204 protein-coding genes and 1 tRNA gene (1 of these 205 only partly in view) are annotated in these 224,628 nt (G+C 68.4%); 113 read left to right on the top strand and 92 right to left on the bottom strand.

The annotated features are described in order from the left end of the window. The 4 genes from glmU to AC0KUR_RS16730 all read right to left on the bottom strand — a co-directional run. Positions 1-828, bottom strand: the 5' portion of a protein-coding gene (gene glmU, locus AC0KUR_RS16745) for a bifunctional UDP-N-acetylglucosamine diphosphorylase/glucosamine-1-phosphate N-acetyltransferase GlmU (RefSeq protein WP_124609004.1). It extends 534 nt beyond the left edge of the window; 828 of the gene's 1,362 nt are visible here — the first part of the coding sequence; its start codon is at positions 826-828; its stop codon lies beyond the left edge, outside the window. 135 nt (positions 829-963) lie between these two features. Then, a complete protein-coding gene (gene ttcA / locus AC0KUR_RS16740; protein ID WP_034189119.1) occupies positions 964-1,956 on the bottom strand; it encodes a tRNA 2-thiocytidine(32) synthetase TtcA in 993 nt (330 codons plus the stop codon). After that, complete coding sequence (locus AC0KUR_RS16735) at positions 1,953-2,357, bottom strand: dihydroneopterin aldolase (protein WP_034189120.1); 405 nt, start codon at positions 2,355-2,357, stop codon at positions 1,953-1,955. The genes ttcA and AC0KUR_RS16735 overlap by 4 nt, the downstream gene beginning before the upstream one ends. Before the next feature lie 75 nt (positions 2,358-2,432). Then, complete coding sequence (locus AC0KUR_RS16730) at positions 2,433-3,176, bottom strand: SDR family oxidoreductase (protein ID WP_034189121.1); 744 nt, start codon at positions 3,174-3,176, stop codon at positions 2,433-2,435. Between the two features lie 13 nt (positions 3,177-3,189). Here AC0KUR_RS16730 and AC0KUR_RS16725 point away from each other — a divergent pair, with 13 nt between their 5' ends. Continuing rightward, a complete protein-coding gene (locus tag AC0KUR_RS16725) occupies positions 3,190-4,380 on the top strand; it encodes a class I SAM-dependent methyltransferase (protein WP_034189122.1) in 1,191 nt (396 codons plus the stop codon). 12 nt (positions 4,381-4,392) lie between these two features. Then, entirely contained in the window at positions 4,393-4,587 is a 195-nt protein-coding gene (locus AC0KUR_RS16720) for a DUF2905 domain-containing protein (protein ID WP_006477606.1), read from the top strand. A gap of 26 nt (positions 4,588-4,613) precedes the next feature. Here AC0KUR_RS16720 and AC0KUR_RS16715 read toward each other — a convergent pair whose 3' ends face one another. The 6 genes from AC0KUR_RS16715 to AC0KUR_RS16690 all read right to left on the bottom strand — a co-directional run bounded on the left by AC0KUR_RS16715 (position 4,614) and on the right by AC0KUR_RS16690 (position 11,570). Next, a complete protein-coding gene (locus AC0KUR_RS16715; protein WP_021163760.1) occupies positions 4,614-4,835 on the bottom strand; it encodes a hypothetical protein in 222 nt (73 codons plus the stop codon). Positions 4,836-4,945: 110 nt separating this feature from the next. Continuing rightward, positions 4,946-5,857, bottom strand: coding sequence for a carbohydrate kinase family protein (locus tag AC0KUR_RS16710; RefSeq protein WP_034189123.1), 912 nt, complete (start codon positions 5,855-5,857; stop codon positions 4,946-4,948). Next, positions 5,854-7,134: an AGE family epimerase/isomerase gene (locus tag AC0KUR_RS16705; protein WP_473376195.1), complete on the bottom strand. Its 1,281-nt coding sequence runs from the start codon at positions 7,132-7,134 to the stop codon at positions 5,854-5,856. Before AC0KUR_RS16705 ends, AC0KUR_RS16710 begins: the two co-directional genes overlap by 4 nt. Continuing rightward, a complete protein-coding gene (locus tag AC0KUR_RS16700; protein WP_034189125.1) occupies positions 7,131-8,150 on the bottom strand; it encodes a LacI family DNA-binding transcriptional regulator in 1,020 nt (339 codons plus the stop codon). Before AC0KUR_RS16700 ends, AC0KUR_RS16705 begins: the two co-directional genes overlap by 4 nt. Positions 8,151-8,514: 364 nt before the next feature. Continuing rightward, positions 8,515-10,353 (bottom strand): EAL domain-containing protein, encoded by a 1,839-nt coding sequence (locus AC0KUR_RS16695; RefSeq protein ID WP_049029326.1) that lies wholly within the window; start codon positions 10,351-10,353, stop codon positions 8,515-8,517. 185 nt (positions 10,354-10,538) lie between these two features. Further along, complete coding sequence (locus AC0KUR_RS16690; RefSeq protein WP_034189127.1) at positions 10,539-11,570, bottom strand: bile acid:sodium symporter family protein; 1,032 nt, start codon at positions 11,568-11,570, stop codon at positions 10,539-10,541. A 346-nt stretch (positions 11,571-11,916) separates the two neighbouring features. On the opposite strand from AC0KUR_RS16690, the gene AC0KUR_RS16685 reads away from it, so the two are divergent. From AC0KUR_RS16685 to AC0KUR_RS16675, 3 genes are all read left to right on the top strand, one after another. Further along, positions 11,917-12,411, top strand: a complete 495-nt coding sequence (locus AC0KUR_RS16685; RefSeq protein ID WP_034189128.1) for a hypothetical protein — start codon at positions 11,917-11,919, stop codon at positions 12,409-12,411. A gap of 345 nt (positions 12,412-12,756) precedes the next feature. Then, positions 12,757-13,833, top strand: coding sequence for a porin (locus AC0KUR_RS16680; protein ID WP_034189129.1), 1,077 nt, complete (start codon positions 12,757-12,759; stop codon positions 13,831-13,833). Positions 13,834-14,017: 184 nt separating this feature from the next. After that, positions 14,018-14,980 carry a LysR family transcriptional regulator gene (locus AC0KUR_RS16675; RefSeq protein ID WP_059558877.1) on the top strand — a complete coding sequence of 321 codons (963 nt, stop codon included), beginning with the start codon at positions 14,018-14,020 and terminating at the stop codon, positions 14,978-14,980. Positions 14,981-15,098: 118 nt separating this feature from the next. Here AC0KUR_RS16675 and AC0KUR_RS16670 read toward each other — a convergent pair whose 3' ends face one another. Continuing rightward, a complete protein-coding gene (locus AC0KUR_RS16670; RefSeq protein WP_343727658.1) occupies positions 15,099-16,058 on the bottom strand; it encodes an NAD(P)H-dependent flavin oxidoreductase in 960 nt (319 codons plus the stop codon). A 289-nt stretch (positions 16,059-16,347) separates the two neighbouring features. On the opposite strand from AC0KUR_RS16670, the gene AC0KUR_RS16665 reads away from it, so the two are divergent. After that, on the top strand, positions 16,348-17,244 hold the full coding sequence (locus tag AC0KUR_RS16665) for an alpha/beta fold hydrolase (RefSeq protein WP_034189132.1): 897 nt from the start codon (positions 16,348-16,350) through the stop codon (positions 17,242-17,244). Between the two features lie 33 nt (positions 17,245-17,277). On the opposite strand, the gene AC0KUR_RS16660 is transcribed toward AC0KUR_RS16665, so the two are convergent. Next, positions 17,278-17,769, bottom strand: coding sequence for an Lrp/AsnC family transcriptional regulator (locus AC0KUR_RS16660; RefSeq protein ID WP_034189293.1), 492 nt, complete (start codon positions 17,767-17,769; stop codon positions 17,278-17,280). A 112-nt stretch (positions 17,770-17,881) separates the two neighbouring features. Here AC0KUR_RS16660 and AC0KUR_RS16655 point away from each other — a divergent pair, with 112 nt between their 5' ends. Further along, positions 17,882-18,784, top strand: coding sequence for a DMT family transporter (locus AC0KUR_RS16655; RefSeq protein WP_473376194.1), 903 nt, complete (start codon positions 17,882-17,884; stop codon positions 18,782-18,784). 243 nt (positions 18,785-19,027) lie between these two features. Here the strand turns inward: AC0KUR_RS16655 and AC0KUR_RS16650 are convergent, their stop codons facing one another. The 4 genes from AC0KUR_RS16650 to AC0KUR_RS16635 are packed head-to-tail and all read right to left on the bottom strand — an operon-like array spanning position 19,028 to position 21,669. Then, positions 19,028-19,234 carry a DUF1289 domain-containing protein gene (locus AC0KUR_RS16650; RefSeq protein WP_034189134.1) on the bottom strand — a complete coding sequence of 69 codons (207 nt, stop codon included), beginning with the start codon at positions 19,232-19,234 and terminating at the stop codon, positions 19,028-19,030. Next, on the bottom strand, positions 19,231-19,737 hold the full coding sequence (locus AC0KUR_RS16645; protein WP_034189135.1) for a YbaK/EbsC family protein: 507 nt from the start codon (positions 19,735-19,737) through the stop codon (positions 19,231-19,233). The genes AC0KUR_RS16650 and AC0KUR_RS16645 overlap by 4 nt, the downstream gene beginning before the upstream one ends. Positions 19,738-19,763: 26 nt before the next feature. After that, positions 19,764-20,696 carry a hydroxymethylglutaryl-CoA lyase gene (locus tag AC0KUR_RS16640; RefSeq protein WP_226229392.1) on the bottom strand — a complete coding sequence of 311 codons (933 nt, stop codon included), beginning with the start codon at positions 20,694-20,696 and terminating at the stop codon, positions 19,764-19,766. Positions 20,697-20,727: 31 nt separating this feature from the next. Further along, complete coding sequence (locus tag AC0KUR_RS16635) at positions 20,728-21,669, bottom strand: 2-hydroxyacid dehydrogenase (protein WP_473376193.1); 942 nt, start codon at positions 21,667-21,669, stop codon at positions 20,728-20,730. 337 nt (positions 21,670-22,006) lie between these two features. On the opposite strand from AC0KUR_RS16635, the gene AC0KUR_RS16630 reads away from it, so the two are divergent. Continuing rightward, positions 22,007-22,630: an RBBP9/YdeN family alpha/beta hydrolase gene (locus AC0KUR_RS16630; protein ID WP_473376192.1), complete on the top strand. Its 624-nt coding sequence runs from the start codon at positions 22,007-22,009 to the stop codon at positions 22,628-22,630. 18 nt (positions 22,631-22,648) lie between these two features. Here the strand turns inward: AC0KUR_RS16630 and AC0KUR_RS16625 are convergent, their stop codons facing one another. From AC0KUR_RS16625 to AC0KUR_RS16615, 3 genes are all read right to left on the bottom strand, one after another. Continuing rightward, a complete protein-coding gene (locus tag AC0KUR_RS16625) occupies positions 22,649-24,769 on the bottom strand; it encodes a phosphocholine-specific phospholipase C (protein ID WP_473376191.1) in 2,121 nt (706 codons plus the stop codon). Positions 24,770-24,813: 44 nt separating this feature from the next. Further along, complete coding sequence (locus AC0KUR_RS16620; RefSeq protein WP_473376190.1) at positions 24,814-25,098, bottom strand: hypothetical protein; 285 nt, start codon at positions 25,096-25,098, stop codon at positions 24,814-24,816. Between the two features lie 255 nt (positions 25,099-25,353). Then, on the bottom strand, positions 25,354-26,274 hold the full coding sequence (locus AC0KUR_RS16615; RefSeq protein WP_473376189.1) for a LysR substrate-binding domain-containing protein: 921 nt from the start codon (positions 26,272-26,274) through the stop codon (positions 25,354-25,356). Positions 26,275-26,385: 111 nt separating this feature from the next. On the opposite strand from AC0KUR_RS16615, the gene AC0KUR_RS16610 reads away from it, so the two are divergent. Next, a complete protein-coding gene (locus tag AC0KUR_RS16610; RefSeq protein ID WP_049031439.1) occupies positions 26,386-27,024 on the top strand; it encodes a glutathione S-transferase family protein in 639 nt (212 codons plus the stop codon). Positions 27,025-27,160: 136 nt separating this feature from the next. Beyond that, a complete protein-coding gene (locus AC0KUR_RS16605; protein ID WP_473376188.1) occupies positions 27,161-29,356 on the top strand; it encodes a TonB-dependent receptor in 2,196 nt (731 codons plus the stop codon). 26 nt (positions 29,357-29,382) lie between these two features. Here the strand turns inward: AC0KUR_RS16605 and AC0KUR_RS16600 are convergent, their stop codons facing one another. Then, positions 29,383-30,651: an MFS transporter gene (locus AC0KUR_RS16600; RefSeq protein WP_473376187.1), complete on the bottom strand. Its 1,269-nt coding sequence runs from the start codon at positions 30,649-30,651 to the stop codon at positions 29,383-29,385. A 106-nt stretch (positions 30,652-30,757) separates the two neighbouring features. On the opposite strand from AC0KUR_RS16600, the gene AC0KUR_RS16595 reads away from it, so the two are divergent. Further along, positions 30,758-31,801 (top strand): LysR substrate-binding domain-containing protein, encoded by a 1,044-nt coding sequence (locus tag AC0KUR_RS16595; RefSeq protein WP_473376186.1) that lies wholly within the window; start codon positions 30,758-30,760, stop codon positions 31,799-31,801. A gap of 186 nt (positions 31,802-31,987) precedes the next feature. Here AC0KUR_RS16595 and dapA read toward each other — a convergent pair whose 3' ends face one another. Next, on the bottom strand, positions 31,988-32,881 hold the full coding sequence (gene dapA / locus AC0KUR_RS16590; protein ID WP_034189146.1) for a 4-hydroxy-tetrahydrodipicolinate synthase: 894 nt from the start codon (positions 32,879-32,881) through the stop codon (positions 31,988-31,990). Positions 32,882-33,332: 451 nt separating this feature from the next. On the opposite strand from dapA, the gene AC0KUR_RS16585 reads away from it, so the two are divergent. After that, positions 33,333-34,349, top strand: a complete 1,017-nt coding sequence (locus AC0KUR_RS16585) for a sulfate ABC transporter substrate-binding protein (RefSeq protein WP_473376185.1) — start codon at positions 33,333-33,335, stop codon at positions 34,347-34,349. 169 nt (positions 34,350-34,518) lie between these two features. Then, entirely contained in the window at positions 34,519-35,487 is a 969-nt protein-coding gene (locus tag AC0KUR_RS16580) for an ion channel (RefSeq protein WP_473376184.1), read from the top strand. A 23-nt stretch (positions 35,488-35,510) separates the two neighbouring features. Here the strand turns inward: AC0KUR_RS16580 and AC0KUR_RS16575 are convergent, their stop codons facing one another. Beyond that, the gene (locus AC0KUR_RS16575; protein ID WP_034189149.1) at positions 35,511-36,125 is read right to left on the bottom strand and encodes a glutathione S-transferase family protein; all 615 of its coding nucleotides are present in this window, start codon (positions 36,123-36,125) and stop codon (positions 35,511-35,513) included. 374 nt (positions 36,126-36,499) lie between these two features. Here AC0KUR_RS16575 and AC0KUR_RS16570 point away from each other — a divergent pair, with 374 nt between their 5' ends. Beyond that, complete coding sequence (locus tag AC0KUR_RS16570) at positions 36,500-37,057, top strand: DapH/DapD/GlmU-related protein (protein ID WP_069245716.1); 558 nt, start codon at positions 36,500-36,502, stop codon at positions 37,055-37,057. Positions 37,058-38,759: 1,702 nt separating this feature from the next. Continuing rightward, the gene (locus tag AC0KUR_RS16565) at positions 38,760-42,332 is read left to right on the top strand and encodes an indolepyruvate ferredoxin oxidoreductase family protein (RefSeq protein ID WP_473376183.1); all 3,573 of its coding nucleotides are present in this window, start codon (positions 38,760-38,762) and stop codon (positions 42,330-42,332) included. Positions 42,333-42,428: 96 nt separating this feature from the next. Here AC0KUR_RS16565 and AC0KUR_RS16560 read toward each other — a convergent pair whose 3' ends face one another. Then, complete coding sequence (locus AC0KUR_RS16560; protein ID WP_034189152.1) at positions 42,429-44,096, bottom strand: Na+/H+ antiporter; 1,668 nt, start codon at positions 44,094-44,096, stop codon at positions 42,429-42,431. Between the two features lie 283 nt (positions 44,097-44,379). Here AC0KUR_RS16560 and AC0KUR_RS16555 point away from each other — a divergent pair, with 283 nt between their 5' ends. From AC0KUR_RS16555 to AC0KUR_RS16545, 3 genes are all read left to right on the top strand, one after another. After that, positions 44,380-45,666, top strand: coding sequence for a sensor domain-containing phosphodiesterase (locus AC0KUR_RS16555; protein WP_034189153.1), 1,287 nt, complete (start codon positions 44,380-44,382; stop codon positions 45,664-45,666). A 122-nt stretch (positions 45,667-45,788) separates the two neighbouring features. After that, the gene (locus AC0KUR_RS16550) at positions 45,789-46,514 is read left to right on the top strand and encodes a copper homeostasis protein CutC (protein ID WP_059558851.1); all 726 of its coding nucleotides are present in this window, start codon (positions 45,789-45,791) and stop codon (positions 46,512-46,514) included. Positions 46,515-46,564: 50 nt separating this feature from the next. Further along, the gene (locus tag AC0KUR_RS16545; RefSeq protein ID WP_059558849.1) at positions 46,565-47,641 is read left to right on the top strand and encodes a suppressor of fused domain protein; all 1,077 of its coding nucleotides are present in this window, start codon (positions 46,565-46,567) and stop codon (positions 47,639-47,641) included. 62 nt (positions 47,642-47,703) lie between these two features. On the opposite strand, the gene bioB is transcribed toward AC0KUR_RS16545, so the two are convergent. The 9 genes from bioB to aceK form a co-directional block, all read right to left on the bottom strand. Next, complete coding sequence (gene bioB / locus AC0KUR_RS16540) at positions 47,704-48,723, bottom strand: biotin synthase BioB (protein ID WP_034189156.1); 1,020 nt, start codon at positions 48,721-48,723, stop codon at positions 47,704-47,706. A gap of 41 nt (positions 48,724-48,764) precedes the next feature. Then, positions 48,765-49,487 (bottom strand): dethiobiotin synthase, encoded by a 723-nt coding sequence (gene bioD, locus AC0KUR_RS16535; RefSeq protein ID WP_034189157.1) that lies wholly within the window; start codon positions 49,485-49,487, stop codon positions 48,765-48,767. Beyond that, positions 49,484-50,668 carry an 8-amino-7-oxononanoate synthase gene (gene bioF / locus AC0KUR_RS16530; protein WP_226229378.1) on the bottom strand — a complete coding sequence of 395 codons (1,185 nt, stop codon included), beginning with the start codon at positions 50,666-50,668 and terminating at the stop codon, positions 49,484-49,486. Before bioF ends, bioD begins: the two co-directional genes overlap by 4 nt. Then, entirely contained in the window at positions 50,665-52,011 is a 1,347-nt protein-coding gene (bioA, locus tag AC0KUR_RS16525; RefSeq protein ID WP_473376182.1) for an adenosylmethionine--8-amino-7-oxononanoate transaminase, read from the bottom strand. The genes bioF and bioA overlap by 4 nt, the downstream gene beginning before the upstream one ends. 468 nt (positions 52,012-52,479) lie before the next feature. Beyond that, positions 52,480-53,745 carry a dienelactone hydrolase family protein gene (locus AC0KUR_RS16520; protein WP_034189160.1) on the bottom strand — a complete coding sequence of 422 codons (1,266 nt, stop codon included), beginning with the start codon at positions 53,743-53,745 and terminating at the stop codon, positions 52,480-52,482. 106 nt (positions 53,746-53,851) lie between these two features. Further along, a complete protein-coding gene (locus tag AC0KUR_RS16515; protein ID WP_034189161.1) occupies positions 53,852-54,289 on the bottom strand; it encodes a YchJ family protein in 438 nt (145 codons plus the stop codon). A 39-nt stretch (positions 54,290-54,328) separates the two neighbouring features. Then, positions 54,329-55,006 carry an SDR family oxidoreductase gene (locus AC0KUR_RS16510; protein WP_034189162.1) on the bottom strand — a complete coding sequence of 226 codons (678 nt, stop codon included), beginning with the start codon at positions 55,004-55,006 and terminating at the stop codon, positions 54,329-54,331. Between the two features lie 102 nt (positions 55,007-55,108). Next, positions 55,109-55,879, bottom strand: coding sequence for a carbonate dehydratase (gene can, locus AC0KUR_RS16505; protein WP_034189163.1), 771 nt, complete (start codon positions 55,877-55,879; stop codon positions 55,109-55,111). A gap of 68 nt (positions 55,880-55,947) precedes the next feature. Next, positions 55,948-57,765: a bifunctional isocitrate dehydrogenase kinase/phosphatase gene (gene aceK / locus AC0KUR_RS16500; RefSeq protein WP_034189164.1), complete on the bottom strand. Its 1,818-nt coding sequence runs from the start codon at positions 57,763-57,765 to the stop codon at positions 55,948-55,950. A gap of 304 nt (positions 57,766-58,069) precedes the next feature. On the opposite strand from aceK, the gene AC0KUR_RS16495 reads away from it, so the two are divergent. Continuing rightward, a complete protein-coding gene (locus AC0KUR_RS16495) occupies positions 58,070-59,149 on the top strand; it encodes an MBL fold metallo-hydrolase (RefSeq protein WP_034189165.1) in 1,080 nt (359 codons plus the stop codon). A gap of 16 nt (positions 59,150-59,165) precedes the next feature. Here AC0KUR_RS16495 and AC0KUR_RS16490 read toward each other — a convergent pair whose 3' ends face one another. The 6 genes from AC0KUR_RS16490 to argS form a co-directional block, all read right to left on the bottom strand. Next, the gene (locus AC0KUR_RS16490) at positions 59,166-60,809 is read right to left on the bottom strand and encodes an ABC-F family ATP-binding cassette domain-containing protein (protein ID WP_059558838.1); all 1,644 of its coding nucleotides are present in this window, start codon (positions 60,807-60,809) and stop codon (positions 59,166-59,168) included. 191 nt (positions 60,810-61,000) lie between these two features. Then, a complete protein-coding gene (locus tag AC0KUR_RS16485) occupies positions 61,001-62,596 on the bottom strand; it encodes an ABC transporter substrate-binding protein (RefSeq protein WP_034189167.1) in 1,596 nt (531 codons plus the stop codon). A 323-nt stretch (positions 62,597-62,919) separates the two neighbouring features. Next, positions 62,920-63,693: an SDR family oxidoreductase gene (locus AC0KUR_RS16480; protein WP_226229372.1), complete on the bottom strand. Its 774-nt coding sequence runs from the start codon at positions 63,691-63,693 to the stop codon at positions 62,920-62,922. Between the two features lie 19 nt (positions 63,694-63,712). Further along, positions 63,713-64,351 (bottom strand): thiol:disulfide interchange protein DsbA/DsbL, encoded by a 639-nt coding sequence (locus AC0KUR_RS16475; RefSeq protein WP_034189169.1) that lies wholly within the window; start codon positions 64,349-64,351, stop codon positions 63,713-63,715. 70 nt (positions 64,352-64,421) lie between these two features. Continuing rightward, positions 64,422-65,309 carry an SPOR domain-containing protein gene (locus AC0KUR_RS16470; protein WP_049032406.1) on the bottom strand — a complete coding sequence of 296 codons (888 nt, stop codon included), beginning with the start codon at positions 65,307-65,309 and terminating at the stop codon, positions 64,422-64,424. Between the two features lie 81 nt (positions 65,310-65,390). Beyond that, the gene (argS, locus tag AC0KUR_RS16465; RefSeq protein ID WP_059558831.1) at positions 65,391-67,172 is read right to left on the bottom strand and encodes an arginine--tRNA ligase; all 1,782 of its coding nucleotides are present in this window, start codon (positions 67,170-67,172) and stop codon (positions 65,391-65,393) included. Positions 67,173-67,372: 200 nt separating this feature from the next. On the opposite strand from argS, the gene AC0KUR_RS16460 reads away from it, so the two are divergent. Beyond that, positions 67,373-67,696 (top strand): DUF1840 domain-containing protein, encoded by a 324-nt coding sequence (locus AC0KUR_RS16460; protein WP_011353361.1) that lies wholly within the window; start codon positions 67,373-67,375, stop codon positions 67,694-67,696. Positions 67,697-67,807: 111 nt separating this feature from the next. Here the strand turns inward: AC0KUR_RS16460 and metH are convergent, their stop codons facing one another. The 5 genes from metH to AC0KUR_RS16435 all read right to left on the bottom strand — a co-directional run bounded on the left by metH (position 67,808) and on the right by AC0KUR_RS16435 (position 74,573). Then, the gene (metH, locus tag AC0KUR_RS16455) at positions 67,808-70,525 is read right to left on the bottom strand and encodes a methionine synthase (RefSeq protein ID WP_473376181.1); all 2,718 of its coding nucleotides are present in this window, start codon (positions 70,523-70,525) and stop codon (positions 67,808-67,810) included. Between the two features lie 39 nt (positions 70,526-70,564). Next, the gene (locus AC0KUR_RS16450) at positions 70,565-71,632 is read right to left on the bottom strand and encodes a homocysteine S-methyltransferase family protein (RefSeq protein WP_059558828.1); all 1,068 of its coding nucleotides are present in this window, start codon (positions 71,630-71,632) and stop codon (positions 70,565-70,567) included. 201 nt (positions 71,633-71,833) lie between these two features. Next, positions 71,834-72,091, bottom strand: a complete 258-nt coding sequence (locus AC0KUR_RS16445) for a BTH_I0359 family protein (RefSeq protein WP_006477667.1) — start codon at positions 72,089-72,091, stop codon at positions 71,834-71,836. 254 nt (positions 72,092-72,345) lie between these two features. After that, positions 72,346-73,599 (bottom strand): DUF3108 domain-containing protein, encoded by a 1,254-nt coding sequence (locus AC0KUR_RS16440; protein WP_473376180.1) that lies wholly within the window; start codon positions 73,597-73,599, stop codon positions 72,346-72,348. Between the two features lie 107 nt (positions 73,600-73,706). Next, a complete protein-coding gene (locus AC0KUR_RS16435; RefSeq protein WP_034189176.1) occupies positions 73,707-74,573 on the bottom strand; it encodes an IclR family transcriptional regulator in 867 nt (288 codons plus the stop codon). A 130-nt stretch (positions 74,574-74,703) separates the two neighbouring features. On the opposite strand from AC0KUR_RS16435, the gene AC0KUR_RS16430 reads away from it, so the two are divergent. From AC0KUR_RS16430 to rfaE2, 6 genes are all read left to right on the top strand, one after another. Then, positions 74,704-75,696, top strand: a complete 993-nt coding sequence (locus tag AC0KUR_RS16430) for a fumarylacetoacetate hydrolase family protein (RefSeq protein ID WP_034189177.1) — start codon at positions 74,704-74,706, stop codon at positions 75,694-75,696. A gap of 109 nt (positions 75,697-75,805) precedes the next feature. After that, positions 75,806-76,633, top strand: a complete 828-nt coding sequence (locus tag AC0KUR_RS16425) for an enoyl-CoA hydratase/isomerase family protein (protein ID WP_034189178.1) — start codon at positions 75,806-75,808, stop codon at positions 76,631-76,633. Between the two features lie 81 nt (positions 76,634-76,714). Then, positions 76,715-77,452, top strand: coding sequence for a PhaM family polyhydroxyalkanoate granule multifunctional regulatory protein (locus AC0KUR_RS16420; protein WP_124670234.1), 738 nt, complete (start codon positions 76,715-76,717; stop codon positions 77,450-77,452). 24 nt (positions 77,453-77,476) lie between these two features. After that, positions 77,477-78,703 carry a patatin-like phospholipase family protein gene (locus AC0KUR_RS16415; RefSeq protein ID WP_473376179.1) on the top strand — a complete coding sequence of 409 codons (1,227 nt, stop codon included), beginning with the start codon at positions 77,477-77,479 and terminating at the stop codon, positions 78,701-78,703. A gap of 465 nt (positions 78,704-79,168) precedes the next feature. Further along, on the top strand, positions 79,169-80,047 hold the full coding sequence (locus AC0KUR_RS16410) for a ferritin family protein (RefSeq protein ID WP_034189181.1): 879 nt from the start codon (positions 79,169-79,171) through the stop codon (positions 80,045-80,047). Positions 80,048-80,197: 150 nt separating this feature from the next. Further along, the gene (rfaE2, locus tag AC0KUR_RS16405; RefSeq protein WP_006477674.1) at positions 80,198-80,683 is read left to right on the top strand and encodes a D-glycero-beta-D-manno-heptose 1-phosphate adenylyltransferase; all 486 of its coding nucleotides are present in this window, start codon (positions 80,198-80,200) and stop codon (positions 80,681-80,683) included. A gap of 16 nt (positions 80,684-80,699) precedes the next feature. On the opposite strand, the gene AC0KUR_RS16400 is transcribed toward rfaE2, so the two are convergent. From AC0KUR_RS16400 to AC0KUR_RS16390, 3 genes are all read right to left on the bottom strand, one after another. Continuing rightward, entirely contained in the window at positions 80,700-80,942 is a 243-nt protein-coding gene (locus AC0KUR_RS16400) for a hypothetical protein (RefSeq protein WP_473376178.1), read from the bottom strand. 197 nt (positions 80,943-81,139) lie between these two features. Next, the gene (locus AC0KUR_RS16395; RefSeq protein WP_200086519.1) at positions 81,140-81,925 is read right to left on the bottom strand and encodes a type III pantothenate kinase; all 786 of its coding nucleotides are present in this window, start codon (positions 81,923-81,925) and stop codon (positions 81,140-81,142) included. Beyond that, on the bottom strand, positions 81,922-82,839 hold the full coding sequence (locus tag AC0KUR_RS16390) for a biotin--[acetyl-CoA-carboxylase] ligase (protein WP_473376177.1): 918 nt from the start codon (positions 82,837-82,839) through the stop codon (positions 81,922-81,924). Before AC0KUR_RS16390 ends, AC0KUR_RS16395 begins: the two co-directional genes overlap by 4 nt. Positions 82,840-83,884: 1,045 nt before the next feature. Between AC0KUR_RS16390 and AC0KUR_RS16385 the strand changes: the two genes are divergently transcribed. The 3 genes from AC0KUR_RS16385 (at position 83,885) to AC0KUR_RS16375 (ending at position 88,171) form a co-directional block, all read left to right on the top strand. After that, positions 83,885-84,475, top strand: coding sequence for a fimbrial protein (locus AC0KUR_RS16385; RefSeq protein WP_034189185.1), 591 nt, complete (start codon positions 83,885-83,887; stop codon positions 84,473-84,475). Between the two features lie 124 nt (positions 84,476-84,599). After that, positions 84,600-85,340, top strand: coding sequence for a fimbrial biogenesis chaperone (locus tag AC0KUR_RS16380; RefSeq protein ID WP_473376224.1), 741 nt, complete (start codon positions 84,600-84,602; stop codon positions 85,338-85,340). A 260-nt stretch (positions 85,341-85,600) separates the two neighbouring features. Then, a complete protein-coding gene (locus AC0KUR_RS16375) occupies positions 85,601-88,171 on the top strand; it encodes a fimbria/pilus outer membrane usher protein (protein ID WP_473376176.1) in 2,571 nt (856 codons plus the stop codon). Between the two features lie 95 nt (positions 88,172-88,266). Here the strand turns inward: AC0KUR_RS16375 and AC0KUR_RS16370 are convergent, their stop codons facing one another. Together AC0KUR_RS16370 and AC0KUR_RS16365 are read right to left on the bottom strand one after the other, a co-directional pair. Next, positions 88,267-89,112 carry a tetratricopeptide repeat protein gene (locus AC0KUR_RS16370; RefSeq protein WP_069706677.1) on the bottom strand — a complete coding sequence of 282 codons (846 nt, stop codon included), beginning with the start codon at positions 89,110-89,112 and terminating at the stop codon, positions 88,267-88,269. Positions 89,113-89,120: 8 nt separating this feature from the next. Next, positions 89,121-91,190 (bottom strand): bifunctional 2',3'-cyclic-nucleotide 2'-phosphodiesterase/3'-nucleotidase, encoded by a 2,070-nt coding sequence (locus AC0KUR_RS16365; RefSeq protein WP_473376175.1) that lies wholly within the window; start codon positions 91,188-91,190, stop codon positions 89,121-89,123. Between the two features lie 322 nt (positions 91,191-91,512). Between AC0KUR_RS16365 and AC0KUR_RS16360 the strand changes: the two genes are divergently transcribed. From AC0KUR_RS16360 to AC0KUR_RS16315, 10 genes are all read left to right on the top strand, one after another. Continuing rightward, on the top strand, positions 91,513-92,637 hold the full coding sequence (locus AC0KUR_RS16360; protein ID WP_034189191.1) for an MlaE family ABC transporter permease: 1,125 nt from the start codon (positions 91,513-91,515) through the stop codon (positions 92,635-92,637). Continuing rightward, positions 92,634-93,548 (top strand): ABC transporter ATP-binding protein, encoded by a 915-nt coding sequence (locus AC0KUR_RS16355; protein ID WP_034189192.1) that lies wholly within the window; start codon positions 92,634-92,636, stop codon positions 93,546-93,548. Before AC0KUR_RS16360 ends, AC0KUR_RS16355 begins: the two co-directional genes overlap by 4 nt. Before the next feature lie 24 nt (positions 93,549-93,572). Further along, positions 93,573-94,502, top strand: coding sequence for an MlaD family protein (locus AC0KUR_RS16350; protein ID WP_034189193.1), 930 nt, complete (start codon positions 93,573-93,575; stop codon positions 94,500-94,502). Positions 94,503-94,570: 68 nt separating this feature from the next. Then, complete coding sequence (locus tag AC0KUR_RS16345) at positions 94,571-95,209, top strand: ABC-type transport auxiliary lipoprotein family protein (protein ID WP_425551658.1); 639 nt, start codon at positions 94,571-94,573, stop codon at positions 95,207-95,209. A 19-nt stretch (positions 95,210-95,228) separates the two neighbouring features. Continuing rightward, complete coding sequence (locus AC0KUR_RS16340) at positions 95,229-96,380, top strand: VanZ family protein (protein ID WP_049032354.1); 1,152 nt, start codon at positions 95,229-95,231, stop codon at positions 96,378-96,380. 154 nt (positions 96,381-96,534) lie between these two features. Next, on the top strand, positions 96,535-96,852 hold the full coding sequence (locus tag AC0KUR_RS16335; RefSeq protein ID WP_011694422.1) for a (2Fe-2S) ferredoxin domain-containing protein: 318 nt from the start codon (positions 96,535-96,537) through the stop codon (positions 96,850-96,852). Positions 96,853-96,865: 13 nt separating this feature from the next. After that, the gene (locus AC0KUR_RS16330; RefSeq protein WP_124670228.1) at positions 96,866-97,510 is read left to right on the top strand and encodes an alpha/beta hydrolase; all 645 of its coding nucleotides are present in this window, start codon (positions 96,866-96,868) and stop codon (positions 97,508-97,510) included. Between the two features lie 629 nt (positions 97,511-98,139). Next, positions 98,140-99,450, top strand: coding sequence for a D-alanyl-D-alanine carboxypeptidase family protein (locus tag AC0KUR_RS16325; RefSeq protein WP_034189196.1), 1,311 nt, complete (start codon positions 98,140-98,142; stop codon positions 99,448-99,450). Positions 99,451-99,498: 48 nt separating this feature from the next. Further along, positions 99,499-100,425, top strand: a complete 927-nt coding sequence (locus tag AC0KUR_RS16320) for a D-amino acid aminotransferase (protein ID WP_034189197.1) — start codon at positions 99,499-99,501, stop codon at positions 100,423-100,425. Further along, positions 100,425-100,733 (top strand): HP0495 family protein, encoded by a 309-nt coding sequence (locus AC0KUR_RS16315; RefSeq protein WP_034189198.1) that lies wholly within the window; start codon positions 100,425-100,427, stop codon positions 100,731-100,733. The genes AC0KUR_RS16320 and AC0KUR_RS16315 overlap by 1 nt, the downstream gene beginning before the upstream one ends. Here AC0KUR_RS16315 and AC0KUR_RS16310 read toward each other — a convergent pair. Continuing rightward, positions 100,730-101,722, bottom strand: coding sequence for a transcriptional regulator GcvA (locus AC0KUR_RS16310; protein WP_034189199.1), 993 nt, complete (start codon positions 101,720-101,722; stop codon positions 100,730-100,732). The two genes, AC0KUR_RS16315 and AC0KUR_RS16310, sit on opposite strands and share 4 nt — an antisense overlap. 102 nt (positions 101,723-101,824) lie before the next feature. Here AC0KUR_RS16310 and AC0KUR_RS16305 point away from each other — a divergent pair, with 102 nt between their 5' ends. The 6 genes from AC0KUR_RS16305 to AC0KUR_RS16280 all read left to right on the top strand — a co-directional run bounded on the left by AC0KUR_RS16305 (position 101,825) and on the right by AC0KUR_RS16280 (position 107,024). Next, positions 101,825-102,151, top strand: coding sequence for a DUF2917 domain-containing protein (locus AC0KUR_RS16305; protein WP_473376174.1), 327 nt, complete (start codon positions 101,825-101,827; stop codon positions 102,149-102,151). 84 nt (positions 102,152-102,235) lie between these two features. Continuing rightward, positions 102,236-102,982: a lipoyl(octanoyl) transferase LipB gene (lipB, locus tag AC0KUR_RS16300; RefSeq protein ID WP_124608983.1), complete on the top strand. Its 747-nt coding sequence runs from the start codon at positions 102,236-102,238 to the stop codon at positions 102,980-102,982. After that, positions 102,975-103,967 carry a lipoyl synthase gene (lipA, locus tag AC0KUR_RS16295; RefSeq protein ID WP_034189201.1) on the top strand — a complete coding sequence of 331 codons (993 nt, stop codon included), beginning with the start codon at positions 102,975-102,977 and terminating at the stop codon, positions 103,965-103,967. The genes lipB and lipA overlap by 8 nt, the downstream gene beginning before the upstream one ends. 252 nt (positions 103,968-104,219) lie before the next feature. Then, the gene (gene tauA, locus AC0KUR_RS16290; RefSeq protein WP_034189202.1) at positions 104,220-105,236 is read left to right on the top strand and encodes a taurine ABC transporter substrate-binding protein; all 1,017 of its coding nucleotides are present in this window, start codon (positions 104,220-104,222) and stop codon (positions 105,234-105,236) included. A 28-nt stretch (positions 105,237-105,264) separates the two neighbouring features. Next, positions 105,265-106,062, top strand: coding sequence for a taurine ABC transporter ATP-binding protein (locus AC0KUR_RS16285; RefSeq protein ID WP_034189203.1), 798 nt, complete (start codon positions 105,265-105,267; stop codon positions 106,060-106,062). After that, positions 106,059-107,024, top strand: a complete 966-nt coding sequence (locus AC0KUR_RS16280) for an ABC transporter permease subunit (protein WP_049028830.1) — start codon at positions 106,059-106,061, stop codon at positions 107,022-107,024. The genes AC0KUR_RS16285 and AC0KUR_RS16280 overlap by 4 nt, the downstream gene beginning before the upstream one ends. Positions 107,025-107,257: 233 nt before the next feature. Here AC0KUR_RS16280 and ggt read toward each other — a convergent pair whose 3' ends face one another. After that, a complete protein-coding gene (gene ggt / locus AC0KUR_RS16275; protein WP_473376173.1) occupies positions 107,258-109,132 on the bottom strand; it encodes a gamma-glutamyltransferase in 1,875 nt (624 codons plus the stop codon). A 70-nt stretch (positions 109,133-109,202) separates the two neighbouring features. After that, positions 109,203-110,165 carry a LysR family transcriptional regulator gene (locus AC0KUR_RS16270; protein WP_049030921.1) on the bottom strand — a complete coding sequence of 321 codons (963 nt, stop codon included), beginning with the start codon at positions 110,163-110,165 and terminating at the stop codon, positions 109,203-109,205. Between the two features lie 148 nt (positions 110,166-110,313). On the opposite strand from AC0KUR_RS16270, the gene AC0KUR_RS16265 reads away from it, so the two are divergent. The 9 genes from AC0KUR_RS16265 (at position 110,314) to AC0KUR_RS16225 (ending at position 123,260) form a co-directional block, all read left to right on the top strand. Then, on the top strand, positions 110,314-112,440 hold the full coding sequence (locus tag AC0KUR_RS16265; RefSeq protein ID WP_059558796.1) for a 3-hydroxyacyl-CoA dehydrogenase NAD-binding domain-containing protein: 2,127 nt from the start codon (positions 110,314-110,316) through the stop codon (positions 112,438-112,440). Between the two features lie 29 nt (positions 112,441-112,469). Beyond that, positions 112,470-113,666: an acyl-CoA dehydrogenase family protein gene (locus AC0KUR_RS16260; protein WP_059558793.1), complete on the top strand. Its 1,197-nt coding sequence runs from the start codon at positions 112,470-112,472 to the stop codon at positions 113,664-113,666. A 14-nt stretch (positions 113,667-113,680) separates the two neighbouring features. Further along, positions 113,681-114,817: an acyl-CoA dehydrogenase family protein gene (locus AC0KUR_RS16255; RefSeq protein ID WP_473376172.1), complete on the top strand. Its 1,137-nt coding sequence runs from the start codon at positions 113,681-113,683 to the stop codon at positions 114,815-114,817. Between the two features lie 29 nt (positions 114,818-114,846). Continuing rightward, entirely contained in the window at positions 114,847-116,052 is a 1,206-nt protein-coding gene (locus tag AC0KUR_RS16250; RefSeq protein WP_049030258.1) for a CoA transferase, read from the top strand. Between the two features lie 97 nt (positions 116,053-116,149). Continuing rightward, complete coding sequence (locus tag AC0KUR_RS16245; protein WP_014895931.1) at positions 116,150-116,455, top strand: DUF485 domain-containing protein; 306 nt, start codon at positions 116,150-116,152, stop codon at positions 116,453-116,455. An 11-nt stretch (positions 116,456-116,466) separates the two neighbouring features. Further along, the gene (locus AC0KUR_RS16240; RefSeq protein ID WP_124670223.1) at positions 116,467-118,152 is read left to right on the top strand and encodes a cation acetate symporter; all 1,686 of its coding nucleotides are present in this window, start codon (positions 116,467-116,469) and stop codon (positions 118,150-118,152) included. A gap of 359 nt (positions 118,153-118,511) precedes the next feature. Beyond that, complete coding sequence (locus AC0KUR_RS16235; protein WP_034189211.1) at positions 118,512-119,801, top strand: dicarboxylate/amino acid:cation symporter; 1,290 nt, start codon at positions 118,512-118,514, stop codon at positions 119,799-119,801. 4 nt (positions 119,802-119,805) lie between these two features. Beyond that, complete coding sequence (locus tag AC0KUR_RS16230) at positions 119,806-121,815, top strand: sensor histidine kinase (RefSeq protein WP_473376171.1); 2,010 nt, start codon at positions 119,806-119,808, stop codon at positions 121,813-121,815. A gap of 89 nt (positions 121,816-121,904) precedes the next feature. Then, positions 121,905-123,260, top strand: coding sequence for a sigma-54-dependent transcriptional regulator (locus tag AC0KUR_RS16225; RefSeq protein ID WP_034189213.1), 1,356 nt, complete (start codon positions 121,905-121,907; stop codon positions 123,258-123,260). Positions 123,261-123,357: 97 nt separating this feature from the next. Here the strand turns inward: AC0KUR_RS16225 and AC0KUR_RS16220 are convergent, their stop codons facing one another. Then, a complete protein-coding gene (locus tag AC0KUR_RS16220; protein ID WP_034189214.1) occupies positions 123,358-123,894 on the bottom strand; it encodes a peroxiredoxin family protein in 537 nt (178 codons plus the stop codon). Between the two features lie 161 nt (positions 123,895-124,055). On the opposite strand from AC0KUR_RS16220, the gene AC0KUR_RS16215 reads away from it, so the two are divergent. Beyond that, positions 124,056-124,628 carry a hypothetical protein gene (locus AC0KUR_RS16215; RefSeq protein WP_367189959.1) on the top strand — a complete coding sequence of 191 codons (573 nt, stop codon included), beginning with the start codon at positions 124,056-124,058 and terminating at the stop codon, positions 124,626-124,628. 332 nt (positions 124,629-124,960) lie between these two features. On the opposite strand, the gene AC0KUR_RS16210 is transcribed toward AC0KUR_RS16215, so the two are convergent. Both AC0KUR_RS16210 and AC0KUR_RS16205 read right to left on the bottom strand, forming a co-directional pair. Next, entirely contained in the window at positions 124,961-126,559 is a 1,599-nt protein-coding gene (locus AC0KUR_RS16210; RefSeq protein ID WP_473376170.1) for a YifB family Mg chelatase-like AAA ATPase, read from the bottom strand. Positions 126,560-126,814: 255 nt separating this feature from the next. Then, positions 126,815-127,066, bottom strand: a complete 252-nt coding sequence (locus AC0KUR_RS16205; protein WP_006489451.1) for an accessory factor UbiK family protein — start codon at positions 127,064-127,066, stop codon at positions 126,815-126,817. Positions 127,067-127,421: 355 nt separating this feature from the next. Between AC0KUR_RS16205 and AC0KUR_RS16200 the strand changes: the two genes are divergently transcribed. From AC0KUR_RS16200 to ptsP (AC0KUR_RS16170), 7 genes are all read left to right on the top strand, one after another. Beyond that, positions 127,422-127,760 (top strand): P-II family nitrogen regulator, encoded by a 339-nt coding sequence (locus tag AC0KUR_RS16200; protein ID WP_006398175.1) that lies wholly within the window; start codon positions 127,422-127,424, stop codon positions 127,758-127,760. 37 nt (positions 127,761-127,797) lie between these two features. Then, positions 127,798-129,309 (top strand): ammonium transporter, encoded by a 1,512-nt coding sequence (locus tag AC0KUR_RS16195; RefSeq protein WP_034189217.1) that lies wholly within the window; start codon positions 127,798-127,800, stop codon positions 129,307-129,309. A 243-nt stretch (positions 129,310-129,552) separates the two neighbouring features. Continuing rightward, entirely contained in the window at positions 129,553-130,842 is a 1,290-nt protein-coding gene (gshA, locus tag AC0KUR_RS16190; RefSeq protein WP_069257657.1) for a glutamate--cysteine ligase, read from the top strand. A 27-nt stretch (positions 130,843-130,869) separates the two neighbouring features. Next, a complete protein-coding gene (gene gshB, locus AC0KUR_RS16185; RefSeq protein WP_034189219.1) occupies positions 130,870-131,826 on the top strand; it encodes a glutathione synthase in 957 nt (318 codons plus the stop codon). 231 nt (positions 131,827-132,057) lie between these two features. Then, positions 132,058-132,528, top strand: coding sequence for a PTS sugar transporter subunit IIA (locus tag AC0KUR_RS16180; RefSeq protein ID WP_021163157.1), 471 nt, complete (start codon positions 132,058-132,060; stop codon positions 132,526-132,528). Between the two features lie 73 nt (positions 132,529-132,601). Further along, on the top strand, positions 132,602-132,871 hold the full coding sequence (locus tag AC0KUR_RS16175) for an HPr family phosphocarrier protein (RefSeq protein WP_011353292.1): 270 nt from the start codon (positions 132,602-132,604) through the stop codon (positions 132,869-132,871). Between the two features lie 201 nt (positions 132,872-133,072). Beyond that, the gene (ptsP, locus tag AC0KUR_RS16170; protein ID WP_124608972.1) at positions 133,073-134,845 is read left to right on the top strand and encodes a phosphoenolpyruvate--protein phosphotransferase; all 1,773 of its coding nucleotides are present in this window, start codon (positions 133,073-133,075) and stop codon (positions 134,843-134,845) included. A gap of 66 nt (positions 134,846-134,911) precedes the next feature. Here the strand turns inward: ptsP (AC0KUR_RS16170) and AC0KUR_RS16165 are convergent, their stop codons facing one another. The 3 genes from AC0KUR_RS16165 to gpmA form a co-directional block, all read right to left on the bottom strand. After that, positions 134,912-135,664, bottom strand: coding sequence for a HesA/MoeB/ThiF family protein (locus AC0KUR_RS16165; RefSeq protein ID WP_473376169.1), 753 nt, complete (start codon positions 135,662-135,664; stop codon positions 134,912-134,914). Positions 135,665-135,770: 106 nt separating this feature from the next. Next, a complete protein-coding gene (locus AC0KUR_RS16160) occupies positions 135,771-137,318 on the bottom strand; it encodes a S41 family peptidase (protein ID WP_034189221.1) in 1,548 nt (515 codons plus the stop codon). Between the two features lie 255 nt (positions 137,319-137,573). Beyond that, positions 137,574-138,320: a 2,3-diphosphoglycerate-dependent phosphoglycerate mutase gene (gene gpmA, locus AC0KUR_RS16155; protein ID WP_034189222.1), complete on the bottom strand. Its 747-nt coding sequence runs from the start codon at positions 138,318-138,320 to the stop codon at positions 137,574-137,576. A 136-nt stretch (positions 138,321-138,456) separates the two neighbouring features. Here gpmA and AC0KUR_RS16150 point away from each other — a divergent pair, with 136 nt between their 5' ends. The 5 genes from AC0KUR_RS16150 (at position 138,457) to AC0KUR_RS16130 (ending at position 141,367) form a co-directional block, all read left to right on the top strand. Then, positions 138,457-138,879, top strand: a complete 423-nt coding sequence (locus AC0KUR_RS16150; protein WP_034189223.1) for a rhodanese-like domain-containing protein — start codon at positions 138,457-138,459, stop codon at positions 138,877-138,879. After that, positions 138,876-139,136 carry a glutaredoxin 3 gene (grxC, locus tag AC0KUR_RS16145; RefSeq protein WP_006477722.1) on the top strand — a complete coding sequence of 87 codons (261 nt, stop codon included), beginning with the start codon at positions 138,876-138,878 and terminating at the stop codon, positions 139,134-139,136. Before AC0KUR_RS16150 ends, grxC begins: the two co-directional genes overlap by 4 nt. A gap of 107 nt (positions 139,137-139,243) precedes the next feature. Beyond that, on the top strand, positions 139,244-139,726 hold the full coding sequence (gene secB / locus AC0KUR_RS16140; protein ID WP_011353285.1) for a protein-export chaperone SecB: 483 nt from the start codon (positions 139,244-139,246) through the stop codon (positions 139,724-139,726). Positions 139,727-139,751: 25 nt separating this feature from the next. Continuing rightward, positions 139,752-140,750, top strand: coding sequence for an NAD(P)H-dependent glycerol-3-phosphate dehydrogenase (locus AC0KUR_RS16135; RefSeq protein ID WP_034189224.1), 999 nt, complete (start codon positions 139,752-139,754; stop codon positions 140,748-140,750). Positions 140,751-140,842: 92 nt separating this feature from the next. Beyond that, on the top strand, positions 140,843-141,367 hold the full coding sequence (locus tag AC0KUR_RS16130) for an O-acetyl-ADP-ribose deacetylase (protein ID WP_473376168.1): 525 nt from the start codon (positions 140,843-140,845) through the stop codon (positions 141,365-141,367). A 34-nt stretch (positions 141,368-141,401) separates the two neighbouring features. Here AC0KUR_RS16130 and trmL read toward each other — a convergent pair whose 3' ends face one another. Both trmL and AC0KUR_RS16120 read right to left on the bottom strand, forming a co-directional pair. Further along, positions 141,402-141,872: a tRNA (uridine(34)/cytosine(34)/5-carboxymethylaminomethyluridine(34)-2'-O)-methyltransferase TrmL gene (trmL, locus tag AC0KUR_RS16125; protein ID WP_034189226.1), complete on the bottom strand. Its 471-nt coding sequence runs from the start codon at positions 141,870-141,872 to the stop codon at positions 141,402-141,404. A 105-nt stretch (positions 141,873-141,977) separates the two neighbouring features. Further along, on the bottom strand, positions 141,978-142,775 hold the full coding sequence (locus AC0KUR_RS16120) for a ComF family protein (RefSeq protein ID WP_473376167.1): 798 nt from the start codon (positions 142,773-142,775) through the stop codon (positions 141,978-141,980). Between the two features lie 81 nt (positions 142,776-142,856). Here AC0KUR_RS16120 and AC0KUR_RS16115 point away from each other — a divergent pair, with 81 nt between their 5' ends. The 8 genes from AC0KUR_RS16115 (at position 142,857) to AC0KUR_RS16080 (ending at position 149,929) form a co-directional block, all read left to right on the top strand. Then, positions 142,857-143,822 (top strand): methyltransferase domain-containing protein, encoded by a 966-nt coding sequence (locus tag AC0KUR_RS16115; protein WP_034189228.1) that lies wholly within the window; start codon positions 142,857-142,859, stop codon positions 143,820-143,822. Between the two features lie 195 nt (positions 143,823-144,017). Beyond that, on the top strand, positions 144,018-144,542 hold the full coding sequence (locus AC0KUR_RS16110; protein WP_049030539.1) for a DUF2244 domain-containing protein: 525 nt from the start codon (positions 144,018-144,020) through the stop codon (positions 144,540-144,542). Between the two features lie 56 nt (positions 144,543-144,598). Further along, positions 144,599-146,200, top strand: coding sequence for a cytochrome c oxidase subunit II (gene coxB / locus AC0KUR_RS16105; RefSeq protein WP_473376166.1), 1,602 nt, complete (start codon positions 144,599-144,601; stop codon positions 146,198-146,200). A gap of 43 nt (positions 146,201-146,243) precedes the next feature. After that, on the top strand, positions 146,244-147,851 hold the full coding sequence (ctaD, locus tag AC0KUR_RS16100) for a cytochrome c oxidase subunit I (RefSeq protein WP_021163746.1): 1,608 nt from the start codon (positions 146,244-146,246) through the stop codon (positions 147,849-147,851). Positions 147,852-147,931: 80 nt separating this feature from the next. Beyond that, complete coding sequence (locus AC0KUR_RS16095) at positions 147,932-148,072, top strand: cytochrome oxidase small assembly protein (RefSeq protein WP_473376223.1); 141 nt, start codon at positions 147,932-147,934, stop codon at positions 148,070-148,072. A gap of 35 nt (positions 148,073-148,107) precedes the next feature. After that, a complete protein-coding gene (locus AC0KUR_RS16090; RefSeq protein ID WP_034189231.1) occupies positions 148,108-148,716 on the top strand; it encodes a cytochrome c oxidase assembly protein in 609 nt (202 codons plus the stop codon). Between the two features lie 16 nt (positions 148,717-148,732). Next, entirely contained in the window at positions 148,733-148,933 is a 201-nt protein-coding gene (locus tag AC0KUR_RS16085; RefSeq protein ID WP_021163748.1) for a DUF2970 domain-containing protein, read from the top strand. 138 nt (positions 148,934-149,071) lie between these two features. Beyond that, complete coding sequence (locus AC0KUR_RS16080) at positions 149,072-149,929, top strand: cytochrome c oxidase subunit 3 (RefSeq protein ID WP_027785504.1); 858 nt, start codon at positions 149,072-149,074, stop codon at positions 149,927-149,929. Positions 149,930-150,101: 172 nt separating this feature from the next. Here AC0KUR_RS16080 and AC0KUR_RS16075 read toward each other — a convergent pair whose 3' ends face one another. Continuing rightward, entirely contained in the window at positions 150,102-150,311 is a 210-nt protein-coding gene (locus AC0KUR_RS16075) for a twin transmembrane helix small protein (protein ID WP_011353273.1), read from the bottom strand. 84 nt (positions 150,312-150,395) lie between these two features. On the opposite strand from AC0KUR_RS16075, the gene AC0KUR_RS16070 reads away from it, so the two are divergent. From AC0KUR_RS16070 to AC0KUR_RS16050, 5 genes are read left to right on the top strand one after another with little or no spacing between them, the layout of a single operon-like run. Next, positions 150,396-151,106, top strand: coding sequence for an SURF1 family protein (locus AC0KUR_RS16070; protein ID WP_233623211.1), 711 nt, complete (start codon positions 150,396-150,398; stop codon positions 151,104-151,106). A gap of 60 nt (positions 151,107-151,166) precedes the next feature. Further along, positions 151,167-151,793 (top strand): SCO family protein, encoded by a 627-nt coding sequence (locus tag AC0KUR_RS16065; protein WP_034189232.1) that lies wholly within the window; start codon positions 151,167-151,169, stop codon positions 151,791-151,793. 25 nt (positions 151,794-151,818) lie between these two features. Continuing rightward, positions 151,819-152,931 carry a COX15/CtaA family protein gene (locus AC0KUR_RS16060; RefSeq protein ID WP_034189233.1) on the top strand — a complete coding sequence of 371 codons (1,113 nt, stop codon included), beginning with the start codon at positions 151,819-151,821 and terminating at the stop codon, positions 152,929-152,931. 8 nt (positions 152,932-152,939) lie between these two features. After that, positions 152,940-153,842: a heme o synthase gene (cyoE, locus tag AC0KUR_RS16055; RefSeq protein WP_034189234.1), complete on the top strand. Its 903-nt coding sequence runs from the start codon at positions 152,940-152,942 to the stop codon at positions 153,840-153,842. Between the two features lie 17 nt (positions 153,843-153,859). Further along, positions 153,860-154,477 (top strand): SCO family protein, encoded by a 618-nt coding sequence (locus AC0KUR_RS16050; protein ID WP_049030543.1) that lies wholly within the window; start codon positions 153,860-153,862, stop codon positions 154,475-154,477. Between the two features lie 112 nt (positions 154,478-154,589). On the opposite strand, the gene AC0KUR_RS16045 is transcribed toward AC0KUR_RS16050, so the two are convergent. After that, positions 154,590-154,880, bottom strand: a complete 291-nt coding sequence (locus tag AC0KUR_RS16045) for a YciI family protein (protein WP_034189236.1) — start codon at positions 154,878-154,880, stop codon at positions 154,590-154,592. Between the two features lie 209 nt (positions 154,881-155,089). Between AC0KUR_RS16045 and AC0KUR_RS16040 the strand changes: the two genes are divergently transcribed. Both AC0KUR_RS16040 and AC0KUR_RS16035 read left to right on the top strand, forming a co-directional pair. Next, entirely contained in the window at positions 155,090-156,694 is a 1,605-nt protein-coding gene (locus AC0KUR_RS16040; protein ID WP_124608969.1) for a methyl-accepting chemotaxis protein, read from the top strand. 206 nt (positions 156,695-156,900) lie between these two features. Continuing rightward, complete coding sequence (locus AC0KUR_RS16035) at positions 156,901-157,716, top strand: MetQ/NlpA family ABC transporter substrate-binding protein (RefSeq protein WP_034189238.1); 816 nt, start codon at positions 156,901-156,903, stop codon at positions 157,714-157,716. 84 nt (positions 157,717-157,800) lie between these two features. On the opposite strand, the gene AC0KUR_RS16030 is transcribed toward AC0KUR_RS16035, so the two are convergent. Next, entirely contained in the window at positions 157,801-158,109 is a 309-nt protein-coding gene (locus AC0KUR_RS16030; protein ID WP_124608968.1) for a VF_A0006 family four-cysteine protein, read from the bottom strand. Between the two features lie 332 nt (positions 158,110-158,441). On the opposite strand from AC0KUR_RS16030, the gene AC0KUR_RS16025 reads away from it, so the two are divergent. The 11 genes from AC0KUR_RS16025 (at position 158,442) to nagE (ending at position 174,473) form a co-directional block, all read left to right on the top strand. After that, positions 158,442-159,407, top strand: coding sequence for an ABC transporter substrate-binding protein (locus AC0KUR_RS16025; RefSeq protein ID WP_473376165.1), 966 nt, complete (start codon positions 158,442-158,444; stop codon positions 159,405-159,407). 139 nt (positions 159,408-159,546) lie between these two features. Further along, a complete protein-coding gene (locus AC0KUR_RS16020; RefSeq protein WP_059558762.1) occupies positions 159,547-160,443 on the top strand; it encodes an ABC transporter permease in 897 nt (298 codons plus the stop codon). Position 160,444: 1 nt separating this feature from the next. Next, the gene (locus AC0KUR_RS16015; RefSeq protein WP_059558759.1) at positions 160,445-161,239 is read left to right on the top strand and encodes an ABC transporter ATP-binding protein; all 795 of its coding nucleotides are present in this window, start codon (positions 160,445-160,447) and stop codon (positions 161,237-161,239) included. 147 nt (positions 161,240-161,386) lie between these two features. Then, positions 161,387-162,094, top strand: coding sequence for a translesion DNA synthesis-associated protein ImuA (imuA, locus tag AC0KUR_RS16010; RefSeq protein ID WP_473376164.1), 708 nt, complete (start codon positions 161,387-161,389; stop codon positions 162,092-162,094). Next, positions 162,027-163,523 carry a Y-family DNA polymerase gene (locus AC0KUR_RS16005; protein ID WP_473376163.1) on the top strand — a complete coding sequence of 499 codons (1,497 nt, stop codon included), beginning with the start codon at positions 162,027-162,029 and terminating at the stop codon, positions 163,521-163,523. Before imuA ends, AC0KUR_RS16005 begins: the two co-directional genes overlap by 68 nt. A 6-nt stretch (positions 163,524-163,529) precedes the next feature. Continuing rightward, the gene (locus AC0KUR_RS16000) at positions 163,530-166,745 is read left to right on the top strand and encodes an error-prone DNA polymerase (RefSeq protein WP_473376162.1); all 3,216 of its coding nucleotides are present in this window, start codon (positions 163,530-163,532) and stop codon (positions 166,743-166,745) included. 311 nt (positions 166,746-167,056) lie between these two features. Continuing rightward, positions 167,057-167,791, top strand: a complete 735-nt coding sequence (locus AC0KUR_RS15995; protein WP_034189246.1) for a GntR family transcriptional regulator — start codon at positions 167,057-167,059, stop codon at positions 167,789-167,791. Positions 167,792-167,914: 123 nt separating this feature from the next. Beyond that, positions 167,915-169,018 (top strand): N-acetylglucosamine-6-phosphate deacetylase, encoded by a 1,104-nt coding sequence (gene nagA, locus AC0KUR_RS15990; RefSeq protein ID WP_034189247.1) that lies wholly within the window; start codon positions 167,915-167,917, stop codon positions 169,016-169,018. Continuing rightward, complete coding sequence (locus AC0KUR_RS15985) at positions 169,011-170,018, top strand: SIS domain-containing protein (protein ID WP_473376222.1); 1,008 nt, start codon at positions 169,011-169,013, stop codon at positions 170,016-170,018. The genes nagA and AC0KUR_RS15985 overlap by 8 nt, the downstream gene beginning before the upstream one ends. Positions 170,019-170,033: 15 nt before the next feature. After that, entirely contained in the window at positions 170,034-172,616 is a 2,583-nt protein-coding gene (gene ptsP, locus AC0KUR_RS15980; RefSeq protein WP_343727627.1) for a phosphoenolpyruvate--protein phosphotransferase, read from the top strand. An 87-nt stretch (positions 172,617-172,703) separates the two neighbouring features. Further along, positions 172,704-174,473, top strand: a complete 1,770-nt coding sequence (nagE, locus tag AC0KUR_RS15975) for an N-acetylglucosamine-specific PTS transporter subunit IIBC (protein WP_059558745.1) — start codon at positions 172,704-172,706, stop codon at positions 174,471-174,473. A 151-nt stretch (positions 174,474-174,624) separates the two neighbouring features. Here nagE and AC0KUR_RS15970 read toward each other — a convergent pair whose 3' ends face one another. From AC0KUR_RS15970 to rpoH, 6 genes are all read right to left on the bottom strand, one after another. Beyond that, positions 174,625-177,108: a family 20 glycosylhydrolase gene (locus AC0KUR_RS15970; RefSeq protein WP_473376161.1), complete on the bottom strand. Its 2,484-nt coding sequence runs from the start codon at positions 177,106-177,108 to the stop codon at positions 174,625-174,627. 560 nt (positions 177,109-177,668) lie between these two features. Further along, the gene (gene cydX / locus AC0KUR_RS15965) at positions 177,669-177,791 is read right to left on the bottom strand and encodes a cytochrome bd-I oxidase subunit CydX (RefSeq protein ID WP_124608962.1); all 123 of its coding nucleotides are present in this window, start codon (positions 177,789-177,791) and stop codon (positions 177,669-177,671) included. A 56-nt stretch (positions 177,792-177,847) separates the two neighbouring features. Further along, entirely contained in the window at positions 177,848-178,984 is a 1,137-nt protein-coding gene (cydB, locus tag AC0KUR_RS15960) for a cytochrome d ubiquinol oxidase subunit II (protein WP_034189253.1), read from the bottom strand. A gap of 31 nt (positions 178,985-179,015) precedes the next feature. Then, positions 179,016-180,596 carry a cytochrome ubiquinol oxidase subunit I gene (locus tag AC0KUR_RS15955; RefSeq protein ID WP_034189254.1) on the bottom strand — a complete coding sequence of 527 codons (1,581 nt, stop codon included), beginning with the start codon at positions 180,594-180,596 and terminating at the stop codon, positions 179,016-179,018. After that, positions 180,586-180,864 (bottom strand): cytochrome oxidase putative small subunit CydP, encoded by a 279-nt coding sequence (gene cydP, locus AC0KUR_RS15950; RefSeq protein WP_034189255.1) that lies wholly within the window; start codon positions 180,862-180,864, stop codon positions 180,586-180,588. The genes AC0KUR_RS15955 and cydP overlap by 11 nt, the downstream gene beginning before the upstream one ends. Before the next feature lie 416 nt (positions 180,865-181,280). Beyond that, positions 181,281-182,216: an RNA polymerase sigma factor RpoH gene (rpoH, locus tag AC0KUR_RS15945; protein WP_034189256.1), complete on the bottom strand. Its 936-nt coding sequence runs from the start codon at positions 182,214-182,216 to the stop codon at positions 181,281-181,283. 358 nt (positions 182,217-182,574) lie between these two features. On the opposite strand from rpoH, the gene AC0KUR_RS15940 reads away from it, so the two are divergent. Next, positions 182,575-183,144, top strand: a complete 570-nt coding sequence (locus AC0KUR_RS15940; protein WP_034189257.1) for an acyloxyacyl hydrolase — start codon at positions 182,575-182,577, stop codon at positions 183,142-183,144. Between the two features lie 45 nt (positions 183,145-183,189). Further along, complete coding sequence (locus AC0KUR_RS15935; protein ID WP_034189258.1) at positions 183,190-183,573, top strand: nuclear transport factor 2 family protein; 384 nt, start codon at positions 183,190-183,192, stop codon at positions 183,571-183,573. A 142-nt stretch (positions 183,574-183,715) separates the two neighbouring features. On the opposite strand, the gene leuA is transcribed toward AC0KUR_RS15935, so the two are convergent. Beyond that, complete coding sequence (gene leuA, locus AC0KUR_RS15930; RefSeq protein ID WP_473376221.1) at positions 183,716-185,368, bottom strand: 2-isopropylmalate synthase; 1,653 nt, start codon at positions 185,366-185,368, stop codon at positions 183,716-183,718. 379 nt (positions 185,369-185,747) lie between these two features. Next, positions 185,748-186,722, bottom strand: coding sequence for a DNA-binding protein YbiB (gene ybiB / locus AC0KUR_RS15925; RefSeq protein ID WP_034189259.1), 975 nt, complete (start codon positions 186,720-186,722; stop codon positions 185,748-185,750). Positions 186,723-186,900: 178 nt separating this feature from the next. On the opposite strand from ybiB, the gene maiA reads away from it, so the two are divergent. Further along, positions 186,901-187,545, top strand: coding sequence for a maleylacetoacetate isomerase (gene maiA, locus AC0KUR_RS15920; RefSeq protein WP_049034324.1), 645 nt, complete (start codon positions 186,901-186,903; stop codon positions 187,543-187,545). 82 nt (positions 187,546-187,627) lie between these two features. Here the strand turns inward: maiA and ftsY are convergent, their stop codons facing one another. Further along, positions 187,628-188,782 carry a signal recognition particle-docking protein FtsY gene (gene ftsY, locus AC0KUR_RS15915; RefSeq protein ID WP_034189261.1) on the bottom strand — a complete coding sequence of 385 codons (1,155 nt, stop codon included), beginning with the start codon at positions 188,780-188,782 and terminating at the stop codon, positions 187,628-187,630. A gap of 217 nt (positions 188,783-188,999) precedes the next feature. Here ftsY and rsmD point away from each other — a divergent pair, with 217 nt between their 5' ends. From rsmD to AC0KUR_RS15900, 3 genes are all read left to right on the top strand, one after another. Further along, positions 189,000-189,614 (top strand): 16S rRNA (guanine(966)-N(2))-methyltransferase RsmD, encoded by a 615-nt coding sequence (gene rsmD, locus AC0KUR_RS15910; RefSeq protein ID WP_049034320.1) that lies wholly within the window; start codon positions 189,000-189,002, stop codon positions 189,612-189,614. Positions 189,615-189,725: 111 nt separating this feature from the next. After that, the gene (coaD, locus tag AC0KUR_RS15905) at positions 189,726-190,223 is read left to right on the top strand and encodes a pantetheine-phosphate adenylyltransferase (RefSeq protein ID WP_021163047.1); all 498 of its coding nucleotides are present in this window, start codon (positions 189,726-189,728) and stop codon (positions 190,221-190,223) included. Between the two features lie 59 nt (positions 190,224-190,282). Then, a complete protein-coding gene (locus tag AC0KUR_RS15900; protein WP_006477774.1) occupies positions 190,283-190,549 on the top strand; it encodes a YfhL family 4Fe-4S dicluster ferredoxin in 267 nt (88 codons plus the stop codon). Between the two features lie 82 nt (positions 190,550-190,631). On the opposite strand, the gene hisC is transcribed toward AC0KUR_RS15900, so the two are convergent. From hisC to AC0KUR_RS15860, 8 genes are all read right to left on the bottom strand, one after another. Beyond that, positions 190,632-191,699 (bottom strand): histidinol-phosphate transaminase, encoded by a 1,068-nt coding sequence (gene hisC, locus AC0KUR_RS15895; protein WP_034189263.1) that lies wholly within the window; start codon positions 191,697-191,699, stop codon positions 190,632-190,634. Positions 191,700-191,817: 118 nt separating this feature from the next. Then, positions 191,818-192,417: an aminoacyl-tRNA hydrolase gene (gene pth / locus AC0KUR_RS15890; RefSeq protein ID WP_034189264.1), complete on the bottom strand. Its 600-nt coding sequence runs from the start codon at positions 192,415-192,417 to the stop codon at positions 191,818-191,820. Between the two features lie 120 nt (positions 192,418-192,537). Next, complete coding sequence (locus tag AC0KUR_RS15885; protein WP_034189265.1) at positions 192,538-193,143, bottom strand: 50S ribosomal protein L25/general stress protein Ctc; 606 nt, start codon at positions 193,141-193,143, stop codon at positions 192,538-192,540. Between the two features lie 161 nt (positions 193,144-193,304). Next, positions 193,305-194,267: a ribose-phosphate pyrophosphokinase gene (locus AC0KUR_RS15880; protein ID WP_034189266.1), complete on the bottom strand. Its 963-nt coding sequence runs from the start codon at positions 194,265-194,267 to the stop codon at positions 193,305-193,307. A gap of 45 nt (positions 194,268-194,312) precedes the next feature. Then, positions 194,313-194,389 (bottom strand) — tRNA-Gln (locus AC0KUR_RS15875). 55 nt (positions 194,390-194,444) lie between these two features. Next, complete coding sequence (gene ispE / locus AC0KUR_RS15870; RefSeq protein ID WP_069706839.1) at positions 194,445-195,326, bottom strand: 4-(cytidine 5'-diphospho)-2-C-methyl-D-erythritol kinase; 882 nt, start codon at positions 195,324-195,326, stop codon at positions 194,445-194,447. Between the two features lie 25 nt (positions 195,327-195,351). Then, positions 195,352-195,975 (bottom strand): lipoprotein insertase outer membrane protein LolB, encoded by a 624-nt coding sequence (gene lolB, locus AC0KUR_RS15865; protein WP_059558733.1) that lies wholly within the window; start codon positions 195,973-195,975, stop codon positions 195,352-195,354. Next, complete coding sequence (locus tag AC0KUR_RS15860) at positions 195,975-197,798, bottom strand: tetratricopeptide repeat protein (protein ID WP_059558731.1); 1,824 nt, start codon at positions 197,796-197,798, stop codon at positions 195,975-195,977. Before AC0KUR_RS15860 ends, lolB begins: the two co-directional genes overlap by 1 nt. Positions 197,799-197,884: 86 nt before the next feature. Here AC0KUR_RS15860 and mutM point away from each other — a divergent pair, with 86 nt between their 5' ends. Further along, positions 197,885-198,712, top strand: a complete 828-nt coding sequence (mutM, locus tag AC0KUR_RS15855) for a bifunctional DNA-formamidopyrimidine glycosylase/DNA-(apurinic or apyrimidinic site) lyase (RefSeq protein WP_034189270.1) — start codon at positions 197,885-197,887, stop codon at positions 198,710-198,712. Positions 198,713-198,736: 24 nt separating this feature from the next. Next, the gene (gene mutY / locus AC0KUR_RS15850; RefSeq protein ID WP_034189271.1) at positions 198,737-199,843 is read left to right on the top strand and encodes an A/G-specific adenine glycosylase; all 1,107 of its coding nucleotides are present in this window, start codon (positions 198,737-198,739) and stop codon (positions 199,841-199,843) included. Positions 199,844-199,893: 50 nt separating this feature from the next. Here the strand turns inward: mutY and AC0KUR_RS15845 are convergent, their stop codons facing one another. The 11 genes from AC0KUR_RS15845 to kdsD form a co-directional block, all read right to left on the bottom strand. Beyond that, on the bottom strand, positions 199,894-200,529 hold the full coding sequence (locus AC0KUR_RS15845) for an LON peptidase substrate-binding domain-containing protein (RefSeq protein ID WP_034189272.1): 636 nt from the start codon (positions 200,527-200,529) through the stop codon (positions 199,894-199,896). A 27-nt stretch (positions 200,530-200,556) separates the two neighbouring features. Then, on the bottom strand, positions 200,557-201,465 hold the full coding sequence (gene rapZ, locus AC0KUR_RS15840; protein ID WP_034189273.1) for an RNase adapter RapZ: 909 nt from the start codon (positions 201,463-201,465) through the stop codon (positions 200,557-200,559). A 75-nt stretch (positions 201,466-201,540) separates the two neighbouring features. After that, positions 201,541-202,509 carry an HPr(Ser) kinase/phosphatase gene (gene hprK / locus AC0KUR_RS15835; protein WP_011353227.1) on the bottom strand — a complete coding sequence of 323 codons (969 nt, stop codon included), beginning with the start codon at positions 202,507-202,509 and terminating at the stop codon, positions 201,541-201,543. Positions 202,510-202,638: 129 nt separating this feature from the next. Beyond that, positions 202,639-203,151: a PTS sugar transporter subunit IIA gene (locus AC0KUR_RS15830; protein WP_049034209.1), complete on the bottom strand. Its 513-nt coding sequence runs from the start codon at positions 203,149-203,151 to the stop codon at positions 202,639-202,641. Between the two features lie 194 nt (positions 203,152-203,345). Next, positions 203,346-203,705 carry a ribosome hibernation-promoting factor, HPF/YfiA family gene (gene hpf / locus AC0KUR_RS15825; protein ID WP_006477786.1) on the bottom strand — a complete coding sequence of 120 codons (360 nt, stop codon included), beginning with the start codon at positions 203,703-203,705 and terminating at the stop codon, positions 203,346-203,348. 158 nt (positions 203,706-203,863) lie between these two features. Continuing rightward, positions 203,864-205,369 carry an RNA polymerase factor sigma-54 gene (locus tag AC0KUR_RS15820; RefSeq protein WP_034189274.1) on the bottom strand — a complete coding sequence of 502 codons (1,506 nt, stop codon included), beginning with the start codon at positions 205,367-205,369 and terminating at the stop codon, positions 203,864-203,866. Positions 205,370-205,540: 171 nt separating this feature from the next. Next, positions 205,541-206,317, bottom strand: coding sequence for an LPS export ABC transporter ATP-binding protein (lptB, locus tag AC0KUR_RS15815; protein ID WP_034189275.1), 777 nt, complete (start codon positions 206,315-206,317; stop codon positions 205,541-205,543). After that, entirely contained in the window at positions 206,314-206,979 is a 666-nt protein-coding gene (lptA, locus tag AC0KUR_RS15810; protein ID WP_006483139.1) for a lipopolysaccharide transport periplasmic protein LptA, read from the bottom strand. The genes lptB and lptA overlap by 4 nt, the downstream gene beginning before the upstream one ends. 20 nt (positions 206,980-206,999) lie before the next feature. Continuing rightward, entirely contained in the window at positions 207,000-207,614 is a 615-nt protein-coding gene (lptC, locus tag AC0KUR_RS15805; RefSeq protein ID WP_034189276.1) for an LPS export ABC transporter periplasmic protein LptC, read from the bottom strand. A gap of 3 nt (positions 207,615-207,617) precedes the next feature. Beyond that, positions 207,618-208,154, bottom strand: coding sequence for a KdsC family phosphatase (locus AC0KUR_RS15800; protein ID WP_034189277.1), 537 nt, complete (start codon positions 208,152-208,154; stop codon positions 207,618-207,620). Then, the gene (gene kdsD, locus AC0KUR_RS15795) at positions 208,154-209,137 is read right to left on the bottom strand and encodes an arabinose 5-phosphate isomerase KdsD (RefSeq protein ID WP_034189278.1); all 984 of its coding nucleotides are present in this window, start codon (positions 209,135-209,137) and stop codon (positions 208,154-208,156) included. The genes AC0KUR_RS15800 and kdsD overlap by 1 nt, the downstream gene beginning before the upstream one ends. Before the next feature lie 125 nt (positions 209,138-209,262). Between kdsD and AC0KUR_RS15790 the strand changes: the two genes are divergently transcribed. The 5 genes from AC0KUR_RS15790 to purU all read left to right on the top strand — a co-directional run bounded on the left by AC0KUR_RS15790 (position 209,263) and on the right by purU (position 214,390). Beyond that, the gene (locus AC0KUR_RS15790; RefSeq protein WP_473376160.1) at positions 209,263-211,269 is read left to right on the top strand and encodes a monovalent cation:proton antiporter family protein; all 2,007 of its coding nucleotides are present in this window, start codon (positions 209,263-209,265) and stop codon (positions 211,267-211,269) included. A gap of 77 nt (positions 211,270-211,346) precedes the next feature. Then, complete coding sequence (locus AC0KUR_RS15785) at positions 211,347-211,913, top strand: adenine phosphoribosyltransferase (RefSeq protein WP_473376159.1); 567 nt, start codon at positions 211,347-211,349, stop codon at positions 211,911-211,913. A gap of 31 nt (positions 211,914-211,944) precedes the next feature. Next, positions 211,945-212,559, top strand: a complete 615-nt coding sequence (locus AC0KUR_RS15780; protein WP_034189281.1) for a LysE family translocator — start codon at positions 211,945-211,947, stop codon at positions 212,557-212,559. Positions 212,560-212,564: 5 nt separating this feature from the next. Further along, positions 212,565-213,431, top strand: coding sequence for an NUDIX hydrolase (locus AC0KUR_RS15775; protein ID WP_473376158.1), 867 nt, complete (start codon positions 212,565-212,567; stop codon positions 213,429-213,431). Positions 213,432-213,505: 74 nt separating this feature from the next. Then, complete coding sequence (gene purU / locus AC0KUR_RS15770) at positions 213,506-214,390, top strand: formyltetrahydrofolate deformylase (RefSeq protein ID WP_034189283.1); 885 nt, start codon at positions 213,506-213,508, stop codon at positions 214,388-214,390. An 89-nt stretch (positions 214,391-214,479) separates the two neighbouring features. Here purU and AC0KUR_RS15765 read toward each other — a convergent pair whose 3' ends face one another. Together AC0KUR_RS15765 and uvrA are read right to left on the bottom strand one after the other, a co-directional pair. Further along, positions 214,480-215,565 (bottom strand): AI-2E family transporter, encoded by a 1,086-nt coding sequence (locus tag AC0KUR_RS15765; protein ID WP_034189284.1) that lies wholly within the window; start codon positions 215,563-215,565, stop codon positions 214,480-214,482. A gap of 246 nt (positions 215,566-215,811) precedes the next feature. Then, on the bottom strand, positions 215,812-218,697 hold the full coding sequence (gene uvrA / locus AC0KUR_RS15760) for an excinuclease ABC subunit UvrA (protein ID WP_034189285.1): 2,886 nt from the start codon (positions 218,695-218,697) through the stop codon (positions 215,812-215,814). A gap of 266 nt (positions 218,698-218,963) precedes the next feature. Between uvrA and AC0KUR_RS15755 the strand changes: the two genes are divergently transcribed. From AC0KUR_RS15755 to AC0KUR_RS15725, 7 genes are all read left to right on the top strand, one after another. After that, positions 218,964-220,151 (top strand): MFS transporter, encoded by a 1,188-nt coding sequence (locus AC0KUR_RS15755; RefSeq protein ID WP_034189286.1) that lies wholly within the window; start codon positions 218,964-218,966, stop codon positions 220,149-220,151. Between the two features lie 100 nt (positions 220,152-220,251). Beyond that, entirely contained in the window at positions 220,252-220,803 is a 552-nt protein-coding gene (locus tag AC0KUR_RS15750; RefSeq protein ID WP_034189287.1) for a single-stranded DNA-binding protein, read from the top strand. A 135-nt stretch (positions 220,804-220,938) separates the two neighbouring features. Continuing rightward, complete coding sequence (gene mug, locus AC0KUR_RS15745) at positions 220,939-221,469, top strand: G/U mismatch-specific DNA glycosylase (protein ID WP_473376157.1); 531 nt, start codon at positions 220,939-220,941, stop codon at positions 221,467-221,469. After that, positions 221,456-222,079 (top strand): DNA-3-methyladenine glycosylase, encoded by a 624-nt coding sequence (locus tag AC0KUR_RS15740; RefSeq protein WP_473376156.1) that lies wholly within the window; start codon positions 221,456-221,458, stop codon positions 222,077-222,079. The genes mug and AC0KUR_RS15740 overlap by 14 nt, the downstream gene beginning before the upstream one ends. Positions 222,080-222,180: 101 nt before the next feature. Then, complete coding sequence (locus AC0KUR_RS15735) at positions 222,181-222,945, top strand: ParA family protein (RefSeq protein WP_034189290.1); 765 nt, start codon at positions 222,181-222,183, stop codon at positions 222,943-222,945. A 499-nt stretch (positions 222,946-223,444) separates the two neighbouring features. After that, positions 223,445-224,026 carry a TIGR01841 family phasin gene (gene phaP / locus AC0KUR_RS15730; RefSeq protein ID WP_473376155.1) on the top strand — a complete coding sequence of 194 codons (582 nt, stop codon included), beginning with the start codon at positions 223,445-223,447 and terminating at the stop codon, positions 224,024-224,026. A gap of 270 nt (positions 224,027-224,296) precedes the next feature. Further along, positions 224,297-224,628 (top strand): thiolase family protein (locus AC0KUR_RS15725; protein ID WP_473376154.1); only part of this gene is annotated, 332 nt, incomplete at its 3' end.

The following is a 224,628-nucleotide window of genomic DNA, read 5'->3' as shown; positions in this document are numbered from 1 at the left end:
GAACACGCAGTTCACGTCGATCGACACGTCGCGGCCGCAGCGCAGCGTGCCGCGCACGTCGAGGCGCGCCGGATCGGCGAGCGTGACGCCGTCGGCGAGCAGCGCATCCGCGACGTTGCGCTGGTGGATCCGCTCGAGTTCCGCGAGCTGTGCCTTGCTGTTGACGCCGAGCGTTTCCCAGTCCTCGTCGGGCTGCGACGTGACGACCTCGAAGCCGGCCTCGATCGCGAGTTCGACGACGTCGGTCAGGTAGTACTCGCCCTGCGCGTTCTCGTTCTTCAGCGCGCCGAGCCACATCGACAGCTGGGCCGTCGGCGTGACGATGATGCCCGTGTTGATCTCGGCGATCCTCAGCTCGTCCGGCGAGGCGTCCTTCTGCTCGACGATGCGCGTGACGAAGCCCGACGCATCGCGCACGATGCGGCCATAGCCGGTCGGATCGTCGAGCGTGACGGTCAGAATCCCGTAGCGGCCCTCGCGCGCGGCATCGACGAGGCGCTGCAGCGTCGACGCGCGCGTGAGCGGCACGTCGCCGTACAGCACGAGCGTCGGTTGCGCGGGATCGAGGAGCGGCAGGGCCTGGCGCACCGCGTGGCCGGTGCCGAGCTGCTCGGCCTGCACCGCGAACTGGACATCGGGCGCGGCGACGGCGGCTTCGACCTGCTCGGCACCGTGACCGACGACGACCACCAGCCGGGACGGCTGCAGCGTGCGCGCGGTGTCGATGACGTGGGAGAGAAGCGGCCTGCCGGCCAGGGGGTGAAGCACTTTCGGCAGCGCGGAACGCATGCGCTTGCCGGTGCCTGCCGCCAAAATCACGATATTCATGGCGCCAGCTTGTCTGAGGAGTTCGAAGCCGTCCATTTTAGCATGCGGCCCCCGCCGTTCCGGGCCTGTCGCGGCGGGGCGACAGCGCCGGAACAGGGGCCGCGGGCCCTTGTTCCGGCGGGGTTCGGGCCCTGCTTACAGGTCGTCGAACTGGACGATCGAGATCGGCCGGGCGGCGCCCGGCGCGGCGGTATCGTCGCCCGATGCGCACGGTTCCTCGTCGAACGCGATGTCGCCTTGCGGATCGGCCTCGCCGGTCGCGCGCAGCGACTGGAACGGGTACAGCGTCGTGTCCATCAGGTGCGACGGCACGACCTTCGCGAGCGCGTTGAACATGTTGTCGACGCGGCCCGGGAAGCGCTTGTCCCATTCGCGGATCAGCGCCTTCATTTCCGCGCGCTTCAGGTTCGGCTGGCTGCCGCACAGGTTGCACGGGATGATCGGAAATTCGCGCAACTCCGCGTATTTCTCGAGATCGGTTTCCTTCACGTACGCGAGCGGGCGGATCACGATGTTCTTGCCGTCGTCCGACTGCAGCTTCGGCGGCATCCCCTTCAGCTTGCCGCCGTAGAACATGTTGAGCAGCAGCGTCTGCACGATGTCGTCGCGATGGTGGCCGAGCGCGATCTTGGTCGCGCCGAGCTCGCCGGCCACGCGGTACAGGATCCCGCGGCGCAGCCGCGAGCACAGCGAGCAGGTCGTCTTGCCTTCGGGGACGAGCCGCTTGACGATGCTGTAGGTGTCCTGGTTCTCGATGTGGAACGGCACGCCAACCTGCTTCAGGTACTCGGGCAGCACATGCTCGGGGAAGCCCGGCTGCTTCTGGTCGAGGTTCACCGCGACGATGTCGAAGTCGATCGGCGCGCGCTCGCGCAGGCGCAGCAGCACGTCGAGCATCGCGTAGCTGTCCTTGCCGCCCGACAGGCACACCATCACCTTGTCGCCGTGCTCGATCATGTTGTAGTCGCCGATCGCCTGGCCGACCTGGCGCACGATCCGCTTGTACAGCTTGTTGTTCTCGTACGCTTCCTTCTGCTCGCGGCGCGTCAGCGCCTGGCGGCCGGCCGGCGCGGCGTCGTCGAGGGTGGCGGCCGCGGCCGCCGTGTCATTCGTGTGGGGGGCGTTCATGCGCGCTCCTCGTCCTTGATGCGAAAGACTTCGACGCCGACGGCGTCGCAGTCCGGATAGGCGTCCGGTTTCTCGGTACAGACGCGTACCGCGCGCACGGTGTCGTGCGCCAGCAGGTGCGCGGCGATCGCGTCGCACAGCGTTTCCTGCAGGTGGATGTGGCCGCGCGCCACGCATTGCGCGACGCTCTGCTTCATCAGATCGTAGTCGACGACTTCATGCAGCCGGTCGTCGACGGGGGTGGACAGCGCGAGCGGCACGAACAGGTCGACGTTGATGACGACGCGCTGCTCGCCGCGCTTCTCGTGTTCGAAGGCCCCGATGTTGATGTGCACCTCGTAGTCGCGCAGGTAGAGCCTGCGGCAATCCGCGAGGCGGGGGTGCAGGAGAGCGGAAAACATGGTCGTCCCAGTCAAATTGGCGTGCGCGCACGCAAAGCGGCGCGGGCGGCGGCGGTCAGGCCGCGCCCGCGCGGTTCATTCATTCGGGCCGGCGGCGGGCGGCACGAGGTGCTCGCCGCCGTCGACGGTCAGCGTCGCGCCCGTGACGCCGGGCGCGCTCGCGAGATAGCAGGCGGCCGCCGCGATGTCGTCCGCGTGCGGCGCGTGACCGCGCACGAGCGCCGCGACCCGCACCTTCGGCGCGAGTGCCAGCGCCAGCGCCGACGTCGCGCGGTTCAGCGCGGCCTGCATCAGCGCGTGCGACAGCTGCGCCGGTGCCGGGTGAAACAGGGCCTGATCCAGCACGTGAATCGCGCACGCGCGCAGCGCTTCATGCTCGCGCGCGGCGTCGGGCGTCGCATCGGCGAGCGCGCGGGCCAGCGCGAGCGGCGCCGTCACGTTGCGCGCGAGCGCGCCGGCGAGCGACGCGCCGTCGATCGTCCGCGCGTCGTCGGCGCCCGCGCTGGCGCTGACGAACACCGCGCACGCGGGCCGGCCGAGCGCTTCGCCGCACGCGGCGACGAGCGCGGCCGCATCGGTTTCCAGGGCCAGATCGGCGTCCAGCACGACCGCGCGGCGGCCGAGCGCGGCGACGTCGGCGACGAGCGCATCGGCGGCCGCGCGCGGCGCGCCCTGGCCGCGCTGCAGCGCGACGTCCCAGCCGCGGCGGGCGAACCCCGTCGCGAGCGCGCGGCCGATCGACGCGGCGTCGGCCGCGCTGCCCAGGGCGCCCGTGACGAGCACCACGCGCGGGGTCGACGTATCGGCTGAAACGGTCATTTACAATGCCGGGATGAACCCGAAAGCTCACGAACCCGCTAGTTTACCTGCTCCCGGCCCCGACGCGCTCGCGCAGTCCGAAACCCTTGCCGCGCAACTGCGCGACGAGATCGCGGCGGCCGGCGGCTGGCTGCCGTTCGACCGTTTCATGGAGCGCGCGCTGTATGCGCCCGGCCTCGGCTATTACAGCGGCGGCGCCCGCAAGTTCGGGCGCCGCGCCGACGATGGCAGCGACTTCGTCACCGCGCCGGAGCTGTCGCCGCTGTTCGCGCAAACGCTCGCGCAACCGGTCGCGCAGGCGCTCGCGGCGAGCGACACGCGCCGCGTGATGGAATTCGGCGCGGGCACGGGCAAGCTCGCGGCCGGGCTGCTCGCCGCCCTCGACGCGCAGCGCGTCGAACTCGACGAATACCTGATCGTCGACCTGTCCGGCGAGCTGCGCGAACGGCAGCGCGACACGATCGCGGCCGCCGCGCCGGCGCTGGCCGCGAAGGTGCGCTGGCTCGACGCGCTGCCCGAGCGGTTCGACGGCGTCGTGGTCGGCAACGAGGTGCTCGACGCGATGCCGGTGCGGCTGTTCGCGAAGGCGGGCGGCGCGTGGCACGAGCGCGGCGTCGCGCTCGACGCGCGCCAGGCGTTCGTGTTCGACGACCGGCCCGCCGACGCGGCCGGCCTGCCGCCGGCGCTCGCGGGGCTCGACGTCGGCGACGGCTACGTGACCGAGACGCACGAGGCCGCGCTGGCGTTCACGCGCACCGTCTGCACGATGCTCGCGCGCGGCGCGGTGCTGCTGGTCGACTACGGCTTTCCGGCGCACGAGTACTACCATCCGCAGCGCGACCGCGGCACGCTGATGTGCCACTACCGCCACCAGGCGCACGACGACCCGTTCCTGTACCCGGGGCTGCAGGACATCACCGCGCACGTCGAATTCACCGGCATCTACGACGCGGCCGTCGCGACCGGCGCCGACCTGCTCGGCTACACGTCGCAGGCGCGCTTCCTGCTGAACGCCGGCATCACCGACGCGCTGGCCGCGATCGATCCGTCCGACATCCGCGCGTTCCTGCCGGCCGCGAACGCGGTGCAGAAGCTGATCTCGGAAGCCGAGATGGGCGAGCTGTTCAAGGTGATCGCGTTCTCGCGCGGCATCGACGGCACGCTCGACGCGTTCGCGCGCGGCGACCGCTCGCACGCGCTTTGAGCGAGGGCGGACATGCTGCGCTGGCTGCTGACGACGTTCATCGCGGTGATGATCCTGACGCGCTGCTGGCCGTGGCTCGGCAAGCTCGGCATCGGGCGGATGCCGGGCGACGTCACGCTGACGCTCGGCGGGCGGCGCTACCCGTTCCCGTTCATGTCGACGCTGGTGCTGACGATGCTGCTGTCGATGGTGGCGCGGCTGCTCTGAGCCGCGCCTGAAAGAGGGGGCGCGCGCTACAGCTCGATCTCGCCGAGGATCCGGTGCGCGAGCGCCTTCGCCTCGTCGAACGCTTCTTCCTCGCTGGGGCTCGTCGAGTGGACGTCGTAACGTGTGTTCTCGGTGTCGTCCCCGTCGTCGCGCGAGAGGATCACGTAACCCTGAAACTGCCCGTTGCCCGCATGCTGGGTATGCGCCTTGGCCGTGTAGATGCCTTTCGTGAACGTGTTCGTGTCCATCGTGCTCTCCCGCAAAAGGACACTTCATCGTAGCACTGCGGCGCAGCATGTACAGCGCCGCTTATCGGTGACCGAACGGCGTCCGGTCGCGGCGGCCGGTCACCGTCCCGCTATCGGCGCTCGATCAGCGCGACGACCTCGTCGAGCGTCGGCGCGTGCGCGCCCGTATGCCGGCACGCGGCGGCGCCCGCCGCCAGCGCGAACACGAGATGCTCGCGCCACGACCGCTGCGGGGCGGCCATCAGGCTGAACAGCAGGCCGCCGATCGACGCATCGCCCGCGCCGACGGTATCGGCCACCTCGACGCGCGGCGGGCTGGCCTCGAGCACGTCGCCGCCCGCGTAGAGCGTCGCCGCCTGCGCGCCGCGCGTGACGAGCACGGCCGCGCGCGGGTTCAGCGCGCGCACCGCCGCGATCGCATCGGGGCCGTCGCCGCCGAACAGGTGCCGCAGGTCCTCGTCGGATACCTTGATCAGGTCGGCGAGCGCGGCCATCTTCTCGAGCGTCGGCCGGTACGCGTCCGTCATCAGGTTCCGGACGTTCGGATCGAAGCTGATCTTCACGCCGCGCGCGTGCAGCTCGGCTGCCAGCGCGGCCAGCGTGCCCGCGAGCGGTTCGCGCACGAGGCTGATGCAGCCGAAATGCGCCCATTTCACGTGGTCGGCCCAGCCGGCCGGCAGCCGTGCGGGATCGAACGCGAGATCGGCACTCGCTTCGCCGATGAAGAAATAGGCGGGCGGGCGGGTCTCGTGGACGATCGCGAGCAGCGGCGGCCGCGCGACCCGCTGCAGGAAGCGCAGGTCGAGCCCGGCCGCTTCGCTCGTGCGCCACAGTTCGTCGGAGAAGCAGTCTTCGCCGATCGAACCCGCGAGCGCGCTCGGCACGCCGAGCCGCGCGACCGCGCGTGCGACGTTCCAGCCGGCGCCGCCCGGCACCGAGGTCCATTGCGCATCGCCCGCGCGCACCATGTCGGTCAGGATGTCGCCCGCCGACACGAAAGCCGGAAACGTGCCGCCGCTCATTGCGTCGGTTCGCCGCGTTGCGCGCGCGCGAGCGTCGCGAGCACGTCGTAGCACGCGCCCATCGTGTGATAGTCGGTCTTGCCGGCCGGGCTCTTTTCGTCGCTGTACTTGCGGTTGTCGCAGGTGAGGATCCGGTACCACGCGCCGTAGCGGTGATCGACGAAATGGGCCCAGCTGTAGCGCCAGATCTCGTCGTACCAGTCCCAGAAGCGCTCGCTGCCGGTGCGCGCGCCGAGCATCGCGGCCGCCGCGAAGGTTTCGGCCTGCACCCAGAAGTACTTGTTGTGGTCGCAGATCGTGAAGTCGGGGCCGAAACCGTAGTACAGGCCGCCGTGGTCGGCGTCCCACGCATGCGTGAGCGCCGCGTCGAACAGCTCGGCCGCGCGCGGCACGAGCCAGTCGAGCGGGCGGTGCCGTTCGAGGATCAGCAGCAGCTTCGCCCATTCGGTCTGGTGTCCGGGCTGGAAGCCCCACGGGCGGAAGATGTTCGAGCTGTCTTCCTTGTTGTAATCCCAGTCGACCGACCAGTCCGCATGGTAGTGCTCCCACACGAGCCCGCCCGACAGCGCGGCCTGGCGCTGCGTGACGTGGCTCGCGAGCTTTTCCGCGCGATCGAGGTATGTGAGGTGGCCGGTCGCCTCGTACGCCGCGAGCAGCGCCTCGGTCATGTGCATGTTCGCGTTCTGGCCGCGGTACGACGACACGATCCAGTTCGGCGTCGCATCGTCCGCGTACAGGCCCGCGGCCGCATCCCAGAAGCGGTGCTCGGCCAGTTCGTAGGTCGCGGCGATCAGCGGGCGCGCCTCGTCGATGCCGGCCATCGTCGCATGCGCGGCCGCGAGCAGCACGAACGCGAGCCCGTAGCAGTGGCGCGCGCCGTCGAGCGTCGCGTGCTTGCCGCCGTCACGCCAGTCGAGTTCCCAGTCGTAGCCCTGCAGTTCGTCGTCCCAGTGCGCGTCGCGCAGGAAGCGCAGCCCGTGGCGCGCGTATTCCAGGTGGCGCGGGTCGCCGAAATGCCGGTACGCCATCGCGTAGTTGAAGACGAACCGGCAGCTGCTGACGAGGTGGCGCGACGTGCGGTTGTAGATGCTGCCGTCGTCGCGGAAGTAATGGTAGAAACCGCCCGTCGGGTCGAATGCGTTCGTCGCGTAGAAGCGCAGCGTGTCCTCGATGTGCGACAGCAGGAACGACGGATCGCGGAAGCTCGCGACGAACGGTGCGTCTGGCGTGTGGGCGGCCGGTGCGGCCGTGCAGGGTTGGACCGGGGGCATGTTCATGATTCGGTGACCGTTGCGGTATCGAGTGCCGGCGAGCCGGCGGGCTGGCTGCTGGCCCGCACGATCAGCTCGACGGGCAGGGAGATCTCGGTGCGCTCGGGCGACTCGGCGAGCAGCAGCTCGACGCCGCGGCGGCCGAGCGCCTCCTTGTCGACCGACAGCGTCGTGAGCGGCGGGCTCGCGTGCGCGGCGGCCGGGATGTTGTCGAAGCCGACGATCGCGATGTCGTCCGGAATCCGCAGGCCGCGCGCGGTGCACACGCGCTGCGCGGCGAGCGCGGCCGCGTCGTTGTACGCGAACACGGCTTCGGGGCGCGGGCCCGGCGCGTCGAGCAGTTGCTCCATCGCGCGCGCGGCGCCCGTGTCGGGATCGAGCCCCGCGTCGATCGTCACTTCGTACGCGGGGTCGAACAGCCGCCCGGCTTCGAAGAACGCGCGCCGGTAGCCGATCGCGCGCTGCGCGATGCTGTAGTGCGCGGGCGAGCCGCCGATGAACGCGATCCGCGTGCGGCCGGTGGCGAGCAGGTGGCGCATCGCGAGCGCGGCGCCCGTCGCGTTGTCGATGTTGACCGAGCGCAGCCCGGGCGCCCACAGGTCGATCAGCACGAGCGGCCGGCCGGTCGCGGCGAGCGCCTCGATCGTCTCGGGCTCGATGAAGCCGGCCACCGCGATCGCGTCGGGCGCGTGCGGGCGCATCTGGCGCAGCACGTCGTCGTTCGGACCGACCGTGAGCAGCGTCGGCACGATGCCGCGCTCGCGGCACGCGTCCTCGACGCCGTGCAGCACGTGCGAGAAGAACGGGCTGGCGGGAAAGCGGTTGTGCTGGCGATGCAGCAGGAAGGTGAGCCGGCGGATGCGCGGCCGCAACTGCGCGGGATCGTAGCCGAGCCGCTGCGCGATCTCGACGATCCGCGCCCGCGTGGCTTCGGACAGGCCCGGCTGGTTCTTCAGCGCGCGCGAGACGGTGCCGATCGAGACCTCTGCCGCTCGCGCCACATCGCGAATGGTCGTACCCATCGTTCGTTCGGGTCCGGTTTGTTTAGGGTGGGGGCGATTGTATAGTAAAACTCGATGCGGAATTCGGGCCGGATAACCGGGGAATACCCGCAAATAACGGGTTTTTAAGGGCTAATCTGCGAAAACGCCGTTACTAAAAATACTAAACAAAACGTGCAAAAGGCAAGGCGCGCGTGCGAGGCGCCACGGCCGGGAGGCGGGCCGGAAGCGAACGGGCTTCGCACGTCCGGGCGGCATGCGCGACGGCTTGCACGGCCAGGCCGGCAGCCGGTGCGCCACGGTCGGTGCAGCGGCGGCGGGCGGACCTCCGTCGCCATCGCCCGAGACGCGGCCGTGCCGCCGCGAACCGCCGGCCGCGTGCCGCTCAGCCTGCCGCCGCGGCCGGCGGTTCGCCGCGATGGCGCAGCGCGGCGCGGCCCGCGTCGAGATCGACGACCGCCAGCCCGTCCGGCTGCTGTTTCGCGCGCCGCTTCGCGAGCGCCGCGACCGATGCGATCTCGTCGCTGCCGTACCGTTTGGCGCCATGCGCGCCGGCCGGTACGCCGACCGCGCCGATCGCCATCGTCACGAAGCCGAAGAACGCCGGGTTGCCGTGGCGGTCCTCGCCGTGCAGCCCGCCCGCCTGCCGGTCGGCCTGCGTGTAGAAGAGCCGCGCGCCGTCGTTGAAGCGCGCGATCGCGTCGGCCGCGCGTTCGCGCCAGTCGTCGCGCTGGAACAGCACGAGGAAATCGTCGCCGCCGACGTGGCCCAGAAAGTCGCGCTGCGGATCGCACACGCCGGCCAGCACCGTCGCGGCGAACTTCAGCACCTCGTCGCCCTGCCAGTAGCCGTACTGGTCGTTGAACGGCTTGAACTGGTTCAGGTCGACGTAGCACGCGTGAAAGCCGGCGTCGCGCTGCAGCAGGCGGTCGATGTGCGCGCTGATCGGGATGTTGCCGGGCAGGAATGTCAGCGGATTCGCGTAGCGCGCGGCCTCGATGCGCATCTCGGTCACCGCGCGCACCAGGCTCTCGCCGGTGCCGAGCCCGACGTAGCGGCCGTGTTCGGTGATCACGAAGCCGTCCGCGAGATAGCGCTGGTCGTGGCTCGCGAGCAGACTTGCGAGCTGCTCGAACGTCGTTGCGTTGTCGATCATCAGCGGCGCGTCGTTCGCGAACTGCAGGCACGGCTTCTTCCCGAACACCTCGCGGTGATACGGCAACGCGAAGCGGTCGATGAAGCCGCGGCGATTCACGAGCGCGACGGGCCGTCCGCGTTCGACGAGCGCGACCGCGTGCAGGTCGGGCATCCGGTTGAACAGCTCGAGCACGTCGTTGCTGGTCGCGTCGCGCGGCAGCGCCGGCGCGGGCACCAGCATCTTCCCGGCGATCGTGCCGGCCGGCCGCACCGAGCGCGTCGCGCCGGGAAACACCGCGATGTGCGGCGCGCGGATCGCGTCGCGCGCGGCCGGCGCGACGACGCGCGACGGCCGCGCGTTCGGCCGGCCGAGCAGGAAACCCTGCACGCAGCAGATCCCCATGTCGCGCACGACGATCAGGTCGCATTCGTTCTCGATGCCTTCCGCGATCAGTTGCGCGCCGCTCGCCTGCGCGAAGTGCTGCATCGCCTTCACGGCCTCGAACTTGAGCGGGTCGCGCGCGATGTCGTGGATGAAGAAGCGGTCGATCTTCACGACGTCCGGCTGCAGGCGCAGCCACAGGTTCATGCTCGCGTTCGCGGTGCCGTAGTCGTCGAGCGCGAACTGGACGCCGGCGTCGCGCAGCGACGCGACCGCCGGCCCGATGTGCGCGACATCGGGCATCGCATTCTGCTCGGTCAGCTCGATCACGATGCGCTCGGCGCCGACCCGCGCGCGGCCGAGGAACTGCCGTGCGCGCTCGCGTTTGCTGGCGAGCGCGAGGATCGTCCCGGCGCTGAAATTGAGGAACAGCTTGCCGTCGCAGCCGAGCGCCGCGAACGCGTCGAGGCAGGTGAGCGCGGCGGCCTGCTCGAGCGCGATGGTCTCGCCTTCGCGCGCGGCCTGTGCGAACAGCGCGGCGGGCGGTTCGAGGTCCGTGCCGCGCGGGCCGCGGATCAGCCCTTCGTAACCGACGACCGTCCCCGACCGGAGGTCGACGATCGGCTGGAAGACGGCCGCGAGCGCGCGATCCGCGATCAGGCGCGTGGTGCGGGCGGCAGCGGAGTCGGTGGGGAGCGCGGGCATGGGCGAGGGCAGCCGAATCGACGGGACGTCCGGCTTAACGGCAGCGCTCGCGCGGAATTGAATGAAGATTTCGTGACACGATGGGCGCCGATGGCGCATCGCGCCGCACGCGTGTCGGTGCACGCCCGGAAGGCCGGCAGGAGAAGGGGCGGCGGCCTTCCGGCGGCCGTCCTGCCTTCCCCGCGTCAGCGCTTGCCCGCGCTCAGCGCGCCGGACGCGGACGTCGCGTCGCCCTCGTCGTGCTCGCCGCTCATGTCGCGCGCCCCCCAGCGCTGCGCGAGCGCCGCGCACGCCATCAGCTGGATCTGGTGGAACAGCATCAGCGGCAGCACGACCGCGCCGACCGCGTTCGCCGAGAAGATCACCTTCGCCATCGGCACGCCGGCCGCGAGGCTCTTCTTCGATCCGCAGAAGATGATCGTGATCTGGTCGGCGCGGTTGAAGCCGAGCCGCTTGCTGACGAACGCGGTCAGCAGCAGCGCGATCGCGAGCAGCACGAGGTTGACGACGAGCAGGCCGCCGAGCGCGCGCGGCGGGATCTGGTGCCACAGGCCCTCGTTGACGGCCTCGCTGAACGCGACGTAGACGACCAGCAGGATCGAGCCCTGGTCGACGAAGCGCAGCACGCCGCGGTTGCGGTCGATCCAGCCGCCGATCACGGGGCGCAGCAACTGACCGGCGATGAACGGCACGAGCAGCTGCATCACGATGCTGCCGACGGTGCTCCACGGCGACGCGGCGCCGGCCGACTGCGACGTGATCATCAGCCCGACGAGCGCCGGCGTGACGAAGATCCCGAGCAGGCTCGACGCGGATGCCGCGCACACGGCGGCCGGCACGTTGCCCTTCGCGATCGACGTGAACGCGATCGACGACTGGACCGTCGACGGCAGCGTGCACAGGAACAGCACGCCCGCATACAGCGTCGGCGTGACGAGCGGCTGCAGCACGGGTTTCAGCGCGAGGCCGAGCAGCGGGAACAGCGCGAACGTGCTGAGCAGCACGACCGCGTGCAGCCGCCAGTGGGTCGCGCCCGCGACGACGGCTTCGCGCGACAGCTTCGCGCCGTGCAGGAAGAACAGCAGGCCGACGGCGATGTTGGTCGCCCAGTTGAACGCGTGGGCGGCCGGGCCGCGGCAGGGCAGCAGGCTCGCGAGCACGACGGTGCCGACGAGCGCGAGCGTGAAGTTGTCGGGAAGAAAACGGGGACGGGCCATCGGGAACTCGATTCGGAAACGACGGAGGCGCGCGTCGCGCGCGCGGATGGCGTCATTGTCCCGGTTGACGATTCACTACACAAATTCATTGTGGGAATCGATTGATGAACTGATTGCATGTAACGGCGGCTGTCGCAGCGGCCCGGCGACACGCGGGATGGCAGAAGAATGTTCTGTCGCGATCGCGCCCTGAAGTGAAAAAACCTAGCAGTAACATGGTGTTACACCGGTGCCCGCGACATAACACTTTTTGGCTCGACACAGTTTCGGGCCGCTCATAAATTACTGCTGAAAGCCTTGGGTCGGCCGAAAGGAGCCGGCGGCGGGCGTGGACGGGCACTGAACGATGACGGAACGGGTGAAACGGAAGATCGGACGATGGGTGGCAGGCGTGCTCGGCACGTTGCTGATGCCGCTCGCGCTCGCGCAACCGCCCCACGGCGGTCATGGGTTCGGCGGCCACGGCTTCGGTGGCGGCGACATGCGCGCGTACGGTCAGCCGAATGGCGGCGGGCCCGGCGGCGTGCCGGTCTGGCGCCGCGTTCCGCCGCCCGGCGGGATGCGCCCCGGCGGCGTGAGCGGCTCCGGCTCCCGCTGGGGGCTGCGGCCGACGCCGTCGTACGGCCACTACGCCGCGCAAAGCCCGTATCGCCCGATCAGCGCCGAGGCGCGCCAGATGCCGCGCCCGCCGGGCGGCGGCAACGTGCCGCTGCGTGCCGGGTCGATCCGCGCCGACGTTGCGCGCTACAACGAGGAGCGCGGCGGCCGTCCGATGCCGCCGCCCCGCTCGCAGGAAGAACCTTCGCACTCGCCGTTTTTCTCCCCGTTCTACCGAAACTGAGCGCCCCGGCATTCGCCCCCCCGCCGGCTGATGCGAATTCGCCACAGTCGCGCGCAGATTTCCGCTGATTTTCCCGTCGCATTGCGCTATCTTTCGCGCCCGGCACGCGTATGCCACGCCGCCGCTGCGCCGCGCGACCGCGTTCGCGCCGGGCCGCCGCCGTGCATCCGGCCATGTATCGATCCCGCGAAGTTAATGCCGCCGCTATACCCGCAATAAGTGTGCGCAATTTTGACCGGACGAATGATCCGTAAAGATGGCTGCGCCCCATACGACGCAAGCACTCGGCTCCAAAAAACAACGCTCGCGCCACTTATCGACTATTCGACAAAACCTGGAGATCCCATGAAAGGATTCGCTCGCCGTGCCTCGCGCACGTCCGTCAAGCTGATCGCCGCAGCCGCCTGCGTGGCGGCCGCCGCACCCGTCCACGCGCAATCGAGCGTCTCGCTCTACGGCCAGGTCGACGAATGGGTCGGCGCGACCAAGTTCCCGGGCAGCGATCGCGCATGGAACGTGTCGGGCGGCGGGATGTCGACGTCGTACTGGGGCCTGCACGGCGCCGAGGATCTGGGCAGCGGCTACAAGGCGATCTTCACGCTGGAAAGCTTCTTCCGTGCGCAGAACGGCCAGTACGGCCGCTTCCAGGGCGACACGTTCTTCGCGCGCAACGCGTACGTCGGCATCAGCTCGCCGTACGGCACGGTGACGGCCGGCCGCCTGACGACGCACCTGTTCCTGTCGACGATCCTGTTCAACCCGTTCTACGACTCGTACACCTTCTCGCCGATGGTGTATCACGTGTTCCTCGGCCTCGGCACGTTCCCGACCTATCCGAGCGACCAGGGCGCGGTCGGCGATTCGGGCTGGAACAACGCGCTGTCGTACACGTCGCCTTCGTTCGGCGGCCTGAACTTCGGCGCGATGTACGCGCTCGGCAACCAGGCCGGCGACAACCGTTCGAAGAAGTGGAGCGCGCAGTTCAACTACGCGAACGGCCCGTTCGCGGCGACCGCGATGTATCAGTACGTGAACTTCAACAACGGCCCGCAGGATCTGAGCGCGCTCGTCGCCGGCATGAAGAGTCAGGGGATCGCGCTGGTCGGCGCGACCTACGACCTGAAGCTCGTGAAGCTGTTCGGCCAGTACATGTATACGAAGAACGACCAGGTCGCGGGAAGCTGGCACGTGAACACCGCGCAGGGCGGCGTGTCCGTGCCGCTCGGCGTGGGCAACGCGATGGCGTCGTACGCGTACTCGCGCGACGCGGGCGGCCTCGACCAGACGCGCCAGACCTGGGCCGTCGGCTACGACTATCCGCTGTCCAAGCGCACGGACGTCTACGCGGCCTACATGAACGACCACATCAGCGGCCTGTCGACCGGCAACACGTTCGGTGCCGGTATCCGCGCGAAGTTCTGACGCGCACGCGCGAACGGTGCGCGGGCCGCGCGTGTAAATCGCGCGTTCCGGCTGCATGTTTTCCCGCCAGAAACGGCGCCGCCACACGCGGCGCCGTTTTGCCTTTCTTGACCTTTCTGTTTCCTCGCCTTTGTTACCCTATCTCGTAATTGGACCATTCCCCCCGTCATTACGAGCTAGTTCGATGGATACCCTCGTCAGCATGAATGTGTTTCGCTACGTCGTCGAAGTGGGCAGCTTCGTCGGCGCGGCCGAGCGCATGCAGATGTCGGCTGCGATGGCGAGCAAGCACGTGATGCATCTCGAGCAGCAGCTCGGCGCGCGCCTGCTGCATCGCACGACACGACGCGTCGCGCCTACCGAGGCGGGACGCGAATACTACGAGCGCCTCGTGCAGGCGCTGTCCGAACTCGACGAAGCCGGGCAGGCCGTCGGCGCCGCGAGCGTGGTGCCGCAGGGCAGGCTGCGCGTGACGTCGCTGTCCGCGTTCGGGCTGCGGCACGTGATGCAGGCCGTCACCGATTACGCGGGCCGCTTCCCGGACGTGACCGTCGACATGACGCTGTCCGATCGCGTGGTCGACCTGATCGAGGAAGGCTACGACGTCGCGGTGCGCGCGGCGCCGAACGGCCTGAAATCGTCGTCGCTGGTCGCGCGGCAGATCGCGACCGCGCACATCCTGCTGGTCGCGTCGCCCGAGTATCTCGAGAAGCACGGCACGCCGCAGACGATCGCCGATCTCGCGCACCACAACTACCTGCGGCGCGATTCGAATTCGACGATGCTCGATTCGCTGGTGATCGACGCGGCCGCCGCGTCGCGCGTGAACCTGAACGGCAACCTGATCGTGAATCATCTCGAAGGGCTGCGCGCAGCCGTGCTCGCCGGCGCGGGCATCGCGCTGCTCGGCACCGAGGTGGTCGGCGACGACATCGAGTCGGGCCGGCTCGTGCCGGTGCTGCTCGATTCGGTGCCGCCGCACGAAGCGCCGATCTATGCGGTGTACGCGAGCCGTCGTCACGTGTCCGCGAAGGTGCGCTCGTTCGTCGATTTCCTCGCGGCGCGTTTCGAAGGGCAGTCGCTGTGCCCGTCGATCGAATCGCGCCTGCGCGTGCTGCCGATCACGCGGATGAAGCGGGTGGTCTGAGCCGCGGATTCCGCCGCGGCGGGGCAACAAAAAAAAGCGCGAACCGCAGCGGTTCGCGCTTTTTTGTTGGTGCCGACGGTTGGCGTGTCGATCGCGGCCGCGGGGGCCGCCGCATGCGTCAGCGCGGGACGCCGAGCCGCGCCTTCGCGTCGTCGTACTCACGCTTCAGCCGCTCGACGAGCGCCCCCACGCTCGGCAGGTCGTCCATCAGGCCGACGCCCTGGCCGGCGCCCCAGATGTCCTTCCACGCCTTCGTCTTGTCGCTGCCGAAATTCATCTTGGTCTTGTCGGATTCCGGCAGCGCCTCGGGATCGAGGCCGGCTTTCTCGATGCTCTCGCGGATGTAGTTGCCGTGCACGCCGGTGAAGAGGTTCGTGTAGATGATGTCCGACGATTTCGCGTTGACGATCGCACGCTTGTAGTCCTCGACCGCGTGCGCTTCCTGCGTCGCGATGAAGCGCGTGCCCATGTACGCGAGGTCGGCGCCCATCGCCTGCGCGGCGAGGATCGAGCCGCCGTTCGCGATCGAGCCGGACAGCACGATCGGGCCGTCGAAGATCTTGCGGACTTCGCCGACCAGCGCGAACGGCGACGTCGTGCCCGCGTGGCCGCCGGCGCCGGCCGCGACGAGGATCAACCCGTCGACGCCGGCTTCGAGCGCCTTCTGCGCGTGGCGCAGGTTGATCACGTCGTGCAGCACGATGCCGCCGTAGCTGTGCACCGCGTCGACGATCTCGCGCGCCGGCGCGCGCAGGCTCGTGATGAAGATCGGCACCTTGTGCTCGACGCACACGCGCACGTCGTGCTCGAGCCGCGCGTTCGACTGGTGGACGATCTGGTTGACCGCGATCGGGCCGATCACCGCGTCGGGGTGTTTCGCCTTGTGGTCGGCCAGCTCCGACTGGATCTGCGTGAGCCACGCGTCGAGCTGCTCGGCCGGACGCGCGTTGAGCGCGGGGAACGAACCGACGATGCCCGCCTTGCATTGCGCGAGCACGAGTTCGGGGTAGCTGACGATGAACATCGGCGACGCGATGACGGGCAGCGTCAGGTTCTGCAGGACAGCGGGCAATGCCATGTGATGTCTCCAGTCTCCAGGGGCCGTCGGCGCCCGCGCGGTCGCGTGGCGCCGACACCATGCTTGGCGTGCGAACGGTGATTCGAGTGTAGCCGCGAACCGCGGTGCGCTCGATGGCGTTCATATTAATACGAACGGTCGTGCGATTCTACGCGAGCTTAACAAAATGCGCGGTGGGGCGGCAATCGAGGGAGTGTTCTCTTTCTACGGTTTCGGGTGGTTACCCCGCTGTGTAGACGCACCGGCGCTCCTAAAATAGCCGCCATAACAAACCAACGAGAAACAAACCATGTCGTTTGAGGCGTTTGCACCGTTTCGCGTGACGGTGCAGGACACCGACATCTTCGGTGTCAAAGGAGGCGCGGGTCCGCCGCTTCTGTTGCTGCACGGGCATCCGCAAACCCACATGATCTGGCATCGCGTCGCCGCGACGCTTGCGAATCATTTCACGGTGATCGCCACCGACCTGCGCGGCTACGGCGCGTCGGGCCGGCCGCCGAGCGACGCGCGGCACATGCCGTATTCGAAACGGGCGATGGCGGCCGACCAGGTCGCGGTGATGCGGCATTTCGGCTTCGAGCAGTTCCACGTGTGCGCGCACGATCGCGGCGCGCGGGTCGCGCACCGCCTCGCGCTCGATCACGCGGACGCCGTCGAGCGGATGATGCTGCTCGACATCGCGCCGACGCTCGCGATGTACGAGAAAACCGACCGCGCATTCGCGACCGCGTATTTCCACTGGTTCTTCCTGATCCAGCCGGCGCCGCTGCCCGAGACGCTGATCGGCGCCCATACCGATGCCTACATCGAGCGCGTGATGGGCAACCGCTCGGCCGGGCTCGCGCCGTTCGCGCCCGCGGCGCTCGACGCCTATCGCGCGGCGCTCGCGCAGCCGGGCGCCGTGCATGCGATGTGCGAGGACTATCGCGCGTCGGCGACGATCGACCTCGAGCACGACCGCGCCGATCTCGAGCGCGGCAACAAGGTCGCGTGCCCGCTGCGCGTACTGTGGGGCGAGCACGGGATCGTCGGCCGCTGCTTCGATCCGCTCGACGAATGGCGACGCGTCGCGCGCGACGTCAGCGGCCGTGCGCTCGACTGCGGCCACTACATTCCGGAAGAGGCGCCCGTCGCGCTGATCGACGAACTGCTCGCGTTCTTCGAAGCGCGCGACCCGGCTGCGTAGCGGTGCGTGCGGGCAGCGCGCGCGGCCCGCTGCTCAGCGCTGCGCGTGGTCGTCGTCGGCCAGCGGCGGCAGGCGTCGCGGCACCGGTGTCGATTTCACGATCGCGGTGCTCGTCTCCGCGCGCTCGGTCACCTTCGACAGGATGTCGTCGAGGTGCGCGATCGTGCGCAGGTAGAGCCGGCAGATGAAGCAGTCTTCGCCGGTGACCTTGTCGCATTCGACGAATTCGGGAATGCGCCGCAACAACTCCTCGACCAGGTGCAACTGGCCCGGCAGCGGCTTCACGCGGACGATCGCCTGCAACGTGTAGCCGAGCGCGCGCGGGTCGAGCTCGACGGTGAACGCGGCGATCACGCCCTGCGCCTCGAGCCGGCGCACGCGGTCGGCGGTGGCGGGCGCCGACAGCCCGATCTGCCGGGCGAGTTCGCTGGTCGCGATGCGCGCATCGTCGGCGAGCGCCGCGAGGATCGCGCGGTCGGTCGCGTCGAGCGACGCGACGGCGGGAGGAGAAAGGCGTTTCGGCATGATTGCTTTGCTTTCGAAGGTCAATCGGCTGATTCGCTTCAGTTTAGCCGTGGTTTCGGCGAAAGCAAGTTTCTAGAATCGAAGTCATCCCGTCTCTTCAACGGAGTTCATGATGGCCTCGAATGAAATTCGCCGCGGCGGCGCCGAGATGGTCGTCGCGATGCTGATGTCCGGCACGATCGGCTGGCTCGTGATGTCGTCGCAGCAGCCGCTGACGAATGTCGTGTTCTTCCGCTGCCTGTTCGGCGCCGCGACGCTCGCGATCGTCTGCGCGGCGTTCGGCTTCCTGCGCCGCTCGCTGTTCTCGCCGCGCATGCTCGCGCTCGCGACGCTCGGCAGCGTCGCGATCGTCGCGAACTGGCTGCTGCTGTTCGCCGCGTATTCGCGGGCGTCGATCTCGATGGCCACCGCCGTCTACAACACCCAGCCGTTCATGCTCGTCGCGCTCGGCGCGATCGTGTTCCGCGAACGGATCACCGCGTCGACGGTCGCGTGGCTCGCGCTCGCCTTCGCCGGGCTCGTGTTCGTGGTGCGCGTCGAGCCGTCCGTGCTCGCGGTGCCCGGCGAGTATCTCGAGGGCGTGGCGCTGTCGCTCGGCGCGGCGTTCCTGTACGCGATCTCGTCGATCGTCACGAAGCATCTGAAGGGGACGCCGCCGCACCTGCTCGCGTTGCTGCAGGCCGGCATCGGCATCGTGCTGCTCGCGCCGTTCGCGCACTTCGGCACGCTGCCCGCGACGGCCGGGCAGTGGCTCGACCTGATCGTGCTCGGCGTCGTCAACACGGGCCTGATGTACGTGCTGCTGTACGGCGCGATCCAGAAGCTGCCGACCGCGATGACCGGCGCGCTGTCGTTCGTCTACCCGGTCGTCGCGATCGTCGTCGATCACTTCGCGTTCGGGCAGACGCTCGCGTGGTCGCAGGTGCTTGGCGCGCTGCTGATCCTGCTCGCGGCGGCCGGCGTGAACCTCGGCTGGCGCATCGTGCCCGCGCGTCGCGCGGCGGTCGGCAACTGAAACGATCGTACGATTCGGCATGGCCGAACGATGCCGCCGCCGCCCGCCGGGCGCCCGTTTCGGGAACGACGATTGCGCGCGAAAGCGGCCCGCGCGCACGCGTGGAAAACGCTGTAAGAAGTTGTAGGGAAACACCCGATGCAATGCGGCCGCGTCGCTCGTATGATGCGGGCTGTGACGTTGATCACGTTCACAGGATTCCGATCTCGACGCCGTTCGCCCGCGAGGCTGAACGGCTTTTTTTTATGTCTCGCTTCCGGCGAGCAGGCGCCGCCGCGCGTCGAGCCGCGCGAGCAGCGCACGCCTCGCGTCGTCGTCCGACGTGCGCCATCCCTTGATCTCGCCGCGCGTGCGCAGGCAGCCCGCGCACCAGTCGGTGCGCGGATCGATCCGGCAGACGTCGGTGCACGGCGACGCGACCGTGCCGACCGGCAGCGGCACGTCGCTCATGCCGGGTCCCGCAACGCGACGTCCGCGACCGGCGCGCCGGTCAGCGACACGAGTTCGTGCGGCGACAGGTTGAACACCGCGTGCGGATGGCCGGCGGCCGCCCACAGGCTGTCGAGCGCGAGCAGGTCGGCGTCGATCAGCGTGACGGGTTCGACGAGATGGCCGATCGGGCAGACGCCGCCGATCGCGTAGCCGGTGTTGTCGCGCACGAATTTCGCGTCCGCGCGGCCGACCGCGCCGACCTGCGCGGCAACCTTCTTCTCGTCGACGCGATTGACGCCGCTCGCGACCACCAGCACGGGCGCGCCGTCCGACTGCCGGCGAAACAGGATCGACTTCGCGATCTGCGCGACCGAGCAGCCGAGCCCGGCCGCGGCCTCGGCCGACGTCTTGCCGGTTTCGGCGAGCATCACGATGCCTTTCGCGTGGCCGCGCTCGCGCAGCAACAGCGCGACGCGTCGCGCGGAATCGGGGAGGGAATCGAATGAAGCAGGTGTCGTCATGTTGAGGAATCCATGGAGTGCCGTGGTCACACGCAGGCCGAGTCGTCGGCCGCGCTTTGTGCCTTGGCGAGCAATGCGCGACCGGCGCGCGACACGTTCGCGCGGCCGATCGCGTTCGAGATGAAGTCGCCGGCGGCGACGACCTGCGCGAGATCGATGCCGGTGTCGATGCCGAGGCCCTGCAGCAGGTACAGCACGTCCTCGGTCGCGACGTTGCCGGTCGCGCCCTTCGCGTACGGGCAGCCGCCGAGACCCGCGACCGAGGCGTGGAAGATCTCGATCCCTTCGAACAGCGCCGCGTAGATGTTCGCGAGCGCCTGGCCGTAGGTGTCGTGGAAGTGGCCCGACAGGCGCTCGCGCGGAAACACGCGCGTGACGGCCGCGAGCACCTCGCGCGTGCGCTTCGGCGTGCCGACGCCGATCGTGTCGGCGATGTCGATCTCGTCGCAGCCGAGCGCCGCGAAGCGCTCGACGACGTCGACGACCGACGCGACCGGCACCTCGCCCTGGTACGGGCAGCCGAGCGTGCACGACACGCTGCCGCGCAGCCGCAGGCCGGCATCCTTCGCGGCCTTCGCGACGGGCTCGAAGCGCGCGATGCTCTCGGCGATGCTGCAGTTGATGTTCCGCTGCGAGAATGCCTCGCTCGCCGCGCCGAAGATCACGACCTCGTCCGCGCGTGCGGCGAGCGCATTCTCGAAACCCTTCAGGTTCGGCGTGAGCACCGAGTACACGGTGCCCGCGCGGCGTTCGATACCGGCCATCACGTCGGCACCGTCGGCCATTTGGGGCACCCATTTCGGCGACACGAACGACGCGGCCTCGATGTTGCGGAAGCCGGCGCGCGACAGCCGGTCGACGAGCGCGATCTTCACGTCGGTCGGCACGAAGGTCTTCTCGTTCTGCAGCCCGTCGCGCGGGCCGACTTCGACGATCTTGACGGCGGTGGGGAACGTCATGGTTGTCTCCTGGTTTCTCTCGAGGCGGAATTCAGTAGCCGCGCGCGTAGTCGACGACGCCGCTGACGCGTTCGCCGCGCTCGAACGCGCGGATCTTGCCGGCGATCTGCTCGACGGCCTCCGCGCGCAGCGTCTCGGCCGAGCTGTGCGGCGTGATCGTGATGCGCGGCGTATGCCAGAACGGATGGTCTTCCGGCAGCGGTTCGTGCTGGAACACGTCGAGCGTGGCCGCGGCGATCCGGCCGCTCGCGAGCGCGTCGAGCAGGTCGGCCTCGACGAGATGCGCGCCGCGCGCGACGTTGACGACGTACGCGCCGGGCGCGAGCCGCGCGAACGCGCGCGACGACAGGATGCCGTCGGTGTCGGGCGTGCTCGGCAGCAGGTTGACGAGCACCTTCGCGCCGTCGATGCAGGCGTCGAATGCGCCGTCGCCGGCGAAGGTCGTCATGCCGTCGAGCTGCTTCGCGCTGCGGCTGTAGCCGCGCACGGGCAGGCCGAGCGCGGCGAGGGCGCGCGCGACCTGCGTGCCGAGCACGCCGAGGCCGAGCACGGCGACGGTGAAGCTCGCGCGCGGATGCGGGTCGAGCGGCTGCCAGCGGCGCTCGCGCTGCAGCGCGTCGTATTCGTCGAAGCGGCGCAGGTAGCGCAGCACCGCGTGCGTCACGTACTCGACCATCTGCCGTGCCATGCCCGAATCTTCCAGCCGCACCAGCGGCACGTGCGTGGGCAGCGTGCCCGGATGCGCGCGCTCGAGCGCGAGCAGCGCGTCGACGCCCGCGCCGAGATTGAAGATCGCGCGCAGGCCGTCGCGCGGCGCGAAGAATTCGCGCGGCGCGCGCCACACGAGCGCATAGTCGGCGGCGGCCGTGTCGCCCGGCTGCCACGCGCGCAGCTCGGCTTCCGGCAGCGCGTGGGCGATCTCGTCGCGCCATGCGCCGGCTTCCTGGTGCGGGGAATAGAACAGGATCTTCATTGCGCGACGGCGTGCGCGCCGGCGGGGCGCGTCACGGGCAAGGCGAGCGGAGCCGGGCGCGGCGCGCCGGCGGGCGTAGCGAACATCGGGCGTCTCCTGGCGAGTGGGCCCGGCGCATCGGCGCCCGGCCCGGCTCGGTGTGAAGCTGACGGGAAGCCCACATTCTACGGTTTCGCGGCACATTGCGCCGTCGCGCGGGCCCGCGCAGGCGGCCGGCACGCGGATGGCCGGCCCACGGATGGCCGCCCCACGCAAAAGCAAAGCACAAAATATTGGTTCGGCCGCCGGGGACGCGGCGCCACAATCGAACCTCGTCTTCAAGCAAGCGAGGGCAATCATGAGCGCATGCAGCAAATCGGCGTGGCCGCCGCGGCTCGTCACCGTTCCGGGCCTGCACGGCAGCGAAGGCGCTCACTGGCAGACCTGGCTCGAGCGGCAATTCCCGCGTTCGCTGCGCGTCGAGCAGGACGACTGGGACGCCCCCGATCTCGCCGGCTGGGCGCACTCGGTGCGCACGCTGCTCGAACGCGAGCGCGGGCCGTTCGTGCTCGCCGCCCACAGCTTCGGCTGCCTCGCGACCGCGCATGCGCTCGCGCAGGGGCCGCATACGGGCGATGTCGCGGGCGTGCTGTTCGTCGCGCCGGCCAGCCCGAAGAAATTCACGTTCGCCGGGCCGTTCGACGCACGCCGGCTCGCGGTGCCGTCGATCGTGATCGGCAGCGAGACCGATCCGTGGATGCCGCTCGCCGACGCGCGCACGCTCGCGCAGCGCCTCGGCAGCGCGTTCGTGAACCTGGGCGACGCCGGGCACATCAACACGGCGGCCGGCTTCGGGCCGTGGCCGCGCGCGAAATACTTCATGGATACGCTGGTGCACTGCGCGGCGCCGCTGCGCTTTCGCGACGCGGACGACGGCTTCGAAGCCGCGCTCGTCGACCGCGCGCTCGCGCACGCGGTCTGACGGCGCGGGCCGTCGCGCTTACGACGCGGCGACGGGCTTGACGGCGGCCGGATCCGAATAACTCGGCCGGCCGTTTTCGACGTGGCCCGCGAAGCGGCGCGAGAACGTGCCGCTCGCGCCGTCGCTGACCGTCACGTCATACCACTGGTGGCTCGACGCGAGCGCCCACTGCTCGACCCACTCGTCGCCGCCGTGCAGCGTCACCTGCCGCGACGGCGCGCCGTATGCGTTGTCGGTCAGCGTCAGCGTGACATGCGCGCCACCGTGGTTGCGCAGCTTCAGGTACAGGTTCCCGTTCGCGACGTCGTAGCCGGCCTTCACCTCCGGCTGGGCCGGATTGCGGTGCGGCGCGGCCGTGGCCGGCACGTTGCCGGAGAACATCCGCACGAACCCGTTCGTCCCGTACACCGCGAACGCATACACGCCGTGCGTCGCCGTCAGGTCGAAGTCCGCGTGCAGCACGCGGCGCGCGCCGACCGTATAGCGCCACGGGCCGTCGGTGCGGTTCGTCGCGTACACGTGGAAGTGCGCGCCCTGGTTGCCGCGGTTCGCGAATTCGATGCGCAGCTTCGTTCCGCCGTCGAGGCTCGCGTTCACATGCAGTTCGTACGGCAGGGCGCGCGCGGGCCGCACGCCGGGCTCCTGCGGATCGACCGGCGACGGCGTCGCGGGCACGGTGGGCGCGGGCTGCGACGTGCACTGCTGGTCCGCGATCGAACGGTACTGGCTGGTATCCGGCAGCGGCGGGAACGCGGTATCCGACGAGCGGAAGTCGAACGCGGCGGTGAGGTCGCCGCACACCGTACGGCGCCACGGCGTGATGTTCGGTTCGTCGATGCCGAAGCGCGCGCCGATGAAGCGGATCACCGACGTATGGTCGAACACCTGCGAGCAGACGTAGCCGCCCTTGGTCCACGGCGACACGACCGTCATCGGCACGCGCGGCCCGAGGCCGTACGGCAGGCCGTCGGCCGTGTAGCTGCCGCCGCGGCCGGGGTTCACGACCGTATGCAGCTCGCCGTCGGTCGTCACGGTGGACGCGCCCTGCGCGGCCGACGTCGGCGGCTGCGGCGGCACGATGTGGTCGAAGAAGCCGTCGTTCTCGTCGTACATGATGAACAGCACGGTCTTGCGCCACACGTCCGGGTTCGACGTGAGCGCATCGAGGATCTGCGACGTGTAGTTCGCGCCGTACGCCGGCGTGTATTTCGGATGCTCGGAGAACGCGGCCGGCGGGCACAGCCACGACACCTGCGGCAGCCGGTCGTTGATCACGTCGTCCTTCAGGTGGTCGAGCGTGCGTACCGTCTGCGCGCGCTGGTACAGCGAGGAACCGGGCTTCGCGTTGATGAAGTTCGCGAAGTTCTGCAGCACGTTCGTGCCGTAGTTGCCGTTGTACGGATCGTTGCCCGTCGTGCCCTGCTGGTAGATCTGCCACGACACGCCGTGCGCGTCGAGACGCTCGGGAAAGGTCGTCCACGACAGCAGCTGGTAGGCGGGCGGCCCGTCGCCGTCGACGTAGTCGCTGTTGTCGAGCAGCGGGCCGCCGAACTTGCCGGTCGGGTCGACCGTGCCCGTCATCAGGTAGGAACGGTTCGGATGCGTCGGGCCCGGCAGCGAGCAGAAGTAGTGGTCGCATACGGTGAACGCGTCGGCGAGCGCGTAGTGGAACGGAATGTCCTCGCGCACGTGATAGCCCATCGTCATGTCGGTCTTGTTCGCGGGCCACTGGTCGTAGCGGCCGCCGTCGATCGCCGCGTGCGTCTTGTACCACGAGTGGTCGAGATCGCCGACGCACTGCGCGCTCGTCGTCAGCGTGTTCAGCCGGAACGGCAGCACGGGCTTGCCCGGATCGGCCTTCGACGGCTGATACCACACCGGCTTGCCGTTCGGCAGCGGGATCGGGAAGCGGTCGTTGTAGCCGCGCACGCCGCGCAGGTGTCCGAAGTAATGATCGAACGAGCGGTTCTCCTGCATGAACACGACGATGTGCTCGACATCGCGGATCGTGCCGGTGCCGCGCGCGGCGGGAATCGCGAGCGCGCGGCGGATCGATTCGGGAAAGGCGTTGAGCGCGACGGCGGCGCCCGCGGATTGTGCGACGGTATGCAGGAAACGGCGGCGGCTCGATGACGTCATGTGGTTCACCTCGGTTCTGCGGTCGGGGGACGGAAGCGGCGGGATCAGCCCGGCGACGACGCCGCGGCGCTCGACGTGGCCGCGTTCGACGCCGGCTTCGCGTCGTCGTCGTCATCGGGCGGGTAGTGCACGACGGGCGGCGCGAGCGGCGCGGCATCGGATGCGGCACCGCCCGCGGCTGCCTCGCTGTTGAACGCGCTGGCGGAGCCGGCCGATGCGCTGCCTTGCTGGGAGGCGTCGGTCGCGTGAGCGTCGTGCGGCGCGTCGTCGCTGCAGGCGGCGACGAAAACGGCGGCACAAAGAACGACGGCGACGGAAACGCGGCGCATGACTTTCTCTCCTGGCGGGCTGATCGGGAAACGTTTTCGAGTATGCCGATGCGATGCGACGTTTCGGTGAATCGTTTGCGACCGGCGCATGATCGCGGAATGCTTTCGCCCGCCTGACCAAACACTTTCGCGCGATCGCGGGGCGGCAATATTTCCCGGCGCGCGAGGCGGGCCCGGCACTTTTACGCGGACGCGCAACGCGATACGCGACGGCATGACCGTTCGCGACGGGCATGCGCGGCCGATCGCGCGGCGTCAGCGCCGCGGCGTCCTGCGTCGCACTTCGCTGCGCAGCCAGTCGAGCCAGGTGCGGATCGCCGCTTCGTGAGGATGGCCGGGGCGCCACACGACGTAATGCGCATACACGTCGGTGATGCGCACCGTCGACACGCGCACGAGCGTGCCGTCCGCGAGTTCGGGCTCGATCAGCGAGCGGCGCGCGAGCGCGACGCCGCGGCCTTGCCGCGTCGCGTCGATCAGCGCGTTCGCGTCGGTGAAGCGTGGCGCGCGCGCGGATTCGGTGAGGTCGAGCCGTGCCGCCTGGAACCACGGTTCCCACGGCTGCGCCGGATGGCGCAGCAGCGTCGCGCGCACGAGATCGGCGGGCGTGCGCGGTGCGATGCCGTCGCGATTGCGGTACGCGGGGCTCGCGACCGGGAAGATCGTCTCGTTCATCAGTTTTTCGGCGACGACGCCCGGCCAGGTACCGGGCCCGTAACGCAGCGCGACGTCGATGCGGTCGCGCTTGCGCAGCGGCGCGAGCGCCACGTCCGGGTGCAGCGCGATCGCGATGTGCGGATGCGCGGCCGTGAAGCGCGGCAGGCGCGGCGCGAGCCAGCGCTCGGCGACGCTCGGCAGCACGCTGACGTTCAGCGTCACGTCGCAGGTGCGCGGGCGGCGGCGTACCGCGAGTGCCGGCTCGAACGCGCGTTCGAGCACGCTCAGGCCCTGGCGCACCTGCAGCGCGAGGGCATGCGCGGCGTGCGTCGGCGTCGCGCCGTTGCGTTCGCGCGTGAAGAGCGGATAGCCGAGCTGCGCCTCGAGCGCGCGGATGTGCTGGCTGACCGCGCCTTGCGTGAGCGCGAGTTCGTCGGCCGCGCGCGTGAAGCTCTGCAGCCGTACGGCGGTTTCGAACGCGCGCAGCGTCTGCAGCGGAGGGAGGTGGATGCGTTGCATGCGGGTATTAGTAACACTAATGGCCGAGCACGACAATTCATCGTTTGCCGCCCGTCGGTACGCGTTCCTACACTCGGTTCCGTCTTCCACATCCCCGTCGGGGCACACACCATGAACGCCTACCGTCTCTATCTTTCGCCGGGCGCCTGCTCGCTTGCCGCCCACATCGCGCTCGAGGAAACCGGCGCGCCGTTCGACATCGAGATCGTCTCGGTGCAGAAGCAGCAGAACCTCGCGGCGCCCTATCTCGCGATCAACGCGAAGGCGCGCGTGCCCGTGCTCGCGATTCCGGGCGAGCCGCGCGTGCTGACCGAAACGCCGGCGATCCTCACGTATCTCGCGCGCCGCTATCCGGACGCGCAATTGCTGCCGCTCGGCGATCCGCTGCGCGAGGCGCGGTGTCACGAGTGGCTTGCGTGGCTGGTCGGCTGGGTGCACGGCGTCGGTTACGGCGCATTGTGGCGGCCGGGCCGCTTCATCGGCGATCCGGCGCTGCACGGCGCGGTCAGCGCGCACGGGCGCGGCACGATCGAAGCGGCGAACGCGTCGATCGAAGCAGCGCTCGCCGATGGCCGCACGTGGGCCGAACCGGGTGCGCATTCGATCGTCGATCCGTTCCTGTTCGTGCTGTATCGCTGGGGCGCCGCGATCGGACTCGACATGACGCGGCATGCGGCGTGGACGGCCCATGCGCAGCGCGAGGCCGAACGGCCGGCCGCGCGGCGTGCGCTGGCGCGCGAGGCCGGCTGACACGTTGGGGATCTCGCGCGGCGCGATACTGGGTCTGTCATTTCGTTCGGATCACGAAATTCGAACGTGTCCAATTGCCATGTTGCAGTCATTTCTTTTGAATGGGAATCATTCTCATCAAAGAAATGGAGTGACCATGACATACCGCATCCGGTCGAGCGCGACACCGCCGCGTCGCGCGACGGCTTCCGTCGCGCTTGCAATGATGACGTGCGCGTCCGCGTCCGCGGATGAAACCGATCCGCGGCCGGCGCCGCATCTCGACCCGATCGTCGTGCAGGGCAGCCGCGACGCCGGCTCGCGCGTCGACCGCTCGGGTTCGGCGAAGTATGCGGCGCCGCTGCTCGACGTGCCGCAGACGATTACCGTCGTGCCGCGCGAGGTGCTCGACGAGCAGCAGGTCACGAGCTTGCGCGACGCGCTGGCCAACGTCGCCGGCATCACGTTCAATGCGGGCGAGGGGGGCGGCGGGTCGGGCGACATGTTCAATATTCGCGGCTTCGGCGCGAATGCGAACCTGCAGCTCGACGGCCTGCGCGACAGCGCGCAGAACAATCGCAGCGATCTGTTCAACGTCGAGGCGGTCGAGGTCATCAAGGGGCCCAACTCGGTGTTCGGCGGCGCGGGCACGACCGGCGGCTCCGTGAACCTGGTCAGCAAGGCGCCGAAGCGCGACGCATTCGTCGAGGCCGGCACGGTGCTTGGCACGTCCGACTACCGGCGCGTGACGCTCGACGCGAACCGGCCGTTGCCGGGCACCGACGGCCGTGCGGCATTCCGGTTGAACGCGATGGCGCACGTCAACGACGTTCCCGGCCGGAACGACATCCGCAAGCGGCGCTGGGGCGTGGCGCCCTCGCTTGCCTTCGGGCTCGGCACGCCCACGCGCGTCACGCTCGGCTACTTCCATCAGTACGACAACAACCTGCCCGACTACGGGTTGCCGGCCCGCGGCGGACAGGTGCTGGCCGGCGTGTCGCGCGACAGCTACTTCGGGTGGCGCAACCTCGATCGCGAGCGCATCGCGTCGGATGCCGTCACGGTGAAGGCCGAGCACGACTTTTCGCCGAACCTGAAGCTGCAGAACCTGAGCCGGTATGCGCACCTGGGCCGCGACACCGCGATCTCCGCATCGCACGTCAATCTCCAGGGGGTGCCGCCCGGGCATTACAGGCCGGCCGGGCCGCAAGGCTACGGCCGCGATTCGTCGACGGCGATGTGGGCCAACCAAACGAACGTCACGGCCGCGTTCGACGCACTCGGGCTTGGCCATACACTCGTCGCGGGCTTCGACCTCTCGCGGGAAACCTATGGGCGCACCACATACTCGTACGGGCTCAACCGGTTCTATCCGCCGGGCGGTTTTTCATTGGCCGCGCCGCCGGGCGAATGGCGCGGTCCCGCGCAGCGTCGGGACAGCGGACGCAACGACACGGCGCTCGTCGTCAAGGCGCTCTATGCCTTCGATACGATTGTGGTCGGCCGATACTGGAACATCGACGTGGGGCTGCGCCACGACTGGATCGACGGCTGGTCGCGGAGCACGCCGGCCGGCCAGCCGACCGAACGTGCGGACAGCGCCGGCCGGCACCTGAGCACGCGCGCGGGGCTGGTGTTCAAGCCGACCGAGAACGGGCGCGCGTATTTCGCGTACGGCACGTCGTTCAATCCGTCGGCCGAATACCTGGTCACGACCGGGTCCGGCGTGAGCGCAGCGACCGGCGCACTGGCGCCGGAGAAGAACGAGAGCCTCGAGCTCGGCGCGAAGTGGGAAGGGCCGGCGGGACTCGCGCTGAACGGCGCGTTGTTCCAGACGGAGAAGAAGAACGCACGCGAACGGATGGCCGACGGCAGCTACGCGCTCGCGGGCAGGCAGCGCGTGCGCGGCATCGAGCTCGGGGCGGCCGGCAAGGTGACGCCGCAATGGGACGTGTTCGCGAACTACACGTATCTGGCGAGCGTGACGCTGAGTTCGCCGGCGTCGCCGCGTCGCGACGGCCAGGCACTCGGCAATACGCCGCGCCATGCGTTCAATGTCTGGACGACCTATCGCCTGCCGGCCGGCTGGACGCTCGGCTACGGCTCGCACTTCGTCGGCCGGCGCAACGTGACGTCGGAGGGGAACGGCACGCTCGGCGCGTACTGGGTGCACAACCTGATGGCCGGCTACGACGTGAACCGCCGGCTGCGCTTTCAGCTGAACATCGACAATCTGTTCGACCGCGCCTATGTCGAGCGTGTGCGCCAGGTGTCGGGGAGCGAGGCGAGATCGTCCGCGGTCGAACTTGGTGACGGCCGCTCGGCGATGCTGTCGGCCGTGTACAAGTTCTGACGGCGTGCGCTGCATAGGTGTCGCGGTTATCGCGCGAACAGCGGATAGGTCGCAGCCGCGATCAGCGCGGTCGCGAGCCACACCACGCCCCACGAGCTGACCGCGAGCAGCGGCGGAATCGCGAGCGGGGTCGCGAACAGCCCGAGGTAGACGATCGTGTTCGCCATCCCGAGCGCGGTGCCCGCGTGGTTCGCGCCCGCGAGCGTCGCGAGCTCCGTGTACGCGACGCCGTGCCACGCCGACACGCAGATGCCCGCGAACACGAGAATCCCGACGATCGCGGCGAACGGCACGTGCGCGCTGCCGGCCGTCGCCGCCGCGAGCAGCGCGAACGAACCGGCCGCGACAAGTACCGACCCGCGCAGATACGCGCGCCGGTTGCCGTGCCGGTCGGTATGGCGGCCGCTCCACACGCGCATCACCATCGCGCCGAGCTGCAGCGCGACCATCGCCGCGCTGATGCCGGCAAGGCCGAGCCGGCCGAAGTCGTGCAGGAACACCGTCGCGAACGTGAGCACCGCGAACTGCGGCGCACACAGCAGGCCGATGCCGAGCACGATGCGCCACACGGGGCCGCTTGCGAGCGGGGTGCGCGCATGCGGGACGGACGGCTGACGCTCGACGGGGCGATGCGTGGCGAGGTGCGCCACGGCCGGCTCGGCCGGCGGCTCGTGCAGCCAGCGCCACGTGAGTACGGCCGAACCCGAGCACAGCAGCATCAGCGCACCGAACACCGCGGCAAAGCCGAGATGCGACGCGAGCGATGGCAGCAACGCCGCGCCGATGCCGCCGCCGAGCGGCACGGCCGTCTGGCGGATGCTCATCGCGAGCCCGCGTTCGCGCTCGCCGAACCAGCGCATCACCGCGCGTCCGCTCGACCCGTTGACGCTGCCGCCGAGCAGGCCGACGCAGCACATCGCCGCGACGACGCGCAGCAGCGGCGGCACCGCGTGCGCGCTCGGGACGATCGTGCACACCATCAGCGCGAGCATCGCGGCCGTCGCGACGAGCCCGGTCAGCAGCACGCGGCGGTCGCCGAAGCGGTCGGCGGCGATCCCCCACGGCAGCTCGGACAGCGCGACGCCGAAGCCGAGCGCGCCGAGCACGAGGCCGAGCGCGCCGTTGTCGAGGTGATAGGCCGTGCGCATCCACACGGCCGTGGTCGGAATGCCGGCCGCGGCCGCCGAAAAGCTCAGGTTCGCGGCGACGCCGGCCGCCAGCACGCGCCAGCGATGAGCCGGGCCGCGCACGTCGCGGGCGGGCGAGGAGGGGGAAGCGATGCACGAGGTGTCCATGACGGCAGGCCCGGTTGGAAATTGACATCCACAGTCTGGCGGCCTACATTCATCCTGAAAATTGGAAAGTTTTTGATGAATCGTTCGATAAAACAGGATGATTGAGATGCCCGGACAAGACCTTCCGCGCGGCGGCGCGCCGTTCGCCGTGGCCGATGCCGCGCTGGCGCGGCCCAATTTCGACGTGGCCGCGTTGCGCAGCCTGGTCGCGGGCGTGGATCTCGGCAGTTTTGCGAAGGCGGCCGACCGTGTCGCGCGCTCGTCGTCGGCGGTGAGTGCGCAGATCCGCAAGCTCGAGGAGCAGGCCGGCACGCCGCTGTTCGTGAAGGCCGGGCGCGGGCTCGCGCTGACCGATGCCGGCGACGCGATGCTGCGCTATGCGCGGCGCATGATCGCGCTGAACGACGAGGCCGCGGCGGCCGTGCGCGGCGTGAACCTCGACGGCTGGGTGCGTGTCGGGCTGCAGGAAGACTTCGGCGAGGCGATCCTGCCCGACGTGCTCGGGCGATTCGCGCGCGCGCATCCGAAGGTGAGGATCGAGGCGCGCGTGGCGCGCAATGCCGACCTGTTCGACCGGCTCGACGCGAACCAGCTCGATCTGGCGCTCGTGTGGGGCGATCCGGCGTCGGCCGATTTCGGGTCGCGCGCGGGGATCGGCAGCGAAACGATCGCGCAGGTGCCGATGCAATGGATCGGCGCGGTGGGGAGCGGTGGATTCGGGGCACCGGAGGGCGGCGACGCGGCGGCCGACGGTGAGGCGGATGAAACGGGCGGCCGCGCCGGGCGCGTGCCCGGCGAGCCGTTGCCGCTCGTCGTGTTCGACCGGCCGTGCCGGTTCTTCGGCGCGGCGGCCGATGCGCTCGACCGCGCCGGCACGCCGTGGCGCGTCGCGTTCACGACGCCGAGCCTCGCCGGGTTGTGGGCCGCGGCGGCGGCCGGCCTCGGGCTCACGGTGCGCTCGCGCTACGGGCTGCCCGCATCGGTGCGCGCGCTCGACGCGGCGTCGTGCGGGTTGCCGGAGCTGCCGAGCCTGCCGCTGATCCTGCTGCGGCGCACGTCGCCGGCGACGCCGACGGTCGACCGGCTCGCGCGGATCGTGACGCAGGCGGTCAGGGAGGCGACGGACGGGGCGGCGGCGCTGGCGGCCTGACGATACCGTCGGTCGCCGCCGCGGGCCGCGATTCGTTCGCCCCTCTGCCGGTCACCTCGCGCCTGCCTCGCTACCCATTCGATCCGGAGTCCTGCAAGGGAAGGACCCGAATCGCGGATGACTGCCACGCGCCGCTGCGTCGGGCCGGCATTCATCGGCCGGCGGCGCCATGTGCGGTGGTGCGGCTCATGCCGCGGCGGCGTCCGGCTCGCTTGCTTCGAGCGCGGCACGGATCGTTGCCAATCGCTCCCGCAGCGCTTCGCTCGCCGGCACGAACGGCAGCCGCAACCCGTCCTCGCACCACCCCTGCGCGGCGAGCACGGCCTTCACCGGCGCCGGGTTCGGCTCCGCGAACAGCGCTGCGACGAGCGGCTGCAGCGCGACCGACAGGCGCCGCGCGTCGGCGAGCCGCCCGTCGCGCAGTAGCGCATGAATGCGCACGTGCCATTCGGGCAGCACGTGCGCGCTGCTCGCGATCGCGCCGTGCGCGCCGGCGCACATCGCCGCGAAGTTCTGGTTGTCGTCGCCGGACAGGATCGCGAGCGGCGTGTCGTGCACGAGCCGGCTCATCCGGTCGAGCGTGCCGCCGCATTCCTTGATGCCCGCGACGCGCGGGTCGCGCGCGAGCGCCTGCAGCGTGTCCAGTTCGACGTTCACGCCGGTGCGGTACGGGATGTTGTAGACGAGCACCGGCAGGTCGGCCGCGTCGACGATCGCCTCGACATGGCGGCGGATGCCGTCCTGTGTCGGGCGCACATAGACGGGCGGCGTGACGAGCAGGCCGTCGGGCCGCAGGGCCGCGAGTTCGCGTGCGCGCGCGGCCGCGACATGCGTCGCGCTCGCGGTCAGCCCGACGACGATCGGCCGCCCGGGCGCCGCGTCGCGCAGCGTCGCGAACACCGCGTCCTGTTCGCGCGCGTCGAGCAGGACGCCTTCACCGGTCGTCGCGCCCGCGACGAAGCCCGCGATGCCCGCGGCGGCATAACGACGCGCAAGCCGCGCGAGCGCCGCATGGTCGACTTCGCCGTGGTGAAACGGCGTGATGATCGGCAGCCAGATACCTTCGAAACGTGTGTTCATGCAAAGCCTCATGGTGGAAACGGAGTGGGAAGGAACCGTTCCGCCGGCGGTGTGCCGGAGCGAGGCGTGCGTGCAAGGAGAATGAAACGACCTGCGGGCATCCCGTCCGGCATTCGCCTGACGGGACGCGACGTCCCCGTCAGTCGAGGAGTCGTTTTTTCAGTTTCAGCCCGGCCGCGCGCGTACCTGCCGCGACGGCGGCGAGGATCGAAAGCGGGCGCAGGGGAGCGGACATGGATGAACCGTAAGTGGGCTGAGCGGCGATCTTAACACCGGATCGGCGGCGCGCGCGAGCGCCGGTCGCCGTTTAGCAGGATTCGAGATTTGCTTTCCACGACTGATTGGAAGGCGCGCCGCGCCCGGCCGCTAGAATGCCCGCTTACGTTTCGATGACAGCGCGTACGCGTGCCGTCACGCACATTCACCACCACTGGAAACGGGGCATATCACGATGGCAAGCATCAAGGGGATCGGCCGCTGGCTGCACACGGGCGCGGCGGCGCTGGTCGTGGCGGCGACGGCCGCGCATGCGGACACGTCGATCCTGAACGTGTCGTACGACGTGACGCGCGAGCTGTACAAGGACATCAACACGGGCTTCGCGGCCGCATACAAGCAGAAGACCGGCGAGACCGTCACGATCAAGCAGTCGCACGGCGCGTCCAGCGCGCAGGCGCTGTCGGTGCTGCAGGGGCTGCAGGCCGACGTCGTGACGATGAACCAGCCGAACGACATCGACCTGCTCGCCGAGCGCGGCCAGCTGCTGCCGAAGGACTGGCGCGCACGCTTCCCGGACAACAGCTCGCCGTACTCGACGACGATGGTGTTCCTCGTGCGCAAGGGCAATCCGAAGGCGATCAAGGACTGGAGCGATCTCGCGAAGCCGGGCGTCCAGGTCATCATCGCGAACCCGAAGACGTCGGGCAACGGCCGCTACGCGTATCTCGCCGCATGGGGTTTCGAGAAGCTGAAGGGTGCGACCGACCAGCAGGCGCTCGATTTCGAGAAGGCGATCTTCCGCAACGTGCCGGTGCTCGATTCGGGCGGCCGCGGTGCGACGACGACGTTCACGCAGCGCGGCATCGGCGACGTGCTGGTGACGTTCGAGAACGAGGTCGCGCTGATGGACACCGGCGCATCGGGCGCGCAGTTCGACGCCGTGTATCCGTCGGCGAGCATCCTCGCGGAGCCGCCGGTCGCCGTCGTCGACAAGGTCGTCGACAAGAAGGGCACGCGCAAGGTCGCGCAGGCGTATCTCGACTACCTGTACACGCCGGAAGCGCAGGAGATCATCGCGCAGCACCATCTGCGCCCGCGCGACGCGAACGTGCTGAAGAAGCACGCGGCCGAATTCAAGGCGCTGAAGACGTTCAGCGTCGAGCAGGTTTTCGGCAGCTGGGCGAACGCGCAAAAGACGCATTTCGCCGACGGCGGCACGTTCGACCAGGTGATCGTCGACCGGAAGTGACCGCGGCGCGCCTCGCGCGCGGGTCCGCACGATGACGACGCAGCCGGCCGCCCACGCGGCCGGTTTTTTTTCGGCACGGCGCGGCGGATTTCCGTTTCGCGCCGGTACGCGTTCCCGGCCGCCGCCGCGCATGCTACGCTCATCGCCTCCCTGCAACCGGCGCCGCGCGATGAACGTCGATTCGTCTTCCCCAGCCCCCCGCGGCCGTGGCCGCAAGATCTGGTCGGGCACCCGCCCGGTGATCGCGTACGGGATGCCGCCGCTCGGCTGGCGCGACTTCTACCATCGCGCGCTGACGGTGAGCTGGCCCGTGTTCTTCCTGTCGCTCGCGGTGCTGTTCCTGCTGCTCAACGGCGGCTTTGCGACGCTCTATCTGCTCGGCCATGCGCCGATCGCGAACCAGTCGCCGGCCGGCTTCGGCGGCGCGTTCTTCTTCAGCGTCGAGACGCTCGCGACCGTCGGCTACGGCGACATGCATCCGCAGACCGTTTACGCCCACCTCGTCGCGACGTTCGAGATCTTCGTCGGGATGTCGGGCATCGCGCTGGCCACGGGGCTCGTGTTTGCGCGCTTTTCGCGGCCGCAGGCGAAGATCCTGTTCGCGCGCAACGCGATCGTGCGGCCGCTGAACGGCCGGATGACGCTGATGGTGCGCGCCGCGAATGCGCGCCAGAACGTGATCGCCGAGGCGCAGGCGAAGTTGCGGCTGATGCGCATCGAAGGCACGCACGAGGGTTACTCGCTGCGCAAGATCCACGACCTGCCGCTCGTGCGCAGCGAGCATCCGATCTTCCTGCTCGGCTGGAACCTGATGCACGTGATCGACGAGTCGAGCGCGCTGTTCGGCGAGACGCCCGAATCGCTGGCCGCGCGCGACGCGTCGTTGCTGATCACGATCGAAGGCTCGGACGAGACGACCGCGCAGGTCATGCAGGCGCGTCATTCATGGGCGCATGGCGAGATCCGCTGGCGTCATCGCTACGTCGACCTGATGCACGACGAGGACGGCATCACGCACATCGACTACACGCATTTTCACGAAGTCGTGCCGATCGACGTCGATACCGACGAGCGCGGCTCGCCGGGCGTGGTGATCGACGCCGATGCACCGGCGCAGTGGCCGGCCGCGCAGGCGTGATCGCGGGGCCGGCCCGTCAGCCGTCACGCATGCAGCAACCGCGCCGCTTCGCGCTGTTCGATCGCAACGGCGCGGCGGAATGCGTCGCGATCCTCGGCGCGCGCGACGTAGTCGCCGAGCACGCCTTCGTGCGGCAGCAGATGCGCGTCGAACGCGATCTTCAACGTGCTCGCGAGCAGCAGGTCGGCCGCGGTGAAGCGCTCGCCGACGAGCCACGGGCGATGGGCGAGCGCTTGCGCGAGCGCGCGCTGCACGCGCGTGATGTTGCCCCAGCCGAACGCGACCGGATTGCCCGATGCGCCGGTGAATTTTTCGGCCATCGCCGGTTCGAGGCAGGTCGGCGTGAAGAACATCCATTGCAGGAAGCGGCCGCGCAGCGGATCGTCGGGCGCGATGCCGAGCCCGGCGCCCGGGCAGCGGTCGGCGAGGTAGAGCAGCACGGCGCCCGATTCGGCGAACGGCGCGCTGCCGTCGTCGAGCGCGGGCAGCTTGGCCATCGGGTTGACTTGCACGAACGCGTCGCTGCCCTGTTCGTGCGAGCGCAGGTCGATCGGCACGAGTTCGTACACCACACCGATTTCCTCGAGCATCCACAACGCCCGGAATGCCCGGGTCTTCGGCCAGTAGTAGAGCTTCATCGCGCCTCCGCGTGTGGGTGCAGGTGTCGGTCCGGTCGATGCTCAAGCGTACCCGAGCGCAGGAGGTTCGGACAGGGGCGCCCGGCTAGGGGCGCACGGCCAGGGGCCATTCGGTCGAGCGAGCCTGTTCGGGCGTTGTATGGCGAGCGCGGATCGGGCGAAAAATCGGGCAAAGCCTGACGGCACAACGAAGTTTTGCGATAACTAGTTATATATTGACTAGTTAGTAAAATCGAGAGTGATCCTGACGGAAGCGGCGTTACCACCCGGGGTCGCCGCCGGTCCCGCCGCATCCTCGCACACGGCCTCGCAGGCATTCGACCACCACCGCCGACGCATCACGAAACGCGGAAATCACCAGGGACAAGTCACGCATGGCAAACGACGATCGCACCACGATCATTCCGCGAAGAACGCCGGAATCGGCGGCGATGGTGGCCGAGGTCAAACGCGCGATGGCGATCACGGCGCGGCTCAACCGTTTGACGTTCGACGATGCGGCGGCAGTGCGCGCAGTGTTCGGCGAACTGATCGGCACGCAAGTGGACGACGGCTTCGTGCTGATCCCGCCGTTTCACGCGACGGGCGGCACCGGCATGAAGCTCGGGCGCAACGTGTTCGTCAACCAGAACTGCACGTTCTACGACCTGGGCGGACTCGAGATCGGCGACGACGTGATGATCGGCCCGAACGTCAGCCTGATCACGTCCGGTCATCCGGTCGAGCCTTCGCGGCGGCGCGACTGCGTCGTTGCGAAGCCGATCGTGATCGAACGGAATGTGTGGATCGGCGCCGGCGCGACGATCATCGGCGGCGTGACGGTCGGCGAGAATGCGGTCGTCGCGGCCGCGGCGGTCGTCACGCGTGATGTTCCGCCGAATACGCTGGTCGGCGGCAATCCGGCGAAGGTCATCCGGTCGATTGCGGAGTAGCGTTTGCCCGGGCGCCCCTGTCGGGGCGACGGCGCATCGTCGGACGGATGTGGACAACTCGCCCCGCAGCGACTCGAAACGCTGTGCATTTGAATGGTGAGGGTGCCGCCGAGGCCGTCCGGACAAGGCTTTCCGGCTTTTCCGGTTGCGGTGCGCCGGCGCGTGCATGGAGGTCTCGTCGCGCGACCGCTTGTGGATATCCTCGCCCCGAAACGACTCGGCGCGCTGTGGATTTCACCGGTGAGGATCACCGGATGCCGCTCAAGAGGCGAAGCGGGGTGTGGACAACTCGCCGCGAGACGAAGCGAAATGCTGTGAAATCCACTGGTGAGTGTCGCCGCCCGATCGCGCGAGGCGCCCGTTCCGGCAAGGCTTGCCGGCCTCTGCCGTGATTCGGGGCGCCGCGCATTCTAACGGAACGCGCGAAGGCGTGACCGAACCCCGTGTGCGTCGCGATGCCGGCATCCGGGTGCGGATCCCGGTCGCAGGGTCGTGCATTCTAACGGTGAGCGCGGGCGCGTGGCTTCCAACGTGCGATTTTCGTCGCATGCCCGTGCTCTCCCGAGCGACTCGACATGCTGTGGGAATCGATGGTGAGCATGAGCGTCCGGCTGGCCGGCAGCCAGTCCGGACGCGGCTGTCCGGCCGACGTCGCCGCCGGGGGCACGTGCCCGGTCAGGCGCGCCGCGCGCGCTTCAGTGTGGATATCCGGCCATCGGAACGACTCGCGGCACTGTGGTTTTCGACGGTGAGGGTCGGCGTCCGATCGGGTGACAGGCCGCTTCGGGCATGGCTTGCCGCCCGCCGGCGCGCTTTGGAACACGCTTTCGCGATCGATTTGTCGAGGCGCTCCGATGTGGATATCCGGCGTCACAAGCCACTCGAAGCGCTGTGGTTTCCAACGGTGAAGGGGCGTGCATGGCCGGAAGGCAACGCAGGTTCAGGCACGGAAAACGGTCGCCGCGGCCAGTCGAAACCCTGTGCATGTCGACGGTGAGGGAGAAGCGGTGGTCGCGGCGCATGCGTATTCCGGCGTGAGGATCCGACGGACAAAGCCACTCTCGGCCCTGTGTATTCGAACGGTGAGGGTGGACAGCGGATCGACGAAACGAGCAGGCCGAGATGGGGATATCCACCGCCATCAACCACTCGCCGCGCTGTGACTTTCAACGGTGAGGGTCGGCGCCCGAGCGAACCGCGTGCCGGTTCCGGATGTGGATATCCCGGTCCCGACGCCACTCGAAACGCTGTGCAATCGAACGGTGAGCGCGCGAACCCGGTCGGCGAGAAGGGCCCGATGTTGTGGACATCCGGCGCGCCGGACCAATCGGAACGCTGTGCATTGCAACGGTGAGGGGGGCTGCCCGATTCCCGCGAAACCCTTGTCGCGCGGGGTTCGAGCGCCAGTCGACGGGCGCGAGGCGCGCCTTGCGGCACGCGCGGGCTGGTGGGCCGCCCCTTTTGTCGTGCCAGCCGGCCGTCCCGGCGTCCCGCCAACCGCTCGCCCGGTGCTCGCGTGAAAACTCTCTCAAATTCCGGCAAAAACCTGCGCAGTTTTTCTCGCACAAGCGCCGGTCGAGCAAGATGAGAAAAAACATTCTCGGCTGCGCGCGAAAAAATAGAGCCATTCGCTGCCGCCGGTCACCCGCCGCCCGATGGCCCGCCGCGCAGCCCAGAACAGCACAATCCGGAGACTTCCCCCATGACTGCCCGCCTGCCCGTCGACGGCACGCCTACCCTGTCCGACTACCGACTGACCGACAACCTGACCGCGACGCGCGGCCGGATCTTCCTGACCGGCACGCAGGCGCTGATCCGCCTGCTGCTGATGCAGCGCACGGTCGATACCGAACAGGGCCTCAACACGGCCGGCTTCGTCAGCGGCTATCGCGGCTCGCCGCTCGGGATGGTCGACCAACAGCTGTGGAAGGCGAAGAAACTGCTCGACGCAAGCAGCGTGCGCTTCCTGCCGGCCATCAACGAGGAACTCGGCGGCACGGCCGTGCTCGGCACGCAGCGCGTCGAAGCCGATCCCGAGCGCACGGTCGAGGGCGTGTATGCGATGTGGTACGGCAAGGGCCCGGGCGTCGATCGCGCCGGCGACGCGCTGAAGCACGGCAACGCGTACGGTTCGTCGCCGCACGGCGGCGTGCTGGTCGTCGCGGGCGACGATCACGGCTGCGTGTCGTCGTCGATGCCGCACCAGAGCGACTTCGCGATGATCGCGTGGCACATGCCGGTCGTGAACCCGGCGAATATCGCCGACATGCTCGAGTTCGGCCTGTACGGCTGGGCGCTGTCGCGCTACTCGGGCGCGTGGGTCGGCTTCAAGGCGATCTCGGAAACGGTCGAGTCGGGCTCGACGGTCGACCTCGATGCACTGCAGACGCGGTGGCCGGCGCCGGCCGGCTTCACGCCGCCGGCGGGCGGGCTGCACAACCGCTGGCCCGACCTGCCGAGCCTGACGATCGAGGCGCGTCTCGCCGCGAAGCTCGACGCGGTGCGCCATTTCGCGCGCACCAACAGCATCGACAAGTGGATCGCGCCGAGCGCGCACGCGAACGTCGGCATCGTCACCTGCGGCAAGGCGCACCTCGACCTGATGGAAGCGCTGCGCCGTCTCGACCTGACGGTCGCCGATCTCGACGCGGCCGGCGTGCGGATCTACAAGGTCGGCCTGTCGTATCCGCTCGAGATGACGCGCGTCGAGACCTTCGTCGACGGGCTCGACGAAGTGCTCGTGATCGAGGAGAAAGGCCCGGTCATCGAGCAGCAGATCAAGGACTACCTGTACAACCGCGCCGAAGGCGCGCGCCCGCGCGTGCTCGGCAAGCACGACGCCGCCGGCGCGTGCCTGCTGTCCGAGCTCGGCGAGCTGCGCCCGTCGCGCATCCTGCCGGTGTTCGCCGACTGGCTCGCGCGCCACAAGCCGGCGCTCGACCGGCGCGAGCGCGTCGTCGATCTGGTCGCGCCGCAGATCCTGTCGAACGAGGCCGACGCGGTGAAGCGCACGCCGTACTTCTGCTCGGGCTGTCCGCACAACACGTCGACGAAGGTGCCGGAAGGCTCGATCGCGCAGGCCGGCATCGGCTGCCACTTCATGGCGTCGTGGATGGAGCGCGACACGACGGGGCTGATCCAGATGGGCGGCGAGGGCGTCGACTGGGCCGCGCACGCGATGTTCACGAACACGAAGCACGTGTTCCAGAACCTCGGCGACGGCACCTACTTCCACTCGGGCATCCTCGCGATCCGCCAGGCAGTCGCCGCGAAAGCGAACATCACGTACAAGATCCTCTACAACGACGCGGTCGCGATGACGGGCGGCCAGCCGGTCGACGGCAGCATCTCGGTGCCGCAGATCGCGCGCCAGGTCGAGGCCGAAGGCGTGTCGCGCTTCGTCGTCGTGTCCGACGAGCCGGAGAAGTACGACGGCCATCACGGACAGTTCCCGACGGGCACGACCTTCCATCACCGCAGCGAGCTCGACACGGTGCAGCGCGAGCTGCGCGAGACGCCGGGCGTCACCGTGCTGATCTACGACCAGACCTGCGCGGCCGAGAAGCGCCGCCGCCGCAAGAAAGGCGAATTCCCCGACCCGGACAAGCGCCTGTTCATCAACGACGCGGTGTGCGAAGGCTGCGGCGACTGCGGCGTGCAGTCGAACTGCCTGTCGGTCGAGCCGCTCGAGACGCCGCTCGGCCGCAAGCGCCGCATCGACCAGTCGTCGTGCAACAAGGACTATTCGTGCGTGAACGGCTTCTGCCCGAGCTTCGTGACGGTCGAAGGCGCGGCGCTGAAGAAGGCGGCCGGCGCCGCGTTCGACGAAGCGGCGCTCGCCGCGCGCGTCGACGGGCTGCCGGTGCCGGCGACGCATCTCGACGCGGCGCCGTTCGACATGCTCGTGACGGGCGTGGGCGGCACGGGCGTCGTGACGGTCGGCGCGCTGATCAGCATGGCCGCGCACCTCGAAGGCAAGAGCGCATCGGTGCTCGACTTCATGGGCTTCGCGCAGAAGGGCGGCTCGGTGCTGTCGTTCGTGCGGATCGCATCCAGCGACCGGTGGCTGAACCAGGTGCGCATCGACACGCAGCAGGCCGACGTGCTGCTCGCCTGCGACATGGTCGTCGGCGCGAGCGCGGAAGCGCTGCAGACGGTGCGTCACGAGCGCACGCAGATCGTCGTCAACACGCACCGGATCCCGAACGCGTCGTTCGTGCGGAACCCGGATGCGAACCTGCATGCGGATGCGCTGCTCGAGAAGATGCATCACGCGGCCGGCGACGGCTACCTGTCGAGCTGCGACGCGCAGGCGCTCGCCGCGAAGTTCCTCGGCGATTCGATCGGCGCGAACATCCTGATGCTCGGTTACGCGTGGCAGCTCGGCCTCGTGCCGGTGTCGCTCGCCGCGATGATGCGCGCGATCGAGCTGAACAACGTCGCGGTGCCGATGAACAAGCTCGCGTTCTCGATCGGCCGGATGGCGGCCGGCGACGCGGCGGGCCTCGACGCGTTGTGGAACGCGCGTCACACGGTAGCCGTGCATGCGGCGCCCGAGACGCTCGCCGGGCTGATCGCCGATCGCGAAGCGCGTCTCGACGCCTACGGCGGCGCGCGTTACGTCGAACGCTACCGTGCGCTCGTGAACGCCGCCCGCGCGAAGGGCGACGACGCGCTGACGCGCGCGGTCGCGACGACGTTCTACCGGCTGCTCGCGGTAAAGGACGAATACGAAGTCGCGCGGCTGTACACGGACGATGCGTTCCGTACCGCGCTCGAGGCGCAGTTCGAAGGCGTGCCGGGGCAGGCGTACCGCGTGAAGTTCAACCTCGCGCCGCCGACGGTCGCGAAGGCCGGCCGCGACGGCAGCGCGCCGAAGAAGCGCGTGTTCGGCCAGTGGATGTGGCCGGTGTTCGGCATGCTGGCGCGCGTGCGCAGCCTGCGCGGCACCTGGCTCGACCCGTTCGGCCGCACCGTCGAGCGCAAGATGGAGCGCGCGCTGGCCGACGACTACGAGACGACGCTCGCGCGTGCGTTCGCCGCGATGACGGCCGGCAATGCGGCGCAGGTCGTGCAACTGGCCGACCTGCACGCCCGCGTGCGCGGCTTCGGTCACGTGAAGGTGCGCAACCTGGCCGGCGTGAAGCGCGCGGAGCGCGAGCTCGCGCTGCAGCTCGGCATCGATGCGGCGACGAGCGCGGCCGTGCAGCACGCGCTCGACGAGATGAAGGGCGCGGGGATGCTGAAGGGGATTCCGGTCGTCGTCGCGAAGTAACGCGAACGTGTGGGGAAGTGAAAACGGCGATGCCTGGGCGTCGCCGTTTTTTCATGCGTCCCGACCGTTGTGCGCGGGCCGTTTCCGGCCCGTCAGTCAGAGGATGCCTTTCTTGCGCGTCGACAGCGCGGTTTCCGACAGGTCGATCTCGCGGATCAGCTTCGTCAGCGTCTCGTCGGAAATCTTGCTGTCGCTGCGCAGCCGGTACAGCGCGGAGCGCTCCGCGCGCACGGCCGCGATCCGCATCTGCAGCTCCATCGTTTCGGCCTGCTTCGCTTCCGCGCGCGGCGTGGGGCCGTCCTCGGCCAGCGCGGAGAGCCGGCGGCGGTACTGGTCCATCACGCGTGCGGAGATGTCCGCGCAGCGCGCGGCGCCCGATTCGTCGAGACCGGCCGAGATCGCATCGTGCGACGAATCGATCGCGCGGATCGCGGCCTGCGCGGCGGCCGCGCGCGCGGTGCGCTCCTCGTCGCCGAGCGGGTTGCGCGTCGAGCGCACGCCGCGCAACAGCAGCGGCAGGCCGATCACCGCGACGATCAGCGAGCCGAGGATCACGGCCGACGCGACGAAGATCGCTGTGTCGCGCCCCGGCAGCGGCGCGCCGTCGGACAGCGCGACCGGGATCGACAGCACGCCCGCGAGCGTGACCGCGCCGCGCACGCCGCCGACCGTCATCACCGCGATCGTGCGCACGCCGGCCATCGTGCCCGCGAGGCCCTGGCGCGCGGCGCGGCGGCTCGCGAACCAGCGCAGCAGCCAGACCCACAGGAAGCGGATCGCATACAGCGCGAGCATCATCGCGCACACGTTGAAGATCATCCGGCCGACCAGCGCGTCGCTCGTGTGGTGCGCATCGACGAGCGCGCGGCCGATGATGTGCGGCAACTGCAGCCCGAGCATGATGAACACCATGCCGTTGAACACGAACTCGATCATCGCCCACGTGCTTTCGGCACGCACGCGCGACGCGACCGTGCTTTTGCGCGAGAAGCTCGTGTAATTCATCATCATCCCCGCCGACACGGCCGCGAGCACGCCCGACAGATCGAGATGCTCGGCGAACAGGTAGGCCGCGAACGGCACGAGCAGCGTCATCACGATGCCGGGGGCCGGATCGCCTTCCTGCTCGGCGTTCAGGAAACGCGTCGACAGCGCACTGAACACCCATGACACGATCGCGCCCGTCGCGAGGCCGCCGGCGGCGACGATCACGAACGTGACCGACGCGGCGCGCAGCGAGAACACGCCGGTCAGCGCGGCCGCGATCGCGAACTTCAGCGCGACGAGGCCCGACGCGTCGTTCATCAGCGCCTCGCCTTCGAGGATGTGCATCAGTTGCGGCGGGATCCGGCCCTTGCCGGCGATGCCGGACAACGCGACCGCGTCGGTCGGCGACAGCACGGCCGCGAGCGCGAACGCGATCGGCAGCGGCAACTCGGGAATCAGCCAATGCGCGAAGTAGCCCACTGCGAGTACCGTCATGAACACGAGCCCGAACGCGAGCATCAGGATCGCGCGGCGCTGCAGGTACAGCTCGCGTTTCGGAATCCGCCAGCCGTCCGCGAACAGCAGCGGCGGAATGAACAGCAGCATGAAGATTTCGGGGTCGAACGTCACGTGCAGGTTCAGTTTCGGCCATGCGAGCAGCGCGCCGAACGCGATCTGCATCAGCGGCAGCGGCAGTTGCAAAGGCAGGTTGCGCGTGACGGCGCCGGACAGCGCAACGGTCAGCAGCAGAATCAGGACTGTGAAGACGATTTCCATCGATACGGCGAATACGGGGAATGAAACGATCGTACGGAGTGTAGCGTGCCGACGTGACGGCTGCGCTCGAGCGGCCGGTGCGCGCGCACGAAGATGGTGCGTCGGGCGTGTGCCAAGGTGGTGCGATGGCCCGGCGCAGCCGCATGGCATATGGGTTGTCGGCGCCTTGCACGGAGCTTGCTTGAAGGTGGCAGCCGCCCGGCTTCGATCGGGCAACCGAGGGTCCAACCATGACATTGCACGTACTGTCCGCTTCGTCGGACGGCGCGACCAGGAGGAAGGCATGACGATCGTTCAACAGGAGCGTCCGTCCGCCGCGTCGCCGTACCGGTTCGAGCGGGAGATGAGTTCCGGCTTCGAACGTCTGGCCACGCAGCATCACGACCTGACGCTGACGACCGTATTCCAGCCGATATTCAGCTTGTCGCACCAGCGCGCGGTCGGCTACGAGGCGCTGTTGCGCGCGCACGATGCGCTCGACCGCGCGGTGTCGCCGCTCGACGTGTTCGGCGAAGCCGCCCGCCGGGGCGAGCTGCTGCAGCTCGACCGGCTCGCGCAGGCGCTGCATCTCGAGAACTTCGCGCTGCTCGGCGCCGAGCGCGAATGGCTGTTTCTCAACGTCCATCCGGGCGTGCTGACCGATCCGTTCCAGGCGGCCGCGCTGCTCGCGAACCTGAAACGGCTCGGCATGCCGCCGCGCCGCATCGTGCTCGAAGTGCTCGAGCAGCGCGCGGAAGACGTCGAGCGCCTCGCGGAGGCCGTGCGTGAATTCCGCACGCATGGCTTCCTGATCGCGCTCGACGATTTCGGCGCCGGTCATTCGAACCTCGAACGGATCTGGCAGCTGAACCCGGACATCGTGAAGCTCGACCGGATCATGCTGTCGCACGCGGCACACCGCACCGGGCTCACCGCGATCCTGCACGGGCTCGTCACGTTGCTGCACGAGGCCGGCAAGCTCGTGCTCGTCGAGGGGATCGAGACCGAGCACGAGGCGCAGATCGCGCTGTCGTGCGAGGCCGATTTCGTGCAGGGCTACTACTTCGGGCGCCCGGCGCCGGGGCTGCCGGACAGCGCGACCGCGACGGGCTGCATCGGCGAGCTGACCGAGCGCTTCCGTCAGCAGACCGAAGCGCGCGAGCGGCGCGACGCGCAGCGGCTCGCGCCGTATCTGCGCGCGTTCGAGCGGGCGGCCGAGCGTCTCGCGGCCGGCGAGCCGCTCGACGAGGTGTGCTGGAACTTCCTCGCGCTCGACGCGGCCGCGCGCTGCTTCCTGCTCGACGCGCACGGCCGCCAGTCGGGACGCAACGTCGTGCTGCGCGCCGATCGCGCGCTGAGCGAGGCGCGCTTCTCGCCGCTGGCCGACGCGCAGGGCGCGAACTGGCTGCGTCGCCCGTATTTCCGTTCGGCGATCGCCGAGCCGGGACGCGTGCAGGTTACGCGGCCGTACCTGTCGATCAACGAGGCGCAGCCGTGCGTGACGCTGTCGGTGGCCGTGCGCGTCGGCGATGCGCAGCGCGTGCTGTGCGGCGATATCGACTGGGTCGACGACGAAGCGGACGCCGGCTAGCACCGCCCGGATCGCATGCGGCGATCGGGGCGCGGCGGCGCGGGACGGCCGCCGTCACGCTGGCGTCCGTCCCGCGGCTCGGCTAGGATGCGCGAATTGTCCAGACGATTCGCGGGCCGCCCATGAACCGACATGCCGCTTCTTCCGTGCTTCTCGAAGTGATCGCCACGACCGTCGGCGATGCAAGGGCCGCCGCCCGCGCGGGCGCCGACCGCCTCGAACTCGTGACCGCGATCACCGAAGGCGGGCTGACGCCGAGCGTCGGCCTGATCGAGGCCGTCGTGGCCGCCGTGCCGATTCCCGTCAACGTGATCGTGCGACCGCACAGCCGGTCGTTCGTCTATGACGCCGACGATCTGCGCGTGATCGAGCGCGACGTGCGCGCGGCCGTCGCGGCCGGCGCGAACGGTGTCGTGTTCGGCGCGCTCGACGCGCGCGGCGACGTCGATCTCGAGGCGCTGGCCCGCATCGCGGCCGCCGCGGACGGCCGGGCGCTCACGTTCCACCGTGCCTTCGACGTCGCACGCGATCTCAACGCCGCGTTCGACGCGCTGCTGCGCGTGCCGGCCGTCACGTCCGTGCTGACGTCGGGCGGCCATCCGTCGGTGCTCGATGCCGTCGCGACGATCACGCGGCTGGTGCGGCAGGCCGCCGGTTCGACCTGCACGGTGCTGGCCGGCTCGGGGCTCACGATCGACGCGGTCGGCGATTTCGTTCGCGCGACCGGCGTGCGCGCGGTGCATTTCGGCTCGGGTGTGCGGCCGCGCGGCGAGGTGCTGGCGCCCGTCGACGAACAGCGCGTCGGGCGCGTGCGCGCGGCGCTCGACGGCGCGACGTCGCACGTGTGACGCGCGCGGCGGCACCACGCACCAGAACACGCATCGAGGGCGAGGGCCACATGACCGACGCAACCCACGACACACCGGACGACGCCGCCCCCGGCTGGGACGCGATCGACGGCGCGCTGGCCCGCCTTTATCCGGGCCAGGCGCCGAAGCACTACGGCACGCTGGTCAAGTGGCGGCTCGGCGGCCCCGACCCGCTCGACGGGATCAGCGTGTGGAAGCGCGCGGCGCCCGTGCCGCACTGGCACTTCGTCACGTACGGGCTGAGCGAGCTGTACGAGAAGGCGTCCGACGATCCGGCCGTCAGCGGCTTCGGGTTCGAGCTGACGATGCGCGTCGCGTGCGCGGCCGGCGACGACGAGCCGCCGCGCTGGGTGTTCAGCTTCCTGCAGAATCTCGCGCGCTACGTGTTCGAGAGCGGCAATGCGTTCGACGATGGCCACTGGATGACGGCCAACGGCCCGATCGCGCTCGATACCGGCACGGCGCTCTGCTCGATGGGTTTCGCGTTCGATCCGGAACTGCCGGCGATCGACACGCCGCACGGCCGTCTCGCGTTCCTGCAGGTCGTCGGGCTCACGCTCGACGAAGAGCGCGCCGCGAAGCGCTGGCGCACGCGCGCGCTGCTCGACGCGCTGCTGCCGCACATACCGCTCTGGGTGACCGATCTCGGCCGCGCGTCGCTGCTCGAACGGGCGGACGTGCGCGAGCAGGTCGATGCCGGCACGCAGCGCGACGGCTCGGCGAGCGGCTATCTGTTCACCGACGTGCTCGGATGGGGCACGCGCAAGCGGCTGCTGCGCGCGCCCGTGATCGAGATCACCGTCGGCGCACGGCAGGTCGAGGAACTCGTCGCGTTGCTGCCGTTGCGGTTGCCGTTCGACCGGCCGTTTCGCCTGGTCGGCCATGACGGCGCGGTGCGATTCGTGCGCGCCGACGCGAACGGCGTGACCGACGAAGACGGCACGCTGACGCTGCGCCTGACCGACGCGACGGTGCGGGCGCTGGCGCGCACGCTGAAGCCGCGCGCCGGCGAGTATGCGATCGACGGGCTCGACGGCGTGCGCTGGCGCGTGGAAAAGACGGTGATCCGCGACGCGAACGGCAACCCGGTGCAGACCATCGGATGAAAAAAAACCGGGGCGTGCCCCGGTTGTTTCGTCGGCGAACCCGGCCCGCCGGCCGAGGTCGCTTACGCGCTGGCCGACATCGCGTCCGCGTCGCTCGCGCGGATGCCGAGGCGCTCGAACAGCGCGCGGTCCTTCTGCGATTGCGGATTGCTGGTCGTCAGCAGCTGGTCGCCGTAGAACATCGAGTTCGCGCCGGCGAGGAAGCACAACGCCTGCAGCCCGTCGTCGAGCTGCTCGCGGCCGGCCGACAGGCGCACGACGGCCTTCGGCATCGTGATGCGCGCGACCGCGATGGTCCGCACGAACTCGAACGGATCGAGCGGCGCGGTGCCTTCGAGCGGCGTGCCTTCGATCGCGACGAGGTTGTTGATCGGCACCGAATCCGGATACGGGTTCAGGTTCGCGAGCTGCGAGATCAGGCCCGCGCGCTCGCGGCGCGATTCGCCCATCCCGATGATGCCGCCGCAGCACACGTTGATGCCGGCGTCGCGCACGCGGTCGAGCGTGTCGAGGCGGTCCTGGTACGTGCGCGTCGAGATCACCTGGCCGTAGAACTCCGGCGACGTGTCGAGGTTGTGGTTGTAGTAGTCGAGGCCGGCGTTCGCGAGCTGCTGCGCCTGTTCGTCCTCGAGCATGCCGAGCGTCATGCAGGTCTCGAGGCCGAGTTCCTTCACGCCGCGCACCATCTCGGTCAGCGCCGGCATGTGGCGTTCCTTCGGATTGCGCCATGCGGCGCCCATGCAGAAGCGGCTCGCGCCGTTCGCCTTCGCGGCGCGCGCGGCGTCGAGCACCGCGTCGACGTCCATCAGCTTCTCGGCCTTCAGGCCCGTGTCGTGATGCGACGATTGCGAGCAGTAGCCGCAGTCTTCCTCGCAGCCGCCCGTCTTGATCGACAGCAGCGTCGACAGCTGCACCGCGTTCGCGTCGAAATGTTCGCGATGCACTTGCTGCGCGCGGAAGATCAGGTCGTTGAACGGCAGCGCGAACAGCGCGACGACGTCGGCGACGCGCCAGCGCTGCGGGGCCGGTGCGGCCACGGGAATCGCGTCGGGTTGCACGGCGGCGGTCTGGGCTTGGGTCATTTCGGTTTCCTGTCCTGGGCGGGAATGGGGATTCGGTTGGGTCAACGCCGCGCGGTGCGCAGCGACTCGACGAGCGCGTCGATGTCGAGCATCGCCGCGGCGGATTCGGGCGCGGCCGGCGCCATGTACGGAATGCGGCCGATGAGCGGGGCGCGATGCTCGCGGGCGAGCCAGTCGCGCAGCGTCGCGACGTTCTCGTCCGGGAACGACATCGCCGGGTCGACATGATTCGCGACCCAGCCCGCGAGCGCGAGGCCGCGCTGGCGAATCGCGTCTGCCGTCAGCAGCGCGTGGCTGATGCAGCCGAGCCGCACGCCGACCACCATCACGACCGGTACGCCGAGCGCGACCGCGAGGTCGGCCATGTCGCGTGTGTCGGTGAGCGGCACCCGAAAGCCGCCGGCGCCTTCGACGACGACGATGTCCGCGCGCGTCAGCGCCTCGCGATGGCACGCGACGATCGTGTCGATGTCGAGCGTCACGCCTTCCCGCGCGGCGACGATGTGCGGCGCGGCCGGCGCCTTCAGCAGGAACGGCGTGCGCAGCTCGGGCGGCAGCACGACGTTCGCGGCCGCATCGAGCTGGTCGGCGTCCTCGTTGCGCCAGACGCCGTCGCGTTCGTACGCGCCGGCCGCGACGGGCTTCAGCGCGGCCGCGCGCAGGCCGCGCCGCGCGAAGCCGTGCAGCATCGCGGCCGAGACGAAGGTCTTGCCGATCTCGGTGTCGGTGCCGGTGACGAACAGGGAGAGCGGGGCGGGGTTCATGCGGCTTCCTCGCTGGCCTGGATCAACGCGGCTTCGAGCCGCGCGAGATCGTCGAACGAATGCGCGGCCGACAGCGACACGCGCAGCCGCGACGTGCCGGCCGGCACGGTCGGCGGCCGGATCGCGGGCACCCACAGGCCGTGCGCGTCGAGCGCGCGCATCGCCGTGAGCGTCGCGTCGTTGCTGCCGATCACGAGCGGCTGCACGGCCGTATGCGAATCGACCGGCTGCCAGCGCGTGTTGCGCAGCAGCGCGCGGGTGCGGTCGATCAGCGCGGCGAGGTGCGCGCGTCGCGCGTCGCCTTCGTCGCCCGCGATGACCTTCAGGCTGGCCGATACCGCATGCGCGACGGCCGGCGGCGCGGCCGTCGTGAAGATGTAGCTGCGCGCGCGCTGGATCAGCCATTCGATCACGGTTTCATGCGCGATCACGAACGCGCCCGCGACGCCGGCCGCCTTGCCGAGCGTGCCGACGTACACGAGATGCGGCGAACGCAGCGCGGCGGCGGCCAGGGCGCCGCGGCCCTGCGGGCCGAGCACGCCGAAGCCGTGCGCATCGTCGACGACGAGCCACGCGCCGTGGCGTTCGGCCAGCGCGACGAGTTCGGCGAGCGGCGCGAGATCGCCGTCCATGCTGAACACGGTATCGCTGACGATCAGTTTCGTTTCGGCATCCGAGGCGTCGAGCAGCGCGGCGAGCGCGGCCGTATCCGCGTGCGGATAGACCTGCACGTTCGCGCGCGACAGCCGCATGCCGTCGATCAGCGATGCGTGGTTCAGCGCGTCGGAGAAGATCGTCGCGCCCTGGCGGGCGAGCGCCGTCATCGCGGCGAGGTTCGCCATGTAGCCGGTGCTGAAGTACAGCGCGCGCGGTGCATCCGAGAAGCCGCCCGCGAAGCCCGCGAGTTCGTCCTCGAGCGTCGCGTGCGCGCGCGAATGGCCGCCGAGCAGGTGCGAGCCGCCGCTGCCGGAGCCGTAGCGCCGCGCGCCTTCGGCGAACGCGGCGACGAGCGCCGGATGCGCGGCGAGGCCGAGGTAGTCGTTGCTCGCGAAGCCGACGATCTCGCGGCCGTTCACGGTCATGCGTGCGTCGCACGCGGTGTCGGCGATGCGGCGCACGCGGCGCAGCCCTTGCGCGTCGAGATCGGCGAGGCCGCGTTGCAGGGTGTCGAGCAGGCTCATCGGCCGATGTCCTCCAGCGTCGCGTCGAGCGTGTCGCGCGTGCGCTGCGCGAGCCACGCGATGTCGTCGTCGCTCATCACGTACGGCGGCATCAGGTACACGGTCGTGCCGATCGGGCGCAGCAGCAGCTCGCGCGCCAGCGCGTGTTCGAAGAAGCGCCGCGAGAAGCCGCGCGCCGCGTCGCCGTCGAGCGCGACGTCGAATGCGAACAGCGTGCCGCGCTCGCGCAGGTGGCGCACCCGCGGATGCGCGTCGAGCGGCGCCAGCGCCGCGCGCAGCGCCGCCGATTTGCGGATGTTTTGCGCGAGCACGTCGTCGCGCGTGAACAGGTCGAGCGTCGCGACCGCCGCGCGGCACGCGAGCGGGTTGCCGGTGTACGAGTGCGAGTGCAGGAAGCCGCGGGTCGTGTCGTCGTCGTAGAACGCCGCGTACACGTCGTCGCGCGTGAGCACGAGCGACAGCGGCAGGTAGCCGCCGCTGATGCCTTTCGACAGGCACATGAAATCGGGCCAGACGCCGGCCTGCTCGCACGCGAAGAAGGTGCCCGTGCGGCCGCAGCCGACCGCGATCTCGTCGGCGATCAGGTGCACGCCGAATTCGTCGCAGAGGGCGCGCAGCCCGCGCACGTACGACGGATCGTGCATCGCCATGCCGGCCGCGCACTGCACGAGCGGCTCGACGATCAGCGCGGCGATGCGCTCGCCGCGTTCGACGAACAGGCGCCGCACGTCCGCGAGCGCGCGGCCCGCGACGTCGGCGGCCGTTTCTCCCGGCAGCGCGCCGCGTGCATCGGGCGATGCGACGACGTGCGCATGGCGGATCAGCGGATCGTACGCATCCTTGAACAGCGCGACGTCGGTCACGCCGAGCGCGCCGATCGTCTCGCCGTGATAGCTGTTCGCGACGCAGACGAATTCCTGCTTGTTCGCGCGGCCGCGGTTGCGCCACGCATGGAAGCTCATCTTCAGCGCGATCTCGACGGCCGACGCGCCGTCCGACGCGAAGAATGCATGGCCGAGCGTGCGCGCGGTGAGCGCGTGCAGCCGTTCGGCGAGCTCGATCGCGGGCTCGTGCGTGCAGCCGGCGAGCATCGCGTGCTCGAGCGTGTCGAGCTGGTCCTTCAGCGCCGCGTTGATGTCCGGGTTTGCATGGCCGAACAGGTTGACCCACCACGAGCTGATCGCGTCGAAGTAACGGCGGCCGTCACGGTCGTACAGCCACACGCCCGCGCCGCGCGCGACGGGGACGAGCGGCAGGCGCTCGTGATGCTTCATCTGGGTGCAGGGATGCCAGACCGCGCGCAGGCTGCGCGCGACCCAGTCGTCGGTGGCTGGCGTACTCAAGGCGACTCCGGGGGGTAAAACGGCCGCGCGGCATCGACGGATGCCGCGCGGCGGAACACGAAACGCGGTGAGATTAGCGTGTTCCGCCGGACGTTGCACTAGCGGTTACAAACCCCGCAAAGCCTTGCCGGGCGGGAGTTCGGCGCAGTTCGGGGGGGCTCGGAACCGAACGCGGCGGATGCGGGAAAATGACCGTAGATGACGACGTTCGAGTGAGCCCCCCTGACAGAAAAAAATCGCGGGCCGCGCGCCGGCATGACCGGGAAAAACGGGGATCGAAGACCGGCGCGAGGGGGCGGCGTGACGCCACGCACGCGAGGCGGCGGCCGAATGGTCTACGGAATCAGCGGCGAACAGGGGCGGCCGGCAGGGCAGGCGGGGCGGCATGCCGCATGGCCGCGAGCAGGGGCAACGCGGAAGGAGGTGCCGGATCGGGCGGAACGGGCGCGGCGGACGATCCGCCGCGCGTCAGCGCGAAGCGAGTGCGTGCGTATCGGCGTCGCGCGTGTTGGCGTCGCCGTTGTCGGCCGTCTGCGTCGTGTTCCACACGACCCGGTCGTTGACCGCATACAGCCGGCACGCGCCCGCGCCCTGCTTCGCGCAGTTGTCGAGCGCGAGCGCCATCGGGTCGTCGCCGCCTTCCGCCCACGACCACGCGCCTTCCGACGAGACCGCGAACGCGCGGCTCGGATGCTGGTTCAGGAAGCGGCGATAGCCTTCGCGGCCGGCTTCGTCGACATACGGCACCGCGTTGACCGCATCGATCGACGCATAACCGGTGGCCTTCGGCTCGTGCGGGTTCGCGACCGCGTAGCGCACCGAGGTCGGCAGGTTCAGTTCCGCGAGGAACGCATGCACGGCCGGCCACCACACGGGCACGCCGTCGCGATCGACGATCAGCCGGTGCGCGTCGTCCTTGTAGCGGCCGAAATCGATGAACAGCGCCTGGGTGCCGTGCGACACGTACGCGTCGTGCATCTGCGCGACGAGTGCGGGCGTCCAGACCGAATCGTTGTCGCCGTACAGCCACAGCGAGCGCACGGCCGTGTGCGCGCCGTACTGGTCGAACGCATCGACGAGGTTGCGCTGCCAGCCGTCGCACAGGTCCTGGCGCAGCCCGCCCGAGAAGTTGATGATGCCGCGCACGCCCGGCGCGGCTTCGGTGCCGTACGCGACCGAGGCGAGGCCGCCGTGCGACGTGCCGGCGACGACGATGCGCGACGCATCGACGTACGGCTGGTGCGACATGTAGCGCACCGTCGCGTCGACGTCGGCGGCCTGCGCGAGGCCGTTCTTGCCGACGTTGCAGCCTTCCTGCTGGTACGTGCCGCCCGAGCCGGCGAAGCCCTGGCGGTTCGGCGCGATCACCGCATAGCCGCGGCGCACGAATTCGCGCGCGAACGCGAGCGGCCGGCTGCGCGGCTGCAGATGCAGATCGCCGGTGTTCTTGCCGTGGTTGAAGACGACGAGCGGGAACGGGCCGGGGCCGTCCGGCTTGAAGAGCGTCGCCTCGAGCGTGACGGCGCCCGAAGCGTCGGCCGGGATGCGGAGAATCTGTTCGTTGAGATCGGCCGCGACCTGCGGCAGGTTCGAGTCGCCGTAATCGAAGCGCTCGGCATGGGCGAGCGAGCCGCTCGCGCCCGCACCCGGCGTTGCGTTCGGCAGCGCACCGGCCTGAGCGGCCGACAGCGCGCCGGCCGCCATCCATCCCACCAATACCTTGCTGAACGCCATTCGTAAGCCCTGCCATGCAACATGACCAATTCGAGGTCATCCTAGCCCGACAAAATCGGGTTGTGCAATGCGGGAATTACCCGGCGTCTGACACAGCAACTATTTGTCAGCGATCACTTACTTCGCCGTCGACGTAACGCCAGAAACCGTGCTCGTCGCGCTCGAAACGGCTCGTCTCGTGGAGCCGGTGAGCGCGCCCGCCGACCTTGTAGCGGGCCACGAATTCGACCTCCGCGTGGCGTTCGTCGAGCGGCGCATGGCGTTTGACCGCGAGGCCGAGCCAGCGCGGCGCGTCGGGGGCGTCGGGGTCGGTATCGAGATCGGGCGGGCAGGTGCGCGCGGCCCAGGTTGCGCGCAGGTAGTCGGTCGCGCCGAGTACGTACGCGCTGTACCGCGAGCGCATCAACTCGAGCGCGGTCGGCGCGGCCTCGCCGCCGTCGATGAAGCGGCCGCAGCATGCCGCATAGCGCGGCGCCGGCGCTTTGCCGGCGGGCGCGGGGGACGCGCCGCCGCACGGGCACGCGTCAGGTCGGTTCAAAATCATGCGAAACGGGAATTAACGACGTTCGGTTGTCGGTTCGGCTCACCAGCTCAGCTCGATGCCGTCGTACTGGAAGAAGCGGCCGTTGGCCTGCGACACGTCCGCACCGGATTCCGCGATCACGCGGCGCATGCCGGTCACGCTCGTTTCCGGGTCGATCGCGGCCTGCGCGCCGCCCATGTCGGTGCGCACCCAGCCGGGGTGCAGCGAGATGCACGCGGCATGGCGCGTCTGCAGCGACGCGATGCGCAGCGCATCGTTCAGCGCGGCCTTGCTCGCGCGGTACAGCCAGCCGGTCGTGCCGGTCGCCTCGGCGATGCTGCCCATCCGGCTCGACACGACCGCCAGCACGCCGCGCGCGTCCTCGACGAGCGGCAGCAGGATCGGCAGCAACTGCATCGGCCCGCGCACGTTCGTATGCATCACCGCGTCGAAATCCTCGGCCGTGATCGTCTCGACGCCTTCGGTGCGCGGCCCGTACACGCCCGACACGAGCACGGCCGCATCGAGCCGTTCGCCGTCGAGCTTCCAGCCGAGCGCCGCGATCTGCTCGGGCCGCGCGATGTCGAGCGCATGCGCGTGCGCGCCGAGCGCGCGCAGCGCGTCGAGCGACGCTTCGTCGCGCGCGGTCGCGATCACGTTCCAGCCGTCGCGCCGGTACTGCCGGACGAATTCGCGGCCGAGGCCGCGCGATGCGCCGACGATCAATACGGTTTTCATGCCCGTCGCTCCTTTCCTGGGCGCCGCCTGGGCGGTGCCGGTGTCAGATCCGTTCGAAATGGGTCGCGGCCGCGTGACGGCGGCCGCCACGCGCATGCCGCGTTACTGCGCGTCGTCGCACGGCTTCAGCGTGGCGGCGACCGCCTGCGCGACGCCTTCGAGCCGCCGCGCGGCGTCCGCCGCGATCATGTCGTTGTCCGGCGCATGGTTGCCGCCGGCGGTGAGCGCGGCCACGCAGCGCTTGTAGGTCTCGTCGAGCGCGTCGAAGTTCGACACGGCCATCCCGAGGTTGCGCATCCGGCCGTCGTGCACGCCGTACACGAGCCCGTGCACGGTGAGCGACTGGCCGCGGGCCCACGCGTCGTTGACGATCGTCGTGCGGCATACGTTGACGACCTGCTCGATCGCGTTCAGCTCGATCAGGCGGCGATAGCGCGCTTCGCCGACCGGCCAGTCCTCGAGCAGCGCCGCGTGGCGCTCGCGCACGTCCTGCACGTGATGCAGCCAGTTGTCCGCGAGGCCGACGCGCCGGTTGAGCAGCGCCGCGTTCACGCCGGAGCAGCCGTAGTGGCCGACGACCATGATGTGCTTCACGCGCAGGATGTCGACCGCGAACTGGATCACCGACAGGCAGTTCAGGTCGCTGTGCACGACGACGTTCGCGATGTTGCGGTGCACGAACACTTCGCCCGGCGGCAGGCCGATGATCTGGTTCGCGGGCACGCGCGAATCCGAGCAGCCGATCCACAGGTACTCCGGCGCCTGCTGGTCGGCGAGGCGCGCGAAGAATTGCGGATCGTCCTCGAGCTTGCGCTTGACCCAGGCTTCGTTGTTGTCGAACAGATGTGAGAGCGGATTGTCTGGGGTATTCATCGGTGTGGATTCCGTTGACGGAAATCGGATCGATATCGGATCGATCGGCAGGTTCGGTGTCCGCGGCGTCAGGCGGCGCGCTGCGCGTCGCCTTCGCCGTCGTTCTGGTCCGTCGCGCCGAAGCGCGCGGGGTAGCGCACGTTGAAGCGCAGCGCTGCGTCGTACGGATAAAAATCGGGCAATTCGCCCTGCATCAGGCGGTCCTTGCTCGCCTGCCACAGCGCGGGATCGAAGAAGTCCGCGTGGTGCTTCATGAACACGTCGCGCACGCGCGGGTCGCCGAGCAGGAACGGTCCGTAGGTCTCCGGAAAGATGTCGTGCGGGCCGACGGTATACCACGGTTCGCCGGACAGCTCGTCTTCCTCGTTGCGCGGCGGCGGCACGCGGCGCACGTTGCAGTCGGTCAGGTACTCGATCTCGTCGTAGTCGTAGAACACGACGCGGCCGTGGCGCGTGACGCCGAAGTTCTTGTACAGCATGTCGCCCGGGAAGATGTTCGCCTTCATCAGCTCCTTCACCGCATTGCCGTATTCCTTCACGCCGTGCTCGACGTCCGCGTCGCTGCCGTTCTGCAGGTACAGGTTCAGCGGCGTCATCCGGCGCTCGATGTACAGGTGCTTGATCACGAGGTTGTCGTCCTCGTATTCGAGCAGCGACGGCACTTCCTTCTCGAGCTCGCGCACGAGCGCGTGGTCGAGCCGCGCGAGCGGCAGCGCGACGCTCGAATACTCGAGCGTGTCGGCCATCCGCCCGAGGCGGTCGTGGCGCTTCACGAGCTGGTACTTCTCCATGATCTGCGCGCGCGTCGTTTCCTTCGGCGGCGGGAAGTGGTCCTTGATGATCTTGAACACGTACGGGAACGACGGCAGCGTGAACACGAGCATCACGAGGCCCTTGATCCCGGGCGCGATGATGAAGCGGTCGCTCGAATGCGACAGGTGGTGCAGCAGGTCGCGGTAGAACAGGTTCTTGCCCTGCTTCTGCAGGCCGACCGACGTGTAGATCTCGGCCTTCGGCTTGCCCGGCATGATCGTGCACAGGAAGTCGACGTACGCGGACGGCACGCCCATGTCGACGAGGAAGTACGAGTGCGAGAAGCTGAAGATGATCTGCAACTGGTCGCGGCGCAGCAGCACCGTGTCGAGCGCGAGCAGGCCCGGCCGCACGTGGCGGATCGGCACCGCGAACGGCAGCACGCGGTCGGCGTTGATGATGCGGCCGATGATGTACGCGCTCTTGTTGCGGAAGAACAGCGACGACAGCACGTGGATCTGGAAATTCGGCGCCGCGTCGAAGTGGCCGAATTCGTCGTCGATCGCCTGCATCACGCAGCCGATGTCGCGCGGGAGATCCTCGAACGCCGGTTCGAGCTGGAAGTTCGTGACGACGCGCTCGAGCGTGGCGGCGAGCCCGTCGGTGCCCGGATAGTACGCGCGGTAGGTCGGTTTCGCGGCCGGCTCGTCGTTCTCGAGATACTCGGTCGAGATCGCCGGGCGCACGAAGATGAAATCGTTGCTGAAGTACGACCGGTGCAGGATCTTGCAGCACACCGAATTGAAGAAGGTTTCCGCGCACTCGGGCTGGCGGTGCGACGTGAGCAGGCCGATGTAGTGCAGCTTGATCTGCTGCCACACTTCGTCGTCGATGTTCTCCGCGTCGTATTCGTCTTCCAGCAGCTCGACGCATTCCTGCACGCGCTCGTCATATGACGTGATCCGCTCGCGTGCGAGCCGCTGCAGCCCGTGCCAGTCGGAATGCTCGAACAGCGTCTTCGCCTCGACCGCCGCTTCGCGGAAGATCCGGTAATGGCGATCGAAGTATTCGAGCATCGTCTGCGCGACGTCGAAACCGATCTGCGACGACAGCAGTTTGGGGAAGTGATTCATCGCGTGCAGGCTCGTTCGGGAGGGGCTGTAAGCACTCGCCATTTTAGCGCCCAAGTCGGCGTTTCAATGACTTTTGGGGTGACGCGCCAACGGCGTCCAATCGGCGCGTTGTTCGCCGTTGCGTGCCGTTCGGTGCATCTTCGCGTAAAGATACGGGTACGGAACCGATTCTGGCACGAACTTTTTTTGACCGCCCGGCCGCCGCCGGGCACGCGTTCCGCACGACGGCGATAGAATCGACGCACCGCCCGCCGTGCCCGCCGCCGGCGGGCATTCGCACCGATAACGACGAGACGCCCCACCGATGAACGCACTGGAACACCAACTCGACTATCCCTTCGCCGACACGCTGCCTGCCGCGGGCGACACGTTCGAGGTCGCGCCCGGCGTGCGCTGGCTGCGCATGCCGCTGCCGTTCTCGCTCGACCACATCAATCTCTGGCTGCTGCGCGACGAGATCGACGGGCAGCAAGGCTGGACGATCGTCGATTGCGGGATCTCGTCGGACGCGATCCGCGCGCACTGGGAGCAGATCTTCGACACGCATCTCGACGGCCTGCCGGTGCTGCGCGTGCTGGTCACGCACTGCCACCCCGATCACTTCGGCCTCGCGAACTGGTTGTGCGAAGGCGGCGACCAGGGCCGCTGGAACGTGCGGCTGTGGATGACGCTCGGCGAATACATGTTCGGCTGCCTGATGGCGGCCGGCAACGGCTCGAACGCGGGCGGCGCGGCCGCCGCCGATCACTTCGCGCGCCACGGGCTGACCGATCCCGCCGCGCTCGACAAGCTGCGCAACCGCCGCGGCTACTACTCGGATCTCGTGCCGGCCGTGCCGCCGCGCTACCGCCGCCTGCGCGAAGGCGACGCGGTCGGGATCGGGGCGCGCACGTGGCGCGTCGTCACCGGCTTCGGCCATTCGCCTGAACATTGCGCGCTGCACAGCGAAGCGGACGGCGTGCTGATTTCCGGCGACATGGTGCTGCCGCGCATCTCGACGAACGTGTCGGTGTTCGACCTCGAGCCGGAAGGGAACCCGCTCGCGCTGTACCTGCAGTCGCTCGGCCGCTACGAGACGATGGCGGCCGACACGCTCGTGCTGCCGTCGCACGGCAAGCCGTTCCGCGGCGTGCGCACGCGCATCGCGCAGCTGCGCGAACACCACGATGCGCGGCTCGCCGAAGTGCGGGTCGCGTGTGCGGAAAAGCCGACGAGCGCGGCCGACATCGTGCCGATCATGTTCCGCCGCCGCGAGCTCGACATCCACCAGATGACGTTCGCGCTCGGCGAGGCCCTCGCGCACCTGAACCTGCTGTGGCTCGCGGGCGAGCTCGTGCGCGAGCAGGGCGACGACGGCGTGCTGCGGTTCCGCGCCGCCGGCTGAGCGCGCTTCGTCGTCCTTACACGACGGGTTCGTAGCGCCACCCGTCGCGATGCCATTGCATCGTGTGCGTCGGCTCGAGCGCGGCGAGAAACGCGCCGTCGTGCGACGCCACCACGATTGCGCCGGGGAAACCGGCCAGCGCGGCTTCGATCGCACGCACCGATTCGAGATCGAGGTGATTGGTCGGCTCGTCGAGCAGCAACAGCTGCGCGGGCGTGCCGCGCCACAACGCACAGGCGAGCGCGGCCTTCAGCCGTTCGCCGCCGCTCAGCTGCCGGGCGGGCTGCGTCGCGCGCGTTGCATCGAGCTGCAACAACGCGAGACGGCTGCGCAGGTCGCCTTCGGCGAGCGGTGTATCGAGCAGCCCCAACTGCTCGACGATCGAATGCTCGGGGTCGAGCAGCGCGAGCCGCTGGTCGAGATAGGCGGCGCTGACGTGTGTCGTGCAGGCACCTGAGCGCGGTTCGAGTTCGCCCGCGAGCATCCTCAGCAAGGTCGATTTGCCGCAGCCGTTCGGGCCCGTCAGCGCGACGCGCACGGGGCCGCTCGCGGACCACGTGATTTCGCCGGTGCCGCCCGCGACGCGCCACGGCGGTTGCGCACGGTCGAGCGTGAACAGCTGGCGGCGCGCGCTGACCTCGGTACCCGGCAGCGATACGAGCACGGGGGCATCTTCTTCGACGCGCGCGGCCGCTTCCTGCACGCGTTCGTCGAGCGTCGCCTTGAAGTCGCCCTGCTGACGCCGGACGGCCCCCATGATGTTGCGCGCCGCCCCCTTGCGGCTTTGCTTCGCCCCCGACGACAGGTTCGCCGTCTTCGCGTCGCGCAGCGATGCGGCCGCGTGACGCTGGATCGTGTCGTGTTCCTGTTCGAGCCTGCGCCGTACGCGCCCGCGCTCGGTGCGTGCATGGTCGAGCGCCGCTTGGGCAGCCTGCTGCGCCGCGTCGCGCTGCGCGCGGTAGAGCGCGTAGTTGCCGCCATACGAGCGCGCACCGTGCGGCGTCAGCTCGACGATGCGCTGCACGCCGGCGAGCAGCGCACGATCGTGGCTGACGATGACGACGCCGCCGCGCCAGCCGTCGAGCGCCGCGCGCAGCCACGCGCGGCCCGGCGCGTCGAGATGGTTGGTCGGTTCGTCGAGCACGAGCAGGCCGGCGCCGGACAGCAGCGCGCCGGTCAGCGCGACGCGTGCGCGCTGGCCGCCGCTCAGCGCATGAGCGGGCGTGTCGGGGCGCACGTCGCGCAGGCCCGCCGCATCGAGCGCCGTGCGCAGCCGCTCCGCGAGATCCCAGCGATCGCCGATCAAGTCGAAATCTTGAGGCTCCGCGCGGCCGTGCGCGAGACGCGCGAGCGCGCCGAGCGGCACATCGAGCGCGGCGACCTGCGCGACGGTTCGCGGGCCGGCGGCGGCGAGCGCGTCGTGCTGCTGCGCGACGTAGACGACGGGCGTGTGCCGCTCGATGGTCCCCGCGCTCGGCGCGCGGCGCCCCGCGATCAGTTGCGCGAGCAGGCTCTTGCCGACGCCGTTGCGGCCGACGATGCCGGTCGGCGTGCGATCGATGGTCAGGTCGAGCGAATCGAACAGCGTGACGCCGTCGTCGAAGCGGAAGGAAACGTGATGAAGCGCGACGAGCGCGCCGGCGGGCGTGGCTGCAGCCATGAGCACCTCCAAAAATGCGTGAAGACCTTCGCGCGCGGCGTGCGTGGCACGGGCGGCGAAAACATTTCGGGAAGGCTTAGTGGTTCACTTTGGCTGGCGTCCGGTAGGAGGAACAGGCGCGCAGTGTAGCAAGCGGCGCGCGCGGGTCGCAAGCGAGCGGCGCAGGGCCGTCGCTTGCGCGCCACGCGCGGTTACTGCACGGCCACCGTCGTGAAGTTCTGGCGTCCGAACGGACTCACGTGATAACCGCCCACGTTCGTGCGCGTGAGCGCGGCGGCCGTCGGGTAGCCGAGCGGGATCCACAGCGCCTGGTCGTGGATGATCTTCTGCGCCGATTCGTACAGCTTCGCGCGCTTCGCCTGATCGGCCGTCGACTTGCCGTCGGCGATCAGCTTGTCGAGCTGCGCGTCGCAGAAGCGCGCGAAGTTGATGCCCGACTTCACTGCATTGCAGCTGAACAGCGGCGACAGGTAGTTGTCCGGATCGCCGTTGTCGCCGGCCCAGCCCATGAACAGCATGTCGTGCTGGCCGAGCTTCGCCTGCTTGATCAGCTCGCCCCACTCGATCACCTTCACGTCGGCCTTCACGCCGATCTTCGCGAGGTCGGCCTGCAGCAGTTCCGCGCCGACCTTCGGGTTCGGGTTCAGCACGCTGCCGGTCGGGCGCGTCCAGATCGTCGTCGAGAAGCCGTTCGGGAAGCCGGCCTGCGCGAGCAGCTGCTTCGCCTTCGCGGGATCGTACGGATACGGCGCGACATCCTTCGCATAGCTCCACGTGTTCGGCGGGTACGGGTTGTTCGCGGCCGTCGCGGTGTTGTCGAACACGACCTTCAGGTAGGTCGCGCGGTCGAACGCGAGGTTCAGCGCCTCGCGCACCTTGTCGTTGTCGAGCGGCTTCTTCTGCGTGTTCAGCGCGACGAACGCGGTCATGAACGCGGGCGTCTGCACGACCTTCAGCGCGCTGTCGCCCTTCGCGGCGAGCACGTCCTGCGGCTTCGGCGACAGCGCGATCTGGCATTCGCCGGCCTTCACCTTCTGCAGCCGCACCGACGGGTCCGGCGTGATCGCATAGATCAGCCGGTCGACCTTCGGCTTCGTGCCCCAGTACGTCGGGTTCACGTCGTAGCGGATCAGCGCGTCCTTCGTATAGCTCTTCAGCACGAACGGGCCGGTGCCGACCGGCTTCGCGTTCAGGTCGGCCTGCTTGCCGGCCTTCAGCAACTGGTCCGCGTATTCGGCCGAATAGATCGACGCGAAGCCCATCGTCAGGATCGGCACGAACGTCGCGTTCGGCTCGTTCAGCACGAACTTCACGGTGCTGTCGTCGACTTTCGTGACCGACTTCACGAGCTTCACGAGGCCCATCGACTGCGCGTGCGGGAAGCCGCTCGCGCCGGCCACCTTGTGCCACGGGTTCGAATCGTCGAGCATCCGCGTGAACGTGAACACGACGTCGTCCGCGTTCAGCGCGCGGCCCGGCTTGAAATAGTCGGTGGTCTGGAACGCGACGTTCGGGCGCAGGTGGAACGTGTATGTGAGGCCGTCGGCGCTCGCTTCCCATTTGTCGGCGAGCGCGGGCACGACCTTCTTCGCGGCTTCGTCGTAGGACACGAGCGTGTTGAAGATCACGTCGGCCGATGCGTTGGTCGTGACGAGCGAGTTGTACTGCACGACGTCGAAGCCGTCCGGGCTCGATTCCGTGCAGACGGTGAGCGGCTTGGCGGCGGCGAGGCCGGGGGCGGCGAGGGCGGCGGCAACGGCGGCCGCCGCGAACAGCTTGACGTGCATAGGATCTCCCACGTGGCTTGTGTTTTTTGCTGGGTGACGGATGCGGGCGCGGCCCGGAAGCGGGCAGGGCCGGCGCGGCTGGCGAATAGCATACCGTCAAAGCGCGCGACGCGTGAAAAAAGGCGCCGGAACGCGGCGAATTGACCGAAAAACGGCTGCGTTCGCGACGGAACGGGTGTTGATGCGGCGCAGGCGCGGGGGGGACGGGCGGACGGCGAAGCGGACGGGCGCGGCGAGGGCGCCTCGGAAGGTGACGCGGAACCGACGCGTCGATGGCGACGATACGGCCCGGCGCACGTCGCGCGGGCCGCGCCGACGCCTCGTCAGTGCGCGCCGGCCTTCGGCTTGCGCGGCGCCTTTTCGAACAGGCGGTCGTACAGCCAGCGCGGCAGCACGTGCAGCACCTTCGCGACGACGCCCATCTGCCACGGAATCACGCGGAACGCGTGCTGCCGCGCGATCGCGCGCGCCGCGCGTGCGGCGAAGCGGTCGGCGTCCATCAGGAACGGCATCCGGTACGGGTTGTGCGCGGTCATCGGCGTGCGGATGTAGCCGGGCGCGATCGTCACGACGCCGACGCCGGCCGGGCGCAATTCGACGCGCAGCGATTCGAGATACTTGATCGCGGCCGATTTCGACGCGCTGTACGCGCCGGAGCCCGGCAGGCCGCGCACGCCGGCGACACTCGCGACGCCGACCAGCGTGCCGTGGCGGGCGGCCGTCATCGGGCCGACGAACGGCTCGAACGTCGCGACCATCCCGTAGTAGTTGATGTCCATCACGTCGCGGAACGTCGCGAGGTCGCCCTGGCCCGTGACGGCGCCCTGGCTGATGCCCGCGTTCGCGATCACGACGTCGGGGCAGCCATGCGTCGCGACGAACGACGCGGCGGCCGTCGCGAGCGCGTCGGCGTCGCGCACGTCGGCGGAATAGACGGAGATGGACAGCTTGGGGAAGCGCCGCGCGAACGCATCGAGGGCATCGGTGCGCCGCGCGACGAGGGCGAGCGTGGCGCCCTGGCGGGCGTATTCCTCGGCCATCGCGAGGCCGAGGCCGCTCGACGCACCGGTGATGAAGACCTTCAGCGGAGTAGTCATGCCGGTGCGCGGACGGGGATCAGAGCTTCTTGTCCTGAACCTGCTTCACGAGGAAGTCGAGCACCTGGGCCGTGCCCGGGATGCTGTTCGTGTAGGCGGGGCCCGTCTTGTACTTGCCCTGGACGACGACCGTCGGCACGCCGTCGATCGCGTAGTCCTTCAGCAGCTTGGCCGACTGGTTCACCTCGCCCTGCACGCTGAACGAGTTGTACGCGTCCATGAACTGCTTCTTGTCGACGCCTTGCGTGGCCAGGAAGTCGGCCTGCGCCTGCGGCGTCAGCAGGTAGTTCTTCTGCTTGTGGATCGCGTTGAAGATCGCCGGCGTGACCTTCTCGGCGATGCCGAGCGCGGACACCGCGTAGAACAGTTTCGAGTGCGGAACGAAGTCGTCGCGGAACGCGACCGGCACGCGCTTGAAGTCGATGTTGTTGCCCTGTTTCTTCACCCAGGCCTCGATCGTCGGCTCGAATTCGTAGCAGTGCGGGCAGCCGTACCAGAAGAACTCGATCACCTCGACCTTGCCGGCCGGCGCGGACGCCGGCTGCGGCGACTTCATCACCTCGAAGTCCTTGCCGGCGACCGGCGCGGCGGGCGAAGCGTGGACGAGGCCGGCGGCCAGGCCCAGGGACAGAAGGAGCGTGCTAAGCAGTTTTTTCATGTTGTGAACGTCGAATCAGTTGCTCGGGTTACGGAACGTAACGGGTTCTGCGTGGGCTCGGCCGGTTGGCTTACTGCTTCGTGAAGCGGATCACAGCCGTGTCGACACCTGCGTCGGACAGGCGCTGACGGGCCGAGTTCATATCCTCGAACTTCGAGAACGGGCCGACGCGCACGCGGAAATAGGTCACGCCGCTGACGTCGCGCTTCGACACCTTCGACTCGAAGCCCTGGAAGCCGAGGCGCGCGCGCTGCTGCTCGGCGTCGCCTTCGGTCTTGTACGCGCCCACTTGCAGGAAGTAGCCGGTGTTCGCGTCGTTCGCGGTCGGCGGCTTCGCGGCCGCGGCGGCGGCAGCCGACGACGTCGGCTTCGGCGTGTTCGCGGCCAGCTGCTGTTGCTGCTTTTGCGCGGCGGCCTGCTGCGCCTGCTTCTGCGCGGCGAAGCGTGCGAGGTCGTCCTCGCCGCCTTGCTGCTGTTGCTGCGCCTGTTGCGTCTTCTTCGGCGGCGGCGTGGTGTCGGCCGGCTTCGGTGCGACGGCGACGCCGTTGCCCGACGACGTATTGTTCGATGCCGCGGTGTTGTTCGAACCGCTGGTGCCGTTCGGGTTGCCCGACGGCGGCACCTCGACGATCTGCGGCTCGGGCAGCAGGCCGCCCTGGGTCTGATTCGCGGCCTGGCCGGGCGCGGTGTTCGGCGGTGCGGGCTGCGCGGCCTGCGGCACCGGCTGGCCGGGCGTCTTGCCCTGCAGCGCGCGGTTCGGGTCGAACTGCTGCGGCTGGCTCGCGCCGTTGTCGGCCGGCGGCGGCGCGACCTTCGACACGAACGGAGACGGCGAACGCGTGATGTAGAGCGCCACCACCACGGCGATCGCCAGGCCGACGATCAGGCCCAGCACGATTCCAAGAAATGTCCCTCCGGCTTGTTTCGATTGCTTCGAAGTTCGGCGTGGTTGTGCCATTGCTTGAGTCACCTGCAAAAAGAATCGTGAAAAGGCCGCGGCAGGCGCTGCCGCGGCCATTCGCTGCCCGGATCGGGCTGCTTACATCTTGGCGGGCGCGGACACGCCGAGCACCGCCAGGCCGTTCTCGAGCACCTGCCGGGTCGCGGCGAGCAGCGCGGCGCGCGCATTGCGCGGCGCTTCGTCGTCGACCAGGACGCGCTCCGCATTGTAGAACGAGTGGAATTCGCCAGCGAGATCGCGCAGGTAGAACGCGACCGCGTGCGGCGCCAGCTCGTTCGCCGCGTGCGTGAGCATGTCCGGGTACTCGGCCAGCTTCTGCATCAGCGACGCCGCCTGCGCGCTCGTCAGCTGCGACAGGTCGGCGCCCGGCAGCTGCGCGACGTCGACGCTGTAGCGCGACTTCAGTTCGTTGAGCACCGAGCAGATCCGCGCATGCGCGTACTGGACGTAATAGACCGGGTTTTCGTCGTTCTGTTTCAGCGCGAGGTCGATGTCGAACACGAATTCGGTATCGGCCTTGCGCGAGATCAGGAAGAAGCGCACCGCGTCGCGGCCGCGCGTGATGGTGGCCTCGTCGATCAGGTCGGGTGCCGCTTCCTGGCCCGCCGCCGCGCCGCCCGACCATTCGATCAGGTCGCGCACCGTCACGTAGCTGCCCGCGCGCTTCGAGATCTTCACTTCCTGGCCGTCGCGCATCACGGTGACCATCTTGTGCAGCACGTAGTCGGGATAGCCCTTCGGAATCCCGATGTGCAGCCCCTGCAGGCCGGCGCGCACGCGCGCGATCGTGCCGTGGTGGTCCGAGCCCTGGATGTTGATCACCTTCGTGAAGCCGCGCTCCCACTTCGTCACGTGGTACGCGACGTCCGGCACGAAGTACGTGTACGTGCCGTCCGACTTGCGCATCACGCGATCCTTGTCGTCGCCTTCGTCGGTCGTGCGCAGCCACAGCGCGCCGTCCTGCTCGTAGGTCATGCCGGCCTTGATCAGCGCGTCGACCGTCTTCTCGACGCGGCCTTCGCTGTACAGCGACGACTCGAGGTAGTACTGGTCGAACTTCACGCCGAACGCCTGCAGGTCCATGTCCTGCTCGCGACGCAGGTACGTGACCGCGAACTTGCGGATCGCGTCGAGATCCTCGACGTCGCCCGTGCCCTTGACCGGTTCGCCGTCCGACGCGGCGACCGTCTCGCCGTTCAGGAAGTCGCGTGCGATGTCGGCGATGTATTCGCCGTTGTACGCGGCTTCCGGCCAGCCCGCGTCGCCCGGCTTCAGGCCGCGTGCGCGCGCCTGCGTCGAGATCGCGAGGTTGCCGATCTGCACGCCGGCATCGTTGTAGTAGAACTCGCGGTGCACCGCGTAGCCCTGGCTCGCGATCACGTTCGCGAGCACGTCGCCGAGCGCGGCCTGGCGGCCGTGGCCGACGTGCAGCGGGCCGGTCGGGTTCGCCGACACGAATTCGAGCAACACTTGCTTGCCTTTTTCGCGATCCGACGTGCCGAACGCGCGGCCCTGGTCGAACACGGCGGCGATCACCGCCTGCTTCGCGGCGGCCGACAGGCGCAGGTTGATGAAGCCGGGGCCGGCGATCTCGGCGGCTTCGACGAGGCCTTGCGCGGCCGGCTGCGCGGTGAGCGCGGCGACGATCTGTTCGGCGAGCTGGCGCGGGTTCGTGCCGAGCGGCTTGGCGAGCTGCATCGCGACGTTGCACGCGACGTCGCCGTGCGCGGCGACCTTCGGACGCTCCAGCGTGATGGTCGGGGCGACGGACGCCGCATCGGCGCCTTTCAGCGCGTGTGCGACCTGCTTGACGCTATCCGCGAGCAGGGCTTCGAGGGTCTGTTTGTGTGCTGGCAGCATGCTGGTAGAAGGCTTCGTTGGTGGCGGCCGGAAACGCCGGCCCGCCGGCGCGCTTTTTAAGCGCGCGTTTCAGGGATCGCAGAATTTTAACAGGTGCTAATATGCCGCTCAGGCGGTCCGCGTCCGCGAGGCCGGACGCCGGTCTGCCAGCGTTCCCCAACCGCGCCGCGCAGGCACAACAAGATGAAAAGGGAATTGTCATGATTACGTTCAAGAGCAAGGCGGCACAGGATCTCGACGTGCTGAAGGATTTCGCCGTGTACGTGCTGGGCCTCGTCGGCAAGCAGCTGGGCGAGCGCGGTGTGATTACGCACGACGAACTGGACCACGCGATCGCCAAGCTGGAAGGCGCCGTTGCGCAGGCGAAGCAGGAACGCGCCGAGCATGCCGGCCATTTCCACGAGGACGAAGCCGACCACGCGCACCACGAAGTGCCGCCGAGCCTGGCACAGCGCGTCGCGCCGTTCCTCACGATGCTGCGCGAGGCGAAGGCCGGCGAGGCCGACGTGCACTGGGGCTTCTGAGCTTCGTTGCCCGGCAGGTCGAAAGACCGGCAACGCAAGAAAAAGCCCGCTCGAACGCGGGCTTTTTCTTTTGTCTGATCAAAAGGGCGGGTGGCCGCCCGTCCGCGTCGATCAGAGCTGCGGCGCGAGCGCGCGGCGCGCGTCGTCGAGCGACAGCGCCATGCGCCGCGCGTAATCCTCGAGCTGATCCTGCCCGATTTTGCCGACCGAGAAATAGCGGCTGTCCGGATGCGCGAGGTAGAAGCCCGACACGCTCGCGGCCGGCAGCATCGCCAGCGAGTCGGTCACGCTCATGCCGATCTCGTCCGCATGCAGCACGTCGAACATGTCGCGCTTCACGAGGTGATCGGGGCAGGCCGGGTAGCCGGGCGCCGGGCGGATGCCCGCGTACTTTTCCGCGATCAGCGCGTCGTTGTCGAGCGTCTCGCCGCTCGCGTAGCCCCACAGCTCGCGGCGCACGCGCGCGTGCATCGCTTCGGCGAACGCTTCCGCGAAGCGGTCGGCGAGCGCCTTCAGCATGATCGCGCTGTAGTCGTCGTGGTCGGCTTCGAACTGCTTTTCCTTCACGTCGACGCCGAGGCCGGCCGTCACCGCGAACATCCCGATGTAGTCGGCCACGCCCGACGCCTTCGGCGCGATGAAGTCGGCGAGCGAACGGTTCGGCCGCATCACGCCGTCGACCACCGGCCGCACGCTCTGCTGGCGCAGGTTGCGCCACGTGAGCAGCACTTCCGAGCGCGATTCGTCGCTGTAGATCTCGATGTCGTCGTCGTTGACGGTGTTCGCCGGCAGCAGCGCAATCACGCCGCTCGCGGTCAGCCAGCGACCCTGGATCAGGCGCGCGAGCATCGACTTCGCGTCGGAGAACACGCGCCGCGCCGATTCGCCGACGATCTCGTCGTTCAGGATCGCCGGGTACGGGCCCGCGAGGTCCCAGGTCTGGAAGAACGGGCCCCAGTCGATGTAGTTCGCGAGCTCGCCCAGGTCGTAGTTCTTGAACACGCGGCGGCCGATGAACTTCGGCTTCACCGGCGTATAGCCGGCCCAGTCGACCTTGGTCTTGTTCGCGCGCGCCTCGGCGAGCGTGACCATCGGCTGCGCCTTGCGGTTCGCGTGCTGGTCGCGGATGCGTTCGTAGTCGGATTTCAGCTCGTCGAGGTACTTCGCCGCGCCTTCGTCGGACAGCAGGTTCGACGCGACCGACACCGAGCGCGATGCGTCCGGCACGTAGACGACCGGGCCTTCGTAGTGCGGCGCGATCTTCACGGCCGTGTGCACGCGCGACGTCGTCGCGCCGCCGATCAGCAGCGGGATTTTCTTCACGCGGAAGTAGTCGTCGCGCTGCATTTCGGACGCGACGTACGCCATTTCCTCGAGGCTCGGCGTGATGAGGCCCGACAGCCCGATGATGTCCGCGCCCTCGACCTTCGCCTTCGCGAGGATCTCGTTGCACGGGACCATCACGCCCATGTTGACCACTTCGAAGTTGTTGCACTGGAGCACGACCGACACGATGTTCTTGCCGATGTCGTGCACGTCGCCCTTCACGGTCGCGATGACGATCTTGCCCTTCGCGCGCACGTCGCCGCCCGCTTCCGCGAGCAGGCGCTTTTCTTCCTCGATGAACGGGATCAGGTGCGCGACGGCCTGCTTCATCACGCGCGCCGACTTCACGACCTGCGGCAGGAACATCTTGCCCTGGCCGAACAGGTCGCCGACGACGTTCATCCCGTCCATCAGCGGCCCTTCGATCACGTTGATCGGACGGCCGCCGGCCGCGGCGATCTTCGCGCGCGCTTCCTCGGTGTCCTCGACGATGAAGTTCGTGATGCCGTGCACGAGCGCGTGCGCGAGGCGCTTCTCGACCGGCTGGTTGCGCCACTCGAGGTTCTCTTCCTTCTTCGCGGCGCCGGTCTTGAACTTGTCGGCGATCTCGAGCAGGCGGTCGGTCGAATCCGCGCGGCGGTTCAGGATCACGTCCTCGACGCGCTCGCGCAGTTCCGCGTCGAGATCGGCGTACACGCCGAGCTGGCCCGCGTTCACGATGCCCATGTCCATCCCGGCCTGGATCGCGTGATACAGGAACACGGTGTGGATCGCCTCGCGCACCGGGTCGTTGCCGCGGAACGAGAACGACACGTTCGACACGCCGCCGCTCACCTTCGCGTACGGCAGGTTCTGCTTGATCCAGCGGGTCGCCTCGATGAAGTCGACCGCGTAGTTGTTGTGCTCCTCGATGCCCGTCGCGACCGCGAAGATGTTCGGGTCGAAGATGATGTCTTCCGGCGGGAAGCCGACTTCGTTCACGAGGAAGTCGTACGAGCGCTTGCAGATCTCGGTCTTGCGCTCGAACGTGTCGGCCTGGCCCGTTTCGTCGAACGCCATCACGACCGCGGCCGCACCGTAGCGGCGGATCAGGTTCGCGTGGTGGCGGAACGCGTCCTCGCCTTCCTTCAGCGAGATCGAGTTCACGATCGCCTTGCCCTGCACGCACTTGAGGCCGGCCTCGATCACCTCCCACTTCGACGAGTCGATCATGATCGGCACGCGCGCGATGTCCGGCTCCGATGCGATCAGGTTCAGGAAGCGCACCATCGCCGCCTTCGAATCGAGCATCGCCTCGTCCATGTTGATGTCGATCACCTGCGCGCCGTTCTCGACCTGCTGGCGCGCGACGGCGAGCGCCTCGTCGAACTGGCCGTTGAGGATCATCCGGGCGAACGCCTTCGAGCCGGTGACGTTGGTGCGTTCGCCGACGTTGATGAAGAGCGTCCCGGGCGTGACGTTGAACGGCTCGAGGCCGGCAAGGCGCATCATGTGATCGGTCATGGCGGTGCGAATTCTGGTGATGAAGGACGTGGGGGGCGGTCAGGCGTTGTCGCTGTACTGGTTCGGCCAGCGGCGCGGCTTCACGTCGGCGAGCGCCTTCGCGATTTCGGCGATGTGTTCGGGCGTCGTGCCGCAGCAGCCGCCCGCGAGGTTCACGAGCCCGGCCTGCGCGAATTCCTTCAGCAGGCCCGACGTGACGTCCGGCGTTTCGTCGAAGCCCGTGTCGCTCATCGGGTTCGGCAGGCCCGCGTTCGGGTAGCACGACACGTAGGTGTCGCACAGCTTCGCGAGCTCGGCGATGTACGGGCGCATCAGCGCCGCGCCGAGCGCGCAGTTCAGGCCGAACGTGAGCGGCTTCGCATGGCGCAGCGAATTCCAGAACGCCTCGACCGTCTGGCCCGACAGGATCCGGCCCGACGCGTCGGTGACGGTGCCCGAGATCATGATCGGCAGGCGCTCGCCGGTATCCTCGAACAGCTCGTCGAGCGCGAACAGCGCGGCCTTCGCGTTCAGCGTGTCGAAGATCGTCTCGACGAGGAACAGGTCGACGCCGCCGTCGAGCAGCGCCTTCGCCTGCTGGTAGTACGACGTGCGCAACTCGTCGAACGTGACGTTGCGCGCGCCCGGATCGTTGACGTCGGGCGAGATGCTGGCCGTCTTCGGCGTCGGCCCGATCGCGCCCGCGACGAAGCGCGGCTTGTCCGGCGTTGCGTATTTCGCGGCCGATTCGCGCGCGAGCCTCGCCGACTCGACGTTCATCTCGACGACGAGATCTTCCATCCCGTAGTCGGCCTGCGCGACGGTCGTCGCGCCGAACGTGTTGGTCTCGACGATGTCGGCGCCGGCCGCGAAGTACTGGTCGTGGATCTCGCGGATGATCTGCGGCTGCGTGAGCGACAGCAGCTCGTTGTTGCCCTTGATGTCGCGCGGGAAATCCTTGAAGCGCTCGCCGCGATACGCGGCTTCGTCGAGCTTGTAGCGCTGGATCATCGTGCCCATCGCGCCGTCGAGGATCAGGATGCGCGATTTCAGCAGCGCGGGCAGTGCGGCGCCGCGCGTGTAGGGCGCGTCGAGCGGGACGGAAGCGGCGAGAGGGGTCGCAGACATGGGCGGAAGACCGGCGAAGACGGAAAACCGCCATTGTAGCCGGTGCGCCTGAGCGCCGCCCGGCCTTGCGCCGCGCGGGCGGCCCGCCAAATGAAAACCCCCGCCGGCGAACCGGGCGGGGGCGTGATCGGAGTGCTCGCGGGGGCCGCGCGGCGTGCGCGGCGAATGGCCCGGCCGCACGAGGCGCCGGGCCGCGGGTCGTCAGTGCAGCACGACGGGCATCATCATCAGGCTGTCGAATTGTCCGAGGAATTCGTCGACCTCGTCGAGCGACGGCTCATCCTCGATCAATTGCTTCACGTGTGCGCGGAATCGTTCGGCAAGCTCGCCGTCGATGAAGATTTCGCGCTGCGCGTTCTTGTCGACGATTTCGTATCCGCCGGCATTCATCAGATGATGGCCGGCCTGCGGCGCGAATTCGACGACGCAGTAGTTGGGGCTGTTGTAGATCATTTGCATGGCGGCACTCCTCTTCGCAGTGGCATCTGGCCTTGTTGTCCCCTAGGTGGGGCGAGCCTTGCCGGTTTCAAGGGGCTTGCGCTGCACACCCCGTTCCCGTTTGCGTGGGGTGTATCGGTTAGAAGCCGATATCGATGAAACGTTTCCCATTGTCTGCCGGTGGACGGAAATAGTTGTTAAAGAGTGTCATCGGCCATTTCACGGGAATCTGTAATCGGTCGAAATTGCCGAATCGCGTGCGCTTACGCGCGGGTTCACTGTGTGACAGTCGAAGCAGCCGGTTGGGCGGGCGGTTGCACGGCGGCCGGCGGCACCGGTTGGGCCGGTTCCGCGGCCGGTGTGGGCGAGGCCCCCGGCGCCGGCGCGCCGGCGGGCGCGTTCGTTGCGCCGCCCGGCGGCGCGGCGTCGGCCGGCACGCTCGGCGCCGCGAGGGGGCCATGCCACACCAGCTCGATCTGTGCACCGTTCGGCTCGGTCTGCATGAGTCGCGCGGGCAGCCAGCCGAGCGACGGCGCGAGCCACATGTCGATGCGGCGCGTATCGCCGTCCCGGCGCGGCAGGCGCATGAAGTGCCGCGCGTCGATAATGCCGGCCTGCGTCTGCACCTGCTCGTCGCCGATCACGGCGATCGGCCAGGTCTCGCCGCTGTTGTTGTCGATCACGAAGAACTGCTGCGTGACGCCCGGCTTGTACGCGGACGGATTGCCGCGCACGAGCCCCGACAACTGCATCAGCATGCTGAAGCGGTCCTGCACGCCGTCGGGCAGCGGTGCGTTGTTCGGCGTGCGCGTGAACACGACCTGCCGGATCTCGCGGTTGAAGATCGCGATGTCTTCCGGCCGCTTGCCGCGCTTCTCGACGTAACGGTCGGGCGCGATGCCGAACGCGTCGATGCGGCCTTCGCTGCGATAGGTGAACGGGCCGACGAACGGCACGGGCATTGACACCGACAGGTCGTACGTGTGCCCGTCGGTGCGCCAGCGGATCGTGCCGATCATGTTCTGCATCCCGTTGTAGAACGTGTCGTATTGCAGGTCGCCGGACGGGGGCGCGGCGAACTTCACGCCGCTCGTTGCAGGGCCCGGCGTCGCGGCGCTGCCGGCGCCGGCGGCCGATGCGGCTTGCGCGCCCGACGCACCCGGTACGCCGCTCGCCGCCGACGCGGCGGCAGGCGGCGGTTCGCCGTGCTCGGCCGTCTGCGTCGACGTGAGGACCGGCTCGGGCGCCGGCGCGGGTTTCGGCGCGGCAGCCCTGGGCGTGGCGGGGGCCGGGCGTTCGACCGGCTTCGGCGCCGGCGGGGCAGGCTGGCGCTCGATCGGCCGCGGTTTCAGCAGCTCGATCTGCACGGGGATTTCGGCGGGCGGCGGCGTGAACGATTCGCGGCTGCGCATCAGCCAGACGGCGGCGAGCGCATGCAGCACCAGCACGACGACGAGCGCGACGGCCACGCGCAGCCAGCGGCGGGGCAGGGCGTGACTCGGGCGGATGTCGGCGGGCTGAATGGGCATCGGAACAGGATCGGGGCGGTCGCGTGACGTCGGGCGCGCAAGCGCGCCACAGGAATCGGACCGTCGGATGCGCTGCGCGTTCGCGATGCGAGACGTGTACCGGTGCGTCAGGCGTCGCGTGCGTCGGGACTATAGCCGAGTTCGTAAGACAGTTTCCGCGCGCATGCGCGCAGCGCGGTGTCGATCTCGCCGCCCCACGCGATGTCGAACGAGCCTTCCTGGCCGAGCGCGACGAGCGCGAGCGCGAGTTCGCCGACCGCATCGAATACCGGCATGCAGAACGCGTGGATCGTCGGCAGCAGCATCCCTTCGACGCGCGCGGCTTCGTGCCGGCGCACGTCGGCGAGCACCGCGTCGACCTCGTCGAGCGTGCGCGGGCCGCCGTGGTGCGGCGAGCGGCGCGTATCGGCGAGTTCGCGCTCGAGCATCGCGGCGGTCTTGCCGCGCGGCAGGTACGCGGCGAACAGCAGGCCCGTCGCCGAGCCGAGCAGCGGCATCACGTCGCCGAGCTTCAGCGACGCCTTCGCCGGATGGCTCGATTCCATCCAATGCACGATCGTCGGCCCCTGGTTGCCCCACACCGCGATACCGACCGTCTGGTCGAGGCGGTCGCGGAATTCGGTCAGCGCGATCCGCGCGAGCTTCACGCCGTCGACGCGCGCGAGCCGCGCGAGCCCCATCTGCAGCGCGAAACCGCCCAGCTCGTAGCGGCCGGACACCGGGTCCTGCGACACGACGCCGAGCCGCGAGAAGCTGACGAGGTAGCGGTGCGCCTTCGCGGGACTCATGCCCGCGCGCTGCGCGAGATCGCGCAGCATCATCGCGCGCGGCTCGCTCGTCAGCACGTCGAGCAGGCGGAAGCCGACCTCGATCGACTGGATGCCGGAACGGACTTTCTCGCCGTGCTCGCCGGAAGCGGCGTCATCGGTGTCGGAGTCGGCGAGATCGTCGTCGGGAAGCGGGCTGGCGGGCATGGGCAACGGGTGCGCGAAAATGCGGCAGGAATCGGGGCGGAAACGGCAGGCGCGATCGTCGCGCGCCGCATGGATTCACCATCGTAAAATAGATTCCCTCCATCGTCACTACAACGGCAGAGTCCCCCTTATGAAACTTGCTTCGCTGAAGGACGGCACGCGCGACGGCCAGCTGATCGTCGTGTCGCGCGACCTGCACACCGCGGCGATCGCCGACACGATCGCGCCGACGCTGCAGCGCGTCCTCGACGACTGGGCGTTCTACGCGCCGCAGCTGCGCGACCTGTACGACGCGCTGAACCACGGCCGCGCGCGCCATGCATTCGCGTTCGATCCGGCCAACTGCATGGCGCCGCTGCCGCGCGCGTTCCAGTGGGCCGACGGCTCCGCCTACGTGAACCACGTCGAGCTCGTGCGCCGCGCGCGCGGCGCGGAGATGCCGCCCGAATTCTGGACCGATCCGCTGATGTACCAGGGGGGCAGCGACGATTTCCTGGGCCCGCGCGACGACGTCGTGTGCCCGTCGGAGGAATGGGGCATCGATTTCGAGGCGGAAGTCGCGGTGATCACCGGCGACGTGCCGATGAGCGCATCGCCCGACGCCGCGTTGAAGGCCGTGCGGCTCGTCACGCTCGTGAACGACGTGTCGCTGCGCAACCTGATTCCGGCCGAGCTCGCGAAGGGTTTCGGCTTCTTCCAGAGCAAGCCGGCCACCGCGTTCGCGCCGGTCGCCGTGACGCCCGACGAGCTCGGCGACGAATGGCGCGAAGGCCGCGTGCACCGGCCGATGATCGTCCACTGGAACGGCAGGAAGGTCGGCCAGCCCGATGCGGGCACCGACATGGTGTTCCACTTCGGCCAGTTGATCGCGCACGCGGCGAAGACGCGCAACCTGCGTGCCGGCTCGATCGTCGGCTCGGGCACGGTGTCGAACAAGGACGCGAAGCGCGGCTACTGCTGCATCGCCGAGAAGCGCTGCCTGGAGACGATCGAGCACGGCGCGCCGCAGACCGAATTCATGCGCTACGGCGACACCGTGCGCATCGAGATGTTCGACACGGCCGGCAAGTCGATCTTCGGCGCGATCGAGCAGTCGGTCGCTCCGCCCGACGGCGCGGCGTAAGCCGCGTACCGCGACACCCGGCCCCGGTCCGCGCGCCGGGTTTCGCCCGATGTTTGCCCGCGCGGGCTTGGCTACACTCGATTCAAGAGCGTCGAACAAGGAGCGGCACATGGCCGATCTCGCCGCGTACGGCGGTTACGAAGCACTGAAGGTGACGCGCCGCGACCACGGCGTGCTCGACATCGTGATGAGCGGCGAGGGCGCGAACCGCAGCGGCCTCGCGACCGCGAACGCGCGCATGCATCGCGAGCTCGCCGACATCTGGCGCGACGTCGACCGCGATCCCGACACGCGCGTCGCGGTGATCCGCGGCGAAGGCAAGGGCTTTTCGGCGGGCGGCGATCTCGCGCTCGTCGAGGACATGGCCAACGACTTCGACGTGCGCGCCCGCGTGTGGCGCGAGGCGCGCGACCTCGTCTACAACGTGATCAACTGCAGCAAGCCGATCGTGTCGGCGATGCATGGCCCGGCCGTCGGCGCGGGGCTCGTCGCCGGGCTGCTCGCCGACATCTCGATCGCCGCGCGGGATGCGCGCATCATCGACGGCCATACGCGGCTCGGCGTCGCGGCCGGCGACCACGCGGCGATCGTGTGGCCGCTGCTGTGCGGGATGGCGAAGGCGAAGTACTACCTGCTGCTGTGCGAGCCCGTGAGCGGCGCGGAGGCCGAGCGGATCGGGCTGGTCTCGCTCGCGGTCGAGCCGGCCGACCTGCTGCCGAAGGCGTACGAAGTGGCCGAGCGGCTCGCGCAGGGTTCGCAGTCGGCGATCCGCTGGACCAAGTACGCGCTGAACAACTGGCTGCGCTCGGCCGGCCCGACCTTCGATACGTCGCTCGCGCTCGAATTCATGGGCTTCTCGGGGCCCGACGTGCAGGAGGGCATCCGCTCGCTGCGCGAGCGGCGCCCGCCCGCGTTCCCCGGCGACGCGCCGTTCTGACGCGCGCGCTATGATCGATTCACGCGCGGCCGCGCGACGCATGGCGGCCGCCTCGCTTCCCCAGTCAAACAGGATGCCCGTATGACGACCGATGCCTCCGACGCCAACCCTTTCGCCGGCTTTGCCGGCTTCAAGCCCGCCGACATGATGGACCGCATGTGGGACATGATGCGGATGTCGCCGTTCGGCGGCATGGCGCCGTTTCCCGGCGCGGCGACAGGGCTGCCGCCGTCGCTGTCGAGCATGTCCGACATGATGGCGCCGCTCACGAGCGTCGAGGAACTCGACAAGCGGATCACCGATCTGCGCGCGGTCGAGCAGTGGCTGAAGCTCAACCTCGGGATGCTGCAGTCCGCGATCCAGGCGCTCGAGGTGCAGCGTGCGACGCTCGCGACGCTGCGTGCGTTCGGCGCGTTCGCGCAAAGCTCGATGTCGGCGGCCGAGGACGCGGCCGTTGCCGCCGCGCAGGCGGCGAAGGCCGCGCCGTCCGGCGACGCGGCGCCGGCGCCGGATGCCGCCGATGCGCCCGCCGGCGACGCCGGGCAGGCGTTCGACCCGGCCGGCTGGTGGAACCTGCTGCAGTCGCAGTTCAACCAGCTCGCGAGCCTCGCGATGGCGCAGCCGGGCATGCAGCCCGCCGCGCCCGGCGACGCGCCGCCGGATGCGGCCGCCGCGCCGGAGCCGGCCGCGAAGCCGGCGCCGGCGGCCGCCGCGCCGCGCAAGCCCGCCGCGAAGCGCGCAAAGCCGTCCGGCTCCGCCGCGGCGCGCGCCGCCGCCGCTTCGTCGCCCGAAACGCGTCCGCCGAAGCGCTCGACGTGACGCGGCGCCGGTAGCAGGTCGATCATGCGGCTCGCGCTCGTTCTGATGGGGGGCGGCGCGCGTGCCGCCTACCAGGTCGGCGTGCTGAAGGCGCTGGCCGAGATCGCGCGCGAAGCCGATCCGCAGCGGCACACGCTGCCGTTCGCGGTGGTGTGCGGCTCGTCGGCCGGCGCGATCAACGCGACGTCGCTCGCGAGCCACGCGGACGATTTCTCTCACGGCGTGCGGCGCCTGCTCGAGTTCTGGGAGCCGCTGCGCGCCGATTACGTCTATCGCAGCGACTGGCTCGGCATCGCGGCCGCCGGCGCGCGCTGGCTCGCGACCATGACGTTCGGCTGGGCGGCCCGCCGCTCGCCGCGCGGGTTGCTCGACAACACGCCGCTCGCACACCTGCTGCAGCGCGAGCTGAGCTTCCACCGGATCGAGCAGATGCTCGAGGCGCGGCTGCTGCATGCGCTTTCGATCACCGCGCTCAGCTATTCGAGCGGCCGGCACCTGACGTTCTACCAGGCGGCGCAGCCGATCCAGGCATGGCGGCGCGCGCAGCGCACCGCGCGGCTCGTCGACCTGTCGGCGTCGCACCTGCTCGCGTCGTCGGCCATCCCGTTCGTGTTCCCGGCCGTGCCGCTCGTGCTCGACGGGCAGATCGAATACTTCGGCGACGGGTCGATCCGGCAGATCGCGCCGCTGTCGCCGGCCATCCACTTCGGTGCGGACCGGATCGTCGTCATCGGCGCGGCCGACCCGCGCCCCGAAATCCCGGCCGCGAACGGCGCCGGGCTGGTGCGCGGCTACCCGACGCTCGCGCAGATCGGCCAGCAGGTACTCGCGAGCGTGTTCCTCGACTCGATCGGTTCGGACATCGAACGCATCGAGCACATCAACCGGATGATCGAGCACCTGCCGCACCAGGTCGAGGTCGACAGCGGCTGGCGGCACGTCGACGTGCTCGCGATCGCGCCGTCCGAGCGCATCGAGCTGATCGCCGCGAAGCACCTGAAGCAGATGCCGGCGACGATGCGCGGGCTGCTCGGCGCGATCGGCGGCAGCCAGCCGGCCGGCGCGTCGTTCGCGAGCTACCTGCTGTTCGAGGAGGCGTTCACGCGCGAGCTGATCGAGCTCGGCTACGTCGACGGGCGCGCGCAGCGCGACACGCTCGCCGGCTGGATCGCGCAGGCGGACGGCGGCGGGGCGCCCGCGGCCGGCACGCCGCCGGAAGGCGGCCACACGGCCGGAAAAATACGGGTCTGACACGCGCAGGAGAATGTAAGGTTGCGTTTTCGCGACGGTTGCCCGCGACCGATCGCCGCACCACGGTTGGCGGCGCGAGACCGGCGGGCGTCTCGGAACCGTCATGCACGCGTGCTATCATGGCCGCCGCCGTATACACCATATCGAGCAGCCCGCCGATCCGGCATCCGCACGGGACCCTCCGGGGAACCCGCCTGGGGCAGGGGACGGGCGCGCCAACGAGCCGGCCAGCGCCGGCCCCCAACGCAGGCAAGCGTGGCCGGCTTCGTCCGAACGGAGCGCGGCTGCGGCATGCCCAACGGCGGCGACGCGGCCGCACGGCTGCCGGACGAGGAATCAACGTCCGGCGGGCCGGTTTCCCGCGTAAAATTTGAGTCTTGGCTGCAAAAAGCGCGCGTGGCGCGCTGGCGCGGCAACAGTCACGTTTAGAGAAGTCGCATTGCGCAGAACAGGGGTGGGACCATCATGAACACGATGCTTTATCCGGAACTTTACAGGTCGCTCGAAGCCGTCCGCTGGGACATGGAGAAGGACATTCCGTGGGACAAGTTCGACGCTTCGCTGCTCACCGACGAGCAGGCGAAGACGATCAAGATGAACGCGATCACCGAATGGTCGGCGCTGCCCGCGACCGAAATGTTCCTGCGCGACAACCAGCACGACAGCGATTTTTCCGCGTTCATGAGCGTGTGGTTCTTCGAGGAGCAGAAGCATTCGCTCGTGCTGATGGAATACCTGCGCCGCTTCAAGCCGGACATGGTGCCGACCGAAGAGGAACTGCACGCGGTGCGCTTCCAGTTCGACCCGGCGCCGCCGCTCGAGACGCTGATGCTGCACTTCTGCGGCGAGATCCGCCTGAACCACTGGTACCGCTGCGCGGCCGACTGGCACACCGAGCCCGTCATCAAGCAGATCTACGAAACGATCTCGCGCGATGAAGCGCGTCATGGCGGCGCCTACCTGCGCTACATGAAGAAGGCGCTGAACAACTGCGGCGACGTCGCACGCGCCGCGTTCGCGAAGATCGGCGTGTTGATGGCGTCGGCGCGCCGCACCGAGAAGCCGCTGCATCCGACCAACCTGCACGTGAATCAGGCGCTGTTCCCGCGCGACACCGTGCAGTCGCGCCTGCCCGATCCGGAATGGCTCGAGCGCTGGCTCGACGAGCAGATCCGTTTCGACGGGGAGTGGGAAAAGAAGGTCGTCGAGCGGATCCTGCACAACCTGTCGATCCTGTTCGAGCGTACGTTCGCGACCGCGCAGGAGCTGAACCGCTATCGCAAGGAAGTCACCGGCCGCCTGCAGGCCGAAAGCGGCCCGTCGTCGGCCGCGCAGCCGGCCTGAGGCCGGCAGGTGCCGCCGCCGGCGTGATGCGCGCCGGCCGCACGGCGCCGTCGCGTATTCGTTGCATGAAGCCCGCCTGGCCAGCCCGGCGGGCTTTTTAACTGGCGCCGCCGTTGCGCGGGCCATCGTTCATTCCGTCCGATCTCCACCATGTCCGCTACCTTCGAACGCAAGCTGATCACCCGCGATGCCCTCGTCGCACTGCGCGCGTCGCTGCCGTCGCCCGTCGTGTTCACCAACGGCGTCTTCGACATCCTGCATCGCGGCCACGTCACGTATCTCGCCGACGCGAAAGCGCTCGGCGCGTGCCTGATCGTCGGCGTGAACAGCGATGCGTCGGTGCGCATGCTCGGCAAGGGCGACGACCGGCCGATCAATCGCGAAGAAGACCGCGCGGCACTGCTCGCGGCGCTGGAAAGCGTCGACTGGGTCGTGACGTTCGGGGAAAAGACGCCGGTGTCGCTGATCGAGGCCGTCCGTCCGGACATCCTCGTGAAGGGCGGCGACTACGACATGGATGCGTTACCGGAATCGGCGCTCGTGCGCGGCTGGGGCGGCCGTGCGCTGGCGATTCCGTTCGAGCACGACCGCTCGACCACCGCGCTGCTGAAGAAGGTGCGCGCGCAGCAGCCCTGAGCGCGGACCGGCGCCGTCAGGGCGCGGACGCGGCGAGCGGTGCGGTCGTGACCGCCGGCGGCGCGATCGGGCCGCCGATGACGGGCTGGTCGGTCGCCTGCGCGAGCGGCGTCACGCGCAGCGCGTCGGGCCGCACCTGCCGCGACAGCACGCCGGGTTCGCGCGGGCCGGCCGCCGGCAGCGGCCCGAACACGCCGCGTGCCGCCACGAACGCGAGCATGTTGGCGAGAAAGAGAACAGCGATCAGCCAGCGCAGCATCGTCGAAACTCCTTGTCGTCATCGACGTGGTTCACGTCATTCAGTCGAGCCGGCCGCATGGCCGGCTTTTTCATGGTTCGCGCCGATCGATTGCGCGGGCGGTTGCAGCCGCGCCGCGCGCCCCGCATCGTCGGTGTGACGCGCGTCCGTCCGGACCCGCGCCGTCACGTACCGGCGCGCTGCCGGCACCTGTTCCGTCAATCCTGCGCGGCCTCGGCCGCGATCAGCGCGAGCCCGGACAGGATCAATGCATCGTGCCGCGTATGCGGGACCGTCAGCGCGCGCGCGACCTCGTCCGCCGCACCGCCGGCCAGTACGAGCCGCACGGGCGCCTGCCAGGCTTCGGCCAGGTCGCGCCACGCGCGTTCGATCAGCCCGGCCTGCGCATACAGGCACCCGGCCGACAGCGAGCGCGGCGTATCGACCTGGAACGGCTCGGCCTGCGCACCGGCGAGCAGCCCGCTCGCGATATCGGTGGTCAGCGTCGGCAACTGCGCGGTGTGCGTGCCGAGCGCGCGCATCATCAGCGCCCAGCCCGGCGCGATCAGCCCGCCCGTGAAGCGGCCGTCCGCGCGCAGCGCCTCGAGCGTCGTCGCGGTGCCGAACGTCGCGATCAGCAGATGCTCGCCGGGAAACGCCGCGTGCGCGCCGATCAGGCCGGCCCAGCGGTCGCTGCCGAGCTGTTCGGGTGTCGTATAGCCGTTCGTCACGCCGCATTGCACGGGCCGCGCGCGGATCGTCGTGCGCGGCAGGCCCGGCCAGCGCCCGTCGAGCAGCGCGTCGATCCGCGCGGCGACGTCGGCGCCGGCGACGTTCGAGATCCACGCGCCGTGCGGCCGCGCCAGGCGCGACCAGTCGGGATCGGCGCCGCCGTCGCGCGTGTGGCCGAACGCGCCCGTATCGACGAGCGTGCGCCGCGTGTCGGCGAGCGCCCACTTGATCCGGCTGTTGCCGGCGTCGATCAGCAGGTGCGGCTCGCTCATTGCGCTTCGCGCAGCGATACGTCGCCGGCCGCGATCGTCTGCACGCCGTCCGGCGTGTCGAGCAGCAGTTGCCCGGTCGAGTCGATGCCCGTCGCGATGCCGCGCGCACGTTCGACACCCTGCTCGAGCAGCACGACTTCGCGGCCCGCATACGCGTGCAGCGCGTGCCAGCGCGGCAGGAACGGCGCGAGGCCGTCGGTGCCGAACTGCGCGAGCGCGGGCGTGAGTGCGTTCAGCGACGCGGCGAGCGTATCGGTGAGGTTGGCCGACGCGCATGCGATCGACAGCGCGGCGGGCGGCAGCCCGCTCGCGAGCGTCGCTTCGCGCGCGCGCAGCGCATCGACCTGCGCGGCGACGGCTTCCGCGCCGCGCACGTTGATGCCGAAGCCGATCACGACGGCGGTGGCGTCGGCGGTGGTCCAGACGGTTTCGATCAGGATCCCGGCGAGCTTGCCGACGAGGTGCGGCGCGCCGTCGTCGGTCATCAGCAGCAGGTCGTTCGGCCATTTGAGCGCGACGCGCGCGCGCGCGTCGAGCGGCAGCGTGGCCAGCCCTTCGGCGAGCGCGACGCCGATCGCGATGCTGAGGCCGCCGAGCGCGTCGACGGGGCGCGGCACGATGCAGCCGACCGAGCACAGCAGCGCATTGCCGGGCTGCGCGAACCACGGGCGGCCCTGCCGGCCGCGGCCGGCCGTCTGCTCGAACGCGACGCGCACGAGCGGCGCGGGCAGGGCCTGGGCGTTGCGCGGCAGCGCCTTGAGCCGCGCCGCGACGTCGGCGTTGGTCGAGCCGGTGGCGGCGACGATGTCGAGCGGCCACGCGCGCGGCGCGGCGTCCAGATGGGCCTCGAGCCGGTTGCGCGCGATGTGCGCGTCGCCGGATTCGGGCGTGTCGGAGGAGGTGGGGGCGTTCATGGCGCCTATTGTAGCGACAGGGGGCGGGGGCGCGTCGGGAAGCGGGGAGGCGGGGATGCGCCCCTTGCGGTGCCGGGGCCGGGGCGTCGCTGAATGCTCGACGCCATCGCGTGGCGTTGTCGGCCAATGAGGCGTTGCGCCGCGCGCAACGGACGATCGTTATTCGGGGTTTCGAATTTTCCTGATTGATTCCCGATTTGCGGTCACGCGTTTGGGGGGCTGCGCGATTTTCGCCAATTCGAGATGAAAGAGGACCGCGGATGAGTCGCCGGGCCGCGAGATTGCTCCACCATTTCTCAGGTCCGATATCACGGGTTGCGGCGGGCGTCGCGTCACTGCCTTCCCATGAATTCGAGGATTTCCGTTCCAACTCTCCGCATTGGCCCTGGCAGCGTATCCGATTCCCGGCGCATCCGTTTCATAAACGGGATGCGAACGCCCGGCGAGGACATACGTCACGTTCGGAACGAATGTGCCATGTCAGGCCGCTGTGCCCCGATCTGTCGGACAGTCGTTGTACAGCGCATGCGTGGTCGATGTCTTCAGCGCACGCGTGCCGATCAGCGTGCCCGGTACCAATGCGTCGCGCGACGCGGAGATGCCGGCCGGGGTGATCGGCGCTGCCGCCGCGACTCGGACGTATCCGCAAGCTAGGGCTTCTGCGCGCGATACGCCGGACAGAAGAAGCCGACGAAAAGCATCCTCGCCAACAGCAGGCTTCGGGTGGTCGTTCGCACTCGCGATACCGCAAAAGCATCGAAGAAATCTGACTCGTCCCCAACCTGCACTCCGGTCACAACGGGTCGCGTCTTCCTGGTCGATGACCGGCTTGGCTCGCGGGTCCGCTCATATGGGACATCAAACGAAAAACCTCAATATCGTACTTGTCCTATTTGAAAATCAAATCAAATCGGTCGCGTCCAATTCGATAAATTGTCCGAAATTTCGATAATGGTCTTCGAATCGCGCTTCGTCATTTTTAGACACGAGCACCGAATGATGCATGCACGTTTCAAATCATCAACCATCGTTTGAGATCAATACCATGAAACTCGCAACCAGCACCAAGATCGTTTCGACCCTTCTGGCCGTGGCAGGCCTCGGCCTGGCATCGGCGGCCCACGCGGCGGACGGCACCATTACGTTCACCGGCAACGTTACCGCGGCGACCTGCAAGATCGACGGTACGGCCGCGGGCGCGACGTCGAACAAGTCGGTCGCCATGCCGACGGTCAGCTCGGGCTCGCTGAACGCCGCGGGCGCGGTCGCCGGCCGCACGGCCTTCGGCTTCAAGCTGACGGGCTGCGCGGTGGATAGCGACAATTCGAAGGGCAACCCGACGAAGGTCCAGGTCATGTTTGAAAACGCAACGAACGTGACGGCCGACGGCAAGCTGTCGCTCGACAAGGGCACGATCGAAGCGCCCGAAGCGAAGAACGTCGTCCTGCAGGTCCTGAACGACCAGCAAGCCCCGATCAAGGTCGGCGCGAACTCGCTGGACCAGAACTCGCAAGTCGTCTCGATCGGCGAGGACGGTACCGCCCAGCTGAACTTCTTCGCCGAATACCTGGCGACGGGCGCGGCGACCGGCGGTTCGGCCAATTCGAAGGTCCAGTACTCGCTCATCTACCAGTAAGTCTCGCGCTTGCTCCGGCCCGCTCGTTCGACGGGCCCGGGGCGGTGTGCCGATGCATGCCGCCCCGCGGGCCATCCCCTTGCCGCCCGTCGACATCAACGACCAGCACCCTTCGAGAGTTCACATGAACGTCATCAGAAAATCGCTCCAAACCGTCGCTCTGGCCACCGTCCTGATTGCTTCGCAAGCCTGCGCGAGCGTCGTGCTCTCCGCGACGCGCGTCGTTTTTCCGAGCAACGAGCGCGAGATGACGATCAAGCTGACGAACGATGGTCCGGGGCCGGCGCTGATCCAGGCCTGGATCGACAAAGGTGACGCGCATGCGTCGCCGGAAGCCGTCGACGTGCCGTTCACGCTGACGCCGGCGATGTTCCGCATGGAGCCGAACAAGGGGCAAACCTTGCGGCTGCTGTATGCGAACGAGCCACTGCCTGCCGACAAGGAATCGCTGTTCTGGCTCAACGTGCTGGAAATCCCCCCGAAGATCGCGAACGCCGAGCGCAACCAGCTTCAGGTCGCGTTCCGGACGCGCATCAAGATCATGTTCCGCCCGCAGAACCTGCCCGGCAGCGCGCAGAACGCGCCGGCGCAGGTCCGCTGGCAAGTCGCGCGCGGCACCGGCGGTCATTACGTGCTCAACGCGACCAATCCGACGCCCTACGTCGTCAACCTGGGCAGCGTGCAGCTTCAATCGAGCGGCCATCAATACGATGCGGGCGCGGGCTACGTCCTGCCGGGCGGCACCCAGGCCTTCCCGGTCCCGGACCTCAAGGCGCCGCCCGCGGCCGATGCGCGTGTCCGGTTCGGCAGCATCAACGACTGGGGCGCCTCGGCCAACCACGAGATGCCCGTTTCGATGCAATGACGCCGAGCCGGCTGCTCGCCGGCAGGGCTGCCTGACACAGCGCCTACTCGTGTAACGCGTCGTGCGTGATTGCGCAGGCGCGCGCCGCTTCATGGCCTTTTTGCCTCTCCCGGAGCGCCCTTGCCATCCGCGCCCATCGGGCGCCCATGTCCCGGCCCGTGTTTTCGATTTCAATCCGACGCAAATAGGAGTCCTCAGGAATGACATCGTCGATCCGACATCTTCGTCCGGATGAGACCCGATTGCCGCGGCTCAAGCCGATGTCCGTGCTGATGCTGTCCGCCCTTGCCGTCTGGTCGATCGACAGCCGCGCAAACACCGACACCGCGGTGCCCGCTGCCCGGGAAGCGTTACAGGTCGCGCAGATCGACGTCGCGCAGGCCCAGTTCGACCCCGACTTCCTGAGCAACGGCGCAGGCCAGGCAGTCGACATCACGCGCTTTGCGCGCGGCAACGTCACCGCGCCGGGTACCTACGCCGTCGATCTCGTCGTCGGCGAGGACTGGGTCGGTCGATACGACATCGAATTCAAGGCCGCGCCCGGCACGCCGGACGCGCAGCCTTGCTTCGACGAGAAAACGCTGCGCCGTATCGGCATCGATTTCACGAAACTTCCCGCGCAAACCGTCAAGGCCGTCACGATCGACGGAGAATGCCGGCGTATCGGCCAGCTCGTGTCCGAGGCAAGCGCGTCGTTCGACTTCAGCGAGCAGCGCCTGACGCTCAGCATCCCGCAGGCGTCACTGGTACGCCGTGCGCGTGGCTATGTGAGCCCCGACCAGTGGGACGACGGCGTGCCTGTCGGCATGCTCGATTACAACCTGAACGTCTACAGTTCGAAGGTCAAGGGCAGCCGTGCGGACACGCAGGGTTATCTCGGGCTGAACAGCGGCGTCAATATCGGCAACTGGCACTTCCGCCACAATGGTTCGTACTCGTGGTCCGAGCGCGGCGGCAGCCGCTATCAGAACGTGTCGACCTACGTGCAGCGCGATCTGCCCGCGCTGTCGTCGCAACTCGTACTCGGCGAAACGTTCACGTCCGGCGAGCTGTTCGACTCGGCCCAGTTTCGCGGCGTACGGCTGTCGACCGACGACCGGATGCTGCCCGACTCGATGCGCGGCTACGCGCCCGTCGTACGCGGCGTCGCGAACAGCAACGCGAAGGTGACGATCCGCCAGAACGGCGTGACGCTGTACGAGACGACCGTCTCGGCCGGTCCGTTCGAGATCAACGACCTGTACCCGACCGGTTATGGCGGCGACTTGCGCGTGTCCGTCACCGAGGCGGACGGTTCCGTCCATACGTTCTCCGTCCCTTATGCGGCGGTTCCGCTGTCGCTGCGACCCGGTATCCAGCGCTACAGCTTCGTCGCGGGCGCGCTGCGCAACCAGCAGGGCACGAGCAACCCGCTGTTCGCGCAAGCCACCTATCAGCGCGGCCTGACGAACCTGCTGACCGGATACGGTGGCGTGACGGTTGCGGCCGGTTATACGGCGGCGATGCTGGGTGGCGCCTTCACTACGCGGGTCGGCGCGCTCGGTCTCGACTTCACGCAGGCCGTCACGTCGGTTCCCGGCGTGAAACGCTTCAGCGGCTCGAGCCTGCGGATCAGCTATTCGAAGTCCGTCGCCTCGACCGGCACCGACGTATCGATCGCCGCATACCGCTACTCGACGAACGGTTATTTCAACCTCAACGACGCGATGAGCGCCCGCGACTCGGTCCGCAACGGCTATTCGGTCGACACCGTCTGGCGGCAGCGCAATCGCGCATCGCTGATGGTCAGCCAGCGCCTCGGCAAATCGGGCGGGCAATTGAGCCTGACCGCGTCGGCCGCCAGTTACTGGAACCGCTCGGGCTCGGATATCGACTACTCGGTCGGTTACAACAATTCGTTCCGGAATATCTCGTACAGCCTGTCCGCCACGCGCCAGCGCAATGTCGGCGGCAACATGAGCACGCTGTACTACGCCAGCGCGACGATTCCGTTCGGCAAGTCCGGCTCGACGATGCTGACCAGCAACCTGTCGCACGACACGCAAGGCCGCACGCAACTGCAATCGATGCTGTCCGGCTCGCTCGGCGTCGACAACGCGTTGTCGTACAGCGTCGCCGCGAACCACACGAACGGCCAGGGCAGCGCGAGCACCGACGGCAGCGGCAACGTCACATATCGCGCACGCTTCGCCGAGTTCAACGTCAGTGCCGGCGGCAGTTCGAACTACCGGCAGGGTTCGGTCGGCATTCGCGGCGCGGCGGTCGCGCACGGCGGCGGCATCACGCTGTCGCAACCGCTGTCGGAAACGTTCGCCATCGTCGAGGCCAAGGGCGCGGAGGGTGCACGGCTCACGAGCGCGTCGGGCGCGCGGGTCGACCACCGCGGTTACGCGATCGTGCCTTACCTCACGCCGTACAACATGAACACGGTCGAACTCGACCCGAAAGGCATCTCGATGGATGTCGAACTGAAGGAAACGAGTCAGCAGGTCGCGCCGCGCGCCGGCGCCGTGCCGCTGCTCAGGTTCGACACCGATATCGGGCGCGCCGCCGTGATCCAGGCGCGCCGGGCGGACGGCACGCCGCTGCCGTTCGGTGCGGCCGTGACCGACGATACCGGCAAGAGCCTCGGCGTCGTCGGCCAGGCCAGCAAGATCTTCGTGCGCGGCCTGAAGGACCAGGGCGAGCTCACGGTGAAGTGGGGAGACGACGCCCGCTCGATCTGCCGCATCGAATACATGTTGCCGGTCAAGCAAGGCAACAACAAGCCGGCTTCCTTCGAGCCGATCAAGGGCGTATGCGGCGCGAAGACGCATGCCGCGGCGCTTTGATTCGCGGGTTACGCCCCCGCACCATCCGGCATCGATGGGTAACGTGCCAAGTAACGGAAAGCGACGGAGCTGATGCGTCGCTTTCCGGGTTTTCGTCACGGCGCGACAACCGGATGCTTCAGCGCATGCGCGGTCTCGATCCACTGCGCGTGGAATTCATCCGCATCGGGCTTGAGCCCCAGCTCGCCGTTCCGATAGGCCATCGCGAGCGTCTGCACGGCCTCCGGCAGCTCGTGCTCGGCGGCGCGGCGATAGAGCGCCAGCGCGCGCGCGTCGTCGCGCGGCACGCCGCTGCCGTCGCGGTACGCGTTCGCGAGCATGAAATCCGCGGCCGGGATGTCCGCGCGCGACGCGATCTCGAACCAGTGCGCGGCCTGCACCGGATCGGCGGCGATGCCGTAGCCGCTGCGATAGATCAGCCCGAGGTAATACGCGGCGGCCGGGTCGCCCTGTCCGGCCGCCGCGCCGAGCAGCGCGCGGGCGCGTGCGTAGTCTTTCGGGATGTCGCTGCTGCCGAGCAGCAGCGCCTTGCCGAGCGCGAGCTGCGCGCGCCTCGCGGCCGGCGCGTCGGCCTTGCCGTCGGCCGTCGCGGCCGTTTCCAGCCAGCCGCGCCCCTCGTCGCGCAGCCCCGGTTCGCGCGCGTCGACGAGCGCGATGCCGAGCGCCGCCTGCGCGGCGCCCGAGCCGCGGCGCGCGAGCGTGCGCAATTGCGCCAGCGCGTGCGGCTCGGTGGCCTGCGTGACCATCGCCTGCCACTCGTCGAGTTGCGCGGCGCTCGGCGCGGGGCCGTTGCCGCGCAGGCCGGTCGCCGCGACGACGGCCGCGACGGTCACGGCCGCCGCCGCGAGCAGGGCGGCCGGCGGGAGTTTCGCGCGCAGCACGCGCCGCGCGGCGGCGGCGACGCCGGTTTCGGCAGGCCGCATCGTCCGGATCGGTTGCATCGGATGTCTCATTGCGTGAGGTCGATCTCGTAGGTCGCGAGGTTCTTGCCCGAGCCGTCGTCGGCCGCGACCTGCGTGATGCCGGTCAGGCCGGCCGCCGCTGCGTCGCCCAGGCGGTTCGGCGCGGACGCGAACTGCACGTGCGCGACCGAGCTCGCGAGCTTCGTGAAGCGCCAGCTGCGCTGCGCGCCGTCTGCCGCACGCGTGATCGCGGCGCGTTTCTTGATGAACGCGATCAGCACGTCGCGGTTCGCGTCGGGCGACGCGAAGATCGTCTTGCTGCCGTCGAGGCCCGGGAAGTTGCCGCCGCCGCTCGCGCGGTAGTTGTTGGTCGCGACGATGAACTGCGCGTTCGGATCGATCGGCGCGCCCTTGTACGTCAGGTTCTTGATGCGGCTGCCGACGGCCTGCGTGACGTCGATTTCATACGCGAGGTCGGCCGACGTGAACATGTCGAAGTTGTAGCCGGGGAAGGTGCTGACGAGCGGCTGCACGGTCGCCTTGGTCGGGTCGATCCGGTTGAAGCGCTTCGCGGCCGTCTCGAGCCAGTTCTTCACGTCGGCGCCGCTCACCTTCACCGCGTACACGGTGTTCGGATACAGGTACAGGTCGGCCGCGTTGTTGATCGCGAGCGCGCCCGGCGCGACATCGGTGTAGTCGGTGCCGCCGCCGAAGCCGCTCTTGAACGGCGCGCTGACCGACAGCACCGGCAGCGACGCGTACTGCGGCAGGTTCGCCTGCACGTAGGTCTTCACGTAATCGGCCTGCGCCTCGTTGACGATCTGGATCGCGCCCGGATCGCCGACATCCGCGAAGTACGAGTTCATCCGGTAGTCGGTCGAGCCGATCGGCGTCTTCACGTAGTCGATCGTCGCCTGGTGCTCGGCGGCGATCGCGGCGGACACCGACGGATCGGGCGCGACGTAGCTCTTGTCGGCATTCTGGATCGACCGCGCCTCGACGGTCGTCTGCGACGGGTCGACGCTCCATGTCTTGCCGTCGAACTTCAGGCCGAGCTTGATCACGCCGAGGTGCTTACCCCAGTAGTTGGCCATCACGGTCGGCACGCCGTTGACGGTGCCCTTGACCTTGTCGACGCCCGGCAGGTTGAACTGCGACACGGTGCTGTTCGCGTCCGGGAACACCTGGTGCGAGTGGCCGATCAGCATCGCGTCGATGCCCGTCACCTTCGACAGCCACCAGCTGCCGTTTTCCATCGTCGGCGAGTACGCGGAATTGTCGAGGCCGCCGTGCGAGATCGCGACGACGAGATCGGCGCCCTTCGCGCGCATTTCCGGAATGTACTTCTCGGCGGCTTCCTTCAGGCCGGTCGTGTAGACCTTGCCGTCGAGCCAGCGCTTGTCCCAGTTCATGATCGCGGGCGGCGTGAAGCCGATGATGCCGATCTTCACGGGCGCGCTGACCGTCCTGCCGTCCGGCGTCGTGGCCGTCACCGTCCGCGTCAGGATCGTGTACGGCGTGAACAGCGGCGCGTTGGTCTTCGCGCTGATCACGTTCGCGAGCACCTGCGGGAAGTTCGGGCCCGCGCACTTCTTCTGCTGGGCCGGCGCGGGCAGGCCGTCGACCTCGAACGTGTTGCCGGTCACCTGCGACAGGTACGGCAGCCCGTAGTTGAACTCGTGGTTGCCGATTCCGCCGCCGTCGAATTTGGCGGCGTTCATCACCTTGTAGATCGCGAGCGTCTGGTCGCAGCCGATCGGCTTCACGAGCGCCTGGTAGTCCGACAGCGCGGTGCCCTGGATCGTGTCGCCGTTGTCGAGCAGCAGCGTGTTCGGGTACTGCTTGCGCGCCTGCGCGATCAGCGTCGACACGCGCTCGAAACCGAGCGAATTGTCGGCGGCGAGCTTGAAGTAGTCGTATGACAGCACGTTGGTGTGCAGGTCGGTCGTCTCGAGCAGCGCGAGCGTGGCCGTCGTGCCGACGGGCGTCTGGGCCTGCGGCTGTGACGGTTGCGTGGCGGTGACGTCGTCGCCGCCGCAGCCGGCGAGGGCGAAGGCGAGGCTGGCGAGCGCGGCGGCGGCCGGTACGTGGCGGCGGGAAAACGGGGGGAAGCGCATCGGTTGTCCTGTTCGGTGTTCTGTTTTATGAAACGCGAGGGATGCAGCGAATGGCGGCGCGGCGCGCCGACGGCCTGATGTGCGGCGCGAGAGAGTATCGAAAGGAAACGTGACGGAAGAATGAAAGGTCACGACGCCGGCAGCGGTCAACCGCCAACCGGCGGCCGGCATCGGGCCGCGGCAGACGGCGGCGCCGGGCTGGCCCGGATCGGGCGGCCGCGGCGGGGCGCCCCCGCCCGGCGCGGTCGCGGAAATCGTCACGTCGCGGCATCGGGCGGTTCGCTACAATGGCCGCTGTCATCCTTTTGCAAACAACCTGCCCTTGGACTTCGAGACTCCTCCCGGCCTCTCGGTCGACGCCGGCGGCCAGGGCCAGACGGTGCGCCTGTACGGCCAGTGGACCGCGCTCGCGCTCGCGCGCAATCGCGGCGCCGTGGCGCGCCGCATCGCGGGCATCGCCACCGGCCGCGTGAGCGAATGGGATCTGTCCGGCATCGAGCGGCTCGACCACGTCGGCGGCCAGGCGCTGTGGCGCGTGTGGGGGCGCAAGCTGCCGGCCGGCGTCGCGCTGAGCGCCACGCAGCGCACGATCTTCGAGCGCATCGAACGGCTCGACAGCGGCCGCGAGGCGCCGGAGCGGCTCGTGCGCGTCGATCCCGTCACGCGGCTCGGCCAGGCGATCTTCGCGTTCGGCGAGCACCTGCAGGGCGGCATCGCGATGTTCGGCCTCGTGATCCTCGATGCGCTGTCGGTGCTGCGCCGCCCGCGGACGATGCCGTGGAAGGAAACCTCGGCGAACATCTACAGCGCCGGCGCGCAGGCGCTGCCGATCACCGCGCTCGTCGCGTTCCTGATCGGCATCGTGCTCAGCTACCTGTCCGCGCAGCAGCTGCAGATGTTCGGCGCGAACCGCTACATCGTGAACATCCTCGGGCTGTCGGTGATCCGCGAGCTCGGCCCCGTGCTGTCGGCGATCCTCGTCGCGGGCCGTTCGGGCTCGGCGATCACCGCGCAGATCGGCGTGATGCGCGTGACCGAGGAGCTCGACGCGATGCGCGTGATGGGCATCCCGCACGGGCTGCGGCTGATCCTGCCGCGCGTGCTCGCGCTCGGCATCGCGATGCCGCTGCTCGTGATGTGGACCAACATCATCGCGCTGACGGGCGGCGCGCTGGCCGCGAAGCTCGTGCTCGGGATCGACGTCAACTATTTCGTGCGCTCGCTGCCGGGCGTCGTGCCGATCGCGAACCTGTACATCGGCGTCGGCAAGGGCGTCGTGTTCGGCATGCTGATCGCACTGGTCGCGTGCCATTTCGGCTTCCGGATCAAGGCGAACTCGCAGAGCCTCGGCGAAGGCACGACCACGTCGGTCGTGTCGTCGATCACGGTCGTGATCCTCGCCGACGCGGTGTTCGCGATCCTGTTCCAGAACGTGGGGCTCGGATGAACGCATCGAACGAAACGACCGCGCATGCGGCGGCCATCGGCGCCGGGTCGGTCGGCCCGCGGCCGGCCGGGGAGGCCGACGCCGGCGACCTCGTGATCGAGGTGCGCAACCTGACCAAGCGCTACGGGCGCAACATCATTCACCAGAAGCTCGACTTCGACGTGCGGCGCGGCGAGATCGTGTCGATCGTCGGCGGCTCGGGCTCCGGCAAGACGACGCTCGTGCGGCAGATCCTTGGCCTCGAGCGGCCGACGTCGGGCACGATCAAGGTATTCGGCGAGGATACGGCGACGATCGACGACGCGAGCGCGCGGATGATGCGCACGCGCTCGGGGATGCTGTTCCAGCAGGGCGCGCTGTTCTCGTCGATGACGGTGTTCGACAACGTCGCGCAGCCGCTGCGCGAGCTCGGCCGCGTGCCGCCGGACCTGCTGCACGACATCGTGATGCTGAAGCTCGAGATGGTCGGCCTGCCGTGCAAGCACGCGTCGAAGATGCCGGCCGCGCTGTCGGGCGGGATGGTGAAGCGGGTCGGCATCGCGCGCGCGATCGCGCTCGAGCCCGAGCTGCTGTTCCTCGACGAGCCGACGGCCGGCCTCGATCCGCAGGCGTCGGACGAATTCGTCGAACTGATCGCGACGCTGCACCGCACGCTGGGGCTGACCGTCGTGATGGTGACGCACGATCTCGACACGATGGTCGCGCTGTCGACCCGCGTCGCGGTGCTGGCCGACCGCAAGGTGCTGGTCGCCGCGCCTGTCGAGGAGGCCGCGAACGTCGACCATCCGTTCATTCACGAATATTTCCTGGGGCTGCGCGGGCGCCGCGCATTGCAGGCGCTGCCGCCCGAGCGGCGCGCGAAGCTGCCGAAGGCGGCCCTCGAACCGGCGCTGTCGAGCGTCGAGTTGTAACAGGCAAGGACAAGGAACCCTCTGATGGAAAACAAATCACATGCGTTCTGGGCCGGCCTGTTCACGATCGCGCTGACGCTCGCGATCGCGGGCACCGTGTTCTGGTTCAACGTCGACCGCACCGTGCGCGTGCCGTACGACCTGCTCGCGCGCACCAATGTGACGGGGCTGTTCCCGGACGCGGCCGTGCGTTTTCGCGGCCTCGACGTCGGCAAGGTGCAGTCGATCGGTTTCGACCGCACGCATCCGGGCCAGATCCGGATCCGCATCCTCGTCGACCACGACGCGCCGATCACGCAGTCGACCTACGGCAGCCTCGGCTTCCAGGGGGTGACGGGCATCGCGTTCGTGCAGCTCGAGGATACGGGGCGCGACCTGGCGCCGCTGCCGTCGTCGGCGAAGTCGATCGCGCAGATCCCGATGCGGCCGAGCCTGTTCGACCAGATCCAGGAGCGCGGCGACGTGCTGCTGCGCCAGCTCGAGCTGGCGGCCAAGAGCGCGAACGCGCTGATGTCGCCCGAGATGCGCGAGCAGTTGCGTGCGACGGCAGAGAGCCTGCAGCACGCGGCCGACGGCGCGGCGACGCTGACGAAGCAGCTCGGTCCGGCGGTCACCGCGCTGCCGGAGACGATGCACGAGGTGAATCGCGCGATGGCGTCGGCGAACACGCTGCTGCAGCCGAACGGGCCGCTCGTGTCGAACCTGAACAAGGCCGGTACGGCCGCCGAGCAGGTCGGCGTCGCGCTGAACGACCTGAACGCGCGCGTGCAGTACGACACGCTGCCGCGCTTCAATTCGCTGGCCGGCAGCGTCGGCGACGCGTCGCGGCAATTGAAGGACGTGGCCGGTGAACTCGGCCGCAACCCGCGCAGTCTGTTGTTCGGTTCGCCCGGCGCGGCGCCGGGGCCCGGCGAAGCGGGCTTCGTCTGGCCCGGTGCGACCGCCGGGAAATGAAGCGCGCATCCATTGACCGTCCGGCCGGAAACGGCCGGGCCATGACGCCTATCGAAACCGGAAACCTCATGCAGGAACATGCCATGCCACGAATCCTTGACCGCGCGCTGCGTCCCGCCGCGGCCGCGCTTGCCGTGCTGACGCTCGCGCTGGCGGCCGGCTGCGCCGGCAACAGCGCGGTGCTGTCGAATGTTCGCTACGACCTCGGGCCACCGTCGTCGGTCGTGACGGCCGGTTCGGGCCCCGCGCTGAAGGTGCTCGACGTCGTCGCGCCCGACGCGCTCGACTCGGACAAGTTCGCGTACCGCCTTGCCTACGCGGATGCGCAGCACGTGGCCGCCTATCGTGACAGTCGCTGGACCGCGCCGCCCGCGCAACTGCTCACGCAGCGGCTGCGCGGCGCGCTGTCGTCGCGCGGCGCGGTGCTCGAGGGGGCCGACGGCGTGCGCGCGCCGACCCTCAAGGTCGACCTGAACGAATTCGAACAGGTGTTCGACGGGCAGTCGCAGAGCCACGGCGCGGTGACCGCGCGCGCGACGCTGACGCTCGACGGCAAGGTGCTCGGCCAGCGCACGTTCGTCGCGCGGGCACCGTCGAGCACGCCGGACGCCGCAGGCGGCGCGCGCGCGCTCGCGGCGGCGAGCGAAGAGCTCGTGTCGCAGATCGCCGCATGGGCCGGCATGCAGGCGTACGCGGGCACGCCGTGACGCGACCCGCGCAGCCGCGATGAACGCGACCGGCACGCATCGCGCATCGCCGCTCGCGCGGCAAGCCTTCGCCGCTTACGCGGCGCTCGTCGTCTACGCGTCGCTGTATCCGTTCGACGGCTGGGTGTCGCTCGGCATCGGGCCGTTCGATTACCTGTTCGCACCGATGCAGCGCTACGTGACCGCCTTCGACGTGGTCACGAACGTGCTCGGCTATCTGCCGTTCGGCGCGCTCGGCGTGCTCGCGCTGCACCCGCGCTGGCGCGGCGTGGCCGCGACGCTGATCGCGGGTGCGCTCGGCGTGCTGCTGTCCGGTTCGATGGAAGCGCTGCAGACCTACCTGCCGACGCGCGTCGCGTCGAATCTCGATCTCGGCGCCAACGCGCTCGGCGCATTGCTGGGCGCGGCGCTCGTCGCGCCGGCCACGGGCGCGCTGCTCGACCGCGGCGCGCTGCGCCGGCTGCGTTTCGCGTGGTTCGAGGCCGACGGCGCGACACCGCTGCTGCTGGCCGCGCTGTGGCCGTTCGCGATCCTGTTTCCGTCGCCGTTCCTGTTCGGCATCGGCGACTGGCCGGCCGCGCTGTGGGAACGCGCCGACGCGTCGATGCAGGACGCGCTGCTCGCGTGGCTGCCGGCCGCGTGGCGCGTCAGCGAATGGCCGGAGCGGGTCGACGGCTGGCTGTCCGATTCCGCGTGGGAGGCCGTGCTCGGCGGGCTGATGCTGTTCGCCGCGCTGGCGATCGCGTCGCTCGCGATGCGGCCACGCGCGCCGCGCATCCGGCTGCTGGTCGCGCTGGTCGTCGTCACGCTCGTGCTGAAGGCGGCCGCGACGTTCATGCAGTCGGCCACCGGCCTCGTCGTCGTGTGGGCGACGCCCGGCGCGCGGCTCGGCATCGAGCTCGGCTTCGCCGCCGCGCTCGTCGCGCTGCGCGTGCCGCAGACCTGGCGCGCGGCGCTCGCGGCGCTGGCGCTGCTGGCCGGCGTGGCACTCGTGAACCTGCTGCCGGTCAACCCGTTCTTCGACTTCACGCTGTCGGGCTGGCGGCAGGGCCGCTACGTGCACTTCAACAGCATCGCGCGCTGGCTCGCGTGGATCTGGCCCTATGCGGCGCTGATCTGGCTCGGCCAGCGCGTCGAGCATGCGTGGCTGCCGGGCGCGCTGCGCCGCTGACCGGGCCGCCGGGGTGGGGCGGCAGCGGCGCTTGCGCGGGCAGCCGCGTGCGCCGGTCGCTATAATCGTCCGCATCCTCCGTTGCCTCTCGCGCAACGGCAATCCATCGCCCTTCTTTTCGGCACGGCGTCGCGCCGGGCCGCTCGTCACCACCATGGATTCCTACTACCAGCACCACGTCTTCTTCTGCCTGAACCAGCGCGAACCGGGCGCCGAACGTCCGAGCTGCGCGCAATGCGATGCGCAGACCATGCAGGAGTACGCGAAAAAGCGCGTGAAGGAACTCGGCCTCGCGGGGCCCGGCAAGGTTCGCATCAATAAGGCCGGCTGCCTCGACCGCTGCGAGGAAGGGCCCGTGATGGTCGTGTATCCGGAAGGCACGTGGTACACGTACGTCGACCAGGCCGACATCGACGAGATCGTCGAATCGCACCTGCGCGACGGCAAGGTCGTCGACCGCCTGAAGATCTGAGCGGGCCGGCCGAATGAACGTACATACGCAGAAATCGCTGATCGCGGGTCCGGTCGGGCAGATCGAAATCGCGGTCGACCTGCCGGATGCCGTGCGCGAAAGCGGCGTCGCGCCGCGCGGCATCGCGCTCGTCGCCCATCCGCATCCGCTGTTCGGCGGCACGATGGACAACAAGGTCGCGCAGACGCTCGCGCGCACGCTCGTGCAGCTGAACTACGTCGTCTACCGGTCGAACTTCCGCGGCGTCGGCGCCACCGAAGGCGTGCACGACAACGGCGCCGGCGAAGCCGACGACCTGCTCGCGGTGCTCGCGCACATGCGCGCGCAGCCCGCGTACGCGGACCTGCCGCTCGTGCTCGCGGGCTTCTCGTTCGGCACCTTCGTGCTGTCGCACGTCGCGAAGCGGCTGCGCGACGCGGGCGAGTCGATCGAGCGGATGGTGTTCGTCGGCACGGCCGCGAGCCGCTGGCAGGTGGCCGACGTGCCCGAGAACACGCTCGTGATCCACGGCGAAACCGACGACACGGTGCCGATCGCGTCGGTGTACGACTGGGCGCGGCCGCAGGAGCTGCCGGTCGTCGTGATCCCCGGCGCCGAGCATTTCCTGCATCGCAAGCTGCACGTGCTGAAGCGCATCATCGTCGACGCGTGGCGGTAACCGGCGCCCGCGCGCGGGGGTGACGGCCGCAGGCCGGTGCCCGCAGCGCGTGCCCGCGCTTGCCGCGGGCGCGACCCGCCCGCGCGGCATCGCGCCGCACGCGGCGCTCGCTTCGACTTGCACGCCGCCTGCACGCGCCTTTCGACGGGCTTCACGCGCGATCGCCTACGGCAACTGCCCGAGGCCGAGGCGCGCTGTCCGCCGACGGGTCGGGGCTCGACTTCCGCCGCCCTCGATGTGCCGTCTTTTCGCATCCGTGGCGGCATCGCCTGGCGCCCCGGCGCGGCCGGGCGGTGCGCCGGTTTGCGCGATGCCGCGAGCGCGAGTCGGCCGGCACATCGACACCGTTTCGCACCGAACGCGACACAAGGTTCGCGAAAACGCCCTGCGCGGCCACGTATAATGGCCGGATTCCGCGTCGCCCGCGGCCCGGCTGGGCCCATGCGGCGCTCGTTTCGCCGCCTGTCCGCCCGCTCGCGACGGCCGCGAACCGAACGCGTCCGCACGAGTCCAACCGGCGCGTTTCCCGCCGCCCGACGCTGTCGGGCGCGTGCCCGGAACGCCCGCCGCCTTGCCGTTCAACCCTGCGCGTTTCGCACCGCACTTTCTGCCATCAGCCTGAATCGATCATGCGTCTGTCTTCCCAAGGCCTCAAGTCCCTCGCTTCCTCCATCGCCTTCGGCACCGCCGCGCGCAACGTCGCGCTCGGCGTGATGCTGCCTGTCGCGCTCGCATCGACGATCGTCGTCGCCGAGGCGAAACCGGCCGCCAAGGCCAAGGCCGCGCATGCGGCGCCGGCCGCCGAGCAGTTCACCGGCGCGCCCGCGACCTACATGCCGGGCGCGGTGCCGCCGCCGGGCGTGAACGCGCGCTCGTGGGTGCTCGTCGACGCGACCAGCAACACGGTGCTCGCATCGGGCAATGCGGACGAACGCGTCGAGCCGGCCTCGCTGACGAAGCTGATGACCGCGTACCTCGTGTTCGAGGCGCTCGACAAGAAGAAGATCTCGATGGAACAGATCGTCACGCCGAGCGACGCCGTGCGCCGCGTCGGCCGCGACGAGTCGCGCATGTTCATCGAGGCGAACAAGCCGGTGTCCGTGCATGACCTCGTGTACGGGATGATCATCCAGTCGGGCAACGACGCCGCGATCGCGCTGGCCGAACTCGTCGGCGGCAGCGAAGGGCAGTTCGTCACGCTGATGAACGACGAAGCGCAGCGCCTCGGCATGAAGGGCACGCACTTCGCCGACGTGAACGGCATGCCCGACCCGAACCACTACACGACGGCCGGCGACCTCGCGAAGCTGTCCGCGCACCTGATCCGCGATTTTCCGCAGTACTACAGCATCTTCTCGGAGAAGGAATTCAAGTACAACAACATCCGCCAGGGCAACCGCAACCGCCTGCTGTGGCTGGATCCGACGGTCGACGGCCTGAAGACGGGCCATACGCAGGCGGCCGGCTACTGCCTGATCGCATCGGCGAAGCGCGCGATTCCGGGCGTCGACGGCCAGCGCCGCCTGGTGTCGGTGATGATGGGCGAGCAGAAGGAAGGCGAGCGCACGCAGGACAGCATGAAGATGCTGAACTACGGCTACAGCGCGTTCGATTCGGTGCGCCTGTTCAAGGGCGGCCAGGCGATCTCGACGCCGCGCCTCTACAAGGGCAAGGAAAACACCGTGCAGGTCGGCGTGAAGAGCGACCAGTGGGCGACCGTGCCGCGCGGCCTCGGCGACAAGGTCAAGACGGAGGTCGACGTCAACGCGCCGCTGATCGCGCCGCTCGCGGAAGGCCAGCAGGTCGGCACCGTGAAGATCGTCGCCGACGGCAAGACGCTGTCCGAATTCCCGGTCGTCGCGCTGCAGGCGGTGCCGGAAGCGGGTATCTTCGGGCGTATCTGGGACTCGATCCTGCTGATGTTCAGCAAGAAGAAGTAAGCCCGACGGGCCTTTGTTTTCACGACTTCATCCCCATCTGTCATCACTATGAGCCAAGCCGAATTCGAACCGATCGTCTACCTCAGCGTTGCGTCGCAGGAGGAACTGGTGCCGCTGTCCGAAGCCCGTGTGCCGGTGCTCGACCGCGGGTTCATCTTCGGCGACGGCGTGTATGAAGTCGTGCCCGTTTATGCGCACGACGGCGCGCACGTGCCGTTCCGGATCGATCAGCATCTGGAGCGGCTCGCGCGCAGCCTGAAGAAGATCGGCATCGACGATCCGCACGACGCGGCCGGCTGGCGCGCGCTGATCGAGCGCGTGGTCGCGGCGAATGCCGAAGGCCTCGGCGACGGCAACGCGCTCGTCTACCTGCAGGTGACGCGCGGCGTCGCGAAGCGCGGCCATGCGTTCCCGGCGAACGCGGTGCCGACGGTGTTCGCGATGACGAGCCCGCTGCGCCTGCCGTCGGAAGAGGAGCGCGCGAAGGGCGTGCGCTGCGTGACGGCCGAGGATCGCCGCTGGCTGCATTGCGACATCAAGTCGATCTCGCTGCTCGGCAACGTGCTGATGGCGCAGCATGCGGCGGAGCGCGATGCGTTCGAGACGCTGCAGCTGCGCGACGGCAACCTGACCGAAGGTTCGTCGTCGAACGTGTGGATCGTGAAGAACGGCGAGCTGATCGCACCGCCGCGCAGCAACAAGATCCTCGAAGGGATCCGCTACGCGCTGGTCGAGCAGCTGGCCGACGAATGCAAGATCCCGTTCGTCGCGCGCGAGATCAGCGAAGTGGAGTTGCGCGCGGCCGACGAGATCATGATCACGTCGGCCACGAAGGAAGTGCTGCCCGTCACGTTGCTCGACGACCTGCCCGTCCAGGGCGGCAAGCCGGGCCCCGTGTTCGCGGCGTTGTACGACGCGTACCAGCGTGCGAAGGCACGCGAGTTTGAACAGTTTGACCTAACCCGGAGAAAGTGATGAGCGAACCGACCAAAACCATCGAGGTGACCGGCGCGATCGATACCCGGAAGGAGTCGCTGCTGGAGTTTCCGTGCGATTTCCCGATCAAGATCATGGGCAAGGCGCATCCGGAGTTCAAGGACACGATCTTCAAGGTCGTGGCCGTTCACGACAACGAGATCGATGTCGAGAAGATCGAGGAGCGCGCGTCGAGCGGCGGCAATTACACGGGCCTCACGATCACCGTGCGCGCGACGAGCCAGGAACAGCTCGACAGCATCTACCGCGCACTGACCGGCCATCCGATGGTCAAGGTCGTTCTTTAAGCGCCTTCCAGCCGCCTGAGCGCTTTCCATCCTCCTTCCCGCGCGCACTCGGCGGGGGTCTTCCCCGCCGCGCGCCGCGCGTCCAGCTCGTCGCACAGCCGCTTGTATTCCACGACCTGCTCGAACAGCCAGGTCCTGAACGCCTGCACGCGCGGCGTGTTCAGAAGCGGCGGCGGGCACACGAAAAAATAGTGCCACGGGCTTTGCCCGTCGATGTCGAACAGGCGCACGATGCGCCCGTCGAGCAGGTCGTGTACCGCGAGCGAGCGGCGCACCAGCGCGATGCCCTGGCCGTCGATCGCGGCCAGCAGCAGGTTCGACGAATCCTGGTACAGCACCCCCCGTTTCGGCTCGGTCAGCGTATCGAGCCCGGCCGCGTCGAACCACGGCCGCCACAGCTCGTCGTCCGAGCGCAGCAGGTTGTAGTGGACGAGATCGGCGGGCGTTTGCGGCAGCTTGCCGCCGTTCAGCGTCGGCGCACAGGCCGGAAAGAACACCTCCTCGAACAGCGGCTCGACGTGCAGCCCCGGATAGGTGCCGGAGCCGAAGCGGATCGCGAGGTCGACGTCGTCGCGCGCGAAATCGGTGAGCGAGTTGGTCGACTGCAGCTCGACGTCGATTTCCGGATGCCGCTCGATGAACGAGCCGATGCGCGGCGTGATGAAGCGCGCGGCGAACGACGACAGCATCGACACGACGAGCCGCCGGTCGCGGTCGCTCGAGCGCACCTCGCGCGTCGCGTCCGCGATCACCATCAGCGCGGTGCGGATCTGCTGCGCGTAGCGCATGCCGGCGTCGGTCAGGCACAGCCGCTTGCCGTTGCGCGTGAACAGCTGCACGCCGAGCTCCTCCTCGAGTGCGCGAACCTGATGGCTGACCGCGCCGTGCGTGACGTACAGCTCGTCGGCGGCGCGCGAGAAATTCTCGTGACGGGCGGCGGCTTCGAACGCGCGAATCGCGTTCAGCGCAGGCAGCTGGCGGAGGTCCATTTGCTAATTTTCCTCACATCGACGTGAAAATTGGTCGTTTTGTCGGACGCCTTGAAGTGTCTACGATTGTAGCCATCGAAGCACTTATTGGCGGAGTCGATCATGCAAGAAATCTCTTCAAGCGTCACGTTCGAAATCCCGGCGGGCGAAACCGTACCGATGAAGGTACAACGCAGCACGCGGCTGATCGTTCAATGCGGGCCGGTCTGGGCCACGCGCAGCAACGACGTCGACGACTACTTCCTGGTCGACGGCGAGACGCTGAAGCTGCGCCGCGGCGAGCGGCTGTGGCTCAGCGCGGAAGGCCGCGAGGGCGCGTGCGTCGCGTTCTCGGTGTCGCGGCCGCCCCGGGAGGTCGCGCTCGGCGGGCTGGCACGGCTGCGCGAACGCGTGAGCGCGCTGTTCCACGACGGCTGGCGCACGGTCTGACCTGCATGTCGTCCGACGGATACCGGCGATCCGTCCCCGTCCCAAGGCCGGCGAGACCCATGGGTTTTCGGTAAACTACCGTCCATGTCCGTTTCGCCGGTTTACATCGTGTCCACCCCTGTCGCCGTTTCCGCATCGCCCGCCGATTCCCCGGCCCAGCCGGTCACCGTGCGCTGGCGGGGCCTCGAGGCCTACGAGACGAGCTTCGACGCGATGCGCGCGTTCACCGACGCGCGTACGGCCGATACCGGCGACGAGATCTGGGTGGTCGAGCATTCGCCCGTCTACACGCTCGGCCAGGCCGGCGACCCGGCCCACCTGCTGGTGGCCGACAGCGGCGTGCCGCTCGTGAAGGTCGACCGCGGCGGACAAATCACCTACCACGGCCCCGGCCAGATCGTCGTCTACCTGCTGCTGGACCTGCGCCGGCGCAAGCTGATGGTGCGCACGCTCGTGACGAAGATCGAGGAGGCCGTGATCGAAACCCTCGCGGCGTATAATCTCGCTTCGGTCCGCAAGGCGGGCGCGCCGGGGATCTACGTGGCATCCGGCGTGCACGAGGGCGCGAAAATCGCGGCCCTCGGCCTGAAGATCCGCAACGGCTGCAGCTATCACGGGCTCAGCCTGAACGTGAAGATGGATCTGCGCCCGTTTCTTGCGATCAACCCGTGCGGCTATGCCGGACTGGAAACCGTCGACATGGCGAGCCTCGAGGTTGCCGCCGACTGGAACGACGTCGCGCACACGCTGGTGCGCCGTCTGATCGCCAACCTCGACGGCGCATCCGCGGCCGCCGACAAGCCGCAGGCACTGGAACAATCGAATGACTGACGTTACCGCTTCTCCCGCACCGGCCGATTCGGCCGCCACCGCTGCCTACGATCCGACCGCCAAGCAGAAGGCGCAGGCGAAGACGGCGCGCATCCCGATCAAGGTCATTCCGATCGAGAAGCTGAAGAAGCCCGAGTGGATCCGCGTGAAGGCGGCCACCGGCAGCTCGCGCTTCAACGAGATCAAGACGATCCTGCGCGAGCACAACCTGCACACCGTGTGCGAGGAAGCGAGCTGCCCGAACATCGGCGAATGCTTCGGCAAGGGCACCGCGACGTTCATGATCATGGGCGACAAGTGCACGCGCCGCTGCCCGTTCTGCGACGTCGGCCACGGCCGCCCCGATCCGCTCGACGCCGACGAACCGAAGAACCTCGCGCGCACGATCGCCGCGCTGAAGCTCAAGTACGTGGTGATCACGAGCGTCGACCGCGACGACCTGCGCGACGGCGGCGCCGCCCACTTCGTCGAGTGCATCCGCGAAGTGCGCGAGCAGTCGCCGGAAACGCGCATCGAGATCCTGACGCCGGACTTCCGCGGCCGTCTCGACCGCGCGATCTCGATCCTGAACGCCGCACCGCCCGACGTGATGAACCACAACCTCGAAACGGTGCCGCGCCTGTACAAGGAAGCGCGCCCGGGTTCGGACTACGCGCACTCGCTGAAGCTCCTGAAGGACTTCAAGGCGCAGCATCCGGACGTCGCGACGAAGTCGGGCCTGATGGTCGGCCTCGGCGAGACGGAGGAGGAAATCCTGCAGGTGATGCGCGACCTGCGCGCGCACGACGTCGACATGCTGACGATCGGCCAGTACCTGCAGCCGTCCGAGCACCACCTGCCGGTGCGCGCGTACGTGCATCCCGATACGTTCAAGATGTACGAGGAAGAGGCGTACAAGATGGGCTTCACGCACGCGGCCGTCGGCGCGATGGTGCGGTCGAGCTATCACGCCGATCTGCAGGCGCACGGGGCCGGCGTGGTCTGAGCGCCGCGTTCGCGCAGCAGTCTCATGCAGTCGAAACAAGCCCGCAGCGATGCGGGCTTTTTCGTTGCCGCGCCGGCCGTCCGTGCTGCCGCACGGCAATCGCCACCCGACCGGACACGCGATCCGGTCGAACGTGGAAAGCAAAGCTGAAACGGCATCGATAGCTTCGCAGGATAAGTTCGCTCCCGCGGCACACAAAGCTCGTAAAGTCGGCTCTCCCGCAGCAATGCCCGCATTCCGAAGGAGAGCCGCATGTCCCGTTTCAGCTTCATCCGCCGCGCCGTCGTCGCGCTGACCGCCTTTGCCGCGCTCGGCGCGGCGCACGCCGAATCGCGCGAAGTCGTGATCGCGTACCAGGACATGGTCGTGCCGTGGCGTTACGCGCAGGCGAGCGGTGAAGTCGAAAAGGCGACCGGCTACAAGGTCACGTTCCGCAAGCTCGACAGCGGCGCCGACGTGATCCGCGCGCTCGCGTCGGGCTCCGTGCAGCTCGGCGAAGCCGGGTCGAGCCCGATCGCCGCCGGTCTGTCGCAGGGGCTCGACATCTCGCTGTTCTGGGTGCTCGACAACATCAACGACGCCGAGGCGCTCGTCGCGCGCAACGGCTCGGGCGTCACGAACGTCGCTTCGCTGAAGGGCAAGAAGATCGGTGTGCCGTTCGTATCGACGTCGCACTTCCATACGCTCGTCGCGCTGCAGGCAGCGGGCGTCAATCCGAACGACGTGAAGATCGTCAACCTGCGTCCGCCCGAAGTCGCGGCCGCATGGGCGCGCGGCGACATCGACGCGACCTACATCTGGGATCCGGTGCTCGCGAAGGTCAAGCAGTCGGGCACCGTGCTGACGACGTCGGGCCAGGTTGCGAAAGAAAGTGGCAAGGCGACCTTCGACGGCTTCGTCGTGAGCCGCAAGTTCGCGCGCGAGAATCCCGAGTTCGTCACGCGCTTCGTGAAGGTGCTCGCGGCGGCGGACGCCGACTACCGCACGCATGCGGCGGCATGGAAGGTCGGCTCGCCGCAGGTCGCCGCGGTCGCGAAGGTGTCGGGCGCGAACGCGCAGGACGTGCCGGCGAGCCTCGCGCTCTACGCGTTTCCGACGGCAGCCGAGCAGGCGTCGCCGACGTGGCTCGGCGGCGGCGCGCAATCGGGCGCCGCGAAGTCGCTCGCGGCCACGGCCACGTTCCTCAAATCGCAGGGCACGATCCAGACGGTGCTGTCCGACTATTCGGCCGGCGTCGATCCGCAGTTCGTGCAGAAGGCCGCGCGCTGAGCGCGGCGATCATCGCGGAGTCCCGAGCATGAGCACGCTGGAAGTCCGTCAGGTATCGGTTGCCTATCCGGGCGAGCGCGGCAGGCCGACGACGCAGGCGCTCGCGCGCGTCGACCTGCGTATCGATGCCGGTGAATTCGTCGTCGCGCTCGGCGCCTCCGGGTGCGGGAAGACGACGCTGCTGAACTGCATGGCCGGCTTCGTCGCGCCGACGACGGGCGACGTGCGCGTCGACGGCGTGCCCGTCACGGGCCCGGGCGCCGATCGCGGCGTCGTGTTCCAGAAATACGCGTTGCTGCCGTGGCTCGACGTGCTCGACAACGTCGCGCTCGGGCTGCGCTTCGCGCGCGTGAAGAAGGCCGAACGCGAGGCGCGGGCGCGACAGATGCTCGCGCTCGTCGGGCTCGACCATCATGCGCATGCGCGCGTGTACGAGCTGTCGGGCGGGATGCAGCAGCGTGTCGGCATCGCGCGTGCGCTCGCGAGCGACCCGCGCGTGCTGCTGATGGACGAGCCGATGGGCGCGCTCGACGCGATGACGCGCGGCTCGATGCAGGCGCTCGTGCTCGACGTGTGGGCGCGTACCGGCAAGACCGTGTTCTTCATCACGCACGATGTCGAGGAGGCGTTGTTTCTCGCGACGCGTCTCGTCGTGATGACACCGGGCCCGGGGCGCATCGCGGAAACCTTCGAGCTGCCGTTCGCGCGTCGCTACGTCGAATCGCGCGATGCGCGCGCGGTGAAGTCGTCGCCGGATTTCATCGCGTGGCGCGAGCGGCTGATCGCGTACCTGCATCGCGACGAGGCCGTCGCGGAGCACGCATGACGAGCGAACTCGCGCGGCACGGCGCGGCCGTCGGGCGCGGCCGGAACAGCACTTTGCACAGGCAGGACAGCATGAGCACGCAGGATTCGTGGGCGGCCGATCGCACGGCCGCGGGTATCGAGCAGGGCGGTCGCACGGAACACGAGGCGGCGGTGCGTCGTGCGCCGTCGTCGCGCCGCTACCGGCTGCCGGGGGAAGGGAAGACCGCGCGACTGAGCGCGGCGACGGTCGCGGCGCTGGCCGTGCTGTGGTGGGTCGCGACGCATCGCCAATGGCTGCCGCCGCTGTTCCTGCCCGCGCCGGAAGCCGTATGGGCGGCGTTCGTCGATGCGTGGCACGGGCGCATCCAGGGCGGCCTGCCGCTGTCCGACCATCTGCTGTGGAGCGCCGCGCGCGTGTTCGGCGCGTTCCTGCTCGCGACCGCGATCGGCGTGCCGGCCGGCATCCTGATGGGCGTGAGCCGCGTCGCGCGCGGCGTGCTCGATCCGCTGCTGGAGTTCTACCGGCCGCTGCCGCCGCTCGCGTACCTGCCGCTCGTCGTGATCTGGTTCGGCATCGACGAGACGGCGAAGCTCGTCGTGATCTTTCTCGCCTGCTTCGCGCCGATCGCGATGGCCGCACGCGCCGGCGTGCGCGCGGCGACGGTCGAGCAGATCAACGCCGCGTATTCGCTCGGCGGCAGCTTCGCGCAGATCGTGCGCCACGTGGTGCTGCCGGCCGCGCTGCCGGAAATCCTCACCGGGCTGCGGATCGCGATCGGTTTCGGCTGGACGACGCTCGTCGCGGCCGAGATGGTCGCCGCGACGGCCGGGCTCGGGCAGATGGTGCTCAATGCGTCGAGCTTCCTGCGCACCGATATCGTCGTGATGGGCATCCTGATCATCGGCGCGATCGCGTGGCTGTTCGATCTCGCGATGCGGTGGGTCGAGCGGCGCGTCGTGCCGTGGAAGGGGCGCGGCTGAAGCAGCGCGCGGCACGCCTGGATCGGCTGGCGCACGACCGTCAGCGGCCGGGCGTAAGCGGCGGTGAATTCGGCGACGAATGCGTCGCGCGGCAGTCGGGGCACCGACGCGCATCGCCGTACCGGCGATGCCCGCCGCCTGCAATCACGCGCTCATGTTCTGCGCTTGCGCAGGCGCTGCGTCGAGCGAAGCCGCCGGGTCGATCAGCCACGTGAAGTTGTCGCTCATCGCCCTCACTCGCCCATCGCCACCCCTTCCCGACGCGGATCCGCGCCGCCGAACCACACCGTCTGCCCCTGCACGTTCAGCCGCTGGATCCCCTGCAGCCCGGAGTTCATCTCGACGACCTGCACGTCGTGCCCGCGGCCCTTGAGCCCATCGGCGAGCGCCTCCGACACGCGGCCGCGCTCCAGTTGCGTCGGCCCGTTCATCGACCCGAAGTTCGGCAGCGCGATCGCCTGCTGCATCGTCATGCCCCAGTCGAGCACGCCGACCAGCGTCTTCGCGACGTGGTTGATGATCGCGGGGCCGCCGGCCGAGCCGACGACCATCGTCACCTGTTTCGTCTTCTTGTCGAACACGAGTTCCGGCGACATCGCCGAGCGCGGCCGCTTGCCCGGCTGCACGCGGTTCGCGACCGGCCGGCCGTTGTCGTTCGACACGAACGAGAAATCGGTGAGCTGGTTGTTCAGCATGAAGCCGCGCACCATCAGCCGCGAGCCGAACGCATCCTCGATGCTGGACGTCATCGACAGCGCCTGGCCGTAGCGATCGACGATCGCGATGTCGGACGTCGACGGCCGTTCGGGGCTGCGATCGTCGGCCATCGCGAGCGTCGCGCCCTGCGGCGCGCCGGCCTGCGCGACGCCCATGCTGGTGTCGCCGATCAGCCGCGCGCGCTGCGCGAGATAGGTCTTGTCGGTGAGGCTCGCCCAGCTGCCGCCCGGCAGCGGCACGAAATCGGGATCGGCGACGTAACGCGCGCGGTCCGCATACGCGAGGCGGCCGGCCTCGCTGAACAGGTGCGCGGCGAACGGTGTCGGCTCGTAGCCGACATCGTTGCGCACCGGCTTCTGCGCGCCGATCTGCTGCCAGTCGGGCATCGCCTCGAGGATGCCGAGCATCTGCGCGATCGCGAGGCCGCCCGACGACGGCGGCGGCATCCCGCACACCACCGAGCGCCGGTAGTCGGCGCACAGCGGCGTGCGCACCTTCGCCTTGTAGCGCGCGAGATCCTGCTGCGACAGCAGGCCCGGGTTGGTCGGGTGCTTGCGCACCTTCGTGACGATGTCGCGCGCGATCGCGCCGCTGTAGAACGCATTCGCGCCGCGCTCGGCGACCTGGCGCAGCACGGTCGCGAGCGCGGGGTTCTTCAGCACCGTGCCGGCCGCCTTCGGCGTGCCGTCGGCGTTGTAGAAGTACGCGCGCGCGGCCGGGTCGTTCTTCAGGTACCGGTCGTTCGCGATCAGCGTCGCGAGCCGCGGGCTGATCGTGAAGCCCCGCTCGGCGAGCCGGATGGCCGGCTGGAACAGCCGGCGCCACGGCAGCTTGCCGTGCGCGCGGTGCGCGGCGTCGAGCATGCGCAGCACGCCCGGCGTGCCGACCGAGCGGCCGCCGACGACACCTTCGTAGAAGCTCATCGGCTGGCCGGTCGGCCCGTAGAACAGCCGGTCGGTCGCGGCGGCCGGCGCGGTCTCGCGGCCGTCGTACGCCTGCGCCGTCTTGCCGTCGAAGTACAGCATGAACGCGCCGCCGCCGATCCCCGACGATTGCGGCTCGACGAGCGCGAGCACCATCTGCGTCGCGATCGCCGCGTCGATCGCGGTGCCGCCGGCCTTCAGCATGTCGTAGCCGGCCTGCGTCGCAAGCGGGTTCGCGGCCGCGATCATGAAGTGCTGCGAGGTCCAGCCTGGCTTGTCGGTCCATCCCGACGACAGTTCGGGCGCGTGAACGCCGGGCAGCGGGACGGCCGCGCCCGATGCGGCGGCGACCGGGACGACGGCGCCCGACGGCGCGGACGGGGACGTGCAGCCGGCGTTGAACGCGACGAGCGCGACGGCGGCAAGCAGCGTCCAGGGACGCGGGTGCGGGCGAATCCGGTCGAACATTGAACCCTCGGCAGCAGTGAATGCGAATGAGGCGACGGCGCCGGCGCAACGCGGCTGCCGGCCCGGCGCGCTATTGTCGCCGCGCCGCCGGCGGATTGTCATCCGACAGAAAACCCTGACGAATCGCGGCGGGCCCGCCCCGGCCGGTCTTTCCGGCCTGTTCGAGGATGAACTCTATGAACGTCGACGTCGCGCGCGTGTGATGCCGGTTCGGCATGTACAGCATGTACATGTGCGTGCCGAAGATGCTGAGCCGGTACGCGTCGAGCGACGTGACGACGGTGCCGCGCCGCATGTCGTCCTGCATCACGTAGTCGGGCACGATGCCGACGCCGATGCCCGCGAGGATCGCCTGGCGCAGGAACAGGAAGTTCTCCGAAATCAACGTGGGTTCGAGCAGCACCTCGTGGCGCTCGTCGCCGAGATACGCGGCGATCCGGAGCTGCCGGCCCATCACCGTCGCGGTGACGACCGGCGCGGCGGCCAGCGCGCCGAGGCTCGACGGCATCCCGTGCGCGGCCGCGAACGCCGGCGACGCGCACGCGACGTAGCGCACCGCGCCCATGTCGCGCGCGACGAGGTTCTGCGGCGGCTCGGACATCACGCGGATCGCGATGTCGACTTCGTCGCGCATCAGGTCTTCGACGCGATTCTCGAACACGACGTCGAGCACGATGCCCGGGTGCAGCCGCTTGAACGCGAGCAGCCAGTCGGACATCACCATCTGCCCGTAGCCGCTCGGCACCGACAGCCGCACGCGGCCCTGCAGGTCCTGGCCGAGCGTCGTCACCGATTCCTGCGCGGCGAGCAGTTCGTTGCGGATGCGCCGGCCGTGCTCGTACAGCTTCAGCCCGATCTCGGTCGGCTCGATGCGCCGCGTCGTGCGCCGCACCAATTGCTGGCCGATCGAGCGTTCCAGCTGGTTCAGCCGGTAGCTGACGTTCGCGCGGCTCATCTTGAGCCGCTGGGCGGCCTTGCTGAGATTGCCGGCGTCGAGGATCTCGACGAGCAGCGTCAGCGCGTTCAGGTCCATGTTTTCGCTCCTGATCCGTCCCGTTTAACGGTCGGAATGCATCCAGTGTCAAGTCAGACTTGACAGCTTGTAAAGGCAAGAGGGAATTGTCAATGAATCTCGATCAATCGAGAATCGGGTCATGCCTCGTGCACAGACTGGAGACGCCATGAATGCCCCCGCCACCCCCCAAGCCGGCACGGTCACGCGCGAGCGCCGTGACAAGGTGCTCGTCGTCACGATCGACCATCCGCCCGTCAATGCCCTGTCCGCCGACGTGCGGCGCGGCCTGGCCGACGCGATCGACGCCGCGCAGGCCGACGACGCGATCCGCGCGGTGCTGATCGTCGGCGCCGGCCGCAACTTCATCGCGGGCGCCGACATCCGCGAATTCGGCAAGCCGCCGGTGCCGCCGTCGCTCCCCGACGTCTGCGAGCGGATCGAATCGGGCACGAAGCCGGTCGTGGTCGCGCTGCACGGCGCGACGCTCGGCGGCGGCCTCGAAGTCGCGCTCGCCGCGCATTACCGGCTCGCGGTGCCCGGCGCGAAGCTCGGGCTGCCCGAAGTCACGCTCGGCCTGCTGCCCGGCGCGGGCGGCACGCAGCGTGCGCCGCGCCTGATCGGCGCGAAGGCCGCGCTCGACCTGATGCTGACGGGCCGCCATGCGAGCGCCGAGGAAGCGCTCACGCTCGGCCTGGTCGACCGCGTCGCGCACAGCGACGACACGCTCGCCGAAGGGCTCGCCTACGCGCAGGAACTCGTGTCGCTCGGCGCGCCGGTGCGCCGCACGCGCGATGCGCGGGGCCTTGCCGACCGTGCGGCCGCGCAGGCCGCGATCGACGCGGCGCGGGCGGAGTTGCCGAAGAAATCGCGCGGGCTGTTCTCGCCGGCGAAGATCGTCGACGCGGTCGAGGCCGCGCTCACGCAGTCGTTCGACGCGGGGATGAAGTTCGAACGCGGCCTGTTCCTGCAATGCCTCGACAGTCCGCAGCGCGCGGGCCTCGTGCATGCGTTCTTCGCCGAGCGTGAAGCGGCGAAGGCGCCCGAGGCGCGGCGCGCGAGCGCGCGGCCGGTCGAGCGGATCGGCGTGGTCGGCGGCGGCACGATGGGCGCGGGCATCGCGGTCGCGGCGCTCGACGCGGGTTTGCCGGTAACGATGATCGAGCGCGACGAAGCATCGCTCGCGCGCGGCCGTGCGCACGTCGAGAAGGTGTACGACGGCCTCGTCGCGAAAGGGCGCATGACGCCGGCCGCGCACGCGGCGCGGCTCGCGCGCTTCAAGGGCAGCACGTCGTACGACGCGCTCGCGCAGGCCGACGTCGTGATCGAGGCCGTGTTCGAGGACATGGCGGTGAAGCAGGCCGTGTTCGCCGAACTCGCACGCGTGTGCAAGCCGGGCGCGGTGCTCGCGACCAACACGTCGTATCTCGACATCGACGCGCTGGCCGCGAGCATTGACCGGCCGGCCGACGTGATCGGCCTGCATTTCTTCTCGCCGGCCAACGTGATGAAGCTGCTCGAGATCGTCGTGCCGGCGCGCGTGAGCGCGGACGTCGTCGCGACCGCGTTCGCGCTGGCGAAGCAACTCAAGAAGACGCCGGTGCGCGCGGGCGTGTGCGACGGCTTCATCGGCAACCGGATCCTCGCCGTCTATCGCACGGCGGCCGACTACCTGATGGAAGACGGTGCGTCGCCGTACCAGATCGATCGCGCGGTGCGCGACTTCGGCTTCCCGATGGGCCCGTTCCAGGTCGTCGACCTCGCGGGCGGCGACATCGGCTGGGCCACCCGCAAGCGCCGCGCGGCGACGCGCGACCCGCGCGCACGCTACGTCGAGATTTCCGACCGGCTGTGCGAGCGCGGCTGGTTCGGGCAGAAGACCGCGCGCGGCTATTACCTGTACCCGGACGGCGCGCGTGTCGGCACGCCGGACCCGGAAGTCGACGCGATCGTCGCGGCCGAGCGTGCGAGGAAGGGCATCACGCCGCGCACGTTCACCGACGACGAAATCCTGCGCCGCTACCTCGCCGCGATGATCAACGAAGGCGCGAACGTCGTGCACGAGAAGATCGCGCTGCGCCCGCTCGACGTCGACGCGGTGTTCCTGTACGGCTATGGCTTCCCGCGCTATCGCGGCGGCCCGATGCACTACGCGGACACGATCGGCCTCGCGAACGTGCTCGCCGATATCCGCGCGTTCGCGAAGGACGATCCGCTGTTCTGGAAGCCGTCGCCGCTGCTCGTCGATCTCGTCGCGCGCGGCGCGGATTTCGCGAGCCTGAACCGCGTCGACTGAACGCCCACCGCATTCGCAACGGAACGAAGATGGACCTCAATTTCACGCCCGAAGAGGAAGCCTTCCGCACGGAAGTGCAGCGCTTCCTGCAAGCCGAACTGCCCGAGCGCATCGCGCGCAAGGTGAAGGGCGGCCTGCATCTCACGCGCGACGACATGCGCGAATGGCACGCGACACTCAACGCGCGCGGCTGGCTCGCGAGCCACTGGCCGCGCGAATACGGCGGCCCCGGCTGGAGCGTCGCGCAGAAGTTCCTGTTCGACAACGAATGCGCGCTCGCGGGCGCGCCCCGTATCGTGCCGTTCGGCGTGAACATGCTCGGCCCCGTGCTGATCAAGTACGGCGACGAAGCGCAGAAACGTCACTGGCTGCCGCGCATTCTCGACGGCACCGACTGGTGGTGCCAGGGCTACTCGGAGCCGGGCGCCGGCTCCGATCTCGCGGCGGTGAAGACGAGCGCGGTACGCCATGGCGATCACTACGTCGTGAACGGCCAGAAGACCTGGACCACGCTCGGCCACTACGCGAACATGATCTTCTGCCTCGTGCGCACCGCGACCGACGTGCGCAAGCAGGAAGGCATCAGCTTCCTGCTGATCGACATGAACACGCCGGGCGTCGAGGTCCGCCCGATCATCACGCTCGACGGCGAGCACGAAGTGAACGAGGTGTTCTTCACCGACGTGCGCGTGCCGGTGGAGAACCTCGTCGGCGAGGAGAACCGCGGCTGGACCTACGCGAAATACCTGCTCACGTACGAGCGCACCAACATCGCGGGGATCGGCTTCTCGACGGCCGCGCTCGACCGGCTCCGCGCGGTTGCCGCGAAGGTCACGAAGAACGGGCGGCCGCTCGCCGACGATCCGTTCTTCGCGGCGCGCGTCGCGCGCGTCGAGATCGAACTCGAGAACATGCGCACGACCAACCTGCGCGTGCTGGCCGCGGTCGCGGGCGGCGGCGTGCCGGGCGCGGAAAGCTCGATGCTGAAGATTCGCGGCACGCAGATCCGCCAGGAAATCACCGCGCTGATGCGGCGTGCGATGGGGCCGTACGCGCTGCCGTTCGTCGACGACGCGCTCGCTGCCGATTACGACGGCGAGCCGGTCGGCCCGGACGAAGCCGCGAGCGCCGCGCAGCAGTACTTCAACAACCGGAAGCTGTCGATCTTCGGCGGCTCGAACGAAATCCAGAAGAACATCATCGCGAAGATGATGCTCGGGCTGTAACGAGGGACGCGACGATGGATTTCCAGCACACAGAAGACCGCCGGATGCTGGCGGACACGTTGAACCGCTTCATCGCCGAACAGTACCCGTTCCCGGTGCGCGACCGCATCGCGCAGTCGGCCGAAGGCTTCGATCGCGCGATGTGGCAGCGCCTTGCCGAACTCGGCACGGTCGGCGCGCTGTTTCCCGAAGCCGACGGCGGTTTCGGCGGCGCGGGCTTCGACATCGCCGTGGTGTTCGAATGCCTGGGGCGCGGGCTCGTCGTCGAGCCGTTCCTCGGCGCGCTGCTCGCGGGCCGCGCGTTGTCGCTCGCCGGCGGCGATGCGCATCGCGACAGGCTCGCCGCGCTGATCGACGGCAGCGCGAGCGCCGCGTTCGCGCACGACGAACCGGGCTCGCACTACGAGCTGACGACCGTGCGCACGCGCGCCGAACGCACCGGCGACGGCTGGGTGCTGACGGGGGCGAAGGGCGTCGTCGACCAGGCCGCGCAGGCGGCGTTCTTCGTCGTCAGCGCACGCGTGTCGGGGCAGGACGACGACGCGGCCGGCATCGGCCTGTTCGTCGTGCCGGCCGATGCGCCGGGCGTGTCGCTGCGCGACTACCGGAAGATCGACGGCGGCCGCGCGGCCGAGGTGCGCTTCGAACGCGTCGCGCTGGCGGCCGATGCGGCGCTCGGCGCGCACGACGGCGAAGCGGGCGCCGAGCTGCTTGAACGCGTACTCGGCTACGGGCTGCTCGCGCTGTCGGCGGAAGCGCTCGGCGCGATGGATGTCGCGAAGGAGCACACGCTCGACTACCTGCGCACGCGCAAGCAGTTCGGGCTGCCGATCGGCAGCTTCCAGGCGCTGCAGCACCGGATGGCCGACCTGCTGCTCGAGGTCGAGCAGGCGCGCTCGGCCGTGATCAACGCGGCCGCGCAGCTCGACGCGCCGCGCGCGGTGCGCGAACGCGCGCTGGCCGCGGCCAAGTACAGCATCGGCCGGATCGGCACACTGGTCGCCGAGGAAAGCATCCAGCTGCACGGCGGGATCGGGATGACCTGGGAGCTGCCGCTGTCGCATTACGCGAAGCGGCTCGTGATGATCGATCACCAGCTCGGCGACGAGGATCACCATCTCGCGCGCTACATCGCGCTGTCGAAACAATAAGGACGAACACGCGAATGGAGGAGACAAGAATGACGAACGACCCGCGCGCGCTGCCGCTGGCCGGCGTGAAGGTGCTCGATTTCTCGCGCGTGCTGGCCGGCCCGTGGTGCGCGATGGTGCTCGCGGATTTCGGTGCGGAAGTGATCAAGGTCGAGCATCCGGTGCGCGGCGACGACACGCGCGACTGGGGGCTGCGGATCGGCGACACCGAAACCACGTATTTCAACAGCGTGAACCGCAGTAAGCGCTCGATCTGCCTCGACCTGCAGACGGAAGCGGGCCAGCGCATCGCGCGCGAACTGGCCGCGCAGGCCGACGTGGTGATCCACAACTTCAAGTTCGGCGGCGCGGAGAAGCTCGGCCTCGGCTACGACGCGCTGGCCGAACTGAATCCGCGCCTCGTGCATTGCGCGATCTCCGGCTACGACCGGTCGGGCGCCGAGGCCGCGCGGCCGGGCTACGACCTCGTCGTGCAGGGCGAGGCCGGGCTGATGGCGCTGAACGGCGAGGCCGGCCAGCCGCCGCTGAAGTTCGGCGTCGCGGCGGTCGACCTGTTCACCGGCATGTACTCGGCGCAGGCGATCCTCGCCGCGCTCTACGAACGCCATGCGACCGGGCGCGGGCGGCGCATCGAGATGGCGCTGTTCGACTGCGGGCTGATGATCACCGCGTACTACGGGCTCGACGCGCTGTTGATGGGCGAGGACCCGCCGCGCTACGGCAATGCGCATCCGTCGATCGTGCCGTACGGCGTGTTCGACGCGGCCGACGGCCCGCTCGTGATCACGGTCGGCAACAACACGCAGTTCGCACGCTTCTGCGACGCGATCGAGCGTCCCGATCTCGCGGCCGACGCGCGTTACGGGACCAACCTCGGCCGTTCGGAAAACCGCGCCGACCTGCTGCCGGAGATTCGCCGCGAACTCGCTCGACGCTCGCGCGCGACACTGCTCGCCGCGCTCGCCGATGCCGGTATTCCATGTGGCGAAGTGCTCGGGTTGCACGAGGCACTGACGTCCGAACGCGCGACCCGCGCCGGGCTCGTCACGCGGCAGCCGCATCCGGTCGCGGGCGGCGTCGACGTGCTGGCGCCGCCGTACCGCTTCGACGGCGCGCGGCTGCCGGTGCGCGGTGCGCCGCCGGTACTGGGTGCCGATACGGATGCGGTGCTCGGCGGCTGGCTCGGGATGTCGGCCGACGAGGTCGCGCGGCTGCGCGCGGATCGCGTCGTGTAACGCATCGATGTGCCGCCACGGCGCGGGCGGATCGATTGGCGCGCCGGCCATCCACAAGACACTTCTCGCACATCGACGAGAGGACATTGGAGACACCATGGAGCTTTCCGTCATCGAATCGGTCACGGCGCGCCGCGACTACCAGCAGCTCGTGCGCGCACGGCGCCGCTTCAGCTTCACGCTGACGGCACTGATGATCGCGACCTACTACGGCTTCATCCTGCTCGTCGCGCTCGCGCCGCACGTGCTCGCGGCGCCGCTGTACCGCGGTGCGACGACGACGGTCGGCATCGCCGCGGGCGTCGCGATCATCCTGGTCGCGATCGGCCTGACCGCGTGCTACGTGCTGCGCGCGAACCGTGCGTTCGACCGCCGCGTCGACGCGATCCTGCAGCGTTCGTGATGGAGGCCGACATGCGACGCACTTCGAGCGCGCTCGGCGCGCTGGCCGTTCTCGTTTCCTCCACCGCGCAAGCGGTATCCGTCGCGGGCCCGATGCCCGACAAGGTCGAACTGAACCCGGTCGCGATCGGGATGTTCTTCGCGTTCGTGTTCGCGACGCTCGCGCTCACGCGCTGGGCCGCGCGGCGCACGCGCTCGACGCGCGACTTCTACACGGCCGGCGGCGGCATCACCGGGCTGCAGAACGGGCTCGCGATCGCCGGCGACTACATGTCGGCCGCGTCGTTCCTCGGGCTGTCCGGCATGGTGTTCATGTTCGGCTTCGACGGGCTGATCTACTCGATCGGCTTCCTGGTCGGCTGGCCGTTCGTGATGTTCCTGATCGCCGAGCCCTTGCGCAACCTCGGCAAGTTCACGTTCGTCGATGTCGTCGCGTACCGCTTCGCGCAGCGGCCGATCCGGCTGCTGACGTCCGCGAACGCGCTGACGATCGTCGTGCTGTACCTCGTCGTGCAGATGGTCGGCGCGGGCAAGCTGATCCAGCTGCTGTTCGGGCTGTCGTACGGCACGGCCGAGCTGATCGTCGGCGTGCTGATGGTCGTCTACGTGTTCTTCGGCGGCATGACCGCGACCACCTGGGTGCAGGTGATCAAGGCCGTGCTGCTGCTGTGCGGCGCGACGCTGCTGGCGTTGCTCGCGCTCGGCGAATTCGGCTTCAGCGTCGACGAGATGTTCCGCCGCGCGGTGGCCGTGCATCCAGGTGCGCTGTCGATCATGGGGCCGGGCAAGCTGATCCGCGACCCGGCCAACGCGCTGTCGCTCGGCATCGCGCTGATGTTCGGCACGGCCGGCTTCCCGCACATCCTGATGCGCTTCTTCACGGTGCCGAACGCGAAGGAGGCGCGCAAGTCGGTGCTCTACGCGACCGGCTTCATCGGCTACTTCTACCTGCTGACCTTCGTGATCGGCTTCTCGGCGATCGTGCTGCTCGCGCAGCATCCGGAGTTCTTCAGGCTCGGCGCGAACGGCACGTTCAACCTGACGCACGACCTGCTCGGCGGCTCGAACATGGTCGCGGTGAAGCTCGCGCAGGCGGTCGGCGGGAACTGGTTCTACGGATTCATCGCCGCCGTCACGTTCGCGACGATCCTCGCGGTGGTCGCGGGCCTGACGCTCGCCGGCGCGACGACGATCTCGCACGACCTGTATGCGCAGATGTGGGCGCGCGGCAAGCCCGACGAGCGGCTGGAGATGCGCATCTCGCGCGCGTCGACGATCGTGCTGTCGGCCGTCGCGATCGGGTTGTCGATCCTGTTCGAGCACGTGAACGTCGCGTTCATGGTCGGGCTCGTCGCGGCGGTGGCCGCGAGCGCGAATTTCCCGGTGCTCGCGATGTCGATCTTCTGGCGCGGGATGACGACGCGCGGCGCGGTGCTCGGCGGCGGCCTCGGCCTCGCGTCGGCGGTGGTGCTCACGGTGCTGTCGAAATCGGTGTGGGTCGACGTGCTGCATCACGCGCACGCGCCGGTGTTCCTCGACAACCCGGCGCTCGTATCGGTGCCGCTCGCGTTCGTCGGGATCGTCGTCGGCTCGCTCGCGGATCGCGGCGAGCGCGCCCGGCGCGAGCGCGACGCGTTCGCGCAGCAGGAGTTCTATGCGCAGACGGGCCTGCTGGCCGGCCGCGCCGTGCAGCACTGATTCATCTGAAGAATTAGGGAATCCGTCCGGATCGCCGGACGGATATTTTCCGGAAATCCGGAATCCCGGATTTCCTTGCCTGCCGCATTATGGGAAATACAATGAAAACAACGGTTTGAGGGGTTCCGGAAACCTGGCATCGACCTTGCGATATAAAACGCACGGCCATTCCCCCCGGCCGAACTACTACAGCAAGCAAGGAGACAACGATGACCGACGCCTTCCTCCCCCTCCGGATGTCCTGAGGCATCGCTTGTTGCGGCACGGCAGCCGCGCGGGCGAGTGGCCTTTCCCCTGAGACATTCGCCTGCGCGCGTGACGCCGTATCCACCGGCTCATCTACTTCAGCAGGAACCATCGTGAAGAAGAAACCCTTCTACAAAGTGCTCTATGTGCAAGTGATCTTCGCCATCATCGTCGGCGTGATCCTCGGCCACTATTACCCGGCGCTCGCCACCGACATGAAGCCGCTCGGCGACGGCTTCATCAAGCTGATCAAGATGGTGATCGGTCCGATCATCTTCTGTACGGTCGTCACCGGCATTGCCGGCATGGAGGACATGAAGAAGGTGGGCCGCGTCGGCGGCAAGGCGCTGCTGTACTTCGAGATCGTGTCGACCTTCGCGCTGCTGCTGGGCCTCGCGGCCACGCACCTGCTGCGTCCGGGCGTCGGCTTCAACATCGATCCGGCGACGCTCGACGGCAAGGCCGTCGCGTCGTACGCGGCGAAGGCGCACGGGCAGTCGACGGTCGACTTCCTGATGCACATCATCCCGAACACGATGGTCGATGCGTTCGCGCAGGGCGAAATCCTGCAGATCCTGCTGATCGCGCTGCTGTTCGGCAGCGTGCTCGCGCACCTCGGCGAGCGCGGCAAGGTCGTGACCGACTTCATCGACGGGCTCACGCGCGTGCTGTTCGGCATCGTGCACATCGTCACGAAGCTGGCCCCGATCGGCGCGTTCGGCGCGATGGCGTTCACGATCGGCAAGTACGGCGTCGGCTCGCTGGTGCCGCTGCTCAAGCTGATCGGCACGTTCTACCTGACGTCGGTCGTGTTCGTGCTCGTCGTGCTCGGCGCGATCGCCCGCTTCACGGGCTTCTCGATCATCCGCTTCGTGTCCTACATCAAGGAAGAGCTGCTGATCGTGCTCGGCACCAGCTCGTCGGAAGCCGCGCTGCCGCAACTGATGGAAAAGCTCGAGAAGGCGGGCTGCTCGCGTTCGGTCGTCGGCCTCGTCGTGCCGACCGGCTATTCGTTCAACCTCGACGGCACCAACATCTACATGACGATGGCCGTGCTGTTCATCGCGCAGGCGACCAACATCGAACTGACGTGGATGCAGCAGCTCACGCTGCTGGCCGTCGCGATGCTGACGTCGAAGGGCGCGAGCGGCGTGACGGGCGCGGGCTTCATCACGCTCGCCGCGACGCTGGCCGTCGTGCCGACGATCCCGCTGTCGGGCATGGTGCTGATCCTCGGCATCGACCGCTTCATGAGCGAATGCCGCGCGCTGACCAACATCGTCGGCAACGGCGTCGCGACGATCGTCGTGTCCGCGTGGGAGAAGGAGCTCGACCGCAACAAGCTGCGCCAGGCGCTGAAGGGCGGCGGCGAGGTCACGCCGACCGAGACGGCCGGCGTCTGACGTCATGAAGGAGCAGGCGGCGGCGCCCGCCGCCGGCGGCGCGGGGCGCGGCGCTCGACCCGTGGATGCGGAGGCCTATGACACAATAGGCGATCCGCATCGCCAGGAAGCCTCGACCGTGACGCGCCGCCTGCTCATCCTCGTCGTGCTTGCCGCCGCGCTCGTCGCGGCGTGCGCGCTGACCTGGACGGTCACCTGGCAGCGCGGCGTCGCCGAGCTGCAGCGCAATGCCGCGGTGCGCGTCGATCGCACCACCAACGCGCTCAAGAGCACGCTCGACCGCTACGAGTCGCTGCCCTACCTGCTGGGCAGCCATCCATACGTGCAGGACCTGCTCGCCGAGCCGAAGCGCGGCGACTACACCGCGCGCGTCAACCGTTATCTCGAAGATCTCAACGAACACGCGCACGCGACCGTCACCTACGTGATCGGCGCGGACGGCCTGTGCGTCGCGGCCAGCAACTGGCGCGCGCCCGACAGCTTCGTCGGGATCGAATACCGCTTCCGCCCGTATTTCGTCGACGCGATGAACGGCCAGGTCGGCCGCTTCTTCGGCATCGGCACGATCTCGCGCGACCCCGGTTACTACATCTCGCAGCCCGTGTGGCGCGACGGCAGGATCGCGGGCGTCGTCGTCGTGAAGCTCAATCTCGAATGGTTCCAGGGCGCCGATGCGTCCGAGCCGCTCGTCGTCGCGGACGATCACGGCGTCGTGTTCCTGTCGTCGGTGCCCGCGTGGAAGTACCACACGCTGCGCCCGCTCACGAGCCCCGTGGCCGCGTCGATCTACGAGACGCGCCAGTACGCGCAGCAACCGGTCACGCCGCTGCCGCTGCGCATCGAGCAGACGCTCGGCGCCGATGCGGAGATCGTGCGCCTCGGCCCCGGCCGGCGCGCGCCGCGTTTCCTTGCCAGCAAGCGCCGGATCGGCGAGCCCGACTGGCTGCTCGTCACGCTCGCGCCGATCGCGCCCGTCGACACCGATGCGCGCAACGCGACGATCGTCACGGGCTTCGGCTTCGTGTCGGTGGCGCTGCTCGCGTTCTACTGGCGGATGCGCCGCGCGCGCGTGCGCGAAATGATCCGCGGCCGCGCGCTGCTGCAGCAGGCGTACGCGGAGCTGAACCGGCGCGTCGAGGAGCGTACGGCCGACCTGTCGGAAGCGAACGCGCAGTTGCAGAAGGAAGTCGGCGACCGGATCCGCGCGGAGCAGGAGCTGCGCGCCGCGCACGACGAACTGATCCAGGCGAGCAAGCTCGCCGCGCTCGGCCAGATGGCGGCCGGCATCACGCACGAACTGAACCAGCCGCTCGCGGCGCTGCGCAGCTTCTCGGACAACACGCGCGTGCTGCTCGATCGCGGCGAGCAGGCGGCCGCGCGCGAGAACCTCGAGGCGATCGCGGCGCTCACCGAGCGAATGGGCAAGATCACGAACCAGCTGAAGCTGTTCGTCGGCCGGGCGAAGCCGCGCAACGAGCAGGCGCTCGTCGTGCGCGCACTGCGCAGCGTGCTGTCGCTGCTGGGCGAGCGCCTGAGCGGCGTCGCGCTCACGCTGACGCTGCAGGACGCGACCGTGTCGCCCGCGCACGATGAACCGCTCGACCTGGCGCGCGACTATCCGGCGCTCGTCGCGCGCTGCGAGGATTTGCGCCTCGAACAGGTGCTGATCAACCTGCTCGGCAATGCGCTCGACGCGGTGGCCGGCGTCGCGGCGCCGGCGATCGAGGTGACGATCGCGGTGTCGGCCGCGGCGCTCGCGGTCGAAGTGCGCGACAACGGCTCCGGCATCGCGCCCGACCTGCTGCCGCGCCTGTTCGAACCGTTCTTCACGACGAAGGAAATGGGGCGCGGGCTCGGGCTCGGCCTCGCGATCTCGTCGTCGATCGCGAGCGACGCGGGCGGTGCGCTGACCGCGCGCAACGCGCCGTCGGGCGGCGCGCTGTTCGTCTTGACGCTGCGGCGCGCACGCACGCATCATCCGGACTCCGTGTCCGAGCCGGCGGGTTCGCACTAGACCCGTCGCAGGCCCGGTCGGCGCACGACCGGCATCAACGCAGCCGCGCGCGACACAGCCGCGCGGCCTGTCAGGAGCAAGTGAGTACGATGGCCAACCGGCTGCAAGTGATCTATATCGAAGACGATGCGCTCGTTCGCCGGGCGAGCGTGCAGAGCCTCCAGCTGGCGGGCTTCGACGTCGCCGGCTTCGAGTCGGCCGAAGCGGCCGAGAAGGCGATCGTCGCGGACACCGCCGGCGCGATCGTCAGCGACATCCGGCTGCCCGGCGCGAGCGGGCTCGACGTGCTCGCGCAGTGCCGCGAGCGCGTGCCCGACGTGCCGGTGATCCTCGTCACCGGGCACGGCGACATCTCGATGGCCGTGCAGGCGATGCGCGACGGCGCGTACGACTTCATCGAAAAACCGTTCGCGGCCGAGCGCCTGATCGAGACGGTGCGCCGCGCGCTCGAGCGCCGCGAGCTCGTGCTCGAGAATCACGCGCTGCGGCGCGAGCTGGCCGGGAAGGACGTCGTCGCGCCGCGCATCATCGGCCGCAGCCCCGCGATCGAGCAGGTGCGCAAGCTGATCGCGAACGTCGCGCCGACCGACGCGTCGGTGCTGATCAACGGCGACACCGGCGCCGGCAAGGAGCTGATCGCGCGCAGCCTGCACGAGCTGTCGCCGCGCCGCGACAAACCCTTCATCGCGGTGAATTGCGGCGCGCTGCCCGAGCCGATGTTCGAATCGGAGATGTTCGGCTACGAGCCCGGCGCCTTCACGGGCGCCGCGAAGCGCCGCGTCGGCAAGCTCGAATATGCGTCCGGCGGCACGCTGTTTCTCGACGAAATCGAAAGCATGCCGCTCGCGCTGCAGGTGAAGCTGCTGCGCGTGCTGCAGGACGGCGTGCTGGAGCGGCTCGGCTCGAACCAGCCGATCCGCGTGAATTGCCGCGTCGTCGCGGCCGCGAAGGGCGACATGAGCGAGCTCGTCGCGGCCGGCACGTTCCGGCGCGACCTGCTGTACCGGCTCAACGTCGTGACGATCGCGCTGCCGCCGCTCGCCGAGCGCCGCGAGGACATCGTGCCGCTGTTCGAGCACTTCATGCTCGACGCGGCCGTGCGCTACGGGCGGCCCGCGCCGGTGCTGACCGACCGCCAGCGCGCGAGCCTGATGCAGCGCGACTGGCCCGGCAACGTGCGCGAGCTGCGCAACGCGGCCGACCGTTTCGTGCTCGGCGTGGCCGACATGCCGCAGGAAACGGGCGCGGGCGGCGACGGCGCGGACAACGACCAGACGCTGAAGGAGCGCATCGAGCAGTTCGAGCGCGCGGTGATCGCCGAGGCGCTGAACCAGACGGGCGGCGCGGTCGCCGCGACGGCCGACCGGCTGCACGTCGGCAAGGCGACGCTGTACGAGAAGATGAAGCGCTACGGGCTGTCGGCGAAAGGCGAAACCGAGCGCTGAAAAGCAAACGGACCGCAGAACCGGGTTGCCCGGCCGTACGGTCCGTGTAGGCGGGAAGGGCGCTGCGCGCGGCCCGTCGAGCCGGATCTTGCGGCGCTCAGGCCGCGTTGCCGTCGAGCGCCTTCTTGAGCAGCGCGTCGAGCTCCGCGAACTGCGGCGCGCCGACGTAGCGCTTGAGGATCTTGCCGTCCTTGTCGACGACGAAGGTCGTCGGCGTGAGCTGCACGTTGCCGAACTGCTTCGCGACGCTGCCGTCGTCGAGCGCGACCTTGAACGGCAGCTGGCGCGTCTGCGCGTAGTTCGCGACGTACATCGGCGGATCGTAGTTCATCGCGACCGCGACGAATTCCAGACCCTGACCCTTGAAACGGTTGTAGGTATCGACCATCTGCGGCATTTCCTGCATGCAGGTCGCGCAGCTCGTCGCCCAGAAGTTCACCAGATAGACCTTGCCCTTCAGGTCGCCGGCGGTCGAGACCTTCTGGCCCGACAGCAGCGTGAACGTCGCGTCCGGCACGCTGGACTTGCCGTTGAACGCGAAGAAACCGGCGACGGCGATGGCCGCGACGACGGCGGCCGCGACGAGGTAGCGGACGGGGCCGGCACTGCGGCGGGCGGGAGGCGTGGTGTTCATCAGGTGCTCTCGGAGTCGGTCGATGACGCGGGTCGATGCAAAGGACGTCGAAATTCGGCGCCCATTTTAGCGCGAATGCGGCGCGCGCACCGGCGGCCACCACGCATTCCGGTTGTCAGGTTCGGCGGATAATGCAGGTTTTCCTGTCCCCGATCCACGCCATGCCGAAGGAAGTCATCGATTCGTTGCGCCCCCTTTTTCGCCCGCTGCGACACTTCGCCGCGCTCGCATGCATCAGCGCCGCGCTGGCCGCGTGCTCCCCATCGTTCGACTGGCGCACGCTGCACAACGATGCCGGCTATACGATCGACCTGCCGGCGAAGCCGACCGTCGAGGAGCAGCCGGTGGCGATCGGCGGCACGTCGATGCCGATGCGGATGCAGGCCGCGCATGTCGACGGCGCGGTGTTCGCGGTCGGCACGCTGACGTTGCCGGACGACCGTGACGACACGCGCCGCGCGGCGCTCGACTTCCTGCGCGCAGGGCTGTCGCGCAACCTCGAAGGCGCGCCGCGGACGGCATCGGTGCCGGTGCCGCTCGCGGCCGGCGGCGCGGTGGACGGGATCGAGCTGCGTATCGCGGGGGCCGCCGCCGGCGGGGATCGCGCGCGCAAGACGATCGTCGCCCGGCTCGCCGCGCGCGGCCGGCACGCGTACCAGGCCGTCGTGATCGCCGACCGGCCGCTCGCGCAGGAGCAGCTCGACCAGTTTTTCGGCTCGTTCAAACTCGATTGATCGCGGCCCGCGAGCGGCGCCGACACACCGTGACAACTGAAAGTTCATTCGCAGCTTTCGACGCTAGTGACCGGATTTTGCGAGGTTTTTTCGACTATCCACAGCGCATGTGGATAACTTTGTTGAAAAGTCACCCGGATTTCCCGCCGAGCCTCACCGGACGGCCTTCCGGCTCATTTGGCCGTGCACGTGCCGTTTGGGAAAGATCAATGAAAACAAAGGGATACGGATTCCGTCACGCAACGGCCCCGGCGAGCCGCGATCCGGGGCCGGATTCGCTAAATTGTGCATAAGTCAAGTCTTGACAGCCGGATTTTGTCCTAAGAGGGCACTCAGAGCGCCGTGAGCGCGCGCCGGTAGCGGATCGCCTCGGCGATCTGCGCGGCCGTCGGCAGCGGGTCGCCGGCCAGGTCGGCGATCGTCCGCGCCACTTTCAGCACGCGGAAATACGCGCGCGCCGACCAGCCGAAGCGCTCGCCGGCCTCGCGCAACAGCCGCTCGCCTTCGTCGGTCGGCCGGCACAGGTCGTCGGTCTCGCGGCCGCTCAGCATGTGATTCGTCTTGCCCTGCCGGTCGAGCTGCAGCGCCCGCGCCTGCGCGACGCGCGCGGCCACCGCCGCGCTCGGCTCGCCGGGCGCCGTCGTGCGCGACGCGAGCTCGGCCGGCGACAGCGCGGGCAGGTCGATCTGGATGTCGATGCGATCGAGCAGCGGTCCCGACAGCTTGCGCAGGTAGCGCGCGGCGACGTCCGGCGAGCAGCGGCAGCGCCCGGACGGATCGCCGTGCCAGCCGCACGGGCACGGATTCATCGCGGCGATCAACTGGCACGCGGCCGGGAAGTCGGCCTGCTGGGCCGCGCGCGAAATCGTGATGCGGCCGGCTTCGAGCGGCTCGCGTAGCATTTCGAGCACGTGCCGGTCGAATTCCGGCAGCTCGTCGAGAAACAGCACGCCGAGATGCGCGAGCGTGATTTCGCCCGGCTGCGGCGGATTGCGGCCGCCGACCAGCGCGGCGGCGCTCGACGAGTGATGTGGCGAACGGAACGGCCGCCGGCGCCACTGCGCGGGCGAGAAGCCGAGGCGGCTCGCGGAAAGCAGCGCGGCCGACGTCAGCGCCTCGTCGTCGGTCAGCGGCGGCAGCAGGCCGGCCAGCCGCGCGGCCAGCATCGACTTGCCGGCCCCCGGCGGCCCGACCATCAGCATGTGATGGCCGCCCGCGGCGGCGACTTCGAGCGCACGCCGCGCCCCGCGCTGGCCGACCACATCCGCGAGGTCGGGCGCGGCCGGCGCCGGCAGGCCGTCGAGGCAGGGCGCCGCGACCGGCGTGAGCCGCCCGTCCGGCGCATCGGCGAGGTGCGCGCACAGCGCGGGCAGGTCGCGCGCGCCGAACACGATCACGCCCGGCACGAGCGCGGCCTCGGCCGCGCTGTCGAACGGCAGGTACAACTCCGGCGCGCGTGATGCCGCCGCGGAGCCCGGCGTCGAGACGGCGTCTGGGCCCGAGCCCGGTTCCGATCCGGTTTCGCCCGCCCGCCAGTCCCGCGCGGCACCGCACGCCATCGCGAACGCGCCGCGCATCGGCCGCAGCGCGCCCGTCAGCGACAGTTCGCCGGCGAATTCGCGGCCGGCCAGCGCGTCGGCCGGGATCTGGCCGTTCGCGGCGAGGATGCCGAGCGCGATCGGCAGGTCGAACCGGCCCGACTCCTTGGGCAGGTCGGCCGGCGCGAGATTCACGGTGATGCGGCGCACGGGAAATTCGAAGCCGCAGTTCTGCAGCGCGGCGCGCACGCGCTCGCGGCTCTCGCGGACTTCGAGATCGGGCAGGCCGACGATCGAGAACGACGGCAGCCCGTTGGCGAGATGGACTTCGACGGTAACGTCCGGCGCGCGGCCGGAGGCGGGCGCGCGACTGCGCACCACGGCGAGCGACATGGCGAGGCTCCTGTAAGCAGGCGGACGACGGCCGTTCGGGGCCGCATGCCGCGGGAATCGGAGAAATCGGTGCGCGCGTGCCGGCGTGGCGCGGGGAAAGAACGAGGGGCTGCGAAACGACGAACTGCGAAGAGCGATGGACTGCGAAGAGCGGGGTGCTGCGGAGAACGGCGGACGACGAACTACGACGAAAACGGAGGCTCGGCGGTGGCGGGCGCGGCGGCCCGCGCCCGGACCTTGCGGCCGGGTGCGGCGTCAGGCCTGCGGTGCGGCGAGCTTCTGCTCGAGTTCCGCGACGCGCTTTTCGAGTTCCTCGAGGCGCACGCGGGTGCGGGCGAGCACCTGGGCCTGCGTGTCGAATTCCTCGCGCGTGACGAGATCGAGCTTCGAGAAGCCTTGCGACAGCATGGCCTTCACGTTGCGCTCGACGTCCTTGGCCGGCGAGTTTTTCAGCAGGTCGCTGACGCGCGACTGCAGATCGTTGAAAACGTCGCTGGGTTGCTTCATGTGATTCCCCTTCCTTGCACAAAAATTGTGCATCTTCAGTTGCGTACGTGCCCATGATGCACGCATGACCGGAAATGGTGCGCCGGGGGCGCGAATTCCGGGCATGGCGCCGGCATGGGTGAATGGCCCGGTAATCCGGGACGTGCGTGCACTCTAGCAACGTTCCTTTCGCCGCGCCAGCAAACCGGCCCGCGTTGGCCATTCGGCCGGGCTTCGGCGCCTTACATCGGGGGATGCGACCCCGTTCCCGAGCCCTTCGAGACGGTGCTCGGATCAACATGGCATGCGAGTTGCTGAGGAGAGTCCGTTACAACATTCCAACCAATTCGACGGGACAACTCAGCGAGAGGACTTCATGAAACTCATTACCGCAATCATCAAGCCGTTCAAGCTCGATGAGACGCGCGAGGCGCTGTCGGCGCTTGGCGTCTCGGGCATCACGGTGACGGAGGTAAAAGGGTTCGGCCGCCAGAAGGGGCATACCGAGCTGTATCGCGGCGCCGAATACGTGGTCGATTTCCTGCCGAAGATGAAGATCGAGGCGGCCGTGTCCGACGATCTCGTCGACCAGGCGGTGGAAGCGATCGAGCGGGCCGCGCGCACCGGGAAAATCGGCGACGGCAAGATTTTCGTCACGCCGATCGAGCAAGTGATCCGGATTCGCACCGGGGAGACCGGCGCCGACGCGCTGTAACAGAACAGACAAGACAAGCGACAAGAGGAAACCCAAGATGCGCAAACTTCTGATGTCCCTGCTGATGGCCGGCTCGCTGATGGCGGCCGGCGTCGGCTCCGCGCTTGCCGACGACGCGGCGTCCGCCGCGGCCGCATCCGCGCCCGCCGCCACGGCTTCCGACGCATCGGCCGCCGCCGCGCCGGCCGCTTCGGCGCCGGCCGCCGACGCATCCGCCACCGCCGCTGCCGCCGCACCGGCTTCGGGCGCCGCCGACGCATCGGCCGCAGCCGCCGCGTCCGCGCCGGCCGCACCGGCTGCGCCGACCGCCCCGTTCTCGGTCGATTCGTCGAAGATCAGCGCGGGCGACACCGCGTGGATGCTGACCTCCACCGCGCTCGTGCTGTTCATGACGATCCCGGGCCTCGCGCTGTTCTACGCGGGCATGGTCCGCAAGAAGAACGTGCTCGCGACCGTGATGCAGAGCTTCGCGATCACCGCGGTGATCACGGTGCTGTGGACGGTGGTCGGCTACAGCCTCGCGTTCACGCCGGGCAACGGCTTCATCGGCGGCCTGTCGCGCGCGTTCCTGCACGGCATGAACTACATCAAGGGCGACAAGGCGACGACGCTGACCGTCAGCCATCTCGCGACGACGATTCCGGAATCGGTCTACTTCGTCTACCAGATGACGTTCGCGATCATCACGCCGGCGCTGATCTGCGGCGCGTTCGCCGATCGCATGAAGTTCTCGGCGATGCTCGTGTTCATGACGCTCTGGTCGCTGATCGTCTACGTGCCGATCGCGCACATGGTGTGGGAGCCGACCGGCTGGCTGTCGGCCGACGGCGTGCTCGACTTCGCGGGCGGCACGGTGGTGCACATCAACGCCGGTATCGCGGGCCTGGTGTCGTGCCTCGTGCTCGGCAAGCGTGTCGGCTACGGTCGCGAATCGATGGCGCCGCACAACCTCGTGCTGACGATGATCGGCGGCTCGATGCTGTGGGTCGGCTGGTTCGGCTTCAACGCGGGTTCCGCGGTCGCGGCCGACGGCCGTGCCGGCTTCGCGATGCTGACCACGCAAGTGGCAACCGCCTGCGCGGCGCTCGGCTGGATGTTTGCCGAGTGGATCGCGAAGGGCAAGCCGTCGGTGCTCGGCATCGTGTCGGGCGCGGTCGCGGGTCTCGTGGCGATCACGCCGGCCGCCGGTTTCGTCGGCGTGGCGGGCGCACTGGTGATCGGTATCGCCGCCGGCGTCGTCTGCTTCTGGTCGGCGACCTGGCTCAAGTCGAAGCTCGGCTACGACGATTCGCTCGACGCGTTCGGCGTGCACGGCATCGGCGGGATTCTCGGCGCGCTGCTGACGGGTGTGTTCGCGGTCAAGGACATCGGCGGCGCCGACGGCAGCCTGCTGCTGCAGGCGAAGGGCGTGCTGATCACGCTGGTCTACAGCGGCGTGCTGAGCTTCGTGCTGCTGAAGCTGATCGATCTGACGATGGGCCTGCGCGTGACCGAAGAGGAAGAGCGCGAAGGTCTCGACGTGATCCTGCACGGCGAGCACGTGGAATAAGTCTCACGAATCAACAGCGGGCCGCCGCGACGACGGCGCCCGCTCCGAATGAGCGCAGCGACTTCGGCCCGCCTACCCGGCGGGCTTTTTTTCTCCTGCCACTCACTGCCGTAGCGGATAACCCTTCACTCTATCGGGTCAATAGCCGAAAACTTCCTCCTTATCCTTGTGAAGCCGGGAACAATCCCCAAATGGGCAAGGCAATTGCTCTACAATCTTCATTCTCCCGCTCGCGAGTGATTCATGGTTCCCCACCTCGTTACCGCGTTGAACGGTCCGCTGCTCGAACTCGAGCAGAAGATCCTCGACGCGACGCCTGCGATCGAACGCTGGTTCAGGCTCGAATGGCAGGAACACACTCCGCCGTTCTATTGTTCGGTGGACCTGCGCAATGCCGGCTTCAAGCTGGCGCCCGTCGACGCGAACCTGTTTCCCGGCGCGTTCAACAACCTGCCGTCCGAAGTGCTGCCGCTGGCCGTGCAGGCCGCGATGGCCGCGATCGAGAAGATCTGCCCGGACGCGAAGAACCTGCTCGTGATCCCCGAGCTGCCGACCCGCAACGCGTTCTACCTCGAAAACGTCGCGCGCCTCGCGACGATCATGCGTCAGGCCGGCCTGAACGTGCGCTTCGGCTCGCTCGACCCGAGCATCACCGACATGACGCCGATCACGCTGGCCGACGGCCAGAAGATCGTGCTCGAGCCGCTCGAGCGTTCGCAGCGCCGCCTTGGCCTGAAGAATTTCGATCCGTGCTCGATCCTGCTGAACAACGACCTGTCGGCCGGCATCCCGGCCGTGCTGGAAAACCTGCACGAGCAATACCTGCTGCCGCCGCTGCACGCGGGCTGGGCCGTGCGCCGCAAGTCGACGCACTTCGCGTGCTACGACGACGTCGCGAAGAAGTTCGCGAAGATGGTCGGCGTCGATCCGTGGATGGTGAATCCGTATTTCGCGCACGTGGAAGGCGTCGACTGGCAGGCGCATGAAGGCGAGCAGGCGCTCGCCGACGCGATCGACGGCGTGCTGAAGAAGATCGCGCGCAAGTATCGCGAATACGGGATCAGCGAGAAGCCGTACGTCGTCGTGAAGGCCGACGCGGGCACGGCGGGGCGCGGCGTGATGACCGTGCACGACGCGGCCGAGATCGGCCGGATGTCGAAGGCCGAGCGCGCGCAGATGGCCGAGTCGAAGGCCGGCCTCGCGGTGCGCGACGTGATCGTGCAGGAAGGCGTCTATACGTTCGAGCGCGTCGGCGACGAAGTGGCCGAGCCCGTCGTGTACATGATCGACCGCTACGTGGTCGGCGGCTTCTACCGCACGCACGGCGGCCGCGAGCGCGACCAGAACCTGAACGCGCCCGGCATGCACTACGTGCCGCTCGGCTTCGAGCACACCGCGCTGCCGGATGCCGGCGCGAAGCCCGGCGCCGCGCCGCCGAACCGTTTCTACATGTACGGCGTCGTCGCGCGGCTGTCGCTGATCGCGTCGTCGATCGAACTGGAAAAGACCGATCCCGAAGCCATCCAGGTGTAACGGACCTTCGCTACGTACAGGACCCGCATGGACATTCTTTTTATCGCCGACCCGCTCGAGCATTTCAAGATCTACAAGGATTCGACCTACGCGATGATGGCGGAGGCCGCCCGGCGCGGGCATGCGGTGTACACGTGCCAGCCGCACCAGCTCGCGTGGACGGGCTCGGGCGTCGAGGCGGACGTGCAGCGCGTGACGATCGTCGGCGACACGACCGACCTGCATCGCCGTCCGTGGTACGAGGCGGCCGCGCACGAGTCGCGTCAACTGACGTCGTTCGGCGCGGTGCTGATGCGCAAGGATCCGCCGTTCGACATGGAGTACGTGACGGCCACCTGGATGCTGGAGCTGGCCGAACGCGCGGGCGCACGCGTGTTCAACAAGCCGCAGTCGATCCGCGATCACTCGGAGAAGCTGGCGATCGGCGAGTTTCCGCAGTTCGTCGCGCCGACGCTCGTCACGCGCGACGCGGCGCGCTTGCGTGCATTCCACGCCGAGCATGGCGACGTGATCGTGAAGCCGCTCGACGGGATGGGCGGGATGGGCGTGTTCCGCGTGAAGGCCGACGGGATGAATCTCGGCGCGATCATCGAGATGCTCGGCCATGACGGCACGCGCTCGCTGATGATCCAGAAGTTCATTCCGGAGATCAAGGCGGGCGACAAGCGCATCCTGTTGATCGCCGGCGAGCCCGTGCCGTATTCGCTCGCGCGGATTCCGCAGGGCAGCGAGGTGCGCGGCAATCTCGCCGCGGGCGGGCTCGGCGTCGCGCAGCCGCTGACGGCCCGCGATCGCGAGATCGCGGCCACGCTCGGGCCCGTGCTCGCGTCGCGCGGGCTGCTGCTGGTCGGCCTCGATGCGATCGGCGACTGGCTGACCGAGGTGAACGTCACGAGTCCGACGTGCTTCCGCGAGATCATGGAGCAAACGGGCTTCGACGTCGCCGCGATGTTCATCGACGCGCTGGAGCGTGCGGCCGCGTAAGCCGCTTTCCGCGCAACCCCGGCGGCGGCCGCGCAGGCCCCCCGTCGCCGGAGCCGCTTGACCGGCCTGCTACAATGCCCGCTTGCCAGGTGCCGTTTTCGGCGCACCGAAGGCCCGGCGGTCGGGCCGATACTGTTGCAAGGCTGAACATGAAACGTTTCCCACACTCGCTACGCTCATTGCCCCGCCGCGGGGCGTCGGCCCGCCAGGGGCGGCCGGGAGCGATCTGACATGGCCGGGATCCTGATCATCGCGCACGCTCCGCTCGCCACCGCGCTGCGGGACTGCATCGCGCACATCTATGGCGGCGTGCCTGCCCGCATCGGCTGTATCGACGTGATGGCGGACAGCGACCCGGCCCAGGTGATGGCGTTCGCGCACGCGGAACTCGCGCGGCTCCGGGAAGACAACGGCGTGGTCGTGCTGACCGACATGTACGGCGCGACGCCGGCGAACATCGCCGGCCAGCTCGCGAAGCTCGACAACGTGCGCGTGCTGGCGGGCGTGAACCTGCCGATGCTCGTGCGGGCCGTCTGCTACCGTACCGTGCCGCTCGACAAGCTCGTCGACAAGGCGCTGTCCGGCGGCGCGAAGGGCGTCCACGAGGTGTCGGCCGGCACACCGCCGCCGCCGACGGAAACCGGCTGCGGCCAATGCGCGCCGATTCCGCCGGAACCGCAGCCGCGCACCGAGTCGCACTGATTTCCCGTTTTCCGTTTTAGACCACACCGCCGGCGTGCGCCGCCGGCGGCCTCGACCGACCCGACCGAGAATCATGCTTCAACAAGAAACCACCATCGTCAATAAATTGGGGCTCCATGCGCGCGCATCGGCCAAGCTCACGCAACTGGCCGGCAACTTCCAGTCGGAAGTCTGGATGACGCGCAACGGGCGCAAGATCAATGCGAAGAGCATCATGGGCGTGATGATGCTGGCGGCGGGGATCGGCAGCACCGTGACGATCGAGACCGAAGGGTCCGACGAGCAGGAAGCGATGGACGCGCTGCTGAAGCTGATCGCCGACAAGTTCGGCGAAGGCCAGTGATCGCCACGCGCGATCGTTGCCGTTTCCAGTCAGAATGCCGCGGATTTCGCGGCATTTTTTTCGTCGGCAGCATTGATGCGGAATGCGCAATGCTGCGGTGCATGCAGTCAGCGGGGGGGCGCGGAATTTATAATCGCTAACCGGGGTCATAAGCGCATCGCAGCAGTGTGCCGCGGCTTTACTTGTACAGAGGAGGTGCGCGTGTCCTTCACGCTGCATGGCATTCCCGTCTCACGTGGTATCGCGATCGGGCGAGCGTATCTGATCGCGCCGGCGGCGCTCGACGTCGCCCATTACCTGGTCGAGGCACCCCAGATCGACGCCGAGGTCGAGCGATTCCGCACGGCGCTCGACGTCGTGCATCACGAACTCGAGGCGCTGCGCGCCGACCTGACCGACGACACCCCGAGCGAAGTCGGCGCATTCATCGACGTCCACACGATGATCCTGAGCGACGAGATGCTCGTGCAGGAAACCATCGACCTGATCCGCACGCGCCGCTACAACGTCGAATGGGCGCTGACCGAGCAGCTCGAGCTGCTCACGCGCCACTTCGACGACATCGAGGACGAATACCTGCGCGAGCGCAAGGCCGACATCGAGCAGGTGGTCGAGCGCGTGCTGAAGGCCTTGGCCGGTGCGCCGTCCGCGTCGCAGGCGCTCGACCGCGCGGCCAGGAACGGCACGAACGAGATGATCGTCGTCGCGCACGACATCGCGCCGGCCGACATGATGCAGTTCAAGACGCAGTCGTTCCAGGCGTTCGTCACCGATCTCGGCGGGCGCACGTCGCACACGGCGATCGTCGCGCGCAGTCTCGGCATTCCGGCCGCGGTCGGCGTGCAGCACGCGAGCGCGCTGATCCGCCAGGACGACCTGATCATCGTCGACGGCGACCAGGGCATCGTGATCGTCGATCCCGCGCCGATCGTCCTCGAGGAATATTCGTACCGCCAGTCCGAGAAGCAGCTGGAGCAGCGCAAGCTGCAGCGGCTGAAGTTCTCGCCGACGCAAACGTTGTGCGGCACCAAGATCGAGCTGTACGCGAACATCGAGCTGCCCGACGACGCGAAGGCGGCCGTCGAGGCCGGTGCGGTCGGCGTCGGCCTGTTCCGCTCCGAGTTCCTGTTCATGCATCAGAAGGAGATGCCGGAAGAGGAGGAGCAGTTCGCCGCGTACAAGCGCGCCGTCGAGTGGATGAAGGGCATGCCGGTGACGATCCGCACGATCGACGTCGGCGCGGACAAGCCGCTCGAGGCGCTCGACGAAGGCTACGAAACCGCGCCGAACCCGGCGCTCGGCCTGCGCGCGATCCGCTGGAGCCTGTCCGAGCCGCAGATGTTCCTCACGCAGCTGCGGGCGATCCTGCGCGCGTCCGCGTTCGGCCAGGTGAAGATCCTGATCCCGATGCTCGCGCACGCGCAGGAAATCGACCAGACGCTCGACCTGATCCGCGAGGCGAAGCGCCAGCTCGACGATGCGGGGCTCGCGTACGACCGGAACGTGCGCATCGGCGCGATGATCGAGATTCCGGCCGCGGCGATCGCGCTGCCGCTGTTCCTGAAGCGGTTCGATTTCCTGTCGATCGGCACGAACGACCTGATCCAGTACACGCTCGCGATCGACCGCGCCGATAACGCGGTCGCGCACCTGTACGACCCGCTGCATCCGGCCGTGCTGCACCTGATCGCCTATACGCTGCGCGAAGCGAAGCGCGCGGGCGTGTCGGTGTCGGTGTGCGGGGAGATGGCGGGCGATCCGGCGCTCACGCGCCTGTTGCTCGGGATGGGGCTCACCGAGTTCTCGATGCACCCGAGCCAGCTGCTCGTCGTGAAGCAGGAGATCCTGCGCGCGCATCTGAAGGCGCTCGAGAAGCCGACGGCCGACGTGCTCGCGGCGTTCGAGCCGGAAGAGGTGCAGGCGGCGTTGCAGCGGTTGTCGGTCGCCGAGCCGCGGGCGGATGCGGCCGCCTAGGCGGCCAGGTCGCCGCTCGCTGTCGCCGTGTCGCGCAGGCGCCGCTCGGCGCCTGCCCGTCGCGCGTCAGTGCCGGCCCCCGCACACGGGGCAGTCGACCTGGCGCGCGATTTTCATCGTCGTCCACTCCATTCGCAGCGAATCGAGCATCATCAGCCGCCCGTTGAGCGTCTTGCCGATGCCGCCGATCACGCGCAGCGCTTCGGCCGCCTGCATCGCGCCGATGATGCCGACCGTCGGTGCGAACACGCCCATCGTCGCGCACGCGACTTCCTCGAACGGCTGGTCTTCCGGGAACACGCACGCATAGCAGGGCGCGGCCGGATCGCGGAAGTCGAACGTGCTGATCTGGCCGTCGAAACGCAGTGCGGCGCCCGACACGAGCGGCACGCCGTGCGCGACGCACGCGCGGTTGATCGCGTGGCGCGTCGCGAAGTTGTCGGTGCAGTCGAGCACGACGGTCGCCCGCGGGACGTGCGTGTCGAGCCACGCATCGTCGACGCGTGCCGCGACCGCGTTCACCTTCACCTCGGGGTTCAGCTGCGCGAGTGCGTCGCGCCCCGATTCGACCTTGCTGCGGCCGACCGATGCCGTCACGTGCAGGATCTGCCGCTGCAGGTTCGTGAGGTCGACCGTATCGGCGTCGACGAGCGTGATCGTGCCGACACCCGATGCCGCGAGGTACATCGCGGCGGGCGAGCCGAGGCCGCCCGCGCCGACGACGATCGCATGCGCGTCGAGAAAGCGCTGCTGCGCGTCGATGCCGATTTCGTCGACGAGGATGTGTCGGGAGTAGCGCAGGAGTTGATCGTCGTTCATGGGGAGTCGTGGGGCGAGGCGGGCGGACGTTTCGTTATTTTAGGCGCGCATGAAAAACGGGCCATCGCGGTCTTCCCGCGATGGCCCGTCGGATGCCGGCCGGCGCTTACTTCGGCGCCGACGCGGGCTTCGGTGCGGACGCCGGCTTTGCGCTGGCGCCCGATGCCTTCGATACGGCGGCAGCCTTGCCGGTCGGGCTCTTCGTGCTCTCGGCGAGCAGCGACTTCGATTCCTGGACCGGCTTGCCCTCGAGCTTGTTGAGCGCCTGCTGCATCATGAAGTCGTCGGCGCTGCCGAACTCGATCGGCTTGCGATCGCGATCCTTCTGGCGTTGCTCCGGCGTCTTCTTGTCGTTCTGCTCTTCGAGGATGCGCAGCTGATCCATCCGGCGCTGCTCGCGCTCTTCCTGTTCCTTCTTCTCGTTCGGGTCCTGCGTGTTCGCGAGGTGGTTCGTGTAGTCGACCTCGCGCGTCACGAGCACGTCGTCGGGATCGCCGTCCGCGTACTGATCGACCGGCACGTCCGGCGTGATGCCCTTGTTCTGGATCGAACGGCCGCTCGGTGTGTAGTAGTACGCGGTGGTCAGGCGCAGCGCGGTGTCGGCCGTCATCGGGCGGACCGTCTGCACCGAACCCTTGCCGAACGTCGTCTTGCCCATGATCTGCGCGCGCTTCGAATCCTGCAGCGCACCCGCGACGATTTCCGACGCGGATGCCGAATAGGCGTTCGTCAGCACGATCATCGGCACGGTCTTGAAGACCGGCGGCAGGTTCTTCAGCGGATCGCCGTCGAAGGACGGCAGGCGATAGTTGTCGTACGTATCGCGGTAGACCTGCTTCGAATCGGGGATCTGGCCGTTGGTCGACACGACGACCGAGTCGGGCGGCAGGAACGCGCCGGCCACGCCGACCGCGCTCTGCAGCAGGCCGCCGCCGTTGTTGCGCAGGTCGAGGATGAGGCCCTTCAGGTTCGGCTGCTGGCGCGCGATGTCCTGCAGCTTCTGCGCGAGGTCGGGCGTCGTGCGCTCCTGGAAGCTCGTGATGCGGACATACGCGTAGCCCGGATCGAGGATCTTCATCTTCACGCTCTGGACCTTGATGATCGCGCGCGTGACCGTGACCGGGAACGTGCGGTCGTCGCTCTTGCGGAAGATCGTCAGCGTGACCTTGGTGCCCGGCTCGCCGCGCATCTGCTTGACGGCCTTGTCGAGCGTCATGCCGCGCACCGGCTTGTCGTTGATGCGCGTGATCAGGTCGCCCGGACGGATGCCGGCGCGGAACGCGGGCGTATCCTCGATCGGCGAGATCACCTTGACGAGGCCGTCTTCCTGCGAGATCTCGATGCCGAGACCCGCGAAGCGGCCCTTCGTCTGCTCCTGCAGCTCGTCATAGTCGGTCTTGTCGAGGAACGACGAGTGCGGGTCGAGGCTCGACACCATGCCCTTGATCGCCGCCGTCAGCAGCTTCTTGTCGTCGACCGGTTCGACGTACTCGCGCTTGATCTGGCCGAAGACTTCCGCGAACAGGCGGAGCTGGTCCAGGGGAAGCGGCGCCGTGGCGGTCTGCTCGGCCGATGCGGAAACCTGCAGCGTGGCGAACACGCCCGTGGCGAGGCCCGCGGCAATCAGGCCGATGTTCTTCAATTTCATTCGCATAGAGATCTGGTGCGGTCGGGAAGCGCGTGGCGGTAGCGGGGATGTAGCGGACAAGTATAACTGTTCGTCCGAAGACTCAGTGGAACGGCGCGAAAAGCGCTGCAAACGGCCCGGAGCCGGCCTGGCTGGGCCCCGCCGGCCGCGCTGCGGGTTCGAAAGCGGATTCGACAGCAGCGGGGCCGAGAAGGTTCGCGCGGGGTGCGGGCCGCGGCCGGGCACCCCGCGCCGGACGCGGCCCGCCCGGCGCGACGGGCGTCAGCCCGCCTTGCCCTGCTTCGCGACGGCGGCCTGCGCCTGCGCGATCGCGTCCTGGTCGCCGAGGTAATAGTGCTGGATCGGCTTCAGGTTCTCGTCGAGTTCATACACGAGCGGCACGCCGTTCGGGATGTTCAGGCCAACGATGTCGCTGTCGGAGATGCCGTCGAGGTACTTGATCAGCGCGCGCAGCGAGTTGCCGTGCGCGGCGATCAGCACCTGCTTGCCGGCACGGACGGCCGGCGCGATCGATTCGTTCCACAGCGGCAGCACGCGCGCGACCGTGTCCTTCAGGCACTCGGTGAGCGGCAGCTGCTCGCGCGGCACCTTCGCGTAGCGCGGGTCGTTGAACGGCGCGCGCTCGTCGGTCGGCTCGAGCGCGGGCGGCGGCGTGTCGTAGCTGCGGCGCCACACGAGCACCTGCTCGTCGCCGAACTTCGCGGCCGTTTCCGCCTTGTTCAGGCCCGACAGCGCACCGTAGTGGCGCTCGTTCAGGCGCCACGAGTGGACGACCGGCAGGTACATCAGGTCCATCCGGTCCTGCACGTGCCACAGCGTGCGGATCGCGCGCTTGAGCACCGACGTGTACGCGATGTCGAACGTGTAGCCGGCCTCCTTGAGCAATTCGCCGGCCTGGTAGGCCTCGTTGCGACCCTGTTCGGTCAGGTCGACGTCGACCCAGCCGGTGAAGCGGTTTTCCTTGTTCCACGTCGATTCGCCGTGGCGGATGAGAACGAGTTTGTACATGGATCTTGCGGTCGGTAGTGATAGGGAAGCGGGGCGCGTCGCACGGGACCCGACCGGGGCCCGCCATCGCGCAAGACGGTTATTTTATAATGGCGGGATTGTCCTCATCCGATTTCTCTTTTTCCGGCGGAATTCCGTGACGTTCTTTACCGATTACACGAACCTGGCCCTCATCGCGATCCTGGTGGTCTCCGGCGGCCTGCTGGCCTGGCCCGCACTGCGCCGCGGCCGTGGCGGCCTGTCGGCCGCGGAGGCGACGCAACTCATCAACCGTCGCAACGCGGTCGTGATCGACCTGCGCGCCGCGTCCGATTTCGCCGCCGGCCACCTGCCGTCGGCGCGCCAGGTCGCCGCGGGCGAGATCGGCGCGAAAATTGCGCAAGTCGCGAAGAACAAGAGCACGCCGGTGCTGCTCGTCTGCCAGAACGGCCAGCAGTCGCAGAAGGCGGCGCGCGAGGTCGAGGCGGCCGGTTACGCCGAGGTGCACGTGCTCGAGGGCGGCGTGGCCGCCTGGCAGCAGGCCGGGATGCCGGTCGTCAAACAAGGAGTGGCGAAGTGAACAAGGTTTTGATGTACAGCACGCAGGTGTGTCCGTATTGCATGCAGGCCGAGCGCCTGCTGAAGCTGCGCGGGGTCGAGCAGATCGAGAAGGTGCTGATCGATCGCGATCCGGCCCGCCGCGAGGAAATGATGACGCGCACGGGGCGCCGCACGGTGCCGCAGATCTATATCGGCGACACGCACGTCGGCGGTTACGACGATCTGTCGAAGCTCGACCGCGAAGGCGGCCTCGTGCCGCTTCTGCAAGCGGCCTGATTAGGGCAGAATGGCCGCCGGCCGCGCCGCGGCTTGGGCGCGCAGGATTCATCCGTGGCGGCCGGCGAGAAGCCGGGCCGCCCCGTCACCACTTTTAGGGAAACACCATGTCCGACGTCGAAAACCAACCGTTCTTCAACATCCAGCGCGTCTACCTGAAGGATATGTCGCTCGAGCAGCCGAATTCGCCGGCGATCTTCCTCGAGCAGGACATGCCGTCGGTTGAAGTCGAAGTCGACGTGAAGGCCGACCGTCTCGCGGAAAGCGTGTTCGAAGTCGTCGTGTCGGGGACCGTCACGGCGAAGGTGAAGGACAAGGTCGCGTTCCTGATCGAAGCGAAGCAGGCCGGTATTTTCGACATCCGCAACATTCCGGACGAACAGCTCGACCCGCTCGTCGGCATCGCTTGCCCGACGATCCTGTTCCCGTACCTGCGTTCGAACATCGCCGACGCGATCACGCGCGCGGGCTTCCCGCCGATCCACCTGGCCGAAATCAACTTCCAGGCGCTGTACGAGCAGCGCCTCGCGCAGCTTCAGCAGCAGGCCGGCGCCGCGGCAGGCGCGCCGAACGGCACGACGCTGAACTGACGTTGAACGCAGACCGGTGCTGGGTATGAAAGTAGCCGTTCTCGGCGCCGGTGCCTGGGGCACCGCGCTCGCGGGCCATCTGGCCGCGCGGCACGATACGCTTCTGTGGGCGCGCGACGCCGCGCTCATCGCCGGGCTGCAGGCCCGGCACGAAAACGCCCGCTATCTGGACGGCATCGCGCTGCCCGACGCGTTGCGCTACGACGCCGATCTCGGCGCCGCGCTCGCGCACGGCGCCGCGGACGACGCGCTGTGCGTGATCGCCGCGCCCGTGGCCGGGCTGCGCACGCTGTGTCGCGCGATGCGCGACGCAGGCTGCGTGCCCGCGCATATCGTCTGGGTCTGCAAGGGCTTCGAGGCCGACACGCATCTGCTGCCGCACCAGGTGATCGCGGCAGAGCTGCCCGAACAGCAGAGCAACGGCGTGCTGTCGGGCCCGAGCTTCGCGCGCGAGGTCGGCCAGTCGCTGCCCGTCGCGCTGACGGTGGCGAGCACGTCGGCCGCATGCCGCGAGCGCACGCTCGCCGCGTTCCATCACGGCGCGATGCGGATCTACACGGGCGACGACGTGGTCGGCGTCGAGGTCGGCGGCGCGGTGAAGAACGTGCTGGCGATCGCGACCGGCATCTCGGACGGCCTGGGCCTCGGGCTGAACGCGCGCGCCGCGCTGATCACGCGCGGCCTCGCCGAAATGTCGCGGCTCGGCGTCGCGCTCGGCGGCCGCGCAGAAACCTTCACGGGCCTCACGGGCCTCGGCGACCTGATCCTCACCGCGACGGGCGACCTGTCGCGCAACCGTACGGTCGGCCTGCAACTGGCGGCCGGCCGCACGCTGAACGACATCCTCGGCGCGCTCGGCCACGTGGCCGAAGGCGTGCGCTGCGCGCAGGCCGTGCTGGCGCTCGCGCGCGCGCAGTCGATCGAAATGCCGATTACCGAGGCCGTGTGCGGCGTGCTGTTCGACGGCATCGCACCGCGCGACGCGGTCAGCGGCCTGCTGCGGCGCGACGCGCGCGCGGAGTAGCGCGAACCGGCGCTTCCCGGTGCGGTTGCGCCGGGCGCGCGGCACCAAAGCGGACTACGCTTGAACCGTCTCCGGCGTTCCGGGAGGGTGTCATGCTGCAGATCGGTTCCACCATGCTCGACGCGCGGGTCGTCGACATCACGACGCTCGAGGTCGACGCGATCGTCAACGCGGCGAACGGCTCGCTGCTCGGCGGGGGCGGCGTCGACGGCGCCATCCATCGCGCGGCCGGCCCCGGCCTGCTCGCCGAGTGCCGCACGCTCGGCGGCTGCGACACGGGCGACGCAAAGCTCACGCGCGGCCACGGGCTGCCGGCGCGCTACGTGATCCATGCGGTCGGCCCCGTATGGCACGGCGGCGGGCGCGGCGAGGCCGACCTGCTCGCGTCGTGCTACCGGCGGGCGATCGAGCTGGCCGAGGATGTCGCCGCGACGTCGATCGCGTTCCCGGCAATCAGCTGCGGAATCTATCGTTATCCGGTCGAGGAGGCCGTCGGCATCGCGGTCGGCACCGTCGCCGAAATGCTGCCGCAGGCGCCGAACCTCGCACGCGTGGTGTTCGCGTGCTTTTCCCCCGACATCTACGACCTGTATCGCGTGCGGCTCACGCGGACCTGACGCATCGCGCGCCGCGGGTGGCGTGCCCGGTGGGTCAGGCGCCGCCTTCGAAGCCGGCCTGGCGCCACGCCTCGAACACGACCACCGCGACCGTGTTGGACAGGTTCAGGCTGCGGTTGTCCGGCCGCATCGGCAGGCGGACGCGCTGTTCGTCCGGAAAGCGCTCGAGCAGCTCGGCGGGCAGGCCGCGGGTCTCCGAGCCGAACACGAACCAGTCGCCCGGCAGGAACGCGTGATCGTGGAAGCGGCCCGAGCCGCGGGTCGTGAACGCGAACATCCGCGCGGGATCGGGTGCTTCGGATGCGACGAACGCATCCCAGTCGCGGTGCACGCGCATCTGCGCATACTCGTGATAGTCGAGGCCGGCGCGGCGCATCCGTGCGTCGTCGAGCGGGAAGCCGAGCGGCTCGATCAGGTGCAGGTGCGCGCCCGTATTGGCGCACAGGCGGATCACGTTGCCGGTGTTCGGCGGAATTTCGGGAGCGACGAGGACGACGTTGAACATGTTTCGGTTTGGCTGGGCCGGCCGGGGCCGCGCAACGTGCGCGTTCCCGGCCGGCCGGTTCGTGGCGGCCGCGGCCACGCAGGCGTGGCCGGCCTCTCTATCTAATTAATCCCTGGCGGTGCGCAGCGCAACCAGATTCGTCACGCGCGCGGCGCCCGCCGCCTTCAGCGCGTGCGCGGCGGCCGCGAGCGTCGCGCCGGACGTCATCACGTCGTCGACGAGCGCGATGTGGCGGCCGGCGACGTCACCGGCCACCACGAACGCCGCCATCACGTTGTCGCGCCGCGCCTGCCGGTCGAGCCGCGACTGCGGCGCGGTGTGGGCGACGCGCGCGAGCAGCGCCGCATCCGAGCGCACGCCGAGCCGGCGCGCGAGCGGACGTGCGATCGCCCACGCCTGGTTGTAGCCGCGCGCGACGAGCCGCCGGTGCGACAGCGGCACTGGCGCGACCAGGTCGAAACGGCCCGCGCCGCGCGTATCGTCGACCAGCCGCGCGAGCCGCGCTGCGAATTCGGCGCCGAGTGCGAGCCGCGCGTGAAACTTCAGGCCGCGTGCCAGCCCGTCGAGCGGCGCGCGGTAATCCGCGAGCGCGAGCGTCGCGTCGAACGGCGGCGGGGCAGTGCGGCACGCATCGCATCGATACGCGGCCGGGTGGCCGGCACCGGTGCGGCGGCCGCCGCGCGAACGCGGCTGCCCGACACCCAGCGGCAGCGCGCAGGCGTCGCAGCGCAATCGCGCTTCATTCCAGTACGCGGCGTCGCAAGCGTCGCAGATCACGGCGTGTGACAAATTGCCGCACAGCGCGCAGCGATTCGGTAGCGCGACCGCGGCGACTTTCGCCGCCAGCATGCGAGCCTGCGACAAAACGACGCGCATCGTGCGTCCGGCGGAACTGCGGGTCATCGCAACACTCCTGCCACCCCGTCTCAATGAAGCTTCCGGGGCGAGCGAGTATACTTCGGGCTCTTCGCCAGTGTGCCCGACATGTCCCCAGCTTCGACTCCAACCGGCCGTCCGGCCAATGACGCCAGGCGCCTGCGGCGGATCTTCGACCGCCGTGCCGCCACCTTCGACGCGGTCGCGTTCCTGCCGCGCGAGATCGCGCAGCGGATGAACGAGCGTCTCGAATACATCAAGGTGAGCCCCACGGCCGTGCTCGATGCCGGCTGCGGCCCGGGCGACGATCTGCCGGCACTGCGCGCGCGCTTTCCGGAAGCGCCCGTGTTCGGCGTCGACCTGTCCGGCGCGATGCTCGCGCGGGCCGGTCAGCGCGAGGTCGAACAAACCAACTGGCGCCGCTGGCTGCCGGCGTCGCTCGGCCGCGCGCTGGGCCAGCGCGGGCCGCGCGTCGCGCAGGCCGATTTCGCCGCGCTGCCGTTCCCGGGCGGCGCGTTCGACCTGATCTGGTCGAATCTCGCTCTCCACTGGCATTCGCGTCCCGACGCGGTGCTGCCCGAATGGCAGCGCGTGCTGCGCGTGAACGGCCTGCTGATGTTCAGCACGCTCGGGCCCGACACGCTGCGCGAGCTGCGGGCGGCCTGCGCGGACGCCGAAGCGGCGCTGGGCATGGCGCCGCCCGCCGCGCGCGTGATCGATTTCGTCGACATGCACGACCTCGGCGACATGCTCGTCGAGAGCGGCTTCGAGATTCCCGTGATGGATCAGGAAGTGCTGACCGTCACCTACAAATCCCCCGATTCCCTGCTGGCCGACGTGCGCCGCTGGGGCGCCTATCCGTTCGAGCGCACGGCGCCGCGGCACGCGACGCGGCGCTTTCGCGCGGCGCTCGGCGACGCGCTGGCGGCGCGCCGGCGCGAGGACGGCACGATTCCGCTGACCTTCGAGGTGATCTACGGCCACGCATGGAAGGCCGTCCCGCGCACGACCGCCGAGGGGCACGGGATCGTGCGCATCGAGGATATCGGCAAGGGGCGTCCGAAGAATCGGTAAAGCGGTAAAGAGGGGTTTTGTTATGTCTGAAATTAGCGGCGCAAAGCGGGGTCGAATTGGCGCGAAAAATGGCCGAAAAGCTTGTCGCGCTTGGCTTGGCGGGCGATAGGCGCTTGCTTGTGGATGCCATTGAACCCGCCTATAATGCGTCAGCTTGTCGTCCCGGGGTCCCCGCAATACGGGGCGACGAGTCCGATGCAGGCATGCATCGCATGCCATTCGCGTGAGGCGGCGATGGAAGCAGCGAGGGTTTTGGCGGAGACGACGAACGGCGAGCCGGTCCTCGAAGACTGGCTGATCAAACGCAACTGTTCGGTGTCGCCACGCCAGTTCGTGCTGTTTTATGCGTCGCTCGCGGGCTTCTCGCTGGTGATCGCGTCGTTGCTGATGTGGAGAGGGGCCTGGCTCGTCATGCCCTTTACCGGAATCGAGTTGCTGGCAGTGGGTGTCGCATTTGCGATCCATGCTCGCCATGCGGTCGATTACGAGCGCATCAGGCTGTTTCCGCATCGGCTCGTGATCGAGCGGATGGATGCGGAGCGGCTCACGCAGATCGAATTCAACCCGCGCTGGGTGCGGGTCGAGCCGGGTGCGACGCCACGCGATCCGATTCGACTGGTATCGCGCGGGCAGACCGTCGTGATCGGGCAGCATCTCGCGCAGTACAAGCGTGCGCAGTTCGCCGACGAACTGCGCGTATCGCTCAGGCGCTGCGGCTGACGAGGCGCGGGCACCGGCCGATACGGGCCGGCGGCTTGCGACGGGGGAGGGTTTGAATGGAAATTTTGGGTAAGGATGCTATGAAAACAATCAAGCGAGCCCTCACGGGCGTGCTGGCATGCAGCGGATTGCTCTTTGCCGGTGCCGCCCTGGCGGTCGGTGATAGCCCGGGCGGCCCCCGCGTCAACGAGATCAACTTTCAGCCGCCGGTCACGAAAATCGCCGAGGAGCTCTACGATCTCCACACGATGATGCTGATCCTGTGTACGGTGATCTTCGTCGGCGTGTTCGGCGTGATGTTCTATTCGATCTTCGCGCACCGCAAATCCAAAGGCCACAAGGCCGCCAATTTCCATGAAAGCACGACCGTCGAGATCATCTGGACGATCGTGCCGTTCGTCATCGTCGTGCTGATGGCGCTGCCGGCGACGAAGGCCGTCGTCGCGATGAAGGACACGACGAACGCCGATCTCACGATCAAGGTCACCGGCTACCAGTGGAAGTGGGGCTACGACTACGTGAAGGGCCCGGGCGAGGGCATCGGCTTCCTGTCGACGCTGACCACCCCGCGCGACGAAGTGATGGGCAAGAAGCCGATCACCGACACCTATCTGCAGGAAGTCGACAACCCGCTCGTCGTGCCGGTCAACAAGAAGATCCGCATCATCACGACCGCGAACGACGTCGTCCACTCGTGGTACGTGCCCGCGTTCGGCGTGAAGCAGGATGCGATCCCCGGCTTCGTGCGCGACACGTGGTTCAAGGCCGACAAGGTCGGCACGTTCCGCGGTTTCTGTACCGAGCTGTGCGGCAAGGAACACGCGTACATGCCGGTCGTCGTCGAAGTGCTGTCGGAAGACGACTACGCGAAGTGGGTCACGGCGCAGAAGGCCAAGCTGGCCAGCGCGTCGGTCGATCCGAACAAGGTCTACACGATGGCTGAACTCGTCGCGCACGGCGAGGAAGTCTACAAGGCGAACTGCGCGGCCTGCCACCAGGTGAGCGGCAAGGGCCTCGGCGCGTTCCCGGCGATGGACGGCAGCCCGATCGTGAACGGCCCGATCGCCGGCCACGTCGAGCGCGTGCTGCACGGCAAGGGCGCGATGCCGTCGTGGGCGTCGCTGTCGGACCTCGACATCGCGTCGGTCATCACGTACGAACGCAACTCGTGGGGCAACCACAAGAACGACCTGCTGCAGCCGAAGCAAGTGGCCGACGCGCGCAACGGCAAGATGCCGGAAGACGCGGCAGGCGCGGCAGCGGCAGCGGCACCGGCGGAAGCGGCATCGGCACCGGCGCAAGCCGCGTCGGGCGCCGCCGAGCAGCCGGCGGCAGCGGCATCGGCCGCGCTGTCGACGATCTACTTCGAAACGGGCAAGAGCGTGCTGCCGGCCGACGCGAAAGCGGCGATCGCCGCCGCGGCCGACTATGCGAAGGCACATCCGGACGCGAAGCTCGCGCTGTCGGGTTTTACCGACAAGACGGGCTCGGCCGACGCGAACGCCGAACTGGCGAAGCATCGTGCACAGGCCGTGCGCGACGCGCTGAAGGCAGCAGGCGTGGCGGAAGACCACATCATCATGAAAAAGCCGGAAACGATCACGGGCGGGGCTGACGCTAAGGAAGCCCGGCGTGTCGAGATCGGCCCGGCGGCTTGACGTGTCGCTGAGTTAGTCGACGTATTCGCATTAGGAGATTCTCATGTCTAGCATCGGGCACGACGTAGCCGCGGACCACGCGCACGACGACCACGCGCACGAAATGCCGCACGGCTGGCGTCGCTGGCTGTTCGCCACCAACCACAAGGACATCGGTACGCTGTACCTGCTGTTCTCGTTCATCATGTTTCTGTCGGGCGGCGTGATGGCGCTCGGCATCCGTGCCGAGCTGTTCGAGCCGGGCCTGCAGATCATGCGTCCGGAGTTCTTCAACGAACTCACGACGATGCACGGCCTGATCATGGTGTTCGGCGCGATCATGCCGGCGTTCGTCGGCTTCGCGAACTGGATGATTCCGCTGCAGATCGGCGCATCCGACATGGCGTTCGCGCGGATGAACAACTTCAGCTTCTGGCTGCTGCCGGTCGCGGCCGTGCTGCTGGTCGGTTCGTTCTTCGCGCCGGGCGGCGCGACGGCTGCCGGCTGGACGCTGTACGCACCGCTGTCGACGCAGATGGGCCCGGGCATGGACTTCGCGATCTTCGCGGTCCACATCATGGGCGCGTCGTCGATCATGGGCGGGATCAACATCGTCGTGACGATCCTGAACATGCGCGCACCGGGCATGACACTGATGAAGATGCCGATGTTCGCATGGACGTGGCTGATCACGGCGTACCTGCTGATCGCGGTGATGCCGGTTCTGGCAGGCGCGATCACGATGGTGCTGTTCGACCGCCACTTCGGCACGTCGTTCTTCAACGCGGCAGGCGGCGGCGACCCGGTGATGTACCAGCACATCTTCTGGTTCTTCGGCCACCCCGAGGTGTACATCATGATTCTGCCGGCGTTCGGGATCGTGTCGCAGGTGATCCCGGCGTTCGCACGCAAGACGCTGTTCGGCTATAGCTCGATGGTGTACGCGACGGCATCGATCGCGATCCTGTCGTTCATGGTCTGGGCGCACCACATGTTCGCGACGGGCATGCCGGTCACCGGTCAGCTGTTCTTCATGTACGCGACGATGCTGATCGCCGTGCCGACGGGCGTGAAGGTGTTCAACTGGCTCGCGACGATGTGGCGCGGCTCGATGACGTTCGAAACCCCGATGCTGTTCGCGATCGGCTTCCTGTTCGTGTTCACGTTCGGCGGCCTGACGGGCCTGATGCTCGCGATGGCGCCGCTCGACATCCAGTATCACGGCACCTACTTCGTGGTGGCGCACTTCCACTACGTGCTGGTGGCCGGCTCGCTGTTCGCGCTGTTCTCGGGCTGGTACTACTGGGCGCCGAAGTGGACGGGCTGGATGTACAACGAGACGCGCGGCAAGATCCACTTCTGGGCGTCGATGATCTTCTTCAACCTGACGTTCTTCCCGATGCACTTCGTCGGTCTGGCCGGCATGCCGCGTCGTTATGCGGACTACCCGGCGCAGTTCACGGACTTCAACCAGGTGGCGACGATCGGCGCATTCGGCTTCGGCCTCGCGCAGGTGTACTTCCTGTTCGCGGTCGCGCTGCCGGCCTACCGTGGCGGCGGCGAGCTGGAAAAGGCGTCGGACAAGCCGTGGGACGGCGCGACGGGCCTCGAGTGGACGGTGCCGAGCCCGGCTCCGTTCCACACGTTCGAGCAACCGCCGCACGTCGAGTAAGTTTCATGGTGCGCCCGGCCGCTGCCTGCCTTGATGGCAGGCGCGGCGGGCGCCGCATTGAGGTTTCAGCGAAGTTTCAGATGAACCCGAATCCACAAGAAAGACGAACGCCCGAGCAGATTCGCGCGGGCAACAAGCGGCTCGGCCTCACCCTGCTCGTCATCGCCGCCGTTTTCTTTGTGGGTGTCGTGATCAAGCAGTGGTGGCTGTCCACTCACTGATGCAGCAACTGACGCAGTAGCGAGGAAGTCGTCGTATGTCGAAGCCGGAAGAGGGCGCCGTCGATCGCGCGTTCAATCGTTCGATGCTGGTGAAGCTCTTCGTCGTGGCCGGACTGATGTTCGGTTTCGGCTTCGCGCTGATCCCGATGTATCGGGCGATCTGCCAGATCACCGGCATCAACAACCTGGTGCAGCGCGACGTCAGCGAGCGCGAGGTGAAGAACTCGCAGGTCGACTACAGCCGCACGGTGTCGGTCGAGTTCGATGCGAACGCGCGCGGGCCGCTCGGTTTCAAGCCGGAGCACAACAGCCTCGACGTGCATCCGGGCGAACTGATGACGATCGTGTACGACGTGACGAACGGGCAGGGCCGGCCGGTCGTGGCGCAGGCGATTCCGAGCTACGCGCCGAAGCAGGCGACGGAGTTCTTCAAGAAGATCGAGTGCTTTTGCTTTACGCAGCAGACGCTGGCCGCGAACGAGTCGCGCAAGATGCCGGTGGTGTTCGTGATCGATCCGAAACTGCCGAAGGACGTGAAGACGATCACGCTGTCGTACACGTTCTTCGAACTGAATACCCCGGCCACGCCGGCACCGGCGCAGCGCAGTACCGCGGCGCAGGGCACGGCGAAGCCGGACGCATGACGACGGAGGCGGGGCGATGACGGAGGTCAAGCGGGGCGGGTCGTTCGGCCAGGCGCTGAAAGCCGTGCTGTGGTCGTTCTTCGGCGTGCGCAAGCGGCGCGACCTGGAGGCCGATGCGACGCAGCTGAATCCGCTGCACGTGCTGATCGTCGCGTTGCTCGCGGCCGGCGTGTTCATCGGCGTGCTGATCCTGATCGTGCGTGCCGTCGTGGGCTGAGGCCCGCGGCCACGAAAGAATGCAGTGCGCGGCGTCACGGCGCGGCGTGCGGGAAAGAGCGGTGGCAGTCGCGCCGCGCAAGAAATAAAGCCGGAGCGGTTTCCGGTACACAAATTGGACTGAAGTGGAGAATCAAGCATGAGCGGTCAAAACCAGACCCCGTACTATTTCGTGCCGCATCCGTCGCAGCATCCGATCAGCGCGGCCATCGGCCTGCTGGTCATGCTCGGCTCGGTAGCGCTGTGGATCAACGGTCACGACTGGGCGCCGTTTACGGCGCTGCTCGGCCTGCTGTGGTTGCTCTTCACGCTGTATCACTGGTTCGGCGACGCGATCGCCGAATCGGAAGGCGGTCATTACGGCAAGAACGTCGACAAGTCGTACCGCTGGAGCATGAGCTGGTTCATCTTCTCGGAAGTGATGTTCTTCGGCGCGTTCTTCGGCGCGCTGTTCTATGCGCGTGAAATCGCGCTGCACCAGCTCGGCAGCCTCGACTACAAGCTGATCTGGCCGGACTTCTCCGCCGTGTGGCCGAACGAAGGCCCCGCCGCGCTCGCCGGGCACTTCAAGACGATGGGCCCGTGGCCGATCCCGACGCTGAACACCGCATTCCTGCTGTCGTCGGGTGTGACGCTGACGATCTCGCACCATGCGCTGCGTGACGATCATCGCAAGAAGGCGATCGCATGGCTGGCCGCGACGCTCGTGTTCGGTATCTGCTTCCTGTTCCTGCAGGGCTTCGAGTACTACCACGCGTACAACGAACTGAACCTGACGCTGAACTCCGGCGTGTACGGCTCGACGTTCTTCCTGCTGACGGGCTTCCACGGTTTCCACGTGTTCCTCGGCGGCACGATGCTCGCGGTGGTGCTGGTGCGGATGATTCGCGGCCACTTCAAGCCCGATCATCACTTCGCATTCGAAGGCGCCGCGTGGTACTGGCACTTCGTCGACGTCGTCTGGCTCGGCCTGTACGTCGTCGTCTACTGGCTGTAAATGGAAAAACGGCCCGCGCAGCAATGCGCGGGCCGTTTTCATTGGTGCCGACCGGGTAGCGCCGCTGCCTGCCGACACCACCCTGGCGCCGCCGCGACTCAGTCAGGCGGCGCTTTTGCTTGGTGGCGCGACCGTGCGGCGAAATGTCACAGCGGCCGCCGCGGCAACGGCATCAACGCCCGATCGGCAGGCCGGTCGAATGGATCCAGCCCATCCAGTTCGCGATCAGGATGAGCAGGAACAGCGACACCGACAGCCCGACACGGGTGGCGAGCGACCAGACCATGCGTTTCGTGTGGCCGCGGTCGTGCATCATGAAGTAGAGCGCCGAGCCCATGCTGGCAATGATGAGGACGAAGGCGATGGGAACGAGGATGTGCATGACACGAACCGGACGACGGCCATTCGAAAGGAAGGGGATAATTATCGCACTTCGCTTTCGCGCATGTGCCCGGCGGGCCGCATGATGAAGATCCGCTGGCTGCCCGCGCTCCTGATCCTCGTCGTCGTCGCCGTGACGATCCGGCTCGGTTTCTGGCAGCGCGATCGCGCGCACCAGAAGGAAGCGCTGCAGGCGAGCATCGCGCGCTACGAGCAGGCGGCGCCCGTCGACGTCGGCGCGCAGCCGATGCCGCTCGCGTCGATCGAGTTCCATCGCGTGCGGGCCAGGGGCCGTTTCCTGCCCGAGCAGGCGGTGTTTCTCGACAATCGGCCGTATAACGATCAGCCGGGTTTTTACGTCGTGATGCCGTTTAAACTCACGGGCGGCGGCGTCGTGCTCGTGAACCGCGGCTGGCTGCCGCGCAATATCGCCGATCGCACCGCGATCGAGCCGTTCGCGACGCCGGCGGGCGACGTCGAGATCGTCGGCATCGCGCGTGCCGACGCATCGCGTGCGTTCGAGCTCGGCGAGGGCGGGTCGGCCGCGCACCAGAAGATCCGGCAGAACCTGGACGTCGCCGAGTATGCGAAGGAAACGGGGCTGCCGCTGCAGCCGTTCGTGATCCAGCAGACGAGCGACGACGGCGACAGGCTCGTGCGCGACTGGCCGGCGGCAACGACCGGCGTCGAGCGCAATTACGGTTACATGTTTCAGTGGTGGGCGATGGCGGCGGCCGCGCTCGGCTTCGGCCTGTACGCCGCGCGGCGTGCGGCGAAGAAGTCGGCCGGCGCATGAGCGCCATCCCAGGACGCGGCGCCGGCGCCGCGGGTTCGTTTCGAGAGGTCTGATTTGTCCATGCAATCTTCCCGTCAGGGTCCGGCCGCCGCGCCGATCTCGCCGGCGGCCCGCAAGCGCGGCCGCTGGATGCTCGTGCTGCTGGGTCTCGTGTGCGCTGCGCCGATGATCGCGTCGTACTTCACCTATTACGTGATCAAGCCGAAGGGCGGGTCGACGAACTACGGCACGCTGATCGAGCCGCAGCGCCCGATCCCGGCCGGTCTGCAGGTGACCGACGAAACCGGCAAGACCGTGCCGCTGGCGTCGCTGCGCGGCGTGTGGCTGTTCGTGATGACCGACCGCAGCGCGTGCGACGACGCGTGCGCGCAGAAGCTTTATTTCATGCGCCAGATCCGCGTCACGCAGGCGGGCGAGCGGCACCGGATCACGATGGTGTGGCTGCGCAGCGACGCGGGCGCGATGCCGCAGAAGGTGCTCGACGCGTACCCCGACACGCGCCGGCTCGTCGCCGATCCGGCCGCGGTGGCCGCATGGCTGCCGGCCGATGCCGGCACGAAGGACAGCGACCACATTTACCTGGTCGACCCGAACGGCAACCTGATGATGCGTTTCCCGAAGGACCCGAATCCCAGCAAGATCAAGTCGGACGTGACGAAGCTGCTGAAGTGGTCGAGCATCGGTTAAGGCAAGAGAACGAGGCACCATTCCGATGTCGTATCTACTGCAACTCGGCCTGATCGGCTTGTGCATCGCGCTGCTGCCGCTGTCGTACGTGTGGGTGAAGGCCGACGACGACAAGTTCCGCAAGCTCGTGTGGATCACCACCTTCCTGACGCTCGATCTCGTGATGTTCGGCGGCTTCACGCGGCTGACCGATTCGGGGCTCGGCTGCCCCGACTGGCCCGGCTGTTACGGCACGTCGTCGCCGTTCATCGCGCACGCCGCGATCACGGCCGCGCACCAGGCGATGCCGACGGGCCCCGTCAGCATGACGAAGGCGTGGATCGAGATGATCCACCGCTATTTCGCGATGGCGATCGGCGTGCTGATCATCGCGCAGGTCGTGATCGCGTGGGCCGCGCGGCTGCGCCGCCGCCCGCTGCACGTGTCGCCGTGGTGGCCGACGAGCCTGCTGCTGCTGATTCTCGTGCAGGGCGCGTTCGGCGCGTGGACGGTCACGATGAAGCTGCAGCCGGTGATCGTCACGATCCACCTGCTGCTCGGCCTCACGCTGCTCGGCACGCTCGGCTGGCTCGCGGCGCGGCAGACGCCGCTGCCGTCGTATGACCCCGAGGCCGGACGCTACCGCGCGGCCGCGCTCGCGGCGCTCGTGCTGCTGGTCGTGCAGATCGCGCTCGGCGGCTGGGTGAGCACCAACTACGCGGTGCTCGCCTGCACCGACTTCCCGACCTGCAACGGCCAGTGGATCCCGCCGATGGACTTCCAGCATGGCTTCCACCTGTGGCGCGCGCTCGGGATGACGAAGGACGGCGAGGCGATCACGCAGGACGCGCTGGTCGCGATCCACTGGACGCACCGCACGTTCGCGTTCGTCGTGGTCGCGTACCTGGTCGCGTTCGCGCTGAAAATGCGCCGCTTCGAGTCGCTGCGGCGGCCCGCGAACGGCGTGCTGCTGGTCGTGCTGCTGCAGTTCGTGACGGGCCTGACCAACATCGTGCTGCAGTGGCCGCTGCCGGTCGCCGTCGCGCACAACGGCGGGGCCGCGATCCTGCTGCTGCTCGTCGTCATGTTAAACTTTCGCATCCTTTCAAGCCGCCCCGGCCGTGTCGCGCAGCCTGCGCGCGACGCCGCCCCGGCGTGACCGCCCCCATGCAAAGCACCCTCTCCCAATCGCCCGGTAGCCGCTTTTCCCAGTACATGGCGCTGACGAAGCCGCGTGTCACGCAGCTCGCGGTGTTCTGCGCGGTGATCGGCATGTTCCTCGCGACGCCGGGCATGGTGCCGTGGCATGTGCTGATCGGCGGCACGATCGGCATCTGGCTGCTGGCCGGTGCCGCGTTCGCGATCAACTGCCTCGTCGAACAGAAGATCGACGCGATGATGCGCCGTACCGCGTGGCGCCCGTCCGCGCGCGGCGAGATCACGACGCCGCAGATCCTGCTGTTCTCGGCCGTGCTCGGCAGCGTCGGCGCATGGACGCTCTATACGTTCACGAACCCGCTGACGATGTGGCTGACGATCGCGACGTTCGTCGGCTACGCGGTGATCTACACGCTGCTGCTCAAGCCGATGACGCCGCAGAACATCGTGATCGGCGGCGCGTCGGGCGCGATGCCGCCGGCGCTCGGCTGGGCCGCCGTCACCGGCGCGGTGCCGGGCGACGCGTGGATCCTCGTGCTGATCATCTTCGTGTGGACGCCGCCGCATTTCTGGGTGCTCGCGCTCTATCGCCGCAAGGATTACGAGAACGCGGGGCTGCCGATGCTGCCGGTCACGCACGGCGAGAAGTTCACGCGGCTGCACATCCTGCTGTATACGGTGATCCTGTTCGCGGTCACGCTGATGCCGTTCATCTCCGGGATGAGCGGGGCCGTCTACCTGACGAGCGCGGTGCTGCTCGGCGCGGTGTTCCTCGCGTATGCGTGGAAGATCCATCGCGACTATTCGGACGAACTCGCCCGCAAGGCCTTCCGCTACTCGATCGTCTACCTGTCGCTGCTGTTCGCCGCGCTGCTCGTCGATCACTACGCACGCCCGCTGCTCGGCGTGTAACCGCACGGTTGAACGCAATGCTCCAATCAAGGTTCGGGCGCCGCGCGCGCCAAGGCTGGATGTTCGCGTGCGCATTCGCGGCGGCGCTGCTGCTCGCCGGATGCGACAACGCGCCGAAATTCCAGAATCTCGACATCACCGGCAACACGCAGTTCGGCAGTGATTTCTCGCTGCCCGATACGGCCGGCAAGGTGCGTACGCTCGCCGATTTCAAGGGCAAGGCCGTCGTGATGTTCTTCGGCTATACGCATTGCCCGGACGTGTGCCCCACCACGATGGCCGAGCTGTCCGAAGCATTGAAGCAGCTCGGGCCCGACGCCGCGAAGCGCGTGCAGGTGCTGTTCGTCACCGTCGACCCGGAACGCGACACGCCGGCGCTGCTCGGCCAGTACGTGCCCGCGTTCGATCCGTCGTTCATCGGCCTGCGGCCGGCCGACGAAGCGGCGCTGAAGAAGGTCACGAAGGATTTCCGCGTGTACTACGCGAAGGTGCCCGGCAAGACGCCCGGCAGCTACACGATGGATCACACGGCCGCGAGCTACGTGTTCGACCGCGACGGCAAGCTGCGCCTGTTCGTGCGCGACGGCCAGGGCCCCGGCCCGTGGGTCCACGACCTGAAGCTGCTGGTCGACTGACCGGCCGCCGCCGGGCGTCCTGCCCGGCGATCACGTGACGGCCGTCCCGCGCCGTCACGCTTTTCCTCTTTTCCCGCTGTCCGCCTGCGCTGAGCGCCGGGCGGCGCGCGCGTTACGGCAGCGCCGGCACGTTGAAGCCGGACGCGGCACGCGTGATCCGGAATTCGGTCACGCGATAGGTGGCGAGCCCCTCGGTGACGAACGGATCGGTCTCGAGGATCGCGTCGAGTGCGTCGCGATCGATGCGGGCCGCGAGGATCATGCCGCCTTCGCGCGGCACCTTCGGTCCCGCCGCGATGAAGATGCCCTTGTCGAATTGCGGCTGCAGATACGCGCGATGGCGTTCGAGCGCGTCGTCGATGCGTTCGAGCGACGCGGTGTAGTGGATGTCGATGACGTACATGGATGGCCCTGGAATGGTGCCGGCGCGTTGCGCGCCGGTCAGGCGGTCTTTGTAGCACAGCGGATGCGGGCTGTCGCGCCGGCGCTGCCCGCCGAGCGCCGGCGCGTATTCAAGTTGTAAGCCTCGTTGCCGTAATTGAAGGAGCAACCGTTTGCGCGGGACAGGCCGTTCGCGCGCATCGGCGCATCGACATCGACAAAGGCACGCAGATGAGCAGAATGAGTTTGAACCGCAAGCTGTGGCTCGCGCTTGCGCTGGTATGGGTCGGTCTGCTGGGCGTCGGCGCATGGAGCGCGTACGAGACGCGCGCGACGATGCTGGACGAACGCAAGGCGGGCATCGCGAATCTCGTCGACTCGGCGGCCGGCATCGTGAACGCGTATCACGCGCTCGCGCAGAGCGGCACGCTGCCCGAGGCCGACGCGAAGCGCGACGCGCTCGCGAGCCTCGCCGCGATGCGCTACGGCGATTCGGGCTACGTGTTCGTGATGGACTCGAAGCCGGTCGTGCTGATGCACCCGACACTGCCGAAGCTCGTCGGCACGCAGGTCGGCGACTATCTCGATCCGGACGGCAAGCCGCTGTTCGTGACGATCCTGAACGCCGCGAAGGCGACCGGCAGCGGCTTCGCCGAATATCGCGGGCGGCTGCCGCACAGCGAGACGGCCGTGCCGAAGATCAGCTACGTCACGCGGTTCGCGCCGTGGGACTGGAACATCTCGAGCGGGGTGTTCCTGAAGGACATCGACACCCTCTATTACCGGACGCTGCTGGGCCACCTCGCGGTGGTGCTCGTGATCGGCTTCGTGATCAGCGCGGCGATGCTGGTGATCATTCGCAACGTGCGCGGCAGCCTGGGCGGCGAGCCCGACGAAGCGGCCGCGCTCGCGGCGCGCATCGCGCGGGGCGACCTGACGCAGCCGGTACCGGTGCGCGCGGGCGACCGCACCAGCATGATGGCCGCGATGCACGACATGCAGGCGCGGCTGCAGGCGACGCTCGGCGGGATCCGCCAGTCGGCGGAGTCGATCGCGTCGGCGAGTCGCCAGATCTCGGCCGGCAACGACGACCTGTCGCAGCGTACCGAGGAGCAAGCCGCGTCGCTCGAGGAAACGGCCGCGAGCATGGAGCAGCTCACCGCGACGGTGAAGCAGAACGCCGACAACGCGCGGCAGGCGAGCGGGCTCGCGAACAACGCGTCGGACATCGCGCGCACCGGGAGCGACGTCGTGAGCCGCGTGATCGGCACGATGGGCGAGATCGACGACAGCTCGCGCAAGATCGCCGACATCATCGGCGTGATCGAGGGCATCGCGTTCCAGACCAACATCCTCGCGCTGAACGCGGCGGTCGAGGCCGCGCGCGCGGGCGAGCAGGGGCGCGGTTTCGCGGTGGTCGCGGGCGAAGTGCGTTCGCTCGCGCAGCGCAGCGCGACGGCCGCGAAGGAAATCCGCGAACTGATCGTCGACTCGGTCGAGCGCGTACGCAACGGCTCGACGCTGGTCGGCCAGGCTGGCACGACGATGGGCGAGATCCTGCAGGCCGTCGCGCGCGTGACCGACATCATGGGCGAGATCGCGGCCGCGTCCGAGGAGCAGGCGAGCGGCATCACGCAGGTCGGCCGCGCGGTCACGCAGATGGACCAGGTGACGCAGCAGAACGCGGCGCTCGTCGAGGAAGCCGCTGCGGCTGCCGCGTCGCTGCAGGAACAGGCCGCACGGCTGCGCGACGCGGTCGGCGCGTTCCGGGTCGGCGAGCGGGCGGCCGAACCGGCATTCGGGGCGAACACGGCCGGCGAGACGGCGGTGAGGTAAAGCGTGCCGGCCGACGCGCGACGCGTCATGAACGCAACTAACGGCCGAACCCCGCACCTGCCGCCGGCACTGTACCGGTGCATACCCATATGAGCGGGATGTATTTCACTTCCCGCCGATCCTGTGACACCATTTGCCCCTTCCTGCGAGTCGGGGCTTACCCGTATCGCGCCCCATTTTTTAGCAAGCAAGAAAGCGAGAAACAGATGAAGCGTCGCAGTCTCCTGAAGGTATTTTCCGTACTGGCCACCGGTGCCGCGCTGACGCTGTCGGCAGGCGCGCGCGCCGACGACAAGGTGATCAAGGTCGGCACGGTCGCCGGCCCGGATGCGGAAGTGTGGCAAGTCGTGCAGAAGGTCGCGAAGGAGAAGGAAGGCCTGAACGTGAAGGTCATCGAATTCAACGACTACGTGCAGCCGAACGCGGCGCTCGACGCGGGCGACCTCGACGCGAACAGCTTCCAGCACCAGCCCTACCTCGACAGCCAGGTGAAGCAGCGCGGCTACAAGATCGTCAGCGCGGGCCTGACCTACATCTCGCCGATCGGCGTGTACTCGAAGAAGTACAAGTCGCTGAAGGACCTGCCGCAAGGCGCGAAGCTCGCGGTGCCGAACGATCCGTCGAACGAGAACCGCGCGCTGCTGCTGCTGCAGACGCAAGGCGTGATCAAGCTGAAGGCGGGCGCCGGCACGGGCGGCAACAACGCGACGGTGCTCGACATCGCCGAGAACCCGAAGAAGCTGAAGATCTCCGAACTCGACGCCGCGCAACTGCCGCGCGTGCTGTCGGACGTCGATGCCGCCGTGATCAACACGAACTACGCGCTGGCCGCGAACCTGCAGCCGACCAAGGACGCGATCGCGCTCGAATCGCTGACGAGCCCGTACGCGAACCTGATCGCCGTGCGCGCGAAGGACAAGGATCAGCCGTGGGTGAAGAAGCTGGTCAAGGCGTACCAGTCGCAGGAAGTGCGGGAATTCATCAAGAAGCAGTTCAAGGGCTCGATGGTCGCGTCGTTCTGAACGCCGCGCACCGGTACCGCTGAATGAAAAGGGCCTGCATCGCGCAGGCCCTTTTTTCATGGGCGTCCGGCGCGCGGCGCCCGTTCACATCTCGCCGCGCCGCGAGCAGATCGACATGATCTGCTGGATCGCGTAGTTGTCGCGCACGCCCGGCAGCGACTGCACGACGCACTCGTGAAAGCGCCGCTCGCGCGGCAGCAGCATCGCGTTGTTGCGGTACAGCGCGTCGCACGAGCGCTGGATCAGCTGCGCCGCCGCGCCGTTGCGGCTTTCGCGCAGCGCATTGAGCATGCAGTCGTCGTATTGCGCGCTGCCGTCGGTCAGCGCGCATGCGGTACCGGGCAGCGCCAGCGCGACGGCCACGCATGTGATGGTTCGGATCCCCCGTTTCATCTGCCCTCCGATGGCGTGGATTGGGTCGGCCGACAGCATAACGTAAAGCCGCGCGCGCGGCTGACGCGTTGGCCGACACCGGCCGGCACCGCCGCCGGCCGGGCTTCGCGCGCATTTTCGGGCTCCGGCGCGTGCCGCCATCCGGCGTACCGGGCGAAAGCGCTTAGTCAGGCGGTGGTCTGCGGAAATGGTATGCTCGTGCGTTCGCCGCTGCACGCTTTCCCGGAGCGTGCGCGGGCCGATCGCCGGCGTGTCGTACGCGCGGCGGTGCCCGCCCGACGGCGGCGGGAATCCATCATCCAGAACCGACACAATACGGGGGAGACTCACCCATGAAGCGATTCAAGACTTTCGCGATCCGTTCGATCGCGGCCGGCGTCGCCGCATTCGCGCTGGCCGGCGCCGCGCATGCGCAGACCGTCAAGGTGCTGTCGATCGTCGATCATCCGGCGCTCGATGCGATCCGCGACGGCGTGCGCGCCGAACTGAAGGCGGAAGGTTACGGCGACGACAAGCTCAAGTGGGAATACCAGAGCGCGCAGGGCAACACGGGCACGGCCGCGCAGATCGCGCGCAAGTTCGTCGGCGACCAGCCGGACGTGATCGTCGCGATCGCGACGCCGGCCGCGCAGGCGGTCGTCGCCGCGACGAAGAGCGTGCCGGTCGTCTATTCGGGCGTCACCGATCCGGTCGCCGCGCAGCTCGTGAAGGGCTGGGGCCCGTCGGGCACCAACGTGACGGGCGTGTCCGACAAGCTGCCGCTCGATCGCCAGGTCGCGCTGATCAAGCGCGTCGTGCCGAATGCGAAGACGGTCGGCATGGTCTACAACCCGGGCGAGGCGAATTCGGTCGTCGTCGTGAAGGCGCTCAAAGAGATCCTCGCGAAGCAGGGGATGACGCTGAAGGAAGCCGCCGCCCCGCGTACCGTCGACATCGGCCCGGCCGCGAAGAGCCTGGTCGGCAAGGTCGACGTGATCTACACGAATACCGACAACAACGTCGTGTCCGCGTACGAAGCGCTCGTGAAGGTCGCGAACGAAGCGAAGATCCCGCTCGTCGCCGGCGACACCGACAGCGTGAAGCGCGGCGGCATCGCGGCGCTCGGCATCAATTACGGCGATCTCGGCCGGCAGACGGGCAAGGTCGTCGCGCGCATCCTGAAGGGCGAGAAGCCGGGCGCGATCGCGTCGGAGACGAGCAGCAACCTCGAACTGTTCGCGAACACGGGCGCGGCCGCGAAGCAGGGCGTCACGCTGTCGCCGGATCTCGTCAAGGAAGCGAAGACGGTCATCAGGTAAGCCGCGGCACGCGCGCCGCGCTTGCCGGCCCGATCCGGGCCTCGACGACATCGCCGGACGGGCGGCTCCCACCCGGGGCCGCCCGTTCGCTTCGCCCGGCCGTACACGTCCGGCCGGGAAGCAACAGGATTTCCCCACCATGTCTCTGTTCTCGTTTCTGGGCGCACTGGAGATCGGCCTGATCTTCAGCCTCGTCGCCCTCGGGGTGCTGATCTCGTTCCGCATCCTCAACTTCCCCGACCTCACCGTCGACGGCAGCTTTCCGCTCGGCGGCGCCGTCGCCGCGACGCTGATCTCGGCCGGCTACGACCCGTTCACGTCGACGCTGCTCGCGATCGTCGCGGGTGCGCTGGCCGGCTTCGTCACCGGCTGGCTGAACGTGCGCCTGAAGATCATGGATCTGCTCGCCAGCATCCTGATGATGATCGCGCTCTACTCGGTGAACCTGCGGATCATGGGCCGCCCGAACGTGCCGCTGATCTCCGAGCCGACGCTGTTCACCGTGCTGCAGCCGGACTGGATGCCCGACTACGTGCTGCGCCCGGCGCTGCTCGCGATCGTCGTCGTGGTCGCGAAGCTCGGCCTCGACTGGTTCTTCTCGTCGCAGCTCGGCCTCGCGATGCGCGCGACCGGCGCGAACCCGCGGATGGCGCGCGCGCAAGGCATCGCGACCGGCCGCGCGACGCTCGCCGGGATGGCGCTGTCGAACGCGCTCGTCGCGCTCGCCGGCGCGCTGTTCGCGCAGACGCAGGGCGGCTCGGACATCTCGATGGGGATCGGCACGATCGTGATCGGGCTGGCCGCCGTGATCATCGGCGAGACGCTGCTGCCCGCGCGCCGGCTCGTGCTGACGACGCTCGCGGTCGTGCTCGGCGCGATCGTCTACCGTTTCTTCATCGCGCTCGCGCTGAACAGCGAATTCATCGGCCTGAAGGCGCAGGACCTGAACCTCGTGACGGCCGCGCTCGTCACGCTCGCGCTGGTGCTGCCGGCGACGCGCAAGAAGCTGTTCGCGCGCAAGAACGGAGGAGCATGACATGCTGTCCGCACACGATCTCAAACTCACGTTCAATCCCGGCACGCCGATCGAGACGCGCGCGCTGCGCGGGCTGTCGCTCGAGATTCCCGATGGCCAGTTCGTCGCGGTGATCGGCTCGAACGGCGCCGGCAAGTCGACCTTCCTCAATGCGGTCAGCGGCGACCAGCCGGTCGATGCGGGGCGCATCGCGATCGACGGCGCGGATGTGACGCGCAAGGCCGCGTGGGACCGCGCGCACCTCGTCGCGCGCGTGTTCCAGGATCCGATGGCCGGCACCTGCGAGGCGCTGACGATCGAGGAGAACATGGCGCTCGCGATGGCGCGCGGCGTGCGGCGCGGCTTTCGCGCCGCGCTCGACCGGCCGTCGCGCGAACTGTTCCGCGACAAGCTGCGGCTCCTGAACCTCGGCCTCGAGAACCGGCTGACCGACCGGATCGGGCTGCTGTCCGGCGGCCAGCGGCAGGCCGTGAGCCTGCTGATGGCGTCGCTGCGGCCGTCGCGGATCCTGCTGCTCGACGAGCACACGGCCGCGCTCGACCCGAAGACGGCCGCGTTCGTACTGGAGCTGACCGCGCGCATCGTCGCCGAGAGCAAACTGACGACGATGATGGTCACGCACAGCATGCGGCAGGCGCTCGACTACGGCGACCGCACGGTGATGCTGCACCAGGGGCAGGTCGTGCTCGACGTGTCGGGCGATGCGCGCAAGGGGCTCGACGTGCCGGACCTGCTGCAGATGTTCGAGAAGGTGCGTCACGAGCAGCTCGACGACGACGCGCTGCTGCTCGGCTGACGGGCGGGGCCGGCCGGCGTGCGATGACCTGACGCGCGCGCCGGCCTCCTCCCGGCTTTCCTCTGACGAAAACCGGTTTCGCACCGGTGCTGTGCGACGCGGGCGCATTGCCATATACTGTATATCCATACAGTTGTGGGTGGCGTCATGCTCGCATCCTCCATTTCTCCCGAATCCCTTCATCCGTCGCTCTGGCGCGGCTCGCAGCTCGCGCGCGGCGGCCCGCGCACGATCGAGACCGGCTTCGCGCCGCTGTCGGCCGAATTGCCGGGCGGCGGCTGGCCGGTCGGCGGGCTCGTCGAACTGCTGGCCGCGCAGCCGGGCTGCGGCGAGATGCGGCTGCTCGCGCCCGCGCTGGCCCGTACCGTCAGTGCGCGGCGTCCGCTCGCGCTCGTCGCGCCGCCGCAATCGCCGCATGCGACCGCGCTCGCCAGTCTCGGCGTGCCGGCCGACGCGCTGCTGTGGCTGCGCGCCGGCAGCCGCACCGATGCGCTGTGGGCCGCCGAGCAGGCGCTCCGGACGGGGTGCTGCGGCGCGCTGCTGCTCTGGCAGGATGCGCGGCCCGATGCGCTGCGGCGCCTGCATCTCGCGGCCGCGCGCACGGGCGACACGCTGTTCGTGATGCTGCGCCCGCTGTCGGCCGCGCGGCAGCCGTCGCCGGCCGTGCTGCGCGTCGCGCTGTATCCGGTGCCGGGCGGCGTGTCGCTCGACATCGTCAAGCGGCGCGGCCCGGCGCGCGGCGAGCCGCTCGTGCTCGACCTGCCGTCGCCCATCGTGGAGAGCCGCTATGCGCGTCTTGCTCGGCATCCATCTGCCGCGCCTGCCGCTCGACGTGTGCGTCCCGCCGCCGTCTGACGCAGCGGCCGGCGAGGCCGGCGACGCAGGCTGTGCTGTGCTCGAGCAGGGCGTCGTGCTGATCGCCGATGCGGCCGCGCAGCGGCAGGGCGTGCGCGCGGGCATGAAGCGCGGCGGCGTGCTCACGCTCGCGCCCGAGACGCAGCTCGTCGAACGCGATCCCGCGCGCGAGGCCGATGCGCTGCGCGCGGTCGCGCTCGCATTGCTGCGTTTCTCGCCGTGCGTCGCGCTCGACGACGAAGCCACGCTGATCGTCGACGTCGGCCCGAGCCTGCGGCTGTTCGGCGGCCTGCCGTCGCTGTGCCGCCAGGTGCGCGCGACGCTCGCGGCGCTCGGTTATGCGGCGCGCCTGTCCGCCGCGCCGACCGGGCGCGGCGCGTGGCTGCTCGCGCGCACGTCGGCGCGGGCGCGTCTCCGGCGCCGCGTTGCGCGCCCGGCTTCGCTCGTCCGTTCGCTCGACCGGCTGCCCTGCGTGCTGCTGCCCGATGCGCGCCCGTACGCGGGCTGGTTCGACGGCCTCGGCTGCCGCACGCTCGCCGATCTGCGCGGTCTTCCGCGTGCGGGGTTGCAGCGTCGCTGCGGCCCCGCGCTGCTGGCCGCGCTCGATCGTGCGTACGGCGACGCGGTCGAGCCGCTCGCGTGGATGGCGGTGCCGCCCGTGTTCGACGTGCGGCTCGAATTGCCGGAGCGCGTCGAATACGCGGAAGCCGTGCTGTTCGCCGCGCGGCGGCTCGTCGTGCAGCTGTGCGGCTGGCTGGCCGCGCGGCAACTGTCGCTGGCCGCGATGACGTTCGATCTCGAGCACGAGCGCGGCCGCCAGGCCGTGCCGCCGACGCCGCTCGAACTCGCGTTCGCCGCGCCGGTGCGCGACGAAGCGCACTTCATGCGGCTGCTCGGCGAACGGCTCGCGCGCGTCGAGTTGCCGGCCGCGGTGATCGCGGTGCGTCTGAAGGCCACGCGCGTCGAGTCGGTCGCGCCGCCGGCCGACGATCTTTTTCCCGAACCGGGCGGTACGCGGGAAACCCGCGAGCGGTTGCTCGAGCTGCTGGTCGCGCGGCTCGGCGCGGAGAACGTGCTGCGCGCGGCGCCCGTCGCCGATCACCGACCCGAGGCCGCGAACCGCTGGCTGCCGCTCGATGTGCAGGCGGGCAAGCCGGCCGGCGGGCCGCCGGCGGTGCCGCCGAGGCCCGCGTGGCTGCTCGCCGAGCCGCTGCCGTTGCTGGTGCGCGAGAACCGGCCGGTATTCCATACGCCGCTGAGAATGATGTCGTCGGTGGAGCGGATCGAGGCCGGCTGGTTCGACGGTCAGTTCGCCGCGCGCGATTACCACGTCGCGCAGGACGAAGCCGGTGCGTGCTACTGGGTGTTCAAGGAGCGGGCGGGGAGCGAGGCCGAGCCGCGCTGGTTCCTGCACGGCTTGTTCGGGTGAACGGAGATGGTTGCGGATTTCAGTGGGTTGCCCGATTACGCGGAGTTGTTCTGCCGCTCGAACTTTTCGTTTCTGCATGGCGCGTCGCATGCGGAAGAACTGGTCGAGCGTGCGGCGGAACTCGGCTATCGCGGGATCGCGATTACCGACGAGTGCTCGCTCGCCGGTGCGCCGCGCATGCATGTCGCCGCGCAAGCGAAAGGGCTGCCGCTCGTCATCGGTTCGTACTTCGACGTCACGCCGGACGACGTCGCGCCCGGCCACGATCCGGGCCCCGGTGCGTTCGGGCTCGTGTTGCTCGCGCAGAACCGCGAGGGGTACGGCAATCTTTCGGAGCTGATTTCGTGGCGGCGGATGGCGTCGCCGAAGGGGACTTACACGCTGACGTCGCGGATGCTGTCGGCGCCGCCTGCGGAGTTTGCCCACTTGCGCGGGATGCCCGACTGCTTCGCGATTCTCGTGCCCCTGTATCCGGTACGCGCGGACGTGCTCGATGTGCAGGTCGCGTGGTTTCGCGTGACGTTCGGCGCGCGCGCGCGGCTCGGGCTCGTGCAGTTGCAGCGTGCGCTGGACGGCGCGCAGCGCGACGAGATTCGCGAGGCGGGCGAGCGGCGGGGCGTGCGTATCGTCGCGCTGGGCGACGTGACGATGCACCGGCGCTCGTGCAAGGCATTGCAGGACGTGATGACGGCGATTCGCGTCGGGATGCCGGTGTCGGAATGCGGTTATGCGCTGGCGCCGAATGCGGAACAGCATTTGCGTTCGCGCGGGCGGATCGCGAAGCTGTTTTCGCCGGACGAGATCGCGGAGACATGCGCGATGTTCGATGCGTGCGATTTCGAACTCGATTCGCTGCGCTACGAATATCCGGACGAGATCGTGCCTGAAGGTCATACGCCGACGAGTTATCTGGAGCAGGAAACCCGGGCGGGCGCGCGCCGTCGCTATTCCGGGGAACCGCCGGAGCACGTCCGGGAACGGATCGACTACGAGTTGGCGCTGATCGCGACACTGAGTTACGAGCCGTTCTTCCTGACTGTCTACGACATCGTCAAGTTTGCACGTAGCCAGAACATCCTGTGCCAGGGGCGTGGTTCCGCGGCGAACTCGGTTGTTTGCTATTGCCTCGAGATCACCGAAGTCAGTCCCGATCAGAGCACGATGCTGTTCGAGCGTTTCATCAGCGCGGAGCGCGGCGAGCCGCCCGACATCGACGTCGATTTCGAGCATCAGCGCCGCGAGGAAGTCATTCAGCATATCTATCGGAAATACGGCGAGAATCGCGCCGCGCTCGCGGCAGCCGTGTCGACCTATCGCCCGCGCGGCGTGCTGCGCGAAACCGGCAAGGCGCTCGGCGTTGATCCGATGTTGATCGATCGCGTCGCGAAAGGGCATCGCTGGTTCGACGGCAGCCGCGACCTGTTGCAGCAGTTCGCGACGACCGGGCTCGATCCCGAAACGCCGCTGATTCGCACATGGGCCGAGCTGGCGGGGCGATTGCTCAACTTTCCGCGTCACCTGTCGCAGCATTCGGGCGGTTTCGTGATCAGCCGCGGCAAGCTCACGCGGCTCGTGCCGGTCGAGAACGCGGCGATGGACGGGCGGCGCGTGATTCAGTGGGACAAGGACGATCTCGAATCGCTCAAGCTGATGAAGGTCGACGTGCTCGCGCTCGGCATGCTGTCGGCGTTGCATCGGGCGTTCGACCTGCGCACCGCATGGCGCGGGCCGGCGGAGGACGGCGAGCCGTTCACGCTGAAACACATTCCACAGGACGATGAGGAAACCTACGACATGATCTGCCGCGCCGACACGGTCGGCGTGTTCCAGATCGAATCGCGCGCGCAGATGTCGATGCTGCCGCGTTTGCGCCCGCGTGATTACTACGATCTGGTCGTGCAGGTATCGATCGTGCGGCCTGGCCCGATTCAGGGCGGTGCGGTGCATCCGTATTTGCAGCGGCGCAGGATCGTGGCCGGCGAAGAGGAGGGCGAGGTCACGTATCCGAGTGATGCGCTCGAGGAGGTGCTCAAACGCACGCTCGGCGTGCCGATCTTCCAGGAACAGGTGATGCAGATCGCGATCGTCGCCGCGGGTTTTACGCCTGGCGAAGCCGATGACTTGCGCCGCGCGATGGCCGCATGGAAGCGCAAGGGCAATCTCGAGAAGTATCACGACAAGATCATGAGCGGGATGCTCGAGCGCAACTACACACGCGAATTCGCCGAGCAGATCTTCGAGCAGATCAAGGGCTTCGGCGAATACGGCTTCCCCGAAAGCCACGCCGCCAGTTTCGCGAAACTGGCGTACGCGAGCAGCTGGCTCAAATGCCACGAACCGGCGATCTTTCTCGCCGCGCTGCTGAACAGTCAGCCGATGGGCTTCTATCCGCCGTCGCAACTCGTGCAGGACGCGAAGCGTCATCGCGTGAAGGTGCTGCCGATCGACGTGACGCAAAGCAACTGGGAGGCGTCGCTCGAAGCGCTCTCCGGCCAGCTGCCGCCCCACGGCCAGCCGGCCGTGCGGCTCGGCCTGTCGCTCGTGCGCGGCCTTGGCGAAGCCGCCGCGCGCCGGATCGAAGCCGCGCGCGCCGCCGGCCCGATCGACAACGTCGATACGCTCGCGCGCCGCGCGCAGCTCGAACGCCGCGACCTCGAAGCGCTCGCCGCGGCGAACGCGCTCGCGACGCTCGCCGGCCATCGCCGCGACGCGCTGTGGCAGGCTGTCGCCGCGGCGCCCGAGCGCGACCTGCTCGCCGCCGCATCGATCGACGAAGCGGAGCGGCCCGCGCTCGGCGCGCCGTCGGAAGCCGACGACATCCTCGCCGACTATCACACCACCGGCCTCACGCTGAACCGCCACCCGGTCGCGCTGCTGCGGCCCGCGCTGCGTGCGCGGCGGCTGTCGTCCGCGGCCGAGCTGCACGACCGTCCCGACGGCCGGCTCGCGCGCGCGTGCGGGCTCGTGACCGCGCGGCAGATGCCGGGTACCGCGAAAGGCGTGATGTTCATGACGCTCGAGGACGAAACGGGCTGCGTGAACCTGATCGTCCGGCCCGAGCTGCTCGCGCGGCAGCGCCGCGAAACCCTCGATTCGCGGCTGCTCGCGGCGTCCGGCGTGTGGCAGGTCGCGAGCGGCGTGCGGCACCTCGTCGTGCAGCATTTCGAGGATCTGACGCCGCTGCTCGGCGGCCTGCGCACGTCGAGCCGCGAATTCCACTGAGGCCGGCATCGCGCCGGCCTGCTCGGCAGGTGCATACCAGTTGGACTAATTGGTTCTATTTCGGTCTTATATCCGCGTCCGAAATCTCGCCGGGTCATGCCCTCGAACTGTCCCCTTGCATACCACCTCGGGTAAATCCCTATCCCGCACTGCTTTGTAAACAAAGGCTTTGCCGGCACTAAAACGCTTGCCGGGCAAGGCTTCCGGCGATTTCCGCGATGCTAATACCAGTTCGTTGACTGGTATTATGGTGGTTATATAATGCGTTCACTTTCGACGGTCCGAGATCGTCGTCCGACACCCGGAGGCACATGGAAACCGGCTGGTCCGAACTGGCGCCCGATCCCCTCGACGACACGCCGCTCTATCTGCAGCTCGCCCGCAACCTGGCGAGCGCGATCCACGGCGGCGCGTGGCGGGCCGGCGAGGCGCTGCCGTCGGAGCGGTTGCTGTCGGTGTCGGTCGGCGTATCGCGCATCACGGCGCGTCGCGCATTGGCGCTGCTGGTCGAGCAGGGGTTGATCAAGCGGGCGCGCGGGGCGGGCAGTTTCATCACGCCGCGCGTGGCCGATCCGCTGTCGCGTCTGGTCGGCTTCACCGCGAAGATGCAGCAGCGCGGCTTCGTGCCCGATTCGGTGTGGCTGTCGCGCCGGCTGCGCGCCGCGAGCCGCGACGAGATCACGCATCTCGGCCTCGCGCCGGGTGCGACGGTGGCGCGGCTCGAACGGCTGCGCCGCGCGGACGGCATCGTGATGGCCGTCGAGCACTCGACGCTGCCGGCCGCGGTGGTGCCCGATCCGCAGGCGCTCGGCGCGTCGCTGTACGAATACCTCGAAGCGCGCGGCATGATCGTCGTGCGCGCGCTGCAGCACTTTCGCGCGGTGAACGCGACGCGCGAGATCGCGAAATGGATGGCGGTAAAGCCCGGCGCGGCGCTCCTGGTGATCACGCGCATCGGCTACGGTGCCGACCAGCGCGCGATCGAAGTGACCGAAACGTATTGCCGCGACGACTATTACGACTTCGTCGCCGAACTGAAACGCTGACGCGCGAGACTGCGCGCGCATCGCGCGCGATCGCGATGGAACGCAATCGCGCGCGATGAATCGCAACGAATTGGCAAATCGCGACGCGGACGCCCGCGTCACCAGATCATCAAGAGAAACGTCATGCTGACTGGCAACATCCTCACCCCCGACGGCTGGATTCACGGTTCGCTCGATAGCGAGAACGGCCGCATCACCACGCTCGACGGCGCGCCCGTCGATCCCGCGACGAACGACGCGCCGTACATCCTGCCCGGCTTCATCGACCTGCACGTGCACGGCGGCGGCGGCGCCGACGTGATGGAAGGCGGCGACGCGATCGAGACGATCGCGCGCACGCACGCGCAATTCGGCACGACGAGCCTGCTCGCGACGACGATGACCGCGCCGCGCGACGAACTGATGCAGGTCGTCGCGAACCTCGGCACCGTCGCGCGTACCCGCACGCCGGGCGGCGCGCGCGTGCTCGGCGTGCACCTCGAAGGGCCGTACATCAACCCCGGCAAGCTCGGCGCGCAGCCCGACGCGGCCGTGTCGGCGGTGCTCGACGAAGTGCTGAAGTACCTGTCGATCGCGCCGATCCGCGTGGTCACGCTGGCACCGGAAATCGCGGGCCACATCGAGATCATCGGCGAGATGGCCGCGCGCGGCGTGCGCGTGCAGCTCGGCCACTCGCTCGCGACCTACGACGACGCGGTCGCCGCGCTCAAGCACGGCGCGTGCGGTTTCACGCACCTGTTCAACGCGATGTCGCCGCTGCACCACCGCAACCCGGGCCTCGTGGGCGCGGCGCTTGCGCACGCCGAATACGCGGAAATCATCCCCGACCTGCTGCACGTTCACCCGGGCGCGATTCGGGCCGCGCTGCGCGCGATTCCGCGCCTGTACGTCGTGACCGACAGCACGTCGGCCACCGGCATGCCCGACGGCGAATACCGGCTCGGCAGCCAGCACGTGACGAAGTGCCTCGGCGGCGTGCGGCTCGCCGACGGCACGCTCGCCGGCAGCACGCTGACGATGGACCAGGCGCTGCGCAACCTCGTGTCGCTCGGCCTGCCGATCGCCGACGTGTCGAACCGGATGTCGCGCTACGCGGCCGATTACCTTGGCGTCGCCGATCGCGGCCGCCTCGAGCGCGGCGCATGGGCCGATCTCGCGGTGTTCGACCGCGACCTGAACCTCACCGCGACCTACGTCGAAGGAGAATCGATTGTCGAATATGCTTAAGGAAGCGCGCGAGTCCGCCCAGGTCGTCGCCGCGCAGATCGCCGACACCACGCGCGTCGAAGCGCTCGCCGGCCAATTGCTCGATCACCCGCCGGCCGTCGCGCTGACGGTCGCGCGCGGCAGCTCGGATCACGCCGCGAGCTATTTCGCGAGCCTGACGATGAGCCGCCTCGGCGTGCCGGTCGCGTCGCTGCCGATGTCGGTCGCGACGCTGCAGCAGGCGCCGCTGAAGGTGCAGGACCAACTCGCGATCGCGTTCTCCCAGTCGGGCAAGAGCCCCGACCTCGTCAACACGATGGCCGCGCTGCGCGAAGCCGGCGCACGCACCGTCGCCGCCGTGAACGTGCTGCCGTCGCCGCTCGCCGACGCATGCGAGCACCAGTTGCCGTTGCTTGCCGGCCCCGAACTGTCGGTCGCCGCGACCAAGAGCTATATCGCGATGCTGTCGCTGTCCGCGCAGATCGTCGCCTACTGGCAGCGCGACGCCGCGCTGATGACCGCGCTGCGCGGGCTGCCCGACGTGCTCGCGCAGGCCGGCCGGCTCGACTGGTCGCAGGCCGTCGCCGCGCTCGCCGGTATCGAGCGGATGATCGTCATCGGCCGCGGCCTTGGCCTCGCCATCGCGCAGGAAGCCGCGTTGAAACTGAAGGAAACCTCCGGCATCCAGGCCGAGGCATTCTCGAGCGCCGAAGTCCGGCACGGCCCGATGGAGCTGATCGACCGCGATTATCCGCTGCTCGTGTTCGCCCCGCCCGGGCCCGAACAGGCCGGCCTGCTGCAGCTCGCCGACGACATGCGCGCCCGCGGCGCCGCCGTGCTGCTCGCGGCGCCCGCCGGCACGCCCGGCGCGACGCTGCCGCTCGCGCAGTCCGCCCATTCGGCGCTCGACCCGATCACCGCCATTCTTTCGTTCTACGTGATGGCGGCGGATCTCGCCGTCGCGCGCGGCCGCAATCCCGACACGCCGCGCCACCTGAACAAAGTCACCGAAACGCACTGATAGCCGAGACAGCCGATGAGACGCGCCGAGGAGTCCCAGTTGAAGAGCCCCACCCCCGATCAGATCGTCCTGCTTAGCCCCTTGACGGGGCCGATCGTCGCGCTGGCCGACGTGCCCGATCCGGTGTTCTCCGGCGGGATGTTCGGCGACGGCATCGGCATCGACCCGCTCGCGGGCCGGCTCGTCGCGCCGTGCGCGGGCGTCGTGTCGCATCTCGCGCGCACGGGCCACGCGGTGACGATCACGACGCCGCAAGGCGCCGAAGTGCTGCTGCACATCGGCATCGACACCGTCGAGCTGAACGGGCAGGGCTTCATCGCGCACGTCGAGGCCGGCGCGCGCGTCGAAGCGGGCACGCTGCTGATCGAATTCGACCAGGATGCGGTGGCGCGCAGCGCGCATTCGCTCGTGTCGGTGATCGCGATCGCGAACTCCGACGCGTTCGAGGTCGTCGCGCGCGCGAGCGGCTTCGCGACGGCCGGCGAGACGCCGCTGCTCACGTTGCGCGGCAAGGGCGACGCGGCCGTGCAGGCCGCGCAGACCGGTGCGGCGGCGCAGAACGAAGTGCGCCGCGAGATCGTGCTGGCGCAGCCGGGCGGCCTGCATGCGCGGCCGGCCGCGCGGGCGCGCGAAGCCGTGCGCGGGTTCGACGCGACCGTCGACGTGCTGTTCGACGGCCGCAAGGCATCGATCGCGAGCGTCGTCGGCCTGCTCGGCCTCGGCGCCGGCGAAGGCGCGACGGTCGAACTGGTCGGCCGCGGCGCGCATGCGCAGCAGGCGGTCGACGCGGTCGAGCACGAGCTGCTGCGCGAAGCGCACGGCGAAGTGGAGGAAAAGCCGGCGCGGATGACGTCGCCCGTGCCGCGGACGATTGCGCGCAGCACCGGCGCACCGCTGGACCCGAACACGCTCGCGGGCGTGTGCGCGGCGCCCGGCATCGCGGTCGGCGCGCTGGTGCGTCTGGACGATGCGGACATCGTGCCGCCCGAACAGGCCGCCGGCACGCCGGCCACCGAAAGCCGCCAGCTCGACCAGGCGCTGAAGGCGGTCGACGCCGAACTCGACGAAACGGTGCGCAATGCGTCGGCGCGCGGCGCGGTCGGCGAAGCGGGCATCTTCGCGGTGCATCGCGTGCTGCTGGAAGATCCGACGCTGATCGACGCGGCGCGCGACCTGATCAGCCTCGGCAAGAGCGCGGGCTTCGCGTGGCGCGCGACGATCCGCACGCAGATCGACACGCTGTCGAAGCTCGACGACGCGCTGCTCGCCGAACGCGCGGCCGACCTGCGCGACATCGAGAAGCGCGTGCTGCGCGCGCTCGGCCACACGAACGGCGCCGCGCGTACGCTGCCCGACGAGGCCGTGCTCGCGGCCGAGGAATTCACGCCGTCCGACCTGTCGTCGCTCGATCGCCAGCGCGTGACCGCGCTCGTGATGGCGCGCGGCGGCGCGACGTCGCACGCGGCGATCATCGCGCGGCAGCTCGGCATTCCGGCACTGGTCGCGGTCGGCGATGCGCTGTACGCGATCCCGGACGGCACGCAGGTCGTCGTCGATGCGAGCGCGGGCCGGCTCGAACACGCGCCGACCGCACTCGACGTCGAGCGCGCGCGGCACGAACGCCAGCGCCTGGACGGCGTGCGCGAGGCGAACCGGCAACTGGCCGGTGCGGCCGCCGCGACGGTCGACGGCCGCGCGATCGAGGTCGCCGCGAACATCGCGACGCTCGACGATGCGAACACCGCGGTCGACAACGGCGCCGACGCGGTCGGCCTGCTGCGCACCGAGCTGATGTTCATCCATCGCCAGGCCGCGCCGACGGTCGTCGAACACCAGCAGAGCTACCAGTCGATCGTCGACGCGCTGCAGGGCCGCACCGCGATCATCCGCACGCTCGACGTCGGCGCGGACAAGGAAGTCGACTACCTGACGCTGCCGCCCGAACCGAACCCGGCACTCGGCCTGCGCGGCATCCGCCTCGCGCAGGTGCGCCCCGACCTGCTCGACGATCAATTGCAGGGCCTGCTCGCGGTGAAGCCGTTCGGCGCGGTGCGCATCCTGCTGCCGATGGTTACCGACGCCGGCGAACTCGTGCGGCTGCGCAAGCGCATCGACGAATTCGCGCGCGCGCAGGGCCGCACCGAGCCGATCGAGGTCGGCGTGATGATCGAGGTGCCGTCGGCCGCGCTGCTGGCCGACCAGCTCGCGCAGCACGCGGATTTCCTGTCGATCGGCACCAACGACCTGACCCAGTACACGCTCGCGATGGACCGCTGCCAGGCCGACCTGGCCGCGCAATCCGACGGCCTGCATCCGGCCGTGCTGCGCCTGATCGACATCGCGGTGCGCGGCGCGGCGAAGCACGGCAAGTGGGTCGGCGTGTGCGGCGCGCTCGGCGGCGATCCGCTCGCGGTGCCGATCCTGGTGGGCCTCGGCGTGACCGAACTGTCGGTCGACCCCGTATCGGTGCCGGGCATCAAGGCGCGTGTGCGCCGTCTCGATTACCAGTTGTGCCGTCAGCGCGCGCAGGACCTGCTCGCGCTCGATTCGGCACAGGCGGTAAGGGCAGCAAGCCGCGAGGTCTGGCCGCTCGACTGAACGTCGGCGGCAGGTTCGTGGCCCGTATGACGACGAAAGCAATCAGCGCAACGACGATTAACGAAGAGACAAGGATTGGAGGACTGAATGAACGGGAATCCGTTTCTGAAAATACAGGGCCTGGGCCGGGCACTGATGCTGCCGATCGCGGTACTGCCGGTCGCCGGCATCCTGCTGCGACTCGGCCAGCCGGACGTGTTCAACATCAAGATGATCGCCGACGCCGGCGGCGCGATCTTCGACAACCTGCCGCTGCTGTTCGCGATCGGCGTGGCGGTCGGGTTCGCGAAGGACAACAACGGCGTGGCGGCGCTCGCGGGCGCGATCGGCTACCTGATCGAAACCGCGATCATGAAGGACATCGATCCCAAGCTGAACATGGGCGTGCTGTCCGGGATCATCGCGGGTGTCGTCGCGGGCCTGCTGTACAACCGCTACAAGGACATCAAGCTGCCGGACTACCTCGCGTTCTTCGGCGGCAAACGGTTCGTGCCGATCATCACGGGGCTGGTGTGCGTGGTGCTCGGCATCGTGTTCGGGTACGTGTGGCAGCCGGTCCAGCACCTGATCGACGCGGCCGGCCAGTGGCTGACGACGGCGGGCGCGATCGGTGCGTTCGTGTTCGGCTTCCTGAACCGCCTGCTGCTCGTCACGGGCCTGCATCACATCATCAACTCGCTGGCGTGGTTCGTGTTCGGCAACTTCACGCCGCCGGCCGGCGGCGAGATCGTGCACGGCGACCTGCACCGCTTCTTCGCGGGCGACCCGACCGCGGGCACCTTCATGGCTGGCTTTTTCCCGATCATGATGTTCGGCCTGCCGGCGGCGTGTCTCGCGATGCTGCACGAAGCGCCCAAGGAACGCCGCGCGATGGTCGGCGGCCTGCTGTTCTCGATGGCGCTGACGTCGTTCCTGACCGGCGTGACCGAGCCGATCGAGTTCAGCTTCATGTTCCTCGCGCCGGTGCTGTACGTGATCCATGCGGTCCTGACGGGGCTGTCGCTCGCGATCTGCCAGATTCTCGGCGTGAAGCTCGGCTTCACGTTCTCGGCCGGCGCGATCGACTACGTGTTGAACTACGGGCTGTCGACGAAGGGCTGGATCGCGATCCCGCTCGGCATTGCGTACGGCGTCGCGTACTACGGGCTGTTCCGCTTCTTCATCCGCAAGTTCAACATGGCCACGCCGGGCCGCGAGCCGGCATCGGCCGATGCGGCTGCCGAATCGTACGCGTCGGGCGGCTTCGTCGCGCCGGCTGCGGGCGCCGCCGCGACGGCCGCCGCACCGCGCGCGCAACGCTACATCGCCGCGCTCGGCGGCGCGGGCAACCTGTCGGTCGTCGACGCCTGCACGACGCGCCTGCGCCTGACCGTCGTCGATCCGGAGAAGGTCTCGGAACCTGAACTGAAGTCGATCGGCGCGCGCGGCGTGCTCAAGCGCGGCGGCAACAGCGTGCAGGTGATCATCGGGCCGGAGGCCGACATCATCGCCGACGAAATGCGTGCCGCGATCGGCAGCGGCGCGACCGGTGCCGCGTCGGCCGCGCCGGCCGCCGCCGCGCAGCCCGTCACGGGCGCGGCCGCCGGCCCGCTCGATCCGGAGCCGACGCGCTGGCTCGCGGTGTTCGGCGGCGCGACCAACGTCGCGTCGCTCGATGCGGTGGCGACCACGCGCCTGCGCGTCGTCGTGCGCGATCCGTCGGCGGTCGATCGCGATCGCCTCGGTGCGCTCGACGTCGCGTGGGTGTCGCTCGACACGTTCCACATCGTCTGCGGCAACGCGGCCGCACGTTATGCCGAACAGCTCGGCGCGCGCCTGCCGCCGTCGGCCGGCGGGGCGGCCGCGCAGCCGGCCTGATGCGATGAAACCGGCCCGACCCGCGATGCGGGTTCGGCCGGGCGGTAAAACGAAAAACGGCTTGCGATGTGTCGCAAGCCGTTTTTCGTTGGAGCGGGGCGACGGCGCGTGGCAGTCGACTGCCGCGCGCAGCGCCCGACGGCTCAGCCGGTCACGGATTCGTCAGCGTGAAGGTCGGCTTCCGGTAGCCGACACCGGCGCGGTCGAGCTTCGGCAATTCGCGTTGCGTGAGCAGCGTCGCGAAACCGGCCCAGTCGCGCTGCAGCGCGGCCGTGTCGACGTGATGCGTGTCGCCGCGCTTGAAGCGCACGCCGGCCGCATACGGCAGCTCCCAGTCGGCCCGGTGCCACGCGCGCTCGGCGAGCGCGAGCAGCCGCGGATAGGCCATGTATTCGAGGAAGGTGTCGTTGCGCATCACCTCGCCCCATGCCTGGCCCTGCATGCCTTCGATGCGCGGCGCGGGGCCCGCGCCGGTCGCCTCGAACGGGTTGCCGTCACGGTCGCCCATCACTTCGGCGTTCTGCGGCAGGTTCTCCGGCGCGAGCGAGAACACCTTGTACTCGTCGGTCGCGTGCGAGCCCCAGTAGTAGCCGCGCTCGCGCGGGTTGAGCGTGTACGGGAAGTCGAAGTACAGGTAGTCGGGCAGCGCGAGCACCGTCAGGTAGCCCTTGCCGCTCAGGTCGCGCGCGCTGTCCGACGCCCCCCAGAAGATCGTGTCCCACAGCGACACCATCACGTGGCGCGTGCTGAAGTCCTGCGGCCCGTTCGCATGCTTGATGCCGTCCTGCCACGCGGCCATCGTGTCGATCCCGTTCGCGCTGACGGCCGCGCTCACCTGTTTCGCGAAACGCGTCGGCAACTCGTCGATCGACTTGATCTCGCCGCGCTGGAGCAGCGCCGTGCACGCGGGCGAGCGCGCCCACGGCTTGTCCTGCGCGGCGAGATCGATGCGCCCCTTGTTCGGGTCGGTGCCGTTCAGCGGCTGGAAGCCCCCGCCGAGGAAGATGTTCTTCGCTTCGTCGCCGCCGTAGTGCCAGGTGCGCAGCGGCGCCTGCGCGTCCGCATGCATCGCCGCGATCTCGCGGATTACCTTCGACGCGAAATTGAGCGCGCCCGGCACGCACGGGTTCAGGTCGCTGCGCCGGTCGTAGAACTGCACGGTCGTCAGGTTCGTCGTGTCCTGCGGATCGAGCAGCCGGTACGCGTTCGCTTCCTGGTCCCGGCCGGCCGCATGCAGCCGCCGGTAGCGCGCCTCCATCGTCACGACGGCCGCGCGCGCATGCGCGGGCATGTCGATCTCGGGGATGACCTGCACGAAGTGCGCGGCCGCGTAGCGCACGAGCGCCACGTAGTCGTCGCGCGTCAGGTAGCCGCCGCCCGAGCGGTTGTCGGGGCCCGAGCCGAGCTGCGGCAGCAGGCAGCGCGTCTCGTCCGGGTCGTGGCAGCGGCGCCCGCCGATTTCGGTCAGCTCCGGCAGGCCGGGAATCTCGATGCGCCAGCCTTCGTCGTCGGACAGGTGCAGGTGCAGGCGGTTGAGCTTGTACGCGCTCATCTGGTCGATCAGGCGGCGCAGCGTCGCCGGGTGCTTGAAGTTGCGCGCGAGGTCGACGTGCATCCCGCGGTGCGTGAAGCGCGGCGCATCCTCGACGAGCATCGCCGGGACCGGGCCGCCGCCGGCCGGCACGAGCGAGTAGAGCGTTTGCACGCCGTAGTAGAGGCCCGCGCGATCGTAGCCTTCGATCAGCACGCCGCGCGGCCCGATCGCGAGCCGGTAACCGCCCGGCGTCGCGATGTCGGCCGGCAGCCGGCGCGGCGCGACGGCGCCGCGAACCGGCGTGCGCGCGCCGTCGAGCCCGAGTGTCGCCGCGCGTTCGCGCAGTGCCGCGACCTGCGCGTCCGCCAGGTCCGGCAGCGCGAGTTCGACGCCGCGCAGCTCGAGCGTGCCGGGCAGCGGCTGTGCGCGTTTCACGCTCGGCAGCGCGCGGCTCGCGTCGGGCCGTGCAGCCACCGGCGGTGCATTGCCGGTCGAGTTGTTCTGCGCGTCGGCCGGCAGCGATTCGACGTAGCGCAGCTCGTCGTCGGTGTCGTTGTAGCGCAGCACGACCGGCGGCGCGCCGTCGACCACGACATACGGGCGCGGAATCACGTCGCTGTAGCGCAGCAGCCAGTACTCGGCGACGAACGGCAGCTCGATGCGCTCGCCGGGCGCGAGCCGCACCGAGCCCGGCTGCGGCGTCAGTTCGTACAGGTCGCCGGTGAGCCGCCGCAGCGCGAAGCCCGGGCGGTCGATCCGCAACAGCCGGCGGATGCTGTGCAGATAGAGCTTCCAGCCGCCGTCGGCGATCGCCTGGTGGCCACGGTTCTGCAGGATCAGGCGGCCCGTCGCGCAGGCCGCGCCGTCCGCGCCGAGATCGGCGCGCGGCACGCCGGCCGTGGCCGCGTGATTGTTGTCGACGGCGACGCGCAGCGCGAGGCCGTTCGACAGCAGCGTCGCGAGACTGGCCGCTCGCGCGGCGGCTGGCGCGGTGCCGACGGTCGTGCCGGCGGTGGCCGGCGCCGGTTGAGCCGCGATCGCGGCCGGCGACAGCACCGCGATCGGCAGGCTCGCAAGAAGGGACGACAAGATGCTTTTCATTCGAACTCCTAAAAAGTTGGCGTAGCGGCGTCGTGGGACGACGTCGCTGCGATCGGGTCTTTCAGTGGAGCTGCGGGCGATACCAGCACGCGGGGCGATGCGGCCGCACCACGCGCAATCTGCACGCGGGGGCGTGCGTTACGGAACGGGAGGCGGGCACGCGTGCCGATCGGATCGGCGCGGCGGTGTGCGTGGGGTCATCGGCGGCGCGCCGCCATTGCCGCGGCGGCGGCGAGTCGAGCGTAGCCGGCCGGATTCGGCCCGCCGCGCGCGAGCACGACGGGCGCCGCCGCACGCGGACGTCGACACGGCGCGCACGCGCGCGCCCCACACGGGATTCGCATGTCTCCCCCACCCAAGAAGGAATCGGCCTGTCAGCGGCCGTGTCCAACGATCTTATGAAACCTTTTATTGGTATTCAAGTGGTATCAATCTGGCGCTAAATTGGCATCGACGCACGGCGCCCGTCCGGCGGGGGCGGGACGAAAAAAACCTCGCGTGATGCGAGGTTCGTTCCGGACGGCGGCGGCGCGATCGGCCGCACGCGGGTCAGGCGGGCGTCAGTCGCGGCGGGCGCGCGCGGGTACTTCCTGCGCCTTCTGCCGCGCTTCGAGCCACATCGCGTTGACGATGCCGAACGACAGCGCGACGCCGATACCGAGAATCCAGCTGAAATACCACATGATCCGACTCCTTGCGAAACGATGGGCGAGGGCGCGGCGCGCCCCGGCCCGGTTCTTCAATACATCGAGTGCTTGTTCTCTTCGAGCGTCTGGCGCGTGACCTTGCCGCGCATCACGCGATACACCCAGCTCGTGTAGAGCAGGATGATCGGCAGGAACACGATCACCGCGAACAGCATCACCTGCAGCGTCAGGTGGCTCGATGTCGAATCCCACACGGTCAGGCTGCTGCGCGGGTCGAGCGACGACGGCATGATGAACGGGAACATCGAGAAGCCCGCGGTCAGGATCACGCCGGTGATCATCAGCCCCGTGCAGAAGAAGGCCGTCTTCTCCTGCTTCGAGCCGGCGAGCAGCAGCGCGAGCAGGCCGCCCGCGATGCCGACCACGGGGGCGGCGATCATCCACGGGAATTCGCCGTAGTTCGCGAGCCACAGGCCCGAGCCGGCGGCGACATCCTTGAGCAGCGGGTTCGCGACGGTGTCGGTCGGCGCGGCATGCGTGATGTGGAAGCCGCCGATGGTCGACGCGACCAGCACGCCGGCCAGCACGAACAGCACGACCGCGAGCAACGACGCCACGCGCAGCGCGATCGAGGCGCGGCGCGCGATCACGCCGTCGGTCTTCATCTTGATGAACGCGGCGCCGTGCGCGACGAGCATCGTGAGGCTGACGAGCCCGCACAGCAGCGCGAACGGGTTCAGCAGCGCCCAGAAGCCGCCGTAGTAGGTCACGCGCAGGTCGCTGTCGAACTTGAACGGCACGCCCTGCAGCAGGTTGCCGAACGCGACGCCGAACACGAGCGCCGGCACGAAGCCGCCGACGAACAGGCCCCAGTCCCAGCCGGCACGCCAGCGCGGGTCGGGCCGCTTGCTGCGGTAGTCGAAGCCCACCGGCCGGAAGAACAGCGCGAACAGCACGAGCAGCATCGCGAAGTAGAAGCCGGAGAACGACGCCGCGTAGACGAGCGGCCAGGCGGCGAACATCGCGCCGCCCGCCGTGATCAGCCACACCTGGTTGCCTTCCCAGGTCGCGCCGACGGTGTTGACGATGATGCGGCGCTCGTCGTCGGTCTTGCCGAGGAACGGCAGCAGCGCGGTCGCGCCCATGTCGAAGCCGTCGGTGACGGCGAAGCCGATCAGCAGCACGCCGACGAGCAGCCACCAGATCAGCTTGAGAGTTGCATAGTCCATAGCGATTCCTTGTTCCGTTTCGGGTGCGTGCTCACGCCGGGGCGCGCTCGCTGGCGGCCGCGAGTTCGTGGTGATAACGGCCGGTATGCAGCGACGACGGGCCGAGGCGCGCGTACTTGAACATCAGCGTGATCTCGATGACGAACAGGACGGTGTAGAACAGGATGAAACCCGCGAGACTCAGGTACAGGTCGCTCGGCTGCAGGCTCGACGCGGACAGGTGCGTCGGCAGGATGCCCGCGATCGTCCACGGCTGGCGGCCGAGCTCGGCGACCACCCAGCCGAATTCCGCGGCCAGCCACGGCAGCGGGATCGCCCACACCGCATAGCGGAGGAACCAGCGGCGGTTGTCCTGCAGCAGTTCGCGGCGCGCGCAGAACCAGAACGCGGCGACGAAGGTCGCGAGGAACAGGAAGCCGAGGAACACCATGATCCGGAACGAGAAGAACACGGGCGCGACCGGCGGAATCGTCTTCTTCGCGGCGGCCTTGATCTGCTCCGGCGTCGCATCGACGACGTTCGGCGTGAACTGCTTGAGCATCAGCCCGTAGCCGAGATACTGCTTGTGCTGGTCGAACAACGCGCGCGTGGCCGCGCTCGTGTCGCCTTCCTTCAGCTTCTGCAGCGCGCCGTACGCGATCATCCCGCTCTGGATGTGCTCCTCGCTGTGCTTCGCGAGATCGCGCAGGCCGATCACGGGCTCGTCGATCGAGCGCGTCGCGATCAGGCCGAGCGCGTACGGGATCTTGATCGCGTAGTCGGTGCGCTGTTCTTCCTGGTTCGGAATGCCGATCAGCGTGAACGACGCGGGCGCCGGCTGCGTTTCCCATTCGGATTCGATCGCGGCGAGCTTCATCTTCTGCACTTCGCCGGTCGTGTAGCCCGATTCGTCACCGAGCACGATCACGCACAGCGTCGCCGCGAGGCCGAAGCCGGCCGCGACCGCGAACGAGCGCAGCGCGAAGTCGACGTCGCGCTTCTTCAGCAGGTACCACGACGACACGCCGAGCACGAACATCGCGGCCGTCACGTAGCCGGCCGACACCGTATGCACGAACTTCACCTGCGCGACCGGGTTGAACAGCACGTCGAACAGGCTGGTCAGCTCCATGCGCATCGTCTGGTAGTTGAACTCGGCGCCGACCGGGTTGTTCATCCAGCCGTTCGCGACGAGGATCCACAGCGCGGACAGGTTCGAGCCCAGCGCGACGAGGAACGTGACGATCAGGTGCTTGACCTTCGACAGGCGGTTCCAGCCGAAGAAGAACAGGCCGACGAACGTCGATTCGAGGAAGAACGCCATCAGCCCCTCGACCGCGAGCGGCACGCCGAAGATGTCGCCGACGTAGTGCGAGTAGTACGACCAGTTCGTGCCGAACTGGAATTCGAGCGTGATGCCGGTCGTCACGCCCATCGCGAAGTTGATCCCGAACAGCTTGCCCCAGAACTGCGTCATGTCCTTGTAGACCTGCTTGCCGGTCATCACGTAGACCGCTTCCATGATGACGAGCAGCCAGGACAGGCCGAGCGTCAGCGGCACGAACAGGAAGTGGTAGAGCGCCGTGATGCCGAACTGCAGACGTGACAGATCGACGACATCGCTACTTATCATGGTGGTCTCCCTCGGTAGATGCAGGCGCCGGTACCGAGAGCAGCTTCTCGGCGACGGCGGCAGGCGGAAGCGACATGTGCTCGGCCTGCGGATGATTGAAGAATGCGTATTTGAGCGACATCAGGAGGATCAGCTTGACGATCAGCACCAGGGTGATGTCGCGGGCGAGGGTCGGTCCGCGTGCCCACGCGGCGATGCGCGCGCGCCAGCCGATCGTGCCGGGCGGCCGCGGGGAAGGCGGCGCAGGCTCTTTATTGATCGAGATCAAGGTGATTATCCTGAATCGATTTACGTCGGATTTGGGGCGACTTTACGTCGGATTTATGACGGCCGTGAAGCTGTTTTAATCCTTTTGCGCCTGACATGCCAATTTTAAAAGGACTGCTTTCCGATGCCGAGTGCTGCGCTGCGGCAGACCGTCGCGAAACGAGGGGCAAAAGTTGAGGCAGATCAAGGTTATGCGGAAGGGGCCCGCAAATGGCCGAATACCTGATGAATCAGCTCAATTAATCGGCGGAGAGACGGGAAGGGAAACGAGCGGAGAAACGGGAAGAGAAGCGGGAAGAGAAGCGGGAAGAGAAGCGCATGCGGAAGCGCGTGAAAGTCCGCTAAAAAGACGGGCGAAAAAAAACCGCTGCCGGTCGGGCAGCGGTTTTCGACGAGGCGCGCTCGAGCGCCGGGGATTTACGCGTATTCGGCGAGGGCCGTGCGCATCTTTTTCATTGCGCTCGCTTCGATCTGGCGGATGCGTTCCGCGGACACGCCGAATTCGGCGGCGAGATCGTGCAGCGTCGAGCCGCCCGAGCCGTCGTCGTCGACGTGCAGCCAGCGCGCCTCGATGATGCGGCGGCTGCGCGCGTCGAGTGCCTCGAGCGCCTGCGCGATGCCGTCCGTCTGCAGCATGTCGCGCTGACGCGCGGCGAGCACGGCGGTCGGCTCGTTGTGCGAGTCGGCCAGGTAGGCGATCGGCGCGTACGATTCCTCGCCGTCTTCCACCTGCCCTTCGAGCGCGATATCGCCGCCCGACAGGCGCGTTTCCATCTCGGTCACGTCTTCGCGCTTGACGTTGAGTTCCTGCGCGAGACCGTCGATTTCCTCGGGCGTCATCGCCTGCATGGACTTCTTGTGGCTGCGCAGGTTGAAGAACAGCTTGCGCTGCGCCTTCGTCGTCGCGACCTTCACCATGCGCCAGTTGCGCAGGATGTACTCGTGGATCTCGGCCTTGATCCAGTGGATCGCGTACGACACCAGGCGCACGTTTTGCGCCGGGTCGAAACGCTTCACCGCCTTCATCAGGCCGATGTTGCCTTCCTGGATCAGGTCGCCGTGCGGCAGGCCGTAGCCGAGATAGTTGCGTGCGACCGACACGACCAGACGCAGGTGCGACAGCACGAGGCGGCGCGCCGAGTCGAGGTTGTTGTCCTCGCGGAATTCGGTTGCGTACCGGCGTTCCTCTTCGGCGGTCAGCAGCGGAATGCGGTTGACGGCCTGGATGTACGCGTCGATGTTGCCGAGCTGGCCGGGCAACATCGATTGGGCTGCGAGCGCCAGCGAGCCTGCCGATTCGGCCTTGGCCGGCGTCGGGCTCAGGGTGTTCGGGAGGGTCAGGGCGTTGCTCACTAAAAACTCCTTTGGAATCAGGGACAAACCCCCGGTCTCGAATGAGATTCCGTGGGCCATCTTAGCACTCCCGGAAGACGAGTGCTAATCCTTAGAGCGGACGTGGGCATCCGAGTTCCCGTTTTTCTATCGAAGAAGTCGAATCGATAGTCTAATTTGCGACCCGGGGCGCGACGCGAAGTTCCGTAAACCGTTGTTTCTGATGGTAATCAGTAGACGATTTCGATTTTTGCCGTTTTGGAAGCAAGCCATTTCGCTTCGTGATGCCGATCCGAAAAGTCCTTTACCATACCATTCAGTTCGCTCGGGCCAGGCCGTCGCGGCAGGCTCCATTCAACCCAAAAAGTTGGAGTGTCAGATGAACAATAAGAAGAATCGCCGGCCCCGCAGCCGGCTTGCGCTGCATGCGTTGCTGGCGGCGTCCCTGCTGGGCGGATCGGGTGCGGCGTTCGCGGATCGATGGGGGATCCAGGCGGGCGGCGGGTTTTCGGATCGGCGCGGGATCGACAAGGGCGACCTGGGCGTCGTGTGGGATCCGGGCTGGAACTGGTGGCAGGTCGGCGGCTGGCACTTCGCGTTCGTCGTCGAAGGGCACGCCGGATACTGGCACACGGGCGGCAACGTCCACGGCAGCATCGGCGAATTCGGCGTGACGCCGTTGTTCCGCTTCATCAAGAGCACGGGCGAAATTCGCCCGTTCATCGAGGCGGGCGGCGGGGTCCGGCTCCTGACCCATCCGACGATCTCGAACAACTTCTCGCTGTCGACCGCGTTCCAGTTCGCGCCGACCGGGGGCGTCGGCGTGCAGTTCGGCCAACGGCAACAGTATCAGGTCGGCTACCGTTTTGAACATGTGTCTAACGCGGGTATCAAAGAGCCGAATCCTGGTATAAATTTCCACCAGTTCTACGTGCAGTACAACTTCTGATCCGCACGCCCGCGCACGGCGGGCGCGTTGCCGAGGAGTCAGGCGATGGCGAAGGTGATCGATGCGATCCGCGCGCTCGAGCGCGATCGGTTCCGGGCGATGGTGGACGGGGACGGCGAGGCGCTCGGCGCGCTGCTGTCGGACAAGGTGTTCTTCGTGCACACCAACGGCAAACGCGAAACCAAGCAGCAGTTCATCGATGCCATCGTCGCCGGCCGCCGCCGCTATCGCCAGATCGAAATCCAGTCGCAGGACGTGCTGCCGGTCGGCGGCGAAACCTGCGTCGTCACCGGGCGCGCGTTGATCGAGATGGAAACGAACAACGGCGGCTTGGTCTTCCCGATCGCTTATACGTCCGTCCACACCGAGGAACAGGGGCGCTGGTGCCTGCTCGCGTGGCAGGCGACGCGGTGCGCGACCGAGACATGAGCGCGCGTCGCGCTCCTTTTCATGCCCCCGAATCGAGCGGCCTTCTGGGCCGCTTTTTGCTGGCCCGTGCGGCGCGGATCGCGCGGCGCACGGGCGGTCGTTCCGCTCGCTGACGTTTGAACGCTCGGTCGATGCGCGGCCGTCAGGCCGCCGCGCGGTGGTCCGTGCAGTGCCACGCCGATCGGTTGATCGCACTGACGACCGCGTCGAGCGCGGCGCTCGCCGCATCGGCATGCAGGCCGACGCCGTGCCGCAGCGGTGCGTCGCCGACCCGGCAGCCGACCGATACCGCGAACCGTCCGTCCGTCGCGCGCACCGATTCGCACGACGCGACGTCGATCGCGGCGCCGGCCGCCGCCGCGAAGGCCGCGGCGAATCGTCGCACGGCGTCCTCCGGCTCCGACTCGGTCGCGGCCGCGGGCGCCGCCGCGATCTCGCGGTTCTGCCAGCGCGCGCTGCCGCCGTGGCGCGCGGCCGGGCCGTCGGTCTCGAAGAATTCGCGCGTGAACAGCGCGCAGATCGCGTCGCCCGTCACTTCCTCGCCGGATGCGTCCGCGAGCGTCTGCACCGCGTGGCTGAATTCGATCTGCACGCGCCGCGTCGGCGTGAAGCCCATCCCGCGTTCGAGCAGGAACGTCGCGCCGCCCTTGCCGGACTGGCTGTTCACGCGGATCACCGCGTCATAGCTGCGGCCGAGGTCGGCCGGGTCGATCGGCAGGTACGGCACTTCCCAGACCGCGTCGGGGCGTTGCTGCGCGAAACCCTTGCGGATCGCGTCCTGGTGCGAGCCCGAGAACGCGGTGAACACGAGGTCGCCCGCGTACGGGTGGCGCGGGTGCACGGGAATCTGGTTGCAGCGTTCGACGACGCGGCGCACCGCGTCGATGTCGGAGAAGTCGAGGCCCGGGTCGATGCCCTGCGTGTAGAGGTTCAGCGCGAGCGTGACGAGATCGACGTTGCCGGTGCGTTCGCCGTTGCCGAACAGGCAGCCCTCGATGCGGTCGGCGCCCGCGAGCAGCGCGAGTTCGGCCGCCGCCACCGCGGTGCCGCGGTCGTTGTGCGGATGCACCGACAGCACGATGCTGTCGCGATACGCGAGGTTGCGGTCCATCCATTCGATCTGGTCGGCGAACACGTTCGGGCTTGCGGCTTCGACGGTGGCCGGCAGGTTGACGATCATCTTGTGGTCGCGGGTCGGGCGCCACGTCTGCGCGACCGCGTCGCAGATCTCGCGTGCAAACGTCAGCTCGGTCATGCTGAAGGTTTCCGGCGAGTACTGGAAGGTCCACTGCGTGTCGGGGCGCGCGTCGGCGTGCGCCTTGATGATGCGCGTGCCGTCGATCGCGAGCGCCTTCACGTCGTTTTTCGACATCCCGAACACGATGCGGCGGAACGACGGGCACACCGCGTTGTACAGGTGCACGATCGCGCGCGGCACGCCTTCGAGCGCGTCGAACGTGCGGGCGATCAGGTCCTCGCGCGACTGCACGAGCACCTCGATCGTCACGTCGTCGGGAATCCGCTGGTCGTCGATCAGCTTGCGGACGAAATCGAAGTCGGTTTGCGACGCCGACGGAAAACCGACTTCGATCTCCTTGAACCCGATCGCCACCAGCATCTCGAAGAATTCGAGCTTCTGCTCGATGCTCATCGGCTCGATCAGCGACTGGTTGCCGTCGCGCAGGTCGGTGCTCATCCACACGGGCGCGCGCTCGATGGTGCGGGACGGCCAGCGGCGGCCATTGAGGCGGACGGGTTCGAACGGACGGTACTTGTCTTGCGGATTGCGCTGCATCTTCTGGACCTCGGGTCTCAAGTCGCGAGCGAAGACGGGCGGCATGAGCGACGGTTGGCGCTGCCTCGCATCGCCGCGCGCCATTGCGCCGCGGATGCGGATGATCTTCGCGAATCGGCCGACGGATAGACGGACGAATGCTGACGACTTCGGTTGTAAAAACTGCGAGAGGGGTACTGCGAGGAACTGCTGGGAGGGACCGTGCGGACAGCACACGGCGCTACGACAGCCTTAGGCTAGTCGTAGCGATAGCGGCCGCGCTAGGCGGCCGGAGGTAATTCGGAGGGTGTTCGGAAAGGAACGCATGGCAGTCACTCTATGCCAGGATGCGGGCGCGTGTCAAATGGTCGGGACAAAGGGGCCGGTCGCGGCCGCGTCGTCAGCGTGCGATGCGCGCGATCTCCACGATCGTCGCGACCTGCCGCGCCACCGTGTCCGGCACCGGCACCTCGCCGCGCAGCACGGCGTCCGTCCACGCGGCCGTGGTCGCCGCATCGCGCGCTTCGGGCAGCGCGACGGGCGGCGCATCGGTCGAAGAACGCTCGGCCTCGATCAGTGTGTCGCACACGCCGTCGTGCAGCCAGTCGACCTGCACCTGGCGCCGCGTGTCGGCGACGGCTTCGCCCTCGGTGCCGCGCGCGAGCAGCGCGCCGCCCAGCGCGGCGTCCGGATGATCGCGAAACAGTTGCGCGAGGCTGTCGCGGTACGGCGGATGCGTGTAGTTGACGAGCCGCAGCCCGGCCGGCGCGAACGGCTGCAGGATCTTCACGAGCGTGTGCGTCGAGTTGCGTACGCCGAGCACGCTGCGCATCGACAGCAGGCGGGCGATGCGCGGCGCCAGGACGCCGATCGGTGCGAACGCGACGCGGCGCTCGGCCAGCATGTCCTCGATCGCATCGTGCGACGCCGACGGCGCGAGCGACAGCGCGGAGAAGATCTCCGCGCTCGTCACGCGACCGGGATCGCGCTCCACGCCGTGCACGAGCGCCGGTACGCCTTCGCGCGCGAGCAGCAGCGCGAGCAGCGGCACGAGGTTCGGCTGCTTGCGCGCACCGTTGTAGCTCGGGATCGCGACCGGGCGGAACGCGGCGTCCTGCACGTGCACGGGCTCGAACGACGCCTGCGCGGCGGCGAGCATCGCGGCCAGTTCGTCGGCGGTTTCGCCCTTCAGCCGATAGGCGATCAGGATCGCGCCGAGTTCGACGTCCGACACGCGTGCGTCGAGCATCGCGCGGTAGAGCGCGAACGTGTCCTCGGCGGACAGCGCGCGCGCGCCGTTCGGGCCGCGGCCGATTTCCTTGATGAAGCGGGCGCAAGGGAACGGAGCGGCGGCGGTGTCGGGGGAAGCGGTCATCGGGGCGTGGGGCGGGCGGCCGGCATCGGGCCGCGCGGTGAGCGGTGAGGAATGCCCGAGTATCGCACGGGCGCGGCCGCGCATCGTGCCGCGCTACACTCTGGGTCCCGGCGGTGCGCGCGCCGGTTGCGCCGCGCCCGTGCCGTTGCCGGCCGAATACGACCAACAGAGACATCCCATGAAGCTCTACAGCTATTTCCGCAGTTCCGCGTCGTACCGCGTGCGGATTGCCCTGAACCTGAAGCGGCTGCCGTTCGACTATGTTCCCGTGCACATGCTGCGCGACGGCGGCGAGCAACTGAAGGACGCGTACCGCGCAGTGAATCCGGACGCGGTCGTGCCGACGCTGGTCGACGGCGACGCGACGCTGCAGCAGTCGCTCGCGATCATCGAGTATCTCGAGGAAACCCATCCCGAGCCCGCGCTGCTGCCGAAGCAGCCGGTCGATCGCGCATACGTGCGCGCGATCGCGCTGCAGATCGCGTGCGAAATCCATCCGCTGAACAACCTGCGCGTGCTGAAGTACCTGAAGCACACGATGAAGGTGCCCGAGGAGGCGAAGAGCGCGTGGTACCGGCACTGGATCGAGGCCGGCTTCGAGACGCTCGAGACGCGTCTCGCGAGCGATCCGCGCACCGGCAAGCTGTGCTTCGGCGACACGCCGACGCTCGCCGACGTGTGCCTCGTGCCGCAGGTGTTCAACGCGAACCGCTTCTCGATCGATACCACGCGCTTCCCGACGATCCAGCGGATCGCCGACCACGCCGCGGCGCTCGACGCGTTCAAGGCCGCCGAGCCGGGCGCGCAGCCCGACGCGGAATGAGCGCGCCGCGCCGCTGGTGACGAGCGGGCGCGCATGAAAAAGGGCGCCCGAAGGCGCCCCGTGCGATGCGTGCCGGCGAGGGTCAGCCGAGCAGCGCGTCCGCGAATTCCACCGCGCTGAACGGCTGCAGGTCCTCGACCTTTTCGCCGACGCCGATGAAGTAGACGGGCACCGGGCGTTGCCGCGCGATCGCGGCGAGAATCCCGCCCTTCGCGGTGCCGTCGAGCTTCGTGACGATCAGGCCCGTGAGGCCGAGCGCGTCGTCGAATGCCTTCACCTGCGTGAGCGCGTTCTGGCCGGTGTTCGCGTCGATCACCAGCAGCACTTCGTGCGGCGCGCCGTCGTGCGCCTTCGCAATCACGCGCTTTACCTTCTTCAGCTCTTCCATCAGGTGGAGCTGCGTCGGCAGGCGGCCGGCCGTATCGGCCATCATCACGTCGATCTTGCGCGCGCGCGCGGCGCTGACCGCGTCGAAGATCACCGCGGCCGGATCGCCGCTTTCCTGCTGCACGACCGTCACGTTGTTGCGCTCGCCCCAGACCGCGAGCTGCTCGCGCGCGGCCGCGCGGAACGTGTCGCCCGCGGCCAGCAGCACCGACTGGTCGAAGCTCTGCAGATGCTTCGCGAGCTTGCCGATGCTGGTCGTCTTGCCCGCGCCGTTCACGCCGGCGATCATCATCACGAGCGGCTGCGCGCGGCCGAGCATCAGCGATTTCTCGAGCGGCGTCAGCAGTTCGACGAGCAGGTCGTGCAGCGCGCCCTTTACCTGCTGCGGGTCGGTCAGCCGGCCCGTGCGCACCTTTTCGCGCAGCGCGCCGAGCAGGTACTCGGTCGCATCGACGCCCGCGTCGGACATCAGCAGCGCGGTTTCGAGCTCCTCGTACAGATCCTCGTCGATCTTCGTGTTGACGAAGACGCCGGTGATGCTCGAGCCCGTTTTCGCGAGCCCCGTTTTCAGGCGCGCGAGCCACGACTTCTTCGCGGACGCGTCCTGCAGCGGCGGCGGGACGATCTCGACCGTCTCGACGACCTCGTCGCGGCCGTCGTTGGTCGGCGTGACCGTCATCACGACGGCCGGCGCGGCCGGTTGCGCGGGTGCCTGCGGCACGTCGGCCGCGGGCGGGGCCACGGGCGCGGGCGCATCGGACGGCTCGTCCGCTTGCTGCGCGTCGGCCGATTGCGATTCCGCCGGATCGGGCTCCTGCGATTTCTTGAATCGTTTGAAGAAACTGAACATGGTCTGACGTCGGGAAGAGGGCAGGCCCGCCGAGAGAGGCGGGGCGCTGGGCGGGCCGTTCTGCGTTCGCGCGGGCGCGGCGCACGGCGGCCGAAACCGTGCATTTTATCAGTGCGGCGTGGCGCTCGCGTCAGCGCGCGCCGCCGCTGTGGTAACGTGCGCCTGTTTGGCGGTGCGCCCCTGCGCGCGCCCGGTCCCTCCGTCGTCGATATCCCGTATGTCCCGTTCCTCTTCCGGCCGCCCGGCGGCCCCTCCTGCCCGCGGCAAGCCGCACACGATCCGCATCATCGGCGGCGACTGGAAGCGCACGCCGCTCGCGGTGCTCGATCTCGACGGCCTGCGGCCGACACCCGACCGCGTGCGCGAGACGCTGTTCAACTGGCTCGGCCAGGATCTCGAAGGCCGCCGCTGCCTCGACCTGTTCGCGGGCACCGGCGCGCTCGGCTTCGAGGCCGCGTCGCGCGGCGCGGCGGGCGTCGTGATGGTCGAGCGTCACCCGCGCGCCGCGCAGCAGCTGCGAGCGATCAAGGACAAGCTCGGCGCCCGTTCGGTCGAGGTTGCCGAGGCCGATGCGCTGCGGCTCGCAGCCGGGCTCACGCCGGGCGCGTTCGACGTCGTGTTTCTCGATCCGCCGTTCGGCGAACCGGCCGTGCTCGATCGCGCGATCGCGCTGGCGGCGCCGCTCGTCGCGGCGGGCGGCGCGCTGTACGTCGAAACGGGGGCGGAACTCGACCCGGCCGCGCACGAGGCGCTCGCGGGCTGGGAGGTGGTGAAGCACGGCAAGGCCGGCGCGGTTCACTATCATTTGCTGCGGCGCGAAAATGATGAATAATGCGCGTTCCATACGAGGCGGCGCGCCGCAAAGGCGACGCATGCCCATCTCGGCAGTGGCGTGCGCATCGCGCGGCTGCCATCCCGTTTGCGTGATGACAGGAGGAGCGACATGGTAGTCGCCGTGTATCCCGGTACGTTCGATCCGCTGACGCGCGGGCACGAAGACCTCGTGCGGCGTGCGTCGAGCATTTTTGATACGCTGGTCGTGGGCGTCGCCGACAGCCGCGCGAAAAAGCCGTTTTTCTCGCTCGAAGAACGTCTGACGATTGCGAACGAGGTGCTCGGCCATTACCCGAACGTGAAGGTGATGAGTTTCACCGGCCTCCTGAAGGATTTCGTCCGGACCAACAACGCACGCGTGATCGTGCGCGGCCTGCGTGCCGTGTCCGATTTCGAATATGAGTTCCAGATGGCGGGGATGAACCGCTACCTGTTGCCCGACGTCGAGACGATGTTCATGACGCCGTCCGATCAGTACCAGTTCATCTCGGGGACGATCGTGCGCGAAATCGCGCAGTTGGGCGGCGATGTCAGCAAGTTCGTGTTCCCGTCCGTCGAGAAGTGGCTGACCGAGAAAGTGACGGCGATGGGAGGCCCTGCCGCGTGATGCGGCGCCGGCCGGTTTCGTCGCGAAGCCGGCCGCCGGCCTGAGGAAGTGAGATCAGTATGGCTTTGATGATTACCGACGAGTGCATCAATTGCGACGTGTGCGAGCCCGAGTGCCCGAACGGCGCGATTTCGATGGGCCCGGACATCTACGTGATCGACCCGAACAAGTGCACCGAGTGCGTCGGCCATTTCGACGAACCGCAGTGCCAGCAGGTGTGTCCGGTCGAATGCATTCCGCGCGATCCGCAGCATGACGAATCGCACGCGCAATTGATGGAGAAGTATCACGCGCTGATCGCCGTGAAGGGCGACGACGCATCGTGATCCGGCAGTGACGCGCGCCCGTTGATGGGCGAGCGCGCGTCCTGCGTTCAGAGCGGCGCCACCCGGCGCCGGTTCTTCCGTATCAGGCCAGCCACTCGCGCAACGCCGCGACGAGCGCGTCGCATTCGGCGTCGGTGCCGACCGTGATGCGCAGGTGCTGGTCGATCCTCGGCAGCCGGAAGTGCCGCACGAAAATTTCCCGTTCCTTCAGTTTCGCCGCGATCGTGCCCGCATCGTGCGCGGGATGGCGCGCGAACACGAAATTCGCCGCCGACGGCACGATGTCGAAGCCGAGCGCGTCGAGCGCGTGCGTGAGCCGCGTCCGGCTGTCGACCACGCGCCGGCAGGTCGCGTCGAAATAGTCGGTGTCTTCATACGCGGCCTGCGCGGCGACCTGCGCGAGCCGGTCGAGCGGATAGGAGTTGAAGCTGTCCTTCACGCGGTTCAGTGCGTCGATCAGCGCCGCATCGCCGAACGCGAAGCCGACGCGCATGCCGGCGAGCGAGCGCGCCTTCGACGTCGTGTGCACGACGAGCAGGTTCGGATGACGGTCGATCAGCGTAATCGCCGACTGCGCGCCGAAATCGACATACGCCTCGTCGATCACGACGACCGATGACGGGTTCGCGGCCGCGATCCGCTCGACATCCGCGAGCGGCAGCGCGCGCCCGGTCGGCGCATTCGGGTTCGGAAACAGCACGCCGCCGGCATCGTCGAGGTAGTCGTCGACACGGATCGAGAAGTCGTCCGCGAGCGGCACGATCGCGGTCTCGACACCGTACAGACGCGCGTAGGTCGGATAGAAGCTGTACGTGATGTCCGGAAAGCGCAGCGGCCGGTCGTGCTTCAGCAGCGCCTGGAACGTGTGCGCGAGCACCTCGTCGGAGCCGTTGCCGACGAACACCTGCTCGGGCTTGATGCGGTGATGGGCCGCGACCGTCTCGCGCAGCGCGCGCGCGACCGGGTCGGGATAACGACGCAGCGTGTCGCCGGTCGTGCCGAGTTCGCGTGCGATCGCCGCGACGACGCGCGGCGACGGCGGATAGGGATTCTCGTTGGTGTTCAGCTTGACGGGGTGCGCGAGCGCGGGCTGCTCGCCCGGCACGTAAGGCACGAGTTGCTGAACGACGTCGCTCCAGTAACGGCTCACCGCTTGGCTCCTGTCGGGCAAAACGTCGAGATTACCGCATGTGCGCGTCGTAGTGGGGCGGGCGCAGCCGCCCGGCGACGCCGGACGGCCCGATGCACCGGGCCGGTGCGAGCGGCGATCAGTTGCGATGCAGTTGCATCGTCGCGCGGTCGAGTTCGCCCTTGACGACCATCGGCATCACGGCGAGCGCGCGTTCGATCGACGCGTCGATCACGTCCTGCTCCTCGCGGCGCGGCGGCTTCAGCACGAAGTTCGCGACGTCGGGCTTCGCGCCGGCGCGTGCGCTTTCCGGAATCAGGTCGCGCGGATGGCCGATGCCGATCCGCAGCCGCCAGTATTGCTGCGACGACAGGTGCGCGGAGATGTCCTTCAGGCCGTTGTGGCCGCCGCTGCCGCCGCCGAGCTTCAGTTTCACGGTGCCGGGTGGCAGGTCGAGCTCGTCATGCGCGACGAGGATCTCGTCGGGCAGGATCTTGAAGAATTGCGCGAGCGCGACGACCGACTGGCCGGAGCGGTTCATGTAGGTCTGCGGCTCGAGCAGATGGACTTCCTCGCCGTGCAGGCGCGCTTTCGCGTAGAAGCCGTGGAAGCGGCGTTCGTCGCGCAGCGTCGTGCCGGCTTCGCGGGCGAGCTGGTCGATCAGCCAGAAGCCGGCGTTGTGGCGCGTCGCGGTGTATTCCGCCCCGGGATTGCCGAGGCCGACGATCAGTTTGATCATGACGTTTCGAAGGCGGCAGCGGCCGCCTTGGCGCAGAAAAAGAAAAACCCGCCGGGCAAGCCGCGGCGGGTTGCGTCGACCGTTTCGTGAAACGGATCGATGGGGCGCGTAGGCAGCCGCTTAGGCAGCCGGCGTTTCGCCTTCGGCTGCGTCCGACACGGCACCAGCCGGGACCGTCGCCGAAGCGATGACCGGGTTTTCCGCGTCGATGTGCGCGACCAGCGCGACGCCCTTCGGCAGCGTGATGTCCTTCGCGTGCAGCGATTGACCGGCTTCGATCTTCGACAGGTCGACTTCGAGGAACTCCGGCAGGTCGGCCGGCAGGCACTCGATTTCGATTTCCGTCGCGACGTGCGAAACGATCGCGCTCGACAGCTTCACGGCCGGGCTGACTTCCGCGTTCAGGAAGTGCAGCGGTGCCTTCGTGTGCAGCTTCTTCTTCGCGTCAACGCGCTGGAAGTCCACGTGCAGCACCAGTTGCTTGAACGGGTGGTATTGCACGTCGCGCAGCAGAACCTGTTGCGACTGGCCAGCCACTTCGAGGTCGAGGATCGACGAGTGGAAAGCTTCCTTCTTCAGGGCGTGCCACAGGGCGTTGTGATCCAGTTCGATCTTTTGCGGGGCGGCTTCGCCACCGTAAACGATACCCGTGGTCTTGCCAGCGTTGCGCAGGCGGCGGCTCGCACCCGTACCTTGCTGTTGGCGCTCGAAAGCGACGACTTTCATATGATTCTCCAATAGCTGCCCGCGACCAGGCAGTAAAACGGGGCCGTCAAACGGCGGCCCCTGATGAAACGGCCGGGGTTTCGTCTATCCCGTCCGATTGTGCAAAAAGCGAAGCGTTGCCGCTTCGCTTTCCGCGCATGCTTTGTTCCGTCGATTCGCGATCAGGATTCCGCGAACAGCGACATCACCGAATCGCCGCGGCGGATCCGCGAGAACGTCTCGGCCAGCAGGCTCGCGCTCGTCAGCGAGCGGATCTTCGAGCAGGCCAGCGATTCGGCCGACAGCGGGATCGTGTCGGTGACGACCAGCTCGTCGAGTGCCGATGCGGCGATGCGATCCGCGGCGCCGCCCGACAGCACGGGGTGCGTCGCGTACGCGAACACCTGCTTCGCACCGCGGTCCTTCAGCACTTGTGCGGCCTTGCAGAGCGTGCCGGCCGTATCGACCATGTCGTCCATGATCACGCAGGTGCGGCCTTCGACTTCACCGATGATGTTCATCACTTCGGCGACGTTCGCCTTCGGGCGACGCTTGTCGATGATCGCGAGATCGCAGTTGAGCTGCTTCGCGAGTGCCCGGGCACGCACCACGCCGCCGACGTCCGGCGACACGACGAGCAGATCCGAGTAGTTCTGCTTGCGCAGGTCGCCCAGCAGGATCGGCGTTGCGTAGATGTTGTCGACCGGGATGTCGAAGAAGCCCTGAATCTGGTCGGCGTGCAGATCCATCGTGATGATCCGCTCGACGCCGGCGATTTCCAGCATGTTCGCGACGATCTTCGCCGAGATCGCGACCCGCGCCGAACGCGGGCGGCGATCCTGACGAGCGTAGCCGAAGTAGGGGATGGCTGCGGTGATCCGGCCGGCGGATGCGCGCTTGAGCGCATCGACCATGATCATCAGTTCCATCAGGTTGTCGTTCGCCGGTGCGCACGTGGATTGCAGGACGAAGACGTCCTTGCCACGCACGTTTTCCTGGATCTCGACCTGGATCTCGCCGTCGGAGAAACGGCTGACCATTGCTTTGCCGAGGGGGATACCAAGGATATTGACGACTTCCTGGGCAAGCGCGGGATTCGCGTTGCCAGTAAAGACCATCAGGCCATCATGGCTGTGGCTGCTCATCGTGCACCTGCTTCAGGCTTGGGGCGGGAAATGCGGGAAAATTTTTGGCAGGGGAGGAAGGACTCGAACCCTCGCATGCCGGAATCAAAATCCGGTGCCTTGACCAACTTGGCGACTCCCCTACACTTAACTGACTGCTTCACCGAACTCGTGTAGGCCGTTCGGCAAAGTAAAACTTCATGACGCGAAAGCGAAGAGCGGATGCTCGTTCAGACTCTCGGCAACTGCGCCCTTCCAGCTGGCGGGCAGCTTGGCTTTCGCCGCTTCTGCCTCGTGCTTGCTGTGAAACGCTGCAAACACGCTTGCTCCGGAGCCGGTCATCCTCGCGGGGGTAACATCATACAACCATTTGACCGCCTGCGCAACTTCCGCGTACTTCCTTGTTACAACTTCCTGCATGTCGTTCCGGCCGAAGCTATCTGGCCATCCCGCATCGCTGGTTTGCTGTGCAAGAAAGTCAGCAATTGTGACGGGCTTCGTATCTCTTGTCAACAACTCATCTGAAAATATTTCAGCGGTCGGGACATGAACGCTTGGCGTCACAACCAAGAACCAGCGAGTCGGCAATTCTACCTCAGCTAATTCTTCTCCGATACCCTCTGCGAACGCATTTTTTCCAAAAATAAAAAACGGGACGTCGGCGCCGAGTTTGACCGCGAGCGACTGCAGCTCGGCACGCGGCAGGTCGAGCTGCCAAAGGCGGTTCAGCGCGAGCAGCGTCGTCGCCGCGTCGGAGCTGCCGCCGCCGAGACCGGCGCCCATCGGCAGGCACTTGTCGATCTCGATGTCGACGCCGTGCGCGGTGCCCGTATGCGTTTTCAGCAGGTTGGCCGCGCGCACGACGAGATCGCTTTCCTCGGGCACGCCGGGCACGTCGGTGACGCGTGCGACGCGACCGTCGTCGCGCAGCGTGAAGTGCAGCGTATCGCCCCAGTTCAGCAGCTGGAACACGCTCTGCAGGTCGTGATAGCCGTTCGGGCGACGGCCGGTGATGTGCAGGAACAGGTTGAGTTTCGCGGGCGCAAGGCAGTTGCGCAGCGAGCGGGTCGAATCGGTCATGCGTATGTCTGGGCTGGGCCGGTGCTCACTGGTCGAGCACGAGCTTGATGTCGAGCGGCGGTGTCGCGCGCACGAGGTTGACGCGTTTGACGCCCGTGGCCGGGGCATCCGCGTAGGCAAGGTAGTCGATCGTCCAGCCGTCCTGGCGGATCTGCTTGACGCGCGTGCCGTCGGCCGGGTCGCGCACGGTTTCCGCCTGCGTCGCGGGCGCGGCCGTCGGCAGCAGCCAGTAGCGCAGGCCGGCGAGCGGCAGTTCGAAGCCGAGCGTCTTCTGCATCAGGTCGCCGACGTCCGGCGCGTATTGCGTCGGACGGTTCGGCAGTTCGAGCGAGGCTGCCTGCGGCGTCGATTTCACGATCGCGAGCGTCTGGCCGAGCGGGCTGCGCAGCTCGAGCGACACGTCGTCGCCGTGTTCCTGCCAGTCGAAGTTGCCGTACACGTGCTGCTGCTTGCCGAGACGGTCGTCGTACTGCACCGCGAAGCGGCCGTGGTAAGCATGCGACGCGGCCGTTTGCAGCACCGCGCCGGTCGCCGGCGCGCTGGCCGACGGCGGCGTGCTCGCGCAGCCGGCGAGCGCGAGCGCCGCGCCGGCCGCGGCCAGCGTGCGCTGCGCGCGGGAGAACGGGGAAAGCGTCGGGAACATCCGCATCAGAGGCCGTTGATCTGGAGGCGCTTCAGCGTCTGCACGAGCGTCTCGTTGTCGGGTTCGAGCTTCTGCGCGTCGCGCCATGCGGAACGCGCGTCGTCCTGCGCGCCGCTCTTCCACAGCACTTCGCCGAGGTGCGCGCCGATTTCGGCGTTCGGCTGCAGTTCGTACGCGCGCCGCAGGACCTTGGTCGCGCCGGCCGTGTCGCCCATCCGGTACTTCACCCAGCCGAGGCTGTCCATGATGTACGCGTCGTTCGGCGCGAGCGCCATCGCCTTGTCGATCAGCTTGCTGGCTTCGGGCAGGCGCTGGTTGCGGTCGGCCAGCGAATAGCCGAGCGCGTTGTACGCCTGCGGGTTGTCGGGCTGCGTGCGGATCAGCTCGCGCAACTGCTTTTCCATCGTCGTGTAGTGGCCGGTCTTTTCGGCCGCCATCGCGTAGTCGTAGCGCAGGTCGGGATCGTCGGGGAAGTCCTGGACCGCTTGGCCGAGCCGCGCCTCGGCTTCCGGATAGCGTTTCGCTGTGAACAGGATCGACGCGTCGGTGCGCGCGACCACGGCCGCGTCGCGCGGATCGGTGATCGGCAGGTCGTCGAGCACCTTGCGCGCCTCGTCGGTCTTGCCCTGTTTCTGCAGCAGCTGCGCGCGCGTGATTTGCGCGGGCAGGTAGTGCTGGCTCGTCTGGTCGACCTTGTCGAGCCATTGCGACGCCTGCGCGTCGTTGTTCTGGTCGATCGCGATCTGCGCGAGGTAGATGTAGCCCTGGCCGACGTCGAGGTTCGGCTGCTTGTTGCCGAGCTGCACGTACTGCTTCAGGTAGGCGGTCGCTTCGTCGAGCTTCTTCTGCTGGATCTTGATCAGCGCGAGCGCCATCAGCGGCGTCGGATCCTTCGCGTCGAGCTTGCGCATCGTCTCGAACTGCTTCTGCGCGTCGTCGAGGCGGTCGTCGGCGAGATACAGCTGCGACAGCGCGAGCCGCGCATCGCGCGACTTCGGATTCTGCTGAACATACTTCTCGAACGAGGCGATGCCGGCCGCGCGTTCCGCCGGGCCCATCTGCGACAGCATCAGCGCCGCCGGCAGGTAGTCGGGGCGCAGCGCCAGCGCCTGCTTCAGCGACTGCGCGGCGCCGTCCTTGTCGTCGACCGCGAGCTGCTGCCGTGCGATCGCGAGCTGGGCCTCGGGGCGGTTCATGTCGTTCTTCAGCATGTCCTTCAGCACCGCGAGGCCGCCGACGCGGTCGGGGCCGCGCACGAGCAGCGCCTGCAGCGCGAGGATCGCCGGGCCGCGCGTCTCGCCGGTCGCGCGGGCCAGCTCGCGCGCGAGCATCGGCTGCGCGTCGGCCGGCTTGCCGGCGAGCACCAGCAGCGCGGCATCGACCTGCGACGCCCGGTTCGAATCCGGCGCGTACTGGCGCCACAGATTCGCGGCGGACAGCGCGTCGGCCGGGCTCTGCGCGCCGAGCGCGATCTCGGTCGCGCGCTGCGCCATGCGCGGATCGCGCGTGTCGCGGGCAAGTGCGAGGTAGGTCTGGTAGGCGGGCGCCGGCTGGTTGCGCTGGAGCGCGACCTCGGCGGCGAGCACCTGGTAGACGATCTGGCTCGTCAGCGGCACGCCGGGGAGATTCTTCTGCTCGTCCGGCATCACATGCTCGAACGCACCCTGCGGCTCCGCGTCGTCCGATGCCGGATCCTGCGCGTGGGCCGGGAAGGCGGTGAGGGTCCAGGCGGCAAACAGCGCGGCGCCGAGTGCACGGCGGACCGGGAAGGCGCGCACGCCGCGCACGGCGGCGGGGCGCTTCTGAAGCAGCTTCGAGGGCAGAGTCATGGAAATCCGTTCGATGTTTCAACCGATTGTAACGCGCTCGCTACAATACACGCACGATCGTGAATCCAGCCTCAGACCCGTAAAACATGCCAGAGTTGCCAGAAGTCGAAGTCACGCGCCGGGGCATCGAGCCCTTTGTCGCGGGCCGCCGCGTCGAGCGTGTCGACGTCCGTACCGAGATGCTGCGCTGGCCCGTGCCGGCGGGGCTCGCCGAGCAGTTGCGCGCGCGCGAGGTGCTCGCCGTCGAGCGTCGCGGCAAGTATCTGCTGTTCGAGGTCGACGCCGGCTGGTTCATCGTCCATCTCGGCATGACGGGCACGCTGCGCGTGCTGCCCGCGGCCGGCGTGCCGGTCGCCGCGAAGCACGACCATATCGACTGGATCTTCGACGAATTCGTGCTGCGGTTCCGCGACCCGCGCCGCTTCGGCGCCGTGTTGTGGCACCCGCGCGAAGCAGGCGACGTGCACGCGCATCCGCTTCTCGCGAGCCTCGGCGTCGAGCCGTTCTCGCCGGCGTTCACCGGCGCGCTGCTGCACGCGCGCACGCGCGGCCGCACGGTGTCGGTCAAGCAGGCGCTGCTCGCGGGCGACATGGTCGTCGGCGTCGGCAACATCTATGCGTCGGAGAGCCTGTTTCGCGCCGGCATCCGGCCGACGACGGCCGCCGGCAAGGTCTCGCTGCCGCGCTACGAGCGGCTGGCCGACGCGGTGCGCGCGACGCTCGCCGACGCGATCGAGCGCGGCGGCAGCACGTTGCGCGATTTTGTCGGCAGCAACGGCGAAAGCGGCTACTTCCAGCTCGACTGCTTCGTCTACGACCGGGCGGGCCAGCCGTGCCGCGTATGCGGCACGCCGATCCGCCAGATCGTGCAGGGCCAGCGGTCGACCTATTTCTGCCCGACCTGCCAGCGTTGAAACCTTTTTTCACGATTAGATAACTTGAAGCCGCCCCGCATCGCCCCCGCTCCGTTCCCCGTCACGCCGCTGCACCGCACGTTCGCCACGCGCCTGGTCGCGTGGCAGCGCGAGCACGGCCGCCACGACCTGCCGTGGCAGAACACCCGCGATCCGTACCGGATCTGGCTGTCGGAAATCATGCTGCAGCAGACGCAGGTGTCGACCGTGATTCCGTACTACACGCGCTTTCTCGAACGCTACCCCGACGTCGCGGCGCTCGCCGCCGCCCCGGCCGACGACGTGATGGCGCTGTGGGCGGGGCTCGGCTACTACTCGCGTGCGCGCAACCTGCATCGCTGCGCGCAGGTCGTCGTCGCCGAACACGGCGGTGCGTTTCCGGCGACGCCCGACGCGCTGGCCGAACTGCCGGGCATCGGCCGCTCGACGGCCGCCGCGATCGCGTCGTTCGCCTACGGCGCGCGTGCGACGATTCTCGACGGCAACGTGAAGCGCGTGCTCGCGCGCGTGTTCGGCGTCGAGGGGTTTCCGGGCGAGAAGCGGGTCGAGAACGACATGTGGGCGCTCGCCGAATCGCTATTGCCCGATGCCGCGAACGCGGCCGACGTGAGTGCCTACACGCAGGGGCTGATGGATCTCGGCGCGACGCTGTGCGTGCGCGGCAAGCCCGATTGCGCGCGCTGCCCGTTCGCGGGCGACTGCGTCGCGCAATCGACGGGCCGCCAGCGCGAACTGCCGGCCGCGCGGCCGAAGAAGGCCGTGCCGACGCGCAGGACCTGGATGCTCGTGCTGCGCGATGGCGATGCCGTGCTGCTGGAGCGCCGCCCGCCGACCGGGATCTGGGGCGGACTGTGGAGCCTGCCGCAAGCGGACGGCGACGCCGCGCTCGCGGAACTCGCGCGCGGTTTCGGCGGCGGCGGCACGGTGCCGCTCGCCCCGCTCACGCACACCTTCACGCATTTCCGGCTCGAGATCGAACCGCGGCTGAGCGACATCGCGGACGGCGGTGGATTGCCTTCGTCCGCGCGCGACGCGGATACCGCCTGGGTGCCGTTGAGCCGGCTCGATGCGTACGGCGTCCCGGCGCCCGTGCGCAAGCTGCTCGACGCACTGAGCGGGCCGCTGCTGTAACGAAAGGGAAAGGGCGCCGCGCGCCCGGGAACGCGCCGGGCCGGCGCCGCCTAAAGCCAGCCGTGCCGGTCGAGCACGTGGTGCACGGCGTCGATGCGTGCGCCGACGTCCGGAAACTCCATCAGCTTCTGCCGCGCCCGCAGGTCGAGCGGCAGCAGTTCCGCGAGGCGGTTCGACACCCAGCTCGGATCGTCGAGGCGGAACGGTTCGCCGAACGGCATCTTCTCCGGATCGGACTTCTTCAGCGCGTTGATGATGCGCTCGAGCACCTCGGCGCACGAGCCGAACTGCGCGAGCGTCTGCTCGCCTTCGAGCGGGATGTCGTCGGGCAGCGGCTCCGCGATGCCGACCAGCAGCCCGTTGCCTTCGACGCGATACGACAGCAGCTCGAAACGCTGCGTGCCGACCGCCTGCAGATACAGCATCCCGAATTCACCGGTATCGCACTCGGTGATGCGCGCCATGCAGCCGATGGTCTCGGGCACCGACACGGCGCCGTCCTGCGCGACTTCGGGCCCGCTCTTCAGCAGGCACACGCCGAACGGTGAGTTATCGCGCAGGCACGCGCGGGACATGTCGAGATAGCGCGCCTCGAACACCTTGAGCGGGAGCAGGCCTCCCGGAAACAGTACCGTGTGCAGTGGAAACAGCGGCAGGTCGATCAGGGTGGTCGATAGGGAGGACATGGCGCGCTGACAAGGGAGCGGGTGTCGCTAGGGTCGGGCGACCTCGGAGACGAGCCGCGACGACGCGTCGACATCCACTGGCGCGTCACGATGCCGCACGATCACGTTCGCCTCGTGCGCGAGGCGCGCGGCGAGCGTTTCCGCGATGAACACCGAGCGATGCTGGCCGCCCGTGCAGCCGATGGCGACGGTCAGGTAGCTGCGGTTGTCATCACGGAAGTGCGGCAGCCATTTCATCAGGAACGCATGGATGTCGTCGATCATCTGGTGGACGATCGGCAGTGCGTCGAGAAAGGCGATGACCGGCCGGTCGAGCCCGGTGAGCGGGCGCAACTCGTGGTCGTAGTACGGGTTCGGCAGCGCGCGCACGTCGAACATCAGGTCGGCGTCGAGCGGCACGCCGCGCTTGAAGCCGAACGACTCGAACATCACCATCAGGTCGTTGTCTTTCTGCTCGATGAAGCGCTTGACCCACGTGCGCAGCACGTTCGCGCGCAGCGTGCTCGTATCGATCTGGTGGCCGAATTCGGCGAGCGGCGCGACGAGGTCGCGCTCGCGCTCGATCGCTTCCTCGAGCGACGACAGCAGGCCGACGTCCGCATCGTGCGACAGCGAGCCGGACAGCGGATGGCGGCGGCGCGTTTCGGAGAAGCGCTGGATCAGCGCCTGGGTGCTGGCGTTGAGGAACAGCACGCGCACGTCGTGCTCGCCCGACAGTTCGCGGATCAGGCCGGGCATTTCGTCGAGCGACGCGCTCGAGCGCGCGTCGATCGCGACCGCGAGCCGGCGCTGGCCGTTCTGGCCGAGGTAGCGGGCGAGTTCGGGCAGCACGTGCGGCGGCAGGTTGTCGACGCAGTAATAGCCTGCGTCTTCGAGCGCGTTCAGCGCGACGGACTTGCCTGAGCCGGAGATGCCGGTGATAAGGACGATGCGCATGGGAAGCAGTGAATCCTGACGTTTCATCATAGCACCGGCTCGACGCGTCGGCGTTGCGCGGCCGGCGCGTGCGGGTTACACCAGTTTGCCGGGGAACTGACTGTCGGGATCCTGCATCGCGAGTCGTTGCCGATCCATGAAATCGCGCAAGGTGTCGATTCCGCGCAACTGCAGGATCGTGTTCCGGACGGCCGCCTCGACCAGCACCGCGAGGTTGCGGCCGGCCGCGACCTGGATCGTGACCTTGCTGATCGGCAGGCCGAGCACGTCGACGGTCTGGCTTTCGAGCGGCAGGCGTTGGAATTCGCCGTCGGGGCGCCGTACGAGCTGGACGATCAGCTTCAGCTTCATTTTCCGCCGCACGGCGGTTTCGCCGAAGATCGTCTTGATGTCGAGCAGGCCGAGGCCGCGCACTTCGAGCAGGTTCTGCAGCAGCGGCGGGCAGCGCCCTTCGACGAAATCGGGGCCAAGTCTGACGAAATCGACCGCGTCGTCGGCGACGAGGCCGTGGCCGCGGCTGATCAGCTCGAGGCCGAGTTCGCTCTTGCCGAGGCCCGAATCGCCGGTCAGGAGCACGCCCATCCCGAGGATGTCGATGAACACGCCGTGCAGCGTCGCGCGCGGCGCGAGGATGCGCGACATGTAGAGCCGCAGGCTGTCGATCACGGCGGCGGCCGACATCGGCGTCGTGAACAGCGGGGTGGACGAGCGCGTGCAGCGCAGCACGAGTTCGGGCGGGGCCGCGGCGCCGCCGGCGACGACGAGGAACGGCGGCTCGAGCGCGATCAGCTCGGCCATGTGGCGCGAGCGGTCTTCGTCGGTTTGCCGCTGGTAGTAGTCGATTTCGGCCTCGCCGAGCACCTGGATCCGGTTCGGGTGGATCAGGTTCAGGTGGCCGACGAGGTCGGCGCTCGAGGTCGCATTGCCGACCGTGTCGGCGGAAAAGCCGCGCTCCCAGCCTTCATGCCCCGTCAGCCAGCTCAGTTTCAGCGTGGCCGCGTTGTCGTCGAAGATGCTCTGGGCGTTGATGCTGGACGTATCCATGACTCTCGTCACTCCAATGAGCCGGTGCATGCGCGCGGCGACGGGCGTCGCCATGCCGAGCCGGCGCCGGGCGGCCCTGGACGGCGGCGTGTGCCGCCGCGTACCGGAAAATATTCCGCCCGGATCAACTCAAGGTTGCCACTGAGTGAGCAGGCGATGCAACTCGGCGATATCCGTTTCGTTGTGCAGACGCTCGCGCGCGTCGCGATCGGATAGCAGTTGCGCGATTTCCGACAGGATCTCGAGGTGCTGCTGGGTGGCTTGCTCGGGGACGAGCAGGAAGATCAGGAGGCCGACCGGCTGGCCGTCGGGCGCTTCGAACGGGATCGCATCGGCGAGGCGGACGAACGCGGCGAGCGGGTGCTTGAGACCCTTGATGCGGCCGTGCGGAATCGCGACCCCTTCGCCGAGCCCGGTCGAACCGAGGCGCTCGCGCGCGAACAGGTTGTCCGTGACGATGCTGCGGGCGATGCCGTTCTGATTCTCGAACATCAGCCCGGCTTGTTCGAAGACGCGTTTCTTGCTGGTGACTGAGAGGTCGATGACGACGTTCTCTATGGGCAGGATTTTGGCTAGGCGATTCATGTTGGCAGGCGATTGGGCGGCCTGGGGTCTCCTTGCTGCGGCAGACTGATTTTCCATGTTCGGCGATATCAAGGCATGTGGCATCGGCAACCTGCAACGCAGCTACCGCACCCAGCGCCCCCCGGCGATAACCGGAACATTATAGAGCACAGCCGCGTGCGTGGCGCAGCCCGGACCGACCGGTTGCACCCCTGCGCGGAGTCGCAAAAAAAACGCCCGGCGAACCGGGCGGCGTGCGTGTTGCAGTAAGGTTATTGCGGCGGCAGTTCGATCTGGTCGATCGACGGTTGAAGCTTGATCGGGTCGTGCGCGTGCGTTTGCAGGCGCTCCATGTGCTTGACGACCTGGCGATCCAGCTTGTCGATCAGCAAATCGATCGCAGCGTACAGGTTGCCGTTCGCGCTTTCGACGAAGATGTCCTTGCCCTTCAGGTGCAGGTTGATTTCCGCGCGCTGCTGCTTGTCCTTTTCCTTGTGGTTGTCGACCGAGAGGATCACAGTGCCATCGATCACCTGATCGCTATGCCGTAGCACCCGGTCCAGCTTGGTGATCACGTATTCGCGAATGGCAGGCGTGACTTCGAGATGATGTCCACTGATCTTCAGGTTCATAGTGCTTCTCCAAGCGAGTGACCACCCGGCCGCATCGAGGCGGCGCTCCGGTCGACTTGCCCCTGCCGCACGAGGCGGCATATCGCGGACAAGTCGCCCGGCCTGTTCCCCGTGTGCGCGGTGGCCGGAACACGCCTGCCGCCGGGCAGGCAGCAGGCTTAAAGAGACTTGCGCAGATTCACTGCCGGGATCTTGAGGGCTTCGCGATATTTCGCAACCGTGCGGCGCGCGACCACGAAACCCTGTTCTGCCAGCAGCTCGGCAATGCGGCTGTCCGAAAGTGGCGATTTTGGGTCTTCAGCTCCTATCAGTTGCTTGATGAGGGCTCGGATGGCGGTCGACGAGGCGGCGCCACCGGTGTCGGTCGAAACGTGAGATCCGAAGAAGTACTTAAATTCCAGCGTCCCGAACGGGGTCAGCATGTACTTCCCGGTTGTCACACGGCTGACAGTCGACTCGTGTAGGCCCAGCGTATCAGCTATTTCCCGCAAAACCAAGGGGCGCATGGCAATTTCACCGTGCGCAAAGAAATTCTTCTGACGCTCGACAATAGCCTGCGCGACTCGCAGGATCGTGTCGAAACGCTGCTGGATATTTTTGATCAGCCAGCGCGCTTCCTGGAGCTGCTGCTTCAGCGAACCGGCCGACGGATCGCCGCGGCTGTTGCGCAGGATGTTCGCGTACAGGTTGTTGATCCGCAGGCGCGGCACGACCTCCGGATTGAGTTCCGCGAGCCACCCCTGGCCGGCCTTCTTCACGATGATGTCGGGCACGACGTAGTCGGCCTCGGCCTTGCCGTACGCGGCGCCGGGGAACGGCTCCAGCGAGCGGATCAGCGCATGCGCGTCGCGCAGCGCGTCGTCGCTCGCCTTCAGGTGCTTGCGCAACCGTGTGAAATCGCGGGCCGCGAGCAGTTCGAGGTGCTGCGACACGATCTCGAGCGCGAGCGTGCGCGTCGGGGACGGATCGAGGCGCAGCAGCTGCAGCTTCAGGCATTCGGACGCCGAGCGTGCGCCGACCCCGGGCGGGTCGAAGCTGTGCAGCAGCGCGAGCGCCGCGTTCAGTTCGTCGCAGTCGATCTCCAGCTCGGGCGGCAGGTCGGCGAGCACCTCGTCGAGCGTCGCGGTCAGGTAGCCGTCGTCGTCGAGCGACTCGATCAGGAACATCACGAGCGCGCGATCGCGCGGGCCGGCCTGCGTGACGCGCAACTGCGCGGACAGGTGGTCGCGCAGCGACGTCGCGGCTTCCTGCACCTGCAGCGGCGGGAGGTCGTCGTCGTCGGACGCGCCGCTCGCGCGGCCGAATTCGTCGAGATTCCATTGCGGGCCGTCGTTGCCGTCGCCGGAACCGTAACCGTCGTAGTCGTCGGCACCGGCCGGCTCGTCGCGCTCCGCGCGATCGCTGGACGTGCTGCTGCCGTTTGCCGAGGCCGGCTCGGTGTTCTGCGCGGGCGGCGTCTGCGCGATCAGCGATCCGTCCGCCGCGACACGCAGCGGGCTCGCGATCCATTCGTCGTCGTTCTCGAGCAGCGGGTTCTGCGCGACGGCCATCGCGACTTCCTGCTGCAATTCGAGCGTGGACAACTGCAGGAGCCGGATCGACTGCTGCAGCTGCGGCGTCAGCGCCAGGTGTTGCGACAGGCGGAGTTGAAGGCTGGCTTTCATGGCAAGGAGGGAGTCATACCGGCAGTTTGCCACGACCCAGGCGCATTGAGCCATCCGCGATTACGCGCGGCGCGCCGCCCGGCCGCGGGCATGCCCGCGGGGCGTGGATGCAAAGCAGGGCGCGGCCCCGCGCGGCGATGCCGGGCGGGGTGCAGCCAGCCACGAGGGGAGTTACATGCGGAAGTGTTCGCCGAGGTACACGCGGCGCACGCTTTCGTTTTCGATGATTTCGCTCGGCGCGCCGGCGGCGAGCACCGAGCCGTCGCTGATGATGTACGCGTGATCGCAGATGCCGAGCGTTTCGCGGACGTTGTGATCGGTGATCAGCACGCCGATGTTGCGTTGCTTCAGGAACTTGACGATCTTCTGGATCTCGAGCACCGCGATCGGGTCGACGCCGGCGAACGGTTCGTCGAGCAGGATGAAGTTCGGGTTGGTCGCGAGCGCGCGGGCGATCTCGACGCGGCGCCGTTCGCCGCCCGACAGCGACAGCGCGGGGTTCTCGCGCAGATGGCCGATCTGCAGCTCGTCGAGCAGCGCCTCGGTGCGCGACGAGATCGCGTCCTTCGACAGCCGCTTGCCGTCTTCGCCGTGCTGCAGTTCGAGCACCGCGCGGATGTTTTCCTCGACGGTCAGCTTGCGGAACACGGACGCTTCCTGCGGCAGGTACGACAGGCCGAGCGACGCGCGCTTGTGGATCGGCAGCAGGCTGATCGAGCTGCCGTTCAGCGAGATCTCGCCCGCGTCGAGCGGCACGAGGCCGACGATCATGTAGAACGACGTGGTCTTGCCGGCGCCGTTCGGGCCGAGCAGGCCGACGACCTCGCCGCTCTTCACGTCGAGCGACACGTCCTTGACGACCGTGCGCGAGCCGTAGCGCTTCTTCAGGTTGCGGACGACGAGCGAGCTCGTGGTGCCGGCAGGCTGGCGGTTCGGTAGCGCGTTCATTGGCCCGGCGCTCCCTGGATCGTGGTCGACGGCGACAGCTTCGCCGGCGCGCCGTTCAGCGGCGCGGGGCCGCCGTTCTTCGGCGACAGCATCGCGCGCACGCGGCCGTTCGGGTTGCCCGGCGCGGCCACGTCCTTGCCGCCCTTCGCGGTGTAGAAGTCGCGCTGGCCGTCGTACGTGATCACGCTGCCGTGCACGGTATCGGCGACGGTCGACGTGCCCTGCAGGCGGCGCACGGTCGCGGCCGTCGTGAGCGTGGTCAGGTCCTGCTTGCCGTCGTAGTCGATGCGCTCGGCGTCGCCGTCGATGTATTCGTCGAGGCCTTCGCGCTTCTGGCGGAACGTCGCGTGCTTCTTGCCGCTGCCGAACGAGGTGGCGTACTGATAGCCTTCCGGGTCCTGGCGCACTTCGACGCGATCGCCCTTGATGATGATCGTGCCCTTCGTGATCACGACGTTGCCGGTCGCGACCGTGACCTGCTTCAGGTCGTCATAGGTCAGGTTGTCGGCCTCGACGTTGATCGGCTTGTTCTGGTCGGCCTTCTCGGCATGGGCGAGCGGCGCCAGCCCGACCAGCGGGAGCGCCACGAGCGTCGCGGCAAGCGCGGCGCGGACGGCGCGCGCAGCGCCGCCGGAAATCTGTCGAGGGAACGGTTCGTTCATGCAGTCACGTGAGGGATGCGTCACTTGGGTTGACCTTTCGAGCCGCCGGACGTGTCCGCGGCGGCAATCGTGCCGCGCACGTTGCCGTAGAGCTCGATGACCCGGGTGACGTTGTTGTACTTCATGCCGTCGGTCGCGTTGACGAGCGACAGGCCGCGCTGAAGTTTAACCGGCTTTTCGGTCTGGATCACATCGTCATTGACGAAGATCCGGAAATGCTGGGAATCGGCCTGCATCTGCGGATCGCCGCCGCCGGCCGCGCGCAGGATGCGGGCATCGTCGTACAAATCGACGATCGACACGTCGCCGTTGACGGTGCCGCGCTTCGCGGTGGTCGTGACGACCGGCTTGCCGGGCTGGAACGCGCGCATGGCCGGATCGGTCAGGTCGCTGCTTTCGGTGTCTTCGTAGTGGATCAGCTTCGCGGCCGTCAGCCGGTACTGGGTCGAGCCGGACTGGTCGAGCTCGGTGACCGAGAAGTTGTCCGCGAAATAGTCGGGCGTGTGGCGCTTCGGCTGCACGGTGCCCTCGCCGGGCGGCGGCAGCGTGGCCTGCAGCAGCCACCACGTGACGCCCGCGAGCGCGGCGACCGCGCCGAGCGGCAGCAGCTGGGTCCAGCGGAAATGCGTATTCATCCGTCAGGCTCCGCAGGCCGCCGCGAGCAGCGCGTCGTAGCGGCGCTGCGCGCGCAGGATCGCGTCGCAGACTTCGCGCACGGCGCCCTGGCCGCCACGGGCCTCGGCCACCCAGTGCGCGCGGGCGATCACCTCGGGGTGCGCATTCGCGGGGGCCGTCGCGAAGCCGCAGCGCAGCATCACCGGCAGGTCGGGCCAGTCGTCGCCCATGTAGCCGCATGCGTCGGCGGCGAGGCCGAGCGAGGCGATCAGGTCGGCGAACACGGCGAGCTTGTTCTCGACGCCCTGGAACAGGTGCGCGATCTTCATTTCCTTCGCGCGCGCCGCGACGATCTCCGAGCGGCGGCCCGTGATGATCGCGGTCGCGATACCGGCTTCGCCGAGCAGCTTCACGCCGTGGCCGTCGAGCGAATTGAACGACTTCATCGTGTCGCCGGCCGCGGTAAACAGCAGGCCGCCGTCGGTCAGCACGCCGTCGACGTCGAAAATCATCAGCTTCACGCGGCTGGCGCGTTCGGCCGCAGTCAGCGCTGCGCTCATCAGATCACCTTCTTCGAAAACAGGTCGTGCATGTTCAGCGCGCCGATCAGCGCGCCGTCGGCATCGACCACCAGCATCTGGTTGATCCGGTGGCGCTCCATCAGTTCCACGGCCTCGACCGCCAGATGATCCGGCGCGATCGTGCGCGGGTCGCGCGTCATCACGTCGGTGATCGGCAGCGTGCGGAAATCGCCGTCGCGTGCGAGCACGCGGCGCAGGTCGCCGTCCGTGAAGATGCCGACGACCTTGCCGGCGGCGTCGACCACGGCCGTCATGCCGAGGCGTTTCGCGGTGATCTGGAACAGCGCGTCCGACAGCGTCGCGTCGAGCCCGACGGACGGGACGTCGTCGCCCGAGCGCATCACGTCGCGCACGTAGGTGAGCAGGCGCCGGCCGAGCGCGCCGCCCGGGTGCGAGCGCGCGAAATCCTCCGAGCCGAAGCCGCGCGCGTCGAGCACGGCGACGGCGAGCGCATCGCCGAGCGCGAGCGCGGCGGTCGTGCTCGCGGTGGGCGCGAGGTTCAGCGGGCACGCTTCCTTCGAGACGGCGGCGTTCAGGTTCACGTCGGCGAGTGTCCCGAGGCTCGACTCCGCGCGGCCCGTGATCGCGATCAGCTTCGCGCCGATCCGCTTCACGAGCGGCAGGATCGCGACGAGTTCTTCCGACTCGCCGGAATAGGAGATGCCGATGAAGACGTCGTCGGAGGTGACCATCCCGAGGTCGCCGTGGCTGGCTTCGGCGGGGTGGACGAAGAAGGCCGGCGTACCGGTGCTGGCCAGCGTGGCCGCGATCTTGCGGGCGATATGCCCCGATTTGCCGATACCGGACACCACCACGCGGCCGCGGCAGCCGAGCAGCAGCGCGACGGCCTGGACGAAGCCGCCGTCGAGCTGGTCGCGCAGCGCGCGCACGGCGTCCGCCTCGATGTCGAGTACGTCGCGGGCGAGCGCGAGCGCCCGATCATCATTGATTTTCGCTATCATGCGCGGAGTATAGCAAAGGCGTTTGTTCGCCGCGCCGGGCCCTCGGACTCGTCCGAGGTCGCCTGTCCACCGCCACCACCCGCGCCCGCATTGCCGTGGCCCCGACGAACGAGGACGCTTCGCCTGTGATTTCCCCGCTCGAAATGACCCTGCTGCTGCTGCTGGCCTCGGTGGTGGGCGTCGTCGTATTCCGTTCGCTGAACCTGCCGCCGATGCTCGGCTATCTGACCGTCGGCATCCTGGTCGGCCCGCATTCGTTCGGCGTTGCCGCGGATCTCGAACGGGCCGAGCACCTCGCGGAATTCGGCGTGGTGTTCCTGATGTTCTCGATCGGCCTCGAATTCTCGCTCGCGAAGCTGAGGGCGATGCAGCGGCTCGTGTTCGGGCTCGGGTTGCTGCAGGTCGTCGCGACGCTCGTGCTCGCGCTCGTGCTCGGCGCGCTGTTCGAGCGCTGGGTGCACATCACGTGGCAGGGCAGCATCGCGCTCGGCGGCGCGCTCGCGATGTCGTCGACGGCGATCGTGTCGAAGATGCTCGCCGAGCGCCTCGAGATCGAGACCGAGCACGGCCGCAACATCTTCGGCGTGCTGCTGTTCCAGGATCTCGCGGTCGTGCCGCTGCTGATCGTGATCGCGGCGTTCGGCGCCGAATCGTCGAAGGACCTCGCGATCACGCTCGGCTTCGCGGCGGTCAAGATCGTGATCGCGCTGACGCTGCTGCTGGTCATCGGCCAGCGTTTCATGACGCGCTGGCTGAACGTCGTCGCGCGGCGGCGCTCGCAGGAACTGTTCGTGCTGAACCTGCTGCTCGTCACGCTCGGCGCCGCGTTCGTCACCGACCGTTTCGGCCTGTCGCTCGCGCTCGGCGCGTTCATCGCGGGGATGCTCATCTCCGAGACGCCGTTCCGTCACCAGGTGGAAGAGGACATCAAGCCGTTCCGCGACGTGCTGCTCGGCCTGTTCTTCGTGACGACGGGGATGCTGCTCGATCCGCGCGTGATCTGGGAGCACCCGCTCCTCGTGCTCGGCTTCTTCGCCGGCCAGATCCTGTTCAAGGCGACGATGATCGCGGGGCTCGCGCGGCTGTTCGGCGCGACGCCGGGCGTCGCGATGCGCACCGGCATCGGCCTCGCGCAGGCCGGCGAGTTCGGCTTCGTGCTGCTGAACCTGATCCTCGACCGGCATCTCGTCGATTCGACGCTGCTGCAGGCGATCCTCGCGTCGATGCTGCTGTCGATGCTCGCCGCGCCGTTCCTGATCCAGAACGCCGACCGGATCGTGATGCGGCTGTCGTCGACCGAATGGATGCAGCAGTCGCTGCAGATGACGCGGATCGCGACGCAAAGCCTGAAGCAGCGCGGCCACGTGATCATCTGCGGCTACGGGCGTGCCGGGCAGAACCTGGCGCGGATGCTCGAGCAGGAAGGCATTTCGTACGTCGCGCTCGACCTCGACCCCGATCGCGTGAGCGCGGCCGCGGCGGCCGGCGAGTCGGTGGTATTCGGCGACGCGGCGCGCCGCGAGTCGCTGCTCGCGGCCGGTATCCACCGCGCGGCGGCCGTCGCGATCACCTATGCGAACACGCCGTCGGCGCTGCGCGTGCTGCACCACGTGCACGAGCTCGAGCCGACGCTGCCGGCGATCGTGCGTACCGTCGACGATGCCGATCTCGAGAAGCTGCTCGCGGCCGGCGCGACCGAGGTGATTCCCGAGATCGTCGAGGGCAGCCTGATGCTCGCGTCGCACACGCTGGTGCTGGTCGGCGTGCCGATGCGCAAGGTCGTGCGGCGCGTCGAGGAAATGCGCGACGAGCGTTACAGCCTGCTGCGCGGCTATTTCCGCGGGGCGGACGATGCGGACGACGACGACCACGAGCAGGTGCGGCTACAATCGGTGCCGGTCGACGCGCGCGCGGACGCGGTCGGGCGTTCGCTGGAAGAACTCGGGCTGTATGCGCTGGGGCTGGAAGTCACGGCGATCCGCCGCCATGGCATCCGCGGCGTCGAACCCGACCCGCAGACCAAGCTGCGCGCGAGCGACATCGTCGTGCTGCGCGGGCTGCCCGAGGCGCTCGCGCTCGCGGAGGAGCGGCTGTCGCGCCATCGGCGCGATCCGCCGGCCGCCGCCGCCTGAGTCGCGATTCACAACCTGACCCGTATTTATTCGAAACGGTGCCCGATCTTCGCGCACCGTTTTTTTCGGAGAGTTTCATGCCGCACTCGTCGCCGGGCGCACCGCTCGATCCGGTCGCCTTCATCCACAGCCAGATCCGTACGGTGCCCGACTGGCCGCGGCCGGGCGTGCAGTTCCGCGACATCACGACGCTGCTGCAGAGCCCGAAGGCGCTGCGCATCCTCGTCGACCTGTTCGTCGAACGTTATGTCGACGCGAAGCTCGACTATGTCGCGGGCCTCGACGCGCGCGGCTTCATCATCGCGCCGATCGTCGCGTACGAGCTGAGCGTCGGCTTCGTGCCGATCCGCAAGGTCGGCAAGCTGCCGTACAAGACGCGCTCGGAATCGTACGATCTCGAATACGGCAGCGCGACGGTCGAGATCCACGAAGACGCGTGCCGCCCCGGCGATCGCGTGATCATCATGGACGACCTGATCGCGACCGGCGGCACGATGATGGCGGGGCGCAACCTGCTGCAGCGGCTCGGCGCGGTGGTCGTCGAAGGCGCGGCGATCATCGACCTGCCCGATCTCGGCGGCTCGACGCTGCTGCGCAATGCCGGGTTGCCCGTCTATACCGTCACCGAATTCGGCGGCCACTGAGCGTCAGCGTCCGTCATCACGCGAGGTCACGATGCCCAACTTCATGCTGTTTCTCGCCACGTCGATCGCGATCACGTTCGCGCCCGGTCCCGACAACCTGCAGGTGCTCGCGCGCGGCATCTCCCAGGGCCGCGCGGCCGGCTTCGTCGCCGCGCTCGGCTTCACCGCCGGGATCCTGTTCCACACGACGCTCGCGGCGCTCGGCGTCGCGGCCGTGCTGCGTTCGTCGCCCGTCGCGTTCCAGATCCTGAAGCTCGCGGGCGCCGCGTACCTCGTGTGGATCGGCATCAAGGCGCTGCGCAGCCAGGGGCTCGCGAATGCGCATGCGCGTCCGCCGCAGCCGCTCGGCACGATCTTCCGGCAGAGCGTGATCGGCAACCTGATGAACCCGAAGGTCACGCTGTTCTTCGTCGTGTTCCTGCCGCAGTTCGTCGATCCGCACGGCGCGCAGGGCGTGACGCTGCAGATGTTCGAGCTCGGCGCGCTGTTCATGCTGCAGACGGCCGTGGTCTTCTCGCTGTTCGGCGTCGGCGCGGGCATGATCGGCACGTGGCTGAAGCGCCGCCCGAAGGCCGGCGTGTGGCTCGACCGCATTGCCGGCGCGACGTTCATCGCGATCGGCATCCGCGTCGCGCTGAAGGACTGATCGCGATGACGTTTCCGTGCATCGCGGCCGCGCGCCGTTTCGATCCGGCCGCGCACCTGCGTTTCGAGATCGCCGGCCAGGCGGTCGGCTGGGTGCGCCGTCAGGACGTCGCGAAGCTCGCGCGCTGGCCCGACGTGTTCGAGCTGACCGGCGAGCGCGTCGTGCTGTCGGCGCGCTACGACTCGGTCGACGCGCGCAGCATGGCGCTCGCAAGCGCGATCGGCGCACTGGCGGCCGACGGCGCGATTCCCGGCTGGCGCGACGAGATCTACGCGATCCGCAACCGCTTCGACGACCCGCCGCTCGCGTACATCGAGCGCGCCGCGTCGCGCTTCTTCGGCACGCAGACCTATGCGGTGCATCTGAACGGCATCGTAGAATATGCGGTTGCGCCGGGCGCGCAGCGCGCCGCGGCCGTGCCGCAGATGTGGCTCGGCCGCCGCAGCGCGACCAAGGCCACCGACCCCGGCATGCTCGACAACGTCGTCGCGGGCGGCATCAGCTGGGGGCTGGGCGTTCACGAGACGCTCGCGAAGGAGTGCTGGGAAGAAGCCGGCATTCCGCCCGAACTGGCCGCGCGCGCGATCGCGGGCCGCGCGGTGCAGGTGCTGAACTCGCTGCCGGAAGGCACCCAGTCCGAACTGATCTTCGTGTACGACCTGCCGCTGCCGCCCGACTTCGCGCCGCGCAACCAGGACGGCGAAGTGGCCGAACACCTGCTGGCCGGCGTGCCCGAGGTGATCGGCTGGCTGCGCGAAGGCCGCGCGACGATGGATGCGAGCCTCGCGACGCTCGACACGCTGCTGCGCCACCGCTGGATCCCGGCGGCCGACGCGGCCGGCATCGACGCGCTGTTCGTACCGGCCGCATGACGCACGCCGCGGCGCGCGGTCAGGCGGGGCGAACGGGCAATTTGACGAATACGGAAACAAAGGGAGTAGCGGTCATGCCGACCGATCACAGCTTTATCTTGAAACTGTCGTGCCCCGACCGGCACGGCATCGTCCACGCGGTCTCGGGCTTCCTGTTCGAGCGCAGCAACAACATCCTCGATTCGGCGCAGTTCGGCGACAGCCGCACCAGCGAGTTCTTCATGCGCGTGCACTTCGAGCAGGACGGCGACGGCACGGATGCCGCGACGGCGCTCGACACGCTGCGCAAGGAATTCGCGCCGCTCGCCGAGCAGTTCTCGATGCGCTGGGAGCTGCACGACGCGGCCGTGAAGCCGCGCGTCGTGATCATGGTGTCGAAGATCGGCCATTGCCTGAACGACCTGCTGTTTCGCTATCGCACCGGCCAGCTGCCAATCGAGATCCCGGCGATCGTGTCGAACCACAAGGAGTTCTACCAGCTCGCCGCGAGCTACAACATCCCGTTCCATCACTTCCCGCTGATCGGCGGTTCGTCCGATGCCGCGAAGGCCGCGCAGGAGGCGCGCGTGCTGGAAGTAATCGACGAGCACCAGGCCGATCTCGTCGTGCTCGCGCGCTACATGCAGATCCTGTCGCCGAACATGTGCGAGCAGCTCGCCGGGCGCGCGATCAACATCCACCATTCGTTCCTGCCGAGCTTCAAGGGCGCGAAGCCTTACTACCAGGCGTTCGACCGCGGCGTGAAGCTGATCGGCGCGACCGCGCACTACGTGACGACCGATCTCGACGAAGGCCCGATCATCGAGCAGGAAGTCGAGCGCGTCGACCACAGCATGACGCCCGACCAGCTGACCGCGATCGGCCGCGACGTCGAGTGCGTGACGCTCGCGCGTGCGGTGAAGTGGCACGTCGAGCACCGGATCGTGCTGAACGGGACGAAGACGGTCGTGTTCCGCTGATCGGCCGGGCACCGGACGGCCTCGAAACGAAAACGCCGCACCCTTTCCGGGGTGCGGCGTTTTTTGTTGCCCGAGCGGGCAGCGCTGCGTCAGATCAGCCGCAGCAGGTACAGCTCGCGCTTCAGATACGCGTAGAAGATCGGCGCGGCGATCACGCCGGGCAGCCCGAACGCGGCTTCCATGATCAGCATCGCGAGCAGCAGCTCCCACGCGCGCGACTCGATCTGGCCGCCGATGATCTTCGCGTTCAGGAAGTATTCGAGCTTGTGGATGACCACCAGGAACGCGAGCGATGCGATCGCCGTGCCCATGCTGACCGACAGCGACACGGCGACGATCAGCGTGTTCGAGATCAGGTTGCCGATCACGGGCAGCAGGCCGACGATGAACGTGACGAGCACGAGTGTCTTCGACAACGGCAGCCGCTGGTGGAAGATTGGCAGCGCGACGAGCAGGTAGATGCCCGTGAACGCCGCGTTGATCGCCGAGATCTTGATCTGCGCGAACACGATCCGGCGGAATGCATCGGCGAAGCGCGACACGCGCGTGACGAGCGCGGTCGACAGCGGCCGGCGCACCTTGCCGTGCTCGACGCCGATCGCGATCATCGCGCCGATGATCATCCCGAACAGCACGTGGCCGAAGCCGCGCGCGACGCTCTTGCCGCTCTGCTGGAGCTGGTCCATGTGCGAGTGCATCAGCACGGCGGCCTTGGTCTTCATCTGCTCGACGTCGACGGGCAGCAGGTTCGCGATCCAGGCCGGCGTGCGCGCGCGGGTCTGCTCGACGATCTGCATCAGTTGATCGAGCAGGCTTTGCAGGTTCGGCACCGTGCGCTCGAAGTGTTCGATGATGCCGATCGTCAGGCCCGTCAACGCGCCGACGATAGCGATCGACAGCAGCACGACGGCGACCCAGCGCGCGCGCATGCTCGTGGTGTGGCGTTCGATCGCGGGCGCGATCGTGTGGATCAGCTGGTAGACGAGCAGGCCGGCCAGCAGCCCGCCGAGCAGCTTGAGCTCGATCACGAGCCACATGGAAAGGATCGCGAACGCATAGCTGCCGATCTCGAGTGCCGACAGCTTCGGCAGGCTGAAGTCACTCGTCAGCCGCACGCTGCGCAGGTGCGGTTCGCGATTGTGCGTATCGCGAGACGAGTCGGGTTGCTTCTCCATTGTGGATTCCTGTCGTTCGTGTGTCATGCCGCGGAATGCGAGGCAGAGCCGTGTTCGCCCGGTTCTGCACCGGATTGGTGCGGGTGGCGAACCTTACGACCGTAAAGTATAGCTGCCATTATGGTCCGCAACGGGACGGTTTGGCGCGTGGTGTAAACGCAGAAGGGAAAACGAGGGGAAGCGGGTTGCGCGGGGCGCCGGGACGCGCGCGCGGCCGGGCGGCCGCGCGCGGGAAGGGGGCCGGCGTCAGCCGGCCGCGACCTTGCGGGTCGGGCGCTTGAGCAGCGGCGCGAGGTACTTGCCGGTGAAGCTCGCCTTGGTTTTCGCGACCTGCTCGGGCGTGCCCTGCGCGATGATCTGGCCGCCGCCGGCACCGCCTTCGGGGCCGAGGTCGATCACCCAGTCGGCCGTCTTGATCACGTCGAGGTTGTGCTCGATGATCACGACCGTGTTGCCCTGGTCGCGCAGCCGGTGGATCACTTCCAGCAGCAGCGCGATGTCGTGGAAGTGCAGGCCGGTGGTCGGCTCGTCGAGGATGTACAGCGTGCGGCCCGTGTCGCGCTTCGACAGCTCGAGCGACAGCTTCACGCGCTGCGCCTCGCCGCCCGACAGCGTCGTGGCCGACTGGCCGAGGCGGATGTAGCCGAGGCCGACGTCGAGCAGCGTCTTCAGCTTGCGCGCGATGACCGGCACCGCGCTGAAGAACTCGTACGCGTGCTCGACCGTCATGTCGAGCACTTCGCTGATGTTCTTGCCCTTGTACTGCACTTCGAGCGTTTCGCGGTTGTAGCGCTTGCCGTGACACACGTCGCACGGCACGTAGACGTCCGGCAGGAAGTGCATCTCGACCTTCAGTACGCCGTCGCCCTGGCACGACTCGCAGCGGCCGCCCTTCACGTTGAACGAGAAGCGGCCCGGATCGTAGCCGCGCTCCTTCGAGGTCGGCACACCCGAGAACAGCTCGCGGATCGGCGTGAACAGGCCCGTGTACGTGGCCGGGTTCGAGCGCGGCGTGCGTCCGATCGGCGACTGGTCGACATTGATCACCTTGTCGAAGTGCTCGAGCCCCTCGATCGCCTCGTGCGGCGCCGGCTCGGCCGACGAGCCGTACAGGTGGCGGGCGACCGCGTGATACAGCGTGTCGTTGATCAGCGTCGACTTGCCGGAGCCCGACACGCCGGTGATGCAGGTCAGCAGGCCAACCGGCAGGTCGAGATCGACGTGCTTCAGGTTGTTGCCGTGCGCGTCGACGATGCGCAGCATCCTTTCGGGATCGGGCGCGAGCCGCTCGTCCGGATACTCGATCGTGCGCTTGCCGACCAGGTACTGGCCCGTCAGCGACTGCGGGTTCGACTGCACCTGCTTCGGCGTGCCTTCGGCCACGATCACGCCGCCGTGCTCGCCCGCGCCGGGGCCCATGTCGACGACGTAGTCGGCCGTGCGGATCATGTCCTCGTCGTGCTCGACGACGATCACCGAGTTGCCGAGATCGCGCAGGTGCTTGAGCGTCGCGATCAGGCGGTCGTTGTCGCGCTGGTGCAGGCCGATCGACGGCTCGTCGAGCACGTACATCACGCCCGTCAGGCCCGAGCCGATCTGCGACGCGAGCCGGATGCGCTGCGCCTCGCCGCCCGACAGGGTCTCGGCGCTGCGCTCGAGCGACAGGTAGTCGAGGCCGACGTTGTTCAGGAACGTCAGGCGCGCGACGATTTCCTTGATCACCTTGTCGGCGATCTCGCGCTTCGCGCCTTCGAGCGTCAGGCCGTCGAAATAGCCGAGCGCGTCGCGCAGCGGCCAGCCGCTGATTTCATAGATGCCGCGCGCGTAGTCGCCGGTGCCGATCCGCACGTGGCGCGCCTCGCGGCGCAGCCGCGTGCCGTCGCACGACGGGCACGGCTGGTTGTTCTGGTACTTCGACAGCTCTTCGCGCACCGCGACCGAATCGGTCTCGCGGTAGCGGCGCTCGAGATTCGGGATGATCCCCTCGAACACGTGCTCGCGGATCGTCGTGCGGCCGCGCTCGTTGATGTACGAGAACGGGATCGTCTGCTTGCCCGAGCCGAACAGCAGCACCTTCCGGATCTTTTCCGGCAGATCCTCGAACGCGGCGTCGATGTCGAATTCGTAGAATGCCGCGAGACTCTGCAGCATCTGGAAGTAGAACTGGTTGCGGCGGTCCCAGCCCTTCACGGCGCCGGCGGCGAGCGACAGCGACGGGTGCGCGACGACCCGCTTCGGGTCGAAGAACGTGATCTGGCCGAGGCCGTCGCATTCCGGGCACGCGCCCATCGGGTTGTTGAACGAGAACAGGCGCGGCTCGAGCTCCTGCAGCGAGTACGAGCAGATCGGGCACGCGAACTTCGAGCTGAACAGGTGCTCGCGGTCGGTATCCATCTCGAGCGCGATCGCGCGGCCGTCGGCGAGGCGCAGCGCCGTCTCGAACGATTCGGCGAGCCGCTGCTTCATGTCCGGACGCACCTTGAGGCGATCGACGACGACGTCGATCGTGTGCTTGTCGTTCTTCTTCAGCTTCGGCAGCGACTCGACCTCGTAGATCTTCGCGACGCCTTCGTTCGCGGTGCCGCCGCCCGAGCGCACGCGAAAGCGCACGAAGCCCTGCGCCTGCATGTCCTCGAACAGCTCGGCGTGCTCGCCCTTGCGGTCGGCGACGACGGGCGCGAGGATCATCAGCTTGGTTTCCTCGGGCAGCGCGAGCGCCGCGTCGACCATCTGCGACACGCTCTGCGCCTCGAGCGGGATGTCGTGGTCGGGGCAGTACGGCGTGCCGACACGTGCGTACAAAAGTCGCAGGTAGTCGTGGATCTCGGTGACCGTGCCGACGGTCGAACGCGGGTTGTGGGACGTCGCCTTCTGCTCGATCGAGATCGCGGGCGACAGGCCCTCGATCAGGTCGACGTCGGGTTTCTCCATCAACTGCAGGAACTGGCGGGCATACGCGGACAGGCTTTCGACGTAGCGGCGCTGGCCCTCGGCATAAAGGGTGTCGAACGCGAGCGACGACTTGCCCGACCCGGACAACCCGGTAATCACGATCAGCTTGTGGCGCGGCAGGTCGAGATTGACGTTTTTCAGGTTGTGGGTGCGTGCCCCACGGATACGGATCTGTTCCATGAACCTGGCGAAAATGGAGGGAACCAAACCTGCTACTATAACGGCTTTTCGAGACCGTCGTTTACGGCCCCCCAGCCTTTACAGCAGGTGGCAGCAAGGCGACACCCGCACCGGGGAAAGCGGTCGCGCCGCACGGTTCCGGGCGGCCCGCGGGCTGCCGGCATCGCGCCCCGACGCGTCGTCCGCCAGGCCTCCCGGGCCGCCGGTCCTGATCTTCCGCCGCCCGCCGCCGGGCGGACACCCCGATCATTCGAAATTCATTCCCGATGTCCAATCCGTCCGCCACGTCTTCCCGCATGACCGCGCCCGAACTGCGCGCGACCACGTCGCTCGCGGCGATCTTCGCGCTGCGCATGCTCGGCCTGTTCATGATCATGCCGGTGTTCTCGGTCTACGCGAAAACCATCCCGGGCGGCGACAACGTGCTGCTCGTCGGTATCGCGCTCGGGGCCTACGGCGTCACGCAGTCGCTGTTCTACATCTTCTACGGCTGGGCGTCCGACAAGTTCGGCCGCAAGCCGGTGATCGCCACGGGCCTCGTGATCTTCGCGATCGGCAGCTTCGTCGCCGCGTTCGCGCACGACATCACGTGGATCATCGTCGGCCGCGTGATCCAGGGGATGGGCGCCGTGTCGTCCGCGGTGCTCGCGTTCATTGCCGACCTGACCTCCGAGCAGAACCGCACGAAGGCGATGGCGATGGTCGGCGGGTCGATCGGCGTGTCGTTCGCGGTCGCGATCGTCGGCGCGCCGATCGTGTTCCACTGGGTCGGGATGAGCGGCTTGTTCGCAATCGTCGGCGTGCTGTCTATCGTCGCGATCGGCGTCGTGCTGTGGATCGTGCCCGACGCCGCGAAACCCGTGCACGTGCCCGCGCCGTTCGCCGAGGTGCTGCACAACGTCGAGCTGCTGCGCCTGAACTTCGGCGTGCTGGTGCTGCACGCGACGCAGACGGCGCTGTTCCTCGTCGTGCCGCGCCTGCTGGTCGACGGCGGGCTGCCGGTCGCCGCGCACTGGAAGGTCTACCTGCCGGTGATGGGGCTCGCGTTCGTGATGATGGTCCCGGCGATCATCGTCGCGGAAAAACGGGGCAAGATGAAGCCGGTGCTGCTCGGCGGCATTCTGGCTATCCTGATCGGCCAATTGTTGCTCGGCAGCGCACCGCATACCATCCTGATTGTGGCGGCGATCCTGTTCGTCTACTTCCTCGGGTTCAACATCCTGGAAGCGTCGCAGCCGTCGCTCGTGTCGAAGCTCGCGCCGGGTTCGCGCAAGGGCGCGGCCACGGGTGTTTACAACACCACGCAGTCGATCGGGCTCGCGCTCGGCGGCATCGTGGGCGGCTGGCTGTTGAAGCACGGCGGCGCGAACACGGTGTTCTATACGTGCTCGGGGCTCGTGGCTGCGTGGCTTATAATCGCGGCCAGCATGAAAGCGCCGCCGCGCAAGGCCTGAACCTTATTTCGGGCAGGCACCGGCCGCGCGCCGGCTTGCCCGGCGGGCCGTTCCGGCGACAGGCGCGGGCGGCCCGGCATCGAATTTACTGGAGAAACACATGGCATCCGTCAACAAGGTCATCCTCGTCGGCAATCTCGGCGCCGATCCTGAAGTCCGTTACCTGCCGAGCGGCGACGCGGTTGCGAACATCCGTCTCGCGACGACCGACCGTTACAAGGACAAGGCGAGCGGCGATTTCAAGGAAATGACCGAGTGGCATCGCGTCGCGTTCTTCGGCCGTCTGGCGGAAATCGTCAGCGAATACCTGAAGAAGGGTTCGTCGGTCTATATCGAAGGCCGCATCCGCACGCGCAAGTGGCAGGGCCAGGACGGCCAGGACCGCTACTCGACCGAAATCGTGGCCGACCAGATGCAGATGCTCGGCGGCCGCGGCGGTTCGGGCGGCGGCGGTGGCGGTGACGAAGGCGGTTACGGCGGCGGCTACGGTGGTGGCGGCGGCGGTCGCGGCGAGCAGGCGGAACGCGGTGGCGGCGGCGGCGGTCGTGCCGGCGGCGCGGCGCGTGGCGGTGCAGGCGGCGGCGCGCAAAGCCGTCCGAGCGCACCGGCCGGCGGCGGCTTCGACGAGATGGACGACGATATTCCGTTCTGATCGCCAAGTCGTCATTCCGCATCACGACGGGCCCGAATGTCCGAGTCAAGCTGCTTGCTTGGCCCGGGTCTTCGGGCCTTTCTTCGTTTGACGTCGTTCCTGCACTTTTTCCGTATGTCGTGCTCCGGGTAAAACGTGGCTGACGAACTTCCCGACCTCATCGCCGAACATCTCGACGTGCTGTTCTGCGGGATCAATCCGGGCCTGACCGCGGCCGCGACCGGGCATCACTTCGCGGGAAGAAACAACCGCTTCTGGCGCGTGATCCATCTCGCTGGCTTCACGCCGACGGAAATTTCACCGCAGGACGATCACATGCTGCTCCGGTACCGCTGCGGCCTGACGGCGGTCGTGAAGCGGCCGACGGCGAGTGCCGAGCAACTGTCGCGTGCCGAATTCATCGCCGCGGCGGCGGCGTTCGAGCAGAAGGTCGTGCGTTACGGGCCGCGCTTCGTCGCCTTTCTCGGCAAGGCCGCGTATGCGGCGCTGTCGGGGCAACGCGAAGTCGCGTGGGGGCTGCAACCGGTCCGCATGCAGGGCGCGAACGTCTGGGTGCTCCCCAATCCGAGCGGGAGAAATCTCGCGTTCGGTCTCGGCGACCTGGTCGACGCGTACCGTCCGCTTTATCTGGCCGCGACGACGGCGACACGACATGCGGCGCGATAAGACCGCTTTCGTCTGGCCGGGCACCGTGTTGCCGCGCGCGTTCTTCGATCGCGCGGCCACCGACGTCGCACCGCTCCTGCTCAACAAGATCCTCGCGGCCGCGGACGGCCGCGCCGGCCGCATCGTCGAAGTGGAGGCGTATGCCGGCGCGATCGACCCGGCGGCGCACACCTATCGCGGCAGGACGCCGCGCAATGCGACGATGTTCGGGCCGCCGGGGCATCTGTACGTCTATTTCACGTACGGCATGCACTGGTGCTGCAACTGCGTGTGCGGTCCTGACGGTGCGGGAACGGGCGTGCTGATCCGCGCGCTGGAACCGCTGCACGGAATCGAGCGCATGCGTGCGGCCCGGCCGCCGCAGACGCGCGATCGCGACCTGTGCCGCGGGCCGGCGCGGCTGACGCAGGCGATGGGCATCGATGGCGCGCGGGATGGCGCCGATCTCGTCGCTGCGCGCGAAGGGTTCGCGATCGTCGACGACGGCACGGCGCCGCCCGCGAACCTGGCGGGCGGGCCGCGCATCGGCATTCGCGTCGGCATGGACTTCCCGTGGCGGTGGTGCGTGCCCGGCAACCGCTACGTGTCGGGGGCGCTGCCGCGCACCTGATGCGTGCCGGACACAAGCCGCACGCCATTCGACCTGCGTCATGCGGCCGCCATTATTGACCGGCTAAGCTGCTCTTTTCGACGTTCGATCGAGGGGGCACCATGCGGCGGGTCGTGTTCAACCAGAAGGGCGGCGTAGGCAAGTCGACGATCGTCTGCAACCTGGCCGCGATCAGCGCGAGCGAAGGATTGCGCACGCTCGTCATCGACCTCGACGCACAGGCGAACTCCACGCGCTACCTGCTCGGCGATGCGGCCGCCGACGCGCAACCGGGCGTTGCCGGGTTCTTCGAAACCGCGCTGACCTTCAACTTCCGGCCGATCGACGTCGCATCGTTCATCCATCCGACCCCGTTCGAAGGGCTCGACGTGATGCCCGCGCATCCGGATCTCGACACGCTGCACGGCAAGCTCGAATCGCGCTACAAGATCTACAAGCTGCGCGACGCGCTGAACGAACTCGACGCCTACGACGCCGTGTACATCGACACGCCGCCCGCGCTGAATTTCTATACGCGCTCGGCGCTGATCGCGGTCGAGCGCTGCCTGATCCCGTTCGACTGCGACGATTTCTCGCGCCGCGCGCTGTACACGCTGCTCGAGAACGTGAAGGAAATCCAGCAGGACCACAACGCGGCGCTCGAGGTCGAAGGGATCGTCATCAACCAGTTCCAGCCGCGCGCGAGCCTGCCGCAACGGCTGGTCGACGAGCTCGTCGACGAAGGGCTGCCGGTGCTCGCGTCGAGGCTGTCGGCATCGGTGAAGATTCGCGAGTCGCATCAGCAGTCGAAGCCGGTGATCCATCTCGAGCCGGGGCACAAGCTCGCGCAGGAATTCCGCGCGCTGCATCGCGAGCTGGCCGGCTGATTCCGCATTCACCCGTGTCGACCGCGGCCGCTTCATGCGGCCGTATTTTCATTTCGACTCTCAATTCGTCAGATCATTGATTTATTCAATAGTAATTCAGAAAACGATTTCATAATAATCCAGAAAAAACGATTACATCAGTGACCGCTCCATTTTCAATCGGCGTCGGTTTTCTAATAAACGGAATAATGGATTGGTAAATGTTGCGCGATGTCACGGCGCGCTATCCTGCAGAAAGGTAAAAAGGCATTGCGGGACCCGCGCCCCAGTGGAATCTTCTCCGTGATACCGGCGTGTGGCGGGTTCCAGCAGCTGCTTGAAATGATAATAAGGGTTTACACCTACTATTAATGCCATTTTATTGACAATTAATCGCTCTAGAATGACCTCCTTCAACTTCCCGTACTCAAATAAGTGACGGGTTGTCAATAAGGAGGCCGTTTGAGATCGAGCTTCCATTTTTACGTCGTCTCTCGCATTGCTAACAGGAGCGTGCCCGATGTCCGTATTTGCCCCCGAAAAACTCACCGCCGATTATCAGTCCGGTATTGCCGCGTGGTTTGCGATTGCCCGTCCGGTGATTCACGGCTTCGAGGCTGTCGTCGAACTCAACCTGCAAGCGGCCCGGACGGCGCTGGAAGAGTACGAGGACAAGCTGAAAAACGCCTTCAACGGCAACAATCCGGCCGCCGGCTTCGCGCAGCAGATTGCCGCACCGCAAGAAGCGGCCGGCAAGGTCGTGTCGTACGGCCGCCATCTGTTCGACATCGCGGTGTCGACGCAGTCCGAATGGGCGAAGGTCGCGCAGGCGCAGTACGAACAGAACGACAAGCGCCTGAAGGACGTGCTCGGCGAACTGTCGAAGCACGCGCCGGCGGGTTCGGCACCGGTGGTGGCCGCGCTGAATTCGGCGCTGTCGGCGGCGACGGCCGCGGCCGACTCGGTGCGCGCGGCGACGGGGCAGGCGATCGAGGCTGCACAGAGCGGTTTCGATGCGGTCAGCGAAACGGCCACGCGCGGCGCCAAGCAGACGGCTGCCGCCGCGCGCAAGGACGCTGCCGCGCGCGAATCGGCTGCGTAACCGCACGACGGCGTGCCGCGTGAAAGCGCGACACGCTCGATCGGCGCCGGACGGCGTCGGGCGCCGCGTGTGCCATGCGGGGTCCAGCCGTCGTCCGGTTCGCCGCAAGGCGCCCGTACCGGTGTGCCGCCGGTGTGCGCGAGCGCCGTCCGCCCCCATGGCGGCGTGCGACCGTGATCGCGCCGGATGGCGCGACGGGTGCCATCGCCCGTTGCAGCCGGCGCGTGCCGGTGTCGGAACGACGAACTGATTTCGATGCAGGAATTGAACATGACGGACGTAGTGATCGTATCGGCCGCGCGAACCGCGGTCGGCAAATTCGGCGGCTCGCTTGCGAAGATTGCAGCGCCGGAGCTGGGCGCGACGGTGATCCGCGCGGTGCTGGAACGTGCGGGCGTGAAGCCCGATCAGGTCAGCGAAGTGATCATGGGCCAGGTGCTGACGGCCGGATCGGGGCAGAACCCGGCGCGGCAGTCGCTGATCAAGGCGGGGCTGCCGAACGCGGTGCCGGGGATGACGATCAACAAGGTGTGCGGCTCGGGCCTGAAGGCCGTGATGCTGGCGGCGAACGCGATCGTCGCGGGCGACGCGGACATCGTGAT

It is taken from the genome of Burkholderia sp. YHN3-13 (genome assembly GCF_055810675.1).
Note: the sequence above shows the minus strand (reverse complement) of the source record. Positions and strands in the feature narration are given on the sequence as shown.

What these genes read in the sequence shown, in the direction of transcription:
- ttcA (WP_034189119.1), bottom strand. Translation starts at nt 1,956, where the DNA reads ATGAACGCCCCCCACACGAATGACACGGCGGCCGCGGCCGCCACCCTC.
- AC0KUR_RS16735 (WP_034189120.1), bottom strand. Translation starts at nt 2,357, where the DNA reads ATGTTTTCCGCTCTCCTGCACCCCCGCCTCGCGGATTGCCGCAGGCTC.
- AC0KUR_RS16730 (WP_034189121.1), bottom strand. Translation starts at nt 3,176, where the DNA reads ATGACCGTTTCAGCCGATACGTCGACCCCGCGCGTGGTGCTCGTCACG.
- AC0KUR_RS16725 (WP_034189122.1), top strand. Translation starts at nt 3,190, where the DNA reads ATGAACCCGAAAGCTCACGAACCCGCTAGTTTACCTGCTCCCGGCCCC.
- AC0KUR_RS16720 (WP_006477606.1), top strand. Translation starts at nt 4,393, where the DNA reads ATGCTGCGCTGGCTGCTGACGACGTTCATCGCGGTGATGATCCTGACG.
- AC0KUR_RS16715 (WP_021163760.1), bottom strand. Translation starts at nt 4,835, where the DNA reads ATGGACACGAACACGTTCACGAAAGGCATCTACACGGCCAAGGCGCAT.
- AC0KUR_RS16710 (WP_034189123.1), bottom strand. Translation starts at nt 5,857, where the DNA reads ATGAGCGGCGGCACGTTTCCGGCTTTCGTGTCGGCGGGCGACATCCTG.
- AC0KUR_RS16705 (WP_473376195.1), bottom strand. Translation starts at nt 7,134, where the DNA reads ATGAACATGCCCCCGGTCCAACCCTGCACGGCCGCACCGGCCGCCCAC.
- AC0KUR_RS16700 (WP_034189125.1), bottom strand. Translation starts at nt 8,150, where the DNA reads ATGGGTACGACCATTCGCGATGTGGCGCGAGCGGCAGAGGTCTCGATC.
- AC0KUR_RS16695 (WP_049029326.1), bottom strand. Translation starts at nt 10,353, where the DNA reads ATGCCCGCGCTCCCCACCGACTCCGCTGCCGCCCGCACCACGCGCCTG.
- AC0KUR_RS16690 (WP_034189127.1), bottom strand. Translation starts at nt 11,570, where the DNA reads ATGGCCCGTCCCCGTTTTCTTCCCGACAACTTCACGCTCGCGCTCGTC.
- AC0KUR_RS16685 (WP_034189128.1), top strand. Translation starts at nt 11,917, where the DNA reads ATGACGGAACGGGTGAAACGGAAGATCGGACGATGGGTGGCAGGCGTG.
- AC0KUR_RS16680 (WP_034189129.1), top strand. Translation starts at nt 12,757, where the DNA reads ATGAAAGGATTCGCTCGCCGTGCCTCGCGCACGTCCGTCAAGCTGATC.
- AC0KUR_RS16675 (WP_059558877.1), top strand. Translation starts at nt 14,018, where the DNA reads ATGGATACCCTCGTCAGCATGAATGTGTTTCGCTACGTCGTCGAAGTG.
- AC0KUR_RS16670 (WP_343727658.1), bottom strand. Translation starts at nt 16,058, where the DNA reads ATGGCATTGCCCGCTGTCCTGCAGAACCTGACGCTGCCCGTCATCGCG.
- AC0KUR_RS16665 (WP_034189132.1), top strand. Translation starts at nt 16,348, where the DNA reads ATGTCGTTTGAGGCGTTTGCACCGTTTCGCGTGACGGTGCAGGACACC.
- AC0KUR_RS16660 (WP_034189293.1), bottom strand. Translation starts at nt 17,769, where the DNA reads ATGCCGAAACGCCTTTCTCCTCCCGCCGTCGCGTCGCTCGACGCGACC.
- AC0KUR_RS16655 (WP_473376194.1), top strand. Translation starts at nt 17,882, where the DNA reads ATGGCCTCGAATGAAATTCGCCGCGGCGGCGCCGAGATGGTCGTCGCG.
- AC0KUR_RS16650 (WP_034189134.1), bottom strand. Translation starts at nt 19,234, where the DNA reads ATGAGCGACGTGCCGCTGCCGGTCGGCACGGTCGCGTCGCCGTGCACC.
- AC0KUR_RS16645 (WP_034189135.1), bottom strand. Translation starts at nt 19,737, where the DNA reads ATGACGACACCTGCTTCATTCGATTCCCTCCCCGATTCCGCGCGACGC.
- AC0KUR_RS16640 (WP_226229392.1), bottom strand. Translation starts at nt 20,696, where the DNA reads ATGACGTTCCCCACCGCCGTCAAGATCGTCGAAGTCGGCCCGCGCGAC.
- AC0KUR_RS16635 (WP_473376193.1), bottom strand. Translation starts at nt 21,669, where the DNA reads ATGAAGATCCTGTTCTATTCCCCGCACCAGGAAGCCGGCGCATGGCGC.
- AC0KUR_RS16630 (WP_473376192.1), top strand. Translation starts at nt 22,007, where the DNA reads ATGAGCGCATGCAGCAAATCGGCGTGGCCGCCGCGGCTCGTCACCGTT.
- AC0KUR_RS16625 (WP_473376191.1), bottom strand. Translation starts at nt 24,769, where the DNA reads ATGACGTCATCGAGCCGCCGCCGTTTCCTGCATACCGTCGCACAATCC.
- AC0KUR_RS16620 (WP_473376190.1), bottom strand. Translation starts at nt 25,098, where the DNA reads ATGCGCCGCGTTTCCGTCGCCGTCGTTCTTTGTGCCGCCGTTTTCGTC.
- AC0KUR_RS16615 (WP_473376189.1), bottom strand. Translation starts at nt 26,274, where the DNA reads ATGCAACGCATCCACCTCCCTCCGCTGCAGACGCTGCGCGCGTTCGAA.
- AC0KUR_RS16610 (WP_049031439.1), top strand. Translation starts at nt 26,386, where the DNA reads ATGAACGCCTACCGTCTCTATCTTTCGCCGGGCGCCTGCTCGCTTGCC.
- AC0KUR_RS16605 (WP_473376188.1), top strand. Translation starts at nt 27,161, where the DNA reads ATGACATACCGCATCCGGTCGAGCGCGACACCGCCGCGTCGCGCGACG.
- AC0KUR_RS16600 (WP_473376187.1), bottom strand. Translation starts at nt 30,651, where the DNA reads ATGGACACCTCGTGCATCGCTTCCCCCTCCTCGCCCGCCCGCGACGTG.
- AC0KUR_RS16595 (WP_473376186.1), top strand. Translation starts at nt 30,758, where the DNA reads ATGCCCGGACAAGACCTTCCGCGCGGCGGCGCGCCGTTCGCCGTGGCC.
- dapA (WP_034189146.1), bottom strand. Translation starts at nt 32,881, where the DNA reads ATGAACACACGTTTCGAAGGTATCTGGCTGCCGATCATCACGCCGTTT.
- AC0KUR_RS16585 (WP_473376185.1), top strand. Translation starts at nt 33,333, where the DNA reads ATGGCAAGCATCAAGGGGATCGGCCGCTGGCTGCACACGGGCGCGGCG.
- AC0KUR_RS16580 (WP_473376184.1), top strand. Translation starts at nt 34,519, where the DNA reads ATGAACGTCGATTCGTCTTCCCCAGCCCCCCGCGGCCGTGGCCGCAAG.
- AC0KUR_RS16575 (WP_034189149.1), bottom strand. Translation starts at nt 36,125, where the DNA reads ATGAAGCTCTACTACTGGCCGAAGACCCGGGCATTCCGGGCGTTGTGG.
- AC0KUR_RS16570 (WP_069245716.1), top strand. Translation starts at nt 36,500, where the DNA reads ATGGCAAACGACGATCGCACCACGATCATTCCGCGAAGAACGCCGGAA.
- AC0KUR_RS16565 (WP_473376183.1), top strand. Translation starts at nt 38,760, where the DNA reads ATGACTGCCCGCCTGCCCGTCGACGGCACGCCTACCCTGTCCGACTAC.
- AC0KUR_RS16560 (WP_034189152.1), bottom strand. Translation starts at nt 44,096, where the DNA reads ATGGAAATCGTCTTCACAGTCCTGATTCTGCTGCTGACCGTTGCGCTG.
- AC0KUR_RS16555 (WP_034189153.1), top strand. Translation starts at nt 44,380, where the DNA reads ATGACGATCGTTCAACAGGAGCGTCCGTCCGCCGCGTCGCCGTACCGG.
- AC0KUR_RS16550 (WP_059558851.1), top strand. Translation starts at nt 45,789, where the DNA reads ATGAACCGACATGCCGCTTCTTCCGTGCTTCTCGAAGTGATCGCCACG.
- AC0KUR_RS16545 (WP_059558849.1), top strand. Translation starts at nt 46,565, where the DNA reads ATGACCGACGCAACCCACGACACACCGGACGACGCCGCCCCCGGCTGG.
- bioB (WP_034189156.1), bottom strand. Translation starts at nt 48,723, where the DNA reads ATGACCCAAGCCCAGACCGCCGCCGTGCAACCCGACGCGATTCCCGTG.
- bioD (WP_034189157.1), bottom strand. Translation starts at nt 49,487, where the DNA reads ATGAACCCCGCCCCGCTCTCCCTGTTCGTCACCGGCACCGACACCGAG.
- bioF (WP_226229378.1), bottom strand. Translation starts at nt 50,668, where the DNA reads ATGAGCCTGCTCGACACCCTGCAACGCGGCCTCGCCGATCTCGACGCG.
- AC0KUR_RS16520 (WP_034189160.1), bottom strand. Translation starts at nt 53,745, where the DNA reads ATGGCGTTCAGCAAGGTATTGGTGGGATGGATGGCGGCCGGCGCGCTG.
- AC0KUR_RS16515 (WP_034189161.1), bottom strand. Translation starts at nt 54,289, where the DNA reads ATGATTTTGAACCGACCTGACGCGTGCCCGTGCGGCGGCGCGTCCCCC.
- AC0KUR_RS16510 (WP_034189162.1), bottom strand. Translation starts at nt 55,006, where the DNA reads ATGAAAACCGTATTGATCGTCGGCGCATCGCGCGGCCTCGGCCGCGAA.
- can (WP_034189163.1), bottom strand. Translation starts at nt 55,879, where the DNA reads ATGAATACCCCAGACAATCCGCTCTCACATCTGTTCGACAACAACGAA.
- aceK (WP_034189164.1), bottom strand. Translation starts at nt 57,765, where the DNA reads ATGAATCACTTCCCCAAACTGCTGTCGTCGCAGATCGGTTTCGACGTC.
- AC0KUR_RS16495 (WP_034189165.1), top strand. Translation starts at nt 58,070, where the DNA reads ATGAACGCACTGGAACACCAACTCGACTATCCCTTCGCCGACACGCTG.
- AC0KUR_RS16490 (WP_059558838.1), bottom strand. Translation starts at nt 60,809, where the DNA reads ATGGCTGCAGCCACGCCCGCCGGCGCGCTCGTCGCGCTTCATCACGTT.
- AC0KUR_RS16485 (WP_034189167.1), bottom strand. Translation starts at nt 62,596, where the DNA reads ATGCACGTCAAGCTGTTCGCGGCGGCCGCCGTTGCCGCCGCCCTCGCC.
- AC0KUR_RS16480 (WP_226229372.1), bottom strand. Translation starts at nt 63,693, where the DNA reads ATGACTACTCCGCTGAAGGTCTTCATCACCGGTGCGTCGAGCGGCCTC.
- AC0KUR_RS16475 (WP_034189169.1), bottom strand. Translation starts at nt 64,351, where the DNA reads ATGAAAAAACTGCTTAGCACGCTCCTTCTGTCCCTGGGCCTGGCCGCC.
- AC0KUR_RS16470 (WP_049032406.1), bottom strand. Translation starts at nt 65,309, where the DNA reads ATGGCACAACCACGCCGAACTTCGAAGCAATCGAAACAAGCCGGAGGG.
- argS (WP_059558831.1), bottom strand. Translation starts at nt 67,172, where the DNA reads ATGCTGCCAGCACACAAACAGACCCTCGAAGCCCTGCTCGCGGATAGC.
- AC0KUR_RS16460 (WP_011353361.1), top strand. Translation starts at nt 67,373, where the DNA reads ATGATTACGTTCAAGAGCAAGGCGGCACAGGATCTCGACGTGCTGAAG.
- metH (WP_473376181.1), bottom strand. Translation starts at nt 70,525, where the DNA reads ATGACCGATCACATGATGCGCCTTGCCGGCCTCGAGCCGTTCAACGTC.
- AC0KUR_RS16450 (WP_059558828.1), bottom strand. Translation starts at nt 71,632, where the DNA reads ATGTCTGCGACCCCTCTCGCCGCTTCCGTCCCGCTCGACGCGCCCTAC.
- AC0KUR_RS16445 (WP_006477667.1), bottom strand. Translation starts at nt 72,091, where the DNA reads ATGCAAATGATCTACAACAGCCCCAACTACTGCGTCGTCGAATTCGCG.
- AC0KUR_RS16440 (WP_473376180.1), bottom strand. Translation starts at nt 73,599, where the DNA reads ATGCCCATTCAGCCCGCCGACATCCGCCCGAGTCACGCCCTGCCCCGC.
- AC0KUR_RS16435 (WP_034189176.1), bottom strand. Translation starts at nt 74,573, where the DNA reads ATGCCCGCCAGCCCGCTTCCCGACGACGATCTCGCCGACTCCGACACC.
- AC0KUR_RS16430 (WP_034189177.1), top strand. Translation starts at nt 74,704, where the DNA reads ATGAAACTTGCTTCGCTGAAGGACGGCACGCGCGACGGCCAGCTGATC.
- AC0KUR_RS16425 (WP_034189178.1), top strand. Translation starts at nt 75,806, where the DNA reads ATGGCCGATCTCGCCGCGTACGGCGGTTACGAAGCACTGAAGGTGACG.
- AC0KUR_RS16420 (WP_124670234.1), top strand. Translation starts at nt 76,715, where the DNA reads ATGACGACCGATGCCTCCGACGCCAACCCTTTCGCCGGCTTTGCCGGC.
- AC0KUR_RS16415 (WP_473376179.1), top strand. Translation starts at nt 77,477, where the DNA reads ATGCGGCTCGCGCTCGTTCTGATGGGGGGCGGCGCGCGTGCCGCCTAC.
- AC0KUR_RS16410 (WP_034189181.1), top strand. Translation starts at nt 79,169, where the DNA reads ATGAACACGATGCTTTATCCGGAACTTTACAGGTCGCTCGAAGCCGTC.
- rfaE2 (WP_006477674.1), top strand. Translation starts at nt 80,198, where the DNA reads ATGTCCGCTACCTTCGAACGCAAGCTGATCACCCGCGATGCCCTCGTC.
- AC0KUR_RS16400 (WP_473376178.1), bottom strand. Translation starts at nt 80,942, where the DNA reads ATGCTGCGCTGGCTGATCGCTGTTCTCTTTCTCGCCAACATGCTCGCG.
- AC0KUR_RS16395 (WP_200086519.1), bottom strand. Translation starts at nt 81,925, where the DNA reads ATGAGCGAGCCGCACCTGCTGATCGACGCCGGCAACAGCCGGATCAAG.
- AC0KUR_RS16390 (WP_473376177.1), bottom strand. Translation starts at nt 82,839, where the DNA reads ATGAACGCCCCCACCTCCTCCGACACGCCCGAATCCGGCGACGCGCAC.
- AC0KUR_RS16385 (WP_034189185.1), top strand. Translation starts at nt 83,885, where the DNA reads ATGAAACTCGCAACCAGCACCAAGATCGTTTCGACCCTTCTGGCCGTG.
- AC0KUR_RS16380 (WP_473376224.1), top strand. Translation starts at nt 84,600, where the DNA reads ATGAACGTCATCAGAAAATCGCTCCAAACCGTCGCTCTGGCCACCGTC.
- AC0KUR_RS16375 (WP_473376176.1), top strand. Translation starts at nt 85,601, where the DNA reads ATGTCCGTGCTGATGCTGTCCGCCCTTGCCGTCTGGTCGATCGACAGC.
- AC0KUR_RS16370 (WP_069706677.1), bottom strand. Translation starts at nt 89,112, where the DNA reads ATGCAACCGATCCGGACGATGCGGCCTGCCGAAACCGGCGTCGCCGCC.
- AC0KUR_RS16365 (WP_473376175.1), bottom strand. Translation starts at nt 91,190, where the DNA reads ATGCGCTTCCCCCCGTTTTCCCGCCGCCACGTACCGGCCGCCGCCGCG.
- AC0KUR_RS16355 (WP_034189192.1), top strand. Translation starts at nt 92,634, where the DNA reads ATGAACGCATCGAACGAAACGACCGCGCATGCGGCGGCCATCGGCGCC.
- AC0KUR_RS16350 (WP_034189193.1), top strand. Translation starts at nt 93,573, where the DNA reads ATGGAAAACAAATCACATGCGTTCTGGGCCGGCCTGTTCACGATCGCG.
- AC0KUR_RS16345 (WP_425551658.1), top strand. Translation starts at nt 94,571, where the DNA reads ATGCAGGAACATGCCATGCCACGAATCCTTGACCGCGCGCTGCGTCCC.
- AC0KUR_RS16340 (WP_049032354.1), top strand. Translation starts at nt 95,229, where the DNA reads ATGAACGCGACCGGCACGCATCGCGCATCGCCGCTCGCGCGGCAAGCC.
- AC0KUR_RS16335 (WP_011694422.1), top strand. Translation starts at nt 96,535, where the DNA reads ATGGATTCCTACTACCAGCACCACGTCTTCTTCTGCCTGAACCAGCGC.
- AC0KUR_RS16330 (WP_124670228.1), top strand. Translation starts at nt 96,866, where the DNA reads ATGAACGTACATACGCAGAAATCGCTGATCGCGGGTCCGGTCGGGCAG.
- AC0KUR_RS16325 (WP_034189196.1), top strand. Translation starts at nt 98,140, where the DNA reads ATGCGTCTGTCTTCCCAAGGCCTCAAGTCCCTCGCTTCCTCCATCGCC.
- AC0KUR_RS16320 (WP_034189197.1), top strand. Translation starts at nt 99,499, where the DNA reads ATGAGCCAAGCCGAATTCGAACCGATCGTCTACCTCAGCGTTGCGTCG.
- AC0KUR_RS16315 (WP_034189198.1), top strand. Translation starts at nt 100,425, where the DNA reads ATGAGCGAACCGACCAAAACCATCGAGGTGACCGGCGCGATCGATACC.
- AC0KUR_RS16310 (WP_034189199.1), bottom strand. Translation starts at nt 101,722, where the DNA reads ATGGACCTCCGCCAGCTGCCTGCGCTGAACGCGATTCGCGCGTTCGAA.
- AC0KUR_RS16305 (WP_473376174.1), top strand. Translation starts at nt 101,825, where the DNA reads ATGCAAGAAATCTCTTCAAGCGTCACGTTCGAAATCCCGGCGGGCGAA.
- lipB (WP_124608983.1), top strand. Translation starts at nt 102,236, where the DNA reads ATGTCCGTTTCGCCGGTTTACATCGTGTCCACCCCTGTCGCCGTTTCC.
- lipA (WP_034189201.1), top strand. Translation starts at nt 102,975, where the DNA reads ATGACTGACGTTACCGCTTCTCCCGCACCGGCCGATTCGGCCGCCACC.
- tauA (WP_034189202.1), top strand. Translation starts at nt 104,220, where the DNA reads ATGTCCCGTTTCAGCTTCATCCGCCGCGCCGTCGTCGCGCTGACCGCC.
- AC0KUR_RS16285 (WP_034189203.1), top strand. Translation starts at nt 105,265, where the DNA reads ATGAGCACGCTGGAAGTCCGTCAGGTATCGGTTGCCTATCCGGGCGAG.
- AC0KUR_RS16280 (WP_049028830.1), top strand. Translation starts at nt 106,059, where the DNA reads ATGACGAGCGAACTCGCGCGGCACGGCGCGGCCGTCGGGCGCGGCCGG.
- ggt (WP_473376173.1), bottom strand. Translation starts at nt 109,132, where the DNA reads ATGTTCGACCGGATTCGCCCGCACCCGCGTCCCTGGACGCTGCTTGCC.
- AC0KUR_RS16270 (WP_049030921.1), bottom strand. Translation starts at nt 110,165, where the DNA reads ATGGACCTGAACGCGCTGACGCTGCTCGTCGAGATCCTCGACGCCGGC.
- AC0KUR_RS16265 (WP_059558796.1), top strand. Translation starts at nt 110,314, where the DNA reads ATGAATGCCCCCGCCACCCCCCAAGCCGGCACGGTCACGCGCGAGCGC.
- AC0KUR_RS16260 (WP_059558793.1), top strand. Translation starts at nt 112,470, where the DNA reads ATGGACCTCAATTTCACGCCCGAAGAGGAAGCCTTCCGCACGGAAGTG.
- AC0KUR_RS16255 (WP_473376172.1), top strand. Translation starts at nt 113,681, where the DNA reads ATGGATTTCCAGCACACAGAAGACCGCCGGATGCTGGCGGACACGTTG.
- AC0KUR_RS16250 (WP_049030258.1), top strand. Translation starts at nt 114,847, where the DNA reads ATGACGAACGACCCGCGCGCGCTGCCGCTGGCCGGCGTGAAGGTGCTC.
- AC0KUR_RS16245 (WP_014895931.1), top strand. Translation starts at nt 116,150, where the DNA reads ATGGAGCTTTCCGTCATCGAATCGGTCACGGCGCGCCGCGACTACCAG.
- AC0KUR_RS16240 (WP_124670223.1), top strand. Translation starts at nt 116,467, where the DNA reads ATGCGACGCACTTCGAGCGCGCTCGGCGCGCTGGCCGTTCTCGTTTCC.
- AC0KUR_RS16230 (WP_473376171.1), top strand. Translation starts at nt 119,806, where the DNA reads ATGAAGGAGCAGGCGGCGGCGCCCGCCGCCGGCGGCGCGGGGCGCGGC.
- AC0KUR_RS16225 (WP_034189213.1), top strand. Translation starts at nt 121,905, where the DNA reads ATGGCCAACCGGCTGCAAGTGATCTATATCGAAGACGATGCGCTCGTT.
- AC0KUR_RS16220 (WP_034189214.1), bottom strand. Translation starts at nt 123,894, where the DNA reads ATGAACACCACGCCTCCCGCCCGCCGCAGTGCCGGCCCCGTCCGCTAC.
- AC0KUR_RS16215 (WP_367189959.1), top strand. Translation starts at nt 124,056, where the DNA reads ATGCCGAAGGAAGTCATCGATTCGTTGCGCCCCCTTTTTCGCCCGCTG.
- AC0KUR_RS16210 (WP_473376170.1), bottom strand. Translation starts at nt 126,559, where the DNA reads ATGTCGCTCGCCGTGGTGCGCAGTCGCGCGCCCGCCTCCGGCCGCGCG.
- AC0KUR_RS16205 (WP_006489451.1), bottom strand. Translation starts at nt 127,066, where the DNA reads ATGAAGCAACCCAGCGACGTTTTCAACGATCTGCAGTCGCGCGTCAGC.
- AC0KUR_RS16200 (WP_006398175.1), top strand. Translation starts at nt 127,422, where the DNA reads ATGAAACTCATTACCGCAATCATCAAGCCGTTCAAGCTCGATGAGACG.
- AC0KUR_RS16195 (WP_034189217.1), top strand. Translation starts at nt 127,798, where the DNA reads ATGCGCAAACTTCTGATGTCCCTGCTGATGGCCGGCTCGCTGATGGCG.
- gshA (WP_069257657.1), top strand. Translation starts at nt 129,553, where the DNA reads ATGGTTCCCCACCTCGTTACCGCGTTGAACGGTCCGCTGCTCGAACTC.
- gshB (WP_034189219.1), top strand. Translation starts at nt 130,870, where the DNA reads ATGGACATTCTTTTTATCGCCGACCCGCTCGAGCATTTCAAGATCTAC.
- AC0KUR_RS16180 (WP_021163157.1), top strand. Translation starts at nt 132,058, where the DNA reads ATGGCCGGGATCCTGATCATCGCGCACGCTCCGCTCGCCACCGCGCTG.
- AC0KUR_RS16175 (WP_011353292.1), top strand. Translation starts at nt 132,602, where the DNA reads ATGCTTCAACAAGAAACCACCATCGTCAATAAATTGGGGCTCCATGCG.
- AC0KUR_RS16165 (WP_473376169.1), bottom strand. Translation starts at nt 135,664, where the DNA reads ATGAACGACGATCAACTCCTGCGCTACTCCCGACACATCCTCGTCGAC.
- AC0KUR_RS16160 (WP_034189221.1), bottom strand. Translation starts at nt 137,318, where the DNA reads ATGCGAATGAAATTGAAGAACATCGGCCTGATTGCCGCGGGCCTCGCC.
- gpmA (WP_034189222.1), bottom strand. Translation starts at nt 138,320, where the DNA reads ATGTACAAACTCGTTCTCATCCGCCACGGCGAATCGACGTGGAACAAG.
- secB (WP_011353285.1), top strand. Translation starts at nt 139,244, where the DNA reads ATGTCCGACGTCGAAAACCAACCGTTCTTCAACATCCAGCGCGTCTAC.
- AC0KUR_RS16135 (WP_034189224.1), top strand. Translation starts at nt 139,752, where the DNA reads ATGAAAGTAGCCGTTCTCGGCGCCGGTGCCTGGGGCACCGCGCTCGCG.
- AC0KUR_RS16130 (WP_473376168.1), top strand. Translation starts at nt 140,843, where the DNA reads ATGCTGCAGATCGGTTCCACCATGCTCGACGCGCGGGTCGTCGACATC.
- trmL (WP_034189226.1), bottom strand. Translation starts at nt 141,872, where the DNA reads ATGTTCAACGTCGTCCTCGTCGCTCCCGAAATTCCGCCGAACACCGGC.
- AC0KUR_RS16120 (WP_473376167.1), bottom strand. Translation starts at nt 142,775, where the DNA reads ATGACCCGCAGTTCCGCCGGACGCACGATGCGCGTCGTTTTGTCGCAG.
- AC0KUR_RS16115 (WP_034189228.1), top strand. Translation starts at nt 142,857, where the DNA reads ATGTCCCCAGCTTCGACTCCAACCGGCCGTCCGGCCAATGACGCCAGG.
- AC0KUR_RS16110 (WP_049030539.1), top strand. Translation starts at nt 144,018, where the DNA reads ATGCAGGCATGCATCGCATGCCATTCGCGTGAGGCGGCGATGGAAGCA.
- coxB (WP_473376166.1), top strand. Translation starts at nt 144,599, where the DNA reads ATGGAAATTTTGGGTAAGGATGCTATGAAAACAATCAAGCGAGCCCTC.
- ctaD (WP_021163746.1), top strand. Translation starts at nt 146,244, where the DNA reads ATGTCTAGCATCGGGCACGACGTAGCCGCGGACCACGCGCACGACGAC.
- AC0KUR_RS16095 (WP_473376223.1), top strand. Translation starts at nt 147,932, where the DNA reads ATGAACCCGAATCCACAAGAAAGACGAACGCCCGAGCAGATTCGCGCG.
- AC0KUR_RS16090 (WP_034189231.1), top strand. Translation starts at nt 148,108, where the DNA reads ATGTCGAAGCCGGAAGAGGGCGCCGTCGATCGCGCGTTCAATCGTTCG.
- AC0KUR_RS16085 (WP_021163748.1), top strand. Translation starts at nt 148,733, where the DNA reads ATGACGGAGGTCAAGCGGGGCGGGTCGTTCGGCCAGGCGCTGAAAGCC.
- AC0KUR_RS16080 (WP_027785504.1), top strand. Translation starts at nt 149,072, where the DNA reads ATGAGCGGTCAAAACCAGACCCCGTACTATTTCGTGCCGCATCCGTCG.
- AC0KUR_RS16075 (WP_011353273.1), bottom strand. Translation starts at nt 150,311, where the DNA reads ATGCACATCCTCGTTCCCATCGCCTTCGTCCTCATCATTGCCAGCATG.
- AC0KUR_RS16070 (WP_233623211.1), top strand. Translation starts at nt 150,396, where the DNA reads ATGAAGATCCGCTGGCTGCCCGCGCTCCTGATCCTCGTCGTCGTCGCC.
- AC0KUR_RS16065 (WP_034189232.1), top strand. Translation starts at nt 151,167, where the DNA reads ATGCAATCTTCCCGTCAGGGTCCGGCCGCCGCGCCGATCTCGCCGGCG.
- AC0KUR_RS16060 (WP_034189233.1), top strand. Translation starts at nt 151,819, where the DNA reads ATGTCGTATCTACTGCAACTCGGCCTGATCGGCTTGTGCATCGCGCTG.
- cyoE (WP_034189234.1), top strand. Translation starts at nt 152,940, where the DNA reads ATGCAAAGCACCCTCTCCCAATCGCCCGGTAGCCGCTTTTCCCAGTAC.
- AC0KUR_RS16050 (WP_049030543.1), top strand. Translation starts at nt 153,860, where the DNA reads ATGCTCCAATCAAGGTTCGGGCGCCGCGCGCGCCAAGGCTGGATGTTC.
- AC0KUR_RS16045 (WP_034189236.1), bottom strand. Translation starts at nt 154,880, where the DNA reads ATGTACGTCATCGACATCCACTACACCGCGTCGCTCGAACGCATCGAC.
- AC0KUR_RS16040 (WP_124608969.1), top strand. Translation starts at nt 155,090, where the DNA reads ATGAGCAGAATGAGTTTGAACCGCAAGCTGTGGCTCGCGCTTGCGCTG.
- AC0KUR_RS16035 (WP_034189238.1), top strand. Translation starts at nt 156,901, where the DNA reads ATGAAGCGTCGCAGTCTCCTGAAGGTATTTTCCGTACTGGCCACCGGT.
- AC0KUR_RS16030 (WP_124608968.1), bottom strand. Translation starts at nt 158,109, where the DNA reads ATGAAACGGGGGATCCGAACCATCACATGCGTGGCCGTCGCGCTGGCG.
- AC0KUR_RS16025 (WP_473376165.1), top strand. Translation starts at nt 158,442, where the DNA reads ATGAAGCGATTCAAGACTTTCGCGATCCGTTCGATCGCGGCCGGCGTC.
- AC0KUR_RS16020 (WP_059558762.1), top strand. Translation starts at nt 159,547, where the DNA reads ATGTCTCTGTTCTCGTTTCTGGGCGCACTGGAGATCGGCCTGATCTTC.
- AC0KUR_RS16015 (WP_059558759.1), top strand. Translation starts at nt 160,445, where the DNA reads ATGCTGTCCGCACACGATCTCAAACTCACGTTCAATCCCGGCACGCCG.
- imuA (WP_473376164.1), top strand. Translation starts at nt 161,387, where the DNA reads ATGCTCGCATCCTCCATTTCTCCCGAATCCCTTCATCCGTCGCTCTGG.
- AC0KUR_RS16005 (WP_473376163.1), top strand. Translation starts at nt 162,027, where the DNA reads ATGCGCGTCTTGCTCGGCATCCATCTGCCGCGCCTGCCGCTCGACGTG.
- AC0KUR_RS16000 (WP_473376162.1), top strand. Translation starts at nt 163,530, where the DNA reads ATGGTTGCGGATTTCAGTGGGTTGCCCGATTACGCGGAGTTGTTCTGC.
- AC0KUR_RS15995 (WP_034189246.1), top strand. Translation starts at nt 167,057, where the DNA reads ATGGAAACCGGCTGGTCCGAACTGGCGCCCGATCCCCTCGACGACACG.
- nagA (WP_034189247.1), top strand. Translation starts at nt 167,915, where the DNA reads ATGCTGACTGGCAACATCCTCACCCCCGACGGCTGGATTCACGGTTCG.
- AC0KUR_RS15985 (WP_473376222.1), top strand. Translation starts at nt 169,011, where the DNA reads ATGCTTAAGGAAGCGCGCGAGTCCGCCCAGGTCGTCGCCGCGCAGATC.
- ptsP (WP_343727627.1), top strand. Translation starts at nt 170,034, where the DNA reads ATGAGACGCGCCGAGGAGTCCCAGTTGAAGAGCCCCACCCCCGATCAG.
- nagE (WP_059558745.1), top strand. Translation starts at nt 172,704, where the DNA reads ATGAACGGGAATCCGTTTCTGAAAATACAGGGCCTGGGCCGGGCACTG.
- AC0KUR_RS15970 (WP_473376161.1), bottom strand. Translation starts at nt 177,108, where the DNA reads ATGAAAAGCATCTTGTCGTCCCTTCTTGCGAGCCTGCCGATCGCGGTG.
- cydX (WP_124608962.1), bottom strand. Translation starts at nt 177,791, where the DNA reads ATGTGGTATTTCAGCTGGATTCTCGGTATCGGCGTCGCGCTGTCGTTC.
- cydB (WP_034189253.1), bottom strand. Translation starts at nt 178,984, where the DNA reads ATGGACTATGCAACTCTCAAGCTGATCTGGTGGCTGCTCGTCGGCGTG.
- AC0KUR_RS15955 (WP_034189254.1), bottom strand. Translation starts at nt 180,596, where the DNA reads ATGATAAGTAGCGATGTCGTCGATCTGTCACGTCTGCAGTTCGGCATC.
- AC0KUR_RS15940 (WP_034189257.1), top strand. Translation starts at nt 182,575, where the DNA reads ATGAACAATAAGAAGAATCGCCGGCCCCGCAGCCGGCTTGCGCTGCAT.
- AC0KUR_RS15935 (WP_034189258.1), top strand. Translation starts at nt 183,190, where the DNA reads ATGGCGAAGGTGATCGATGCGATCCGCGCGCTCGAGCGCGATCGGTTC.
- leuA (WP_473376221.1), bottom strand. Translation starts at nt 185,368, where the DNA reads ATGCAGCGCAATCCGCAAGACAAGTACCGTCCGTTCGAACCCGTCCGC.
- ybiB (WP_034189259.1), bottom strand. Translation starts at nt 186,722, where the DNA reads ATGACCGCTTCCCCCGACACCGCCGCCGCTCCGTTCCCTTGCGCCCGC.
- maiA (WP_049034324.1), top strand. Translation starts at nt 186,901, where the DNA reads ATGAAGCTCTACAGCTATTTCCGCAGTTCCGCGTCGTACCGCGTGCGG.
- ftsY (WP_034189261.1), bottom strand. Translation starts at nt 188,782, where the DNA reads ATGTTCAGTTTCTTCAAACGATTCAAGAAATCGCAGGAGCCCGATCCG.
- rsmD (WP_049034320.1), top strand. Translation starts at nt 189,000, where the DNA reads ATGTCCCGTTCCTCTTCCGGCCGCCCGGCGGCCCCTCCTGCCCGCGGC.
- coaD (WP_021163047.1), top strand. Translation starts at nt 189,726, where the DNA reads ATGGTAGTCGCCGTGTATCCCGGTACGTTCGATCCGCTGACGCGCGGG.
- AC0KUR_RS15900 (WP_006477774.1), top strand. Translation starts at nt 190,283, where the DNA reads ATGGCTTTGATGATTACCGACGAGTGCATCAATTGCGACGTGTGCGAG.
- pth (WP_034189264.1), bottom strand. Translation starts at nt 192,417, where the DNA reads ATGATCAAACTGATCGTCGGCCTCGGCAATCCCGGGGCGGAATACACC.
- AC0KUR_RS15885 (WP_034189265.1), bottom strand. Translation starts at nt 193,143, where the DNA reads ATGAAAGTCGTCGCTTTCGAGCGCCAACAGCAAGGTACGGGTGCGAGC.
- AC0KUR_RS15880 (WP_034189266.1), bottom strand. Translation starts at nt 194,267, where the DNA reads ATGAGCAGCCACAGCCATGATGGCCTGATGGTCTTTACTGGCAACGCG.
- ispE (WP_069706839.1), bottom strand. Translation starts at nt 195,326, where the DNA reads ATGACCGATTCGACCCGCTCGCTGCGCAACTGCCTTGCGCCCGCGAAA.
- lolB (WP_059558733.1), bottom strand. Translation starts at nt 195,975, where the DNA reads ATGCGGATGTTCCCGACGCTTTCCCCGTTCTCCCGCGCGCAGCGCACG.
- AC0KUR_RS15860 (WP_059558731.1), bottom strand. Translation starts at nt 197,798, where the DNA reads ATGACTCTGCCCTCGAAGCTGCTTCAGAAGCGCCCCGCCGCCGTGCGC.
- mutM (WP_034189270.1), top strand. Translation starts at nt 197,885, where the DNA reads ATGCCAGAGTTGCCAGAAGTCGAAGTCACGCGCCGGGGCATCGAGCCC.
- AC0KUR_RS15845 (WP_034189272.1), bottom strand. Translation starts at nt 200,529, where the DNA reads ATGTCCTCCCTATCGACCACCCTGATCGACCTGCCGCTGTTTCCACTG.
- rapZ (WP_034189273.1), bottom strand. Translation starts at nt 201,465, where the DNA reads ATGCGCATCGTCCTTATCACCGGCATCTCCGGCTCAGGCAAGTCCGTC.
- hprK (WP_011353227.1), bottom strand. Translation starts at nt 202,509, where the DNA reads ATGGATACGTCCAGCATCAACGCCCAGAGCATCTTCGACGACAACGCG.
- AC0KUR_RS15830 (WP_049034209.1), bottom strand. Translation starts at nt 203,151, where the DNA reads ATGGAAAATCAGTCTGCCGCAGCAAGGAGACCCCAGGCCGCCCAATCG.
- hpf (WP_006477786.1), bottom strand. Translation starts at nt 203,705, where the DNA reads ATGAACCTGAAGATCAGTGGACATCATCTCGAAGTCACGCCTGCCATT.
- AC0KUR_RS15820 (WP_034189274.1), bottom strand. Translation starts at nt 205,369, where the DNA reads ATGAAAGCCAGCCTTCAACTCCGCCTGTCGCAACACCTGGCGCTGACG.
- lptB (WP_034189275.1), bottom strand. Translation starts at nt 206,317, where the DNA reads ATGAACGCGCTACCGAACCGCCAGCCTGCCGGCACCACGAGCTCGCTC.
- lptA (WP_006483139.1), bottom strand. Translation starts at nt 206,979, where the DNA reads ATGAACGAACCGTTCCCTCGACAGATTTCCGGCGGCGCTGCGCGCGCC.
- lptC (WP_034189276.1), bottom strand. Translation starts at nt 207,614, where the DNA reads ATGAATACGCATTTCCGCTGGACCCAGCTGCTGCCGCTCGGCGCGGTC.
- AC0KUR_RS15800 (WP_034189277.1), bottom strand. Translation starts at nt 208,154, where the DNA reads ATGAGCGCAGCGCTGACTGCGGCCGAACGCGCCAGCCGCGTGAAGCTG.
- kdsD (WP_034189278.1), bottom strand. Translation starts at nt 209,137, where the DNA reads ATGATAGCGAAAATCAATGATGATCGGGCGCTCGCGCTCGCCCGCGAC.
- AC0KUR_RS15785 (WP_473376159.1), top strand. Translation starts at nt 211,347, where the DNA reads ATGCCGCACTCGTCGCCGGGCGCACCGCTCGATCCGGTCGCCTTCATC.
- AC0KUR_RS15780 (WP_034189281.1), top strand. Translation starts at nt 211,945, where the DNA reads ATGCCCAACTTCATGCTGTTTCTCGCCACGTCGATCGCGATCACGTTC.
- AC0KUR_RS15775 (WP_473376158.1), top strand. Translation starts at nt 212,565, where the DNA reads ATGACGTTTCCGTGCATCGCGGCCGCGCGCCGTTTCGATCCGGCCGCG.
- purU (WP_034189283.1), top strand. Translation starts at nt 213,506, where the DNA reads ATGCCGACCGATCACAGCTTTATCTTGAAACTGTCGTGCCCCGACCGG.
- AC0KUR_RS15765 (WP_034189284.1), bottom strand. Translation starts at nt 215,565, where the DNA reads ATGGAGAAGCAACCCGACTCGTCTCGCGATACGCACAATCGCGAACCG.
- uvrA (WP_034189285.1), bottom strand. Translation starts at nt 218,697, where the DNA reads ATGGAACAGATCCGTATCCGTGGGGCACGCACCCACAACCTGAAAAAC.
- AC0KUR_RS15755 (WP_034189286.1), top strand. Translation starts at nt 218,964, where the DNA reads ATGTCCAATCCGTCCGCCACGTCTTCCCGCATGACCGCGCCCGAACTG.
- AC0KUR_RS15750 (WP_034189287.1), top strand. Translation starts at nt 220,252, where the DNA reads ATGGCATCCGTCAACAAGGTCATCCTCGTCGGCAATCTCGGCGCCGAT.
- AC0KUR_RS15740 (WP_473376156.1), top strand. Translation starts at nt 221,456, where the DNA reads ATGCGGCGCGATAAGACCGCTTTCGTCTGGCCGGGCACCGTGTTGCCG.
- AC0KUR_RS15735 (WP_034189290.1), top strand. Translation starts at nt 222,181, where the DNA reads ATGCGGCGGGTCGTGTTCAACCAGAAGGGCGGCGTAGGCAAGTCGACG.
- phaP (WP_473376155.1), top strand. Translation starts at nt 223,445, where the DNA reads ATGTCCGTATTTGCCCCCGAAAAACTCACCGCCGATTATCAGTCCGGT.